General features: G+C 44.7%; 190 protein-coding genes, 1 tRNA gene and 1 riboswitch (1 of these 192 cut by a window edge). Of the genes, 121 read left to right on the top strand and 70 right to left on the bottom strand.

Going from position 1 to position 230,686, the window contains the following annotated elements; translation table 11 throughout:
• Both G3570_RS12925 and G3570_RS12920 read right to left on the bottom strand, forming a co-directional pair.
• Window positions 1–102: the 5' portion of a heavy metal translocating P-type ATPase gene (locus G3570_RS12925; protein WP_165143028.1), read on the bottom strand. The gene continues 2,346 nt to the left of window position 1, outside the view; 102 of the gene's 2,448 nt are visible here — the first part of the coding sequence; it begins with the start codon at window positions 100–102; the stop codon falls past the left edge of the window.
• Window positions 103–118: 16 nt separating this feature from the next.
• Window positions 119–562, bottom strand: coding sequence for an RrF2 family transcriptional regulator (locus G3570_RS12920; protein WP_165143026.1), 444 nt, complete (start codon window positions 560–562; stop codon window positions 119–121).
• Between the two features lie 200 nt (window positions 563–762).
• On the opposite strand from G3570_RS12920, the gene G3570_RS12915 reads away from it, so the two are divergent.
• From G3570_RS12915 to G3570_RS12835, 17 genes are all read left to right on the top strand, one after another.
• A complete protein-coding gene (locus G3570_RS12915) occupies window positions 763–1,215 on the top strand; it encodes an RrF2 family transcriptional regulator (RefSeq protein WP_249067090.1) in 453 nt (150 codons plus the stop codon).
• A 145-nt stretch (window positions 1,216–1,360) separates the two neighbouring features.
• Window positions 1,361–1,855: a c-type cytochrome gene (locus tag G3570_RS12910; protein WP_165143024.1), complete on the top strand. Its 495-nt coding sequence runs from the start codon at window positions 1,361–1,363 to the stop codon at window positions 1,853–1,855.
• A gap of 24 nt (window positions 1,856–1,879) precedes the next feature.
• Window positions 1,880–3,853, top strand: a complete 1,974-nt coding sequence (nosZ, locus tag G3570_RS12905; RefSeq protein ID WP_165143022.1) for a Sec-dependent nitrous-oxide reductase — start codon at window positions 1,880–1,882, stop codon at window positions 3,851–3,853.
• Window positions 3,854–3,936: 83 nt separating this feature from the next.
• Entirely contained in the window at window positions 3,937–4,527 is a 591-nt protein-coding gene (locus G3570_RS12900; protein WP_165143020.1) for a hypothetical protein, read from the top strand.
• Between the two features lie 18 nt (window positions 4,528–4,545).
• Window positions 4,546–4,983, top strand: a complete 438-nt coding sequence (locus tag G3570_RS12895; protein WP_165143018.1) for a nitrous oxide reductase accessory protein NosL — start codon at window positions 4,546–4,548, stop codon at window positions 4,981–4,983.
• Between the two features lie 36 nt (window positions 4,984–5,019).
• Window positions 5,020–6,264 (top strand): nitrous oxide reductase family maturation protein NosD, encoded by a 1,245-nt coding sequence (locus G3570_RS12890; protein ID WP_165143016.1) that lies wholly within the window; start codon window positions 5,020–5,022, stop codon window positions 6,262–6,264.
• Window positions 6,261–6,971, top strand: a complete 711-nt coding sequence (locus G3570_RS12885) for an ABC transporter ATP-binding protein (RefSeq protein WP_165143014.1) — start codon at window positions 6,261–6,263, stop codon at window positions 6,969–6,971. The genes G3570_RS12890 and G3570_RS12885 overlap by 4 nt, the downstream gene beginning before the upstream one ends.
• Entirely contained in the window at window positions 6,968–7,759 is a 792-nt protein-coding gene (locus G3570_RS12880; RefSeq protein WP_165143012.1) for an ABC transporter permease subunit, read from the top strand. The genes G3570_RS12885 and G3570_RS12880 overlap by 4 nt, the downstream gene beginning before the upstream one ends.
• A gap of 114 nt (window positions 7,760–7,873) precedes the next feature.
• The gene (gene hemN / locus G3570_RS12875) at window positions 7,874–9,250 is read left to right on the top strand and encodes an oxygen-independent coproporphyrinogen III oxidase (protein WP_165143010.1); all 1,377 of its coding nucleotides are present in this window, start codon (window positions 7,874–7,876) and stop codon (window positions 9,248–9,250) included.
• Window positions 9,251–9,261: 11 nt separating this feature from the next.
• Window positions 9,262–11,931, top strand: coding sequence for a pyruvate, phosphate dikinase (gene ppdK, locus G3570_RS12870; protein ID WP_165143008.1), 2,670 nt, complete (start codon window positions 9,262–9,264; stop codon window positions 11,929–11,931).
• A gap of 96 nt (window positions 11,932–12,027) precedes the next feature.
• A complete protein-coding gene (gene ric / locus G3570_RS12865) occupies window positions 12,028–12,771 on the top strand; it encodes an iron-sulfur cluster repair di-iron protein (RefSeq protein ID WP_165143006.1) in 744 nt (247 codons plus the stop codon).
• Between the two features lie 165 nt (window positions 12,772–12,936).
• A complete protein-coding gene (locus G3570_RS12860) occupies window positions 12,937–14,145 on the top strand; it encodes a hypothetical protein (RefSeq protein ID WP_165143004.1) in 1,209 nt (402 codons plus the stop codon).
• A gap of 292 nt (window positions 14,146–14,437) precedes the next feature.
• Complete coding sequence (locus tag G3570_RS12855) at window positions 14,438–15,514, top strand: CaiB/BaiF CoA transferase family protein (protein WP_249067088.1); 1,077 nt, start codon at window positions 14,438–14,440, stop codon at window positions 15,512–15,514.
• Window positions 15,515–15,722: 208 nt separating this feature from the next.
• The gene (locus G3570_RS12850) at window positions 15,723–15,983 is read left to right on the top strand and encodes a hypothetical protein (RefSeq protein ID WP_165143002.1); all 261 of its coding nucleotides are present in this window, start codon (window positions 15,723–15,725) and stop codon (window positions 15,981–15,983) included.
• 1 nt (window position 15,984) lies between these two features.
• Window positions 15,985–16,317 carry a thioredoxin gene (gene trxA, locus G3570_RS12845; RefSeq protein WP_165143000.1) on the top strand — a complete coding sequence of 111 codons (333 nt, stop codon included), beginning with the start codon at window positions 15,985–15,987 and terminating at the stop codon, window positions 16,315–16,317.
• Window positions 16,314–16,769, top strand: coding sequence for an OsmC family protein (locus G3570_RS12840; RefSeq protein WP_165142998.1), 456 nt, complete (start codon window positions 16,314–16,316; stop codon window positions 16,767–16,769). The genes trxA and G3570_RS12840 overlap by 4 nt, the downstream gene beginning before the upstream one ends.
• A 32-nt stretch (window positions 16,770–16,801) precedes the next feature.
• A complete protein-coding gene (locus G3570_RS12835; RefSeq protein WP_165142996.1) occupies window positions 16,802–17,281 on the top strand; it encodes a Dps family protein in 480 nt (159 codons plus the stop codon).
• A gap of 220 nt (window positions 17,282–17,501) precedes the next feature.
• Here the strand turns inward: G3570_RS12835 and G3570_RS12830 are convergent, their stop codons facing one another.
• From G3570_RS12830 to G3570_RS12815, 4 genes are all read right to left on the bottom strand, one after another.
• Window positions 17,502–18,578 (bottom strand): 3-oxoacyl-ACP synthase III family protein, encoded by a 1,077-nt coding sequence (locus G3570_RS12830; RefSeq protein WP_165142994.1) that lies wholly within the window; start codon window positions 18,576–18,578, stop codon window positions 17,502–17,504.
• A gap of 93 nt (window positions 18,579–18,671) precedes the next feature.
• Window positions 18,672–19,544, bottom strand: coding sequence for a tetratricopeptide repeat protein (locus G3570_RS12825; protein WP_165142992.1), 873 nt, complete (start codon window positions 19,542–19,544; stop codon window positions 18,672–18,674).
• Window positions 19,545–19,561: 17 nt separating this feature from the next.
• Entirely contained in the window at window positions 19,562–21,340 is a 1,779-nt protein-coding gene (locus tag G3570_RS12820) for a CRTAC1 family protein (protein WP_165142990.1), read from the bottom strand.
• A gap of 6 nt (window positions 21,341–21,346) precedes the next feature.
• A complete protein-coding gene (locus G3570_RS12815) occupies window positions 21,347–23,437 on the bottom strand; it encodes a multiheme c-type cytochrome (RefSeq protein ID WP_165142988.1) in 2,091 nt (696 codons plus the stop codon).
• Between the two features lie 421 nt (window positions 23,438–23,858).
• On the opposite strand from G3570_RS12815, the gene G3570_RS12810 reads away from it, so the two are divergent.
• From G3570_RS12810 to G3570_RS12775, 8 genes are all read left to right on the top strand, one after another.
• Window positions 23,859–24,311 carry a hypothetical protein gene (locus tag G3570_RS12810; protein WP_165142986.1) on the top strand — a complete coding sequence of 151 codons (453 nt, stop codon included), beginning with the start codon at window positions 23,859–23,861 and terminating at the stop codon, window positions 24,309–24,311.
• Window positions 24,312–24,377: 66 nt separating this feature from the next.
• Entirely contained in the window at window positions 24,378–24,587 is a 210-nt protein-coding gene (locus tag G3570_RS12805; protein WP_165142984.1) for a DUF3565 domain-containing protein, read from the top strand.
• Window positions 24,587–25,051 (top strand): hypothetical protein, encoded by a 465-nt coding sequence (locus G3570_RS12800; RefSeq protein ID WP_165142982.1) that lies wholly within the window; start codon window positions 24,587–24,589, stop codon window positions 25,049–25,051. The genes G3570_RS12805 and G3570_RS12800 overlap by 1 nt, the downstream gene beginning before the upstream one ends.
• Window positions 25,051–25,464, top strand: a complete 414-nt coding sequence (locus G3570_RS12795) for a cbb3-type cytochrome c oxidase subunit I (RefSeq protein ID WP_165142980.1) — start codon at window positions 25,051–25,053, stop codon at window positions 25,462–25,464. Before G3570_RS12800 ends, G3570_RS12795 begins: the two co-directional genes overlap by 1 nt.
• A gap of 50 nt (window positions 25,465–25,514) precedes the next feature.
• Window positions 25,515–26,801 carry an acetyl-CoA hydrolase/transferase family protein gene (locus G3570_RS12790; RefSeq protein WP_165142978.1) on the top strand — a complete coding sequence of 429 codons (1,287 nt, stop codon included), beginning with the start codon at window positions 25,515–25,517 and terminating at the stop codon, window positions 26,799–26,801.
• Window positions 26,802–27,525: 724 nt separating this feature from the next.
• Window positions 27,526–28,374 carry a restriction endonuclease gene (locus G3570_RS12785; RefSeq protein WP_165142976.1) on the top strand — a complete coding sequence of 283 codons (849 nt, stop codon included), beginning with the start codon at window positions 27,526–27,528 and terminating at the stop codon, window positions 28,372–28,374.
• Entirely contained in the window at window positions 28,374–29,747 is a 1,374-nt protein-coding gene (locus G3570_RS12780; RefSeq protein ID WP_165142974.1) for an MBL fold metallo-hydrolase RNA specificity domain-containing protein, read from the top strand. Before G3570_RS12785 ends, G3570_RS12780 begins: the two co-directional genes overlap by 1 nt.
• Before the next feature lie 130 nt (window positions 29,748–29,877).
• Window positions 29,878–30,510 (top strand): hypothetical protein, encoded by a 633-nt coding sequence (locus G3570_RS12775; RefSeq protein WP_249067086.1) that lies wholly within the window; start codon window positions 29,878–29,880, stop codon window positions 30,508–30,510.
• Between the two features lie 7 nt (window positions 30,511–30,517).
• Here G3570_RS12775 and G3570_RS12770 read toward each other — a convergent pair whose 3' ends face one another.
• Window positions 30,518–30,820 carry a hypothetical protein gene (locus tag G3570_RS12770; protein ID WP_165142972.1) on the bottom strand — a complete coding sequence of 101 codons (303 nt, stop codon included), beginning with the start codon at window positions 30,818–30,820 and terminating at the stop codon, window positions 30,518–30,520.
• Window positions 30,821–30,911: 91 nt separating this feature from the next.
• On the opposite strand from G3570_RS12770, the gene G3570_RS12765 reads away from it, so the two are divergent.
• Window positions 30,912–32,195, top strand: a complete 1,284-nt coding sequence (locus tag G3570_RS12765) for a porin (protein ID WP_165142970.1) — start codon at window positions 30,912–30,914, stop codon at window positions 32,193–32,195.
• A gap of 503 nt (window positions 32,196–32,698) precedes the next feature.
• Here G3570_RS12765 and G3570_RS12760 read toward each other — a convergent pair.
• Window positions 32,699–33,082, bottom strand: coding sequence for a response regulator transcription factor (locus G3570_RS12760; RefSeq protein ID WP_165142968.1), 384 nt, complete (start codon window positions 33,080–33,082; stop codon window positions 32,699–32,701).
• Window positions 33,083–33,493: 411 nt separating this feature from the next.
• On the opposite strand from G3570_RS12760, the gene G3570_RS12755 reads away from it, so the two are divergent.
• Both G3570_RS12755 and G3570_RS12750 read left to right on the top strand, forming a co-directional pair.
• Complete coding sequence (locus tag G3570_RS12755; protein ID WP_165142966.1) at window positions 33,494–34,108, top strand: YceI family protein; 615 nt, start codon at window positions 33,494–33,496, stop codon at window positions 34,106–34,108.
• A gap of 23 nt (window positions 34,109–34,131) precedes the next feature.
• Window positions 34,132–34,914 carry a YceI family protein gene (locus G3570_RS12750; protein WP_165142964.1) on the top strand — a complete coding sequence of 261 codons (783 nt, stop codon included), beginning with the start codon at window positions 34,132–34,134 and terminating at the stop codon, window positions 34,912–34,914.
• Between the two features lie 135 nt (window positions 34,915–35,049).
• Here G3570_RS12750 and G3570_RS12745 read toward each other — a convergent pair whose 3' ends face one another.
• The 3 genes from G3570_RS12745 to G3570_RS12735 all read right to left on the bottom strand — a co-directional run bounded on the left by G3570_RS12745 (window position 35,050) and on the right by G3570_RS12735 (window position 38,418).
• Window positions 35,050–36,396 carry a sigma-54-dependent transcriptional regulator gene (locus G3570_RS12745; protein WP_165142962.1) on the bottom strand — a complete coding sequence of 449 codons (1,347 nt, stop codon included), beginning with the start codon at window positions 36,394–36,396 and terminating at the stop codon, window positions 35,050–35,052.
• Window positions 36,393–37,718: a two-component system sensor histidine kinase NtrB gene (locus tag G3570_RS12740; protein ID WP_165142960.1), complete on the bottom strand. Its 1,326-nt coding sequence runs from the start codon at window positions 37,716–37,718 to the stop codon at window positions 36,393–36,395. The genes G3570_RS12745 and G3570_RS12740 overlap by 4 nt, the downstream gene beginning before the upstream one ends.
• A gap of 118 nt (window positions 37,719–37,836) precedes the next feature.
• Window positions 37,837–38,418 carry a plastocyanin/azurin family copper-binding protein gene (locus G3570_RS12735; RefSeq protein ID WP_165142958.1) on the bottom strand — a complete coding sequence of 194 codons (582 nt, stop codon included), beginning with the start codon at window positions 38,416–38,418 and terminating at the stop codon, window positions 37,837–37,839.
• Between the two features lie 256 nt (window positions 38,419–38,674).
• On the opposite strand from G3570_RS12735, the gene G3570_RS12730 reads away from it, so the two are divergent.
• Window positions 38,675–39,904, top strand: a complete 1,230-nt coding sequence (locus G3570_RS12730; RefSeq protein WP_165142956.1) for an ABC transporter permease — start codon at window positions 38,675–38,677, stop codon at window positions 39,902–39,904.
• Window positions 39,905–40,006: 102 nt separating this feature from the next.
• On the opposite strand, the gene G3570_RS12725 is transcribed toward G3570_RS12730, so the two are convergent.
• The 3 genes from G3570_RS12725 to G3570_RS12715 all read right to left on the bottom strand — a co-directional run bounded on the left by G3570_RS12725 (window position 40,007) and on the right by G3570_RS12715 (window position 41,944).
• Window positions 40,007–40,549: a hypothetical protein gene (locus G3570_RS12725; RefSeq protein ID WP_165142954.1), complete on the bottom strand. Its 543-nt coding sequence runs from the start codon at window positions 40,547–40,549 to the stop codon at window positions 40,007–40,009.
• 82 nt (window positions 40,550–40,631) lie between these two features.
• A complete protein-coding gene (locus G3570_RS12720) occupies window positions 40,632–41,459 on the bottom strand; it encodes a hypothetical protein (RefSeq protein ID WP_165142952.1) in 828 nt (275 codons plus the stop codon).
• A gap of 411 nt (window positions 41,460–41,870) precedes the next feature.
• Window positions 41,871–41,944, bottom strand: a tRNA-Arg gene (locus G3570_RS12715).
• Between the two features lie 203 nt (window positions 41,945–42,147).
• On the opposite strand from G3570_RS12715, the gene G3570_RS12710 reads away from it, so the two are divergent.
• Window positions 42,148–44,778, top strand: coding sequence for a zinc-dependent metalloprotease (locus G3570_RS12710; RefSeq protein WP_165142950.1), 2,631 nt, complete (start codon window positions 42,148–42,150; stop codon window positions 44,776–44,778).
• 94 nt (window positions 44,779–44,872) lie between these two features.
• Here G3570_RS12710 and G3570_RS12705 read toward each other — a convergent pair whose 3' ends face one another.
• Window positions 44,873–45,892, bottom strand: coding sequence for an RluA family pseudouridine synthase (locus G3570_RS12705; protein WP_165142948.1), 1,020 nt, complete (start codon window positions 45,890–45,892; stop codon window positions 44,873–44,875).
• Between the two features lie 468 nt (window positions 45,893–46,360).
• Here G3570_RS12705 and recN point away from each other — a divergent pair, with 468 nt between their 5' ends.
• Window positions 46,361–48,067 (top strand): DNA repair protein RecN, encoded by a 1,707-nt coding sequence (gene recN / locus G3570_RS12700; protein ID WP_165142946.1) that lies wholly within the window; start codon window positions 46,361–46,363, stop codon window positions 48,065–48,067.
• A gap of 104 nt (window positions 48,068–48,171) precedes the next feature.
• Window positions 48,172–48,552, top strand: a complete 381-nt coding sequence (locus tag G3570_RS12695; protein WP_165142944.1) for a rhodanese-like domain-containing protein — start codon at window positions 48,172–48,174, stop codon at window positions 48,550–48,552.
• Window positions 48,553–48,741: 189 nt separating this feature from the next.
• On the opposite strand, the gene G3570_RS12690 is transcribed toward G3570_RS12695, so the two are convergent.
• A complete protein-coding gene (locus G3570_RS12690) occupies window positions 48,742–51,645 on the bottom strand; it encodes an FAD-binding and (Fe-S)-binding domain-containing protein (protein WP_249067084.1) in 2,904 nt (967 codons plus the stop codon).
• A gap of 80 nt (window positions 51,646–51,725) precedes the next feature.
• Window positions 51,726–52,931, bottom strand: coding sequence for an L-2-hydroxyglutarate oxidase (gene lhgO / locus G3570_RS12685; RefSeq protein ID WP_165143707.1), 1,206 nt, complete (start codon window positions 52,929–52,931; stop codon window positions 51,726–51,728).
• Window positions 52,932–53,123: 192 nt separating this feature from the next.
• On the opposite strand from lhgO, the gene G3570_RS12680 reads away from it, so the two are divergent.
• The 3 genes from G3570_RS12680 to gldC all read left to right on the top strand — a co-directional run bounded on the left by G3570_RS12680 (window position 53,124) and on the right by gldC (window position 55,543).
• Window positions 53,124–53,687: a TlpA family protein disulfide reductase gene (locus G3570_RS12680; RefSeq protein ID WP_165142942.1), complete on the top strand. Its 564-nt coding sequence runs from the start codon at window positions 53,124–53,126 to the stop codon at window positions 53,685–53,687.
• 81 nt (window positions 53,688–53,768) lie between these two features.
• Window positions 53,769–55,079, top strand: a complete 1,311-nt coding sequence (gene ahcY / locus G3570_RS12675) for an adenosylhomocysteinase (RefSeq protein ID WP_165142940.1) — start codon at window positions 53,769–53,771, stop codon at window positions 55,077–55,079.
• Between the two features lie 128 nt (window positions 55,080–55,207).
• Window positions 55,208–55,543: a gliding motility protein GldC gene (gene gldC, locus G3570_RS12670; RefSeq protein WP_165142938.1), complete on the top strand. Its 336-nt coding sequence runs from the start codon at window positions 55,208–55,210 to the stop codon at window positions 55,541–55,543.
• A gap of 72 nt (window positions 55,544–55,615) precedes the next feature.
• Here gldC and amrB read toward each other — a convergent pair whose 3' ends face one another.
• Both amrB and nth read right to left on the bottom strand, forming a co-directional pair.
• Window positions 55,616–56,881, bottom strand: a complete 1,266-nt coding sequence (gene amrB, locus G3570_RS12665; RefSeq protein WP_165142936.1) for an AmmeMemoRadiSam system protein B — start codon at window positions 56,879–56,881, stop codon at window positions 55,616–55,618.
• Between the two features lie 328 nt (window positions 56,882–57,209).
• Window positions 57,210–57,917 carry an endonuclease III gene (gene nth, locus G3570_RS12660; RefSeq protein WP_165142934.1) on the bottom strand — a complete coding sequence of 236 codons (708 nt, stop codon included), beginning with the start codon at window positions 57,915–57,917 and terminating at the stop codon, window positions 57,210–57,212.
• Between the two features lie 132 nt (window positions 57,918–58,049).
• Between nth and G3570_RS12655 the strand changes: the two genes are divergently transcribed.
• Both G3570_RS12655 and G3570_RS12650 read left to right on the top strand, forming a co-directional pair.
• Window positions 58,050–59,324, top strand: a complete 1,275-nt coding sequence (locus G3570_RS12655) for a spinster family MFS transporter (protein WP_165142932.1) — start codon at window positions 58,050–58,052, stop codon at window positions 59,322–59,324.
• Between the two features lie 180 nt (window positions 59,325–59,504).
• Window positions 59,505–59,879 (top strand): four helix bundle protein, encoded by a 375-nt coding sequence (locus G3570_RS12650; RefSeq protein WP_165142930.1) that lies wholly within the window; start codon window positions 59,505–59,507, stop codon window positions 59,877–59,879.
• 69 nt (window positions 59,880–59,948) lie between these two features.
• Here G3570_RS12650 and G3570_RS12645 read toward each other — a convergent pair whose 3' ends face one another.
• The 3 genes from G3570_RS12645 to G3570_RS12635 form a co-directional block, all read right to left on the bottom strand.
• The gene (locus G3570_RS12645) at window positions 59,949–61,373 is read right to left on the bottom strand and encodes an NAD(P)(+) transhydrogenase (Re/Si-specific) subunit beta (RefSeq protein ID WP_249067080.1); all 1,425 of its coding nucleotides are present in this window, start codon (window positions 61,371–61,373) and stop codon (window positions 59,949–59,951) included.
• The gene (locus tag G3570_RS12640) at window positions 61,373–61,669 is read right to left on the bottom strand and encodes an NAD(P) transhydrogenase subunit alpha part 2 (RefSeq protein WP_165142928.1); all 297 of its coding nucleotides are present in this window, start codon (window positions 61,667–61,669) and stop codon (window positions 61,373–61,375) included. The genes G3570_RS12645 and G3570_RS12640 overlap by 1 nt, the downstream gene beginning before the upstream one ends.
• 65 nt (window positions 61,670–61,734) lie before the next feature.
• On the bottom strand, window positions 61,735–62,874 hold the full coding sequence (locus G3570_RS12635; protein ID WP_165142926.1) for a Re/Si-specific NAD(P)(+) transhydrogenase subunit alpha: 1,140 nt from the start codon (window positions 62,872–62,874) through the stop codon (window positions 61,735–61,737).
• Between the two features lie 218 nt (window positions 62,875–63,092).
• Here G3570_RS12635 and trxB point away from each other — a divergent pair, with 218 nt between their 5' ends.
• The gene (gene trxB, locus G3570_RS12630; RefSeq protein ID WP_249067078.1) at window positions 63,093–64,073 is read left to right on the top strand and encodes a thioredoxin-disulfide reductase; all 981 of its coding nucleotides are present in this window, start codon (window positions 63,093–63,095) and stop codon (window positions 64,071–64,073) included.
• A 243-nt stretch (window positions 64,074–64,316) separates the two neighbouring features.
• Here the strand turns inward: trxB and G3570_RS12625 are convergent, their stop codons facing one another.
• On the bottom strand, window positions 64,317–64,742 hold the full coding sequence (locus tag G3570_RS12625) for a DUF4342 domain-containing protein (RefSeq protein ID WP_165142922.1): 426 nt from the start codon (window positions 64,740–64,742) through the stop codon (window positions 64,317–64,319).
• A 124-nt stretch (window positions 64,743–64,866) separates the two neighbouring features.
• Here G3570_RS12625 and G3570_RS12620 point away from each other — a divergent pair, with 124 nt between their 5' ends.
• The 10 genes from G3570_RS12620 to G3570_RS12575 all read left to right on the top strand — a co-directional run bounded on the left by G3570_RS12620 (window position 64,867) and on the right by G3570_RS12575 (window position 81,341).
• On the top strand, window positions 64,867–66,408 hold the full coding sequence (locus tag G3570_RS12620; protein WP_165142920.1) for a YifB family Mg chelatase-like AAA ATPase: 1,542 nt from the start codon (window positions 64,867–64,869) through the stop codon (window positions 66,406–66,408).
• A 468-nt stretch (window positions 66,409–66,876) separates the two neighbouring features.
• Entirely contained in the window at window positions 66,877–69,330 is a 2,454-nt protein-coding gene (gene priA / locus G3570_RS12615) for a replication restart helicase PriA (RefSeq protein ID WP_249067076.1), read from the top strand.
• A gap of 145 nt (window positions 69,331–69,475) precedes the next feature.
• Window positions 69,476–71,428 carry a glutamate-cysteine ligase family protein gene (locus G3570_RS12610; protein ID WP_165142918.1) on the top strand — a complete coding sequence of 651 codons (1,953 nt, stop codon included), beginning with the start codon at window positions 69,476–69,478 and terminating at the stop codon, window positions 71,426–71,428.
• A gap of 22 nt (window positions 71,429–71,450) precedes the next feature.
• Complete coding sequence (locus tag G3570_RS12605; protein WP_165142916.1) at window positions 71,451–72,362, top strand: M14 family metallopeptidase; 912 nt, start codon at window positions 71,451–71,453, stop codon at window positions 72,360–72,362.
• 122 nt (window positions 72,363–72,484) lie between these two features.
• A complete protein-coding gene (gene scpB, locus G3570_RS12600; protein WP_165142914.1) occupies window positions 72,485–73,363 on the top strand; it encodes an SMC-Scp complex subunit ScpB in 879 nt (292 codons plus the stop codon).
• Between the two features lie 173 nt (window positions 73,364–73,536).
• Window positions 73,537–74,343, top strand: coding sequence for a pseudouridine synthase (locus G3570_RS12595; RefSeq protein ID WP_165142912.1), 807 nt, complete (start codon window positions 73,537–73,539; stop codon window positions 74,341–74,343).
• A 4-nt stretch (window positions 74,344–74,347) separates the two neighbouring features.
• Window positions 74,348–75,223: an alpha/beta hydrolase family protein gene (locus G3570_RS12590; protein ID WP_165142910.1), complete on the top strand. Its 876-nt coding sequence runs from the start codon at window positions 74,348–74,350 to the stop codon at window positions 75,221–75,223.
• Window positions 75,223–76,446 carry a tetratricopeptide repeat protein gene (locus G3570_RS12585; RefSeq protein WP_165142908.1) on the top strand — a complete coding sequence of 408 codons (1,224 nt, stop codon included), beginning with the start codon at window positions 75,223–75,225 and terminating at the stop codon, window positions 76,444–76,446. Before G3570_RS12590 ends, G3570_RS12585 begins: the two co-directional genes overlap by 1 nt.
• A 415-nt stretch (window positions 76,447–76,861) precedes the next feature.
• Window positions 76,862–79,930 (top strand): SusC/RagA family TonB-linked outer membrane protein, encoded by a 3,069-nt coding sequence (locus G3570_RS12580; protein WP_165142906.1) that lies wholly within the window; start codon window positions 76,862–76,864, stop codon window positions 79,928–79,930.
• A 52-nt stretch (window positions 79,931–79,982) separates the two neighbouring features.
• Window positions 79,983–81,341, top strand: a complete 1,359-nt coding sequence (locus tag G3570_RS12575; protein WP_165142904.1) for a RagB/SusD family nutrient uptake outer membrane protein — start codon at window positions 79,983–79,985, stop codon at window positions 81,339–81,341.
• A gap of 66 nt (window positions 81,342–81,407) precedes the next feature.
• Here G3570_RS12575 and G3570_RS12570 read toward each other — a convergent pair whose 3' ends face one another.
• Together G3570_RS12570 and G3570_RS12565 are read right to left on the bottom strand one after the other, a co-directional pair.
• Window positions 81,408–82,085 (bottom strand): hypothetical protein, encoded by a 678-nt coding sequence (locus tag G3570_RS12570; RefSeq protein WP_165142902.1) that lies wholly within the window; start codon window positions 82,083–82,085, stop codon window positions 81,408–81,410.
• Window positions 82,086–82,231: 146 nt separating this feature from the next.
• Window positions 82,232–82,912, bottom strand: a complete 681-nt coding sequence (locus G3570_RS12565) for a DUF4412 domain-containing protein (protein WP_165142900.1) — start codon at window positions 82,910–82,912, stop codon at window positions 82,232–82,234.
• Between the two features lie 443 nt (window positions 82,913–83,355).
• Between G3570_RS12565 and G3570_RS12560 the strand changes: the two genes are divergently transcribed.
• The 5 genes from G3570_RS12560 (at window position 83,356) to G3570_RS12540 (ending at window position 92,576) form a co-directional block, all read left to right on the top strand.
• On the top strand, window positions 83,356–84,240 hold the full coding sequence (locus tag G3570_RS12560; RefSeq protein WP_165142898.1) for a cyanophycinase: 885 nt from the start codon (window positions 83,356–83,358) through the stop codon (window positions 84,238–84,240).
• 266 nt (window positions 84,241–84,506) lie between these two features.
• On the top strand, window positions 84,507–87,626 hold the full coding sequence (locus tag G3570_RS12555) for a WD40/YVTN/BNR-like repeat-containing protein (RefSeq protein ID WP_165142896.1): 3,120 nt from the start codon (window positions 84,507–84,509) through the stop codon (window positions 87,624–87,626).
• Between the two features lie 88 nt (window positions 87,627–87,714).
• Complete coding sequence (locus G3570_RS12550; protein WP_249067074.1) at window positions 87,715–90,822, top strand: VPS10 domain-containing protein; 3,108 nt, start codon at window positions 87,715–87,717, stop codon at window positions 90,820–90,822.
• Between the two features lie 48 nt (window positions 90,823–90,870).
• Window positions 90,871–91,785 carry a ketopantoate reductase family protein gene (locus G3570_RS12545; protein WP_165142892.1) on the top strand — a complete coding sequence of 305 codons (915 nt, stop codon included), beginning with the start codon at window positions 90,871–90,873 and terminating at the stop codon, window positions 91,783–91,785.
• 305 nt (window positions 91,786–92,090) lie between these two features.
• The gene (locus G3570_RS12540; protein WP_165142890.1) at window positions 92,091–92,576 is read left to right on the top strand and encodes a metallophosphoesterase; all 486 of its coding nucleotides are present in this window, start codon (window positions 92,091–92,093) and stop codon (window positions 92,574–92,576) included.
• A gap of 112 nt (window positions 92,577–92,688) precedes the next feature.
• Here G3570_RS12540 and G3570_RS12535 read toward each other — a convergent pair whose 3' ends face one another.
• The 3 genes from G3570_RS12535 to G3570_RS12525 form a co-directional block, all read right to left on the bottom strand.
• Window positions 92,689–93,687, bottom strand: a complete 999-nt coding sequence (locus G3570_RS12535; protein WP_165142888.1) for an isocitrate/isopropylmalate dehydrogenase family protein — start codon at window positions 93,685–93,687, stop codon at window positions 92,689–92,691.
• A 104-nt stretch (window positions 93,688–93,791) separates the two neighbouring features.
• Window positions 93,792–94,778, bottom strand: a complete 987-nt coding sequence (locus G3570_RS12530) for a zinc-dependent alcohol dehydrogenase family protein (RefSeq protein WP_165142886.1) — start codon at window positions 94,776–94,778, stop codon at window positions 93,792–93,794.
• A gap of 151 nt (window positions 94,779–94,929) precedes the next feature.
• Window positions 94,930–95,361: a DoxX family protein gene (locus G3570_RS12525; protein WP_165142884.1), complete on the bottom strand. Its 432-nt coding sequence runs from the start codon at window positions 95,359–95,361 to the stop codon at window positions 94,930–94,932.
• 134 nt (window positions 95,362–95,495) lie between these two features.
• Between G3570_RS12525 and G3570_RS12520 the strand changes: the two genes are divergently transcribed.
• From G3570_RS12520 to G3570_RS12505, 4 genes are read left to right on the top strand one after another with little or no spacing between them, the layout of a single operon-like run.
• Complete coding sequence (locus tag G3570_RS12520) at window positions 95,496–96,920, top strand: DASH family cryptochrome (protein ID WP_165142882.1); 1,425 nt, start codon at window positions 95,496–95,498, stop codon at window positions 96,918–96,920.
• Window position 96,921: 1 nt separating this feature from the next.
• Window positions 96,922–97,170 (top strand): DUF3253 domain-containing protein, encoded by a 249-nt coding sequence (locus tag G3570_RS12515; RefSeq protein ID WP_165142880.1) that lies wholly within the window; start codon window positions 96,922–96,924, stop codon window positions 97,168–97,170.
• An 11-nt stretch (window positions 97,171–97,181) separates the two neighbouring features.
• Window positions 97,182–98,663, top strand: coding sequence for an FAD-binding domain-containing protein (locus G3570_RS12510; RefSeq protein WP_165142878.1), 1,482 nt, complete (start codon window positions 97,182–97,184; stop codon window positions 98,661–98,663).
• Window positions 98,663–98,863, top strand: a complete 201-nt coding sequence (locus tag G3570_RS12505; protein ID WP_165142876.1) for a DUF2256 domain-containing protein — start codon at window positions 98,663–98,665, stop codon at window positions 98,861–98,863. The genes G3570_RS12510 and G3570_RS12505 overlap by 1 nt, the downstream gene beginning before the upstream one ends.
• Here G3570_RS12505 and G3570_RS12500 read toward each other — a convergent pair.
• Together G3570_RS12500 and G3570_RS12495 are read right to left on the bottom strand one after the other, a co-directional pair.
• Complete coding sequence (locus tag G3570_RS12500; RefSeq protein ID WP_165142874.1) at window positions 98,860–99,459, bottom strand: DJ-1/PfpI family protein; 600 nt, start codon at window positions 99,457–99,459, stop codon at window positions 98,860–98,862. The two genes, G3570_RS12505 and G3570_RS12500, sit on opposite strands and share 4 nt — an antisense overlap.
• A 63-nt stretch (window positions 99,460–99,522) precedes the next feature.
• A complete protein-coding gene (locus tag G3570_RS12495) occupies window positions 99,523–99,993 on the bottom strand; it encodes an NUDIX hydrolase (RefSeq protein WP_165142872.1) in 471 nt (156 codons plus the stop codon).
• A gap of 325 nt (window positions 99,994–100,318) precedes the next feature.
• On the opposite strand from G3570_RS12495, the gene G3570_RS12490 reads away from it, so the two are divergent.
• The 3 genes from G3570_RS12490 to G3570_RS12480 all read left to right on the top strand — a co-directional run bounded on the left by G3570_RS12490 (window position 100,319) and on the right by G3570_RS12480 (window position 102,750).
• Window positions 100,319–101,209, top strand: a complete 891-nt coding sequence (locus G3570_RS12490; RefSeq protein ID WP_165142870.1) for a sugar phosphate isomerase/epimerase family protein — start codon at window positions 100,319–100,321, stop codon at window positions 101,207–101,209.
• A 103-nt stretch (window positions 101,210–101,312) separates the two neighbouring features.
• Window positions 101,313–101,981 carry a hypothetical protein gene (locus G3570_RS12485; RefSeq protein ID WP_165142868.1) on the top strand — a complete coding sequence of 223 codons (669 nt, stop codon included), beginning with the start codon at window positions 101,313–101,315 and terminating at the stop codon, window positions 101,979–101,981.
• Window positions 101,965–102,750, top strand: coding sequence for a hypothetical protein (locus G3570_RS12480; protein WP_165142866.1), 786 nt, complete (start codon window positions 101,965–101,967; stop codon window positions 102,748–102,750). The genes G3570_RS12485 and G3570_RS12480 overlap by 17 nt, the downstream gene beginning before the upstream one ends.
• Window positions 102,751–102,805: 55 nt before the next feature.
• On the opposite strand, the gene G3570_RS12475 is transcribed toward G3570_RS12480, so the two are convergent.
• Complete coding sequence (locus G3570_RS12475) at window positions 102,806–103,528, bottom strand: SDR family NAD(P)-dependent oxidoreductase (protein ID WP_165142864.1); 723 nt, start codon at window positions 103,526–103,528, stop codon at window positions 102,806–102,808.
• Between the two features lie 21 nt (window positions 103,529–103,549).
• Window positions 103,550–104,479, bottom strand: coding sequence for a cobalamin-binding protein (locus tag G3570_RS12470; RefSeq protein ID WP_165142862.1), 930 nt, complete (start codon window positions 104,477–104,479; stop codon window positions 103,550–103,552).
• Between the two features lie 47 nt (window positions 104,480–104,526).
• On the opposite strand from G3570_RS12470, the gene G3570_RS12465 reads away from it, so the two are divergent.
• Window positions 104,527–104,856: a tRNA-binding protein gene (locus tag G3570_RS12465; protein WP_165142860.1), complete on the top strand. Its 330-nt coding sequence runs from the start codon at window positions 104,527–104,529 to the stop codon at window positions 104,854–104,856.
• 57 nt (window positions 104,857–104,913) lie between these two features.
• Here the strand turns inward: G3570_RS12465 and G3570_RS12460 are convergent, their stop codons facing one another.
• Window positions 104,914–105,543 (bottom strand): YceI family protein, encoded by a 630-nt coding sequence (locus G3570_RS12460; RefSeq protein WP_165142858.1) that lies wholly within the window; start codon window positions 105,541–105,543, stop codon window positions 104,914–104,916.
• A 379-nt stretch (window positions 105,544–105,922) separates the two neighbouring features.
• Here G3570_RS12460 and G3570_RS12455 point away from each other — a divergent pair, with 379 nt between their 5' ends.
• Window positions 105,923–106,426 carry a DUF4168 domain-containing protein gene (locus tag G3570_RS12455; RefSeq protein ID WP_165142856.1) on the top strand — a complete coding sequence of 168 codons (504 nt, stop codon included), beginning with the start codon at window positions 105,923–105,925 and terminating at the stop codon, window positions 106,424–106,426.
• 19 nt (window positions 106,427–106,445) lie between these two features.
• Here the strand turns inward: G3570_RS12455 and G3570_RS12450 are convergent, their stop codons facing one another.
• Genes G3570_RS12450 through G3570_RS12440 form a run of 3 tightly spaced genes read right to left on the bottom strand, consistent with a single transcriptional unit; the run spans window position 106,446 to window position 108,258 of the window.
• Window positions 106,446–106,670: a hypothetical protein gene (locus tag G3570_RS12450; RefSeq protein ID WP_165142854.1), complete on the bottom strand. Its 225-nt coding sequence runs from the start codon at window positions 106,668–106,670 to the stop codon at window positions 106,446–106,448.
• Window positions 106,658–107,257, bottom strand: coding sequence for a DNA-3-methyladenine glycosylase (locus tag G3570_RS12445; protein ID WP_165142852.1), 600 nt, complete (start codon window positions 107,255–107,257; stop codon window positions 106,658–106,660). The genes G3570_RS12450 and G3570_RS12445 overlap by 13 nt, the downstream gene beginning before the upstream one ends.
• A gap of 11 nt (window positions 107,258–107,268) precedes the next feature.
• On the bottom strand, window positions 107,269–108,258 hold the full coding sequence (locus tag G3570_RS12440) for a YihY/virulence factor BrkB family protein (RefSeq protein WP_249067073.1): 990 nt from the start codon (window positions 108,256–108,258) through the stop codon (window positions 107,269–107,271).
• Between the two features lie 55 nt (window positions 108,259–108,313).
• On the opposite strand from G3570_RS12440, the gene mutS reads away from it, so the two are divergent.
• The 4 genes from mutS to G3570_RS12420 all read left to right on the top strand — a co-directional run bounded on the left by mutS (window position 108,314) and on the right by G3570_RS12420 (window position 114,994).
• Window positions 108,314–110,995, top strand: coding sequence for a DNA mismatch repair protein MutS (gene mutS, locus G3570_RS12435; RefSeq protein ID WP_165142850.1), 2,682 nt, complete (start codon window positions 108,314–108,316; stop codon window positions 110,993–110,995).
• Window positions 110,996–111,170: 175 nt separating this feature from the next.
• A complete protein-coding gene (locus G3570_RS12430) occupies window positions 111,171–112,064 on the top strand; it encodes a GntR family transcriptional regulator (protein WP_165142848.1) in 894 nt (297 codons plus the stop codon).
• Between the two features lie 60 nt (window positions 112,065–112,124).
• Window positions 112,125–112,889: a creatininase family protein gene (locus G3570_RS12425; protein ID WP_165142846.1), complete on the top strand. Its 765-nt coding sequence runs from the start codon at window positions 112,125–112,127 to the stop codon at window positions 112,887–112,889.
• Window positions 112,890–113,014: 125 nt separating this feature from the next.
• Complete coding sequence (locus G3570_RS12420) at window positions 113,015–114,994, top strand: DEAD/DEAH box helicase (RefSeq protein ID WP_165142844.1); 1,980 nt, start codon at window positions 113,015–113,017, stop codon at window positions 114,992–114,994.
• Between the two features lie 228 nt (window positions 114,995–115,222).
• Here G3570_RS12420 and mnmC2 read toward each other — a convergent pair whose 3' ends face one another.
• Together mnmC2 and G3570_RS12410 are read right to left on the bottom strand one after the other, a co-directional pair.
• Window positions 115,223–116,008, bottom strand: coding sequence for a tRNA (5-methylaminomethyl-2-thiouridine)(34)-methyltransferase MnmC2 (mnmC2, locus tag G3570_RS12415; RefSeq protein WP_165142842.1), 786 nt, complete (start codon window positions 116,006–116,008; stop codon window positions 115,223–115,225).
• Window positions 116,001–117,290: a DUF4097 family beta strand repeat-containing protein gene (locus G3570_RS12410; RefSeq protein ID WP_165142840.1), complete on the bottom strand. Its 1,290-nt coding sequence runs from the start codon at window positions 117,288–117,290 to the stop codon at window positions 116,001–116,003. The genes mnmC2 and G3570_RS12410 overlap by 8 nt, the downstream gene beginning before the upstream one ends.
• A gap of 155 nt (window positions 117,291–117,445) precedes the next feature.
• On the opposite strand from G3570_RS12410, the gene G3570_RS12405 reads away from it, so the two are divergent.
• Together G3570_RS12405 and G3570_RS12400 are read left to right on the top strand one after the other, a co-directional pair.
• Window positions 117,446–118,639 (top strand): M20 metallopeptidase family protein, encoded by a 1,194-nt coding sequence (locus tag G3570_RS12405; protein WP_165142838.1) that lies wholly within the window; start codon window positions 117,446–117,448, stop codon window positions 118,637–118,639.
• Between the two features lie 58 nt (window positions 118,640–118,697).
• Window positions 118,698–119,810, top strand: coding sequence for an NAD(P)/FAD-dependent oxidoreductase (locus tag G3570_RS12400; protein ID WP_165142836.1), 1,113 nt, complete (start codon window positions 118,698–118,700; stop codon window positions 119,808–119,810).
• A gap of 47 nt (window positions 119,811–119,857) precedes the next feature.
• Here G3570_RS12400 and G3570_RS12395 read toward each other — a convergent pair whose 3' ends face one another.
• Window positions 119,858–120,493 (bottom strand): NUDIX hydrolase, encoded by a 636-nt coding sequence (locus tag G3570_RS12395; protein WP_165142834.1) that lies wholly within the window; start codon window positions 120,491–120,493, stop codon window positions 119,858–119,860.
• A 349-nt stretch (window positions 120,494–120,842) separates the two neighbouring features.
• On the opposite strand from G3570_RS12395, the gene G3570_RS12390 reads away from it, so the two are divergent.
• The 3 genes from G3570_RS12390 to rdgB all read left to right on the top strand — a co-directional run bounded on the left by G3570_RS12390 (window position 120,843) and on the right by rdgB (window position 124,017).
• Complete coding sequence (locus G3570_RS12390; protein WP_165142832.1) at window positions 120,843–122,063, top strand: S8 family peptidase; 1,221 nt, start codon at window positions 120,843–120,845, stop codon at window positions 122,061–122,063.
• A gap of 152 nt (window positions 122,064–122,215) precedes the next feature.
• The gene (locus G3570_RS12385) at window positions 122,216–123,220 is read left to right on the top strand and encodes an adenosine kinase (protein WP_165142830.1); all 1,005 of its coding nucleotides are present in this window, start codon (window positions 122,216–122,218) and stop codon (window positions 123,218–123,220) included.
• 206 nt (window positions 123,221–123,426) lie between these two features.
• The gene (rdgB, locus tag G3570_RS12380; protein ID WP_165142828.1) at window positions 123,427–124,017 is read left to right on the top strand and encodes an RdgB/HAM1 family non-canonical purine NTP pyrophosphatase; all 591 of its coding nucleotides are present in this window, start codon (window positions 123,427–123,429) and stop codon (window positions 124,015–124,017) included.
• 16 nt (window positions 124,018–124,033) lie between these two features.
• Here rdgB and nagB read toward each other — a convergent pair whose 3' ends face one another.
• Entirely contained in the window at window positions 124,034–125,953 is a 1,920-nt protein-coding gene (nagB, locus tag G3570_RS12375) for a glucosamine-6-phosphate deaminase (protein ID WP_165142826.1), read from the bottom strand.
• Window positions 125,954–126,014: 61 nt separating this feature from the next.
• Complete coding sequence (locus G3570_RS12370) at window positions 126,015–127,217, bottom strand: anhydro-N-acetylmuramic acid kinase (RefSeq protein ID WP_165142824.1); 1,203 nt, start codon at window positions 127,215–127,217, stop codon at window positions 126,015–126,017.
• A gap of 199 nt (window positions 127,218–127,416) precedes the next feature.
• Here G3570_RS12370 and G3570_RS12365 point away from each other — a divergent pair, with 199 nt between their 5' ends.
• From G3570_RS12365 to G3570_RS12345, 5 genes are all read left to right on the top strand, one after another.
• Window positions 127,417–128,958: a sodium:solute symporter family transporter gene (locus G3570_RS12365; protein WP_165142822.1), complete on the top strand. Its 1,542-nt coding sequence runs from the start codon at window positions 127,417–127,419 to the stop codon at window positions 128,956–128,958.
• Window positions 128,959–128,978: 20 nt separating this feature from the next.
• Window positions 128,979–129,491, top strand: coding sequence for an ankyrin repeat domain-containing protein (locus tag G3570_RS12360; RefSeq protein WP_165142820.1), 513 nt, complete (start codon window positions 128,979–128,981; stop codon window positions 129,489–129,491).
• A gap of 42 nt (window positions 129,492–129,533) precedes the next feature.
• Window positions 129,534–129,962 (top strand): VOC family protein, encoded by a 429-nt coding sequence (locus tag G3570_RS12355; protein ID WP_249067071.1) that lies wholly within the window; start codon window positions 129,534–129,536, stop codon window positions 129,960–129,962.
• Between the two features lie 75 nt (window positions 129,963–130,037).
• Window positions 130,038–131,300 carry a serine hydrolase domain-containing protein gene (locus G3570_RS12350; RefSeq protein ID WP_165142818.1) on the top strand — a complete coding sequence of 421 codons (1,263 nt, stop codon included), beginning with the start codon at window positions 130,038–130,040 and terminating at the stop codon, window positions 131,298–131,300.
• 189 nt (window positions 131,301–131,489) lie between these two features.
• Complete coding sequence (locus G3570_RS12345; protein WP_249067070.1) at window positions 131,490–132,005, top strand: hypothetical protein; 516 nt, start codon at window positions 131,490–131,492, stop codon at window positions 132,003–132,005.
• Between the two features lie 827 nt (window positions 132,006–132,832).
• On the opposite strand, the gene metH is transcribed toward G3570_RS12345, so the two are convergent.
• Window positions 132,833–136,519: a methionine synthase gene (metH, locus tag G3570_RS12335; RefSeq protein ID WP_165142812.1), complete on the bottom strand. Its 3,687-nt coding sequence runs from the start codon at window positions 136,517–136,519 to the stop codon at window positions 132,833–132,835.
• Between the two features lie 368 nt (window positions 136,520–136,887).
• Here metH and G3570_RS12330 point away from each other — a divergent pair, with 368 nt between their 5' ends.
• Window positions 136,888–139,011, top strand: coding sequence for an ATP-binding protein (locus tag G3570_RS12330; protein ID WP_165142810.1), 2,124 nt, complete (start codon window positions 136,888–136,890; stop codon window positions 139,009–139,011).
• 115 nt (window positions 139,012–139,126) lie between these two features.
• Window positions 139,127–140,098, top strand: coding sequence for a methylenetetrahydrofolate reductase (locus G3570_RS12325; RefSeq protein WP_165142808.1), 972 nt, complete (start codon window positions 139,127–139,129; stop codon window positions 140,096–140,098).
• A 17-nt stretch (window positions 140,099–140,115) separates the two neighbouring features.
• Here the strand turns inward: G3570_RS12325 and G3570_RS12320 are convergent, their stop codons facing one another.
• From G3570_RS12320 to G3570_RS12305, 4 genes are all read right to left on the bottom strand, one after another.
• A complete protein-coding gene (locus G3570_RS12320; RefSeq protein WP_165142806.1) occupies window positions 140,116–141,630 on the bottom strand; it encodes an NAD(P)/FAD-dependent oxidoreductase in 1,515 nt (504 codons plus the stop codon).
• 2 nt (window positions 141,631–141,632) lie between these two features.
• Window positions 141,633–142,625: an archaeosine biosynthesis radical SAM protein RaSEA gene (locus G3570_RS12315; protein ID WP_249067068.1), complete on the bottom strand. Its 993-nt coding sequence runs from the start codon at window positions 142,623–142,625 to the stop codon at window positions 141,633–141,635.
• A complete protein-coding gene (locus G3570_RS12310; RefSeq protein ID WP_165143701.1) occupies window positions 142,573–143,895 on the bottom strand; it encodes an asparagine synthase-related protein in 1,323 nt (440 codons plus the stop codon). The genes G3570_RS12315 and G3570_RS12310 overlap by 53 nt, the downstream gene beginning before the upstream one ends.
• Before the next feature lie 90 nt (window positions 143,896–143,985).
• Window positions 143,986–144,441, bottom strand: a complete 456-nt coding sequence (locus tag G3570_RS12305; RefSeq protein WP_165142804.1) for a CHRD domain-containing protein — start codon at window positions 144,439–144,441, stop codon at window positions 143,986–143,988.
• A gap of 247 nt (window positions 144,442–144,688) precedes the next feature.
• On the opposite strand from G3570_RS12305, the gene G3570_RS12300 reads away from it, so the two are divergent.
• Both G3570_RS12300 and G3570_RS12295 read left to right on the top strand, forming a co-directional pair.
• On the top strand, window positions 144,689–145,306 hold the full coding sequence (locus tag G3570_RS12300; RefSeq protein ID WP_165142802.1) for a hypothetical protein: 618 nt from the start codon (window positions 144,689–144,691) through the stop codon (window positions 145,304–145,306).
• Between the two features lie 173 nt (window positions 145,307–145,479).
• On the top strand, window positions 145,480–146,571 hold the full coding sequence (locus tag G3570_RS12295; protein WP_165142800.1) for a hypothetical protein: 1,092 nt from the start codon (window positions 145,480–145,482) through the stop codon (window positions 146,569–146,571).
• A gap of 113 nt (window positions 146,572–146,684) precedes the next feature.
• Here G3570_RS12295 and polX read toward each other — a convergent pair whose 3' ends face one another.
• Window positions 146,685–148,445 carry a DNA polymerase/3'-5' exonuclease PolX gene (polX, locus tag G3570_RS12290; RefSeq protein WP_165142798.1) on the bottom strand — a complete coding sequence of 587 codons (1,761 nt, stop codon included), beginning with the start codon at window positions 148,443–148,445 and terminating at the stop codon, window positions 146,685–146,687.
• 165 nt (window positions 148,446–148,610) lie between these two features.
• Here polX and G3570_RS12285 point away from each other — a divergent pair, with 165 nt between their 5' ends.
• Together G3570_RS12285 and G3570_RS12280 are read left to right on the top strand one after the other, a co-directional pair.
• On the top strand, window positions 148,611–149,174 hold the full coding sequence (locus G3570_RS12285; RefSeq protein WP_346267287.1) for a nuclear transport factor 2 family protein: 564 nt from the start codon (window positions 148,611–148,613) through the stop codon (window positions 149,172–149,174).
• Window positions 149,175–149,310: 136 nt separating this feature from the next.
• Window positions 149,311–151,842 carry a M14 family metallopeptidase gene (locus G3570_RS12280; protein ID WP_165142794.1) on the top strand — a complete coding sequence of 844 codons (2,532 nt, stop codon included), beginning with the start codon at window positions 149,311–149,313 and terminating at the stop codon, window positions 151,840–151,842.
• 191 nt (window positions 151,843–152,033) lie between these two features.
• Here G3570_RS12280 and G3570_RS12275 read toward each other — a convergent pair whose 3' ends face one another.
• Together G3570_RS12275 and G3570_RS12270 are read right to left on the bottom strand one after the other, a co-directional pair.
• Window positions 152,034–152,963: a tetratricopeptide repeat protein gene (locus tag G3570_RS12275; RefSeq protein WP_165142792.1), complete on the bottom strand. Its 930-nt coding sequence runs from the start codon at window positions 152,961–152,963 to the stop codon at window positions 152,034–152,036.
• Window positions 152,964–153,183: 220 nt separating this feature from the next.
• A complete protein-coding gene (locus tag G3570_RS12270) occupies window positions 153,184–154,476 on the bottom strand; it encodes a M28 family peptidase (RefSeq protein ID WP_165142790.1) in 1,293 nt (430 codons plus the stop codon).
• A 124-nt stretch (window positions 154,477–154,600) separates the two neighbouring features.
• Window positions 154,601–154,695: riboswitch (TPP riboswitch) on the top strand.
• A gap of 53 nt (window positions 154,696–154,748) precedes the next feature.
• Here G3570_RS12270 and G3570_RS12265 point away from each other — a divergent pair.
• Complete coding sequence (locus tag G3570_RS12265; RefSeq protein ID WP_165142788.1) at window positions 154,749–157,184, top strand: TonB-dependent receptor; 2,436 nt, start codon at window positions 154,749–154,751, stop codon at window positions 157,182–157,184.
• A 124-nt stretch (window positions 157,185–157,308) separates the two neighbouring features.
• Here G3570_RS12265 and G3570_RS12260 read toward each other — a convergent pair whose 3' ends face one another.
• The 4 genes from G3570_RS12260 to G3570_RS12245 all read right to left on the bottom strand — a co-directional run bounded on the left by G3570_RS12260 (window position 157,309) and on the right by G3570_RS12245 (window position 160,829).
• The gene (locus G3570_RS12260) at window positions 157,309–157,803 is read right to left on the bottom strand and encodes a hypothetical protein (protein ID WP_165142786.1); all 495 of its coding nucleotides are present in this window, start codon (window positions 157,801–157,803) and stop codon (window positions 157,309–157,311) included.
• Between the two features lie 240 nt (window positions 157,804–158,043).
• Window positions 158,044–159,000 (bottom strand): DMT family transporter, encoded by a 957-nt coding sequence (locus G3570_RS12255; protein ID WP_165142784.1) that lies wholly within the window; start codon window positions 158,998–159,000, stop codon window positions 158,044–158,046.
• 74 nt (window positions 159,001–159,074) lie between these two features.
• Complete coding sequence (locus tag G3570_RS12250) at window positions 159,075–159,620, bottom strand: DUF2911 domain-containing protein (RefSeq protein ID WP_165142782.1); 546 nt, start codon at window positions 159,618–159,620, stop codon at window positions 159,075–159,077.
• 105 nt (window positions 159,621–159,725) lie between these two features.
• The gene (locus tag G3570_RS12245) at window positions 159,726–160,829 is read right to left on the bottom strand and encodes an amidohydrolase family protein (RefSeq protein ID WP_165142780.1); all 1,104 of its coding nucleotides are present in this window, start codon (window positions 160,827–160,829) and stop codon (window positions 159,726–159,728) included.
• 141 nt (window positions 160,830–160,970) lie between these two features.
• Between G3570_RS12245 and G3570_RS12240 the strand changes: the two genes are divergently transcribed.
• Both G3570_RS12240 and G3570_RS12235 read left to right on the top strand, forming a co-directional pair.
• Window positions 160,971–162,251 carry a BamA/TamA family outer membrane protein gene (locus tag G3570_RS12240; protein ID WP_165142778.1) on the top strand — a complete coding sequence of 427 codons (1,281 nt, stop codon included), beginning with the start codon at window positions 160,971–160,973 and terminating at the stop codon, window positions 162,249–162,251.
• Window positions 162,252–162,257: 6 nt separating this feature from the next.
• A complete protein-coding gene (locus G3570_RS12235; RefSeq protein ID WP_165142776.1) occupies window positions 162,258–163,967 on the top strand; it encodes a hypothetical protein in 1,710 nt (569 codons plus the stop codon).
• Between the two features lie 203 nt (window positions 163,968–164,170).
• Here G3570_RS12235 and msrA read toward each other — a convergent pair whose 3' ends face one another.
• On the bottom strand, window positions 164,171–164,836 hold the full coding sequence (gene msrA / locus G3570_RS12230; protein ID WP_165142774.1) for a peptide-methionine (S)-S-oxide reductase MsrA: 666 nt from the start codon (window positions 164,834–164,836) through the stop codon (window positions 164,171–164,173).
• 183 nt (window positions 164,837–165,019) lie between these two features.
• On the opposite strand from msrA, the gene G3570_RS12225 reads away from it, so the two are divergent.
• The gene (locus G3570_RS12225; protein ID WP_165142772.1) at window positions 165,020–166,018 is read left to right on the top strand and encodes a potassium channel beta subunit family protein; all 999 of its coding nucleotides are present in this window, start codon (window positions 165,020–165,022) and stop codon (window positions 166,016–166,018) included.
• 474 nt (window positions 166,019–166,492) lie between these two features.
• Window positions 166,493–166,963 carry an aminoacyl-tRNA deacylase gene (locus G3570_RS12220; protein WP_165142770.1) on the top strand — a complete coding sequence of 157 codons (471 nt, stop codon included), beginning with the start codon at window positions 166,493–166,495 and terminating at the stop codon, window positions 166,961–166,963.
• 73 nt (window positions 166,964–167,036) lie between these two features.
• Here the strand turns inward: G3570_RS12220 and G3570_RS12215 are convergent, their stop codons facing one another.
• Complete coding sequence (locus G3570_RS12215; protein ID WP_165142768.1) at window positions 167,037–167,234, bottom strand: hypothetical protein; 198 nt, start codon at window positions 167,232–167,234, stop codon at window positions 167,037–167,039.
• Window positions 167,235–167,483: 249 nt separating this feature from the next.
• Between G3570_RS12215 and G3570_RS12210 the strand changes: the two genes are divergently transcribed.
• From G3570_RS12210 to G3570_RS12190, 5 genes are all read left to right on the top strand, one after another.
• Complete coding sequence (locus G3570_RS12210) at window positions 167,484–168,149, top strand: energy transducer TonB (RefSeq protein WP_165142766.1); 666 nt, start codon at window positions 167,484–167,486, stop codon at window positions 168,147–168,149.
• A 49-nt stretch (window positions 168,150–168,198) separates the two neighbouring features.
• A complete protein-coding gene (locus G3570_RS12205) occupies window positions 168,199–168,690 on the top strand; it encodes a hypothetical protein (protein ID WP_165142764.1) in 492 nt (163 codons plus the stop codon).
• A gap of 187 nt (window positions 168,691–168,877) precedes the next feature.
• Window positions 168,878–169,999, top strand: a complete 1,122-nt coding sequence (locus G3570_RS12200) for a hypothetical protein (protein ID WP_165142763.1) — start codon at window positions 168,878–168,880, stop codon at window positions 169,997–169,999.
• Window positions 170,000–170,232: 233 nt separating this feature from the next.
• Window positions 170,233–170,655, top strand: a complete 423-nt coding sequence (locus G3570_RS12195; RefSeq protein ID WP_249067066.1) for a hypothetical protein — start codon at window positions 170,233–170,235, stop codon at window positions 170,653–170,655.
• Entirely contained in the window at window positions 170,652–170,852 is a 201-nt protein-coding gene (locus G3570_RS12190) for a helix-turn-helix transcriptional regulator (protein ID WP_165142761.1), read from the top strand. The genes G3570_RS12195 and G3570_RS12190 overlap by 4 nt, the downstream gene beginning before the upstream one ends.
• 29 nt (window positions 170,853–170,881) lie before the next feature.
• On the opposite strand, the gene G3570_RS12185 is transcribed toward G3570_RS12190, so the two are convergent.
• Window positions 170,882–171,520: a hypothetical protein gene (locus tag G3570_RS12185; protein WP_165142759.1), complete on the bottom strand. Its 639-nt coding sequence runs from the start codon at window positions 171,518–171,520 to the stop codon at window positions 170,882–170,884.
• A 424-nt stretch (window positions 171,521–171,944) separates the two neighbouring features.
• Between G3570_RS12185 and G3570_RS12180 the strand changes: the two genes are divergently transcribed.
• Window positions 171,945–172,898, top strand: a complete 954-nt coding sequence (locus G3570_RS12180) for a 3-keto-disaccharide hydrolase (RefSeq protein ID WP_165142757.1) — start codon at window positions 171,945–171,947, stop codon at window positions 172,896–172,898.
• A 100-nt stretch (window positions 172,899–172,998) separates the two neighbouring features.
• Here G3570_RS12180 and G3570_RS12175 read toward each other — a convergent pair whose 3' ends face one another.
• Window positions 172,999–175,137: a M3 family metallopeptidase gene (locus G3570_RS12175; RefSeq protein WP_165142755.1), complete on the bottom strand. Its 2,139-nt coding sequence runs from the start codon at window positions 175,135–175,137 to the stop codon at window positions 172,999–173,001.
• Window positions 175,138–175,381: 244 nt separating this feature from the next.
• Between G3570_RS12175 and G3570_RS12170 the strand changes: the two genes are divergently transcribed.
• From G3570_RS12170 to G3570_RS12155, 4 genes are all read left to right on the top strand, one after another.
• On the top strand, window positions 175,382–175,906 hold the full coding sequence (locus G3570_RS12170; RefSeq protein ID WP_165142753.1) for a hypothetical protein: 525 nt from the start codon (window positions 175,382–175,384) through the stop codon (window positions 175,904–175,906).
• A gap of 131 nt (window positions 175,907–176,037) precedes the next feature.
• Window positions 176,038–176,754 (top strand): DUF4386 domain-containing protein, encoded by a 717-nt coding sequence (locus G3570_RS12165; RefSeq protein ID WP_165142751.1) that lies wholly within the window; start codon window positions 176,038–176,040, stop codon window positions 176,752–176,754.
• Between the two features lie 244 nt (window positions 176,755–176,998).
• On the top strand, window positions 176,999–178,150 hold the full coding sequence (locus G3570_RS12160) for an alpha/beta hydrolase-fold protein (RefSeq protein WP_165142749.1): 1,152 nt from the start codon (window positions 176,999–177,001) through the stop codon (window positions 178,148–178,150).
• A gap of 216 nt (window positions 178,151–178,366) precedes the next feature.
• Window positions 178,367–180,655, top strand: coding sequence for a glycoside hydrolase family 3 N-terminal domain-containing protein (locus G3570_RS12155; RefSeq protein ID WP_165143700.1), 2,289 nt, complete (start codon window positions 178,367–178,369; stop codon window positions 180,653–180,655).
• Between the two features lie 508 nt (window positions 180,656–181,163).
• On the opposite strand, the gene G3570_RS12150 is transcribed toward G3570_RS12155, so the two are convergent.
• Window positions 181,164–181,478: a hypothetical protein gene (locus tag G3570_RS12150; protein ID WP_165142747.1), complete on the bottom strand. Its 315-nt coding sequence runs from the start codon at window positions 181,476–181,478 to the stop codon at window positions 181,164–181,166.
• A 199-nt stretch (window positions 181,479–181,677) separates the two neighbouring features.
• A complete protein-coding gene (locus tag G3570_RS12145; protein ID WP_165142745.1) occupies window positions 181,678–182,433 on the bottom strand; it encodes a fibronectin type III domain-containing protein in 756 nt (251 codons plus the stop codon).
• A gap of 528 nt (window positions 182,434–182,961) precedes the next feature.
• Here G3570_RS12145 and G3570_RS12140 point away from each other — a divergent pair.
• Together G3570_RS12140 and G3570_RS12135 are read left to right on the top strand one after the other, a co-directional pair.
• Entirely contained in the window at window positions 182,962–183,864 is a 903-nt protein-coding gene (locus G3570_RS12140) for a c-type cytochrome (RefSeq protein WP_165142743.1), read from the top strand.
• A 130-nt stretch (window positions 183,865–183,994) separates the two neighbouring features.
• Window positions 183,995–185,470, top strand: coding sequence for an aminotransferase class V-fold PLP-dependent enzyme (locus tag G3570_RS12135; protein ID WP_165142741.1), 1,476 nt, complete (start codon window positions 183,995–183,997; stop codon window positions 185,468–185,470).
• Window positions 185,471–185,693: 223 nt separating this feature from the next.
• Here the strand turns inward: G3570_RS12135 and G3570_RS12130 are convergent, their stop codons facing one another.
• Window positions 185,694–189,233, bottom strand: a complete 3,540-nt coding sequence (locus G3570_RS12130; protein ID WP_165142739.1) for a sensor histidine kinase — start codon at window positions 189,231–189,233, stop codon at window positions 185,694–185,696.
• A gap of 974 nt (window positions 189,234–190,207) precedes the next feature.
• On the opposite strand from G3570_RS12130, the gene G3570_RS12125 reads away from it, so the two are divergent.
• From G3570_RS12125 to G3570_RS12105, 5 genes are all read left to right on the top strand, one after another.
• Window positions 190,208–193,747, top strand: a complete 3,540-nt coding sequence (locus G3570_RS12125; protein ID WP_346267285.1) for a two-component regulator propeller domain-containing protein — start codon at window positions 190,208–190,210, stop codon at window positions 193,745–193,747.
• 256 nt (window positions 193,748–194,003) lie between these two features.
• The gene (locus tag G3570_RS12120) at window positions 194,004–194,405 is read left to right on the top strand and encodes a response regulator (protein WP_165142735.1); all 402 of its coding nucleotides are present in this window, start codon (window positions 194,004–194,006) and stop codon (window positions 194,403–194,405) included.
• A gap of 216 nt (window positions 194,406–194,621) precedes the next feature.
• Window positions 194,622–195,107: a YybH family protein gene (locus tag G3570_RS12115; protein ID WP_165142733.1), complete on the top strand. Its 486-nt coding sequence runs from the start codon at window positions 194,622–194,624 to the stop codon at window positions 195,105–195,107.
• A 10-nt stretch (window positions 195,108–195,117) separates the two neighbouring features.
• Window positions 195,118–195,795 (top strand): hypothetical protein, encoded by a 678-nt coding sequence (locus G3570_RS12110; protein ID WP_165142731.1) that lies wholly within the window; start codon window positions 195,118–195,120, stop codon window positions 195,793–195,795.
• A gap of 3 nt (window positions 195,796–195,798) precedes the next feature.
• Entirely contained in the window at window positions 195,799–196,656 is an 858-nt protein-coding gene (locus G3570_RS12105; RefSeq protein WP_165142729.1) for a cyclase family protein, read from the top strand.
• A gap of 298 nt (window positions 196,657–196,954) precedes the next feature.
• Here G3570_RS12105 and G3570_RS12100 read toward each other — a convergent pair whose 3' ends face one another.
• Window positions 196,955–197,767: a hypothetical protein gene (locus tag G3570_RS12100; RefSeq protein WP_165142727.1), complete on the bottom strand. Its 813-nt coding sequence runs from the start codon at window positions 197,765–197,767 to the stop codon at window positions 196,955–196,957.
• Between the two features lie 570 nt (window positions 197,768–198,337).
• Window positions 198,338–199,159 carry a DUF4382 domain-containing protein gene (locus G3570_RS12095; protein WP_165142725.1) on the bottom strand — a complete coding sequence of 274 codons (822 nt, stop codon included), beginning with the start codon at window positions 199,157–199,159 and terminating at the stop codon, window positions 198,338–198,340.
• 445 nt (window positions 199,160–199,604) lie between these two features.
• Here G3570_RS12095 and G3570_RS12090 point away from each other — a divergent pair, with 445 nt between their 5' ends.
• Both G3570_RS12090 and G3570_RS12085 read left to right on the top strand, forming a co-directional pair.
• A complete protein-coding gene (locus tag G3570_RS12090) occupies window positions 199,605–201,638 on the top strand; it encodes an ATP-binding protein (protein WP_165142723.1) in 2,034 nt (677 codons plus the stop codon).
• 391 nt (window positions 201,639–202,029) lie between these two features.
• Window positions 202,030–202,998 (top strand): NAD(P)-dependent alcohol dehydrogenase, encoded by a 969-nt coding sequence (locus G3570_RS12085; RefSeq protein ID WP_165142721.1) that lies wholly within the window; start codon window positions 202,030–202,032, stop codon window positions 202,996–202,998.
• 379 nt (window positions 202,999–203,377) lie between these two features.
• Here the strand turns inward: G3570_RS12085 and G3570_RS12080 are convergent, their stop codons facing one another.
• Together G3570_RS12080 and G3570_RS12075 are read right to left on the bottom strand one after the other, a co-directional pair.
• On the bottom strand, window positions 203,378–204,427 hold the full coding sequence (locus tag G3570_RS12080; RefSeq protein ID WP_165142719.1) for an SMP-30/gluconolactonase/LRE family protein: 1,050 nt from the start codon (window positions 204,425–204,427) through the stop codon (window positions 203,378–203,380).
• Window positions 204,428–204,536: 109 nt separating this feature from the next.
• Window positions 204,537–205,073 carry a DUF3224 domain-containing protein gene (locus G3570_RS12075; protein ID WP_165142717.1) on the bottom strand — a complete coding sequence of 179 codons (537 nt, stop codon included), beginning with the start codon at window positions 205,071–205,073 and terminating at the stop codon, window positions 204,537–204,539.
• A gap of 709 nt (window positions 205,074–205,782) precedes the next feature.
• On the opposite strand from G3570_RS12075, the gene G3570_RS12070 reads away from it, so the two are divergent.
• From G3570_RS12070 to G3570_RS12045, 6 genes are all read left to right on the top strand, one after another.
• Window positions 205,783–206,904, top strand: coding sequence for a multicopper oxidase domain-containing protein (locus G3570_RS12070; protein WP_165142715.1), 1,122 nt, complete (start codon window positions 205,783–205,785; stop codon window positions 206,902–206,904).
• On the top strand, window positions 206,901–208,070 hold the full coding sequence (locus tag G3570_RS12065) for a ZIP family metal transporter (RefSeq protein ID WP_249067061.1): 1,170 nt from the start codon (window positions 206,901–206,903) through the stop codon (window positions 208,068–208,070). Before G3570_RS12070 ends, G3570_RS12065 begins: the two co-directional genes overlap by 4 nt.
• 319 nt (window positions 208,071–208,389) lie before the next feature.
• Complete coding sequence (locus G3570_RS12060) at window positions 208,390–209,106, top strand: polysaccharide deacetylase family protein (protein ID WP_165142713.1); 717 nt, start codon at window positions 208,390–208,392, stop codon at window positions 209,104–209,106.
• Window positions 209,107–209,482: 376 nt separating this feature from the next.
• Complete coding sequence (locus G3570_RS12055; protein ID WP_165142711.1) at window positions 209,483–210,136, top strand: M23 family metallopeptidase; 654 nt, start codon at window positions 209,483–209,485, stop codon at window positions 210,134–210,136.
• Between the two features lie 333 nt (window positions 210,137–210,469).
• Window positions 210,470–212,221, top strand: a complete 1,752-nt coding sequence (locus tag G3570_RS12050; RefSeq protein WP_165142709.1) for a S41 family peptidase — start codon at window positions 210,470–210,472, stop codon at window positions 212,219–212,221.
• A 49-nt stretch (window positions 212,222–212,270) separates the two neighbouring features.
• Window positions 212,271–212,528: a hypothetical protein gene (locus G3570_RS12045; RefSeq protein ID WP_165142707.1), complete on the top strand. Its 258-nt coding sequence runs from the start codon at window positions 212,271–212,273 to the stop codon at window positions 212,526–212,528.
• A 318-nt stretch (window positions 212,529–212,846) separates the two neighbouring features.
• Here the strand turns inward: G3570_RS12045 and G3570_RS12040 are convergent, their stop codons facing one another.
• Entirely contained in the window at window positions 212,847–213,593 is a 747-nt protein-coding gene (locus G3570_RS12040) for a hypothetical protein (protein WP_165142705.1), read from the bottom strand.
• Window positions 213,594–213,807: 214 nt separating this feature from the next.
• On the opposite strand from G3570_RS12040, the gene G3570_RS12035 reads away from it, so the two are divergent.
• Both G3570_RS12035 and G3570_RS12030 read left to right on the top strand, forming a co-directional pair.
• Window positions 213,808–214,053: a hypothetical protein gene (locus G3570_RS12035; RefSeq protein ID WP_165142703.1), complete on the top strand. Its 246-nt coding sequence runs from the start codon at window positions 213,808–213,810 to the stop codon at window positions 214,051–214,053.
• A 448-nt stretch (window positions 214,054–214,501) separates the two neighbouring features.
• The gene (locus G3570_RS12030; protein ID WP_249067060.1) at window positions 214,502–215,149 is read left to right on the top strand and encodes a hypothetical protein; all 648 of its coding nucleotides are present in this window, start codon (window positions 214,502–214,504) and stop codon (window positions 215,147–215,149) included.
• A gap of 39 nt (window positions 215,150–215,188) precedes the next feature.
• Here the strand turns inward: G3570_RS12030 and G3570_RS12025 are convergent, their stop codons facing one another.
• The 5 genes from G3570_RS12025 to G3570_RS16590 form a co-directional block, all read right to left on the bottom strand.
• Window positions 215,189–216,088: a CPBP family intramembrane glutamic endopeptidase gene (locus G3570_RS12025; RefSeq protein WP_165142701.1), complete on the bottom strand. Its 900-nt coding sequence runs from the start codon at window positions 216,086–216,088 to the stop codon at window positions 215,189–215,191.
• A gap of 86 nt (window positions 216,089–216,174) precedes the next feature.
• Window positions 216,175–216,828, bottom strand: coding sequence for a helix-turn-helix domain-containing protein (locus tag G3570_RS16560; protein ID WP_165142699.1), 654 nt, complete (start codon window positions 216,826–216,828; stop codon window positions 216,175–216,177).
• A 323-nt stretch (window positions 216,829–217,151) separates the two neighbouring features.
• The gene (locus G3570_RS12015; protein ID WP_165142697.1) at window positions 217,152–217,298 is read right to left on the bottom strand and encodes a hypothetical protein; all 147 of its coding nucleotides are present in this window, start codon (window positions 217,296–217,298) and stop codon (window positions 217,152–217,154) included.
• A 144-nt stretch (window positions 217,299–217,442) separates the two neighbouring features.
• The gene (locus tag G3570_RS16425; RefSeq protein ID WP_249067058.1) at window positions 217,443–217,583 is read right to left on the bottom strand and encodes a hypothetical protein; all 141 of its coding nucleotides are present in this window, start codon (window positions 217,581–217,583) and stop codon (window positions 217,443–217,445) included.
• A complete protein-coding gene (locus G3570_RS16590) occupies window positions 217,516–217,752 on the bottom strand; it encodes an SEC-C metal-binding domain-containing protein (protein ID WP_165142695.1) in 237 nt (78 codons plus the stop codon). Before G3570_RS16590 ends, G3570_RS16425 begins: the two co-directional genes overlap by 68 nt.
• Window positions 217,753–218,478: 726 nt before the next feature.
• On the opposite strand from G3570_RS16590, the gene G3570_RS12005 reads away from it, so the two are divergent.
• The 7 genes from G3570_RS12005 to G3570_RS11975 all read left to right on the top strand — a co-directional run.
• On the top strand, window positions 218,479–219,087 hold the full coding sequence (locus tag G3570_RS12005; protein ID WP_165142693.1) for an RNA polymerase sigma factor: 609 nt from the start codon (window positions 218,479–218,481) through the stop codon (window positions 219,085–219,087).
• 275 nt (window positions 219,088–219,362) lie between these two features.
• The gene (locus tag G3570_RS12000; RefSeq protein ID WP_165142691.1) at window positions 219,363–220,430 is read left to right on the top strand and encodes a FecR domain-containing protein; all 1,068 of its coding nucleotides are present in this window, start codon (window positions 219,363–219,365) and stop codon (window positions 220,428–220,430) included.
• Window positions 220,431–220,477: 47 nt separating this feature from the next.
• On the top strand, window positions 220,478–223,948 hold the full coding sequence (locus G3570_RS11995) for a SusC/RagA family TonB-linked outer membrane protein (RefSeq protein WP_165142689.1): 3,471 nt from the start codon (window positions 220,478–220,480) through the stop codon (window positions 223,946–223,948).
• A 19-nt stretch (window positions 223,949–223,967) separates the two neighbouring features.
• The gene (locus tag G3570_RS11990; RefSeq protein ID WP_165142687.1) at window positions 223,968–225,512 is read left to right on the top strand and encodes a RagB/SusD family nutrient uptake outer membrane protein; all 1,545 of its coding nucleotides are present in this window, start codon (window positions 223,968–223,970) and stop codon (window positions 225,510–225,512) included.
• 193 nt (window positions 225,513–225,705) lie between these two features.
• Window positions 225,706–228,003 carry a glycoside hydrolase family 3 N-terminal domain-containing protein gene (locus G3570_RS11985; RefSeq protein ID WP_428841717.1) on the top strand — a complete coding sequence of 766 codons (2,298 nt, stop codon included), beginning with the start codon at window positions 225,706–225,708 and terminating at the stop codon, window positions 228,001–228,003.
• A 17-nt stretch (window positions 228,004–228,020) separates the two neighbouring features.
• Window positions 228,021–229,595 (top strand): sulfatase family protein, encoded by a 1,575-nt coding sequence (locus tag G3570_RS11980; RefSeq protein WP_165142683.1) that lies wholly within the window; start codon window positions 228,021–228,023, stop codon window positions 229,593–229,595.
• On the top strand, window positions 229,592–230,686 hold a 1,095-nt coding region (locus G3570_RS11975; protein WP_165142681.1), incomplete at its 3' end, for a sulfatase. The genes G3570_RS11980 and G3570_RS11975, both read left to right, overlap by 4 nt.

Genomic DNA, 230,686 nt, shown 5'->3' with positions numbered 1-230,686 from the left:
GCAACAGAACGCTTTGTCATCTATATATACCGTACCCTCCCTACAGTCTTCACCGCAGTGAAAACATGCTGTCCGTTGATCTGTGAGAGTATCTGTATTCATAGTTTTGATGAAGTACTTAGGAGTATTGAAGTCTTAAGTGAAACCAGGCGTCAGACATCGACTCTTCAACTTCCAGAAAGCTCGTGTTGCTCAGCCACTCCTGAATTTTTATTCGCTCTGCCGACCAAAATTCATGAAAGGGACAAGGTTCAATATGACCGCATCCCTCGATACCCAAAAAACATTTCTTAAAAAATTCGGTGCCATCTATCGCTTCTATCACATCCATCAAAAATATCTCTTCGGGTGCTTTTGCGAGATATACCCCGCCTTTGAGTCCCCGTTGTGATTTCAGTATACCCGAGGGTTTGAGTTTGGAGAGCACTTGGGAGAGATAGGCTGCCGGACAGTTCAACGGCTTTGCGAGATCCGCAGCTGAAACGGTTTGGCCTTTAGGCTGTTTGGAAAGAGCAATGATTGCAGAGATAGCGTACTGCGCACCCTGGGAGATTAATTTCATCTACGGAACCGACATTTTTATTAATCTAATAGCACTATTCGAATATAAGACTTCGATTTTAAGGGAGATTATATTTAGAAGCAATATGGATTGGCTTAAATTTTAAGTTTGAGTGAAAAAAAATATTGAAAAAAATTTTGCAGTTATTTCAAAGCATCCTTAAATTAAGACAAAAGACTCTTATATATTAAATAGACATCATGCTGTTATCAAAGTCATGCGTTTACGGGTTGCGGGCTTCCCTGTTCCTGGCGTCGAACCGGGATCAGGATTATGTCTCTATCCGCGAAATGAGTGACAAGCTGAATATCTCATTTCACTTCCTCACTAAAATCTTGCAGCAACTTTCTGCCGCCGGATTGATGGAATCATATAAAGGACCCAATGGGGGAGTGCGATTGACTAAGTCAGGTTCACAGGTCAACCTGTTTGAGATAATCGCAGCGATCGATGGTGTAGAAGTCTTTACTGAATGTGCCTTGGGATTGCCGGGTTGTGGTACTGAAAAGCCTTGCCCTTTGCACGACAAATGGGCCGACGCCAGAGACGGTATTAGGAAGATGCTGGAGGAAACCGACCTGGTGGAATTGGCAAAAAAGGGAAAGAAACAGAATCTGAGGATTACGGCCGACGGAAGTTTTGAATGGGAATAGGCACTAAGATGGCTTTCGTCAATTACATAAGGTCTGGTAAAACTAACAATAGGTTATAATTTGCTACGAATTGGTTGAGTACTAAGAGATTAATGAAACTGAAACAACTAATAATAAGATAAAATACTCTTAAATATTTAATAGAATGAAAAATATAGTTGCACATATAACAGGAATAATCATTTCAGGCATGCTTCTGCTGGCGGGCTGCGGCGGCTCAGGAAATGGAGGCGAACAGCAAAACGCATCTGCTCAGGAGTCATCCGGGCTTACTGAGTTTGAACAGCAGCATGGCGTGGGACCGGTAAATGAAGTCGTTGAGGTCGGAGAAATCAACAGTGAAATGGTAGAGACGGGCAAGGAGATTTTTCGAACCAAATGCTCAGCCTGCCACAAAATGGATCAAGGCTATGTAGGTCCCCCGCTTGGTGATGTTCTTGAGAAAAGGACACCAACCTATGTCATGAATATGATACTGAACCCTGTAGAGATGACTAAGAAGCACCCTGAGGCAAGAAAGATGCTTCAGCAATATATGAATCAGATGACATTTCAGAATGTGAGCAAGGAGGAAGCCCGGGCCATTGTAGAGTACCTGGCTTCTGTACAATCCGACAAACAAAACGAACAGAATAACTAAGCTAACTTTAACAAAAGGTAAATTATGAAACTAGCAAACTTCAAATCACTTCTATGGGGTTTACCGGTGATAGTCATTCTCAGCATGCTGATGTACGGCTGTCCATCCCAACAACAACTTGGTGCCAACGCCGATGCAGCACAGAAGGTATATGTAGCACCGGGCGAGTACGATGAATTTTACGGATTCATGTCGGGTGGATACAGCGGTCAGCTTAGTGTTTATGGCATTCCCTCCGGCAGACACCTGTATACAATTCCTGTATTTTCGCAGGAAGCAACCAATGCTTACGGCTACTCAGAAGAGTCCAAGCCGATGCTGAATACCACTCATGGATTCGTACCATGGGGCGATTCCCACCATCCCGAACTTTCCCAGACCGATGGAGTGCCAGACGGACGCTGGATATTTATCAACGAGAATAATACCCCGCGAGTGGCGCGCATCAATCTGAGCACCTTTACCACGGATGAGATTATTGAGATCCCGAATTCTGCCGGGAACCATGCTTCTTCCTTCGTAACACCGAATACCGAATACGTTTCTGCAGCTACTCGTTTCAGCATTCCAATGGATGATGAAAACCTTAACAATGAAGATGTGCCCATCAGTGAATACTCTGAGCATTTCAAAGGAACTCTATCCTTTATCAAAGTCGGTGATGATGGAAAGATGGGTATTGATTTCCAGATCCTGGTACCGGGATTTGACTATGACCTGTCACATGCCGGCAAAGGTCCGTCAGACGGATGGTCGTTCTTTACAAGCTACAACAGTGAACAGGCTCATACACTATTGGAAGTTAATGCATCTAAAAATGACAAGGACTTCATTGCTGCTGTTAACTGGCGAAAAGCCGCTGAATATGCAGCTGCGGGTGAAGGACGTATGGTAGAAGGAGAGCACTATCGCAACTATGTAGATCATGACACTCATACAGCCAAGAGCGAATTGATTGAAGAAGTTCGTGTACTTGATCCTCGTGAGCTGGAAGGGTTGATCTATTTCCTTCCAACCCCCAAATCACCACACGGTGTGGATGTCGATCCTTCAGGACAGTATATCGTAGCGGGAGGTAAGCTTTCTACGGTGATTCCGGTACACTCATTCGAAAAAATGATTCAGGCTATTGAGAACGAGGAATTTGAAGGTGAGATAGACGGCATACCCGTGCTAAATTACGACGCTATTCTCCATGGTGAAGTTGAAAACCCGGGTTTGGGTCCGTTGCACACCGAGTTTGATGACCGTGGCAATGCGTACACTACAGCATTTATCTCCTCGGAGATTGTAAAATGGGATCTGGAGACAACCCAGGTGCTTGACAGAATCCAGACCTATTATTCACCGGGACACCTGATGATTCCGGGCGGTGATAGCCAGAAGCCATGGGGCAAATACTTGGTAGCCTTGAATAAGATAACCAAAGATCGCTATCTGCCAACCGGTCCGGAACTGTTCCATTCAGCTCAGCTGATTGATATTTCAGGTGAAAAGATGAAGTTGTTGCTGGACTTCCCCACTGAGGGTGAGCCGCACTATGCTCAGGCAATACCGGCCGACCTGGTGAGACCTAATCAGACCCAGTTCTATAAATTGGAAGAAAATAATCACCCGGATGCCGTGAAAGGCGAAGATGAAACAAGGGTAGAGCGGGATGGAAACGAGGTTCATATTTATATGAGCACCATCCGTACCCACTTTGCACCCGACAATATTGAGGGTGTAAAGGTTGGAGATAAGGTGTACTTCCACATCACCAATCTGGAACAGGATTGGGATATCCCACACGGTTTTGCTGTGAAAGGGATGAATAATTCCGAACTCCTCATCATGCCGGGAGAAACCCGCACCATTGTATGGGAGCCTAAAAAAGTTGGTGTGATACCATTCTATTGCACCGACTTCTGTTCGGCCTTGCACCAGGAGATGCAGGGATATATCAGAGTTTCCCCTGAAGGTTCAGACGTAGAAATCGCCTACGGAACAGGTCAATAATTTGACCTCAATCCTTGTGGAGGGGGATGTGAAAGTTCCCCTCCTCTTTATAAAAGTAAATTGAATTGTAGAATGAGGTCAAAATGAAGACAAAGCACAGAATCACGATGGCGATTGCGGCTTTATTGCTAATAGCGCTCTATTTCTTACCTATTTGGAGCATCTCGCTGGAAGCCCCGCAGTACCCGGAAGGAATAGGCCTGAATATTCATATTCATACCATTGAAGGAAAGCAACCTCAGGATCTGCAAAATATCAACGGTTTAAATCACTACATAGGCATGAAGAAAATTGAGCCAGATTCTATTGCTGAACTTAAGTATATGCCGCCTATCATTGCCTTCCTGATTGTGACGGGATTGGTTGTGGCCATTTGGGGCAACAAAAAGTGGGTAATGACATGGCTGATACTCTTTATGCTTCTGGCAGTAGCAGGGTTAGTCGATTTTTATCTTTGGGAGTATGATTATGGCCATAACTTGAATCCAAATGCAGCCATCAAAGTGCCCGGTATGACCTATCAGCCACCACTGATTGGAAGTAAAGCCCTGCTCAACTTTAATGCCGTTTCTCTGCCTCATACAGGTTTCTTTTTTGCATTGGCATCCATGGTCCTGGCCGGACTGGTATGGTGGCGGGAAAGAGTCGAAGGAAAAGACGAAAAAAATTCATAGATCGCTACCTTAGAATAGATGAGAAAACTTAAAAGCATATCGATCAGTGCAATTGTCGGAATGCTGGCTTTATTGACAGCATGCAGTCAGAAGCCGGATGAGGTTCATTATGGAAGTGATGAATGTGCGCATTGCAAGATGATGATTACCAATAACCGATTTGCTTCCCAAATAGTAACCGATACCGGAAAGTCAATAAAATTCGACGCTATTGAGTGCCTGGCCGATTACACCGAAGAGCATAAATCAGAACTGAAAACCGCCAAGATGTGGGTCAGTGATTTTAACAATCCCGGTTCGTGGATTGAAGTGGGCAAAGCAAACATAGTAAAAAGTGAAGTAGTAAAAAGTCCGATGGGAGAGTCCCTGCTGGCTTTTGAAAACGAAGATGCAATGAACGAACATCTGTCGGAGTATCCGGGTGAACCGGTTGCATGGCAGAGCATCGTTAAATAACAGCCGATAACGGTTGAATATTAAGGATTGAACATTATGTGGGCGAATATAAAACAGATACTATTCCTGTGCGGAATAATGGCAATAGCGCAGCTTTCTTCTGCACAAGATATCACGGTATCCCCGAATGGAGATATTTCCAGTCTAACCGAAGCGGTAGCAGTAGCGGATTCCAATAGCACGATCATACTTACTGAGGGTATTTATACCGAACGCAATATCACCATCAACAAGCCGCTGACCATTGAGGGTAGCGGCAGGGCCATTATTGATGCTGAAGGTGAGGGGTATGTGCTGATTGTGCGTTCCGATAATGTGACCTTAAAAAACATTGAAGTGAGAAATGCCGGCATCAGTTTCATGGAAGATAACGCCGGCATTCTGTATGAAAAGGTTAAGGGGGGACTGATAGAAAACGTGACGCTGACAGATAATTTCTTTGGTATCTATCTATCGAACACATCAGATACCATCATCAGAAACAATATCCTGACCGCTTCTTCGAAACGGGAGACCCAGTCGGGTAATGGCATTCACCTCTGGTATAGCAAGAATATCACCATCGAAAAAAATACCGTGAGGGGCCACAGAGACGGGATTTATTTTGAATTTGTTGAAGATGTCACCATCAGGGACAATCTCAGTGAGGAAAACTTGCGTTACGGTCAGCATTTTATGTTTTCTGATCGCTGTGTATTTACCAGAAACACATATAGGAACAACGGTGCGGGGGTGGCCGTAATGTATACCGACCAGGTAACCATGACGGAAAATAATTTTGAAGACAACTGGGGGTCGGCGGCATACGGGCTGTTGATGAAAGAGATCAGAGAGAGTGAGGTCTATAACAATCGCTTTGAAAATAATTCCGTCGCTCTTTACATGGAAGCGTCCAGCCGCAATCGCATTAAACAAAATGAGTTTGTCAATAACGGGTGGGCTGTAAAGGTCATGGCTAACTCAATGGACAACCAATTTGTGAGAAATAACTTTGTTGAAAACAGTTTTGATGTGGCTACCAACAGCCGTCAGAACTTTAACATCTTTAACCGGAACTACTGGAGTCATTACGAGGGCTACGACCTCGACAGGGACGGTGTAGGCGACGTACCCTATCGTCCGGTACGGCTTTTCTCAATTATCATTGAAAAGCAGCCCGAAGTGCTGGTTTTGATGCGCAGCATGCTGATTGGCATACTGGATGCAGCAGAACGTCTTATGCCGGTATTGACTCCGGAAGAGCTGGTAGATAAAAAGCCGCAAATGGCAAGAATACAATGATACATATTCAAGGATTGAACAAAAGTTTTGGCAGCCTGCAGGTGCTCAATGATTTGACGCTTAAGATTCCTGAGGGTCAGGCTACCGGTATTGTAGGTCCTAACGGGTCAGGCAAAACCACACTGATCAAACACCTGCTGGGATTGGTTAAACCGGATGAAGGATCTATTGAGATTAATGATATCCGGCTCAACGGCACCTATGCATACCGCAAAGATATCGGTTACATGCCTCAGATGGCTCAATATCCCGAAAATATGAAGGTTCGTGAATTGATTGATTTCATCATCAAAATTCGTGGGGAAGAGCCGGTATTTGAAAAAGAGCTTATTGAACTTTTCGAGCTGGAGAAGGAGATGAACAAGGCCCTGAGAACATTATCCGGCGGCACCAAGCAGAAAGTGGGCGGTTTGATTGCCCTGATGTTTGATCCCTCTATTCTGATACTGGATGAACCAACCGCGGGTTTGGACCCCAAATCAAGCTTCCGGTTCAAGCAATGGATAAAACGGGAAAAAGATCGAGGCAAGACTATCCTGTTGACAACGCACATCATGAGTGAAATTGAAGAGCTGGCTGATTACCTGGTACTATTGGTAGAAGGCAGGGTGCGTTACCACGGAAAGCAAAGTGAATTTATTAGCGATAATGAAGAGCAGCGTCTGGAAGGAGCTGTCGCAAAAATACTTGAGGATACAGCAGCATGAAAGCACTGACTATAATTTCATACCAATGGAAAGATTTATTCCGTGATAAATGGCTGATCGGCTATGCACTGATCTACCTTGTATTGACTGATGCATTGATTCGCTTCGGCGGAGGAGGGCCGAAAGCCCTGATGAGTCTCTCCAACATCATGCTATTATTTGTTCCGCTGGTGAGCCTGATTTACGGAGTGATTTACCTGTACCAGTCCCGTGAGTTTGTAGAACTGTTACTGGCCCAACCTTTGGATAGAAAGAGTTTATTTGCAGGATTGTACGGTGGGTTGGCCATACCGCTCTGCCTGGCCTTTGTGGTCGGCGCGGGGTTACCGCTATTCTATTCGGGCGCGTGGATAGAAGCCGGCTGGGCAACTATTGGCACGGTATTTGGTCTTGGTATTGCACTTTCGTTGATCTTTGTGGCCATAGGGTACCTTTTCGGATTGAAGTACTTCCACGAAAGGGTCAAGGGTTTTGGATACGCATTGCTGAGCTGGCTCTTCCTGGCGGTTCTATACGACGGATTGATCCTGCTGGTGGTAAGCACCTTTAGCGATTACCCGCTTGAGAAAGCAATGATCGGGATGTCGATCATCAATCCCATAGACCTGGCCAGAATAGGTGTGCTGCTTAACTTTGATATCTCTGCTTTGATGGGATATACGGGAGCGGTATTCAGCCGGTTTTTTGGCAGTTACCTGGGACTTTTAGTATCCATAGGCTTTTTGATGCTTTGGGTGATATCACCGACCTGGCTGGGATTGCGACTGTTTAATAAGAAAGATTTTTAAATGGAATACAGATAAAACGGAGGTGACTGATTGCTGCGGATATATTATTATTGTAAATAATCTGCAGCGATCAGCTTTGCCCGTAAAATCTGTGTTCTATAATACATGATGATTATGGAAGAAGTTAGTCTGGATCTTATCAAGAAATACAATGTTCAGGGTCCGCGATATACCTCGTATCCTACAGCAGTGCAATTCAAGGAAACGACGGAAAGCGGACGCCGAAAACTTTTAAGCTACCTGGAGAAGCACAATCGTACTGCGCGCGAGATTTCCCTCTACTTCCATATCCCGTTTTGCTTTTCGCTATGCTGGTACTGCGGGTGTACAAAAGTAATCACCAGGGATAGGGATCGCGGTGACCTCTATCTCGATTACCTGGAAAGGGAGATGGACATCATTTCCAGTCTGTTACATTCGGATTCAAAAGTAATTCAAATTCATTTCGGAGGGGGGACCCCCACTTTTCTGAAGCCGGAACAGCTGCTGCGTCTGGGTGAAGCCATTCAAAGTCGATTTATCCTTACCGAATCCACGGAGTTCGGTGTTGAAATTGATCCCCGCCGCTGCAGCAAAGAACATATTAAGGCGCTTCGGGATATCGGTTGCAATCGCGCCTCGCTGGGCGTTCAGGATACCAATGAGGAGGTGCAGAAAGCCATTCACCGGATTCAGCCTTTTGAGCAGACGCTACAAGTGGCGGAATGGCTCCGACAGTCGGGAATAGACTCCATGAACTGTGATCTGATCTATGGACTACCACGTCAGACTCTAGATATGTTCAGGCAAACCATGGATGATGTACTGAAACTGAAACCTGACCGCCTGGCCGTGTACAGCTATGCGCATATACCAAGGCTTATGCCTGCCCAGAAACTTCTCAATGAAGATGAGATGCCCGGCACGGATGAAAAACTCGCCATGCTGCGGTTGGGAATATCCTACTTCACCGAAAACGGCTATCGTTTTATCGGTATGGATCATTTTTCACGTGAGGATGAAGAGCTGGCCAAAGCTATGGACGACGGATCCTTACAGCGCAATTTCCAGGGATATAGTACTCATTCCGGGGCCGACCTGTACGCTTTCGGAATGTCTGGCATATCAAACGTAGGCGACTACTATTGGCAGAATAACAAGCAGCTCGACGATTACTATGAGGCATTGAATACCCAAACCTTGCCGGTGGCTAAAACATTGCAGCTTTGCAAGGACGACAAGATCAGGAAAGATGCAATTATGCGAATTATGTGCAGGATGGGCCTCTCATTTAATGAAATGGAGGAAAAATGGGGCATAGTTTTTGAAGAGTATTTTAGTGATAGCCTGCAAAGACTGGCTTCGTTACAGAATGATGGATTTGTACAAATAACTAAAAATGAAATCAGGATTACCGAACAGGGGCGACTTTTTCTGCGAAATATTGCAATGTGTTTCGACCGGTATTTACAGGCAGCGAAAAAAGACAGCTCATTTTCAAAAACCGTATAGAGGATAACATTATGGATTCAAAAAAATATGTATACACATTTGGCGGCGGTAGTGCCGAAGGCGATAAATCAATGAAGGATTTACTGGGCGGAAAGGGAGCCAACCTTGCTGAAATGAGCTCTATAGGTTTACCTATCCCTCCGGGATTTACCCTATCGGCCGAGGTTTGCAAATTTTATAACGAAAACGATGAAGCTTGGCCCGAAGGCGTGGAAGCGCAGCTACAGGAAGGTGTTGCGAAGCTTGAAAAACTTATGGGTTTGAAGTTCGGGGATAGCGAAGATCCTCTGCTGGTATCTGTTCGGTCCGGTGCCGCAAAGTCAATGCCCGGTATGATGGACACTGTGTTAAACCTGGGCTTGAACGACCGTTCGGTACAGGGTTTGGCAAATAAAACTGACAATACCCGCTTTGCTTTTGACTGCTATCGCCGCTTTATCGATATGTTCGGTAATGTTGTGATGGGCATTGACCACGAAGAGTTTGAAGAAGTATTGCAGAAACTTAAAGATGAAGAGGGTGTTGAGCTCGATACGGAGTTGGGTGTAAAAGAGTTGAAAGAACTTGTGGATCGCTACAAGGCTGTATATCGAAAGAGTACGGGATATATGTTTCCGCAGGATCCGAACGAACAGTTGCATCATGCTATCAACGCTGTCTTCGGTTCATGGAGCAGTAAACGTGCCAAAACCTATCGCAAGATCAATCGCATTACCGGACTTCTGGGAACGGCAGTAAACGTGCAGGCCATGGTTTACGGTAACATGGGAGAAGATTGTGCTACCGGTGTCTGCTTCACCCGCAATCCGGCTGACGGTACCAATGAACTGTATGGTGAGTTCCTGGTCAATGCACAGGGTGAAGATGTGGTTGCCGGTATTCGTACACCTCGAAATATCGATGAGCTTAAAGATGATATGCCGAAAAGCTACGAGGAGCTGGTAGAAATGACCGAAAAGCTGGAGCAGCACTACCAGGATATGCAAGATATTGAGTTTACCATTCAGCAAGGTGAGCTGTTTATACTGCAAACCCGAAATGGGAAACGAACCGGTGTGGCTGCTGTGAAGATTGCAGTTGATATGGTGGATGAAGGCCTTATATCTCAAAAAGGAGCGGTTCAGAAACTTGTTGAACCCGGTCACCTGGATCAACTTCTGCACCCTCAGCTGAACCAGTCAGATATTTCTGAAGATGAAATTATCGGTAAAGGGCTCCCTGCCTCTCCCGGCGCCGCGGTCGGTAAGGTTGTATTCAATTCAGATAAAGCCGAAGAAGAGCATGGGAAAGGCGAAGCGGTGATATTGGTTCGTATAGAGACAAGTCCGGAAGACGTAGGCGGAATGTCAGCTGCCGAAGGTATTCTTACCTCTAGGGGTGGCATGACCAGTCACGCTGCTGTTGTAGCACGAGGCTGGGGCAAACCCTGTGTCGCAGGTTGTGACGACATCGTCATAAATTACGAATCACAATCCTTTACCAACGGTGAAGTTACCGTAAAGGCCGGCGACTGGATCTCCATTGACGGTGCCCGCGGTATTGTCATCAAAGGCAAAAAGCCGGTAGAAGAGCCCTCATTCGGCGAAAACTATCACACCTTTATGAACTGGGTGGATGAAATCCGCGATATGGCCGTCCGTACCAATGCGGATGCACCTGAAGATGCCAAACGAGCCCGTGAATTCGGTGCCCAGGGTATAGGTCTTGCCCGTACCGAGCATATGTTCTTCGGCGAAGAACGTATCAAGGCGATGCGTAAAATGATTATTTCGGAAACCGAAAGCGAGCGTCGTGAAGCCCTTGTGAGCCTGCTGCCTTATCAGAAACAGGACTTCATCGATATTTTCGATGCGATGGAAGGACTGCCGGTTACGGTTCGCCTGCTCGATCCGCCACTTCATGAGTTTCTCCCTGATGAGGAAGAGGAGATTGAGTCCCTGGCCAAAGAGCTTAAAATTCCCCTAAGAGATCTCAAGCGCAAAATCAGATTGCTTAAAGAGTTCAACCCCATGCTGGGTCATCGCGGTTGCCGTCTGGGTATTACTTATCCGGAAATTACGGAAATGCAGTCCCGCGCTATTCTTGAAGCAGCGGTTCACCTGAAGAAGCAAGGAAAAACCGTACTGCCGGAAATCATGATTCCTTTGGTCGGTACATCCGAAGAGTTTATTCACCAGCATGAAGTTGTAGATCACGTAGCTGCGGAAGTATTTAAAGAGGCCGGTGAATCGGTTGAATACAAAGTGGGTACCATGATTGAGATACCCCGCGCGGCTATAGTAGCCGACAAGATCGCTGAGGAGGCTGAATTCTTCTCATTCGGTACGAATGACCTTACCCAAATGACTTACGGCTACAGCCGTGACGATGCAGGCAAGTTCCTGGAAATATACATGCAAGAGGGCATCCTCAAAGATGACCCCTTCCAGATACTTGACGAAGAAGGGGTGGGCTCGCTGGTTAAAATGGCCACCGAGAAAGGACGTAAGGCCAGAAAGGATCTGAAGGTGGGTATTTGCGGTGAGCACGGCGGTGACCCCTCCAGTGTACGTTTCTGCTACAATCTTGGCTTGAACTACGTATCCTGTTCACCATACCGGGTGCCGGTTGCACGATTGGCAGCTGCCCAGGCAAAATTGACCGCTTCCAAATATGAGGAGCCGGAACGAGTAGTCGCATAAATTTAGAATCGAATAAATAAAAAATTGTAGGGGCGTTATATATAACGCCCCTACAATTAGAATCATAAATTAGATAAAAAGGTATAAATAAATTATATGAGTGCATTAGAAGAACTGACGGTTGGAGAAATTGTAACCGATGATTACAGGACAGCAGGCGTATTTAAAAAATACGGTCTCGATTTTTGCTGCGGAGGCAAGAAAAAACTGAGTGATGCCTGCGAACGGAAAGGGCTGGATGTGGATCGACTCCTTGAAGAGATAAATAGTTTGTCTCAAAAGGGAAAAGAAGAACACAATTATAAAGACTGGTCCCCCTCATTCCTGGTTGATTATATCATCAACAACCATCATCATTTCGTGCGAACGAAGCTTCCTGAGATACGATCTTATGCCAACAAGGTGGCCAAAGTACATGGGAAAACGTATCCAATAGTAAATGAAATGCTCGGAACTTTTTTAATTTTAAAAGACGAGATGCTGTCCCATTTAGAGGCCGAGGAGAAAATTCTTTTTCCATATATAAAGAAAATGGAAAATGCTCTTAAATCCGGATCTGAGAATGGTAAGGACATAAAGGTTGGTCGACCTAATAATGGAACGGCAGCTCAGGCAATTTCCATGATGGAAGATGAGCATGACGAAGCAGGAAATCTCATGGCAAGACTCGAAAAAATGAGTGAAAGTTTCACCCCACCCGAAGATGCCTGTACAACCTTCCAGGTATACTTCCAGAACCTTGAGGCCTTTAGAGATGACTTGCATAAGCATGTTCATCTTGAAAATAATATTCTGTTTCCAAAAGCGCTGGAAATGGAAAAGGAACTAAATACCGTGTAAAAACTACAGGCAACAGGTAAGTTGACGCGAAGGAAGATGCCCGATCGGAGGTTGCACTGTACTTCCGCATCGGGCATTTTTAATGTGGCGATTCATAGTACGCCGCATTGATAAAGTGAATCGAAAATGTAGCACTTAAGAATTTGAATAGAATGAACGTCTGTTGTGAATAATCCGAGACGGTCGCTGGATTGGCTCTGGCAATTGCCTCTGACAGCTTTCATACTGGCCGGTCTTACCGGGTTTTTATACCGGCTCGGCTTGATAGGTGTAGACTTGTGGGGTCTGAGTCTGGAGCATATCCGTCATGCTCACTCCCACCTGATGTTTTTCTGCTGGGCCGTACCTCTGCCGATGTACCTTATCATCAAAAAAGTAAATCGGGAGATACAGGATACGGGTTCCAATATTCTTATGACTCGCATGGCTATAGCGTCACTTTTCCTGGGATTTGCCTCATACCCCTTCTTCCTGCTCTACGGCTATAGACCCGTACCTTTGGCCGGGATGGAGCTGCCGGTTTCGGTTATGCTTTCGGGACTGGTGATGCTCTGCTGGTATGGATTTATGGCCGGTTACTGGAAGGAACGGAAGTTTATAGAGACTGATCTGGCCATGACTTTTTATGATGCATCCCTGTTGATGCTTTTTATCAGTTCCCTGGGAGCATGGGGAGTAGCCGTAGTTCAGTTTTTGGGACTGGATAATCCGCTCTACGGAAAGGCACTGACACATTTCTTTCTGGCTACATTTACGGAAGGGTGGGTAGTTACGGTACTGCTGGGAATAGTATATGATCATTTCAGGGTGAAGCTTAAAAATGTGACTGTGGCTCCAGGTTTACTGGCAGGTCTAATCTTATTCGGTGCTCCGCTCACCTTTCCCTATGGTATCTCGGAGACCCTGCTTACCGGCCAGTTACTGATGGCTGCAAGGTTGGGAGGATTACTGGCCGTGATTGGCTTAGCTCTCAACCTGTTTGTGATCGTTAGGCAAATAGATTTCGGGTTGCACCGATTCTGGAAACTGATACTTGGTCTGTTTGTCTTGAAGGCTATTGCTCAACTGCTGGCTTCGGTATTACCATCTGAATTCTGGATGTCAGCTCACAGCTTGCGCATATTCTACATGCACTTATTGCTGCTTGGCGCTTTTTCACTGACATTGTTTACCGTGCTGTTATCCGAAGAGCAGGCCCGTACCGGACTGTTGGCTGTTTCGGTAGGCATCATATTGGTTCTAATCAGCCTGATCTGGTTGACACCTTTGTGGCCCCAGGCCTGGTCTGCTACATGGCAGTTTTATACGGTGACAGGGATTGCCATACTTCCCTCTATGGCGGCTGTTTATTACTTCGTTAAATTGTCAACATAACCAGGTATAATGAATGGATATTTATACAAATATGCACAGAGTGTAAGAACATAATGAACACCTTCTTGTGAATCATTAATGCGATCTTTTGCATTAAATCACCAAAGTAGTTCTATCGTCCGGAAGGTACTCATAAACTCCTTTTAAGTCGGCTTTCGATATGTTTCATAATTAATTATCCAGTCAGGGAGTCATGGATAGAGAAAAACCTTGAATCGGATGTTTTTTAGCAGCAAAAGCCACAGCTTACATCTGATTAAAATTTACTCACCACAATAATTTTATACTTCAAATGAGTCATAATAATCTGTTCAAAGGTACCAAGGTGCTTGAGCTGGCCAGCGTTCTCGCAGGACCTGCGGTCGGTAACTTCTTTTCTGAAATGGGTGCCGAGGTTCTTAAAGTGGAGAACAAAAACGGCGGAGATGTTACCCGTCAGTGGCGTTCGCCCAATGAAATCGAAAACGGTCCTTCAGCTTACTATGCATCTGTAAACTGGAACAAGGAGTGTGTCTTCTTGGATTTTAATGACACTGAGGAACATCAAACGATACTGGAACTGGCCGGGGATGCGGATATTATTATTTCAAATTTCAAAAAGGGAGATGATATAAAATTCGGATTGTCATATAAGGAAGTAAAAAAGATTAATCCTTCAATTATTTACGGAAAAATTACCGGCTTTGGCAGTGAAAGCGACAGGGTAGCCTATGATCTCATACTTCAAGCAGAAGCAGGTTTTATGTCCATCAATGGTCAGCCCTGGTCACCACCAACCAAGATGCCGCTTGCCCTGATTGATCTGCTGGCTGCCCATCAGCTTAAAGAGGGCATATTATGTGCTATGCTGGCCCAAAAGGACAGTGAAGATAGTGCTTGCCTGGTTGAGGTGAGTCTCTATGAAAGTGCCGTTTCGTCTCTGATCAACCAAGCCACGGACTGGCTGATGAACGGGAATGTGCCACAGCAGATCGGTTCCCTGCATCCTCACATTGCCCCTTATGGAGAAGTATTTGAAATGCAAAATAACCGGAAAATCACACTGGCTATCGGCAATGATCGGCAGTTCAGGAAATTATGCATGGTGTTAAACTGTGATGAACTGGTAGAAGACTCCAGGTTTAGCAGTAATCAGAAGCGAGTTAAACACAGGGAAGAGCTTTTCGGTATTTTAAACGAAGCCCTGCAGGCATTCAAAACGGATGGCCTGCTTTCCAAACTTCATGACCAAAAGATTCCGGCCGGGGAGATTAAGAACATCAAACAGGTGTTTGAGTCTGAGACTTCACAAAGACTGCTACTCGAAGAGGTAATAGAGGGGAGGCAAACTATTCGTCCCAAAACCACGGTGTTTCAAATGACCTCCTAAATTCAGGTTAATTACAGGATTGGAATGAATTTTCTACTGAAATAGGTATCGAATTATTTAAGACATTTTACTCTTTAAATGTTATCTTTAATCATGACAGATAGAAATTAATGGTCCATGATTCGAGTTTTGATAATGGTCATAGTATTTAATAAAAACGGACATATTCATAATTAAGAAACACAAAAAGAACGTTACCAAATTTATCATGTCCCTGAATAATTTTAGAAACTGGCACTTTAGTCGATGGATAGTCCTTCTGGCCGGTTTGTTTTTTAGCGGGCAGGCGATCTATTTCCTGGATGCCGTACCTGCACTGCTTGGACTCTTTTTGCTCTACCAGTCTATAACCGGAAAAGGTTGTCTGGTATATGGCTCATGTATAGCAAATATGGAAACGGAAGAGATTCAGAATAAAGACGATAGGAAGTTAAAGAATATTGAATATTCAACAATAGAAGAAAACTGATATGAACAAGACTGATAAAAGTAAAGCTCCGTCCAGTTTTTCCGAAGTTATCAATGCCGATACACCGGTGTTGGTGGATTTCTATACCGACTGGTGCGGCCCTTGCAAGATGATGACACCCATTCTAAAAGATTTAAAAAAGGAGATGGGTAGCAAGATCAACATTATCAAAGTAGATGCGGAAAAAAATGCTGATGCAGCCATAAAGTACCAGGTTCGCGGTGTACCGACCCTGATATTATTCAAGAACGGCAGAATACTATGGCAGCAGTCAGGTGTGGTTCAGCTTCCGCAACTTAAATCAATTATTAACCAAAAACTGAGTGAATTATGAGTGCCAAGGAAAAAGACCACCTATACCGGGTAGATCTTACCTGGAACGAAGGTAGAATCGGAACCATGAGCTCCCCGGAGCTGGATGATCGTATTGAAGTAGCGACACCACCCCAATTTGATGGAGGGGTTGAAGGCATCTGGTCGCCCGAGCACCTCTTTGTCTCCTCGGTAAGCAGCTGCTTCATGACTACTTTTGTGGCCATAGCACAATACTCTAAACTGGATTTTGAAGATCTGGATGTTAAAGCCGAAGGTAAGATCGAAAAAGTAGACGGTAAATTTATGGTTACGGAAATTACCCTCGCCCCGGAGCTGGTCATTGCTGAAGAGAAGTTTCAAGATAAGGCAATGCGAATACTTGAAAAAGCCGAGGGAGCCTGCCTTATTACCCGATCCATTAAAACAAAAATTCACTTTGATCCAAAAGTGACGGTTGCAAGCATGAAATAACATTTATCTTAACACATTGGAGCATAGCGTTTATGGAAAAGAAAAATAACATTGGTTTAGACAAAGAGAAGGCAAAAAAGCTGGGGAAAAAGCTCAATACCCTCCTTGCCAACTACTCTGTGTTTTACCAGAATACGCGTGGGTATCACTGGAATATAAAAGGAGTCAATTTTTTTGAGCTTCATGTGAAATTTGAAGAGCTATATAATGATCTGCAGGTAAAGATTGATGAAGTGGCAGAGCGCATTCTAACGCTCGGGTACTCTCCGGATCATCGGTATTCAGATTATATCAAAGAATCAAAGATTAAAGAGAGCAAACATGTTTCAGACGGCATTACAGCTGTCGGGGAAATTCTTGATGCTTTCAAATCCCTTATCACCATTCAGCGTGATATTCTGGAACTTTCTGATGAAGCCCAAGATGAAGGAACCAATGCTTTGATGAGCGATTATATCCGAGAACAGGAAAAACTCGTGTGGATGTATTCGGCTTATGTGAATAAGCAATAAATTAACAAGTTACCTCCCGGGTGTTGACGGGCCCGGGCAATTGTGTCTTGAGATACCAGTTCTTAATCATCACCGGTTGATATTGTTGACTTCGAAGGGCAACGGTTAAGCCTTCCTGAAGGCACCTGCAGTCTATTGAATCGGGAGCGGTAATTGAAGTACCGGGTAAAAGTATTCCGCTTTTTAAATCTAGACCATACGAATTATTGTAACCAGAAGATTAAGGCAATTCATAGGTTACGGCATTAATATTCATACCTGCACCAACAGAAGCTAGTACGAGAACGTCACCGCTATCAATTTGGTGACCATTCATTTGTCGCCGTCGAACCAAATCTAACAGGGTAGGTACCGTGGCAACGGAAGAGTTACCTAGCCGGGAGATTGTCATGGGCATAAATTCTGCAGGAATTTCACTTTTGTCGTATAACTGAAATAGGCGCTCTAAAATGGCTTCATCCATTTTGGCATTTGCTTGGTGGATGAGTAGTTTGCTTACACCATCTATGTCAATTCCGGCTTTATCCAGGCACGTTTTTATTGCCACGGGTACGTTCGTTAGGGCATACTGATAGAGTTTTCGGCCATCCATTTTAAGATACAGTGTGTCGTCACATTCCGGATTGTATGAAGTTTCCATCCTCAAATAGTAGGCTTCGTTTGAATCTGTTCTGCTTGCATAACTTCGAACCCCTTTCCTGGTTTCATATGATCTTGATTCAAGTAAAACCGCTCCGGCACCGTCAGCGTATATCATGCTGTCACGATCGTGGGGATCGCATACGCGCGAAAGGGTTTCTGTACCTATAACCAGGCTTGATTGTGCATCCCCGCTACGAATATAACAGTCGGATTGTATTACGCCCTGCAGCCAGCCCGGACAACCAAAGGGCAAATCATAGGCGACGCAGTTTGGATTCTGAATTCCCAGCTGATGCTTAATCCGGGACGCCAAGCTGGGCACTATATTTACTTTTCTGTTATCACTACGTATGTCTCCAAAGTTGTGGGCTACAATTATAAAATCAAGGTTCTCCGGTTCAAATTGGGCCGATTCCAATGCATGTTTACCCGCTATGGCACCCATATCTGATGCCAACATATTGTCGGAAGCATAACGGCGCTCTTTGATTCCCGTGATGCAAGTAAATTTTTCAATGATCTCTTTGTTTTCTTTATCAAAAGGTTCGCCTTTCGGATTGAGAAAATTATTACAAAGAAAATGGTTATTAGTAATTTTTCGCCGGGGTATATAGGATCCTGTACCGGTTATGACGGAACTGGCTGTGTTGCTCATGGGAGTGGGGTAGAAATAGTTGGTTGGATTTTTTCCGTGGTTCTACGTATCAGTTATATGCCATATATAGAAAAGGTGGTTAGTGGGTTAGTATCAATACGTTAACAGCTCAGAATTAAGTGGTTGGTAGACAGCTTCAACTTCAAACTGATCCGCGGGTTTGTTCAGCATCTGTTCGGTAATGAATTCTGAAAGAAGGCCACAACGAAAGGAATCGGAAATCATAGGCGAATTACCCGATTTGGTTTCTCCTTCACCAATATTGGAGGGTGCACTTTCACTTTGTGAATGTATCGAAACGGCCTGTCCAAACTGCTGTTGTGCTTGTTTGAGATTACCCCTCTTCCATGCCAGATAGCCTAACAAATAATAAGCTTCCATACTTCTAAAGTTGCTGGATGTTACATCTTTCAATAAGCGTTCAGAGGTCTCAATGTCGCCGCGAATCAAATCAATCTTGGCAAGTTGTAAAAGCGGACCAGTCTCTTCGCTATTTAGACGGAATGCTGCCTGAAAATGAGTTGAAGCCTGACCTAGGTCGTATAGGGAATTATTTTCCTGTCTGCAGCTGTACAGATTTCCTAATTGTAAATGGCCGCGGGCACTATTGTTATGAGATTCAGTGAGAGTCTTCCATGTTTTCTCAGCCTGTTTGAAATTACTATTTGCCAAATACATATTACCAAGATAATACAGGGAGTTTTTATGAGTGGAATCGATCTCCAAGGCTAAGCGATAATATTTGATGGCTTCCGGATATTGTGACCGGGTACGGAAATCGGTGGCATTATTGTAATAATTCCAAAAATCAAGAACCTTGGACTTTGCTTCTTCTGAGTTCGTCTGTGTTACTGTATCTGTTGTCACTCCCCCGGCTAGCTCTTCTTTTGGCCCGAATTTTAAAATTGTCACTGCTAGAAAGGCCAATCCCAAAAGCGCAAAAAGAGTAATGAAAGTCCTATTCATGTGAAGTAGTCAGTTTATCAGAGATTTTTTGCATTCGGTGTTACTTTAAATATTTGATTTGGTTGTATATTCGTGAATATCTCACGGTGCCCGTCTGGCAAAATGATCTCCAGGGTATCAACCATCTGATGCTTACCCAGACCAAAATGCGAGACCATACTGTTCTGGGATAGATAGGAGCTTTGAGATGCAAGTTGTCGAATTTGGGAGATACCGTCTGAAACCGCACGAATTCGTGTGCCATGCAGGAGACTGGTACCGGTTTGTTCGAGCCTGACTGCGAGCCAGTTATTGCCCAGGTCTTGCTCATTATTCAGTAATATTCCCGGTCCATTATGGTTTAGGATGAACAGATCGATGTCACCGTCGTGGTCATAATCAGAATAAGCGGCACCTCGACCTACGTGTTCTTCTTTGAAATATGGGCCACTGACCGCTGATACGTCAAAATAACCTGCTTTATTACCACTGTTCCAGTATATCTGGTCTGTCATCGGCTTAAGTTTGGATGGGTTATCCGGGTATTGAAATGTACTGCCATTAACCACAAACAGGTCAGGTCGGCTGTCAAGGTCGAAATCGGCAAAAGAAGTTGCCCAGCTAACAAAGTCCAGGGAAGATTGTCCCAGGCCATGTATGGCGGAATCATCTTTAAATTGCAGTCGCCCCTGACCCCTGCTTGCCAAGGTATCTACCCATCGGTTGGTGTAGAGTGCGTTTTCCTGGGCAATCCAGTGCGTTATGAATAGATCCATGTCGCCATCGGTATCCCAGTCTCCCGTTGCTATTCCCATGGCGCCCCGATAATCAGCTACATGGGCGCTGTGACTGAAATCTTCAAAGGTCCCATCCTGACGGTTAATGTATAGTATGTTATCCGATACATCATTGGCTACATATAAATCAGGCCAGAAATCGTTATTTATATCTACCCAACTAGCTGATAAACTGCGTCCGGATTCATTGACTATTCCGGCTTCTTTTGCCACTTCCGTGAAGGTTCCATTCCCGTTATTTCGATAAAAGAGATTTCTTTCAGGACGGAATGAGGAGGGATTAATGCTTGGCGGTTCCTCTGCAGCCAGATCTTCATCGGTAAGCCCGAAATCAATGTACTTTACATAACCGGTTACATAAAGGTCGAGGTCACCATCGCGGTCATAGTCTGCCCAGGAAGCTCCTGCCCAGAACCCCTTTTCACCGCTGATTCCGGTAAGTTTAGAGACATCGGAAAAAGTACCGTCACCATTGTTCCGAAACAGCATATTTTCGCCGAAGGCAGTTATAAAAAGATCCTGCCAACCGTCATTATTGTAATCCCCGGAAGCTATTCCCATGGCACGGGCATTGAGGTCCAAACCGGCTTGCTGGCTGACGTCTTCGAAGGTCCCGTCTTGATTGTTTTTAAATAACGAGCTATTTCTTTTTACTGTTGAGTCGGTTCCCGTCTGTTCTCCGAGGGGCGTAGAAAAATTCAGCAGCAACAAATCATCCCAGCCGTCATTATTATAATCAAACCATGCCACTCCCGATCCCATATCTTCCGGAAGCTGGGATGTACGAGCACTATTGAAATGTGTGAATTCAATGCCTGCTGCACTTGTTACGTCTTTGAATGATACAGGTTTGTAGTTTTCCGGTATCTCTCGATTAAGGCGATTCGTTAATCCTTCGACCATACTGCCCGGAACATAACGGCTTTTTTCCTCTTCATTCCAAAGGCTCCAGGCTGCAACGATAACAGCGCTGGCCATAAATAGCGATGTTATGATTATTTTCTTTTTTCTACGTGGCATAATGAGTTATCGGGATGAAAGTTTCGGAATGACTTTAATCTCTTTACGATCGGATGATAGCGTAGTTATGTGTGCGGTAGGATCATCATAAACATTGCCAAAGACAGCATTCATCAGATACTGGTTGATTTTTCGATACTGCAGCTTTGCTGAGATTGTCAACGTAGTTGAAGATTCACAATTACGGAGTTTATTAGATGGAATGTGAATGGCAAGATTTTCCTTAGCACTCAGTGAATCGGGAACAGGTATTTCAAAATTGGCATTGTCAGAATGTCCAGGAAAGAGTGCACGACTGTAGCGAACGCCAACCATTTCCCAAAGATTATGCCGATCGATAATATTATTATACTCATCGACAGGTTCCGCTTTAAAAATAAAAGCTCCCGGTTTGATAAAGTGTTTTTCATCAAGCGTACCTGAGGCGTAAATCGTATTGCCATCCTGGTCGGTAACGACAATTTCCAGCCAAGCCTGAATAACATCCAGCGGACCGGTTGGGAAATTATGTCCGGTTTTATTATTCGTTATTACCACACTCATATTCAGATCGCTGCCGCTTTCTATTTCCCCCGGTGCCACCAGTTTTATGGGTATAGCAGGTCCGCTTTCCCATTTATCAGCAATTTCAGGAATTTCAATTTCTCCTCGCAGCCATTCCTCAACCAGTTTTACATGATCTTCCGCCCCGGGCAGGTCCAGTAGGGTAGGCACCATCTGGTTGGCACCCAAAAATCTATGGCTTCGGTGTTTTCCATCCTCTTTGGAACGATTATAATCTAGTGGATCACCTTTTGCCGGGTCGAAAGAGTCGACAAGCGGCATATGACATTCGCGGCATTCCACAGTTTTCATCGGTTCCTTGGGGTGATTCCATCGACTTTTTCTCCAGTTGTCAAATTGGTTTTGTAGCTGAACCCAACCCACATTATTCACTTCTTCATCGATAAATTGTTTGTGACAGGTGGCGCAGAATTCAGGTGTTTTGAATAGTGGCCTCTGGAAGGTTTCAATGTGCTTTTTGGGGTAAGCCCTGATCAGAAAATCGCTGATTAATTTTGCCGCTTTCCCATCTTTCAATTCAAAAATATATCTCTCCGGGGGTGCGATTACATATTCAGCATTGCCGGATACATCTGCCTGCTGGATGGCATGGCAGGAAACGCAAGATACTCCTTCCTCCAGACCGGTTTTGTTGGTCAGGCTGTCGCTGAACATGTTCTTGGTACCTGAAAAAAGAGAAATCGGATCGTGACACCCACCGCAATATCGGGTAGACATCGGTCCCTTCTGGTTGCCCATGGCATTTTGCACCGCGCGGAAGGCAGGATCCATGGCTGAATAGCGATGAGCACTGGCTTCCCACTCTTTGCCAATCTGTTCGTGGCAGCCAGAGCTGCTGCAGGATTCCGACCCTCCCAGGAGAATATCATCTATTCCTTGACCATCAGCCGTAGTAGCCAGGCTAGGGGCAAAGGGTCGATCACCATTTTCATCCAGATGGTGATAATCTGCAGGTAGCTGGTTGTTTACCGGTGTTGGTTCGAAAGCGTAAATAAACAGCAGAACGAGGGCAAATTGTACCAGAACCGCCATCAGGGTATTGACTCCATATTTTTTTTCGGCTGCAATACGGTCTTCCATTGGCTCTTTCTTACGTGCTCTGTAGTCGCGCCAAAGGATCAACGAAATATGGGGAATTAGAGAAGCCAATAATGCAAACGTGGAAAGGATGTGAATTTTATTCCAGAAATAGCTAATGCCGGGAGCGAACAATGCTTGCCAGGTCAGTATGATTCCGGAAACCATTGCGGATACCGCAACAATCATGGAAACATATCCGGTCAATTTAATATCGTTGAGCGGCCGGCTGCGGTACCTAAGCCAGTGCTCAACTTGGTAATAGATATACGGGATGCAGAATATTACCCCGATCAGGGTATGTATCAGTACGATGAACTGGTTGCCGATGCTAAAAGGCAGAAGGTAAATTGATAATCCGGTGAGGGTCTCAAAAATCAAAAACCCGGATACCAAAATGAGTAGCATTTTAGTCCAATGTTGATCACCGGAAGATTCGGAGGCGAGTGGTTCCATAAGTAAATAATATTAAATACTATTTTGTCTTAAAATAAAAGATTCTCTAAATTTTACTAACAAAAAATTGAGATAAGTAGGAATTAAATGTGATCAGGCATCAGGATATGCATGCAGGCATACCCTTTGAGTATCCCGAGATTCACCCGGCAAGGAAAACCTCAAATCAGAACCGGGCAAATTCTAAAAAAAATGGAGAAAGGCATGTCTGTAATCTGAAGACCGGAAGCGTACTTAATTTTGTAATTGAACGGCATAATTAATGGTGCCTGTAGAACTTTGGTTTTGAAAACATTCTCGAGGTCCCCCGGATACATTTTTTTAAAAATGATATCACCTGATGTGTACCGGTTGATTTAATTCTGATTTGAATATGGTTTGAAAGGATCCCAAAATCGTCAAGCAATAAAAATTTACCGTCATGCCCAAAAAAATGGATCGTAGTCTGCATTTAATAGTGATAACATTACTTTTGGCTTTTACAGTTATGGCATTTCAGTCTGAATTGACGACTGTGCAACCCAAAACGATGCCCCTTGTACCCATGATGAGGGTGTTGCTCAGTGACATGTATACCATCGATGAAGGAATCTACACCGAAGATTTTGCAGTGATTGAAAAAGGCGGAAAATCAATCGCTGAACATCCGGTTATGACCGAAGAAGATAAAAAATTGGTGAAAAATACGCTTGGGGAAGAGATGCAGCGCTTTATCAGTTTTGATATGGTTGTGCATCGCCATGCAGATTCCATTGCGCAAGCGGCACAACAAAAGAAAATGAATGATATTTTACATCACTATAAAATTGTTCAGCAAGGTTGCGTTGATTGTCATACTGCATTCAGAAAAGAGATCAGTAAGGCAAGAAAATAATTCGAATTTGATGATTATGGATAGAACGATTTCATCTTTTCTATAAATACCTTTAGTTATCCTCACATGAACCAACGAATTATTGACTTTTTTGAGGATGATGAAGAAGATTGGGTAGCCAAGCTTTCCTGTGGCCATACGCAGCACGTTCGTCATGCACCTCCATGGCAGCTGCGCCCTTGGGTTGTCAGTAAAACCGGGCGACAGGCACACATCGGTTATCCATTGGATTGTAAAAAATGCGATCGCAATGAAGTGAAGGACTTTGAGCCCTGATGCCTCTTATTAGTCGTACATTTATTAAGGCTGGGATGATTTTCTTTGCCCTTTCTATGATAGCTTCGCTTGCCCTTGAAATGGGGAGCCAGGTCATTCCCGGACTAATGCCTTTATTCTGGCATATGCTGATGGTGGGGTGGATTACCCAGATTATTTTCGGGGTCTCTATCTGGATGTTCCCGGGAAGAAACCGGGAGGAGGGATTTAAGGCGCAACTCTGGGGATGGCTTACCTTTTTCTGTTTAAATACCGGCTTGGTTCTCAGGATCATTTCAGAACCTATGTCAATCGGTAATGCAGCGGCTGTATGGAGTGTTATCTTGGTGCTTTCAGCTTTACTCCAGGTTTTGGCTGTAGGCTTCTACATTATTGAGATGTGGCCGCGCATCATGTCTAAAAAGCAGCAGCGGAAAAAAAGAAAGCGGCAAAGAGAAAGAAAAAAGAAGAGGGAGAACTCGTAATGCCGATAATCAGCCGCTGGATGATTCGCAGTTCGTTGATCTATCTTTTCCTGGGTACACTTATGGGAGCCGCGATGCTAATCCACAAAGCCTATCCTTTGCACCCGGCTGTCTGGCAGCTGCTTCCTCTTCACATCGAGATAACCATTTTCGGTTGGATTATTCAGCTTACCCTTGGCACCGGTTATTGGATGCTTCCGAGATTTCTTCAAAGTCCTCAGCGAGGAAAGAAACTGCCTGCGATATTAATGGTCGTTTTCCTAAACCTTGGCATCATCTTTGTAGTTATGAATAACCTGTTACAAGCGGATTTTCCGCTGAGTCAAATAGGAAGATCATTTGAGCTGGCGGCAGTTATTTTATTTATTTCGTTACACTGGAACCGTATTGTTACCTACCGGTCAAGGGAGTGAATAAAGTCTGCCACTAGGAAGAAATTATTAATAGTATAATCATCGAATACATGTCATTTAAAGATAAGTATACCACAGCCGAAGAAGCCGTTAAACTGATCAATTCAGGAGACCGGGTATTTGTTCACAGTGTTGCAGCCGCGCCACAACCTCTCATTAATGCAATGGCAGACCGGGCTCCTGAACTGGAGCATATTGAAGTGATACACCTCCATACGGAAGGGGATGCACCCTATGTGAAGCCGGAGTATAGCGACACTTTTCATACCAACGCCCTTTTTGTCGGTTCCAATGTCCGGAAAGCGGTAAACAAAGGCAGCGCCGATTACCTGCCCATTTTCCTTAGTGAAGTGCCGGGCCTGTTCAGAAAAAATATTCTCCCAATCGATATGGCCCTGGTTCAGGTTTCTCCACCCGATAAACACGGCTATTGTTCTCTGGGGGTATCTGTGGATGCCTCCCGTGCCGCGCTTCAATCAGCAAAGAAAGCCATAGCCCTGGTCAATCCCAATATGCCGAGAACCCATGGCGACGGAATCTTTCATGCCAGTCGATTTAATGCCCTCGTAGAGACAGATGAAGAACTGCACGAGCTCAATATTCCCGATCCCACTAAAATTGAACAGCAGATAGGTAACAACTGTGCTGAACTGGTTGAAGACGGGGCCACCTTGCAAATGGGTATCGGTGCCATACCAAATGCAGTCTTGAAAGCACTGGGTAATCATAAGGACCTTGGCATTCATACAGAGATGTTCAGTGATGGGGTAATTGAATTGGTTGAAAAAGGTGTGATTACCGGCAAGAAAAAAGCAAAACACCCGGAAAAGATTGTAGCCAGTTTTGTGATGGGTAGCCGTGAGCTGTACGATTTTGTAGATGATAATCCGATGATTTCCATGCTGGATGTGGCCTATGTGAACGACACGGCCGTTATTCGTAAAAATCCAAAAGTTACGGCCATCAACAGTGCTATTGAGGTGGATATCACAGGACAGGTCTGTGCCGACTCCATCGGTACCTATCATTATTCCGGGGTTGGCGGTCAGATGGACTTCATCAGGGGCGCTTCTCTGAGTGAGGGCGGTAAGCCTATTATTGCATTGCCTTCGGTTACCGGGAAAGGTGAAAGCAAGATTGTTCCGCATCTGAAGCAGGGGGCCGGCGTGGTAACCACACGTGCCCACGTGCATTATGTAGTAACCGAATATGGAGTAGCGAATTTGTACGGTAAAAACCTGCACCAGCGTGCCAAAGCTCTGATTGATATTGCGCATCCCGATCATAGAGAGAGCCTGAAGAAAGCAGCGAGTGAGCGGTTTAATAAGTCGTTTTAGAAGGCTGGAAGTTGGAGGTTAGAGGAAAGCTGTAGTTAACCTTAGTTTTCCTCTTTTCTCTGCTTAGCTTTTAAATATTTATGTAATTTAGTTTCCAGAGCTGAGCGCCGGAAGATGAAATTTACCTCTCTCATTCCGCTGCTCTGCTGCGGAATAATTAGCTGTGGTAAAGTCTAAACATTCTTCTAAATTTGTTGAATAGCTAATTCATGTTACTTTTGGACCGCCAAAAGTAACCTCCCACAGGGATCCCTTTGGGAAAAAGCTCCCGGCTGCAATTGCTTTCGGGCATGGTTTGCCCGTACGTGTACACAAAAACAATGCTCACTGTGTGAGCGGTTTTTGTGATTTCTCACGTATTTTGCAAAATCATGCTATTCCTCAACCAATTGATGCTTGTAGGATTGGAAGTCCATTTATCTGTTACAGTGAAACTTATTTTTTTGCACTAGTCTTTCCCACAATACCCCCGGACCCCCGTTTTGCAGTGATCAGTGTGTCGTGTACAGTTAATAGATTGATTGACTATTTTAATGAGTCCACTGATTTTATTAGCCTATAATTTTATAAACCCCGCTTGGCCTTTTTAGGTGTCATCCCGACCGCTAGTGGAGGGATCTCATCCGCCATGAAATTAGCATCATCCGCTCTGCTGCGGAATGTTTCGTCTGGATAGAATAAAATTGTCTACATCTTTTTAAGGTATTTTATTATTGTATGACTTATGGAAAACATTAAAGTCACAAAGGCTTCGGGCGAGAGAGAACCTTACGATGAATCCAAGTTGCGCAGGTCCATGGCCAACGCAGGTGCTGATCAGAAGGTTATTGACTCTATTGTTGCTTCCATCAGGGATCAGCTGGTTGACGGCATATCCACACGCAGGCTGTACAAAGAGGCTTTTAAGATGCTGAAAAACCGGTCTGACCGTTATGCCGGGCGCTATAAGTTGAAAGAAGCATTGTTGGAGCTGGGACCCACAGGTTATCCCTTCGAAAGGTTTACCGCAGAGCTTTTGAAATTGTTGGGCTACTCAACCCAGGTTGGTCAGGTTATTCAAGGAAACTGCGTATCTCACGAAATTGATGTGCTGGCTGAAAAAGGAAATGAGTATTATATCATTGAGTGTAAATTTCATAATCGTAAAGATCACAAGTGTAATGTAAAAGTGCCGCTCTACATACAATCCCGTTTTCTGGATGTGAAAAATGAATGGAGCAGTCGACCCGGACATAAAAACAAGAAACACTTCGGCTGGGTGGTTACCAATACCCGCTTCACCAGGGATGCCATTCAATATGCCAACTGTGTGGGGTTGAAACTCTTAAGCTGGGACCATCCCAAGAGCAGGGGGCTCAAGGATCTGATCAGCAGAGTGAGCCTGCATCCTATTACCTGTCTCTCTTCCATGAGTGATGAGTTTAAACAGCGACTGCTGGAACGGGATATTGTTTTTTGCAAACAGCTGCCTGATAGCCGGCAGCTGCTCGAACAACTGGGTATGGATAGCAATACCATCAAAAAAGTACTGAAGGAAGCCACGGAAATCTGCAATCTCGATAACAATAAGTGATGAGCAAGGCGTGCAATATACATTTTCTTGGAGCGGCCGGAACCGTTACGGGATCAAAATACCTGCTGAAGTTTCCCGGTAAGAATATACTCATAGACTGCGGTATGTTTCAGGGAGTCAAGAAGCTTAGGGAGCTTAACTGGGAGTATCTGCCGGTTAAGGTTGAAGAGATCGACCTGGTATTACTTACGCACGGGCATATGGATCATACCGGTTTTCTGCCCCGGTTGGTACGGATGGGCTACCGTGGGCCGATTTGGGGAACGCCTCCTACCCTGAACGTAGCTGAGATTATTTTGCAAGACAGTGCTAAAATACAGGAAGAGGAAGCTGAAAAAGCAAATAAACAGGGTTATTCCAAGCACGATCCTGCCGAACCGCTTTACAATACCAAGGATGTTGAAGAAACACTTCCTTATTTTGAAAACAAGGAGGAGGGTAATTGGGTCGAAATTGACAGCAATATCCGGGTACGTTTCCAATATAATGGACACATACTGGGAGCTACTTTCATAGAGCTGGATGCCTTCGGCAAGAGATTTGTGTTCTCCGGGGATGTGGGTCGAAAGAATGATCCACTGCTGAAAGATCCCAAACAGCCGGAAAAAGCTGATATCCTGTTTATTGAAAGTACCTATGGTGATCGGCATCATCCCGATACAGATCCGGACAAAAAACTAAGTGAGATTATCAATCAGACTCTGGATAATCAGGGAACACTTATCATTCCCAGCTTCGCAGTGGAACGGGCCCAGCTGCTGATGTACCTGTTATGGCAATTGCGCGAGAAAGAGCAGATCCCATCTGTTCCTATTATAATGGATAGTCCCATGGGTGCCAAGGTGCTGGATCTTTTCAGCCGGCATTATGAATGGCACAAGCTGAGCCGAAGTGAATGCGAGGAGATGTGCCGCGAAGTAAGGGTTGTTGAATCTTATGAAGAGACCTGGGAGATTATAGAGGAGGATCAGCCCAAGATTGTGATTGCGGGAAGCGGTATGGTTACCGGGGGGAGGGTGCTTACCTACCTTCAGCAATACATCGATCGACCCAAAACTACAGTGATGCTGGCCGGGTTTCAGGCGGAGGGCACACGCGGCCGACAGCTAATGGAGGGGTGCAAAGAGATAAAGTTTTATGGCAAATACCATCCGGTAAAAGCAAAGATAGAGAGTATACAAAGCCTTTCTGCACATGCCGACCAAACGGAACTCCTGGAATGGATTAGTACCATAATAGATAAGCCTGAAAAGGTGTATATCACTCATGGCGAACCGCAAGCCTCGGATATGCTTCGGGTAAAACTCAAAGATGAGAAAGACTGGGACGCGATTATTCCTGCCCTATTTGAGATCCATGAAGTAAGTCTTTGAATCACTTTCTTTTAGTTAAGGGTATACTGACCCTAAATCACCTCCGGATTATGTTATCAATGAGCCCAAGGATTTTAAGTGCCGGTTTCGTATGTTCATCTTAACTTGTCAAAAATATTGAGGATAGCATATGAATTTACTAAGAGTTACGGCACCTGCACTATTTCTTTTAATATTTACCAGCAGTGCCTGCGTCGCGCAAAAGGATGTCCAGCCTGAAGAAAAGCAAATTAAGGCTGCAGTAAGTGCTATTCCTGAAGGAATGCGAGAAGGTGCAGGGGTTTTGGGATATAATCAGGAAAGCGAGCTGGTAACCCTGCGTGAGAGAACTAATGAGCTGATATGTCTTGCCGATGACCCCGCCGATGACCGTTTTCATGTTGCTTGTTACCATTATGAACTGGAGCCTTTTATGGAAAGGGGTCGTGAACTAAGGGCTGAGGGCAAATCTTCTGATGAAGTGACAACGATTCGAAGACAGGAGATCGAGGCCGGAAAAATTCCCATGCCTGATAAACCTATGGCTCTTTATTCGCTTACTGCTTCCGAAGAAGGATATGACTATTCCTCAGGTACCGTACTCCAAGCCCGTCCACTGTACGTTATATACGTTCCCTTTGCTACTGAAAAATCCACAGGCATAGCTTCCCGGCCCATCAGCGAGGGTGCACCCTGGTTGATGAATCCCGGTGATCCATGGGCACATATTATGGTAAGTACCGGTACGGAAGTGGGTACCAAAACTAAAGCTGAGAACGAGTAGCAGAACGTTAATAATTTTTAGCCGCTGCCTGCCACAAATCTACGGAGCCTTTCCAACCACAACTATTTCTTGGTGAATTGGGTGTATACCTTGCTGTATTTAAATGCGGGATACCCTGCGGCTTTCCGTTTTTCAAACCTGGGTTAGGCAGTTGCACCCATGCAAATACCTGAATTGCAGCATTGCAGTCTTGCAAAAGATAGTACGGTCCAAACCGGAGGCTTAATTTTTTAAAAAAATAATTACAAGTTTTTTTGCCTTTTAGGAGCATTAGAGACGGTTTTTGCATCATTTGATAAATTATTTTCAAATCCTGCCCCAGTTTGGAACGCTACTTGTTTAGTTAAATACAAAAGCAACCCAAATACATTTAACCAACCACAATAACAAGAGGCTATGTCATGAAACTTACAACCAAACATATCACCTTAATGCTTGTCGCTTTCTTCGTGAGTGCGGGAAGCCTATTCGCGCAAAGCTTTACTCGCGATTTACAATATTTCACTAATCCCGATCAACGGGGACTCAACCAGTTTGAAGCACCATTTATGACCGAGGTCGAATTTGACGGCTTGGTAGTTCGCATCGGTGGTGCCAATGCATTGCAATTCCAAGGACTTACCCAGGAAAATGATGCTGACAACCTTCAAAACCTAGAGTCAAACTTTAACCTCGCTACTTCCAACCTTGACCTCGATGTAGGCTTGGCAAACGGTTTACGCATGCACTTGCGCACCTATTTGTCTTCACAACACCACACCGAAACCTATGTTAAGGGTGGATACATGCAGGTTGACCGTCTGGACTTCATCTCCGAAGGCTTAGCTTCCGATTTGATGGATCACGTACGTATCAAAGTGGGTCACATGGAACTGAACTACGGTGACAACCACTTCCGTCGTTCCGACAACGCGGCTGCTATTCATAACCCCTTTGTAGGTAACTATCTCATGGATTCCTTCACCACAGAGGTTGCCGGAGAGCTCTACTACTATCAAGGCGGTTTCATGGCCATGTTCGGTCTGAGCAACGGTAAACTGAATCAAAGCGTGGAAGAGAGCGCTATCAAAACCAAACCAACCGTTTATGGTAAGCTTGCTTACGACCAAACGTTTGATGACGGTCTGCGCTTCCGCTTGAGCGGTTCCATTCTGAGAGTTGGACAGTCTTCCTCCATTTACCTCTACTCAGGTGACCGTGCCGGTGCCCGTTACTACGATGTAATAGAAGGTGGAAACTTCCGTTCAGGACGAATTGCTCCTTCCTTCACACCAGGACGTGGAGCCACTCCTGCTGCCGGAGAGATGACTTCTTTCATGCTGAACCCATTCGTTAAGTTTGGTGGCCTGGAATTCTACGGAGTCTTTGAAAACGCAACGGGTAAAATTGAAACCGAAGCTGACAGCAGAAGCTACAACCAATATGCAGCAGAACTGCTCTATCGATTCGGTGCCAATGAAGATTTATACCTTGGCGCTCGCTACAACTTTGTAGACGGTGAAACCCAAAGCGGTGACATTGAAGTTGATCGCTTCAACATTGGCGGTGGCTGGTTCCTTACCAGAAACGTACTTGCCAAATTTGAATATGTAACTCAAAATTATGATGGCGACGGATATGCAGGCACCGACTATGCAGGCGCTAGCTTCGACGGTGTTATGCTTGAAGCCATCATTAGTTTCTAATGCATAGCTAGCAACATCCCCAACCTGAAGCGGTGCTGCTGTAAAAGGCAGCATCGCTTTTTTTATGCTCTCCTGTTTTCGCCCGTTCATCCCTCTGTGACCCTCCGCGCTCCTCTGTGTAACTCTGTGATACAGCTAAAAAGGGCAGTCAATCTTAGAATAGGAATTGATTAGCTATCCTTGCCCTTATAAGATCTCAGATCGGGTCCGGGTGACATCATCCGTAGGTTGAAATAAACTCAGTGCCCCTCTGTGCTCCTTTGTGCACCTCTGTGGTACAGCAAAAAGGGGCAACCAATATTTGAATAGGAATCGTTAGTACTTACTACCCTTATAAGTTCCCGGATCGGTGTCGGGGATGACATCTAGAGAATGAGAGGTGGTTGGAATAAAAAGTGAGATGCTTACTTTAGAAATCAAGATCAGTTAAAGAGTAACGAGTGATGAGTAATGAGTATCGAACACCTTATACCCTATACCTTATACCTTAAATCTAAACCTCATCAATTACTATTCGCTCGTTCATCCAGCAGCTTATGCACCCGTTCCAGCATCTCCTCAAACTGGAAAGGCTTCAATAGGTATTCGCCAATGCCGAACTTAATCAGTTCCAGCATATCCCGGATGCGTTCATAGGTAAGCGTCACTAAAATGGGAGGGGGATTGGTATACTCACCTAAAGCAGAAAGGATTTCCTGGGCTTCCTGGTGCAGCAGATGAACATCGGCGATGATAAGATCGGAGTCGTGAATATGAATGGCTCTCAACAAAGCCTCTGTATCCTCAACGGCATGGCAGTCGAATCCCTCATCCAAAAGAATCATCTCAATCGATTCTCGGATGGCCTCTTCGGGCTCTGCAATCAGTATCATTTCTTTTTCGGGCATTCAAATACGGATAATTCTCGGTATATCTGTTGAGGAACAAGTACATAGTTCACCTATATGTATGAATGCAATAGTGATACCAAAAAGAGCCTGGGGTAATTATTTTTTTAAATTAGTGATAATTATATCAGAAAGGGCTAAATATAAGGAAATTGACTTGTAGCCATCCTAAGTAGCTATATTGCGTTGTTGCAGGGTTGCAACATTGCTATTGCGCTCCTATGCATGAATGCAAAGCACAGAGACAATATAAAAACGAACTACACGTAACTGGTGTAACAGTTGTATTTAATTGAATCAGAAGCGGGTTTTTGTATTCAATAAAAAAATCTGAAATTTTTAGTGACTTTGGAACGAAGATTGCAACTATAATAGAAAAGGATATAAACCACCTAAATCAATATTTCTATTATGAAAAAAGTAACCAACACACTACTGACAACACTTATAGTCCTGCTGGCTTCTGTAACCGCATGGGCGCAATCACCAAGTTTCACCCTTGATGAAGCCAATAGTTCTATCGTCATTACCGGTACTTCCACGATTCACGACTGGGAAGCAGATGTTGAAGAGATGTCTACTGAAATCTCCCTTGCTCCCCAAATGATGACCCAGGATAGTATGGCAAATCCGGTGCAAAGTTTTTCACTCACCGTTCCTGTTGAATCTATTGAAAGCGGCAAGGGCGGAATGAACAGAAAAATTTACGGCGCGCTGAAGGAAGACAAACATCCTAATATCATGTTTAACTTTTCTTCTGCAACGCTTGCCGATACCGTTCAGACTCCTGATTCCTTCAAGCTGAATGTGACCGGTAACCTGAATATTGCGGGAAAGGTACAAGAAGTGACCTTCCCAGTTACAGGAACCAAAGTCGGTGAGAATGGATATCGATTTGAAGGCAGCTACGGATTGAATATGAAAGACTATGATGTCGATCCTCCTTCAGCTGTATTCGGTACCATTAAATCCGGTGAAGAAGTAGAGATTACATTCAATGTGATGTTTACCGCAACACAAAGTTAAGACAGTATATCATTAAAAAAACGATGAAGCTCCGGTTTGGAAATTCCTTTCATCTCATTGTCGGCGACTTTACCTTTTCCCCTTGGGTGAGTCTCCTTCTGCTTATCAGCTTTATGACAATGACCCTGTTTCCAGCCGGAGCCCATTCGCAAGGCCAATCCCAGAATCAGACCCAAGAACAAAACCAGCAGCAATCTCAATCCCAAACTAGCCTTAACCCTACAGGGGTTATTGAAATTCAGGAGGGAGGAGAACTCTGGATTGAAGGCTCTGCTAGTATAGTTGATTATACTTGCCGTGCCGAAGAACTTTCCGGAAATGGTAATATCGAGAATATCAGCGATCCCGAAGAGAATGTGAGAGGTCATGGTAATGTAGCTATTACAGTAAGTGTTCCTGTGCGAACGCTGGAATGTGGAAAGAGGGCAATGAACAAAGACATGTATGAGGCTCTAAAATCAAAGAAATTTCCGAATATCAATTATCGTCTGTTGAAAGCCGAGCTGGAAACAGAGGGCACTCTTGACGAAATGGATTACCCTGAACAGACCAACGGTAATGGCGATGCAAACTGGATGAATATCAAAACGACCGGCATCCTTGAAATTGCAGGGGTAAAAGATACTACCGTCGTCCACGTGAAAGGTCAGCTTCTCGACCGGAGCCGGTTCCAGGTAAAGGGGAGTAAAGAAATTGACATGCGGACCTTCGACATTAAACCGCCTACCGCTCTTATGGGACTTATTAAAGCAAGCAACGAGCTAACGGTTCACTTCAATGTTACGGTACATCTCAAGGACCAATGATCAAGTGATCAGTGTGTCTGTCAGGCTATTCCACAGAGGTACACAAAGAAGCTCAGAGTTACACGGAGAAACTAAAATTAGAGCCTAGTTTATTAACTGCTAACTGTTTCCTGTTTACTGACACACTGTTCATTGCTAAATGCCCATTCTTTCCATTTTTCTGTAGAGCGTTGACGGGTCAATGCCCAGCAGGCGGGCAGCTTCGGTTTTGTTGCCATCGGTACGTTTCAGCACGCTGATAATATGGTGTCGTTCAAAGGTCTGCACGGCATCCTCAAGTGAATCGGCGTCGTAGCTGAAATCACCTTTTGACTCCTGTATGCTACCCGGCAGATCTTCCAGGGTTATATAATCATCACTTCCCAGCAGGACGGCGCGCTCAATGATATTTTCCAACTCGCGCACCTGTCCCTTCCATTCAAAAGAGATCAATGCGCCCATGGCGTCACTGGTAATGCCCTTGACCGGACGGTTCAGCTCTTTACTGTATTTCTTAAGGAAATGGTGAGCCAGTAAGGGGATATCATCTTTTCGCTCTTGAAGGGTAGGGAGCGGTATCTCCACGACGTTCAGTCGGTAATAGAGATCTTCGCGGAATTCGCCTTTCTCAATCTCCTCTTCCAGATCTTTGTTGGTTGCTGCAATAATACGGGTATCGAACTTAATCATCTGATTGGAACCGATAGGTTTTACCTCTCGCTCTTGAATGACCCTCAGCAGGTTGACCTGTTGGTTCAGCGGTATTTCACCGACTTCGTCCAGGAAAACAGTACCCTTGTTGGCGGCTACGAACACTCCGTCTTTGTCGGATATGGCGCCGGTGAAAGCTCCTTTTTTATGTCCGAAGAGTTCCGATTCTACGAGGTCTTTGGGAATAGCCCCGCAGTTGATCGCGATGAAAGGTTTCGACCCGCGTTTGCCGTTAAAATGGATGGCCCGGGCTACCAGCTCCTTCCCGGTTCCGCTTGGTCCCGTAATGAGCACGTTGCTGTTAACGTCACTCACACGTTTCACCATGCGGTAGACTTCCTTCATGGGCTTACTTTCGCCGATGATGTGATTGAAGTTGAACTCCTGGTCGATCTGCTCCCGCAGATATTTGTTTTCCTGTACCAGTTTCTTCTGCTTCAATAGATTTTCAATGCGCAGTATGACTTCATCAAAATCGAGCGGCTTCAGAATATAATCGGCAGCGCCCTTGCGCAATGCCTGTATGGCCGTTTCTACCGTGGCGTGTGCGGTGATGATGATGGTGAGGGTATCCGAGGATCGCGTGAGAGCTTCTTCCAGCACTTCAATTCCGTCGGCATGAGGCATTTTCAGATCCGAAATAAGGATGTCATAAGATCGCTCCTTCAGTTCTTCAATAGCAGAAGCGCCATCCGCCACAGCGGTGCACCGGTATCCTTCATCCTTGAGCACCATTGATAGTGAATTGCGGATTTCCTCTTCGTCGTCAGCTATTAAAATCGATGCTATCATACGGTTGCTTCCTGGTTGATTTCCTGGGGCAAATTCAAGGTGAAGGTAGTTCCGACGCCCTCTTCTGATTCTACGTCAATGGTACCGCCCATTTTGGTGATGATACCATGGCTCACAGAGAGCCCGAGACCGGTACCACTGCCCACCTCTTTGGTAGTGAAAAAAGGTTCAAAAATTCGATTTAGTTGCTTGTCGGGAATCCCTTCTCCGACATCTTCTATGGCTATCTTGATATGATCATCCTTCTGCCATGTTCTAATGTCGATCCTTTGATTTTTGATTCCCTTCATCGCATCTACTGCATTGAGCAGGATATTTACCACCACCTGGTGGATGTGGTCGGGAACGCCTTCGATTTTGGGTATCTGTGGAGACAATTCCATGTTAAAGGTAACCGAACGGCATCGTGCATCATGTTTCAGGAGACCGACAGCAGATTTTATGATCTCATTGATATTCATCATTTCGGTTTTCAGACTGGAGGGACGGGAGAAATCCACCAGGTCGCGTACAATTTTGGTGATTCGCTGAATGTGATCCCGTACTTTTTTCAGTTGATCCTGTATAAAGGGGTCATCTGTCTTGCGCTGGCATACCTGTACCAGGGAAGAGATGGCCGTAAGCGGGTTGCCCACTTCATGGGCCACGCCGGCAGCCATGTGTCCCACTGTGGCCAGCCGTTCAGATTGCTGTATCTGCTCTTCCCTAATTTTAAAGTCGGTGAGATCACGTAATATTTGAGAACGTCCGATAATCTCGTCGTCTTCATCACGAATAAAAGATTCGGAGAGGTTGACCAGCACTTTTTTACTTGCCTTGTTCAATCTTTCTGTTTCATAATTGGATACATAGCCGCGATAGTGCATCCCGAAAGCAAGGCACTCCAACTCCTGCAGTTCCAGCAGGTCATCGGGAATAAGTTTTTCTACCGGTTCCCCGACGATTTCCTCCCGCTTCCAGCCAAATATTTGTTCAGCTCCGCGATTCCAGGAGGTGATTTCGTCATCGTTATTGAGGGTGATAATGGCATCGGCAGAGTTTTCTATGATGTTGCGATACTGCTCTTCGGTAACCTCCAGTTGTTCCTGGTACAGCTCTCGGTAGTTATACACGGTCCATGCCGCCCACACCATCAGGGAGAGTGAAACTATCACGCCCCTCGTGAAGTAGAGAAAGCGCATATTTTCGTCGGAAAGGTCCTCGATGTAGACAAATTTGATAATTTCAAAAATACCGAAGAAAAGCCCGAGTATCAGCAGGGAGGTAAACAGCAGGTATCCCATGCGCACATGCTTTAAAAAATGGATAAGGCTTTTAAACATAGGAATACCTGAATTAGGGTAATAACTTCAAATCAAACGCTATATAAGCTAAGGAAAGCATAAAAAAAAGGCGACCCGAATCTGCGGGCCGCCTTAATGTCAATAAACAGGTTTGTGATTACTGAACACTCAGTATTCCTTTCATTCCTGCTGCAAAGTGTCCCGGGAAGCTGCAGAGATATTCATAATCTCCGGTTTCTTCAGGGGCGTTGAAGGTCACGGAAGTGCTTTCATCGCCACCGACCATATCGGTCTGTGCGAGTATGATGTCAGTCATTCCGGGAGCAATGTAATTATTGTCTTTGGCACTCATGGATGCGTTGACAAATTCCTGTGCATTGGCTCCGCCCTCAAGCAACACAATATTGTGCGCCATGGCACTTGCCGGAAGAGCGCTTATAGTGGTAAGACTAAAGGTCAGTTCTTCACCGGCCTCTGCGCTGATGCCTTCCAGCAGGTAGTAGGTTTCTCCGTTTACTTCAACACTTTCTCCGACCATAACGCCGCCGGTAGTGTCTTGAACAACATATTTCATACGGTCGATACCATACACATCAATAGTGCGGCCTTCGGCTTCCATTGATGTTTCGGTTTCTCCCATGTTGCCTTCAGCGGATTGTTGTTGCTGATCGGAACTGCCGGAACAGGCACTCACAATCAGTGCCAGTGAGAATAGAAATAGTGGAAATAGTTTCTTCATGGTTTAGGGTAGTTTATTTATTCAGTTTTTATGATTAACAGTTTGCTTAAAATCGGGTCACAAAATATGATTTTCTAAAGTGAAAGAATAATGAAGATGATTCTTTCAGTAGTACTTATCATAGCAATTTAACTTGGCAGTGCGTTCAATTTTTAATTGCAAATTATTGTCCGGTTAGGGATTCATTTATTTACGATTGTAACTTTTTTTGAAGCTCCCCTTATAATAGGCTTAATAAAAACGAATGTAATGGGATATGCTAAGTAAACTTCTTTTCTCTGTTTCTATAGCCATTGAAAATATCAGGTCTAATCTCATGCATACCTTTCTCTCAGTACTTGGAGTGATTATCGGGGTGGCGGCTTTGGTCGCTATCCTGTCTCTGGGTGATGGTTTGGAGAATTTTGCCCGGGACCAGATTTCTGCCACAACGAGTTTAAGAAGCATCATCATAAATCCTAAAACTTCGGTGGTTACCGAGGGCATCCGCATGCCCATTGAGAACCATCCCAGTTTTACACTGGATGATGCAGAACAATTACAGCAGAAATTTGCGAAACAGGCCTTTGTCACAATTAATAAACAGCGTTCTATTCAAATAGCATCAGAAGAGGATTCTCTACGATTCCCGGCGATACTTGCGGGTACTACGGATCTAAGATTGACAGGCTTGAAGAATGATATCAGGGCAGGGAGATTTTTCAATGAGGCAGATCTGGAAAGTGCGGCTCAAAAAATCATTCTGAATAATAATTTTGCAACTAAACTCTCTGAACCGGAGGAATCACTCATCGGGAAAAATCTTATTCTTGAAAATAAGTCGTTTGAAATTGTGGGCGTCATGCAAGAAAACGGGAATGACCAAATTACCCGGGGTTATGTACCCTTTACTTCCTTTTTTGAGAGTGGACCGGATACACGGACGGCAATGGTAGAGATAAGGTCAAACAGGGTCGAAAACGTAAGTGACCTTAAGAAAGAAGCGGAAAGCTGGCTGGACGCGAACTTTGAGTCGGGCAGTGAGGGCTTCACGGTAGTCACCAATAACTTTCGTGTTGAACAGGCTAAACGAGGAGTGCTCGTTTTTAAAATAGTAATGGGAATGATAACAGGGATCGCAGTTTTGGTTGGCGGTATTGGGATTATGAATGTATTATTGATCTCGGTTTCAGAACGAACCAAAGAAATAGGAATAAGAAAAGCCACCGGGGCTAAGAAGAGGGATATTCTATTTCAGTTTCTGGCGGAATCAATAACGGTTTCTTTAATAGGCAGTTTCCTGGGGCTGCTTTTGGGTTTGTTGCTGGTCTTCTCTCTATTTCCGATTGTGCAATCACTAGCCGAGGTTCCGTTTCATCCGGCATTTTCATTTGATACACTTATCATCATTACAGTGATTGCAATATTAATCGGAATTATTTTCGGCACCTATCCTGCCTGGAAAGCGGCTAAACTGCAGCCCATAGATGCCATCCGAATAGAGTAATCTGTTGTATTTAATAGGACGGCACAATCAACTACAGCCGGATCTTAACGATTAGTTATTCAATGGTTGATTAAGTTATAGATCCTAATCAAAACCGGGGCACTACTCGTAAACTCTTAGGGCTTTGAACGACCCGGTGATGGTAATAGAATCATCCGGAGCATCTTCTGCAACCAGATTAAACGACCCAGTCAGCAGATTACCGGAATAGGCTTCGACGGTAACGGTGCCCGATTTGATCGTGTACATGGCGGACATGCTTGTAATTTTGGGAGGGACATAATAGTTGACGAAATAGGGATTGGACTCCAGGTCGAATTCGGGATTCTCCTCATCCCATAGGGCGTTCATGAAGATACCGGTGGAAATGGGTTCTCTATTTGGAACACTAATTTCCCCTGCTTTAAGAACCAAGGCTGCAATCGTATCCTGGTAGATATCTGGTATGGACTGATAATTCGTTATAAGAGTGTCGAAAGAAGCCTCGCCGGTAAAGGTGTAGTCATTATCAACGGTGGCAAAGAATTCGCCATCAGATATAGTCTCGTTCCTATTATTTGAACCTGTAGGGGAGGTGCAACTTGTAGCTAAAGCTATTCCAAAAGTAATAAGTATTAATAACACCGAATATTTTATATAGCGCATCCCTTAATCTCTCTTTTGTACTCGATAAAAATCTAGTAAACGGAGCCTGCTTACACAAGGAGAAAGATGAAAAAATGAACTTTCAGAAAAACTCATCATTAAAAGTGATTGTACCCCTTTGTATTTCTTGAGGAACGCCGAAAGGAAGTCCAGAGAATCTCCACATCACAAGGAAGTTTAAAATTACCTCGCGTTCGATTTCAGAAATAAATCTGGGAGAAGTAACACTTTTAATCGCACCATCAGGCTTTACTTCGAAACTAAATGTAAATGGGGTTTTTATTTCACTCTCAATTTTGGGAGATGGCTGAAGGAGGGGTAATCTTACAACATCACCATCCCATTGTATTTCATAGGGTGCGCTCTTATCTTTTTGAATGATGTAATCTGCATTGGAATCGGATTTGCTGCTTTCACTCCCTTGATAAAAATCGATTACTAAAGCCGGAAAGTTTACTTTTGTCTCTCCTTTATTAGAAGCAGTATAACTACCGGTATTCGGGTGCGACTCACCTTGCTCGTACTCTAATGAGTATCTCACCGTATTGATATTGCTGTTTTGTAAATGACTCAGATCTTCATCACTTAAACGATACAAAGCTTTAGATATATTATCTACAAGGTCGTTTTCTTTTTCTTTCAGTGTGATTACGGTTCCATCATCTAGGTAGATAATTAGTTTGCCACTGATTTCTAGATCTTGAATGCTTTTGGTATTCACTGAAAAGAAAGCCGTTTCTCCTTCCCGGGCAAATAAGACATTCAGGTTACTTGCAAAAGAAGAATTAGACTTCAGGGTATAGCTTTCGGTACTGGGATAACTATGCTCACCGATTAATAATAAATTTTGTCCATTCGCAGATAGTGAAACGAAGAGTATTACGACTACGATGGTTATAAATCTTCTCATATCTCTCTTGATTTGTTTGATGCTAATAGATTTATATCACTAATCTACTATAAACTAGATTTATTACAAATCCTTCAATTTTTCTCGAGTAAACCGTCAATATTGAAATATAAACCTGGCGTATGGTTTAACATAGGACACAAATTCTAGGGAAGAAAAGCCACTTGATTCATGACCACATAAAAATGATGGGAAAAGGCGACTAAATGAAGAAGCTATTAAGAGCTGGGCGCGGTTGAATTGAAGAGATTTTAAAAATTACACTCGAGAGGATATTTCCGTGAACCAGAAGGGATTCCCGGGAAGAATGTCATTCCAAGATATACTTACCGGATAAACTGCAGTAAGAACTTGTAGAAAGGAAATAAATAACAAAAACCCGCTTACTTTAACGTAAACGGGTTTTTGATGTACACCCGAGAGGATTCGAACCTCTAACCGCCTGATTCGTAGTCAGGTACTCTATCCAGTTGAGCTACGGGTGCATGGCTTTCAAAACAGATCCCAAAAATAAGGCTAACTCCTTACTTATTCAACATAAGATTTTGCAGAATTATTTGTCCGGAAGCTTTTACTTTAGTAATCTAAACTTTTCAACTTTTCTTACGTAGGTACTGCAGATGGTCCGTAAAAAACCGGATCCGTTTCAGTATCACATTATTATCAGAAAACCTTAAACAGAGTAAACATGAAACAGTTACTTGCGACATTAGTCTGTGCCATTTTGCTGTTTTCGGGATGCGCTACATCTCAGAAAGCTACCGGCAATCAAGGGGCAGCAGATAAAACAGAGAAAAAAGAGTCAAAATTTGATGAACTCACCAAAGATGCCGAAAAGGTTGAAGGGTATTTTGACTTATATCACCATGAAGACAAACTTTATTTATCGGTTCCCAAGGACCGGTTGAATGAAAAATTCCTGATGAACTTTGAGCTTGCCCGAGGAATCGGTTCTTCCGGTCTCTATGGTGGCAGCATGCTGAATATTTTTGAAGGTCTGATGGTATCTTTTCAGGACCATGAAGGGAAACTCTTTTTGATACAGCATCCTCACCGTTACAAAGCTGAAGATAATACTCCCGAAGCCAAAGCTGTTGAGCTCACCTTTGGAGAATCAGTGGTAGAAACAGCGAAAATTGAGGCGTACAACGCCGACAGTACAGAGATTCTAATTAATGTTTATGACTGGTTCGTAGGCGACATCTCCGGGATATCAACACGAGTAGGATTTGCCGTTTCCGATACGCCGGGACGACCGGGACGTGTCAGTTTCGACAAGACCCGATCTCATGTAGAAAAAATTCAGGCTTTTCCCGAGAATGTGAATATTCAGGCCAAGCTGACCTTCAAGAATTCTGAACTGGGCGGACCTAGAACGGTCGCTGACAGCCGGTATATCCCGCTTTCCTTGTTTTACACAATGGTGAAACTGCCCGAAGAGCCGATGAAGCCCCGCATGGCGGATGATAGAACCGGCTTTTTTATGACGGTACACAAAGATTTTACTGACGACAGCGACACCTTCTTTCGCAGGTACGTGAACCGCTGGCGACTGGAGTGTGACGGACCCGCCGGTTCCGACGGGTTATGCGATCCCAAAGAGCCGATTGTGTATTATATCGACCGAACGGTTCCTGAAGAGTACCGCGAGGCGATGATGGAAGGAGTCGAGGCATGGTCAGATGCTTTTGAGGCTGCCGGATTCCGCAATGCCGTTCAGGCCGAGTTGCTTCCCGACAGCGTGATGGCCGAAGATATCCGGTATGCTACCCTGCGATGGAATACTTCCGATCAACCCGGATATGGCGCTATCGGACCGTCAGTTGTTGATCCTCGAACCGGTGAGATTCTTGACGCTGACATTCTTTTTGAAGCCAATATGCTGCTCGGCGATAAGGATGAGTACCGTGAATTGGTAGAACCCCGTACCGCTATTGATGAGATTTTCAATGTCAGTGAGGAAGAGCTCGCCTTGATGAGCCGCGGCGTGAAGACGAAGTCGTTCTACAACGAGATGGGTATGCAGTTCGACCTGGCCAAAAGTTTTATGGCGGCCTTCGGTGAGTTGAAGCCCGGCGAACCGGTGCCGAAAGAGTTCGTAGACCAGGCGCTGCGCTGGGTAACTATGCACGAAGTAGGCCATACACTTGGCCTGCGACACAACTTCCGCTCATCCATCGATACCCCGCTGGATAGACTCTATGATGAAGCCTGGGCCGAAGAAAATGGCGTATTTAATTCAGCAATGGAGTACCCAACTGTAAACATCAATCCGGAAGGAAAGTCGCAGGACGGTTATTACTACAACCCGGGTGTGGGATCTTATGACCGATGGGTCATTTCCTACGGGTATACTCCCGATGATGAAAAGGCCGAAGCCATCGCCCGTGAAGGTGCCAAGCAGGGTCACGCCTATGGTACGGATGAAGATGCACGAGGATGGGGAGCTGTTGATCCTCATGTAAATGTGTATGACCTCGGTGCCGACCCGCTTGAGTGGGCTAAAGGTAGAGCACAGCTGCTCGATTCCATGATTCCAAGAGTACCTGAAATAGCTCTTGCCGATAATATGGCCTATTTTGAGGCTACGGACCTCTTCCAGACCTACCTGTTCCAGTATGCCCGCGCGCTGGCCCCTGCCGTGAAATATATCGGCGGACAGCACCAGTACCGCGACCACGTGGGTGATCCCGAGGGACGCATGCCTTTCGTACCCGTAAGCAAAGAGAAGCAGCAGGAAGCACTGGATATGATCATCGATTATGCATTCAGTGTGGACGGTATGGAACTTCCTCGCGACGTTTACCAGAAGATGGGTGCTGACCGCTGGAGTCACTGGGGCAACAGCAATACCTACCAGGGACGCATAGACTACCCGCTGCACCGTACGCTGGTGGGCATTCAGTCATCCCTGCTTCAGCAGTTGTTTAACCCGTATCGCCTGTCAAGAATCAGAGACACTGAAGTAAAATTCGGGGAAGAGAATACACTGACGATTCCATCACTGATGAACCAGGTTACCACGGCCGTTTGGAGTGAAGTCTGGTCCTCACCGGGATCCAACATCGAAAGCAACCGCCGCGACCTGCAGCGTGCTTATCTTGATGGGGTAACCCAGCTGGTTACGGATGCACCTCCAACAACTCCTGCGGATGCTCGTTCGGTAGCCCGGGCCCAGCTGAAAGACCTGCATGCAAAGCTGGAAAGCAGGCTGGCTCCGCCGACTTATAATTTCAATGATTATACCAGGGCTCACCTGGAAGAGTCGAAAGCCAGAATCGAAGCAGCGCTTGAGGCCGGCTTAAGTCTCGAGAACTAACTGCAGAGAAGCTTATTATTTTAAAAGGGAGTCCTTAAAAAGGGCTCCCTTTTTTTATGGAACACAGATTTATAGAATCCGCGTAATCAGTGTTCTAATAAATGGGCTCAGGTTGGCAATTTTGCCGTAGCATATCCAGCACATGCTGGAAATCATCCGGCAGGGGTGAATCAAACTGTACATGTTCGCCGGTGGTCGGATGCTCAAAGCCCAGGGTCTTGGCATGCAGGCACTGGCGTTTCAGTGAGGCAAAGAGATTGTTGAACATCTGTTTACGGCTTCCGGTGTTGGGTCCGTATCGTACCGAATCTCCACCGTATTGTGGATCCCCGAAAACCCAGTGATGCCGGTCGGTAAAGTGCACCCGTATCTGGTGAGTTCTGCCTGTTTCCAGCTTCACTTCAACCAGGCTGAGATGATCAAAGTACTCTATTACTTTGTAGTGGGTCACCGCATGCTTTCCTTTGCCTTCGGGTACGACCGCCATTTTCTTCCGGTCGCTGGGATTGCGTCCGATGTTTCCGGTTATGGTACCTTTCTCCTTATCGGGTACGCCCCAGATGATGGCCCAGTAGGTTCGCTCAATATCCTTGGTCCGAAAATAGTCACTGAGGATGCGGTGTGCTTCATCATTTTTGGCTATGACCAGTATCCCGCTGGTATCTTTGTCCAGGCGATGCACGATTCCCGGCCGGATGCTCTCCTCCTCTTCCAGAGAAAGCTGATCGGCATGCCATAAGAGTCCGTTTACCAGTGTGCCGGTCCAGTTACCGTAAGCAGGATGTACCACGCGCCCGGCTTTTTTATTGACGATGATGATGTCGTCATCCTCATACAGAATATCCAGATCCATTTTTTCCGGTTTGGCCTCGGGTGGGGGCGGCTTAGGTATGGTAATATCAATTTCATCCCCCGGCTGCATGTTGTAGGAGGATTTCTCCTGTTTGCCGTTGACCAGCACATGTCCCTCTTCTATTGCTTTCTGCACTTTGGTGCGTGAGGCATTCTCTACAAAGGAGGTGATGTATTTATCGAGGCGTGTTCCGCTGTGATGACCGGGAGGCACCTTAAAATGATATTCTGTTACTTTGGGGCTATCCTGTTGATTTGGCAAGGTTTACCTGTTTTTAAATGAGTGTTGCTGAAATTTTTCTAAAAAAAATATAAAAAAAACTGTAAGGAATTGGTTAGCTGTCGGTCATACAGTGTGAGACTCTTCATTAAGAGAGACCTGCTTGACAGGTGCAAGAATATAAAAAAGAGAGAAACCGCGGCTTCCATTGTATCAGAATGGGAGCCGTTTTTTTATTTAATTAAGAATTACGAATTAGGAATAATCGAAGCCTTTAATGTTTATGACTATTATTTAATGATCAGAGCCTTACCTGATATGAGTTTTACTAAATCTGATGCATTTTATACAATTATCTTATTCAAGATTACAATTCGCAATTTCAATTTCTCAATTCTTAATTCGTAATTCCTAATTTGTAATTCCCCAAACCTAATTTGACGAAGAGATTCTAAAGAAAGATATTAAGTCCGGTAACCGACGTACTATTGCAACTAGTCCAAACACCTGATGATAAAAACCCTCTACATAAAAGACTTTGCCCTGATTGATGAGCTGGAGGTTCCTTTTGAAAGCGGACTCAATATACTGACCGGTCAGACCGGTGCCGGTAAGTCGATCATCATAGGCGCACTGAATATGATCCTTGGTGAGCGGGCCGATACGGAGGTGATCCGACAGGGTAAGGATAAAGCTATAGCAGAAGCCATTATTGAGGTTGAAAACGGTGAGCCTTTTAGCGGTTTATTGGAAGAAAACGCGGTGGAGTTCCGGAAAGAGATGATTTTACGTCGCGAGATCCGTGATTCCGGCAGCCGCGCTTTTATTAATGATACCCCGGTAACGATCAGCGTGCTGAAGCAGGTGGGAGATTACCTCGTGGATCTGCACGGACAGCACGATCACCAGCTCTTATTGAAGGAAGAGAATCACCAATCGGTAGTAGATGCCTTTGGGGAAGTTAAGCCCTATCTGGAGACTTATCGCGAAGCCTACACAGAAATGAAAGAGCTTCACCGCCAGCTACGCGGTTTGCGTAAACGGGAAAGTGAGCTTGAAGAGAAACTGGAGCTGTACCGATTTCAAGTTAAGGAGCTGGAAGAGGCCCAGCTGGAACCCCATGAGGAGGAAGAACTGGAGACTGAGATGAATCTGCTGGACAATGCCGAAGAGCTCGACCAGAAGGCGGGAGCCGTCGTGGAACTCGGTAATGGGGGAGAGCCTAATGTGGTTGACCTTCTGAGCAACATGAAGTTGTTGCTGGAGGATATTGCCCGCATCGAACCGGAATTTGAAACCTATCTTGAAGAAATCACCACGGCGCGAATCAGCATTCAGGAGATGGTCAGTTTTACCGAGCGATATCGATCAGGCATAGAGTTCAACCAGCAGCGACTCGACGAGCTCCGGCAACGACAATCGGAACTGAACCGACTGCAGAAAAAATACAATCGAACTATCCCGAAACTTATCGAATACCTCAATGAGATTAAAAATGAGCTGAGCTTGGCAGAAAACTTCGATCTTGAAATACAGAATCTGGAAGAACAACTGCAGGAGAAAGCAGAGGAGGTTGCCGGACTGGCAAAGGATTTACACAATAAGCGTATTCAGGTAGGTAAACGACTGTCGACTTCCATTGTCAACGAACTGGAAAATCTGGGCATACCCAATGCCCGGTTTGAAGTACGGGTTGACTGGAAAAAAGCTGAGAAGGGCTGGGTAAAAATCGATGGCCTGCCTGTGGAATGCACGGAGGATGGCTGTGACGATATCAGTCTTTTCATTTCTACCAACAAAGGTGAAGAGCCCAAACCGCTTGCGAAAATTGCTTCGGGTGGTGAAATCAGCCGAGTGATGCTGGCCTTGAAATCCATCCTGGCAAAAGAACAGAGTCTGCCGGTAATGATATTTGATGAAATTGACACCGGTATCAGTGGAGAGGTATCTGAGAAGGTAGGCAGGAAGATGCGCCGGCTTTCGGAACAGTGTCAGATCATAGCCATAACGCATCAACCGCAAATTGCCAGTCAGGCTCACAAGCATTACCGGGTGCAAAAGGTGGAGGAAGAAAATCGAACGGTTACCCGGATCATTCCATTGACTAATGATGAACACATTACGGAAGTGGCCAGCTTGATGAGCGGTGAAGATATTACCGATGCCGCTCTCAAAAGTGCCCAGGAGTTAATTGATAAAAATACCTCTAAAAATTAACCACTGATTTGCACGGATTTTAAAGTAATATTTTTGTAGGTCCGCTAAGTTTCAAAAACTTCGCGGATCTGATACGAAGTCCCTAATTCTGCGGTAAAAATATTATGGCACGAACCTATTCTCAGCAATTTATTACGCTCGTCGAAGATGCCCTTACACGCGTGGAGGAAATCACTCCTCATGACGTCAAGGAGAAGATGGACAATGACGAAGATTTCAACCTGATCGATGTTCGTGAGCCTGACGAATGGGAATCTGCACATATATCTGGTGCAGAATATATTGGAAAGGGTGTCATTGAGAGGGATATCCATGAAGAAGTCCATGATTTTGATGAAGAGATCATACTCTACGATGGGGATGGGCACCGGGCAGTACTTGCGGCTGACAACCTGAAGAAAATGGGCTACCGGAATGTTAAGACGATAAAGGGAGGCTATAGCTCATGGACCGAAGCGGGATTGCCCATCGTAACAAAAGAATAGTTTTAGTTTAGCCGCAGATTCGCACAGATTTTTTGTGATCCTTTGAAATCTGCCCAGTCTGTGTCATCCGTGTTCAAAGGCTTTAAGCCCATGGTACAAGCGGGACGCTTGCACCATTCATACAGTTAAGCTGCAGTCTCGAATAACATAAATAGCGCAAGCGTCACGCTTGTGCTATTTATCCGTGTCCTATAAAAGATTCCGGGCAATCAACTCTGCAGGGTGATAAGCTCTTGCGCCCGTACCGTCTTTGATTTGATGGCGACAGGAAAAGCCGGGTGCACAGATCAGTGCTGAACCGCTTTGCAGTTCACTTTCTTTGTCACGCAACTTCGGAAATAGTACCAACTCACCAATATCCATAGATACCCCATAATGATCTTTCTCGTAACCGAAACTTCCTGCCATACCGCAGCAGCCGGTTTCAAGGTCATTCACTGAATATCCCGCATAAGAAAGTGCCTCAAGAGTAGGTCCGTTTCCAACCAGTGCCTTGGCATGGCAGTGCCCGTGCAGTTCTATCTCAGTATCACCATTTAGAAAGATTTCCTGCTTTTTTGGGTGCTCTTTCAACTCTTTGACTATGAATTCTTCAAACTGGTAGGATTGTTCAGCAATTGTTTTTGCCAATTCAAGCTGATTCTCATTGCATAGATCCAGGTATTCGTCCCTGAGTGTCAGGATCTCGGAGGGTTCCAGGCCGACAATAGGTATATCCTGACGCACATATTCGGCCAGTAATGGAATGTTTCGGTTCGCCAATTTTACGGCAGCATCTAACATCCCTTTCGACAGCTGCGGTCTGCCCAGATCGGAGATTTCTGCCAACAGCACTTCATAGTCCAGGGCCTCAAGCACTTTTACGGCTGATTTACCGATAGCCGGATCGTGATAGTCAGAAAATATGTCGGCAATGAGTAGAACCTTTTTTTTCGACATGTTCTTTCGATTTCTTTTTTTAAACCAATTCGAAAATGTCTGTTTCGCAAATCCGGGCAGCGTACGCTTCTTGTGAATATTAAAAAAGGTATGAAGCAGTTCCTTGCCCACCGGTGACGTCAGAATACGATTGGTCAGTCCCGGAAAAGCGGCGGCAAGAGGGTACAATTTGGCTGCCTGCCCAAAAAACCGCTCTGAAAGTTTTATACCTTTTCGGTCGTGCCAGCCCTGCATGAATTCGGCTTTCATTCGCGCCATATCTACATTGGCGGGACACTCACTCTTGCAGGCTTTACAACTGATGCAGAGTTCGAGTGCGTCATGCAACTCTTCAGATTCAAAGGCATTGGCCTGTCTGCCTGAAAAAAGCTGACGGAACAGGTTGGCGCGTCCCCGTGTGCTGTCTTTCTCCTCTTTGGTTGCCATATACGAGGGACACATGGTGCCGCCGCTTTCTGCCAGCTTGCGGCAGACCCCCGCCCCGTTGCATAACTCAACGGCATTGCCAAAGCTGCCTTCTTTTCTCCAATTAAAAAGTGTATTGACTTCCGGTTTTGTATAACCCGGGGATACTCTAAGATTCTCACTGATCGGTTTGGGCTTAACGATTTTACCGGGATTGAACAGGTAATTGGGATCCCAAAGCTCTTTGACTTTACGGAGCAACGGCATCATTTCGGTACCCAGCACCTTCTCGATATAGGGTGATCGTGCCCGGCCGTCTCCATGCTCACCTGATAGCGACCCCCGGTAGGAAGAAACAAGAGAGGCAATCTCCTCTGCCATCACTTCCATCTTTTGAATGCCTTCAGGTTTGGATATATCGATAACCGGACGCAGATGCAATTCTCCAACTGAGGCATGTGCATAAAAGACACAGTCGGTATGATATTTATCCAGTATCTCCTGGAAATCATCTACATAAGCGGGTAAATCCTGCACACGAACTGCGGTGTCTTCGCAAAAGGAGGGTGAACGCTGGTCGGATCCGAGCCCCATGAGAAGTCCCAGTCCCGCTTTTCTAAGATTCCATACTTTCTTAATGTCTTCTTCGTCTTCGATTATTGGTGTAGAGTTGGAAAGTCCCAGCTCTGATAGCCTTTTCTTGAGTTTTGTGGCTTTTTCAAGCAATTCTTCCCGGTTATTTCCGTCGAGTTCAATAATAAGAATGGCATATGGATCTCCATTCAGGAAAAACCGGTTTTTACGCTGTTCGATATTCCCTTTGGTGGCTTCCAATATAATATGATCAACCAGTTCCACGGCAGCCGGTTTAAATGTTACGGCTTCTACCGTTGCTTCCATGGCCTTTCGGATGGAGGTGAAATGTGGAGCAAGCACCACCCGGTGAGGTTCTGTTGGTACGAGTTGAAGTTTGGCAGCAGCGGTCATAGCCAGCGTGCCCTCACTTCCGCAAAGAAGTTCCGCCATATTAAACTTACGACCGTCCGGATCAAAGGGCTGCATCTCGCAAAGCCTGTCAAGAGCATATCCGGTGTTACGTCGAATGATATCCGGATGGGGATAGGCTTCCTGAATTTGCTCTCTATTCTGATTGATTAGCTTCACCATTCCCCGGTAGATGTGCCCCTCCAGTGTATCCAGCTTCATCTTTTCCTGCAGCTCCCCTTCATCAACCGGATGAAAACGAACAAGAGAACCGTCACTTAGAACGGCTTCAATTTCCAAAACATGTTCCCTGGTAGTACGATGTTTAATAGAGTAGATGCCGCACGAGTTGTTACCGATCATACCTCCAATCATGCACCGGTTGGTGGTGGCAGTATCAGGCCCAAATAGCAGGTTATGAGCTGCTGCTTCCCGGTTGAGAGTGTCCCGGATGACCCCTGGCTGAAGGTGCGCATATTTTTCACGGGCATTAATATCATAGATATTCGTCATATGACGCGATACATCCATGATCACGCCATTTCCGGTAGCCTGCCCTGCCAGGGAAGTTCCCCCGCTACGTGCTGTGATGGTGAACTGCTCACGGTTGGCTTTTCTCACCAGTTTTTGAATATCGGTTGTTGTTTGCGGAAAGACGACACCCATTGGCAATTCTTCATACATCGAGGCGTCATTGGCATAGAGATGCCTGGTCAGTGAATCGGTATGGATGTGGAGGTCCGGCGTATCGGTTGGAGTGCTCATAGATTTGAGATTACAATAATCTCAGTATTTTCCAAAATGGAATAGAACACGGATTTGTGTTCTGTAATATATTTTGAAAACTAAAGAGCGAAGGCTTCCTGTGCCTTTTTTACGATTTCATCGCCTATCGCCAGACCGGCAGTAGCCGCAGGGCTGGGCGCATTCAGCACATGAATCTCCCGGTTGGTAGCCGCAAATTTGAAATCATCGACTATCTCTCCTTCCGGGGTCAGGGCCATAGCGCGCACACCCGCCGGAGCAGGCTTGAGGTCAGATGCCTGAATGGATGGAATCAGCTTCTGAAGACCTTCTACGAATGCTTTTTTGGATAGGGAGCGATAGTACTCATCCACACCCATGCGCCAGTGTTTTTTTGCCAGCTTCCAAAAACCGGGAAAGTTTACGGTTTCTATGGTTTCCTGAAGGTCAAAAGAGAACTTGTCATATCCTTCTCTTTTAAAAGCAAAGACGGCATTTGGCCCACACTCAACATTTCCTTGTACCATTTTAGTGAAGTGTACGCCGAGGAAAGGAAAAGCGGGATTGGGGGTAGGGTAGATAAGGCCCTTAACCATATGCTGCGCTTCCGGAGTCAATTCAAAATACTCACCACGGAAAGGCACGATCTGAATATCATTTTGAATTCCGGCCGACTCGGCTACACGGTCACTATACAGGCCTGCGCAATTGATCAGGTATCTGGTGGTAATGGATTCCTGCTCAGTATCAACAGTCACAGTATTCTTCTCACGATTGTGCCGGATATTTCGAACCGGAGCTCCGCATCTTACCTTCCCATTGCCCTCCTCTATGAGATCACGAAGTTTTTGACAAACTCCCACATAATCAACGATACCGGAACAGGGAACATGGATAGCCTCAATGCCTTCGGCGTATGGTTCAATTTCAGTAAGCTCCTTTCGGTCAATTTTTTGGATGCCTTCGATTTCATTGATCTTTCCAGTCTCATAGATCTTTTGCAGGCGAGGGAGCTCGTTCTCCTCAGTTGCCACGATAACTTTTCCACAGATTTCATAAGCCACACCATTATTTTCACAGAAATCTACCAGTTGATGCCGCCCATCCACACAATTTTTCGCGCGGTAGCTATTGGGTTTGTAATAGATGCCGGAATGGATAACCCCGGAATTGTTTCCTGTTTGGTGTGCAGCAATCTCATCTTCTTTTTCCAATACCAGGATGGAAGCGTCTGGGTAGGCAAGCGAGAGTTTGTAAGCGGTTGACAAACCTACAATGCCGGCACCGACGATAGTGAAGTCGTGAATCATGAATGATTATGAGGTTAAAAGCATTGTTAATTTTCGGCAAATATACGAATTAGATCGGGCCTTTTAAGATTATAGTTTTTTATGGATTTCGGTATTACAGGATGCCGCTAATTCATTATCTTGTCGCGCAATATCTTCAGGAGGCATATGTTTAAAAGTAAATGACAATCAATTAATTAAATAGACCACATGACCATTTTAAAACAAATATTACTGTTGTCGCTATCATTCATGATCTTCGCTTGCGGCAGTCAGGATAATCAGAACTCCGATACACAGGCAGTCTCAGACACGGAATCGGTTGAAATGACCGAAGCAAGTTATGTGGAGCAGGCGACCTTCGAGGATATGTCAGGAAATACGGTCAGTGTCTCTGACTTTAAAGGCAAGGTTGTTCTGATCGACTTCTGGGAAACCTGGTGCAAGCCATGTCTGGCTATCTTCCCGACCATGCAAAAACTGCAAGAAGAGTACCCCGATGATTTTGTAGTGCTGGCCGTCAATCCCGGTTTTGCCGATACTAAGGAGGATGCCCAGAATTTTATTTCGGAGCATGATTATGATTTCAGATACCTTCTCGACAGCAACGATCTCAATGAAAAACTGAATGTACAATCCATTCCGTTTAAGGTATATGTGGATGCGGAAGGCAACTTCATAAAATCCGATATAGGAAGCTATGGAGAGAATAAGGATTACCAGGCACTGAAATCGGTCATAGAAAAGCATAAATTGTCCTCTGAAGGGGAATGAAAGAGGTGCGATTTAGGTTGATGCGACCTGATTAAAAGCTTATTTTTAGAAACTTTCTACAAAATCAAAAAAGAGAAATTCATGTCACAGCAAGTAAAAGAGAAACTTCCTTACAAAGTCAAGGATATTGAACTGGCCGATTTTGGCCGTAAAGAGATTCGCCTGGCAGAAGCAGAGATGCCCGGCCTGATGTCTATTCGAGAAGAGTATTCCAAACAAAAACCGCTGAAAGGAGCTCGTATCGCCGGCTGCCTTCATATGACGGTACAAACTGCCGTACTGATTGAAACCCTGGTGGAACTGGGTGCTGAAGTACAGTGGTCGTCCTGCAATATTTTCTCAACACAGGATCATGCCGCAGCGGCTATCGCAAAGACGGGCGTGCCTGTTTATGCCTGGAAAGGGGAAACCGAAGAAGAATATATCTGGTGCATTGAGCAGACCCTATTCTTCGAAGATGGAAAACCGTTGAATATGATACTTGATGACGGTGGAGACCTCACTGCACTGGTACACGAAGAGTATCCTGAATTGCTAAGTGATATCAGGGGTATTTCTGAAGAGACTACAACCGGTGTCAATCGCCTGTACCAAATGGCCAAAAACGGTACACTCGGAGCTCCTGCTATCAACGTGAATGACTCTGTAACCAAATCAAAGTTCGACAACAAATACGGATGCCGTGAGTCCTGCGCCGATGCCCTTCGACGTGCCACAGATGTCATGATGGCCGGTAAAGTTGCGGTTGTTGCAGGTTACGGTGATGTAGGTAAAGGATCTGCCGCTTCTCTTCGAGGAGCCGGAGCCCGTGTGATTGTTACCGAGATTGATCCCATTTGTGCCCTTCAGGCAGCAATGGATGGCTACGAAGTCAAGAAAATGGATACCGTGATAGATCGTGCAGATATCGTTGTAACCGCAACAGGTAATAAGGATATTCTTACCGAGCGTCACTTCAAGGCAATGAAAGACAAAGCTATTGTCGGTAACATCGGTCACTTCGATAATGAGATTGACGTGGCCTGGCTCAAAGCCAATGCCGAACGTGACAACATCAAGCCGCAGGTTGACCTGTTCAGGCTTGAGAGCGGAAAAGAGATTATCCTGCTGGCAGAAGGTCGTCTTATGAACCTCGGAAACGCAACAGGACATCCCTCTTTTGTAATGTCAAACAGCTTCGCAAACCAGACACTGGCGCAAATCGCACTGTGGAACCGTCCCGAAGAGTTTGAAATGGGAGTTCACGTGTTGCCCAAAGATCTGGATGAGAAAGTAGCTCGCCTGCACCTCGAGAAAATCGGTGTTGAGCTCGAAGAGCTGACCGACGAGCAGGCAGAATATATCGATGTGCCGAAAGAAGGCCCATACAAGCCTGAGCACTATCGATACTAATTCCACTATCTATTTTTTAAAGCCTCATTCGTCTTTGATGGATGAGGCTTTATTTATTCCCATAAGTGACTCAGTCACTTTTAGCACCAGTAAATTTCAATTTAGTATTATTTAACCTACTTGCGTTTATGTCATCCAAAAAGAAAGAGATAAGTATTACTGTAGAACTGGATGAAAACAACATTCCGACCTCCATCGACTGGAATGCCAGTGATAAGGAGGGTGAAGACATAGCCCAGTGCCGGGCCATGTTGCTCTCTATGTGGGACCACCAGAAAAAAGATACCCTGAGGCTGGACCTCTGGACCAAAGAGATGACCATTGATGAGATGAAGATCTTTTTTCATCAGACACTGGTTACCATGGCAGATACGCTTCAAAACGCCACTAACGAAGATCAGATGGCCGAAGACATGCGGGATTTCACGGCCTACTTTGCGGATAAAATGGAGATCACAGAATAAGAATTAAGAATTACAAATTAGGAATTATGAATTAGGTTTGAAGTAGTTAAACGCTTTTTTAATTCTAAATTCTTAATTCATTTTATCCGTGTTCCAATATAGTATCGAACCGAAACTGACAGCGCTTTCACGTTCGTGTTCATCCCAGAGATCGTAGTTGAGAACTTTACCCTTTAGACCGGACATTGATTTTAAAAAGGTATAGAGTGGAGGAAATCCACAGATGCGATAGGGATCATATTTTTCACTGATCAGTTCAAGCAGTTCATCAGGCTTAGCTTCTTCTCCTTTCGAAAGAAAACGTTGGTCAAACTTTCTTACCTCCTCAAACATTTCTCTCGCCGGTTTTTTGTCTCCGAACTTTTTACCGACATGAGCCAGGTCACCGCTGATGAGAAAAAAAGTATCGTTATCATTCCCAAACTGTTTTTGAAGAGATTCACCAAACTTCGCTATCTGCTCAGCCCTGTGTCCCTCTCTCATATACATCAGGTCGTCTATGCTGCTGACAAGTACCGGCACGATACTGAATTCATGTTTCCACAGGTGACTCAGAAACAAAAGGGGAAGTTCAATACTATGTTCAATTCTATGGGCCCGGTCGCGGTCGGTTAACCCGTTTTCGCTGTTTTCGGAAACCAGTTTATCGATAGCTTTTTTATCAGAAGTTATGGTACGCGTAGGTAATTGAAAGTTCTTCCGACTAACAATGAAAGGGTAGTTTTGGTAGACATCTCGGTAGAGTCCTGCGTAGTGAGAGGTGGCTAGAATAACTAACCGTTTTGGTTCAAGGTATCGGATGGCCGAAAAAGCATGGGCATAAGTATCCATTCCAACCCTTGGGTCAATATGAGGCGCATACAATGCTTTAGCAGAGCCATTGGCAAGCGTTTCGCCGTTGGACCGGATGCCGGAAAAAGCATTTTCCAAATAAGTTTGCAACTCATCCGGCTCTTTGGGATAGGAAGAGCCCGGAGTGACCGCCTCGTGGGTACCGGATTCCTCGTATTGCTGCTCAATCTGTTCTGCGTAGTTATAATAGTGGGATGATTGCAGCAGCCTATTCTCATCCAGGAAACGGATATATTTCAACAGCTGGTCAGTAGACACATTTTCGCCAAGGTAAGGGGATAGATCTTCAATGCTTTTGCGTCCGTCGAGCAGAGAAAGCAGGGAAGCCGCCTGGCGATCTAAAGCAAAGTCAGGAGTGGCATAGCCAAGGCTGTCGTGAAAGTAGAGATACGACTGCCCGTTATTTTCAACCGGAATTATGTCAATGTTTCTTCTTACTCCCGGAATTGGGTCCGTCTTTGAATCAAATAATTGTTCTTTGCTCATTGCTGCTGTTGGGTATTAGAGAATTAAGAATTAAAAATTAGGAATTGAGAATTAAAAAGACGGTAAAACAGCCTCATAAATAACCTTAAGAGTTTAGAATCATTACTCATTACTTCTCACCCATCCTCTTTAAGAGGCTTGTAGTCTCGCATTTTAGCTAATCTGATAAAAATGGAATGAAAACTTTTAAAATTTGCCATGCTCTGGGGAGTGCTCCAATGGAGTGCCTCTGGCATAACTCCCTCGGAGCCTGCTTTATATTTCATGTTTCAAAACTTTTCACTTCTAATTTTTCACTTTTCACTTCTCACTTCTCACTTCTCACTCATTACTCCTCTTCCCTCATCTCCCGGCATTCACAATTCACCCCGTACTTCTTGCAAATGGGATGATCGGGTGCTTCAGAGATCCGTGCTTTACAGGCATTCCTTCCGTGATGAATAAACAAATGCGACAAATTGGTCCACTCTTCACGCGGAAACAACGCCATGAGGTCTTTTTCTATTTTGTTGGTGTTTTTCTCTTCTTCGGTCAGCGCGAAACGGTTAGAGAGGCGTCTGACGTGCGTATCCACAACCACCCCTTTGTTGATATTGAAGGCATTACCCAGTACGACGTTGGCCGTTTTTCGGGCCACACCACGAAGATTCAGCAGCTCCTTCATATTCTGTGGCACTTCACCGTCATGCTCCTCAGCAATGATCTGAGAAGATTCTTTAAGTGCTTTAGCTTTGTTCCGGTAAAACCCTGTAGATCGTACAAGTTCTTCCAGTTCCTGTATGGGCGCCTCTGCCATTTGCTCGGGAGTAGGGTAGGTCTCAAAAAGATCGGGAGTTACCTTGTTTACCCGCACGTCGGTACACTGGGCGCTCAGTATTGTCGCGCACAAAAGTTCAAAAGCATTCCGGTGATCAAGGGCACAGTGAGGATTCGGGTAATGCTCATATAGTTCAGCAAGGAGTTCCTCGGCACGCTTTTTTTGCTTATCGGTTTTCTCAGGCAGCTTTGGTAGATCAGGGTATAGCTTAACGGGCATGTGATAAATTTCTGGTCATTTAGTAAATGATTAATCAGCAGAAAATGGCAAAGTAGACGCACTTTTACAATCAAACAAAGTCTGAATATGAAGAAATCCTTTTTTAGATTCCGCTCTCATTAAAAATCAATTATGAGCATTACCGAGAAAAAGGCAAGAAAACTGATAGGCAGCACCTATGCCTGGGTTATACTCGGGCTGGTCACACTGATCTATATTTCCAGTTTTGTTGACCGTCAGATCATTGCCGTGCTGGCCACCCAGATTCAGGCTGAAATGGACATGAATAACCTCCAGGTAGGTCTGCTTTACGGAACAGCCTTTTCGCTGATATACGCTATTTGTGGAATTCCGATGGGTCGCCTGGCTGATCTTTATTCACGAAAGATAATGATTGTGGCCGGTCTGCTGATATGGAGCCTGATGACATTCATCAGCGGTTTCGCCACTTCACTCACTTTTTTGATAACTGCCCGCATGTTTGTCGGTATCAGTGAATCGGCCTTAAGTCCCGCAGTGTACTCCCTGCTTTCCGATTATTTCAGACCGGAACAACGCGCTACGGTATTTTCGATATATGCCTCCGGTATATTTATCGGAATTGGCGTGGCTTTCATCGGCGGGGGAACAGTCGCCCAACTGTATGACTGGCGTACCGCTTTGATGGTGGTAGGAGCTCCGGGTATTCTATTAGTGGGCGTGGCCTGGTTCCTTATCCGCGAGCTGCCGCGTGGGATCACCCAACAGAAGGCGCGTTATGATGTGGATATGTCCATGAGGGAAGTATTGGTATACATTCTCAGCAAAAAGACCATTCTCTTTCACTTCCTGGGCTTTTCCTTTTTGGCCCTGACGGGTTATACGGTTCTTGGTTTTGTCGGTACAGTTCTGAAGGAAGTTCATGAAGCTCAAAACCTCTTGCCCTATTATGGTTGGTTCATGCTCGCAACAGGGCTGAGTGTCGTGTCATCCGGTAAAGCGGCTGATTGGCTGGCTGAAAGATGGGGACCGTCTAAGCGTTTTATTATGGGAATGGTCGCCGGACTGGCCTGTCTGCCTCTTTACTATTTGGGACTATTTGCCGGCACCGGTTGGATGGCGCTGTTGCTGATCGGTTCTGCAAACGTGATTTCTTCCTCCTACAATGGTGTGGCTGCGGCTCTCATTCAATACCTGGTGAAGCCAAATATGCGCGCGCTGGCCGGAGGTTTGTACCTGTTTGTAATCAGTGTGATCGGTTTTGGGGTAGGTCCGCCCCTAACGGGTTGGCTAATGGATATGGTGTTTACTGGGGCCTATGGTCCGGCAAAGGCGCTCATGCTGGTGATCAGCTGTTGCGGGATATTGGGCAGTTTATGTTTTGTATTGGCGATGAGATTTTATGATGGGGATGCTGAGGTTGAGTAGAGCAGGATACAGGATACAGGATACAGGATGCAAGATGCAAGATATACGTTTATGGGTAAAAAATTAGATTTCTAGATAGTTTTACATTAGGATATTTTCGACTTTTAAAATTTTACTTGTAAGGAAGTTCTTACCTATCGGTCTATCCTAAAAAAGCACTTCTATCAAAATTTTTGACCGGTGAGCTACAAAAATCTGGAGATATGGAAATTGTCAAGAGAAGTAACTGTAGTTATTCATGAAATGAGTATGCTACTTCCAAAGTATGAGTTATACGAAACAGGTAGTCAAGTCAGAAGATCGTCAAAGTCAATTCGCTCGAATATTGTTGAAGGCTATGGCAGAAGAAGGTACAAACAAGATTTCATCAAATTTTTGATTTATGCTCATTCTTCTGTTGACGAAACAAGAGATCATATTGAGACGCTATACGAAACTAAATCACTTGCTGACGAAGAAGTATATAAAGAGATTTCTATTAAATTAGATCTTTTAGGCAAGAAACTATATCAGTTTATACAATCCGTAGAAACCAACCATAAAAGTAATTCCTAAAACCCTCAAAACAATCCCATAAACTAGTATCCTAAACCTGAATCCTGCATCTTGTATCCTGAAACCTGACTAAACTTCATTCAGTGCCTGTGCAAGTGCTTGTAGCGATTTCTTCGCATCCCCGAAGAACATCTGGTTGGTCTCTTTATAGAACAGGGGATTGTCAATTCCTGCAAAACCCGGACTCAAACTCCGCTTGAACACAATGGTCCTTTCGGCTTCATCGACATTGAGAATAGGCATACCGTAAATCGGACTGCCCGGCTCGGTTTTGGCCACCGGATTTACCACATCGTTGGCACCAATAATCAGCACCACATCCGTTGACTTGAAATCCGGGTTTATTTGCTCCATATCATAGAGCTGGTCGTAAGGCACATCAGCTTCCGCGAGCAGTACGTTCATGTGTCCGGGCATGCGACCGGCCACCGGATGAATACCATATTTAACTTCTACACCTTTGGCTTCGAGTTTGTCAGCTACTTCCTTCAATACGTGTTGCGCCTGGGCAACCGCGAGTCCGTATCCGGGTGTAATGATCACTTTGCCGGCATAGGCACACTGTAGTGCGACATCCTCAGGTGTGGTTTCTCGTACCGTTTTATCGGTATCAGCTGCCGGTCCAGAGCCGCTGCCCCCGTCTCCGCCGCCGAATGCCCCAAAGAGTACATTACCGAGCGTCCGGTTCATGGCCTTGCACATGATGTTGGTGAGTATAAGTCCGGCGGCACCTACCAGCGCACCACTTATGATAAGAAGATTGTTGTTGATGACAAATCCGGCCATCGATGCGGCAATACCGGAGTAAGAGTTTAGCAGTGAAATAACCACCGGCATATCCGCACCACCGATCGGCAACACTGTGAGTATTCCGAGCAGCAGGGAGAGACCGAATAACAGCCAGAAAACCAATTGGTATTCCGGATCGACAGCAAACCATCCCACCAATCCGAATAAGCCTGCAGTCAATAGCAGGTTAAAAATATTCTGCCCGGGAAATGTTAACGGTCGGCCGCTGATAAATCCTTTCAATTTACCAAAAGCTACGAAACTGCCGGTAAAGGTTATGGAACCGATCAGAATACTGAGTCCCACCGTAACAAGATCCTGAACTTCAAGCATGGTTGGATCTAAGGTTCTGCTGAGCTCACCCCAGGCTACCAGCGCCGAGGCACCGCCACCAAAACCGTTGAATATGGCTACCATTTCCGGCATAGCCGTCATTTCCACTTTTTTGGCTGCGACGGCACCAATGAGGCTACCGATGACTACGCCGGCAATAATGAAATTGAAACTTACAACCTGCTGATCGAAGAGTGTAACAATCACCCCGATAAGCATTCCGAGTGCGGCCAGCTGGTTTCCTGACCGGGCGGTAGCCGGTGATCCAAGTCGTTTAATACCTACGATAAAAACCCCGGTGGCAACCAGGTAGACAAGCTGAATTATATCCGGCAGAAAGTTTTGAATTGACGGAGGTAAAAATTGACTCATTATTTATCCTCCTTCGTTTTCTTCTTCTTAAACATTTCCAGCATGCGGTCGGTTACCATGAATCCCCCGACCACGTTGATCGTAGCGAAGATAATGGCTGCAAGGCCTATCCACTGAGCCCATTCGCCCCCGGAATGACCCGCAACCACCAGGGCACCGATGATGGTAATACCCGAAATGGCGTTGGCACCCGACATCAGGGGCGTGTGAAGAGTAGGAGGCACTTTTGAGATCAGTTCAAAGCCTATAAATGAGGCCAGAACGAAAATGAAAAGGTTAAATATGAGTCCGGACATAATAGCTTATTTTAAATTCGAAAGTCCAAAATTCGAATGTTCGAAACAATAGTTTAGTATTTCGGTCATTCGGATTTCGAATTTTCTTTGAGCATTGGAGAAATAATTTCTCCCTGATGCGTAATGGTGGTATTCAGAGTAATTTCGTCTTCAAAATCAAAATGAGGTTTTCCTTCTTCCAGCAGATGATCCAGCAGGGCCATCATGTTTTTGGAATAGAGCTGACTGGCATGATAGGCCAGGCTACTGGCGATATTCAACGGACCTGCAACCTTTACTTCATTGACTTCAATCGTTTCACCGGCTTTTGTCAACTCGCAGTTTCCGCCTTGCTCGGCAGCCAGGTCTACAACCACCGACCCGGGATGCATATCATGCACCATCTGCTCCGTCACCAGCTTGGGAGCCGGTTTGCCGGGAATGAGGGCGGTAGTAATTATGATATCCGATTTCTTAGCGTGGTCATGAATAACTTGCCGCTGCCGCTCCTGCTTGTCTTCACTGAGCTCTTTGGCATAGCCGCCTTTTGTTTCGGTATCTTCATCCAGGTCGGGTACCTCCACGAATTTGGCCCCAAGACTTTCCACCTGCTCTTTGACAGCGGGACGAATATCAAAAGCTTCTACGACGGCTCCTAACCGTTTGGCAGTGGCAATCGACTGAAGTCCGGCAACACCGGCACCGAGAACCAGAACCTTAGCAGGAGCAACCGTCCCGGCAGCGGTCATCATCATAGGGAGATAGCGGTCCAGCTCATTGGCACCGATCAGTGCGGCTTTATAACCTGCAATTGAACTCATAGAGGAGAGTGCATCCATATTTTGTGCCCTTGAAATACGTGGTATGGCATCCATCCCAAGGGCTGTAATCTTATGTTCTTTCAGAAAAGCAACTGTATCTTCATTTTGCAGAGCCCATAGAAAGCAGACCAGGATAGAGCCCTCTTTCAGTTTGCCGAGGTCATCATGTTCAGGCGTTTGAATAGAGATTAAAATATCAGAGGAGGAGAACAATTTTGAACGATCATCGACGATGGAAGCCCCTGCTTCACGGTAGGATTCATCCAGGTAGTTGGATGCCAGGCCGGCATCTTTTTCGATCTGTACTTCCAAACCTTTATCTACAAGTTTAGCTACCGTCTCGGGGATGAGCGCAACGCGCTTTTCAAGTTCTGCAGTTTCTTTTGGGACACCAACAATCACCATTAACCCTCCAAATTTTTAAGTTACCCTCAAACATATATAAATGTGGATGGATTGCAAATAGAAATTTAACCACGAATATCTTGGTTTAAAGCCGTCATTATTCGTATTGGGAAGGTTTAAATATCAACTGGCTCTATATTTCTTATAGAAAATATCGACTCACGCTTTTGTGCTTTATTTTGTACTTTTGGATGAATCAAAAGCAAAGATTTTTTTCAATGGAAGATATTGCAGGAAAAACATTTGATGTAGTAATTGTAGGCAGCGGTCCGGCCGGATTGACAGCCGCTTTGTATGCCGCACGGGCTGATCTGAAACCCCTCGTATTTGAAGGACCCGAACCGGGAGGTCAACTGATGCAGACCACCGATGTAGAGAACTATCCGGGATATCCTGAAGGCGTGATGGGTCCCAAGATGATGGAGGATTTCCGGGAGCAGGCCAAACGGTTTGGTGCCGACTGCCGCTATGGTATGGTTACGGATATTGATTTTGACAAGCGCCCCTACAAGCTTACTGTTGATGAAGAGACTGAATTGTATGCTAAGGCTATTATCGTCTCAACAGGAGCCTCTGCCAAGTGGCTGGGGCTTGATAGTGAGCAGCGCCTGCGCGGCAAAGGGGTATCCGCTTGTGCTACTTGCGACGGTGCCTTTTTCCGTGACCAGCACGTTGTCGTGGTAGGCGGTGGTGATACCGCCATGGAAGAAGCTACTTTCCTGACCAAGTTTGCCAGCAAAGTGACCGTATTGCATCGACGTCAGGAACTGCGTGCCTCAAAAGCCATGCAGACCCGCGCTTTTAAGGACGATAAAATTGAATTTATGTGGGATTCCGAGCTGCATAAGGTGCTTGGCGATGAAGTGGTTGAAGGTGTTGAAGTCATCAATAACGAGACCGATGAAATTACCACTTTGGATGATGTGACCGGAGTCTTCATCGCTATTGGTCACAAGCCAAATACAGATCTCTTTAAAGGAGTACTGGCTATGGACGATGTAGGTTACATTGAAACCAAGGGACAGTCGACTCGCACCGATATGGAAGGCATATTTGCTTGCGGCGATGCGATGGATCCGGTTTATCGCCAGGCTGTAACAGCTGCAGGAACCGGCTGCCGGGCGGCATTAGACGCCGAGAAGTTTCTTGCTGAAGTCGAACTCAGCGATGAAGCAGTTGCCGAGGAACACTGGAAGTAGTTCAGGTTACAGTTAGCAGAGATCAGTGTTCAGTGTGAGGGAACAGTGAACAATTCTGAATTCAGAATTCAGGAGTCAGAATTCAGAATTTTAAAAAAGCTTAGGCCTCGTCAATCGCTCCGCGGTTGACGTTAAAGTGGACGCTCCGCGTCCATTTCTGGGACCAATTCCGAGTTACAACACTGAGAATTCAACTCGAGACCTAAGAACCAAATCAACAGCAGATGCTCACTGACACACTGATCACTCTTCTTCGTCACTCTTTTTCTTGCCGACAGTTTTATCGGTCTTTTCTTCTGCTTTGGGCTCTTTTTCCTCAGTCTCTTCCTCATCTTCAATATCCACGATGACTTCGGCCTCGGCCTCAACTTCATACTCATCTTCACCCATCTCATCGGCAGGGTATTTTTCCACGATGATTTTCACATCATTCATAAACAGGGCAAACATGCTGATGGCAGATACAATAGGAGCCATTGCTGTTATCAGTGCTGTCCCCGCAATTCCGGCCGTTAGCTGTGTCTGAAACAGTACTTTGCCATTGCTATCCTTGATAAGGAGCCGGCGCGCATTCCCCTCCTTGATGATCTTCTTCACCTGGCTGATTATTTCTGAAGCCGTGCCTTTCAATTCTTCCGTAAAGGTCTTCTTAGATTCGGATGTCTTCATAATTTCTTTTTCCATGATTAACTGAACATTCTAAATGATCAAAAAATATTCCCCACTTTTGTAAGGAATGGTATGCTGACAGGTCATACTACGTACAACATACTATAAAGATTCATTTAAAAATATGGTTTCGCGCGTATACTGCGCCTCCACGATCGGTGTAGACGCTAAAATTATTGAAGTGGAGACCAGTCTATCGGGAGGTGTTCCCAGATTTTACCTGGTAGGGCTCCCTGACAGGGCTGTATCAGAGGCCAGAGACCGTGTGGAGGCGGCTGTCAAGAATACCGGGGCCAGCTTTCCCTTTGGCAAGGTTACTGTGAATCTGGCGCCGGCCGATCTGCCCAAAGAGGGAAGCGCCTTTGACCTGCCTATTGCCGTGGCTATACTGGAAGCTTCGGGTCAGCTTCGTTCGAACAAGCTCGATGACACGCTCATTTTAGGTGAGCTGGCTCTGAATGGCAAAATGCGACCGGTAAAGGGCATTCTCCCGATGGTCGTGGAAGCCCGGGATAGGGGTGTTAAGAATGTCATTGTTCCCTGTGAAAACGGGGCGGAAGCGGCCGTTGTGGATGAAATAAACGTGTATCCCTTTGAAAGCCTGCAGCAGGTGAGACTTTGGCTGGAAGATTTTCGAAAGGCAGAGCCGTTGAAAATCGATGTCAGAAGCATTTTCAGGAAAAACGGGGAAGCGGTATTTGTTGATTTCAGTGATGTACGCGGACAGGAAAATGTGAAGCGTGCCCTTGAAGTAGCTGCTGCCGGCGGACATAACGTCATTATGGTCGGTCCCCCGGGCTCCGGAAAGACAATGATGGCAAGGCGTCTGCCTACGATCCTTCCTCCACTTACTCTGGATGAAGCACTGGAAACAACAAAGATACACTCTGTCGCCGGTTTACTTTCTGCCGGCAAGGCCCTGGTGACGGAACGCCCTTTTCGTGCGCCCCACCATACGGTATCGGACGTTGCCCTGGTTGGGGGAGGTAGCATACCCATGCCGGGCGAGATATCCATGGCCCACAACGGCGTGTTGTTTTTGGACGAATTGCCGGAATTCAAGAGAAGTGCCCTCGAGGTGATGCGCCAGCCCCTGGAAGACGGTTTTGTGAGTATTTCACGTGCCCGGATGAGTGTGAGCTATCCCAGTCGTATCATGCTGGTTTCCTCTATGAATCCTTCACCCACCGGTGACTGGTATGATGCCACCGATCCCAATGCGGCTTCCCCAGTTCAGATGCAGCGCTATCTCAGCAAGATCAGCGGACCGCTGTTGGATCGCATCGATCTGCATATCGATGTTCAGAAAGTGAGCTATGAGGAGCTTTCCGGCAAGATCAAGGGAGAGAGTTCTGAATCCATCCGTAAGCGGGTGATGCAGGCCAGGGAAATACAGACCACGCGCTTCATGGGCGTAAAAGGAGTGTATTGCAATGCCCAAATGAACACCAAGACCGCCCGGAAAATGTGTCCGCTGGATGATTCAGGTTCTCAAATCCTCAAGAAAGCCATCACCACCCTCGGCCTCTCTGCCAGGGCCTATGATCGCATACTGAAGGTATCCCGAACTATCGCCGATCTTGACAGTTCCCAGGAAATTCGATCCAACCACGTTGCGGAAGCCATTCAGTACCGCAGCCTCGACCGTGACGGGTGGCTGGGTTAAAAGCTAAAAAGGATAATTACGCTGCGAATGAGTGCCCCATCGAAGTCGCAATTTCCAAGTGATATTGCTTTAATTATCTCTCCCGCGGATTACGCTGATTATCGCAGAAGGTGACCAAGCCCAATCTGCGCATTCCTGTGAAATCTGCGGGAAATTCTGTAACCACGTAAGCTCAGCATTATCAAATCATTATGATTTTCCAATCTTAAAACTTTTTGGTCCTTTTTCACGTATCCTTTAATACAGGGTGACAAAAACAGGTATTCGGCTAAAAATTGCCCGGTTATTCGTAAGAAACCTTAATTAAATAGGAGGGCGCTCATGACTAATAATAGCTACTGGAAAGGGGGACTTATTTTTACTGTACCATTTCTTCTATTGGTATTATATATGTTGCTGGCGGTCTAAATCTGTATTGATTACGGCTGGTAAATTGAATATGCTTTCCACCAAGCATTAATCATCAATTTGTCAACAAGTCAGCCTTTGCCACGCTTCGCCGATATTATATTTCCTACCGCTGTTCGGCAGCCATTTACATACCAGATTCCGGAGAACCTGCAGGATGAGATTAAAGTTGGTTTGCGAGTTTGGGTACCCTTTCAAAGGCGGAAATCTATCGGAGTCGTAGTTAATTTGCATTCCGATACCCCGGATTTTAATACCCGAGATGTCGAACAAATTCTGGATGACAAGCCTATACTAAGTCCCGAGATGATGAAGCTGACGAAGTGGATTCATCGTTTCTATTATTGCGGCTGGGGGGAGGTGATACAGGCAGCGCTTCCGGCCGGACTCAATTTTTACTCTGAAAAATACATCCTGATAAAAAATCATCCCGGAGACGAGCAGCTGGACAATAAGGATGCGAATATCATAGAAGAAGTAGCGAAAAAAGAATCCTATCTCCTTAAGGAAGCCAAGAAAAGATGGTCAGCCGCTGCCATCGACAGACTGCAGAAAAGAGGATACCTGGAAGTGCGCGAAGAACCAGAATTAAAAGTGGCACCCAGCACTTCCCGGTTATGGGAGTGGACACCCGAAGGAGAACAGGAAAAGGTACTTGAGCTCATTAACCGGCATCGGGAAGAGGATAAGATGTACAAGTGGGTTGAAGCCTTGGAGCTATTGCACATGCTCGGCTTGCCGGAATTTCAAAAAAACCTTACCCGTCACGAACTACTAGATTCTTATACCCTGAACAGGATTGCCGATGAAGGACTGATTTCGGCAAGGGAGGTTGAGTCAACAGACATCAGTTTCAAGTACGAATACGATCCCTCTGCACTTAAAAAATTGAATGATGAACAGGAGATGGCCCTCGTGGAAATAAAATCGTCACTCGATAAAGAGGAATTTGCCAATTATTTGTTGTTCGGTATTACCGGAAGCGGCAAGACGGAAGTTTATATTCATGCCCTAAGAGAGGTTTTGGATAAAGGGAAAGGAGGACTCGTATTGGTTCCGGAAATCGGACTCACTCCCCAAATTGTAAAACGCTTCTATCAAATATTCGGGGATGATATTGCCGTACTGCACAGCAGACTTACCGTTCGCGAAAAATACGATGCCTGGAGATCGCTGCAGAAAGGTGAGAAAAGAATAGCGATAGGGGCGCGCTCTGCTGTTTTTGCCCCGGTACAGAATCTGGGACTCATCATTGTGGATGAGGAGCATGACGCTTCCTATAAACAGGAAGATCCGGCACCTCGCTATCATGCGAGAGATGTGGCAATAATGCGGGGCACCATCAATGATGCCGCTGTAGTCATGGGCTCTGCAACCCCCAGCATGGTCTCCTTGTACGGGGCGAAGAAAGGGAAGAGCAAGCTGCTCTCGCTTACCAAACGTCCCTTGGATGCAAAACTGCCTAAAGTCAAGGTGCTCGATTTGAAGCAATATCGGTCGGCGATGCAAGGTCCGGTAGCGGTTCCACTGTATGAAAAAATTAAAGAGGCTGTCGATAAGAATGAGCAGGCCATACTTTTGTATAACCGTAGAGGATATGCCTCATTTCTGCAGTGCGAAACCTGCGGACATATACCCGAGTGCCCCAACTGCTCGGTAAGCCTTACCTTTCACAAATCAAAACGACAGCTTCGATGTCACTACTGCGGGTATGCCGCTCGTCGTCCTGAAGTTTGCGGGGAGTGTGGAAAGGCAGACCTGGAAGCCATGGGTAGTGGCACGCAGCAGCTGGAGGAGCAGATATCAGATATTTTTCCAGAAGTCCGGCTGTTGCGCATGGATTTTGATACTACATCCGGCCGTGACGCACATGCTGATATACTTGCAAAGTTCGCCCGGAAGGAGGCGGATATCCTGGTGGGGACACAGATTGTCGGCAAGGGTCTAGACTTTCCGGATGTAACCGTGGTCGGTGTGATCAATGCCGATACCGAACTGGCATTTCCAACATTCCGGGCCGGCGAGCGCATGTACCAGCTACTGAGTCAGGTTGCCGGTCGCTCGGGAAGAGCCGATAAGGAGGGGAAAGTTTATTTCCAGACCTGGCAAGCGGATCACCCGGCACTAATGGCCGCTAAAAATCACGATTATAAAGAGTTTGCCCGCAGGGAATTGGCCTTCCGCAAAACCTTAAAATATCCACCCTATTCAAGGATCATACGCTTTGTATTCAAGGGTAAACGCGAACAGCGGGTTCAGCGTGTAGCACGTGTCTTTACCGAAACACTGATTGAACAGGTAGGTGGTTTTGATTCAGTTCTGGGTCCGTCGCCCTCTGCGGTTTCAAAAGTGCAGAAATTTTACAGGTGGGAAACACTGTTAAAGATTGATCCATCCAACGGTGCAGGGGCCATTGAACACCTGCTGGACAACACTTTTTCGGATTATGAACACAGAAAACCGGATAAAACTTCATCGGTTCGCATCAATGTTAATGTGGATGCCCTGGAGTAAACGGTTAAATTGACAAAGATGCGGTGTTATTGTTTAGTTATGGCCTTGGTAAGCAGATATTTGAAACGATTTCAATTTGCTTTCTGTGACAGAAATGTGATTATTTAGCATATTGATATGATTTATACAATTAATCCCTTTCGTTATGGGCGAAGAACGTGTTAAACTAGCCGACAGTCAGGAGGAAGTTCAGCGCTTTATGAAGTATGTGCTGAAAGACATCCGGGCATTGAAAAAGATGCTGAATGAAGACGGATGGTTTGAAAAAGAGCCGATCCGCATCGGAGCCGAGCAGGAGCTTTGCCTGGTTGACCGGCATTCGAAGGCTTCCCCGCGCAATATGGAAGTGCTGGATAAGCTAGATGATGAAAATTTTACAACCGAGTTTGCGAAGTTTAACCTGGAAATTAATCTTGACCCGCTGGAGTTCAAGGACGACTGCCTGACGCAAATGGAGAACCAGCTGCAGCAGAAGATCGACAAGGTGCGTGGGGTTGTAGAGGAAATGGGAGGTGAAATCCTGCTGACAGGGATTTTGCCGACGATCCGAAAAGCCGATGTGGATTTAAAGAACCTGACGCCGCTTCAGCGTTATCGGGCTCTTTGCAAGGCCATCAATAAACTGCGGGGAGGGGATTTCGACTTGCGCATTCAGGGTATGGACGAATTGCTGATGAAGTTCGACTCTCCATTGCTTGAAGCCTGTAATACCGGCTTTCAGGTGCACCTGCAGGTTACGCCGGAAGAGTTTGTCCGTAAGTATAATATCGCCCAGGCGATTACAGCACCCGTGCTTGCTGCCGCAGTCGGTTCGCCGATCTTTTTTGGTAAGCGTTTGTGGAGTGAGACCCGTATTGCTCTTTTTCAGCAGTCGGTGGATACCCGCACGGTAGGCGATCACCTTCGCGAGAGCAGTCCGCGAGTAACTTTCGGCAATGAATGGGTTAATGACAGTATTCTGGAGATATTCCAGGAAGACACGGCGCGCTACCGGGTAATGCTGAGCTCAGAGGTTACCGAGGATGTTGAAAAGCTGTTGGAAGAAGGCACCCCGCCCAGCCTCAACGCACTGCAGGTCCATAATGGGACGGTCTATCGATGGAATCGACCGTGCTATGGTGTATCGAACGGTAAAGCGCACCTCCGTATTGAGAATCGCGTATTTCCTTCCGGTCCTACGGTGACCGATGAGATGGCGAACTCTGCATTCTGGCTCGGACTGTTGAATAAAATGGAAGATTATCACGAAGATATACGGAAGGTGATGGACTTTGATGATGCCCGCATGAATTTCATGGCAGCTTCCAAAATGGGGCTCGACACCAAGTTTCGCTGGTTTAATGATCGGCGCATTAATGCGGTTGATCTTATCACCAAAGAACTGCTGCCTATCGCCAGGGAAGGGCTGGAGAAAAGAAATATACGCAGAGGTGATATTGATGACTACCTGCAAATTATTGAAGAACGGGTCAGTTCCGGGCAGACCGGGGCAACCTGGATTATCAATAACTACGCCTCCCTGATGAAAGAGAACAGTTCAAAGGAACAAACACTGGCAGCCATTACCACAGCGATGATAAAAAATCAGAAAAAAGGTGAACCGGTACACAAATGGGGAATAGCTAGAATGGAAGATCTGGAGCACTGGCAGCCTTCCAGCCTCATCGTGGAAGAATTTATGACAACAGACCTTTTTACCGTTCAGAAGGATGATATTATTGAGTTTGTCTCCGATCTTATAGACTGGCGCCGAATCCGTTATGTACCGGTTGAGGACGATAAAAATCACCTGGTCGGCCTGGTAACTATGAGAATGATTTTTAAGGAATACAGTAAAACCGTCAATCATAAAGATCAGGTCCCTGAAACGGTTGACGAAATCATGATTCGCAATCCCATCACGGTCCATCCTGAAGCCTCGATTATGGAAGCTATGGATATTATGGACAGCCAGAAAATCGGTTGCCTGCCTGTGGTAAAAAATAATCGGCTGGTTGGAATTATTACGGAGCAAAATTACATGACTATAGCAGGAAGGTTATTACGTCTTTTGCACTTGAATAACGAAAAGGAGGATCAGTCTAATTCAGCAAGCTAAAGAAAACGCTACTCTTACAGATTTGAAACGTATTATCGGTTCCATAGAAGGTGCTGAAGAAGGCCCTACTATAGTGGCGCTGGCAGGTATGCACGGCAATGAACCCTCAGGCGTGGAAGCTCTTGAGAATGTATTTGCCATACTATCCGCTGGACAAGTACCATTCAAGGGCCGATTTATTGGAATTCGATCAAATCTGGATGCCCTCAGTTCTGAAGTAAGATATATCGATGAGGATATGAACAGGATTTGGTTTCCGGGCATCATCGAACAAATACAAAATTCTACTGAGGAGGAGCTGGATTCCAGCGAGCGCATTGAGATGAAAGAAGTTATTGATCTGATCAATGATTTTGTTGGAAAAGAGAGCGGGGATTCCGTAGTCATTGCCGATCTACACTCCTTTTCTGCAGAGGGCTGCATGTTTGCCATCACGGCCAACAAGGAAGAGCATGTTAGTTTGTTATCCAGCCTTCATGTGCCGTTGATTTTTGGCATTGAAAACACATTGCGTGGGACCGCACTTCGCTATTATCAGGACCAGGGATACATGACATTTGCCCTTGAAGGCGGTCAGCATGAAAATGACCTGACAGTTTACAATGTAACAGCTGCCCTGATGATGATGCTTAAAGAGTGCGGCGCAATTTCGGGAGATTCCATCGACAAATTACAAGAGTTTGACCAACATCTTCGTGAGCAGACCCGTTTTGTTCCACCCAAAGTTGAGCTGATCTACCAGCATATCATTGAAGACGGCGATAACTTTTCCATGAAACCGGGATTTAAGAATTTCCAGTATGTAAAAAAAGGAGAATGGCTGGCCAATGACAGGGATGGAAAAATCAAAGCCCAATGCGATGGGTATATCGTCATGCCGCTCTACCAGGACCAGGGGAATGACGGCTTTTTTATCGTGGAGAAAAAGGCATAGTCTTTAAAATTTGTTATCTTTCGCCCACTGCCAACGCGAGGCCCTTAATGGGTTTAAACGCCATTTATCCCGAATTTTACTAACAGGTACATCTCTGAATTCGCTTAAAAACGCCATTTGTCATGAATGATTACGAATTTATTGACGGCACACGCCTGTCATCAGTCATTGAGGCATTAATCTTTGCCAGTCCTGAGCCTATCTCTCCTAAAAAACTGTGTGAGCTCATTGCACAGGGTGATGAACAGCTGGAACTGGAGACTGATGCTATCGAACCTTTTGTAGACAAGCTTAATCAGAGATATGAAGAGAATGGACTGGCTTTCAATATTGAACATGTTGCCGGTGGTTATACCTTCTCTACTAAAAAGAGGTATGAGCCCTGGCTGAGTATCTTTCAACATGAAGATGCCTATCGCAAGCTCTCGCAGTCGGCCATTGAATCGCTGGCCATTGTGGCGTACAAGCAGCCGATCACCAAACCTGAAGTGGATGAGATACGCGGCGTTGATTCCGGTTATATACTGCGCCAGTTGCTGGAAAAAGTACTCATTGAAGTATCCGGAAGGCTCGATGCCCCGGGAAAACCTCTGCTCTACCGAACGACCAAGCACTTCCTAAAGCATTTTGGTATTAACTCCATTGACGAACTCCCTAAACCCCGCGAAATTGAGGAGATCCTCAAGGATGATGATATGGCCGATCACCGCCAGTTCCTTATGGATCGGCAGCTTGAACTGACCGAAATGCGCGAAGAGGTCGATGAGGAGATCAGCGAGGATAACATTTCACTGCTGGAGGCTGTTGAAAAAATTAAGGATGAAGATGAGGACTACGAAGCGGAAGATTTTGAGTCCGGTGAAGAATCAGGAAATGAAACAGACAGCGACGTGAAGAGTGACCCGGAGAGCGAAGGGGAAACGGAGATCGAAATGGAGGATGCCGATCTGCAGAATAAACGCAACGGCTCGGAAGTTACAGACAGCGAAGATAAGGACTGACCAACCTTGTATTGATAACTCCTTTATAAGCACTATCAACCGGTTGAATTCTTATATTGTGCTTCTGAATCTGTGAACAGATTTATTTGATCCTCACACGCTGTTTTCATCTAATCACAGCCTTAGTCTACGATTCATAGGTAATTCGAATTTTTAATTGACACCAGTCAGTAATGTCCAAGAAACGACGACCCAGAAAACCCAAGAATCCCAAGGCACCGCATGAAGTGGAGCAGGATTATGACCGAGATGAAGAGATACGCATCAACAAATATATAGCCCATTGCGGGTTCTGCTCAAGGAGGGACGCAGACGAATATATAGCAGCCGGCAAAGTGAAGGTAAACGGCGAAGTGGTTACCCAGATGGGAATCAAGGTTCAGCCTTCTGACAGGGTAGAGGTGGACGGGCAGCAGATAAGTCTGGAGAAATTTGTATACATCCTGCTGAATAAACCTAAAGATACCATCACCACAACCGACGACCCGCGTGATCGTGATACAGTAATGGATAAAATTGAGGATGCCACCGGCAAGCGCGTTTATCCCGTAGGTCGCCTTGACAGACATACCATGGGTCTGCTGATTTTGACAAATGACGGTGACTTAGCCCACAGGCTTATGCATCCCAGCTACCAGGTCCGCAAGACCTATGAGGTAGAGTCGGCGCGAAATCTTACCGAGGGTGAATTAAGTCAGCTTAAAAAAGGCATTACCCTCGAAGACGGAACCGCCAAAGCCCACCAGATATCCAAAACTCGTGATGGTTTTATTATGACCATTTTTGAAGGAAGGAATCGTCTTGTCAGGCGCATGGTAGAATATTTTGGTACCGAGGTTACGAAACTAAAGCGCTTCGAATATGCCGGGCTAACCCTGAAAGGAGTGAAGATGGGCCGGTGGCGATATCTGACCCAGGGTGAAATCAACGGTTTGCGTAAAATGGTTAAATTGGATCCTTTAGACTTTAATAAGAAATAAGCTGATGTCATATCAAACAATATCAAAATCTTCAGGATCAATTGATTCAACGGAGGGCTTGCCTATCTACTATGATTTGTATGTCCCTAATGCAGGTAGTGATAAAACATACCCGGTAATCATCTTTCTTCACGGTTTTAAGGGTTTCAAAGACTGGGGTCCTTTTCCGGTGGTATGTGAAGAGTTAAGCAGTGCCGGCTTTGGCGTGGTTGCCATGAACTTTTCGCTGAACGGGGTCGGGGAGAGCATGACCGAGTTTGACCAGTTGGAGCTCTTTGCCCGTGAAACCCTGAGTCAGGATCTCGATGACGTAGCCACGGTTATTGATGCTCTGAAAAGAGGAGAGATCGGGACAGAGAAAGCGGAGCTTGGGACAGACGAAATAGGAATATTGGGACACTCGCGGGGCGGGCATACTGCCGTGGCAGCTGCTGCTGAAAATGAGGAGATCGTCTGTTTGGTGACCTGGTCGGCGGTTGCCGATTACCTGGCAAGGTGGAGCGATGAGATGATCAACGATTGGAAAACCAAAGGAACTACGGAAATCCTTAACGGGCGAACCGGTCAGGTGATGCCCTTAGGCAAGGTGGTGTATGATGATGCCGTCGAGAATGCCGATCGGGTTATCGCTTTAAGGCGAGTACAGAACTTATATATTCCCTCGCTCTTTATTCACGCCAAAGGAGATGAAGCCGTACCCTACAGTGAAGCTGAAAAACTGTATCGCAACAGTCCGTCTGAAGATAAAGAACTGAAGTTGATTCCGAATTCAGGACATACATTTGGCGGAGCTCATCCTTTTGAAGACGAAGAATTTCCTGCTCCACTGGAGGATGCTGTTAATGCAACAAGCAACTGGTTTCAATATTACCTGCAATAATGACGATCTGTTATTGGTTATCAGGTAAAAAGATAGTCACTGACGTGAAAGACATATTCAATAAATTACGGTTTGTTCTTCTGTTCCTGCTATTGCTGTCCAGCACCGGCACTGTTGCCAAGGCACAGGGTAGCTTGCCGGAGCTTATCAATGATCAGGAATTCAAGCCGGTAGCCCAGGCAGCAGTGGATTCGGTGTATAATTTCAATTTTATTGCGGCTGATGAGTTGCTTAAGCCCTGGAAAGAAGAGTATCCCGAGCATCCTCTCTGGATGCTGATTGATGCCATGCAGATGTGGTGGCAGGTACTATCGGATCTGGAAGATACCTCACATGATGAAGAGTTTTTCTTCCGGATGAAAAGAACCGATTATGAGGCAGCCCGTCTCCTCAGGAAAAACAGTAAACATGCCGACGGACTCATCATTAAAGCCATTAGTAACGGCTATGTGGCTCGCCAATATGCCAACAGGGATGAATGGCTGAGCAGTATCAGTAGTGCACGGAAGGCATTAAGTGCACATGAATACTTGCTAGAATTGCAGCCGGAACTGGTTGACCTGAAGTTGGCGGAGGGTTTAAAGCTTTACTACCTGGCCTATCTCCCGGAGGCTTACCCGGTGGTGAAAACCGTATCATGGGCTATGCCCGAAGGGAATAAGGAGAAAGGGCTGGATTATCTAAAGGAGGCCTCTGAAAATGCCGTATTTGCAAGGGCTGAAGCCACCTATTTTTTGGGCAACATCAATTACAATTACCAGGACGACTACGACGAGGCAGCAAATTATTTTGAGGAGCTGTACCGGAATTATCCCCATAACAATTACTATGCGCGGATGTACGTGGGGAGCTTGTATAAGATGGGCCGTTATGAGGATGCACTGCAAGTGATAGACAACACATTGAAGCGATGGAAGGAAAATGATCTGCCTCACGGAGAGGTGCTTTCTGAGGAATTGCTTACCTGGAAAGGAAGAATTCTCAACCGTAACGGTCAGACTTCCGAAGCTATCGAAGCTTTTGATAAGGCTTTTCAAGCCGGTGAATCGCTACCTAATACCTCCCACCGCTCCTTCTATGTTGCAGCCGGTTATTATCTCGGGAAGCTTTATCATGACCGATCCTCTTACACAGAGGCCAAAAAATACCTATCCTTAGTTCAAGAATGTGAGACCGGAGCTGAATATAAACAGCGAGCCAGGGAGCTGCTGCAATCCATGTGAGCAGGCACTCCCTCTGACTTTGCCCTTTATTCGGATGGCCCTCATTTGATGATTTGAGATATCCTGTACCTTCATTGTGCTTCTCATCACTTCTAAAGCACACCTCATCATTAATAAACACTACTGCAGCTGTAGGTTTGCTATGTTTAAGCAGCTCTAGAGATGCCCTCAATAGGGTATTCGTACTTAATAGTAAAATTTATGGGAATGAAACCAACCAAATATCAAATATTAATTTGAAACTGTTGGAAGAACCGCTTAAGAATAATATTTATAGTTCGAAACATTTCATTTATATTGAAACAGAGAAATTATTGAAATATAAAGACTTATTGCCCTCCTTTAAGGCACTACGTCCACCTATTCCAATCATTTCCCTGTTTATTTCAAATAATAACCTATACGCGAGGTCACTATGCGATTAAAAGTTACGATGTTGCTTGCCGTATTTTCTATGTTTCTGTTTGCAGGCGTAGAAGCGCAAGCTCAAGAAACAACCATAACCGGGACAGTTACTTCTGCCGAAGATATGTCTCCGTTACCGGGTGTTACCATCCGTGTAAAAAATACGAACAAAGGTACTACCACGAATTCAGAGGGAGAATACTCCATAACAGTTTCTCAGGAAGCTGCCACACTGGTATTCTCTTTTGTAGGATTTAAAACTTTGGAAGTACCCATTGAGGGAAGAACCACCATTGATGTTTCCCTCGAAACCGATGTTCAGCAGCTATCAGATGTCGTGGTAGTCGGGTACGGAAGCACTACCAAGAAAGATTTAACAGGTAACGTCGCAAGTGTCTCGGGCGATGAGCTTGACGAAGTGACGGTGGGTAGTGTCGAGCAGGCCATTCAGGGACGCGCTGCCGGGGTATTTGTTAATTCTAACAACGGTAAGTTAGGACAGGCTATCCAAATGCGTATTCGAGGAACATCTTCTTTGACAGCCAGTGCTCAGCCACTTTATGTCATCGACGGTATTCCTGTGACTACGGAGAGCTTTTCGCAGGTTGACAACGAAACGAATCCAATGGCAGACTTTAATTATAGTGATGTGGAATCCATTGAGATTCTGAAAGATGCTTCTGCCGCGGCAATTTACGGTTCCCAAGCATCTAACGGGGTTATTTTGATAACTACCAAGCGAGGTTCTGCCGGACCCACCCAATTTGATCTGAACTACACTGTGGGAACTGCCGAACCCAGTGGGAGGAGAGGATTCTTGAACGCTGCAGAATACCGAGAGCTGTTTGGGGAAGCTTTTGACAACTCTGCGGGACCGGGTGGAACATTGTTCGGGTTTACGTTCAACGAACTCTTTTCACTTGACCTGCCAGGTTTTAATGAAAATTATGATTCAAACTGGTCAGACCAGCCTTACCAAAACAATACTTCCCAGACTCTGGAGCTAAAAGCTAGCGGTGGAACCGAGGATACCCGCTTTTACATTTCCGGGGGTGCGGAATTACTGGAAGGTATTCTGATTGATAACACCCTGGATCGATATAGCGGACGGATAAACCTCGATCATAGTGCATCGGAAAAATTTGATATGGGCTTTAAGTTAAGCCTTACCCGATCCGATCAGCAGAGACTTTCGAGTGATAACGCCTTCTCCACACCGATGCAGCTTGTGGCACAGGTACCTGTTCAGCCTATCTATGATGAAGATGGCGATCTAAATAGAAATACCCTGTACTTTAACGGGCTATTGTATCGTGACGGACAATCTTTCAATACGACTGTTTTCCACTCACTGGGAAGTGCTTATCTGGATTATGATATTCTTCCAAACTTATCCCTGCGTACGGAATTCGGTATCGATCTGATTGATCAGAACGAAGAGCGATGGTTCGGCCCCTCTGTTGCAAGAAACACCGGTTTCCCGGAAGGGCTTGCTACAAACCGTTGGGTTAGAAATCTGAACTGGACAACCCAGACCTATGCCAATTATCGTACGACGATTGCTGAAAATCACAATATTGATGCGACTGCCGGAATCAGCTTCCAGGAGGTGACTACCGATCGCGCTTTTGTGGAGGGCATAAACCTGCCGACAACGGCATTTCAACAGGTTGCCAGTGCAGCTGAGGTTACAGCAGGTACAGCTGACTTTACCTCTTATAACTTTGTTGGATATTTTGCTCGTGCTAATTACGACTATAACGATACCTACCTCCTTAGTTTAAGCGGACGTGTTGATGGTTCGTCCCGTTTCGGTGAAAATAATCGTTATGGATTTTTCCCTTCTGCTTCGGTAGGATGGATACTATCCAATGAGTCGTTTATGGAAGAACAGGATCTGGTAACTTTCCTTAAAGCGAAAGCCAGTGTAGGAGTAACCGGTAATGCCCAAATTGATAACTTTGCCTCTTTAGGCCTGTTCGGTGCCAACTCCTACTCAGCTCAATCTGGACTGAATCCGACGCAATCACCAAACCCCGATTTGAAGTGGGAAAATACGGTACAGTATAACTTCGGTATTGAAGTTGGCTTCTTGCAAGATAGGATCAGTGCACAGATGGACTACTACATCAAAAATACCGATGACCTATTGCTCAACGTGAACGTACCGGGTACCACCGGATTCACTACACAGCTGAGAAACACCGGTAAGCTGGAAAACAAAGGATTCGAATTCGTATTGAATACCTATAATCTGACCGGCGATTTTACATGGTCAACCAACTTCAATTTCGCGATTAACGAAAATGAAGTCACCGATCTTAATGGACAGGTGATTGAAGGCGGTTTTATTAACCGTGCCGTTGAAGGAGAAGCTATTGGCGTGTTCTTTGCACGAGAGTATGCCGGTGTTAATTCACAAAACGGTGATGCCATCTATTACCTGAATCGCCAGCCAACACAGGCTGAAATTGATAACGGTATTGCATACCAGCTGGCACAGTTCGGTAATCGATATGTTGTCGGTCCGGATGACTTTAGCCGTGCGGAACGCGTAGTAATCGGTAACCCAAATCCTGACTGGACGGGTGGTATCGGTAACCGGTTCTCGTACAAAGGATTCGACCTCAATGTCTTATTCCAGTTTGTGGTAGGCAATGATGTGTATAATGGCGGCGGTACTTTCATGTCATGTAATGCCTGCTTCTATGACAATCAGACGACCAAGCAGCTGGATCGCTGGCAGGAGCCCGGTGATATTACGGATGTACCCCAGGCCAGATTATTCCAGAGTAACGGTGACGGTGAATCTTCCCGATACCTCGAGGATGCTTCTTACCTGCGTCTTAAGACCATGACTCTTGGGTACAACCTACCAAGCTCACTGCTTGAAAAGGCGAGCCTCCGAAATATGAGGATCTATGTAACAGGTCAAAATCTACTAACCTTTACCGGTTACAGCGGATGGGATCCGGAAGTTAATACGGACTTTATTGACGGGAATGTCGCACTGGGAACAGACTTCTATGCTGCTCCTCAGCCAAGATCAATCACCTTTGGAGTCAATGTCGGATTCTAATGAGAACCGTTTACAAAGAATATCCTAATACGAAATTATAAATATCACCATTATGAGAAAGTTAATTAAACAAGTTATACCACTGTTGTTAGTTGGGGGTCTTGTTATGTTCGGTTGCGATAAGCAGCTGGATATTACGCCTGCTCAGAGCATTTCTTCTGACATAGCACTCTCAACTTCAGAAAATGTTGAAGCTACCCTTGTTGGAGCTTACGATGCAATGAGCAATGGATCCGTCCTGGGCGGAAACATGTTCTATGAGCCGGACCTGCTGGCAGATGACGGTGAAGTTCGCTGGACCGGTACCTTTGAAGAGCCGGAACAGATGTGGCTCAAAAGATTGCAGGTTGAAAACATCGACGTAGAACTCGCATGGACCCAATCTTACGAAGCCATCAACATCGCCAACAATGTGCTTAGCGCACTGGATGTTGTGGATTCCGATATCAGGGATCGCGTAGAAGGTGAAGCACTGTTCGTCCGAAGCCTCCTCTATTTCGAGCTGGTCAAACTCTACGGGCAACCGTACATTTCCGGTGATCCGGCTTCCAATGACGGGGTTCCCCTCGTACTCGAGCCGACTCGAAGCATTGATGAGTCTGCAGAGGTATCACGCAACTCTGTCGCAGAAGTTTATACACAGGTCATAAACGACCTTACCCGGGCTGAAAGCCTGCTGCCAGCAACCAACGGTACATTTGCTACTTCGGGTGCTGCCGCAGCTATTCTTTCCCGGGTTTACCTGCAACAGCAGGATTATGCCGGAGCACGGGATGCTGCTAACCGGGTTATTAGTTCCAATCAGTATTCCCTGGTAACCAATTATGCCGACGCATTTGCCACTACCACCAATACTTCGGAGGACATCTTTGCCATACAGGTATCTTCACAGGATGGTGTCAATGATATGAACACCTTCTATGCCCCGGATGAATTTGGGGGAAGAGGCGATATCGATATCCTTCAGGCACACCTTGACCTTTATGAAGCAGGCGATGATCGACTTGCCTTCTTTTTTCAGGATGAGAGTGATGTAACCAGAACCGGGAAATGGATAAATATATTCGGTAATGTTGGCGTTGTGCGCCTTGCCGAAATGTACCTTACCCGCGCTGAAGGAAACTTTGAAGAGGGTACCACAGTTGGTGATACTCCAACTAATGATGTCAATGCGGTGAGAGATCGTGCAGGTGTTGACGACTTATTGCCGACTGAAGTTGACAAAGATGCCATTCTTTTCGAAAGAAAACTGGAATTGGCTTTTGAAGGTCAGCTCTTGCATGACATCAAGCGTACTGAGCGAAGTGTAGGAGCCCTGGCCTTTGATGCGCCTGAGCTGGTTTATCCGATTCCCCAGCGGGAACGTGACGTAAATCCCAATCTGACTCAGAATCAGGGCTACGGGCAGTAATAACCAAATCTTTTAGAAGATTTCTTAAAGAGCACTCCATTAATGGGGTGCTCTTTTTTTATACCGCTATTGTAGAAAAACCGAAGATTCTATCTGGTCATTGATAACGGTAGCATTATTCGGGTCACCCGGGTTTAAAAGTCCGCCTTCGGCTGAATTTACGAACCAATCGGAAACCTCGGCGCGCATGGGGAGATTGTAGATCAGATTTCCTGTAGTTCCATTGCTGTTATCCTCGATGGGGAAGCTAAAATTGAAATTGCGCGTCGATTTAAAGGTAAAAGGATCGCCATTGTAGGAGCCGTCAATGATCATGGAGTAGCGTTGGTTGTCTGTATCTCCTTCAATGAATGCATCCACATCAAAATTGCTGCCTGATCCCTCTTCAGGCTGCACAGCTTGCTGGATCTGAAAATTGAGATTGCTATAAACTTCATTTGATTGGAACGTCCCGTTGGCAAGTCCCTTAACCTCATTATTCGATAGCTGGTGGGTTACCTGAATGATATTTTCGTTAATGGTAAGAGAAGCATTGCTGTTGTTGACGATGGTTTCCCCATAAAGAAATCTAAGAGTTCTGATGCGCAGCGTGTCTTCCTGTACAATCATTTCATCATTAATTCCTGCAAGCTGAAATGTAATGACCAGGCGATTGGCGGTTTCGGTATTCTGATTATCGGTCAGGCAGGATGAAAGGAAAATTAAAATAACAGATAAAAGAAGGAGCTTTGGGTATTTCTTCATAAGGATAAGTTAGCTTTCAAATAGTTGGACTAGCATAGTGTACTTTGAAATTCCGGTAAGAGTTTCAAAGTATCATTCTGTAGGTGCAGGTTATGTCTGCTTACTCGTCTGTAGATTGTAAGGTAAGGCTATTGAAACCGGAATGCTCACCTGTTCTGATTTCGGTTCATCATCTGTTTCATCATACTGCTCATGTCATTGTAGCCTTGGGGTATTTCGAATAAAGAGGCTGAAAGTGATTTTTCTTCAATTTTTGAAGCCCTCATTTTAAGCTCTTGGTTGCCACTGGTAATGTCAATTACTTCCAGGGGCATAAATCCACCGGTCATGGCCTCGCGGGCCCATTTTGGAGTGTTGGTTTGTGCCATGGGATTTTGCGGCATCATGAAATTGCCCATTCCCCTGGCTACGCATAGCTGGTACGTGTTTTGAGTGTCAGTCACTTCCCATACTTCACAACTTCTTCCTGCAATGGTTTTGGTCTGATCTTTCTTGACCATGCTGGTATTGTCATCGGCATCATCCATGGCTTCCGGATCATCCATATCCATCGTCATATAACCCTTCATGGGTTCCAGAATGAAGGTCATTTTATTCTGATCAGGCATAAAAATCATCGCTCCCGCTTGTGCGCCATTTCCGAATTCCATGCGAACTTTGGAGTCCTTGACCATATAGGGCATTTCACCCATTCCCTGCTGGGACATCTCAGGAATTTCATAATAAATGACCCCTTCGAAATCCTGCGCTATTGCCTGTATACCCAAGCCGGAAATCAGCATTGTGATAAGAATCAGTAGGGCTGTTTTATGTAATAATGTTTTCATAATGCGTTTGATTATTTGGGTTACTGTCACGGTTTGAATGTTCGGATTTCAAACAGGTGCTTTCATGAGCTGTAATCAGTGTTTCCTTAAATTATCACATTATTTTACTAAGATGCTTTACTAATTTCATTAAAATTGTAGAATAGTGTCATACAGTTTGAAGTTCAATGGACATGTTTTACAACATTCATTTATTCAAGTTACCGTTAGCAATTAATTAATTGCCGATCCCTGTTAGTCTGTAATCGGTTCAGATAAATAGCTGAACCGATTTCTTTGGTAGTTTGATACAGGGCAGTTATTTGGGTTCTCAAAATATAAATAGGGATTCTAACACATGAGCATTGTCAAAAGTACTGATGTGTCAAGATATTTCATTAGAGATGAGAACTTATTAAAACTGCTGTTATATTTTTCAAAACCTGAACAACAGAAAATTTATTATGATTTTGTATATGAAGAAGGTATTTGGTCTACTTTTGATTGGCATTTTCCTTGTATTAAACTACACCGGAAATGGCGGTCAGGATGAGCCTGCTAGTTTGGATAGCTCTAAGGCAAAAGGCAAATTGTTTATAATCGGTGGTGGAAGCCGCTCTGATACTCTGAAAGATATCATGATCTCCGAGTCCAATTTGGCAAGTGGCGGTTATGCGGTCGTACTACCAATGTCCAGTTCCAACCAGGATACGGCTGCCTATTATGGTATTCTGCAGTTTAGTGAAAGGGATTACCCTGCTTCAGCCTTCACTTTCGGAGCGGGTGATCAGGTTACCCCGGCCCGGCTTGATTCCTTGCGCAATGCAGCTCTAATATATATCCCGGGTGGTGTTCAAAGTCGGTTTATGGATGTCATCAATAAGAATCCCGAAATTGAGCGGGCCGTCAAAGATGCTTACCGGAATGGGGCTTTAGTCGCAGGAACCAGTGCGGGGGCTGCCATCATGAGCAAAATTATGATTACCGGGGATCAAAAAAAGTATCCTGAATATACACCGACATATTATCATCTTGAAAAGGATAACATGATTACTGAAGAGGGAATGGGATTGTTGACCGGGGCGATAGTAGACCAGCACTTTGTAAAACGCGGACGAAATAACAGACTTTTAACAGCCGTGATGGAATATCCCGACCATATTGGAATAGGTATTGATGAATCTACGGCTATAGTAGTTGACGGAAATAAGATTAAAGTGGTGGGTGAATCTCAGGTACTGGTCTATAGAAATAATTCGGGCAGTGCAATTACAAAGGAGGGGAAGCTGGGGGCCCGGGATATTGGTCTAGATATATATTTACCAGGGGATACTTTTACCCTTCGTTAGGGTCGGTTTACCAATGTATAGAAAACCGCCCGGGGTATCCATGCTTTTCTAAAAATATGGATGTTATCTCTTATGAACCGGGTCCATCGCCCGCAGGACTCATTTCCTGATACCAGTTCATAAGGTTTCCTTTCGGTATTTGCCGTTGTTCCTCTTATGTCCAAACAGGCACACCATATTGTAATTAAGTGCAAATTTTCCTTGCTATTCACGATGGAGGGCAGGTTATTTTAAGAGAATATCAGTAATAAAAAATAGGGGATGCAATGGTATATAGTATGCGGCAAGCTTGTTTTTGGATAAGATTGTTATCAATAGGGCTTCTTTTTAGTGCCGGTACCTCGAATGGTCTGGCACAAAACACTCCGAGCATTGACCAGAGCGTGCTGCAGGCTTTTGACTACCGTTTAATCGGGCCTTATCGCGGGGGAAGGGTAACTACTGTAGAGGGGATTGCCGAAAAACCTTCCACATTCTATATGGGCACCACAGGGGGTGGGGTATGGGTTAGCCATAACAATGGGGAAAACTGGAAGAATATTACCGACGGTTTCCTCAATGTGGGTTCTGTCGGTGCTGTTAGCGTTGCACCTTCCGATCCCAATGTCATTTTTGTTGGAACTGGTTCGGCATGTCCAAGGGGTAATGTATCAATGGGTGATGGCATCTATAAGAGCACTGACGCCGGGAAAACCTGGCAGCATTCGGGTTTGCCTGATGCCGGATTGATAGGAGATGTCATCATAGATCCCCTAGATCCTGACCGGGTGTATGTCGCCGTGCTTGGTAATATTTTCGGTCCCAATCCGGAGCGCGGGGTTTATCGAAGCATTGACGGTGGGGATAACTGGGAAAAAATATTATTCGCCGACGAAAAAACCGGAGCTGTGGATATTGCAATAAATCCGGATAACCCCAGGATACTCTATGCAGCCATGTGGCGTACCGAACGCAAGCCATGGACGCTTATTGATGGAGGAGATAAAGGCGGGATCTGGAAGTCAACTGACGGAGGGGATACCTGGCACAAGTTGGGCGGCGGCTTGCCCGATGGGATACTCGGTAGAATAGGGGTTGATGTATCGGCTGCAAATCCCGATCGCGTATGGGTACTGGTAGAAACAGATGAAGAAAAAGAAGGCGGTTTATACCGTTCGGATAACGGGGGAGAAACATTCAGCCGCATAAACCGCGAACACAAGCTGCGTGCGCGGGCTTGGTATTATAACCATGTGCATGCTGATCCCAATGATCCCGAAACCGTGTATGTATCTAACGCAGGGTTTTATAAATCGACCGACGGCGGAAAGAGCTTTGAAACTATTTCTACCCCGCATGGCGACAACCATGCGCTATGGATTAATCCCGACAATTCTTCGATCATGATTAACGGAAATGACGGGGGCGCCAATGTCTCGGTTGATGGAGCAAGAAGCTGGTCTACACAGCTGAACCAACCGACGGCAGAATTCTACCGGGTCACTGTAGACAATCAATTTCCCTATCGGGTGTATGGTGCCCAGCAGGATAACACCACGATATCGGTACCCAGTTTGAATCCGGGTGGCATCACACCTAAACAGCATTGGTTTGAAGCCGGGGGTGGAGAAAGCGGTCATATCGCTGTGGATCCGCGTAATCCGGATATCATTTATGCCGGAAACTATATCGGAATTATTACGCGCATGGACCGGGGAAAAGGTCATACCCGCAATGTGGTTGCTTATCCGCAGCTGCATGATGGTACCGCACCCCGGGACATCAAGTATCGTTACCAGTGGAATGCCCCGATTCGAATATCACCCCATGACCCTGATGTGTTATATCACACCTCGCAATATGTTCATAGGTCAAGCAACGGCGGTCAAAGCTGGGAAGTAATCAGTCCGGACCTAACCACGAATAATGATGCCTATCATGATATACCGGGAGGGCCTGTTCAATATGACCATACCGGTGTTGAGCTCTACACTACCATTTTTGCATTTGAAGAATCGCCGCACAAAGCCGGGGAATTTTGGGCGGGCAGCGATGATGGCCTGGTTCATATTTCCAGGGACAATGGGGAAACCTGGACGGATATTACCCCTGACGGTATGCCGGATGAGGGAACGGTCAATATGATAGATCTTTCTGTTCATCAGCCGGGAAGAGCGCATATTGCCGTCTATAAATACCGGGAAAATGATTTTCGCCCCTATATATTCAGAACCGATAATTATGGAAAGAATTGGGAACTGCTGACGGACGGGTCTAATGGCATACCCGATGGCCATTTCACACGGGTTGTACGTGAAGATCCCCAAAATGAAAATATTCTATTTGCCGGTACAGAAAAGGGCATGTATATATCTTTTGATGCAGGATCCAACTGGATGTCTTTTCAACAGAATTTGCCGGTGACCCCAATTACGGATTTACAGATCCATCGCAATGATCTGGTAGTGGCCACGCAGGGACGTTCTTTTTGGATCATGGATGATCTTTCAGTACTTGAGCAGGTTGTTGCGAAAGGCAACTCAGATGCTATCATTTTATTTGAGCCTCCAACCGCTCTACGTACACAACTTAGTGGTTTTAGTGGAGATGGAGCTCCTGAAAATCCACCAAAGGGAGCCCGCATATACTACCGGCTTCCGGTTGAATCGGACTCAGTTGCTATTGATATCCTGGACAAACAGGGAGAAAAAGCCTACTCGGTTAAAAAGGAAGGGAAGGCAGGTATTATGAAGGTGGAGTGGGACCTAACCTACCCTAAGCCGGAAGTAGTGGATGATGCGGTAATGTCACTAAGCTATACCGGCGGTCCTTCGGCACCTACCGGCATGTATACGGTAAGGCTTACCGCAGGGGATGTCGTTCTGGAGGAGAATCTTGAGATTACTAAGGACCCTCGATGGACAGAAATCAGTGATAGAGATTTACAGGACCAATTTGACCTTTCAATTGCGATCAGGGATGAGCTCACGAACATTAATGATGCCATCCGTACTATCCGGAGTGCAAGAAAGCAGCTAAAAGACGGGAGTAAGCTTGCAGTAGCAGCCGGGTATGATTCCATACTTATTACCAGAGCAGATACGCTGGCTGGAAAGTTAACCGCTTTAGAGCACCAGCTTATTCAGACCCAAAATGAAACGGGCCAGGATCCGATTAACTACCCGCCAAAACTCGATAATCAGATAGCCTATCTCTATACCGTGGTGCACGGGCAAGGTGCTCGCCCGACGGAGGGTTCATACGAGCGGTTTGAGGACTTAAAAGCTGAAGCCAAAATTTACTATCGTCAACTGAACTCTTTAAAAAAAGATATCGAAGCCTATAACAGGCTGGCAGATGAAACCGGGGTTCCAAAAGTGATACTGGTTCCGGATAAAAATCAGTAATAATGTTAGAAATGAAAGCTCAAATGAGGAAAAGAATATGAATTACAGGGCGCTGCCAATTTTAATTTCACTTATCCTAATTCTAGTCTTGGGTATAACGCAGAGTTTTGCTCAGTCACAAACAGATGAACCCCGTATAAATCCTGAGTTGCTTAAGGCTTTGGAATATCGGTCCATCGGTCCTTATCGCGGAGGGAGGGTAACTGCTGTTGCAGGTACATCATCCAAACCTTTCACATTTTATATGGGCTCTACAGGAGGAGGTGTTTGGAAAACGGAAGACGCGGGAGAACGGTGGACTAATATCAGTGACGGATTTTTTGAAGCGGGATCTATAGGCTCGATAACAGTAGCTAATTCAGATCCTAATGTTATTTATGTAGGAACCGGTTCAGATGCGCCCAGGGGAAATATATCTGCCGGAGTCGGTATGTATAAGAGTACGGATGCGGGAAAAACCTGGAAGCATGTCGGGCTGCGTAATGGCGGACAAATCGGTGAAATCCAGATACACCCTGAGAATCCTGAACTTGTTTATGCAGCTGTTCTTGGTAATATATTCGGACCGAATTCCGAACGCGGAGTTTACCGTTCTAAGAACGGGGGCAAGAACTGGGAGCAAGTATTGTCGCTCAGCGACAGTACGGGTGCGATCGATGTAGAAATGGATCCGACCAATCCAAGAATCTTATATGCCGGTTTTTGGAGAGCTGAGCGAAAGCCGTGGACACTTATTGACGGGAGTACCGAAGGTGGTGTTTTTAAATCAGTTGATGGAGGGGATTCATGGGAAAGGGTACATGGCGGGCTGCCTGATGAAGGTATACTAGGCAAAGTAGATATTGCCATATCGCCTGCTAATCCCGATCGTATCTGGGTAATGCAGCAGGCCAAAGCAGAGGAGAAGGGTGGTCTTTATCGCTCGGATGATGGGGGAAAAAACTGGAAACGGGTCAACAGAGAGCATAAGCTGCGGCAGAGGCAGTATTATTATACGCATCTTTTTGCAGACCCGATAGATGAACATACCGTTTATGTACTGAATACCGGTTTTTATAAATCAACAAATGCCGGTGAGACTTTTGAACGCATTTCAGTTCCTCACGGTGATGTCCATAGCTTGTGGCTGAATCCTGATGATCCTGACATCATGGTTAACAGTAATGACGGAGGTGCTAATGTAAGCCTGAATGGCGGGAAGACCTGGACTACACAGAAAAATCAGCCTACCGCCGAATTTTACCGGGTGGAGGTAGATAACCGTTTCCCTTATCGTGTTTATGGCGCCCAGCAGGATAACAGTACTATTTCGGTACCCGGCAAACCGCAGGGAGACATAAGTTCCGAGCAATATTGGTACTCTGTGGGAGGAGGGGAAAGCGGACATATTGCCGTGCATCCCGAAAATCCGGACCTGGTATATGCCGGAACGTACAGTGGGGAGATAACCCGTTTTGACCATACTATCGGTCAGACGTTGCAGATGACCCCCTATCCGCACTATACCGAAGGAACCAAAATGACGGATCTTAAATACCGGTTTCAGTGGAATTTTCCGATTGAGATATCACGGCATAATCCCGATGTAATTTATATCACTTCACAGTATGTGCACCGATCAACCGACGGCGGTTTTACTTGGGAGGTTATCAGTCCCGATTTAACTACAAATGATCCCAAGTATCTGGATCTGATTCCCGGCGGACCCGTACAGCATGACGCCACGGGCGTAGAAGTCTATTGCAGCCTGTTTTCTTTTGCGGAGTCAACTCATGATGGAGATGAACTTTGGACCGGAAGTGACGATGGCTTAATACATCTTAGCCGGGATGGCGGGGAGACCTGGCAGGACATTACTCCCAAAAACATGCCGCAAGCGGGTACTGTTAACGCCATCGAACTTTCGATGCATAATCCCGGTACAGCCTATGTTGCAGTTTATCGCTATCGCCGGGCAGATTTCAGGCCGTATGTTTTTAAGACGGACAATTACGGCAAGAGTTGGAATCTAATAACGAACGGGAAAAACGGTATTCCGGCTAATCATTTTGTACGTGTGGTAAGGGAAGACCCCGATCGCCAGGGACTGCTCTATGCCGGTACCGAATTCGGGATGTATTTCTCAATGGATGACGGCGAGCATTGGCAATCATTTCAGCAAAACTTGCCGGTAACTCCTATCACTGATCTTAAAGTTCATGAGAAAGACCTGGTTGTGAGCACCCAGGGCCGTTCATTCTGGATTTTGGATGATTTGAGTCCCCTGCATGAAATGGAAATCAATGCAGAAGACAACGGACACAAGCTTTTTGTTCCAAGGGATGCCTACAGGACCCAGTTAAGTGGATCAGGCGATAGCCCGGGACCCGATCCCTATCCCACCGGTGCACTGATATATGCTGTGCTTGCAGATGACTATAAATCTGAAACGGTGAGTCTTGAAATACTGGATGAGTCCGGTCAACCGGTCAGGACCTATTCTACCGAAACGAAAGAAGATGAAAAAGCAGAGACCTTGAAAGTCAAGGCCGGCTTGAATCGATTTGAATGGGACCTTACCTATACCGGACCATTTACGGTACCTGATTTGGTAACTATGGTAATGCGCAACCCGGCAAGGGGGCCGGAAGCGGTACCTGGTACCTACCGGGTCAGGTTAAATGTAGGAGACTGGTCTGAAACACGGTCCTTCGAGCTTCATGCAGACCCTCGCTGGAGTGCTACGACGGAAGAGCTCAGGCAAACGTTTGAACTGGCAACAGATATCGCAGATAAGATCAGCAGCTTTCAGCATACTATTGAGGAGTTGCGTTCAGCCCAAAATCAGATTCAGTCTATAGCTGGGGATATACAGAACCGCGATTATGCCGGGGAGGTACAAGAACAGGCCAATAGTCTTGCTGATAAGTTAAAAGCACTTGAAGAAGAGTTTATCAATGACGAGATCGAAAGCGGACAGGATCCTATTGGTATGGAACGCCGATTGAGCAACCGTATGGGAAGATTGTACCAGGTGGTGAGAGGGCATGACGCACAACCTACGGGCGGGATGATGGAACGACATGCCGATCTTGTGGAAGTCTACGAACATCTGATGAACCGCTACAGAACGCTGGTTAGTGAAGATGTCAAGTCATTTAATGAGTTGTTGAATAAACATGGGGTTCTCCATGTACGAATTCCGCAGAATAAGTGATCAATTATTTGTTCGTAAGAGGAGTTAAAAAAGAGATAACCGTAAAGAATGATTGATTTTCAACACATAATGGTGATGGGTGCCGGTGCCGTTGGCGGTTATTTCGGTGGATGTATTGCCGAAAAAACTGAGTCGGAAGTTACTCTCATTGCAAGGGGAGCTCATCTTGAAGCGCTAAAGCGAAATGGGCTGACAATACGTGATAAGGAGGGTGACCGAACAGTTAAGGTCCGTGCATTCAATGACCCGACGCGGGCGGATGTTCCCGATCTAATTTTGTTTACCGTAAAAAGCTATGATACGGAAACAGCCATTAAACAGATCGAACCCGTGGTGTCGGAACGAACCCAGATTCTTACCCTTCAAAATGGCATAGAAAACTATCCCCAACTTGTACAGTTTTTTGGTACCGGGCATGTAATGCAGGGGTTTTGTAAAATCGGAGCCGGTGTTCCTGAGGCGGGAGTGGTTACTCACAAGGCATTCGGGAGCATCACTTTAGGCGAACAGGACGGAATGTTAACAGAACGCATCACGGAAGCAGAGTTGCTGTTTCAAAAAGCGCAGATTCCGGTTCGGATCTCCAAGAATATAACCCGCGAAGTTTGGCTCAAATTCACCTGGAACTGCATCCTGAATATGCTCACAGCAATTGCTGATGTCACTGTGGATAAAATTTTCGAACAAAAAGAAGGCGAGCAACTAAGTTACCGGTTGTTTGAAGAGATTCAGATAATCGCCGCAGAAGAGGGTGTGGCACTTACTGATGAGGACGGTCAGAATATCATTGAATCTTCCCGAGAGCTGAAGGGATTTGAGACCTCCACCTACCAGGACCGGCAAAAAGGCAAGAAAATGGAGTATGAAGCCTTCACGGGAGCTTTGGTAAGGCTGGCTGAAAAGCATAATCTATCTATCCCTCACAACCAAACGATCTATGCTCTGTTGAAGGTGATTGATTAGGGTTAAGGGAGAATGGAGTCTCAGGATAATAAAGCGAGGCTGGTTCCAATAAATAGCTGGTTCAAGCGTCCACGCTTGAACCGTTAAAGCTTGCAAGCGTGGACGCTTGCAAGAGCCTTGGTTGGGGTTATATGGGAGTACTTAATCTGATAAATATGCCTTATTAACGGGAGCAGAGCTCCCTAAAAACTTCAAAATTTGGAATAATGTTATAATCCTACATGTTCCAGTAACCAGTAACCAGTAACCAGTAACCAGGTCTACTACGCTTAGAAACATGCTTCGTAGAATAAATAATCTATATTATGTTAATCGGACTTATTTCGGATACGCACGATCATATACCTAATACAGAGAAAGCCGTTCAGCTTTTCAAAGATAGAAAGGTAGACTTGGTAATTCATTGTGGTGATTTCTGCAGTCCTTTTATGATTCCACTTTTTGAAGGACTGCACTTGGAAGCAATTTTCGGTAATAATGACGGCGATAAGTATTTGCTGATGAATAAGTGTGCTGAAATCGAGGCAGACCTGGAAGGGGAGTTTTTCGAACTTCAGGCAGATGATCGACTACTGGCTGTTTACCACGGTACCTACGCAGAGTTAACCGAAGCCCTGCATCATTGCGGGAAGTACGATGCGGTCATCAGTGGACATACCCACGAAACGGTTCAGAAAAAAGTTGGCAAGACCCTGGCGATCAATCCCGGAACGGCCAATGGGTTCGACGGAAAGGCTACCATAGCCTTCTTGGAGACTTCAGATATGAGTGTGGAGTTTGTGAATCTATAATGCCGGTAAAGCCATACCCAAGTTTAGTAAAGCTTTCTTAAGGCGTGTAAAAAAAACTTCTAATTACGGAGCTTTACTAAACTTAGTGTTGAGCTAAACTTTGAACGGTCTCCTACAGATTATCGCACACAGCCCTGGTATAGGTCTCCGTGCTTCCTGATCCACCGATATCGGGAGTGCAGACTGATTTGTCGGCAAGGGTTTTATAAATCGCATTCCTGATATTTTTTGCAATACGGTTCTCTCCTATATGTTCCAGCATCATCAACGCAGATAAGAGGAAGGCCGTCGGGTTTGCCTTATTTTGACCGGCGATATCAGGTGCAGATCCGTGAACCGCTTCAAACATGGCAGCATCGTCACCTATATTTGCAGCTCCTGTCAGTCCCAATCCGCCGATGAGTCCGGAAGCCAGATCGGAAAGGATATCCCCAAAAAGGTTCGTGGTTACAATGACATCAAATTGCTCGGGCCTCATCACCATTTGCATGGCCATATTATCAACAATGAGATCCTCAAAATGGATATCGGGAAACTCTTTTGCTACATCATGCCCCACTTCAAGGAATAGTCCGCAGGTGTATTTAAGAATATTGGCTTTGTGTACCAGCGTCAGCTTGTGACGGTTATTATTTCGCGCATATTGAAAAGCAGCGCGAATGATTTTTTCACTGGCTCTGCGGGTAACAACGGCAATACTTTCCGCATGAGAGTTCTCTTCCACCCATTGTTCCTTACCGATATAAAGACCCTCGGTGTTTTCCCGGAACATGACAAGATCTACTTTGTCAAATCGTGACTCAATATGGGGAAGGGTTTTGGCGGGACGGATATTGCTGTACAGTTGAAGCTCTTTGCGAAGGGCTACATTGACCGAGCGAAAACCCGATCCCACCGGGGTAGTCAAAGGCCCTTTCAGAGCCAGTTTATATTCTTTCAAAGCCTCCAGCGTGTCATCAGGCAATGGGTTTCCAACCTCGTCATAAGCTTCCAGGCCTGCTATATGTTCCAGCCAGTTTATTTCAGCGCCGGCTTCTTTTAGAATAGTCGTTACCGAATCGGTGATTTCAGGTCCGATACCGTCTCCGGGGATAAGTACAATGTCGTGCATGAATATTTGGTTCTGAAAATTTGAATTTCTGAAATTATGAAGGGCCGAAAATACAAATTATTACGCCCATTATCATCAAATGTATTTATACCAGCAAGCTATACTCAGGAGATATGAAGTACTGCTGAGCCCTCAAAGTTGCCCTCCCTCAGATCTTGCAGGGCTTCATTGGCTTTTTCCAGGGGGTAGACGGTAACTTTACTTTCAATAGGTACTTTTGGAGCCAATTCAAGAAATTCGGTGCCGTCTTTACGGGTGAGATTGGCAACCGATTCAACGGATCGCTCTTCCCATAATATGTTGTAGGGGAAGGAAGGAATATCACTCATATGAATTCCGGCACAAACGACTTTACCTCCCTTCTTCAGAGACTTGAGTGCCTGGGGTACCAAGGGACCTACCGGGGCAAAAATAATGGCAGCATCCAGTTTGTCAGGCGGCATTTCATTTGAGGAGCCCGCCCAAACAGCGCCTTTTTCAAGTGCAAATTCCTGTGTTTTTGTATCGCCGGGTCGGGTAAATGCATAGACCTTCCGGTTACGGTAGTTTGCTACCTGGGTAAGTATATGGGCAGCCGAACCAAAACCATAAAAACCGATTTTTTCTCCGTTACCGATTTTTCGGAAGGAACGGTACCCTATCAGGCCGGCACAAAGCAAGGGAGCGGCCTGAACTTCGGGATAATCCTGTGGAAGGGGGAAGCAAAAATGGGCATCGGCCACAGCATACTCGGCAAAACCTCCATCTATGTCATAACCGGTAAATTTTGCCCGGTCAAATAAGTTTTCCTGGCCGTTTTCACAAAAATCGCACTTCCCACAGGTTTTACCCAGCCAGGGGACCCCTACTATTTGGCCTTTTTTGAAACCGGTTACGCCATCACCGATTTTTTCTATGGTACCTACTATTTGGTGACCCGGAACCAAGGGAAGTTTTGGGCTGTCAAGGTCACCATCCAGTATGTGCAAATCCGTCCTGCAAATGCCACAGGTCTTTACTTTGAGGAGAATTTGAGAACGGCCGGGCTCAGGTCTCTGTATATCTTTGAGCTTAAGCTTATCTCCCTGCTCTTCCAGAACCATAGCTTTCATAGGCAACCTGCATTTGTTGGATATCACATATTACAACAGCTCTCAGTAGGATATAGTTGCTCTTTAATGGAATAACGCATCAGCTAAATCCGGCAGGCTACTGTATGTGAGACTCCGTTTATTTGTGAGAAAACATTTTCAAAGGGTGGCCTTAATATCTTCGGCGGTTGCGGTTGTTGAGTTTATTATCCAGGCTGTATTCGCCTGCCCCGATAAACAGCATGCCGGTAAAGACGATAGCCAGTTCCACACTGTGAGAGATGTCAGTAAACCCATCACCGGCAGCAATATGACTTGCGGCTGCGACAATCATGACTATTATTAAAAACAGCAGGGCGGGTCGGAAGAAGAGACCAAGCAGCAAAAACAGACCGCCGAAAAACTCAGTAATACTTGCCATGAAACCAAAAAAGACAGGGGCAAAATCAATGCCTATGGATTGCGTTGCGGTTCCCAGGTCCGCCCACATTTCAGGTCCGCCGAATAATTTGGGATAGCCGTGCAGCATCATCATGATGCCGAGACCAATTCTTAGAATTAATATGCCAATATGATGGTAGGGAGCAAAATCTCGTCTTCGCATTTTTAATGTCCTTCACTGTTCAAGCCGTGCCTTATTGGTCGTTCAATGTCATCGTCAGATGACTCACTAATATTCTGAACGCTAACGGTCAATTCTTGTTTTGTAATCACTTAATTTGACTAAAGATTATTTTAATGAGCAAAACACTGCTTTGGTTCCGAAATGATTTGCGAATTCATGATAACGAGGCTCTAAAACGGGCTTCGGAAAGTGAAGAAATGATACCGGTGTATTGCTTTGATCCGCGTCATTTTTCCGAAACATCATTTGGATTCAACAAAACCGGTCCCTTTCGAACTTCATTTCTTATTGAAAGCGTCAGTGATTTGCGAAGCAACCTGAAAGAGCTTGGGGCTACCCTCATTGTTAGAACAGGCAAACCGGAAGAAGTCATACCCCTGATGGTGAAAGAGTACGGCATCGACACCATCTATGCTCACAAAGAGGTCACCAGTGAAGAGGTTCGTGTGGAAGATAACCTTGCTGACAGTGCTGACGTCCCTATTGAATGGTTTTATGGGTCCACGCTCTTCCATCTGGATGACATACCCTATGATTATGATTCCATCCCCAAGGTGTTCACCAATTTTCGCAAACAAGTGGAGAAGAAAAGCAGTGTCAGGGATTTGCAAACACCTCCTGAAAAGCTAAAGATGATAGAGGGAATAAAACCGGGTGAGATTCCTACTGTTCCCGAATTGGGTGTAGAGCCGCAAATAAAAGACGAACGAGTAGTGCTACCATTTGAGGGTGGAGAAACCGAAGCCCTAAAGCGGCTTCAACACTATTTTTGGGAACAGGACCGGTTGAAAAGTTATAAGTTTACCCGCAATCAGCTGCTTGGGGCTAATTATTCCTCCAAATTTTCTCCCTGGCTGGCAAATGGAAGTCTCTCTCCTCGAAAAATATTTCACGAAGTGAAAAAATATGAGGAGGAGAGAAAAAAGAACGTTTCCACCTACTGGATGGTATTCGAACTTATCTGGCGGGACTACTTCCGTTTTTCAGCACATAAGTACGGCAATAAAATCTTTTTTGCCGGAGGAATTCAGGATAAAGGCCGGAATTGGTCGACCGATCGAGAAACATTTCAGCAATGGGCACGTGGTGAAACCGGGATTCCTTTCATCGATGCCAACATGCGAGAACTGAATCAGACTGGCTATATGTCGAATCGCGGTCGTCAAAATGTGGCCAGCTTTTTAGCACAAAATCTGAATATAGACTGGCGTATGGGGGCGGAGTATTTTGAATCCCTACTAATAGATTATGACGTCTGCAGTAACTATGGAAACTGGATGTACAACAGCACGGTTGGACAGGATCCGAGGAATCGCTATTTCAATATTGCCAATCAGGCTGAAAAGTATGACTCCGACGGAGATTACGTAAGACATTGGCTACCTGAATTAAAGAATGTGCCTGATGAGCATATTCATGAACCGCACAAGCTAAGCCAGGAGGAACAAGAGGATGCAGGCATCGATATCGGCGTGGATTATTCTGAACCTATGATTGACCTGGAAGCATCCTATCAGGAGATTAGAAACAGGGAGTGACATGCCGCAGCAAAAAATCATCAAAAAGTCCATTGTGGAACTGGCCAAGCAGCGCGGTAGGGGAAAGACCTTTTGTCCCTCAGAAGCAGCTCGTGCAGTTGAACCGGGTGATTGGAGATCGTTTATGGATGAGGTTAGGGATGCAGCGCTGCAGTTGCGTGAAGAGGGAAAAGTTGATATCGAACAGAACGGAGAGAAGCTGACCGGTGATACGTTCTCCGGCCCGATACGGCTTCGTCTTTCCGGGTAGAAGAAGGCCTGATGGGTAAAGAGAGCATCAATATTGTATGGTTTAAGCGTGACTTGCGTCTTCGTGATCACGCACCTTTAGTTAATGCTTCCAACGAGCAAGCCCCAACCTTACTGCTCTATTTATTTGAGCCTATGCTCATTGAATCCAATCACTATGGCGACCGGCATTGGCGTTTTGTCTATGAATCCCTTGTGGAGATGCAACAGGAACTGCAAGATTACAACCTCAAACTGCATATAGCTTGTCAGGATGCTTCAGAGCTCTTTCGGGATTTAAACCGGATTTATAAGATTAAGTGCGTGTTCAGCCATGAGGAAACCGGCATCGATTTGACCTTTAAGAGAGATAAGAAACTGAAAAAGTGGTTCCGGGAAGAGGGAATTCGATGGATAGAAAGCCCTACCAATGCCGTTCAGCGTGGACTGATGCACCGAAAGAACTGGCGGAGTAACTGGCAGGAGATCATAGATCAACCGGCTGAGGATCCTGGTTTAGGGCTGATTCAGGGAGTCGCCGAATCTGCCAAACTTAAAGATATACTGCAATCCTCCCGGATCACCAAAAGATTTAAGCAGCCAAACCCTAACTTTCAGCAGGGCGGGGAAGCGGCAGCCTGGAACACGCTCAATGATTTTATGTTCGCTAGAGCGAAGAATTATAACAATAATATTTCGGCACCGGGCCCTGCACGATATGGTTGCAGCCGGCTCTCACCGCACCTGACCTGGGGTAATCTATCCATCCGCCAGGTGTACCGCTTTTCAAAAGAATATTATACTGACTCCGGATCGAAAAGAGATCTTCGAAGTTTTCAGTCGCGACTCCGGTGGCACTGCCATTTCATCCAGAAGTTTGAATCTGAGCCGCGAATGGAATTTGAAAACCTGAATCGTGGCTACAACGACTTGCGAGGCAAGGTTGAGAGGGAGAAAGTTCAGGCCTGGAAGATGGGTACCACAGGTTTCCCGATGATTGATGCCTGTATGCGTTCGGTAAAACAAACCGGCTATCTGAACTTTAGAATGCGTGCTATGCTGGTCTCATTTCTGACCCATCATCTCTGGCAGCCATGGCAGACCGGTGCACGATTTCTGGGAAGACAATTTCTGGACTTTGAACCCGGCATACACTACTCCCAGTTTCAAATGCAGGCGGGTACGATGGGGGTAAATACCATTCGTATCTATAATCCTGTTAAGCAGTCAAAAGATCACGATCCCGATGGTTTATTCATCAAGGAGTGGGTACCGGAACTTAAGGATGTCCCTGCAGAACTGATCCACGAACCCTGGCAACTCAGTAGCATGGAGCAGGAAATGTATGATTGTCGATTAGGCAAAGACTATCCCAAACCTATTATCGATGATATCAAAAAGAGCTATAAACGTGCCAGTGAACAGTTATGGAATAAGAAAAAAGAGCAGGAAGTGAAACAGGAGAACAAGCGCATCCTGAATAAACATGTGAAGAAGCGAAGAAAAACGAGCTGATGGCACACAAGAAACCACACCTGCCTGAAAAAATATGTCCGGTATGCGGACGACCGTTTAGCTGGCGAAAAAAATGGGAGAACAACTGGGAAGAGGTAGAATACTGCAGCGAGCGATGCAGAAGGTCCAGGAACCGGATTGATAAAAAAAAGCCCGGCTCTAATGAACCGGGCTACCATATGTATTTCTTTTTTGATTAGACCTTTGCCGGTTCCCGATGGGTGACTTTGGTTCCCAGTACTTCAAGGAAGGCGGCAAGCCACTTGGGATGGCCAGGCCATGCAGGAGAGGTTACCAGTTTGCCATCCACTACCACCTCAGTGACATCTACGTCTTTATAGTTGGCACCGGCAGCCTGCATTTCGGGACCGCAAGCCGGGTAAGCAGTGAGGGTTCTGCCTTCAATGACATCGGCAGCAGAGAGAATCTGCAGTCCGTGACAAACAGCAGCCACAGGTTTGTCTTCCTCAAAGAAGTGGCGAACCATGTCGAGCACGCCGTCTTCCCTGCGAAGGTATTCAGGCGCTCTACCACCCGAAATAACCAAGGCATCGTATTCAGCGGGATTAACATTATCGAATGTAGCATTGAGCGCGAAATTATGTCCCGGCTTCTCGGTGTAGGTCTGATCGCCTTCAAAGTCATGAATGGCGGTTTTAACGGCTTCGCCCGATTTCTTACCCGGACACACTGCATGTACCTTGTGTCCCACCATTTGCAGTGCCTGGAAGGGCACCATGATTTCGTAATCTTCTCCAAAATCTCCGACCAGCATCAATATTTTTCTTCCACTCATAAGGCCTCTTTCTTTAGGTAAAATTCAGTTGAATGATACACTTATATAACTGCCAGCTTTTGTCTAGCGTTCTTGGCTGCTGCATTTATGGATCAGCCGGCTTATAAATTCAGCCTGGGCGGGATTTATTTTTTTCTTGGCTTCAAAGGGAGAGAAGTATTCAATTTGATCGATTTCGGGAAAGAACTCCTTCTTTCCTGATTCAGGTGGCCACTCTACTTCAAACTCATTCGGATCAAAAATGAAATCATCGGGAATCTGATAGTCTACGGCCCATGCATGGACGGTTTTGCCGCCCTTCTGCTTGACTGAACCCAGTGAGATATAGTCGCCTTCCGGGATAAAACCCAGCTCTACTTCAAACTCTCGCTTGGCCGCATCCAGGAGTTCCTCCTTATCTTCTACTTCTCCCTTGGGTATCGACCATGCACCCTCGTCTTTATTCCACCAGTAGGGTCCTCCGGGGTGGGCCAGCAGCACCTGCAGGTGAGGCTTCCTTCGGAAGAGCATGATTCCGGCACTGGTTTTAGGCATGGAAAATAGATATAGGTTAATTTGGTTTTTAATTAAAATAATAAGCTGCGAAAGAACAAAGCTTGATTATTCTATTTACGTTATTCTGTTTCGAAAACATATGATGGTGTGAAGACCTTTACTTCCGCCGCAGAGCGGCGGGAGCAGAGCATTTGATCTGTGATATCCGTAATAAATCAGCAGCATCCGTGTTCTAATCTATTGTCAAGAGTCTGCCGGGTTGGTAGTTTTTTAATTATAAATTGTTATTGAGAATCTTAGTTACTTAATTGAGATTATTCTTTAAGGCATCAGTACACAAACCGGAATCCAACGAAAACCAGTTATGAACCGCAGAACCTTTTTATTTCAAAGTACTGCCCTGGCAGCAGGAGCCATGATATTTCCAACCGCCTGTGCCCGAAACAGCAATAGCAAATCCACCGACATGATGGCACCCGGCTTGCAGGTATACACCATACGGGAAGCCCTGGCCGAAGATTTCCAAGGATCCATGCAGCGTATTGCCGACTTGGGTTATGTCAATATAGAGTTGTTTGCCTACGGTGACGGACAATACTTTGGGAATTCTATTCCGGAAGTAAAAACCATGATGTCTGACATGGGCCTCCAGGTAAAAAGCAGTCACGTAGCAACGGGATGGACGAGTCCTGATGCTGTCGGTACCATGACCAACAACTGGGAACAGACTGTACAGGATGCTGCCGAGCTGGGCCAGGATTATATTGTACTGGCCTATTTGACCGAGGAGGAAAGGCAGTCTATGGATGACTACAAGAAAGTGGCCGAGCTGTTAAACAGTTGCGGGGAGACAGCCAAAAATGCCGGGCTTCAAATGGCTTACCATAATCACGCCTTTGAATTTGAGACTATGGATGACCAGGTTCCCTATGACCTGCTTCTTAGTGAATGTGATGAGGACCTGGTAAAATTTGAATTGGACTTATACTGGACCAGAAGAGCGGGTGTGGACCCCATAGCTTACTTTGAAAAGCATTCCGGACGATTTCCACTGTGGCATGTGAAAGACATGGCAGCCGGGGAAGATCAGTTTTTTGCGGCAGTTGGCGAAGGGGTTATTGACTGGGAAAACATGTTCAGTCACGCCGAAACAGCAGGTCTGGATTATTACTTCGTGGAACAAGATGCCACCAGGAGCGGTGAACCTTTTAAAGAGATAGAAAAAAGTATCGGGTATTTAGAGAACATTCTATAATAAAGGAAAAGCTCTTTTTTAGGAAAAACTTGAAACAATCGTGGACGTAGTGCATCCTCTATTTAAGAGAGATCTGTTTATTTACTCATAAATCACCATCAAGATGAAAAAAACAATGTTTCTGTGGATGGCAGCAGGAGTACTTTTTGTAGCCCTGGCATTTTTTATACCGGCCCAGGAAGGAAGTATCTGGCCTTCCGTCATCGCCGGCAGTGTAGCTTCGCTCGTCTATCTAATTGCACTTTCTATATATGGGATACGGAAAATCGACTCTTCCGGCAAGAGAAAAGTGGTGACTTCCACACTGGTTTTGCTCGTAGTTTTTTCAATTGTTTCTGCCGGTATCAGCTATGAAGGCAGTAAGCGTCAAACGGCACTGCTTCCCGAGATACGAAATATGATTGAAACGCAGATAGCTGAGTATAATGTCAAAAAATACCTTCTCGAAACTATGAAGACCTATTATATAGGAGAGAATTATGATGGAAATGCAGGCCTTGGTTCTATTTTCCGGACAAAATACGATACACTCATCACCGAGGAGAGTCGTTTGCTTTACGAAGGTAAAGACACGTATAAAGATGAGAAAGAAGACTTACCGGTAAAGATATTTGTGAAAACGATAGATCCTGACAGTATCATCCTTGTTGCTGAATCGGCGTATATTGACGGGAAGAATGCCGATTTCGAAAATTACTCAGGTGCAATGGGTTACTTTCAGACAGAAGGAATATTAACCAAAGAGGGGATTCGCTATGAACGAGCAAACTAAGATTTATCCCTGGCTGCCTTGGGCTGTTGCTATTTTAATAGGTATGATCCTCTTTTGGGGCCTTAAATATATCGATATGCAGTGGCCTATAGGAATTTGGGAAGTTGCCCAAGGCGTGGATGCTATCAGGGCCATCAATGAGTTTGGCAGCGGTATCCTTGATATGGGAGCTTACCGGGAACAACGATTAATTGCTTTTTCAGGTCTGATTTTATTCTTTGTGCTGGGTCCCAGTCTATGGATTTACGGTGAAATAAAGAATGAGAAGAGAGAAATTTCCAAGCCCGGAGATCGCCTGAAGAAAGGTCCGTTTTGGTATGTAGGTGTAATATTGATTGTGATAGGTTTAAATTATGCAATACCTGCTACTGTCATGAAGGCTTACTACTTTAATACAACCTGGCAAAGTGCAGAAGAAAGTCGGAATATTGATAAAGTACGCGCTCAGCTTTTTACCCTAGCCTCAGATGCTACCGAATATTACTATTTGTCATTCAATGATGGGGATGAAGGCGGATTTATAAATGATCAAGCTACCTTTTCACTTCAGCAACTTGACAGTTATAGCAGTGACACTCAAAATGAGTATGTCCTTGGTCCTGTCCAATCCGATTCGGTTATTACGATTTATGGTATTGGATATTCCCCCGGTGCTAAACCAGACTTTAAGAATGCTAACGGGGATACCGGTAAGGTACAGCTGGCTGTGGAAGTTCGACCGGAAAGTAACTTGATTGAATTCAGCAATAAGAATACAAACACGCGCTAAGTTTTTATGGGTATAAGGTATAGGGTATAAGGTTGGGGAGCGTGAACTGGTAAGCTTAGATTCTATCGAGGACCCAGTTTGGGACTAGCTTCAGGACCCAGCCGACCAGCCACCAACGTTTGGTTATATAGGCTCGATTTTTACGGGATTCGATGGCATTGGCGATTTGTCTTGCTGCCTTATCCTTGCCGGCTACCCAGAACATGCCGGGTTTGCCGTCGGTCATCTCTGACTCTACAAATCCGGGAATAATATCGGTGACGGCAATATCCGCCTTGCTGTGGTTGGCTCTTTGGCGATAACCTTGCAGGTAGGTGCTCACAAAAGCTTTGGATGCATTGTAGGCAGCAGACAGTCCATATCCGAAATGACCCGCCACGGAAGAGATTCCAACAATATGCCCATTACCCTTTTTTTCAAAGTAATCAAAAGAGTAGTTAGCCAGCGCTGTAAAACCGCGAATATTTACATCAATTACCCGTTTCTCCGTTTTCCACATGGTGCTTCCCCGAAAGTTGGATACGCCGGCATTCAATACGATGATATCCATATGCTTGAGTTCCCGGATAAGCATTTCCAACTGGTCGATGGCATCACGGGTTTTGGTGACATCCATGAATTGAATTTTGACATTTTTGCCTAAGGAATTTTTTAACTCTTCAAGCCTTTCCACTCGGCGCCCCGTTAAACCAAGGGCATAACCTCGGGAATGCAGTTCCTCAGCCAGAGCTCGTCCAATACCCGATGTTGCTCCAATAATGACCGCTTTTCTTTCCATGAAAAATCTTCCCCTATGTTATTAATGGCTATAAGGTATCCAGCCATCATTAAGATGCGTTGCTTTGAAAATATCAGGATGCAGGATTTCTGCAAATATTTCGGCCGAATCGGTGAGTCTAGGTCCCGGACGATTAAAAAACTGGTTCCCATCCAGTATATATACTTTTTCATACCTGACCGCGTCAAGTTGCTTCCATTCTTTTTGATCGGTCAAGGTATTCATATCCGATAAAGTCTGATCAATGGAGTAGCCGCAAGGTACCACGGCGAGTATTTCAGGGTTTAACTCAAGCAGATTTCCCCATTCCAATACCGGCGAGTGCTTACCGGCAACAGCGCCCAGTTCTCGTCCGCCTGCAATATCAACCAGCTCGGGAACCCAATTACCGGCCGCCATCAGCGGGTCCATCCACTCCAGACAGCAGATGTTTTTTGTGGGTCTGCCGGCTGTTTTCTTACTGATTTGTTCAAAGCCTGACTGCATCTGAGCAATAACTTCCTCCCCTTCAGATTCCGTGCCAAGAGCTCCGGCAATTTCTCGTATAGCGTTGAATACCCCGTTTAAATTATTCGGAGAAACGGAAATTATTGATACGTCATCATCGAGAAACTCTTGCACTGCCTGCCTGACTTCATGCAGCGACGCCGCACAAACCTCACAATGGTCTTGGGTAATGATCACATCAGGATTCAAGGCGGAAAGGACATCGGCATCCACACGATACACCGATAAGCCATTCTCCAGAAGCGCCTTGATCCGCCGGTCGATTTGGTAGCTGGTACCATCAGGCTCAAATTTCGGTTCAGTACAAACCGGTAGATTTGTGACAGAGGCGGGATAGTCACATTCGTGAGACCGTCCCACCAGATTACTTTTTCTGCCAAGCGCACAAATGATTTCAGTGGTGCTGGGCAATAACGAAACAATTCTCTGTGAATCCTCTTTCATAGTCCCGATCTTTAATTCAGGGTGAATACTAAAAACAAAGATCGATTATGATTGATTTCGAAGATTTTGAAAAGATTGATATCAGGTGCGGTACAATTATAAAAGCCACTGAGCATGAAAAAGCACATAATGCAGCCTATATATTGCACATAGATTTTGGGAAACTTGGGGAAAAGGTGAGCTCGGCACAGTTAACCGAAAATTATCAACCGGCTGAACTGCTAGGCGTGCAGGTTGTCGCAGTAGTTAATTTTCCGCCAAAAAGAATTGCCGGGTTGAAATCTGAAGTGCTGGTCTTGGGAGTGCTGAATGAAGAATCCGGAACGGTGCTTCTGACACCCGAACGGAGGGTTAAGAATGGATCCAGGATAGCATAAAAAAGCCCGGCCTCTGAATAGAAACCGGGCTTGGATTTACTTGAAGTAATTTGAACCTTAGCTGTTTTCTGACGGAGTATTCAATTCAAGAGCAAAGTCAATGCTCACCTCATCACCTACTACAGCAGTTGCAGCCCAGTCGCCGACACCTACGTCATAATCGGTACGATCTATGGTAAGGTTACCTTTGATACCGGCAACTTTGGTGTTCTCTTTCATGGGATGATCCTGAACACCCAGAAGTGTAAACGGAAGCTGAACTTCTTTTGTGACGTCCTTGATGGTCAATTTCCCATGGGCAACAAATTGGTTGTCACCTTCGCTGGTGATCTTGTTGCTGGAGAAAGTCATCTTTGGATACTGCTCAGCATTGAAGAAATCGTCGGACTGAAGATGTCCGTCTCTTTTTTCATTGTTGGTATCAATGCTGTTTACCATTACTTCTACATTGATGCTGCTCTCCTCCAGGTTATCCGGACTAAAGTAAATTTCTGAGGTATAGTCGTGGAACTTTCCGTTAACCGGGGTGAAGAAGTGGGTAACTTCAAAATTCAGGTTGCTGTGGGCTTGGTCAATTTTCCATTCCGTGGCATTTAACTTCTCTTCCACAGGTGCGTTGGTAAATGCACTGACAACCAGGAAAAGCACGGCTAATAAGCCAAAATGTTTGTAGTTAAAGGTTTTCATAATACGAATTGTTTAGATTTAAGAGTGATTATTTGTTTTTGAACCCTAAACTGACCAGCTATAATGCTAAAATCGGATAAATCGTTTCGTTTAATGTTAAATTAATTTTAAATTTTTATTTAGCCTGCATCTCATTGGAGTAAGGCTATTTCAGCATAATGAGGTTGGCAATTTGAATGGGTAGGAATATGCTTTTCCTTAACCGGTGTTTAAAAGTTATTAAATAGTCACAGTAAAGACGGCTCAAAAGGGAATTATGGCAGTATAAGCCTATGAGGGGAGGTGGAGACGGGTTGGTTATTTTAGATCGGAACAATTAATGCTTATATTCATCAGACTTATTCTCAGGCAAAATTAATCTAAAACTCTATCCCAAAAAATGAATTTTTTCAAGAAAACAGTTCCTTTTGTATTAGGAATGATACTGATGGCCGGTTCCGCTTTTGCGCAAGGTCAGCAAATGCAACAGATGCAAAATGCCCAGGCCGACAGTGTCTCTGATGAGGAACTACAGATGTTTGTAGATACCGCACAGGAATTACAAAGCATTCAGCAGGGTTTTCAAAGCGAAGTGCAGCAGATGGTGCAGGAAGAAGATATGACCTTCCAGCGCTTTCAGCAGATCATGATGAGTCAGCAAAACCCGCAGATGGCTCAAAAGGTTGAAGTTACTGACGAAGAGCAAGCTGTTATCAAGGAGATGCAGCCAGAGCTTCAGAAAATGCAGCAGCAAGTAAATCAAGAACAGATGTCAGCCATACAGGATAACGGTCTTACGCCTCAGCGCTTTCAGCAAATTGCGCAGGCTGTTCAATCTGATCCGCAGATGATGCAACGCTTCCAACAGATGTCAGCTGATTCAGCTTCAGGTGGCGGTGAATAATCGCTTTGTACTGTTTTAATTATTTTAAAGCCCGGTCAGGATTGGCCGGGTTTTTTATTTGATAGAAGTTTGAATACAGAATTAAGTAGTCAGTAGGCAGTAGGCAAAAGACAAAAGTGAAAGGATGAATAGTTACTGCTGTTTCAAGCGTCCTCACTTGAAACAGATAGGTTGCCAAGCGTGGACGCTTGGCATAGCCTTGTTGAGGAAAAGTTTCTTGGCACAGAATTTTTAACTCACCCATTTGCTTTCCTTCAAGAAAAAACGCCAGGGCCTTTTGGCATCTTCGCCCGCGTAATCCACACCAATCCTGGGAGAACTTTGAATCTGACTCTGCTCGATACTATGGCCCCTGTCTTCAATCCATATGGAATGATTCCCCGTTAAATCCATTCCATAATAATTCGTTGTAATACCTAGCGACTGACTCACCCTCCCGGGTCCGGCCGTAAGCTTGGGCGACACCTCTTCCTGGCCGCGCCTTTCCAGCATCAATTCCAAGCCTTCAACGGGTTGGATAGCACGAATCAGGATGGCATCCGCGATTCCTTCAGTATTGGTTACGATATTAAAGAGATGATGGATGCCGTAGCATAAATACACATAGGCTTTGCCCCCGTCATGATACATTACTTCCGTACGCTCGGTGCGTTTGCCGTGTGCATGACAGGCCTTGTCATCTCGTCCGCGATAGGCTTCTGTTTCAGTTATTATTCCCGCGGTTTGAATGGTTCCTTTAAACTGTGTACACAGTACCTTGCCCAAAAGCTCACGACTGATGTTCACGACATCATCACGACGGTAAAAACTTTGAGAAAGGATCTTAGACATAGCTGTTAGAATCAGGAAATAGCTTCATATGGGTTTCCGGACAGATGAACTTCCTTTACAAATATCTCTTGGTACGCTTTAGCTACAATGACGGAGATGATAAGAAGTGCTGCGGAATAAAACGCCCAGACACCGATAATGACCAAAATAGTGTAACCGTGATAAAAATAGCGGTAAGCCTGAATGGCGTACTCCAGGTAAATACCCACTCCATACTTTGCTACCTCAAACAAAAAAGTATACACGAAGGCTGCCAGCATGGCAACTTTGCGTTTCATCCGTTTTTCACTGATATAGCGAAACAGGATATAAAACAGGAAAAAGGTAAACAGGAGTGGAATAACGATATTCAACATTTCATAGACCCAACTCAGCTTGAACACCATTTCAGTGAAAGGGAGCGCAATCTGATCAAAAGATAGTAGGGAGATCAGGGAAATGGCTACACTGAAGAAGATAAAAACACCGCCCATAAGCCCGAAAGTAAAGAAATTGTATATCATCTCAAGGATAGGATGTCTCCGGTCTTCGATATCAAAAATATCAAATACCACATGCTTGATTGTATGAAAGAGACCCTGAGAGAAAAATATCAGAACCACAAAACCTACAATACCAAACACACGGCGCGCACCGATCAGCGGTTCCAGTAGAGTCTCTAGTGTAATGGCTCCCCTGAACACATCTCCGCTTTGGTACTCGTAGGTAAAGCTTGGAAAGAGTTCTCTCCCGTAGCGTAAAATTTCCTGAAAGGCATCTTCATAAGACAGTACATACCCTATGATGGAAATAAGTAGCAGGGTGAAAGGTATGGCGCAGATAAACAGGTTGAAAGTGATCGCGGATGCATGGTGGAACACATCTTTCTTCTTAACCAGCGTTACGATCAGCCTCCAGAAATCCTTATACTTCCGTACCGTATTTTGCTGTAAATTGATAAGCCTTATAATTAATTCCTGTAAGTTATACCAGCCAAGCATGCCTGAAATATCTACAGGCATCAATTATATTTAAAGCTAATAATAAGAGAATAATTCAGAAAGTTTTAATTAAATCATGAGTCCGAAAACCAAGTCGAAGACACCACTCATGCGGCAGTATGATGACATCAAGGAGAAGCACCCGGGAACCATACTGCTTTTCAGGGTAGGAGATTTTTATGAAACCTTTGCCGATGACGCCGAGCTGGTCAGTAAAGAACTTGGTATTACGCTCACCAAACGAAATAACGGGGGAGATCAAACCCCGCTCGCCGGATTTCCTTACCACGCGCTGGATACCTACTTGCCAAAACTCGTAAAAAGAGGACACCGGGTTGCGGTCTGTGAACAGGTGGAGGATCCCTCCGAAGCCAAGGATGCCGGACGTAAGGTAGTGAACCGTGAAGTCACTGAGATTACTACGCCGGGCGTCACCATGTCGGAAAAACTGCTGGAGCACAAGCGCAATAATTATGCGGCGGCCATATACTGGGCAGGCGGAACCGCAGGAGTCGCTTTTGCGGATGTGTCGACCGGAGAGTTTGCACTGAGCCAGGTACATAAAAACCAGGTGGATGACTTGCTTCAATCCATCTCGCCTTCTGAAATTTTGTTGTCGAAGAGCCGCAAGAATAATGTGCCCGCTGAACTGCAGGATCATAACATCACGTTTATCGAAGACTGGGTCTACGAAGGCGATTACGGCTATAATCTGCTGACCGATCATTTCGAAACCCACTCTTTGAAGGGCTTCGGAGTCGAAGATCTGAATGTGGCCCAAATTGCCGCGGGAGCTCTGATGCACTACATACAGGAGACTCAGAAGGCTTCACTCGGACATATAAAGCGACTGCAGGCTTTTGAAAACCAGGAATTCATGTCTCTCGACGGTTCCACCAAGCGAAATCTGGAACTAATCACCTCCATTCAGGAAGGCGGCACTGAGGGGACGCTGATTTCCATATTGGATGACACCTGTACGGCAATGGGCGGACGTCTCTTGCGTAAATGGATTATGAGTCCATTGAAACGATTGAAGCCGATCAGCCGGCGCCTGAATGCGGTGGAAGCTTTGAACGTGAATCATGATGCCAGAGAGAATCTGCGAGAGGAACTGGAGCAGGTGGGCGATCTTGAGCGGCTAATATCGCGCATTTGCGTGGGACGGGCCAATGCCCGTGACCTGATGCAGCTTAAGCTTTCCCTAGCTCAGGTGCCGCGTATCAAAATGCAGTTCAGCAAACTCGATGAACCACTGCTCAACGATATCAGGGACCGCTTGAAACTGCTCATCGAAGTTCAGGAGCGCATTGAAAAGGCCATCCAGGAAGATCCTCCGGCCAGTGTGCGCGACGGCGGTATTTTTAAGGACGGTTTTAATGACGAGCTGGATGAACTTCGCGATGTAGCTCGCAATGGGAAAAATTATATTGCCAAGATTAAAGAAGAGCTGGCACAGGAGACCGGTATCAGTTCGTTGAAGATCGGCTACAACAAGGTGTTCGGCTATTATATTGAAGTGACCAATACCCACAAAGAAAAGGTACCTGAGCATTTTATTCGCAAGCAGACCCTGGTAAATTCTGAGCGTTACATCACGCCTGAACTGAAGGAAGTAGAAGAGAAAATACTCTCCTCTGAAGAACGCAGCAAGACCCTGGAATACGAACTATTTGAAGAGCTCAGGCTCTATGTTTCCGAATTTGCCGATGAAGTACAGCGGATTGCACAGGCTCTTGCTGAACTGGATTGCCTGCAAAGTTTTGCAGAGGTGTCCTATCGCAATAATTACTGCAAACCGGCCATGGCGGATGACCAGGTGATCGATATTACCAAAGGCCGTCACCCGGTGGTGGAAAAAACATTGCCTCCAGGAGAACCCTTTATTCCGAATGACATCCACCTGGAAAATGAAGATGAGCAGATACTGATTATAACCGGCCCGAATATGGCGGGTAAAAGTATCATTCTCAGGCAGACGGGCCTCATTGTCTTGCTGGCGCAGATAGGCTGTTTTGTGCCGGCTAAGGATGCCCATATCGGGATGGTCGATAAAATCTTCACCCGGGTAGGAGCTTCGGATAATCTGGCGGCGGGCGAGAGTACTTTTTTGGTAGAGATGAATGAGGCAGCGAATATCCTGAACAATGCAACGAGAAATTCACTCATTTTGCTCGATGAAGTCGGGCGGGGAACCAGTACTTTCGATGGACTCAGTATAGCGTGGGCGCTGGCCGAATACCTACATAACCAGCCTTCTGTTGCGGCAAAGACCTTGTTTGCCACTCACTATCATGAGCTGAATGAGCTGGAAAATATGTATGACCATATTGTAAACTATAATGTTCAGGTTAAGGAACATGACGGGAAAGTTATTTTTCTCCGCAAGCTGGTTCGGGGAGGGGCTGATCACAGCTACGGTATACAGGTCGCTGATATGGCGGGTTTGCCTTCCATCGTGATAGAACGGGCCAAAGAGATTCTGAAAAACCTGGAGAGCCATAGCCTGGATATCACCGACAGCAATGGCACACTGGCTGAGGGCGCCAAGAAAAAAGCTGTTGCTGCCAAGAAGGCGGCAAAGGATATGGACAAGCAGGAGCAGATCGAGCAGATGTCGCTCTTCCAGACCCAGCTTGATCCCCGCATTGAACAGCTTATCGACAAGTTGGAGGCGAGCGACCCGAACAGGATGACACCCATCGAATCGCTGATGCTGGTATCGGAGCTCAAGAAACTGGTTGAGAACAGTAAGTAATACTTGCCGCTGATATTCGCGGTAATGAAAACGTAGAGCGGATTGTTTATCCGCTCACTCAAATTCTGGAGCGATTTGGCAAATCGCTCTACGGTAAGGTTCCTCAAATCCATCTATGAGAATCATCATATAAACACCTATCTTTTGTGCGTTCAGAAACTGAAACAGTTATATCTTGAAAACCTCCGCAAAGTATATCGCCGATCGTATTCGTCTGATGATTGCCACCAAGCAGTTTCAGGTGGGAGAGGTGTTGCCGTCTACGCGTGAGCTGGGCCAGCAGCTGGAAACGAGTTTCCACACTGTGCGAAAGGCCTATCACATACTGGCGGATGAGGGACTGGTGCACAGTGAGAAAGGCCGAGGGTTCATCGTTGAACGTCAGACTACTACGCTGGATAAGTCAGACCGCCTTGAGATCGGTGCCGAAAAGATGAGAAAGCTTCTGGAGGAGCTGATCGGTTACGGACTGGACGAATCGGAGCTGGATGAGTTGTTCCAGGAGCAGCTGAGCTTTATGGAGTGGCCCGATCGCATCGAAAGTTGTGCCAGTATCGGAGAGACCAACGAGCTGGGCAGAATGCTGGCCGATGCCATCCGAAAGGATGTTGGGGTACGAAGCACGGTGCTGAATGTGAACCAGTACAATAAAACCGTCGGTTACGACGCGTTATTTGTCCCCATACAACTGATCAATAAATTCCGTGATTTTGCAGAGACGGGAAGATTACTTCCGGTGGTTTATGGATTTAATCCGGATACGCTGCTCTCGATCGTAGACAGGGCGGCTATTGAAACCATCGGGCTGGTAGCTTCCGAGGAAAAGACTATCCCCAAAATCATCAACAGCCTTAAGATGAATATCAGTTTTGAAGGTTCGTTTGTGGCCGGTGTCTCTTATGGAAAATCACTTCCATTGTTTGTGCGGGATACCGATTTGATCCTTTATACAGCAGAAAGTGAAAAACTGGTTGAAAGCAAAATTCCAGAACGAAGAAGACTTAAACTGGAATATCAGATATCGGAAAAAAGTGCGGCGACCATACGGGCTGAATTGTGGGATCAGTAGGAAGAAGTGAGAAGTGAAAAGGCTAAAGGGACAATTTTGAATTAAGAATTAAAATAAGTCATGCGACCATATATTCTGGCAGAAAGCAATTGGAAGGATCTTAAGGAGCAGGAGGTAGAGCTTGCGGTGTTACCATGGGGAGCTACGGAAGCACATAACTATCATCTGCCCTATGCCACCGACAATATTGAAGGAGAAGCCATAGCAGCGGAAGCCGGTCGGCTGGCCTGGGAGGCAGGTGCAAAAATCATGATTCTACCCATTATCCCTTTCGGTGTAAATACCGGTCAAACGGATATCAAACTGGATATTAATATGCACTCCAGCACTCAGGCCGCTGTTTTAAATGACATTATTGAGGTACTGAATCGTCAGAAAATCCACAAGCTGTTAATTCTTAACAGTCATGGGGGTAACAATTTTAAGCCTATAGTGCGTGAGCTGGGGGTTAAATATCCGAAGATGTTTATAGCAATGTGCAACTGGTTCCAGGCCATGGACAAGAGCCGCTTTTTTGAGATCACCGATGGTGATCACGCCGAAGAGATGGAGACCAGCTTGGTTATGCACCTGCGTCCGGATCTGGTGAGGCCTTTGGAGGAAGCCGGGGACGGAGATGCCAGACAGTATAAAATCGAGTCCCTGCGGGAAAACTGGGCCTGGGCAGAACGAAAATGGTCGGAAGTAACTGAGGATACGGGTGTGGGTGATCCCAGGAAGGCAACGGCTGAAAAGGGCGAGGCTTTTTTTAAAGCAGTGGCGGAGAAAGTCAGCAGGCTTTTCATTGATCTTGCTGAGGCTGATCTTGATGATTTGTATGAGTGATGAGAGGCAGAAGGTAGAAGTGAAAAGCGAGAAACGAGAAACGAGAAGTTATTTAATATCTACTCCCTTCTCACTTTTCCCTTCTGCCTCTGAATTGAAGTGGAATAATGAATTGAATTCAAAGAATGACCGATAAGAAGATCAAAAAGCTCATCAAGAAAGCGATTGAGGCCGTGGAGGATGAGATTGATACGGTACGCGAAAAGCCGGCCCATGATGTACTATTCCAGGGAAAACGCAAGGAGAAGCATCCACCGGGGGTATTTTACTATGAGTTTGAGTCGCAGAATACCTCGCTTCGTTTTGCGGAAGTGATTCGCGGGGAGATGGAGGACTATGAGAAGGAATTGGAGCTCTATCCCGTGGAAGTCGGCGAGAAAAAGGTGGTTCTGCATTTTCCGCATAATTTCGGAAATGAGCTTACCAAGGTCAGCCTGGAATGGGAAAATGATTTTGTTTTGAGAAGGCTGCATCGGGAACTTGATAAATTGCTCGACAGTGAGGAGGAAGAGGCGCGTGAACGTATTGGTCGTCTTTTTGATCCCGATCCAAAAAGAGACCACAGCGATGAAGAGACCAGAGTCCTTGATGACAGCCGACGGAATGAGGCACAGCATGAGGCTTTGATTAAAGCCTTGCAGAACCGGGTTTTGTACGTGTGGGGCCCGCCAGGTACGGGAAAGACATCCACCTTGGGATTTATGATGGCCAACTACCTGGTGAAGAGCAAGCGCGTACTTTTTGCCTCCAATACCAATAGGGCAGTGGATGTTGGCTTATTAAGTGCACTGGAAGCCCTAACTGCTGTGGAAAAGGAGCACCTGGAAAAGAAAGTCACCCGTTTTGGGGAGATTGCACTGGACAGTGAAAGGCTTGAGGAAGTGTTATTTGAAAAGCAGATCAAAGAGCGTGAGGAGAAGCAAAAAATAAAGGCTTCCAAGCTTTCCAATGTTTTGAACAAGTACCAGAAGCTGCAGAAAGAGATTGATAATCTAATGGAGCACGGGGAGGATGTGCCTAAGGTGCTGGATGAAGAGATTAACAATCTTGGGGAACAGCTGGATGAACACGGTGGAGAAGCAGCGGTAGAAGAGAAGATAGAGCGTATGCTCACGGTCAACGAACGTTTTGAGTTGGAAAAACGGGAATTGGTAGCCACTACGCTGGCAAAAGTGTGCACCTCTGAGCTTTTCGACGGACAGGAATTTGATGCGGTTGTGATTGACGAAGCCTCCATGGCTAATCTGCCTTACCTCATGGTGCTGGCTGCTAAGGCAAAGGATCATATTGTGGTTGTCGGTGATCCCATGCAGCTGCCGCCCATCGCCCTGACAGGTGATGCCGTTTCCCGGGACTTCCTGGAGAAAGATATCTTTACCTTTGCATCTAAATCCGAATCTACTGAGGATCTCTTTAACTGGCATGATTTCAACCGTCCGGTCACCACTTTTTTTGATGTACAATACCGGCTGAATAAAGATCTGGCGGATGTACTGAGTTCTGTATTCTATGAAGACAGGTTAAATACTGTCGATCTGGAGAAAGAAGGGACATCCCTTAATTACCCTGAAGGTAACAAACCGGATCCTACAGTAAATGTCATTGATACCCGGCGATACGGACCGGTGCTGACCCAGAAAGACGAGGGCAGGGGCTTTAGCCCGGTCAATGAAGTTCACCTGTTTCTACTGGTCAAGATTGTAAAAAAGCTGGTGATGAAAAATCATGTCCCGGTGGATGAGATAGGTATAATTGTTCCCTTTCGCAGCACAGTGTACGATATTCGTCAGGAACTCTACCGGGAGGGTTTTGAACAAGTGGAAGTGGGAACCATCCATACTTTTCAGGGGCGGGAGAAGCAGGTAATTATTTTTGATACCGTAATGAGCGGCGAAATGCAGTATGGCAGCAAGCGTCACTATTCGGTTCGTCCTTTTGATGAAGATAAAAACGGGTTGGCGGTACCGCGCCTGCTTAATGTGGCTCTTTCACGCAGCAAAGAGCGACTTGTTATTTTGGCGGATATGGATCATGTGAATAAGATTTATCCTGATAAATATTTGGGGCAGTTGCTGAGAAGGTTTCAGGATGACAGTGAGCAGTGAACAACAGGGAACAGGGTGTCAGTTAACAGGTTTTCAGTTATTTAGGTTATCACGCAAGGCATTTCCGCTCCTCGGTGAATATATTTCATACCTGAATCGTAATAAGGTATTAACTTAGAGTTACTTATACCACTAAGAGGCACAAAGTAGCGCAAAGATGCACAAAGTACTAATTAGGCTCTTCCAAGCGTCCACGCTTGGAAGAGTTTAGGCTAATAAATTAATGCCCTAAAAATCTCCCTGCTCGTACCTTTCCTTCAGACGTTCATCATTGACGCGTTTCAGACCTTTCAGCTGACTTTCATCCAGGGCGGCGACGGTCATCTCCCTTTTGCCCAAAGCGCCGCGAGTTTTGGCCAGTTTCCAACCGGCCCATGCCATGGCCCCTTTAGCTGCAGATGCCGAGGAGTAGGTTGTTAAAATGACATTACGAGCACTGAGGTTTTTTAGTTTTTTAAAGGTTTCGCCCGTCCAGAGTTCTTCATTGACTTCCGGCGAAAAGGCGTCATGGAATATAAAATTGGCTTCAATACTTTCTGTCGGGAAGTCTCTGAAGAAGCCATAAAATACAGTCACATCCAGCCTGTCGCTCAAATTATAGTGATTCAACCCTTTCTCCAGTTGACTAAAAATTTTCTTCAGATGGTCAACACTTCCGGAATCTGAAAGGTATTCACAGAAATTGAAAGAAGCGGCCATTTCCGGACTAATGGGATAGGCTTCGACGGTATAGTAATGTACTTTTGCAGGATTCTCCAAGTTCTGTAATGCATCCAGAAGTAACAGTAGATTTAGACCTGTGCCGAATCCAACTTCGAGGATGGTCAAATCTTTTCCTGTTTCAAGCGCCTCATAGAGACCATTGACCTCAAAAAAGTTATGCTTGCTTTCGGCTACAGCTCCATTGGGATTATGGTAGTGCTGTTCAAAACGATGGGAATAAAGTGTATTGGAGCCGTCTTTGGTGGTTTTTAGCTGAGGATTTTCTGTACCGCTCGATCCTGTATCAGTCATGTGCAATGTTCACATTTCCATATTTGCACGATAGCGTCAGCGGGACTCCACCGCCATTGAGTGTACCTGAAATGCCGGTTTTAGACTTATTGCCGTCAAATTGAAAACCCTCTTCCATACTAACCATATTTCCCTTGGCCTTGATATCAGCAGATAAATTCTGCGGAATAACCAATGAGATATTACCGGCAGAGGTGACGAAACTCAACGGACCGGTTGCTGAAAGTATCTCAGCAGAAATATTTCCACCTGATGTTTTAGCATCAACTTGTCCATCAAATTGTTCGAGTTCAATATGTCCACCCCCGGTGGTTGCTGATAGATCAGCATTAGCGTTGCTGACCTTTATATGTCCCCCCGCAGTTTTCAACATGGCAGAACCATTTAAACGGTCACAGGTAATATGTCCGCCGCTGCTCTCTGCTTCCGTAGTACCCGAAATAGCATCGAGAATGATATGTCCACCTGAGGTAAACAGCTTGTGTTCACCATCTAGGTTATTGGCATTGATGTGTCCACCTCGTGTGGAAGCATCCAGCTTCATATTTTTTGGCATTTTAAGTGTGGCTTCCAGGTTGACACGATCGGAAAAACTGCTTTGACTTCCCGGACTTACCTCAAAATAAGCCGCTTCATTATCCACTCTATTGACCACTTCGAGATTATCCCGGATCTCTTTAGCGGATTCCACATTGCCTGTTGCCCGTATGGTGAGCTCCCCTTGAGTAGATTCTTCACCGATAATATTCAGATTTCCAAATCCCATACTGAGGTTAAAGGCCTTGAGTTCACCGAGGGGCAGGGATTTTCTGTAGATAAAAACGCCCGGGCTTGCTTCGGTCCAATTAGCCTCTTCAACATTATAGTCTTTATTTATAAAGATCTTCTTGTTTTGCAACTGAACCTTGTAGTCTGCCTTGTCGATATTCTGCAATTTTTCTTCAACCATACGAAGGGATTTTTCCACCGATTCCTGTTCGGCTTGCGTATTAATCCGCTCCTCAATGATTTTATCGAGATTCTTCAGTTCAAATTCAAGTTGTTCCAGATTTTCAATATTCTTCAGATTGCTAAGGTTTTCGAGATTTTTAAGATTCTCAAGGTTCTGAAGGTCTATAACAATGGTAGATGGAAGAGAAGGTTCAACGGTAAAGGCCTCGGGTGACTCAGGGGCTCTGGGTTCCTCCGGTCTGCTATCATGGTTGCCTATCAGATAGACAGCGATGGCAACAAATGCGATACCGGCCAAAACAATTTCCCAGGATCTGCTTGTATTATTCATATATCAATTTCGTTCTTAATTCCATGTTGGATAACCTTGTCTGGTTGAATACGCAAAAATAATGTAAAGGTTACGAAATGAAATAAAGAAGGTGATTAATTTTACGTACTTTAAATAATCAGAGGAAAACCGCACCCAAACAGTATTTCTTTATCATGGAGTTAAGTCAAATACAAAATCTCAGTAACGAATTCCATCAGGATATGGTTGGCATCCGGCGTCACTTGCACCGGAATCCGGAATTGAGTTACCAGGAATATGAGACAACGGAATATATTATCCAGCGACTTAAGAAGCTCAATATTTCGGTGGATCGTCCACTTAAAACGGGTTGTGTGGGGGTACTGAAAGGCGGAAAAAAATCCGATCGCGTGATTGCACTTCGTGCAGATATCGATGCGCTGGCTATCCGGGAAGAGGGAGAGCACAAGAAAGATTTTCTTTCAGAAAATTCGGGCATTGCGCATTGTTGCGGTCACGATGGCCACACGGCAAACTTGCTTGGTACCGCCAAAATACTTTCTCGCCTGCGTAAGGATATTGAAGGAACCGTACTGTTTATTTTTCAACCGGGCGAAGAGAAACTTCCCGGCGGGGGACGCATGCTTTGCGAAACCGGTTACCTGCAGGAAAAGGGAGTTGACGTAATTTATGGGCTGCACTCAAGTCCCGACTATCCACCCGGGACTATTGCAACGCGAAAAGGTCCTCTCATGGCCCGACCCGATGAATTTAGGATTGAGATACAGGGGACGGGCGGACATGCCGCTTCTCCTCATCTAACGGTAGACCCAATCATTCTGGCAGCTCGAATTGTAAATGATCTCCAGACGATTGTCAGCCGAAACATCAATCCGACCGAACCCGCAGTTGTTACGGTGGGTAAGATTACGGGTGGTACCACCCATAATATCATTCCGGGGAATGTAGAAATGCTGGGTACAGTTCGCACCTTTTCCCAGGAAACAGCTGAACTCATCCGGGATAAAATTGAGGCCATTGTAAAAGGTGTTACACAGTCTGCGGGGGCCGGCTACAGTTTTGAATTTGATTTCGGCTACCCGGCTGTGATCAATACCGATTGGTCTACCGAGGCAGTAATGGAGACGGCCAAAGAACTCTTTGGTAATGATTCTGTAATTGTAAGGGATGAACCTATCATGGCGGGTGAAGACTTTGCCTTTTATCAACAGCACTTTCCGGGGACCTTCTTCTTTCTTGGCAGCGGCAGCAAGGAGGCAGATTCTACCTACTCCTGGCATCACCCGAGGTATAATATCGATGAAGAGTGCTTTAAAACAGGATCAGCACTCATGGCCTCTCTTGTATTTCAGCCCATCCAGAAATAGTTTTATGATGTTGACAACTTAAAATCCATGACTAACAGTTAACTCCAATGGCTAAGTTATGTCTTCCAAATTTCAATATTCTTTTTGGGAAAAAGAAACCTTTCTGAAACCATATGATTTGATCATAATCGGTGCAGGTATTGTGGGACTTTCTGCTGCTCTTTTCACAAAACGTAACCATCCTTCCACACGCATACTGGTGCTTGATAAAGGATTTATGCCGGAGGGAGCAAGCACCCGGAATGCCGGATTTGCCTGTGTCGGGTCTATTACTGAATATATTGCCGACCTGGAAAAAGAGTCAGCTGAGGGAGTCAAGCAGCGTATTGTTAATCGTTACCGGGGACTAAACCTATTAAAGGAAACCTTGGGAGAAAACCATATAGGTTATGATGCCTGTGGGGGATACGAGCTTTTCACCGAAGAACAACCATTTGAAGAGGCTTCCGAGTATATTCCAAAATTCAATAAATGGATGGCCGAATTGACCGGAGAAGAGAAGGTATACAAGGCCGGAAAACTCAACGGGTATCATGTCATTCATAATCGCCTCGAAGGTGCTTTGCATCCCGGTAGCATGATGCAGCGCCTGTTGCAACTGGTGCGAGCGCAGGATATTGAGGTCAAATGGAATGTCAAAGTAGAAGGTGTCGAACAGGATGGTTCGGTGCTATTGGGAAATGAGATAAGACTCAAAGCCGATAAAGTGCTGGTAGCCGCTAACGGTTTTGTAAAAAAGTTGCTTCCTGAAGTGAAGGTAGAGCCGGCAAGGGGTTTTGTGTTTGTGACCAATGAATTAGAGGAGATGTCCTGGAAAGGGACCTTTCATCATGACCGGGGTTATATCTATTTTCGGAATATTAGTAATCGTCTGTTGATGGGAGGAGCCAGAAATATTGCCACCATTCAAGAAACAACCGATCAGTTCGGTGTGAATGAAAAGATTAAGGATCATCTGATAAAATTTTCTAAGGATGTGCTTGGGCTTGGTAAGCAGTGGCAAATTGAATCTGAGTGGTCGGGCATTATGGGTTTTACCGAATCCAAAACGCCGATTCTCGAGCGCCTGGATGATCATCGATTTGTTGCGGCCGGGCTAAGCGGAATGGGGGTAGCCATCGGCACGAAAATTGGCAGTCTGGCAGCCTCCATGGTTATGGGCAAGAAGTAGGATTTATGGCTTTAAGAGAAGGATAATCGGTTACTACCATTCACCCATTATTCTTCACCGGTATATTCACGGTAAAGGTCGAGCAGTTCATTCAGAATCATGGCGGTGGCCCCCCAGAGCGGAACTTCGTGGATGTCCCAGTAGGGAACTTCGTAGGAGTATTTTTTGAGGTCCCAATTTTCAACGGTCAGGTTCTTTTTAGCAGCCAGGGATTTTACCTCCACCGTAAAAGCTTCTTCCACTTCAGCAGGATTGGGCGTGAGTTCAGGAATGCTACCCATATAGCCCACCACCGGTTTCACAAGGTTATTTGAATGACTGACGTATAAGTCACTGAGCACTCCCAGTATTTCAACCGATTCTGGATTGATTCCTACCTCTTCATTCGCTTCCCGTAAAGCGGTTTCAACGTACGATTCGTTTTCATCCGAACGGCCACCGGGCAGGCTGATTTGTCCGCCGTGATCAATATCCCTGCTTCTCAGGGTCAGTATCAATTCCAGGCGCTCATCTTCATTAGGAAACAGCAGAATCAGCACGCTGCTTTTTTTAGCATTCGGCGGCGGCTCCAGTTCCCGGTTAGGCCCATCCGATAAGGGCGTCGGTGCCATTCTTAATTGGGCATTCAAGCCGGGAAGGGGTTTTTCAAGCCTCTTGGAAAGATGTTCTATAAATGGTTGCATACCTCAATTTCTATAAATAGGGATAAAAAAACAGCAAATATTGAAAAGCCGTTCAAGGGTAATATTGGGAGAATTGTGTTAAGAGTGACTATCGAAACTATATAAGATATCCGGACCAAAATGGTGATTTTTCAGATCCGAAAAGTTACTCTATTTACATGCTTTCCAGTTAATTATCGACACCATATTAATAATTTGTAACATATCGGTTTTTTGTTATTCTTGTTAGAGTTAGGGCAAATAAAAAAGGAAAAAGCAATTCTTATCAATTATAAATTTAGGGAACACGCATTTCTGGATGTTGTCCTTCAAGAGCTATTACATTAATCAGAATAAATAGAGGTTAACTATGCAGACAAGTTATGCAAAGATAGCAGGCGCATTTTTATTAATTGCCATGTTCGCATTTTACGGTTGTGAACAGTCAAATATTACGGATGTCAGTCCGGCTCAGGATGAGCAGATTGAATCCCGTTCGGGTGATCCAATTCCGGGGCAATATATTGTAGTGTTTAAAAATACAGACTCAAAAGGCAAGGCAATATCCGGTATTCAGGTTGAGGATATGCGAAGCAGCATTCTAAGGGATAATGCCATTGCAAATGATGCTGTGTTTAAACAATACAATAAAGCCCTGCCGGGTTTTGCGGCACATTTGACGGATGAAGAGATCAACCGGCTGAAAGCAGACCGTCGCATCGACTATATTGAACAAGATAAGGTGGTCATGCTCGCGCCTCCCTGCGGCACGCCCAATGGCGGATCCTGTGACGGTGGCGGTGGAGATGGCGGTTCGGGTCAGACTACACCGTGGGGGATAACCCGTGTTGGCGGACCTGTTGCGAGTTCCGGCACAGCCTGGATTCTCGACAGCGGTATCGATCTGGACCATCCCGATCTTAATGTGGATGTAAACAGAAGCGCTACGTTTATCAGCAAAGGAAAGGATTCTAAGAATGCTGATGACGGCAACGGTCACGGAACCCACGTAGCCGGTACCATTGCCGCACTGGATAATGACATTGATGTAGTCGGTGTTGCTCCCGGTGCCAGCGTCGTAGCGGTTAAAGTACTTGACAGCCGTGGAAGCGGTTCCTATTCAGGCGTTATTGCCGGTGTTGATTATGTAGCCGCCAATGCGTCCAGCGGAGATGTTGCCAATATGAGCCTTGGCGGACCAACTTCGCAGGCACTGGATGATGCCGTTAGAAATGCTGCGGATGCAGGTGTCAGGTTTGCCCTTGCCGCCGGAAATGACGCAGATAATGCCAATAACTATTCCCCGGCCCGTGTGGAGTATACTAATGTGTGGACTGTATCGGCTACCGATGATACCGATACATTCGCATCATTTTCAAACTATTCAGGACCTACCGATCCGCCCGTTGAATTTGCTGCTCCGGGTGTAGGCATACTTTCGCTCTATAAAGACGGCGGTACAGCTACCCTGAACGGTACATCTATGGCGAGTCCCCATGTTGCGGGATTACTGCTATTGGGCAACCCGACATCCGACGGTACCGCCAGCAATGACCCTGACGGTGATCCGGACCCTATCGCTCATAATTAATTTTGATAGCTGGTTATTATTTAAGGCGCCTGTATTTTGCAGGCGCCTTTTTTTATTGAACTGAAAATAAACTTTAATACCCTTTCTTTAGTTTGTACTTTCTTCGTTTAAAGCAAAATGAATGAATTAATAGCTGTCCAAATAATAGTTCTATGAAGAAAAAGTATAATGTGTATGGTATCGGCAATGCGCTGGTCGATATTGAATTTGAAGTCACTGACAAATTTCTTGAAAAGCATGATGTAAAAAAGGGATTGATGACCCTGGTAGATGAGGAGACGCAATTCCGTATGATCGATGATATCCATCATGCCGAAACCGTACAGAAACCCGGAGGTTCGGCGGCCAATACCGTATTTGCCCTGAGTCAGTTTGGAGGAAAAGCATTTTATTCCTGCAAAGTAGCCAACGATAAGTTCGGAGAAATTTACCTGAACGATATGAATGAGGCCGGCATTGTCACCAATTTTGAGAATCAGGAACGGGAAGAGGGGATAACCGGTAAATGCCTGGTTATGATAACCGAGGATGCCGAACGCACCATGAATACTTTCCTGGGCATCACCTCTACACTGTCAACCAAAGAGGTGGATGAAAATGCCATCAGGGATTCGGAATACGCCTATATTGAGGGGTATCTTGTTACCTCTGAAAATGGACGTGAGGCGATGAAGCAAACCAAGAAAATTGCCGAAAGCTATGATGTAAAAACTGTGCTCACCCTTTCTGATCCTTCCATAGTGAGTGGCTTCAAGTCGCACTTTGAGGATATTATCGGCGCTTCTGTTGACCTGCTTTTTTGTAATGAAGAGGAAGCTAAGATGTATACCGGTAAGTCGGATTTGATGGAAGCCCGGGAAGCGCTTAAGAAAGAGGCCAAAAAATTTGTCATCACCCAAGGAAGCAACGGCGCGATGATTTTTGATGGGGACACCTTTATTGACATCGAGCCCTATGATGTGAAAGCTGTCGACACCAATGGTGCGGGTGATATGTACGCGGGCGCTTTTCTGTACGGCATTACTCATGACATGGGCTATGCAGGAGCCGGGAAGCTGGCAAGTATTGCAGGGTCGAAAGTTGTTTCTCAGTACGGGCCGCGCCTGAAGTGGCATGAGGTACAAGAGCTGCTGCACGATATGAAGGAGAGTATTTAGGGCAGGCTGAGTTACTGTTTTAACCTCTATGTAACAAGTAGTATTTAAGGTATAAGGTAAAAGTAAAAGGTATAAGGTATAGGGTGTAAGGAACTTTGTGTCACTCTGTGGTTTCTCTGTGAAGCACTGTGTAATAGCCTTTTACACTTATACCTACAGAACTTAGCGTGATAGTTGATCATACAATCACAATCAAAAATCTTGAAATGGATACCATCGTCCTTGCCTCGCGCAACAAACATAAGATTGAAGAACTCAAAGAGACGCTTCGACCGCTCGGTATTAAACTGAGATCAGCTCTCGAATTCTCGCACCTCGAAGAAGTGGAGGAAGACAAACTGACCCTGGAGGGGAATGCTCTCAAGAAAGCCCGTTATGTATACGAAGAGACCGGCCTTCCTGCTCTCGCCGATGATACCGGACTCGAAGTGGACGCCTTGGACGGCCGCCCGGGAGTATTCTCCGCCAGATATGCAGGAGAAAATGCCAGTTACGAGGATAATGTAGAAAAACTTCTTGCAGAGCTCGCCGGAGTGGACCTCAAGGATCGACGCGCTCAATTTAGAACGGTAGCAGCGCTGGTATCGGATGAGGGGACACACACCTTTGAAGGAGTATGCCGCGGGAAAATCCTGAAGGAAGAACGAGGCGAAAAAGGTTTTGGCTATGATCCCGTATTTCAGCCTGAAGATTATGAGGAAACCTTTGCGGAAATGGCTTCAGAGATCAAAAATGAAATAAGTCACCGCGGTAAGGCTATTCAGCAGTTACTCAACTGGCTGAATGAGCACCGATAAGCCATTTCATTTATTATCACAACCTGTATTGTACAAAAGCTTCAATGGCTTCATATTCGGCAAAACCCAGTTTATCATAGAGCCGGGCGGTGTTGCGATTACGCTCTTCTGAACGCTGCCAGAACTCCCGCGGGTCCGGTCCCGGAAACAGCGGACGATCTTTTTGCGACTGGTGCTTAAATATGGCTTTTCTCTTTTTCGCAAGCTCCTGCGGACTCAATGGTACAGCCATTTCAATTTGATTGATGTCCCATTCCTGCCAGGCTCCGCGATACAGCCAGACAAAACAATCTTCGATCCAGTCGTCATCTTTGCAGGTTTCCAGGGCTTTATATATCGCTTGCAGGCATACACGGTGTGTTCCGTGTGGGTCAGAGAGGTCACCTGCAGCATAAACCTGGTGGGGTTTCACCTCTCGGAGAAGTTCAGTCACAATATCAACATCGGCCTGAGAAAGCGGTTTCTTCTTAACCCTCCCGGTCTCATAGAATGGCAAGTCCAGGAAATGCAGTTTTCCCTCCGACAGGCCGCAGTAGCGGGCAGCAGCTTTAGTTTCATTGCGACGAATCAATCCTTTAATCTCTTTTATTTCTTCCGAATCGACCTGCCCCGGTGTCTTGTCTTTTAGAAAACTTTTAATCTCACTGAGCATCTCTTCCGCTTCTTCGTGCTCCATCCCAAAGAGTTCGTTGTAGTCTGATACAAAATCCACAAATCGAACTACATCGTCGTCGAAGACCGCGATATTGCCTGAGGTTTGGTATGCTACATGCACATCATGCCCGTGTTCTACTAACCGAATCAGAGTACCGCCCATGGAGATAACATCGTCATCCGGGTGAGGACTGAAAATAATTACACGCTTTGGAAAAGGCTTGGCCCGCTCCGGTCGGTTGGTGTCGTCAGCTTCCGGCTTTCCACCGGGCCAGCCTGTAATAGTATGCTGTAGCTCATTAAATACTTTTATGTTTATGTCATAGGCCGGCCCAAACTGGGTAAGCAGGTCACCCATCCCATGTTCGTTATAATCTTCATCGGTCAGCTTCAGTACGGGTTTATCTACTTTTCGGCATAGCCAGACCACACCTTTGCGAATCATCTGATCATCCCAATCGCAGGAGGTGAGCAGCCATGGGGTTTTGCGCCGGGTCAGTTCTGCGGAGGAGGCGTCGTCGAGGATGACGGTGGCATCCGTATGGTTTTGCAGGTAGGTGGCCGGTACGCTCTCCCTAATAGGACCTTCAATAGCTTCTTGAATGACGGGTGCCTTGCCTTCTCCCCAGGCCATCATGATAACCCGCCGGGCATCGAGAATAGTGCCGACCCCCATGGTAATGGCACGGCGCGGCACATACTCCTCACCGAAGAAATCGCTGGCGGCATCCTTACGGGTGATCCGGTCGAGGGTAATCAGTCGGGTCCTGGAATCCGGCCGGGAACCCGGCTCGTTAAATCCGATATGTCCGGTACGCCCGATACCCAGCAGCTGTATATCAATTCCGCCGGCATCACGAATCTGCTGCTCATACAGCTTGCAATATTCGGTAACCTTATCTTCCTCTACCGTACCATCGGGTATATGCACTTGTTCATCGGGTATGTCGATATGATCGAAAAGGTGTTCTTTCATAAACCGTACGTAACTTTGAAGGGAATCAGGCTCCATAGGATAGTATTCGTCCAGATTGAAGGTGATAACATTTTTAAAGCTCAACCCTTCTTCTTTGTGCAGCCTGACCAGTTCGTCATAAACTTTGGTAGGAGTCGATCCGGTAGCAAGTCCCAGTACGGTGTTTTTATCGTTTTTATTCCGCTGGCGGATAAGGTCCGCAATTTCTTTGGCAACATGTTTCGATGCCTTTTTCGAATCCTCAAAGATTTCGGTGGGTACCTTTTCATAGTATCTTAGTCGGGCTTCGGCATCCGGATATTTCATAGTATCAAATGGTATTTAACTGAGATTTATAGTAAATATAATTCTGATTGTCATCTTATGCTCATTTAGGAAAAGAGATCTTCCCAAAATTTACTTTCTGAAGTTGTTTTGAATGATTCTCCAATCGGAATCCCTCTCCCGCAAGAGTTTCATTAGCCAGCACCGCAAAAAGCACAGCCTCTTTAGCGTCAGGATCCAGGCCTAATTTTTTGAAATTCTGAATCCAGTAGCCGGGCAAATGCTCTTTAAGCCACTTCATAAGCAGCTTATTGTGAACTCCGCCGCCGCTGACATAAACCTGAATATTATCATCGTCATGCTCCAAATTGTGGATGGCTTCCGCAATGGTTTCAGCTGTCAGCCGAGTTAGCGTAGCAATCAGATCCTCAGGTTCAGGGATTGCTATCTGATTTGCGGATAATATTTCCAGAACCCAGGCAAGGTTAAACAGTTCAGGTCCGGTGGTCTTGGGTATGGATCTTTTAAAAAAGGGATGCTCCTTCAGTTTATTCAGAAGGGTTCGGTCGACTTTGCCGGACTGTGCAATTTCTCCATCCTTGTCATAGTTCCTGGCAAAATATTTTCGCACAGCTGCGTCAATGAGCGTGTTTCCCGGACCGGTATCTGTGGTCATTGCGGGCCGGTGGTTGCCTTTCCCGGCAGGTAGCAGAGTCAGGTTTGCGATACCGCCAATATTCAATAAGATGCGATTTTCATGAGCATGTCGGAACAGTATTTCATCAACCAAACCCGCCATGGGAGCTCCCTCACCTCCGACCGCCGTATGCTTTTGCCGGAAGTCACTTATCGTAAGTATTCCGGTCTTGGATGCAATATGATCTCCATCCCCGATTTGCAAGGTAGCATTCGGCAAATCATTTACGCCGTGTTTGCTTTTTGGGGCGTGAAATATTGTCTGCCCGTGGCTGGCAATACAATCAACATCTAAAGGTTTTATACTCCATTTATCCAGTGTATCCAAAATCATTTGGGCATGCAGCTCTCCCAGTCTTGCATTCATGATGCAAACCTTTTCCAATTCTGCCTGCTCTACGGAGGTTATCTCTGATAGAGCCTCCCGGGTATTTCTGTCATAAGAGATAGTATCAAACCGGACAAGATCCACCGAGGTATCGGTACCGGAACCGGTAACATCGCAAAGAGCGATGTCCAAGCCATCCAGTGATGTGCCTGACATTAGTCCGACAATTCGCCGCGTCTTTTTTCCCGAAATACCCGATAGTTTTGAAATCGAGGGGTTCATGTAAGTCTTTAAATCCCGTGGTTTATATACCTCAATTATAGCAAATGAAGATGAAAATCCCTCGACACTAAATCGGATTTCATTACCTCCTATTTGAATCAAACATATGCCATATAGAGAGGCTAAAAACAAATACTGTATTCTGTTGCAAATACCTAGTATAATGATTTGAATTTATTCGAAATCTAATCCGGTTGGTGTGGGATTTTCAGTTATAGATTATACCGTTATCGTAATTTACCTGGTGGGTGTTGCCTTTTTAGGGATACGCATCGCGGGGAAGCAGACTTCTACTTCCGACTATTTTCTTGGCGGTCACGACATACCCTGGTGGGCCGTACTATTCTCGGTGGTGGCTACGGAAACCAGTACCCTTACGTTTATCAGTATACCGGCGGTAGCCTATGGCGGGAACCTCACCTTTCTGCAGATTACTTTTGGATATATTGTAGGACGTATTTTAGTGAGCCTGTTTTTTCTGCCAAAATATTATGAAGGGAACCTGTCGACGGCCTACCAATTTCTGGAACAGCGTTTCGGCCCCTCTATGCGGAATGCAACCAGCAGCACTTTCATGGTTACCCGCCTGCTTGCCGATGGAGTCCGTCTTTTTGCCACGGCCATACCCCTGGCCATTATTTTGAGATTGGGCGGTGCCTTTTCAGGATGGGGTGACCTTGAGATCTACCTTCTCTCTATAACGGCCATTTCGGTGATAACCTTGGTATATACTCTAATCGGTGGTATTAAAGCGGTCGTTTGGATGGATGTAATGCAGATGGGAGTTTATATAGGCGGTGCGCTTTTTGCAGCCGCTATCATGATTGCGGATCTCCCGGCTGGAATTGCAGGAGCCATGGATATGGCGCGTGATTCCGGAAAGCTTCTTCTTATTGATTTCGGTTTTGACATGGAATTTACGGAATTCATTGCACAGCCCTATACCTTCTTTACCGCTCTTATTGGTGGGGCTATATTTTCGGTGGCTTCTCATGGTACCGATCAGCTGATCGTGCAGCGCCTGTTGACCACCCGGAATCTTAAAAACAGTCAGAAGGCACTGATCTGGAGCGGGGTAGTCGTAGCCCTGCAGTTTGCCCTTTTTCTTGGAATCGGACTTCTGTTATACGGTTTTTACAATGCCCAGACTCCGGCAGAGTTAGGGTTGGCCACTACCGATGAGATCTTTGCCAAGTTCATAGTTGAACAGCTTCCCGTAGGCTTCTCAGGACTTATCGTAGCCTCTCTTTTTGCCGCTGCCATGAGCAGTCTCAGTTCTTCACTGAACTCCCTGGCATCGGCAACAACGCTGGATTTGTACAAGCCCTATTTTGGCAAGGAGAATACACAGGAAAAGGATCTGAAAATATCACGGATCATTACCATGGTTTGGGCTTTTATCCTGACCGGGTCAGCGTTTTTCTTTGCTGTATTACAGCTTCAGGAGGGCGAACGTCCCGCGGTTGTAGAATTGGGACTGGGCATTGCTTCTTATACCTATGGAGGCCTGTTGGGTGCTTTCGTACTGGGTCGCTGGTTTAATAAGCCTGATAAAAGAGATGCCATGATCGGCTTTTTCGCCGGTTTGATCTCGCTGCTCTTCATGGTAAAAGGTCCGGTTCAAAACCTGTTGCCTGGAGAGGGACTTGCCATTGCCTGGCCTTTATATACAGTGGTAGGGAGTATGATTGTAGTAGTTGCAGGTTATATCTCATATTTGATTCGTACTTTTACCAAATAATATCTAAGTAGGAGATCATTTTGGTCAATGAATTAGGTATAAAACTGGACCGTGCTTTTAAAAATAATGATTTTGAGTTTCTCAGAGCACTACTTGGGAACAGGCCGGATTTTCCCAATTGCCGGGAGACCGGGGTCGGCCATTTACTGGAATATGCCCTGTATCACAGTTCCTTGAGTTTTATAAAGAAATTACTGGTAGCCGGGGCAAATCCAAATTATGAAGGTAATGATGGATTTCCTTCAATCATTGCTGCTCTCTCCTCGGAAAGAGATGAGCGAGAGGATATGATTGGCTTGTTGTTGCAGTACGGCGCCGATATCAACCAGCGCGGATTAAATGACTGGACCCCGCTACACTGGGCTGCAGCCGGCAATGATGTCAGGCTCATCAACTATTTATTGGATCAAGGGGCCGATCCCACGATTCGAACACGTATTGATGACAAAGCCACACCCTTGGAACAAGCCGAAATACTGGGATGTATCGAAGCAGTAACGGCTATTAAAGAAAGAACCGGAGAGGGATCATAAGCATTGAATATAAATTCTAACATTTAAGAGGAGGAGATCATTATGAAACGAGTAACAGGAATAGGGGGAGTGTTTTTTAAAAGTGAAAATCCGGAAAAGTCAAAAGAGTGGTACCGGAAACACCTGGGTATCCAGAGCGGTCAATATGGCGGCACATTTGAGTGGCGGCATGCCGAAGATGAAAAGAAAAAAGGCTTCACGGCGTGGGGACCTTTTGATAAGGATACAGACTATTTCGCACCGAGCAAGAAAGACTTTATGTATAATTACAGGGTGGATGATCTGGAAGCCCTGTTGAAAGTTCTGGAAGAGGAAGGAGTAGAAGTCGTCGGCGAAATGGAGGTCTATGATTATGGCAAGTTCGGGTGGATTATGGATCCCGACGGTCAAAAAATTGAGCTGTGGGAGCCAAACGACAGTGTCTATGAGAATATGGCGGATGAGGAAAATAATACGAATAAGAGCAGTTAAGTAATCACACAGCTTTTCTAAACTTTGGAAGTTTAGTAAAGCTTTTGGAGGCAAATTCGAACTACATTTATTTGAATGAATAAGCGTTCATTTTTTTCTTTTATACTGGTCATCGCTGTTTTTGCCGGCTGTTCTCAGGAACAGGAGAGTCCCACTAAAGTTGGTAATATTGCCTCTATAGATTCGCTGATACAAGATGCAGTCGACAAGGAACATATACCCGGCGCGGTTATTCGGTTGCAGCAGGGAGATTCTGTATTGCATTTCAAAGCTTACGGTTTTGCCCAGAAGTACCGCTATGGGATGGAAGAGCTGAAAAATCCGGAACCCATGCAGGTAGAGCATCTGTTTGACCTTGCCTCGCTGACCAAAGTTTTTGCTACTACCTTTGGAATTATGGTACTCAATGACAGGGGACAACTATCATTAAATGATCCTGTTTCGGACTATCTGGAAGGCTTCAAAAGGGAGAGCAGGCAGGAAATTACCATTCGTCACTTGCTTACACACTCCTCCGGACTACCACAATGGTTTCCGCTTTATTACCTGGCTTCCAATAAGGAAGAACGTTTAGAGGCCATATCCGGGATGCCGTTGGAATGGAAAGTGGGTAAGGGCCGCCACTACAGCGACTTGGGATTTATGATATTGGGAGATGTAATAGAGCGCGTTTCGGGTCAGACTTTGGATGAGTTTTTGCAGCAGGAGTTTTACGGAATGTTGAACCTTTCCAAAACCGTATTCAACCCACTTGATAAGGGCTTCAGTAAGATTGCTGCAACGTCTCACGGTAATCCTTTTGAGAAGCGCATGGTCTATGATGACGATTTCGGATACCGGGTGGATGTTGATCCTGAGTCATGGGATGGCTGGCGGGAATACACACTGAAGGGTGAAGTGAATGATGGCAATTCATGGTATGCGAATGGCGGCGTAGCCGGACACGCCGGACTGTTCTCTACCGCTGAAGAGCTGCAGGTAATGATCAACTTATTGCTACATGAGGGCCGACACCGGGGTGAGCAAGTTATTTCAAAAGCTGTGATAGATACTTTTTTAACGAAAGATCGATTTGGAAACGGATTGGGTTGGGCTATGGATAAAGGATTTATAGCTGCGGAGGGTACACCGGAAGGCACTTTTGGACATACGGGCTTCACCGGTACCAACGTTGTCGTGATCCCAGAGGAAAATCTTTCCATCATCTTTCTTACCAACCGACAGAATTCAGGACTGCAGAAAAACGGTACCTATTTCAACCTCAAAACCCTGCGACAGCAAATAATCACTGCTGTGATGAACAGCACCGATAGTACTAAGATGCGTAATGATGATTGAGATCATCATACTATCTTATAATCTATAAAATGCGGGTTTAAAGCTTTTAAAGGCGTTTATTCAACTCCTATTCACTAGAAACTATTATCTCTCTATACCGCATGTTCATGTGAATTTATGAAATCTGCCAAATATTAGATTTCAGTAGCTCGTTCTGCGAGTGTAAATATTCACAAAAAGGGTACTATGATGAGATATTTAGGCATACTATTATCGGTTTTTATCTTCACTTCATGTATTGAAAGTTCGGGAACCATTGGTCCCCAGGGACCTGAGGGCCCTCCTGGACCCATAGGTCAGGCTTTTGAGGTGGAAGCTGACTTTACGGAGAATAACGGCTATACGCAGATATTTGAGATTCCGCCCTCAGTTGAGATTTATAGCAGTGATATTGTCGCCGTCTACCTGTTATGGGAGGTGGATGAGAGTACCGGCAATGATGTCTGGCAGCAACTCCCGGTATCCGTATTCTTTAATGATGGCCAGTTGCAGTATGCTTTTGATCATACCGTTGCTGATGTGAAACTCTTTTTAACCGGAGACACTGATCTAAGTACGGTTGGTGACGGTTACACCCTGGATCAAATTTTCCGTGTTGTTGTTCTTCCTGCTGAATATGTTCAGGAAAACGGCGTAGACATGAGCAACATGGAAGAGGTAATGGGTGCCGTTAAGAAAGGGGATATTCAGAGGATTACGTTATAAGATTGATTGCCCTTATTCAGCTTTACTAAACTTCCAAAGTTTAGTAAAGCTAACAGGGGGCTATAGCTCGTATAACAGATGATTAATTTTTTTATAGTCTTTCTGTAACTTGTGAAAATCAGAAAAACTCTTCCTGCCACCGAATATATTTAGTACTTCATCTCTGGATATTTTGGTCGCATTAAGACTTGATAGGGCAGAATAAGATGAATATTTCCATCCTAAAAAATCATTAGTAAAGCCGTGATGTATAGGATTATGATGGATGTAGTGTATCAATGCAAGAAGGTAAGGTTGAGAATCTACTAGTACGTGCTTGAATGGTTTTTGAAAAAGGCTTCCTTTGCGTTTATAAGCTTTGTTATAAGATTTAGTGTATGAGATAAAAAAGTTTCTGAATTGATTACTGATCACATCAGTGATTTCAATCTGATCAGAAAGATTCAATGTACCAATCTTATGCTCATTTTTAATTTTTACAAGTACATGGAAGTGATTAGGTATTAAGCAGTAAGCCCATATACTCAGATAGTCACTTAAATAATAATCCCATCGCTGGAAAAAGAATTTATAGTTCCTGTGTTCTGAAAATAGTTTGTCGGTTCCATTAGCACGATTATAAATGTGATAGAATTGACCCGGAAAAAATTTTGATGAATAGTCTCTCATACTTTCGTCAACAGGAAAACACATGCCAAGTTAGTAAAACTTGTCATGTGGCAAGTATATGTTTAGTAAAGCTTCCTAACGATAGAGATTAATCAATCTCTGGTATTCTCTCAAGATAGGTTTTTCAATAAAATTTCAAACAGCTTTACTAAACTTTGTTATGGCTCATAATTCAAATTAGGAGCCAGCCAGCGTTCGACTTCTTCTACGGTCATGCCTTTTCGTTGGGCGTAGTCTTCGATCTGATCTTTTTCGAGATTACCGACATTAAAATAGGTCGATTCGGGATGGGCAAAATAGAGTCCGCTGACCGATGCGGCCGGATGCATGGCAAAGTGTTCGGTCAACTCTATGCCGGTGGATGACTCAACATCCAGCAGGTCAAAAAGAATACGTTTTTCGGTGTGATCGGGCTGTGCGGGATAGCCGGGTGCGGGACGTATACCGGTATATTCCTCGCGTATCAACTGTTTATTGGAATAATTTTCATCCGGTGCATAGCCCCAGTATTGTTTGCGTACTTTTTCGTGAAGCAACTCCGTAAAGGCCTCAGCCAGCCGGTCGGCTAAGGCTTTGGCTAGTATAGCGTTGTAGTCATCGTGGTCTTCTTCAAACTTCTTCACCAACTCGGGGGCACCGATACCGGCTGTGGCAGCGAAACCACCCATGTAATCTTCTACTCCCGATTCTTTGGGCGCCACAAAATCAGCCAGTGCTTTATTGGGTTCCCCTTTTCGTTTTTTGGCCTGTTGCCTGATTGTATGGAAAGTAGTTCGAACTTCCTCCCGTTTCTCATCAGTATAAATCTCAATATCATCCCCTATCGAATTGGCCGGGAATAGACCCATAACGGCGCGGGCCTGAAGCAGCTTTTTCTTCACGATTTTATCAAGAAGTTGATTGGCATCTTCGTATAGTTTTCTGGCCTCCTCCCCGTACTTTTCATCTTCAAGCACATCAGGAAATTTCCCCTTCATTTCCCAGGCAATGAAAAAGGGTCCCCAATCAATATAGTTTCTGATTTCGGATAGGGGATAATCTTCAAACACCTGTCGCCCGAGTTCTTTCGGCTTCAGGATGGAGGTCTTATCCCAATCGATCGAAGTTTTATTCTTCCGGGCTTCTTCAATGGATAGATATTTCTTACGTCCCGATCGGTTGCTGTGCTGATCGCGCAGACGGCTGTACTCTTCTTTTTTCTCTTTTACAAAGTCGTCCTTGAGAGTTTTGGAGACCAGGTTGCCGGTTACCGAAACGCTTCGGGAAGCATCCAGTACATGGATGACCGGCTGGTCGTAATTTGGTTCAATTTTTACCGCTGTATGCATGCGGGAGGTGGTGGCCCCGCCTATGAGCAGTGGTTTAGTAAACTTCTGTCTCTTTAGTTCTTTCGCGACGTGAACCATTTCATCCAGAGAGGGAGTGATTAACCCGCTCAGTCCGATAATATCAACATTGTTATTTTTTGCCTCCTCTAAAATCTTGTCAGCAGGTACCATCACACCAAGGTCGATAACGTCAAAATTATTGCATCGCAATACGACGGCGACGATATTCTTGCCAATATCATGCACGTCTCCCTTTACAGTAGCTAGAAGTACTTTGGCTTTGGGTTCACTCTCTTCATTTTTTTCTTTCTCTTCTTCAATATAGGGTACCAGATGGGATACACCTTTTTTCATAACCCGGGCACTTTTAACGACCTGAGGAAGGAACATTTTTCCCGATCCGAAGAGATCTCCCACTACATCCATGCCAGCCATCATGGGACCTTCGATCACTTCGATAGGTCGGTCATACTTTTGTCGGGCTTCTTCTACATCATCTACGATGTGCTCTACAATACCTTTAACAAGTGCGTGTTTGATACGCTCTTCTACCTCTTTCTCTCGCCAGGCTTCCTGCTTTTTCTCTGTTTCAGTATCCTCATCCTTGATCTTTTCGGCATAATCCACCAGGCGTTCGGTAGCATCACTCCGACGATTGTGAAGTACGTCCTCCACCAGCTCCAGCAGCTCATCAGGGATCTCTTCGTAGACTTCCAGCTGCCCTGCATTGACAATTCCCATATCCATACCGGCCTCGATGGCATGATACAGAAAGGCCGAGTGCATGGCTTCCCTCACTTTGTTGTTGCCCCTGAATGAGAAGGAGATATTGCTGACTCCGCCACTGACTTTGGCCAAATGTAAATTCTCTTTGATCCACTTGGTTGCCCGGATAAAATCAACGGCGTAGTTGTTATGTTCTTCAATACCCGTCGCAACGGTGAGGATGTTGGGGTCAAGGATAATATCCTGCGGAGGGAATCCGATTTCATCTTTCAGAATATTATAGGCTCGTTCACATATCTCAATTCTTCGTTGAAAGGAATCAGCCTGTCCCTCTTCATCAAATGCCATGACAATAACCGCGGCACCGTAATTGAGTATCTCGCGGGCTTGTTCCTTGAAGACATCCTCGCCTTCTTTTAGGCTGATGGAGTTGACTACGCATTTACCCTGCATGGTTTTGAGTCCGGCTTTGAGAACCGACCACTTGGAGGAGTCGATCATCACAGGAACTCGGGAAATATCAGGCTCTGCGGCCATCAGCTGCAGGAAGTCGGTCATGACCTGCTCCGAATCAAGCATGCCTTCATCCATATTCACATCAACAATCTGGGCCCCATTCTCTACCTGTTCGCGGGCTACCGATAGGGCTTCTTCAAATTCTCCATCAGTGATCAACCGTCGAAATTTGCGCGACCCCATCACGTTGGTTCGTTCTCCCACATTAACAAAATTAGTATCCGGACGAACGACCAGCGGTTCCAGTCCGCTGAGACGCAGATAGGGCTTTTGACTTTCAATGGTACGGGGCTTGCATTCAGTGGCCGCTTCAGCGATGGCCTGAATATGCTCGGGAGTGGTTCCGCAGCAACCGCCAACCAGGTTCACAAATCCTTCTTCAGCATATTCTCTAAGCTGGTCGGCCATAAAGCCCGGGCTTTCGTTGTATTCGCCCATTTCGTCAGGCAGACCTGCATTGGGATACAGGCTGGTGTAACAGGTAGCGTGGTTGGATAACTCTTCAATGTAGGGTCTCATTTGATTTGAACCAAGGGAGCAGTTGAGCCCTACGCTCAGCAGATTTTGGGTATGAGATACTGAAATCCAGAATGCTTCGGTTGTCTGTCCGGAAAGTGTTCTACCGCTTTGGTCGACAATAGTACCGGAGATCATCACCGGGAGATTTGTACCCGTCTCCTCGGCATATTTGTGAATAGCATAGATCGCTGCTTTGGCATTCAGGGTATCAAAAATGGTTTCAATGAGCAGCATATCAGCACCGCCATCCACAAGACCTCTTATCTGCTCGTCGTAGGCTTTGGCCAGCTGATCGAAAGTAATAGCCCGGTAGCCGGGATCTTCGACATCCGGTGAAAGGGAGAGGGTTTTATTAGTCGGACCAATGGCACCGGCCACAAAACGGGGTTTGTCCGGATTTTTTTGAGTGAATTTGTCAGCTACTTCCCGGGCATTCTCGGCCGATTTTTTGTTCAGCTCGTATGCCAAATCTTGCATCTGATAGTCAGCCTGGGAGATCGACGTACCGTTAAAAGTGTTGGTCTCAATGATATCGGACCCTGCTTCAAGGAACTGGGAGTGGATCTTTTTAATGATTTCAGGCTGGGTAATGCTGAGTAGGTCATTGTTGCCCTGCAGGTCCGTTTCATAATTCTTGAAACGATCTCCGCGATAATCTTCTTCGGTAAGCTTATAAGACTGAATCATGGTGCCCATTGCACCGTCCAGAATTAGAATACGTTCGTTAAGAAGAGTGGATATTTCTCTGTTGCTCATATAAGTATTTTGGTAATCGAAATGTGAGGTACTTTAGATTGCACAAAAATTCAGGCCGGCTATCGGGGTGATTACCTGTTACCCAGGAAAAATCTTCATGAAGTAATAGCCTAACGCTAAATTTAAGGAGGCGAAAGTTACAAATAATTCCTATTTAACATAAATAGTTTAAAGAGATCTCTTAGATGTTGTAATTATTATAAATCTATATAAAGCTTTATAAGATTCTCATTTTTACAAGTCACTTATTGGATATATCTTAATCATATATAATATCATCTACGAAATGTTTTTACGATCATAACAGCGTGAAGCCGTTCCCCATTATAATATCTACACTAACCTTGCTGGCGGTGATTTGTGGCACTTTGACTGCACAAGAGTCTGCAGCGGAAAATTTTCAGCGTGGGAAAGGTGCACTTGAAGCTGATGTTGACAGCCAGAAAGTGAGCTTAATGATTGAATACGGTCAGGATGCTCTTACCAAGGGAGAAATGGCGGAAGCGAGATCTTATTTCGATAGGGCAGTATTACTCGGAGATTCACTCGATTTCGACTATGCGCGACAGTTTGCCTTATACGGGAAAGGAGATTTTTACCTGGTTCAGCAAAAATTTGATTCCGCCCAAACGGTGCTTGAAGAAGCCATAAGGTTACAGCCCGGTATTGCTTTACAAACAAAAATTAAAAATCTACTTGCAACCGCCCATCGTTACCGGGGAGAAAATCAGAAAGCTATTGAAATTTACAAAGAAGCCCTGGCCCTGGTAGATACTGTTGCTGATGCACGAACAGCTGCGGGTATTGCCCAAAATATGGGTGATGCGTATATGAATCTGGGTGCGAGAGGACAGGCCTTCAGCAATTACAACAAAGCAATTGCATTTGGGGAAAAAGCGCAGGATTCCCTTTTTCTTGCAACCTCGCTGAACAATATCGGAGAATCTCATAACAGCAGCAAAGAGTATGGTGATGCCTCCTATTACCTGGAGCGAGCCTTGGAAATAAGCCATGATATCGGTTTCAAACCGGGTCTCCTGAGAGTATACCTAAATCTTGGAAATACCAGAAGCGGTCAGTCCAGGTTCGATGAAGCGGAAACACTTTATACCCGGGCTCTTGAATTGTCGAGTGTTATTCGTCCGGATACGCCACCTGTTCAGATCCAATATAACCTGGGCGAATTGTACAACCGGATGGAGAGATACGAACAAGCCGAAGATTATTTCCGGAGATCACTGGACAACAGCAGGAAACTCGGCATACCACAGGGAATTTATTTCAATTCAACCGGTTTGGGAAATATTGAAATAGGCCGCGGTGATTTTTCAGAAGCGGTAGTGTATTACAACGATGCACTGGAAGTAGCGCAACAGTTAAATAATCCTACGTTTTTGAAAGCAGCGCATGATAAACTCTATGAATTACGGAAAGAACTGGGTGAATATGCTCTTGCTCTTAACCATTTGGAGCAAGCAACTGCCATTTCAGACAGTTTGACCACGAGGGAAAAGGAGCAGATGCTGGCCGATTATCAGACGCGTTTACAGGTGCAGCGAAAGGACCAGATGAACAAAACACTTCAGGCGGAGAAAGCCAGCCAGGAAGCCCAATTGCAATTGCAGAAATGGTTCTTAATACTGGGCGGTTTGGTCATCATTATTTCATTCATTTCCGGTTTGTTACTGTTCAGATCGAATCAGGAGAAGAACAGTATTAACGAAAAGCTTAAGGAACAAAAGAATGAACTTGAAGAAGCTAATTCGATTAAAAATAAGCTTTTCAGTATCGTTGCCCATGATCTTCGCACCCCGCTTAGTGCACTTACCGGTATGCTGGAGCTGGTCAGAGAAGAGGCCCTGACTGAGGAGGAGATGAGGGAACTGTTCAGAGAGATGGAATTTTCCCTGCATCAGAACATGAGCATCATGGAAAATCTGTTGGTTTGGGCAAAGCAGCAAATGTCAGGACTAAAGGTTGACATACAACCATTGAATGCGAGAAAAATCGTAGATGATATTTTCGGTGCCCTGATTTTCAATGCGGATCACAAAAATATTCAACTTGAAAATGAAATTGAAGAAGGTTTTATAGTCAAGGGTGACTACGATCTATTCAAATTGGTGATTAGAAACCTGGTTTCAAACAGTATTAAATTCTCAAGGAACGGGGATAAAATTACAGTCAATGCTTTCAGGAAAGATGGAAAAGCCCTGTTCGAAGTTCGGGATACCGGCATTGGTATACCGGTAGAAATTCAATCGAAGATTTTTGCCGATGGTATTGATAGCCGTAAAGGAACCAACGAGGAAAAAGGAAGCGGTTTGGGACTAAGCCTGTGCCGGGAGTTCATTGAAAGACAGGGTGGAAGCATCGATTTTAAAAGCAGTGAAGGAGAGGGTACCGTATTTTACTTTACTCTACCAATGGCTGAGAGTGAGAATAGGATGAGTTCAGCCATTGGTAAAAAAACCAAGATTCACTCAGCCTGAACAACTGCTAGCTTAAGTGCCGAACGATATTTGTTTCGTCATTATTAATATTTATTTCTTAGCAAATATACTGTTATTTTAAACAGATTAAGATTAAGTACGCTATTTCAAAAAAATGAAAGTAATAGAGCATTATAATAGGGCCGACGAGCCCTTGATTTCGTTTGAGATCATTCCTCCAAAGAGAGGAGGTTCCATTAAAGGAGTATTTGATTCACTGGACAAGGTGATGAAATACAATCCGCCATTCATTGATGTTACCTATCATGCGGCAGAATCCTACTATGAGGAGCTGGCTGACGGTACCATCAAACGTCATATAAAACGTAAACGACCCGGGACTATCGGTCTTTGCGCTGCTATACTGCATAAGTACGGCGTGGATCCGGTTCCTCATCTGATATGTGAAGGATTTACCAAAGAGGAGACGGAAGATGCACTGATTGAATTGAACTACCTGGGTATTGATAATGTATTGACGATCCGGGGAGATGCACCTGATGACAACGTACCCCGCTTCAAGAACGGAACCTATAATGATCACGCCATCGACCTGGTGCGACAGGTTCAGGACATGAACAAAGGTCGTTACTTGGAGGATATCAGCAATGCTCAAAGAACTGATTTTTGTGTCGGTGTGGCCGGTTACCCTGAAAAGCATTTTGAGGCGCCGAATCTTGACTTTGATATTCAGATGCTGAAGAGAAAAGTCGACGCTGGCGGAGATTATGTGGTTACCCAGATGTTCTTCGACAATGACGCCTATTTCCGGTTTGTAGACAAATGCCGTGCTGCAGGAATTGAATGTCCCATTGTACCGGGCCTGAAAGTATTGACCGTTGAGCGACACCTCAACTTTTTACCCAAGTATTTCCATCTCAATCTCCCCGAAGAACTGTCTGAAGCGGTGCAAAAGAATCCAGGAAATGCCCGTGAAATAGGAATTGAATGGAGCGCTAAACAGTGCACCGAATTGCTTGAAAAGGGTGTCCCCGGACTTCACTTCTATATCATGGGAGATCCGAGTCCTGCATTGGAAGTGATTGAGAAAATTCCTATGGGTACCAAAGTTAAGGCCAACGCCTGAGTAACAGCTTTCTGAATTTAGAACTCAACAGCTGTATGGCGATACATGTTATTGGCGTCAGGATCTAATAAGCCGGCGATGTTGTAGGGTTCTATTCTATTCTTAACTCGGTCCCTGAAGTCTTTTACTTGGTTTACCGATATTTTATCCTTCGTAATATGCTTTAGCTCATTATAACTTTGAGCTACGAAAAAAAATATATCTTCCCTGCCGGCGCTTAAAAAATGAGACGGAATCTCACCTCGTAATCGACTCTGCTCATAACTGATGGCCGCAATGAAATAGAGCATGGTATACACATTAAATAACTCAAAATGATCCATAGACCTGTAGCTGCCGCCAACGAGCAGATCCACCAGTTTTAATTCCTGTATAAGTTGCTGCTCATACGCTGAAAGGTCATCTCGAAGACTTTCTTTATTGGGTCCGGATTCAACGATTATTTGGACCAGTTTTTCTAAGCCGCTTAGGGTATGGGCAATACCGGTGCTGTGCATGGGGTCAACGAATCCGGCAGTATGCGGCAAGGCTGCCCAGTTTTTACCTGTCATTCTCTTTAGGCGTCGCTGCAATCGTCCGGTTTGTAACATTTTGCCCGGATCTGTTGCTGTCACCGCGTGTTCAAAGAGGTCCTCAAGCGAAGGGTAGCGGTTGATGATGCGGTTCCAGGTTTCATTGGGGCTTTCGCTGCTATTTTGATCTTCGTTTTGCAAGTCCAGAAGAAGTCCGGTACTGGTGACCCCGTTGTTAAAGCGCAACATCCAGAGCCAACCCTCCTCAAGCAGGTGGTGTAAGGCTGAATAGTCAGGATTGTAGGGATAGTCATTCGTAGAAATACCATTCTCCTCAAGATAGTTTTTCCATGGCTTGACGTCTTCAAAATGAGAAAAAACTGCCCGTGACTTGGTTTCGAAACCATCGTTTAATGAATCAATTCCAAGAAACTTCCCTATAAAACGCGGGCTACCTGTAGCGTCAACCATAAAATCAGCCCGGATTGAGAGGTCATTGTTATTTTCAAAGGCATCGATAACCCACTGGCCAGAGTTGTCCTGTTCAACCGAGACGACTTCGGTATTTTCGAAATAAGGTATGTCATACTCCAAAAGTTTCTCAGCCAGGAAGGCATCGAATTCCGATCGCATCCAGTTGGTGTCAGACTGCTCGACATTGACACTGGCGGCTACCAGCAGTTGATTGGCATGAAATTTATCGGTCGAAAATTGTTCATGAGGATTGTGCTTATAGTAACTGAAACCGCGCTTGAGTCCGCAGGTAATATCCGGGTAGTGCCTTTGCCAGCTACCGTACCGTGAGAAATGTTTTAGCCAGGGCAGGTCATACTCTTCCGAAATACTTCGAAGGATCATGTCTGCGATAGGGGTTGATGACTCCCCGACAGCAAATCTTGGGTGCCGGTCCTTCTCCAATACGCAGACACTCAGACCTGATTGAAGCAGGCAGAGTGCGGTAAGGGAACCCGAGAAACCCGAACCTATAATGATGACATCGTAGGATTGTTTATTTTTCATCACTATATCATGCCATTTTGTTTGCAGGATACAGGACAATTGACCCGCGGTTGGATTTTTTGGGTCATGTTCATTTTCTCAAGGCGGGCCTTACGTTTTGTGAAACAGACTTCACAGGTTGAAAAGTGCTCCAAATCCCAGAGGTCAACGAAGACCCGCCCTTTTTCCATTTTCATAGATTCTTCAAAAGCTGATTCCAAAGCCGGTAAGGTAGGTGGTACAAATTTGCCGTTTTCTTTTAGCTTGTCCATGATACCGTTCCCTGCCCGGGTTGGAATGATTGAGCAGGTTTGAACACCGGCTTCAAATGCAAAGGCAATCGACCTGACTGTCCATTCAATATTTTCTTTATCATCGGTAAGGTAGGGCGGGTTGAGCAAAATAAAAGCCCTGGTGGCAATATCATTGCTGATGAGAAAGGAAACCGCTTTACGAAAATTATCGGTAGTAATCTGCTTGTTCAACTTGGGAAGCACCTCCGGGTGGATGGTTTCCAGCCCAAGAGCAATTTCCAGCTTGCCATCTAACAGCTCAGCAAATTCCAGGCATCGATCATTGCAGAGTTTTGGATGATTCTCAACGACTACACGTTCAATTCCCTGAAGCTGCTTTGCGATAGCGGGGTAGTCGGCTGGAGGTATAGCTCCCGTATCAAAAAAGTTACCGTTGTTATATAATTTGACCACAGATGCCTTCGGAAGCAGGTCAAGAGCATAGTTTATCTGCTGAGGGATGGCACCTTGTGGGGTAGGGCTATCCAGGGTGTGCTTCCACAGGTCACACATGGTGCATTTGAAAGGGCACTCTTTGTTGGTGAGGAAGAGCGTGTTAACCGTTTTTATGGTACCGATTGCGTCAACTTCTTCTTCATGCAGGTAGTGATAAGGCTTGAATGGATCCAGATTCTTTTTCGCCGGTCTCAGCTCCAGTATATCATGGTCATCAGGCATAAAGAGAGGCGAAATAGGTGCGATATTCCATTTCGTTGTCAGCAAAAAGGTTGCTGCTTTTGTCTTCGCTCACGGCACCATGCTGAAAACGACGCTTGGGATACACGGGCATATCGAATCCGGTAACCGCTTTGACGCCCCGCTTGACTATCTCTCCTTTCAATGCATACAGCTCGTTATGGTCCCAGTCTGTAAGCCTGATAAACGGAATTGCTTCTGAAACTTCAATAACGTTGGGCAACGAGTATGGACTGAAGCCCTTAAAGCCGTATTTCCGGGCAGGAGCATAGGTGCGAACGTGACCGCGGCTCTGTCCCCCCGAGTAGGTCAGTGAGTGCTTAATTTTGTCGACTCCCCATCCCTCGTGGTAGAGCATTGGGTTGTTAAGCACGCTTCGGATAGTCAGTTCTGGATTGTCCTCAATGGGGTAATCCTTTAAATTTTCATCTCCGCCATCCCCATCGGCCAGGTATTTCCAATCCGGATAACGCTCACGGAGGTGCTTGCAGAGTGCCAGCGTCATGCTTGCCGCTTCTACATCCAGTGCCTTGTAATCTTCGATGACCTTGATTGCTTCTTTATAGTCGATATCGCTTTCTGAAACCTCAACGGTTTCAAGAAATAAGGAAAGGTCCAGGCGATCGAGAAAATCGTGGGCCTGGCGGGCATCGGGTCCGTCGTTCACCGATAACGTAAATGCTTTCAGGCGCTGTGGACTCATTCCCTTCTCGAGCATCAGGTGATAGAGAACTAAAAAGACCGATCCACTGTCAATACCGCCGGAAAAAAGCACTCCAATGGGCTCTTTCTCAGGGATACTCTGAATCCAGTTTCTACACTCTTCAGCGAGTGCACCAATGTAGGTACGACCGATTTCATCCAAATCGTCATTCAATCCATTTTGTTTTGGATCAAAGAATCGCGTGTAGGTAGGATTGGGATCGGGACAGCCAATGACGTCAACCCGAACTACGTGATGTGCCGGAACCATGCGTGTATATGACGGGTGAAACTGTTCATGGAGATCCAGCTTTTCAAGGTGGTCATAAATTTCATCCATTCGTTCGGCCACAATCAGCATTGGACCTGCTTCACGCTTGGCCAGAAAGTAACGCATCGGACGTCCGATAGAACGGGCCATAAAAACCTGTTCGTCCACCTTTTTAACCAGTGCGAACTGCCCGTCAATTTCTCTGACTCGATCGGGATCGCCCGAAACAAGTGCCTCCTCGGCTTCCTCCACTGACATGTCAAAAATATAATTATTATCGGCATCGAGGAGGTTTACAAAATCCGCTACGTATTGATGATCCATGGTGAGGGTGTTAGTCAAAATAGTTTGGGGTGACGATTGAAGAATATATGGGTAGCAAACCAAGATAGAAAGAATCAAAGTAGATTTGGATTACAACATCGGAGGAAGCTGTGCCCTCAATTCTCCACGCTGATGATCAAATGACATGATGTTGATATAGAGGTTACCGTTTGATAATGCGTCCATCTGTCCCTCTGTAAGCTTGAAGGTGTTTTTGGATTTATCGAAGGTACCGCCGGTCCGGTTCTCATGAATATCAGGACTTAAATCGATGATCTGATTGCCCTGTTCTCCTTTTTCGCCGTAGAAAATAGCAGAACCGAAATAATAGCTGGAAAGATCAGAGAATGATCCCTCAACGCTGAGGCTATCGCCATTCAGTGAGACGTTTACTTGTCCGGTTGCCGGGGTTTGCACTTTCGGCACGGACTTATAGCCTGCCAGGATTAGCGTGTTTCCTTCCCTGTTTTGAGCATTGACGGTACTGTTTTGTAGGATTAAAACAAAAGAGAACAGAAAAGCGAGGAGTATGCTTAGATGTTTCATAACGCGGCGATTCTTTTGATTTCTTCTTCAAGGGTTTAACGACAGGCATAGGTTGAAATTATATCTTGTTACTCTGTGGGTTGAGCCTATCGTTTGTAAGCCCTAGTAAGTATAAAATAATTTTGTAAGGGATGCTTGGGTGGGAGCTCTTACTTATAAGAGATGATCTAGGAATTAACCCTCCAAGGGTTCTTTTGAACCCTTGGAGGGTTAATGAATTGAATTGACTAACCATTAAAAATGACAGATGGCGAGTATAAAAATCGAAATTGAGCCTAATCAGATTTATCACATCTGGACTCATGCCAATGGTAGTGAAAATTTATTCCGGTCAGACATAAATTACCGGAATTTTATGGACCGGTTTACAAGACATATTCATCCCGTGGGTGAGACCTTCGCTTACTGCCTAATGCCGAATCATTTTCACTTCATGATCCGTCTTCGTCCGAAGGAAGAAATATTTTCATGTTTAATAGGTAAAAAGAGAGATGCTTTTCAAAAAGGGTTAAGTAATTTTCTTAGTCAACAATTTAGCAATCTGCTTAACGGATACACCCAGTCTTACAACTATCAATACAAGCGAAAAGGCAGTCTTTTTATACCTAATTTCAAACGAAAGTTGATTGATTCAGAAGCCTACTTTACCAGGCTAATAGTCTATATTCATAACAATCCGGTCTATCATGGATTTGTTAGCGAACCCGGTGAATGGTGCTATAGCAGTTATCTTGCTTATAGGAAGAATAAAATGACCAAAGTTAGTATCAAGGAAGGACTTGCGTGGTTTGGCGGAATTGAAAGCTTTGATGATTTGCATCGGCAGTTGTCATTTGAAAAGCTCGCAACAATTTTCCAAGAGTGATATAAAACTACTTATAAACCCTCCAAGGGTCTATTCAGACCCTTGGAGGGTGGATTTTGAATCCCTATCAGTTAAATATCCACAATATCTAATAAGATCACTTTGAAGACCCCCAAAAATAATTTAAACTTATATACAACCTGTTTATCGATAAGCTCATGTATTTATTCGGAATGAAACGATCTTCGGCTCTTAAGGGCTGCTACCTGACTCTGTTCTTAGCAGTTATCTATGCCACTGTTTGGGCAGCGCCCCAGGAAAACGGACAAGCTGAAAAGCCTGATCTTTTTGCAAGTGACGAGCCCCTGGAAATCAGGCTCGAAGGTGATGTCGGTGAACTCATGGACGACAGAGGGGAGGATCCTGACTATCATCTGATGAAACTACACTATAACCTGCAAAACACTCCGGAAAAGGCGCTTGATCTACGAGTGCGGGTTCGAGGGAATTTTCGCCGGTTGGAGGAGAACTGTGATAAACCACCGCTTAAATTTAATTTTAAAGATCATCCCGCCCCGGACACTTCAATTTTTGCCGGTCAGAAAGAGTTGAAACTGGTCGTGCCCTGCGATGGCGAGAAGTATGTGGTGCGGGAATACCTCACGTACAAACTCTACAATTTGATCACGGATTACAGTTTCAAAGTCCGACAGGTCCGCTTTTCCTATCACGATTCCGAGAAAAATAAATTCAGCGACCCTGTCTTTGCCTTCCTGATTGAAGACCAGAATTTGCTGGCTGAGCGTAAAGTAGCCACACTTTACGATCGCAATAATTTGCGGCCGGAGAGCATCGATGAGCAGCCATTTCTGAGATTGAGCGTGTTTGCTTACCTGATTGGAAATACGGATTGGTCAGTTCAGTTTCAGCATAACCTGAAAGTACTGTTCCTGGAAAAGGAAAAAGTATTTGTTGCCGTACCCTACGATTTTGACCTGGTAGGTCTTGTTTCCAGTCCCTATGCGAAACCTGCAGAGGCGCTCAGGCTTCGATCGGTTAGGGAGAGGGTGTATCGAGGACATTGTATGGAAGATCTGAGCCCGCTGGATCCGATTTTTGATGAGTTTCGCAAACTGAAGCCTGAGATGTATGCCTTATATACCGGTAATGAACTTTTGGAGGAAGATTATATAGATTGGACGCTGGACTATTTTGATGACTTCTATAAGATTATTAATAACCGGAAAAAACGGGATAAAGTCTTCAGTTATCCCTGCAACCAGTACGGGACAGGAAATGTTGTTATCAGTGGGATGGATAATTGAAAGCTAAAAGCCATCATTCGTTGGTAAACTAAAAGTGCAACCCTCCAAGGGATCCAGAAGAGCCTTAGAGGGTTTGAACCTGTCTTATAAAATAGTTCGACCTGTCTCTTCACTTAACCTGTTTTAAACCAGTCAGCTATTTCATCAGCACTCTTGGTATTAAGGATACGTTCTTTTTCAAATTTGCCTTTCCGGGCAATTTTCACTCCGTAGGAAATATGATCAATCCCTTCAATAGAATGAGCATCCGGATTGATAGATGACATGAGTCCGACTTCTGCGGCTTTATTACCATGCCTCCAGTCCAAATCCAGTCGCCACGGGTTGGCATTGATTTCAATAGCTGTATTATGCTCGGCAGCCAGTTCAATGAGTTCATTCATATCCAGATCGCTGCCATCGCGCTTGAGGAGCAGGCGCCCGGTGGGATGTCCAACAATGCGGGTATGTGGATTTTTAATGGCGTTTCGAAAACGCTCCATCATTTTATTTCGTGACATATCCAGACCGTTATGTACGCTGGCAATTACGAAATCAAACTGCTCCAGGATATCATCATCATAATCCAGGCTGCCGTCACTCAGAATGTCTGATTCAATACCTTTAAATATTTTGAAGTTTATACCATTACCGGCAAATTCTTCGTTCAGCCGGTCAACTTCTTCCCACTGCTCTTTGATTTGGTCAACGGTTAACCCACCGGCATATGCTGCCGTCCGGGAGTGGTCTGTAAGTCCAAGATATTCATATCCTCGTTCCATCGAGGCTTCGGCCATCTCCTTAATGGAAAACTTGCCGTCACTCCAGGTGCTGTGTGCATGAATGACGCCCTTGATATCATCATCTGTTACAAGCGGCATTTCTTCATGCTTTTCAAAGAACTCAAACTCGCCGCGGTCTTCCCGCAATTCAGGAGCTATAAAATGCAGATCCAGGCTGTTGTAGATATCTTTTTCTTCGCTGTAGTCGATGGGTTCTTCAAAATTGGTATTGCCTTCCTCATTGAGTTTAAAAAGACCATATTCGTTGAGCGAAAGTCCTCTTTCCCTGGCACGCTGGCGCATCACCACATTATGCTCCTTGCTGCCGGTAAAATACATTAGCGCGGCAGGAAACTGTTCGGGCTTTACGATTCGCAAGTCTACCTGTCTCCCTTCTTTTGTGCGTATGGAGCTTTTGGTGTCACCACGACCCAGTATATCCACTACCAGATCGTGAGAGACAAAGGCATCAAAAATAGCTTTAATATGCTGTTCATTTGCACCGATTAAGAAATCAATATCCCCGATAGTCTCCTTGGAACGACGCAATGAGCCTGCAACCTCAATATGTTCCACCCCATCCAATCCTTGAAGAAAATCAAAGAGCGGGCGTGCAATTTCTGTGGCTTCGTCAAGACGGCAACGTTCATCAAACTGTTCCATCCATTCGATGGATTTCAGAATTTTTTGAGCTGATTTTTCTCCCAGCCCGTCCAGACTTGCAACACGTCCGTCACTGCAGGCTTCTTTCAGTTCCTGGAGGGTAGAAATACCAAGTTCTTTATGAATTTTGGCAATGTTTTTGGGTCCAAGTCCGGATATATTAAGCCACTCGATGACTCCTTCCGGGATGCGTTTGCGCAGGGCGGAAAGCACTTCAATTTTGCCGGTTCCGGCGTAGGATTTGATATCCTCGGCAATAGAGTTGCCAATACCTTTGATATCAGTTAAAGTATCATTCTCAATGTAAGTGTTGATATCCTCATTCAGGGATTCTATCGTCTGGGCAGCCCGATCAAATGCGATGGCACGGAAGCGATTTTCCCCGGCCAGCTGCATAAGCTGGTAAATTTCACGTAATTTCTCGGCTATTTCACTATTGGTTACAGACATGTAGAGCGATTCGGTTTATTCAATTCTGATGAAGCGAAAATTCGTTATCACGGCATTACTTTGCAACTTGGGGATTACCAAACCATTTAGTACTATCAACCATTCAAAGTTAAAACAAATTACGTTTGAAACGTTGGAATTCCACAGCTCAGATTTTACTACACTGTGAACAGTGCAACCATCTATATAGACAAGAAGCAGTACACCTCTTCAAATTTTATGAAGCTAACAGTTTTGCTTGTTTTAGTTTTATTTTTATTCCAGTCAGGTTGTACGGTGGAAGTGCAAAATGATCCGCCATCCGGACAAAAAGTAAATGCCATGCTGGATAACTGGCACAAAGCAGCAGCGGACGCCGACTTTGAAAGATATTTCAGTCACTTTCAAAACGACAGCTCAATTTTTATGGGTACTGATGCAACCGAGCGATGGACCGTGGCTGAATTCAGGCCTTGGAGCAAGCCTTATTTCGACAGGGGTTCGGCATGGAGTTTTAAACCTGTAGAACGTCATATCTATTTCTCGGACGATGGAAACATATCCTGGTTTGATGAAGTATTGGATACTCCGAATTTGGGACCTTCACGCGGAAGTGGTGTACTTATTGATGTGGAGGGTGAGTGGAAGATAGCGCATTACAATCTATCTATTCCCATTCCGAATGCCATCGTCGACACTGTAGTAAGCCAGGTTGATGAAGCTCTTAAGGATAGCACAGAAGGCAACTAATTTTATGGAATACCCAATTATTTTAGATTAAATATCTTTGGGCATAATAACGAGCAAATAGCAACAAAACGAGTAAGAAGTGAGGAGAAAGAATGTTTTACTCATCATTTATTACCCGTCAATCATTAGTCAAGTCATGAAAAATCTTAAAATCGGTTTATCTTTTTTAGTCATTCTCCTGTTTTTCATATCCCCGCATATACATGCACAGGACAATTTGCAGTCACCGGAACAGTACCTCGGTTATGAGTTGGGCAGCAAGTGGACACCTCATTACAAGGTGATGAACTATTTTAGGTACGTCTCTGAACAATCACCTATGGTAACCTTCGAGCAATATGGTACTACTAACGAAGGGAGGGAGCTGGTGATTGTAAAGGTGGCCTCGGAAGAAAATCATGGGCGGCTTGAACAAATACGTATGGATAATCTGAAGAGGGCCGGTCTGTTGGATGGAGACCCTGCCACTAATATTCCTATCGTTTGGCTCAGCTATAACGTACACGGTAATGAAACTTCCAGCAGTGAAGCGGCATTGAAAACACTGTATGAGCTGGTACGACCGGGTAATGCTACGAGCAAGCAGTGGTTGTCCAATACCGTTGTCATTATGGATCCCATGATCAATCCCGACGGGCGTGACCGATACGTGAACTGGTACACCCAAGTGGTGGGAGATGAGTTTAACGCCTATGGGGATGCCAGGGAGCATCACGAGCCGTGGCCGGGAGGAAGAACCAATCACTATTACTTCGATCTGAATCGTGACTGGGCTTGGTTAACGCAAAAAGAGAGTCGCCAGCGGGTAGAACTGTACCAACAGTGGATGCCGCAAATTCATGTTGACTACCATGAGCAGAGTTACACCTCCCCATACTACTTTGCGCCGGCTGCAGAGCCTTTTCACAAGGCCATAACCGATTGGCAGCGTGAATTTCAATATACCATCGGCAGAAATCATGCCCGTTATTTTGACAGTAACAGCTGGCTCTATTTTACCCGTGAGGTTTTTGATCTTTTCTATCCCAGCTACGGTGACACCTACCCGATTTTTAACGGATCCATCGGGATGACCTATGAACAGGCGGGCGGGGGTTATGCCGGCTTGGGCATCATCAAACCGGAAGGTGATACCTTGACGCTGAATGATCGCCTGACCCATCACTATACCACGGGCATGTCAACGGTAGAAATTGCCTCACAGAATGCGGAAAAACTGGTCGGTGAATTTGCGGAGTATTATGACAGTGCGCTCGAAAATCCAACCGGGGAATACAAAAGTTTTGTGATCAAAGCCGGCAACAATCCGGACAAGATGAAGGCCCTGTTTGACTTGCTGAACAAGCATAATATTGAGTACGGAAAAGCGGCTCGGTCACGAAATCTAAATGGTTACAACTATAATACGGGGACGACTGAGAGGGTATCGGTTTCTGAAAACGACTATGTGGTCAGTGCTTTTCAGCCCAAATCGGTATTAGCCCGGGTACTATTTGAGCCACGTCCCCAACTGGCTGATTCTCTAACCTACGATATCACAACCTGGGAACAGCATTATGCTTACGGTCTGGATGGCTATGCCTTGCAGGAGCGTATAGCAGTAAACCAGGCGCCTGCCCCGGTAAAGAATGTAAATAACCGGGTGGATGGGAGTCCGTATGCATACCTGGCAGAATGGAAGGATCTGGCTGATTTGCAAATGCTTTCCGAATTGCTACAAAACGATATCAAGTTGCGTTATGCCGAAGAGGCTTTTGCTATAGACGGCATTAGCTACGATCCCGGAACACTAATTATCACCAGAAACGGCAATACCCAAATGGGTAGCGAATTTGATTCGAAAGTGCAGGAAATTGCCACCCGTCACGGGCAACAGCTCAACCCAGTTTCAACCGGATTTGTAAGCTCCGGATCCGATTTCGGTGCTTCCTCGGTAGAGTACCTGAAGGCACCTCGTGTGGCTTTGTTATCGGGTGAGGGGACATCTTCATATATGGTCGGGGAGATCTGGCACTATTTCGATCGACAAATCGACTACCCGGTGACACTCATCAATGTAGAGGATCTGGGAAGCATTTCGTTGCATGAGTATGACGTTCTTATCATGCCTGATGGCTACTATAATGATGAGCTTAACGGGCCACGCATGAATGAAATTAAAGAGTGGATTACGAGCGGCGGACGCCTGATCGCTGTTGAGGGTGCCAACGGTATGCTGGCAGGTAAAGAAGGTTTCTCTCTCAAAAGAAAAGATGCAGATAACAACGATGAGGAAGGCAACGATGATGAAGAAGAGATGCTTGAACGGTATGGCGAGAGCCAACGAGAGAGTATCAGCTCTTCAAACAGCGGTTCTATCTTCAAGCTTACAATGGATAATTCACACCCGCTGGCTTTCGGTTATGGTGACACCTATTTCACACTGAAAAGGAATGCTGACGCCTATTCCTACCTGGATAGCGGGTGGAATGTCGGAGTGGCAAAGGAAAACGCCCACATGAGCGGCTTCGTGGGTTACATGGCTAAGGAAAAACTGGAGAATACACTTACTTTTGGCGTGCAGAATATGGGAAGGGGTTCGGTTGTCTATATTATTGACAATCCTCTGTTCCGTGCATTCTGGTACAACGGCAAACTGCTCTTCGGTAATGCAGTTTTTTTTAATTAGCGAGTTGATGAGTTTTTGAGTTGGTGAGTTGGTGAGTTGGTGAGTTGTTGATTTAACGAATTGTTGAGTTGCTGAGTTAAATATTTATTGAGTTAATGGTGGTGAACTGGTGTAAATTTTGAATTATCTGCCGATTATTAATCGAATTATAAATTGCACATCACCAACTCACCAATTCGCCAATTCAACAATTAGAACTCAAGTCTTGCCAAGTCAACTTCTGCCGCTATGTATCCGAAGGCGGCCCAGTTGCTACTCTGGTATACCTCTCGGAAAATCTCTTCGGCCCGATCTGTTCGCCCGTTTACGTAATGCCAGTTTCCGATACCGTAACCTATGGTTGCATTATCCAATGGAGTAGCCGCATTGTCGAGCAGGCTTTTCTCGTCAAAGTCACCTTTAAAAACCAGTAGTAGTTTATGGTAGCTCTCATTTTCCAGAAGCTCCATATCTTGCGTTATCGGTTTTAGTACTTCGCCGGCCAGACCGTCATGCCCGGCACGCTTTAAGGTCATGTAGAGCCAGTAGGAAGTGGCAACCACCATATCATCATTTGTAGAAGCTTCCAGGCAATTGCGATAGGCATCGGCAGCGTTGTCAAAGGATCCGCTAAGGTATCGGGCAAGCCCCAGGTGATACCAGGTATTGGTATGTAGCGTACTTCTGGGCATGTTACGGGTATTGGGAAGTCCGTCGGGTTCAACAACATCTTCAGTGCCTTTAATCAACTCTGCCGCTGTTTCCAGGTCTTCAATAGCTTTGTCAAATTCTCTGAGCGTAATATACCTGTGTCCGCGATGACGGTACATTCGTGCATCTTCCGGATGCTTTTCTATTCCCTCGCTAAAAATTTCAACAGCTTTTCGATAGTTGCCCAGGTAGGCGGTTCTTCTTCCGAACCAAATGATGGCATCGGCATCATCTGGATTTGCTTCATACTGTGCCCTGGCAGATTGCAGGTTGGTAGTAAATTGTGCTTCTGTCTCCGGATCCAAATCAGGAGCATAGAGGGTATCTCCAAGAGCGGATATGGTCTGGTAATTTTGCTTAGGTTCAACTTTGGTTTCCGAACTGCAGCCGAAGAACAGGAGAAGAGCTAATAGCAGGGAGTAGTGTTTCATGGTTTTTAGTCTTGAGTCGTGAGTCATGAGTCTTGAGTGACGAATAATTAACTATCTAGTCTAAAGTATAAAGTCTAAAGTAATAAGTAAGTAATTGGTTTTTAGATTTAAGATCTATGAATAATGTGTCGTCATATTAGACAAATACTTCTAATATGCTGGCCAATTTCAATAAAGGTTTGGCATCTAATCTCCAATTTCGAACCTCCAGCCTCCAGCCTTAAAACCTAATATCTATGGTCTGTTCTTCTCCGTCTCTTAAAACGGTTACGGTGGTTTGCTCTCCTTCTTCCAGTGTGTTCAACACTTCCATATAGGTATAAATATCTTCCAGTTCGGTATCAGCCAGTCTGATTATGACATCTCCGCTTTTTAGTCCCGCCCGATCGGCAGGTCCGCCACCGCTGACACCGGTAATGCGCATACCCTTGCCGCTGAAACCATAGTCGGGAGTGACTCCCATCGTTACCCCACTCATCGTGACATCGCGATTCTGGGTTACAGGAGCCTCCGAATAAGGTAATACTTCGTCACTCCGGCTATCAATAGCAACAATCAGCCTTTTGACATGTTCCAGTACCCTGTCTTGTCCCTCGGCATTGATATAGTCTGTGTCATCCGAAGGCCGGTGATAATCGGCATGCGTATCTGTAAAATAATGCAGCACCGGGATTTCTTTGTTGTAGAAACTGGTATGATCACTGGCCCCGGTCCCATCGGGTATGGTCTCAATATCCAGGGTATCAGTATTGGCTTTCGTAATAAGAGAGTCCCATCCCGGTGATGAACCGGTACCGAAGATCAACAGCTTATTGCTGTTCAAACGACCTATCATGTCCATGTTGATCATCGCCACGGTTTGATCAAGCGGAACCGTTGGATTTTCTACAAAATGACGGGAGCCGAGCAATCCCATTTCCTCTCCCGAGAATGCAATAAAAACCAGGCTGCGCTGGGTAGGGTGCTCACTGAAATAATGGGCCAGCTCCAAGAGACCGGCTGTACCCGAAGCATTGTCATCAGCCCCATTATGGATAGAGGTAGTATCACGATTGTAGAGGGACCCGAATTTTCCGGTACCGAGGTGGTCATAATGTGCTCCAAGAACGAGATAGGAATCCGGCTCTTCGCTGCCTTCCAATACAGCTACAACATTTCGCGTGATGCGCTCTTCATCAGGAAAGGTTACTCCCGAACGTGAAGTATCACCGCGGTGCGGGTTATTTAACACCGACATATTTACCCTGAACTCCTGAAAATAGGTACTCTCATCACCGGCAGGTAGCAGACCGAACTTATCAAACTGATCGGCAATATATCCCGCTGCTTTTGCCTCCCCGGCAGTTCCGGTTTCACGGCCCGCCAAGTCATCGGAAGCCAGAAATGTGATATGGTTTTTAATATCCGAAGGGGTGATCTCCGGGCGAAACTCGCTTTCGGTATTTTCGGCGGTACACTGAATGAACAGGATAGAAAATCCGAGACAGATTAAAACGTGTTGAAATGACTTCATAAAAGAAAAAATATTGAGGTTTAAATCACCGTACTGCAGAGAAAATAGGTAATTTAAACAAAGATGCATACTGCCTTTGAACCTGAATGAATAAGCTCTTATCTTTCCATCTTATTGAAACACAACCCAAGGTTGGGGGTGCTTGCAAAGCGGGCTGAGATCATACCCTAAGAACCTGAACCGGCTAACACCGGCGTAGGGAAACCTGATGCATTTCTGCGTATCAGCATAGAGCAAGTTGCCCTCCTCTTAAACATTAAGATGGAGGAACAATGTATTCCAAACTCAACTCTTTTTTAACTGTACTTCTTGTACTTTTTTGTCTGTCGTCGAGCGAAATTTTTGCTCAGACTATAACCGGTACTGTCAAAGATGCCAAAACTGAGGAACCCCTGGCAGGTGCCAATATCATCCAAGTGGGGACCAGTAAGGGGGTGGCAGCCGGAACCGATGGAAGTTTCACGCTCGAGCTCCGGGAAGGAGCCTCAGATGAAATCAGTATTTCGTTTATCGGTTACCGGACTAAAACCATAAGTACCTCCGGGCAGAGCGAAGATCTCGAGATTCTGCTTATGCCCAAATCGATAATGAGCAACGAAGTATTTGTAAAAGCTCTGCGGGTGGATGAGGCCACTCCGATGGCTTTTGAAAATGTGAGCCGGGATCAGATAAATAAAAAGAATCTGGGTCAGGATATACCCTACCTGGTAAGCAGCACTCCCTCTGTGACTACCACTTCAGATGCCGGTACGGGCATCGGTTACACAGGCATTCGTATTCGCGGGGTAGACCAGGCACGTATAAACGTTACCATCAACGGCATTCCACTGAATGACGCGGAATCGCACGGCGTATTTTGGGTGGATCTACCTGATTTGGCCTCATCGGTTGAAAATATACAGATTCAGCGTGGCGTAGGTACCTCCACCAACGGGGCTGCAGCCTTCGGAGCTACCATGAACCTGCAGACATCTGAGATGCGTCCGAATGCCTACGGCGAGGTAAATGCCGGTATCGGATCGTTTAACACGCAAAAGATGAACGTGCTGCTTGGATCCGGACTGATGGACAACGGGTGGCAGTTTGAGGGACGCCTTTCCAAAATTACAAGCGACGGCTATATCGATCGAGCTTCTTCTGATCTGAAATCTTTTTACCTGAGCGGTGCCCGCCACGGGGATAACAGCCTGCTGCGAGCGGATGTCTTTTCCGGTGTGGAAACTACCTATCAATCCTGGTACGGGGTACCTGAAGAGTTGTTGGATTCAGATCGTACCTACAATCCGGCGGGACAGGAAAAGCCGGGAGAACCATATGAGGATCAGACGGATAATTACCAGCAGGATCACTATCAGCTGCACTACTCCTACCAGTTTTCCGAAAACTGGGATGCCAATGCCTCTGTGCACTATACCTACGGCCGCGGTTATTATGAGGAGTACAAAGCCGATCAATCCCTCAGTCAATACCAGATTGAGCCCATTGATTTACCCAATACCACTATTACAGAAAGCGATCTCGTAAGACAGTTGTGGCTGGATAATCATTTTTACGGGACGGTTTTTTCCACCCAGTATCAAAAGGATAACAATTTTACATTTACATTCGGCGGAGGATATAATGAATATGACGGTGATCACTATGGGGAGGTTATCTGGGCCGAATACCTGGGTAATACAGATGTAGAAAACCGCTACTATGACAACAATGCGTTTAAAACCGACGGTAATCTCTACGCGAAATTGCAGTACTATTTTACGGATAACCTGAGCGGTTACGTGGATATGCAGACCCGCCGCATCACCTATGACTTTTTGGGCAAAGACAAACTGCAGGCACCGGGCGGGGGACAGCAGATTGTGGATGTACAACAAACCGATCGCTTGACCTTCTTTAATCCCAAGGCCGGACTGGTTTATAGGAAAGGAAATCACCGCCTCTTTGCTTCATTCAGTGTGGGTAATAAGGAACCGACCCGGGACGAATATGTGAATTCCACGCCCGAAAATCGTCCTGAGCATGAAACAATGTACGACTGGGAAGCGGGCTATAAGGCAGAGTTTGATCGCTTTTTTGCGGGTTTGAATCTCTATTTCATGGATTACAAAAACCAGTTAATACCAACCGGTGAGCTCAACGATGTGGGTTCGGCCATTCGCCAGAATGTGCCTGACAGCTACCGTGCCGGTATAGAACTTCAGGCCGGGGTTAGAATACTGCCTGAGCTGGAGTGGTCAGGTAATGCTACTTTCAGCCGCAATAAAATTGATGAGTATGAGCAGTTCATTGATGTATATGATGCGAGTTTTAATTTCACAGGTCAGGAGAGCAGAACCTATGAAGATACGGATATCTCGTTTTCCCCATCATTTATCGGAAACTCCATTTTAAGTTTTACCGAGAATGGTTTCAGTTCCGAACTGGTTACAAAATATGTCTCTCGACAATATCTTGACAATACACAAACCGACGCAAGGTCAATTGATCCATACCTGGTTAATGACATCCGTCTTGGCTATAACTTCAGTTCTATCCCTGTGCTGAGCGGCCTTCGGGCAAATCTACAGGTTAACAATATCTTCGATAAAAAATACGAGACCAACGGGTATACCTTCGGATATATCGCGGGTGGAGACGAACAGTATTTTAACTATTACTACCCGCAGGCGGGCAGGAATTTCCGGCTGCAGCTCTCATTTAGATTTTAAACCTTGAGCGATAATCATAGTTTATGCAGGAGGCGAATCCTTGAGTGGATTCGCCTTTTTTAAATGCTAAAAAAAGCTCGCCTGTAAAGCAGGCGAGCTTTTTGTGATACTGGAATGTCAGTACCTAAAAATAGTACGTGCCGGTGATAGCGGCGCCGGTAGAAATGCGGTCATCTGTATTATCTCTGATCAGGAAATTCAGCTGCGCTTCTACGCCCATGCTGAAATGAGTGTTAAGGAAATATTCCCCGCCTCCGTTAATACCGATCAGGAAATTGGTGACATCATCGCCAAATTCGGGAGAATTATTCTGTAACAGTCCCAGGAAACCGAAATAACTGGCGAAATCGTCACCTATGGCCCTGTAAAACCGTGGTTTTACTCCTATGTTGATGGTTGTAAAGCTATCCGTTTCGTGAACAATACCCAGCAAGGGAGCAATGACTACATTATCGGATGTCCAGATTGGCATGCTCAGGTTGGTTTGATTTCCCTGCAGGGATGCCGACAAACCGATAGTACCTTTTTCAGGGATGTTCTGACCATTAACGGTTGTAGCTGACAAGCTGAGCATTACAAAAAGTACAATGATACCTGTAAAATGTTTTAGTAGAGTCATGGATAGTTGATTTAATTACTGTTTGAACCTCAATCTCACAACTGTAAAAGCAAAAAGCCGGCACAAAATTCCATGGCATGACCTTGGAGGTGTGTTCACAATTGCTTTAAAGAGAGCAAACAGGATCTCTGCTCAATCTGTGATGAAAGCCGAAAAAGGAAACCGGGCAGGGTTAGCCGCCCAGAATTATTTTACTCTTAATTCCTCGTTTTACTGGCGCGTCTTGCCCGGTCGGTGTTGCTAGTCCTGTTTGGAACTGGCCATAACAGTTAATTCATCGTCACCGGAAGTTTGCATGCGGGATGAGAGCTTCTTTTTCCCCTCGTCAATTACCTGAATAAAGATGGCTCCGATAATGATCAGTGCACCGGCCAGCAATTCATAAATAGAAGGGTTGGTTCCGATGGCCAGCCATGCGATGATGATGGCCGCAATGGGTACCAGGTTGCCATAAATGACTACCTGCGTTGGCCCCAGGGAGCGAAGGGCCCGTACCTTGACCCACTGACCTACACCGACGCCAATAGCTCCACCGGCGAGAATGGCAACCCAGGTCCAGAAACCCAGGCTCAGCCAGGTTTCACCGACCAGCGAAGGGGAAGCAATAACGAGATATAGAGATCCACCTATAACTGTTCGCATAGCTACCATGGAAACGGATCCGTATTTACGTGCCAGCGGTTTGATGAGGTGCAGTTCAACGACCGTCATGGCGAGTGCGGCAAAAAGCAGTAAATCGCCGAGCCAATACCCCTGTTCGGGACGGATACCGTCAAAAGCCAGCAGAATGGTACCCATTCCGGCAAGTATCACACCCATATAACCGAACTTTCCCATCTTCTCGGTGGTGAGAAGGTAGCCGAAACCGGTGCTGATTGCAGGTCCCAAAGCCAGCCAGATAGAGGCTCGTGCTCCATGGGTCAGTCCGAGTCCTTCGATACCCAGCCAGGGTGCCAGGGTGGCACCTAGAACCGATACCAGAAGGAGGCGTCCCCAGTCTTGCCTGTCAATGGGCGGGAAAAATTGAAATGAGCTATTGTTGGATTTGGCATCATAATAACATTGGTAGTAGAGCACCAGCAACATGGCAATGCCTCCCATTGCAAATCTGGAGACACTAAAAGAAATGGGAGCCATCTCTTCCAGCGCTATTTCGGCCAGAACGAAATTGGCTCCCCACAGAAATGTGAATAACAATAAGAGACTGTGATGGGGCAGGGCCCCATCTTCATCCCTGTGCTTTATATGACCTTCTGAATTTTGAATATGATCTAGACTTCAATGGTGAAGGGCACCTTGGTGGTATCCCAGTGAAGTACGCACTCGGCTGAATTTTCCGAAACATTTTCGAAGTAGATCATGAACTGCTCAACTTCTCTTCCCATTTCGGGTTCCACGTTGACACGTAGTACATCAGCACTTTGGTCGTACTGGGTTCCCCATGATAACTTAGAGTTGATTATGATGGTCCACTCATCTTCACCGGGTACGGAATAGAGCGAATAGGTGCCGGCTTCCACCGTTTCACCTTCGATCATCACATCACTTGAAAACGTAATGGCTGTTGACTCATTCGCACCGGTTCTCCATACCTGGCCGAAAGGAACCAGTCCGTCAAAGATAGTCCGGTCATTAACCGAAGGACGCCCGTAGGTGAGTGTCACTTCCGTAGTGCCGATGGTTTGGCTTACCGTAGCATTGGGGCTTACCCTCGCTTCATCACTTCCGCGTTCCTGTGCTTCGGCAGTTGTAGAAAATAGTGCCACCACAAGCAATGCGGTAAGCCCGGTGCCTAATAATTGTTTAAATATATTCATAACAGTTACCTCGTTTATTGAATTTATATTATGCTTTGATGTTTAAGAAAACAGTAACACAAATACCATATGGCCGCCAAATGTGCGGTAGCTAAGGCACTGTTATTAATTTCCGGGGAATAGAGTTCGGTCGATATCCGGAATAATCCTCAGTGCATTTTTATAGTACACTTTTTGCAACACGTCATCGGGTAAATTCAATCCATACATTTTCCAGAAGGCGTGACGTTTTCGATAGTAGTCAAAATACTCGTCAGAAGTTTCCAGCACCCGGAAGTAGACATAATACTCTTCCGGCCTCCAGGAATCCTTACCAAACATAATGCGATCCTGGTACTTTATAAAAAATTGGCGGGCGAAACGCGGCTGCCTTCCCAGTTCAGCGAGGACGGCCCCGATTTCGGTGTACATGTTGGGAAACTCATCCATCAGCTCTCCCAGCCTGCTCAGGTTGTTCCCCATCCAGCCCAGGTGGGCATTTATGAAAGTGGTTTCAGGATGCTTGCGAAAGATATTCCACTGCTCGCTCATCACTTCTTCCCAGGAGGGATATTCTTCAGGACTCCGATGCCTATTGGGAAACTGCTTCATTTCGAGCCAGCGCTCGTTGTATTTATCGATCGGTGCCCAGAATATTTTCGGTTCACCGGTATGTATCAGTACCGGTATACCCAGTTCGCCGCATTTTGCCCAGACCGGATCTATGCGGGGATCGTCAGCCGGCACACGATTGCCTTCACTGTCTGTAACCGTTAAGCCAAGATTCTTGAAAATTTTTAGCCCTCTTGCTCCGTTATTGTAGTCCTGTTCAAGTTGCTTGACAGTTTTTTCTGTCCAATCAGGATCGTCAATATTATCGAAGTCGATATTGGCAAACTGTATAAAACGGTTGGGAGCATGTTCATTGACGTTTTCAATGGCTGCTTTCAATGCATCTCCGCTTCGCCCGCTGAGATTAACCATGACCGCCATATTCAACTCGTTCATTTCGGCTGTGGTTTCGGAGACATCCTGTGTTGCCATGCGCCATTGGTGATTGTGAACGTCGATGAATGGGTATTTGGCACTTTTGACAATATGTTCAGGAACAACGAGCGTGGATTTGGGCTCATATTCCTCAAAAGTCATGGTAGTATCTGCCTTGTCCTGCGAACAGGCAAGCGAGCTAAATAAAAGCAGAATCACTATACTAAATGCCGATATTTTCATAGATCCGAATAATTTTAGCATTCAATATAACATATTAGAGCTCATTTGTTTGAAAGATTTATATTGGTAATACTGTGATTTTCTTTCTTTTACAATAGATTCTGTTTTGACTGTTACTCCAGTAGATTCTTTATTGATAGCATGATTATTAACACTCACAGGGTGGGTAATTTCCGACTACTAGCAGTTTCGGTGATCATCTGGCTCTCCTTTTTACATACGCTTCACGCCCAGGATCCTCAGCAATCATCTCAGGACGCTCAGTCTGATTTAACCGTTTTTGAGCCATATGAAACCAAAAGAAGTTTTGGCTATCACCTGCTGGCATTGCCTTCCTATGCGGTAGACTTGTTAACTTGGCCTATTGGAGAAGGTTTTCGACTGGCAGAACGAAAATTCCCCGATCAGCTGGAAGGAGAGCGGGGTCGATTCGGTATTTATCCGCTAATTGAGACGGGCGTGGAGACCAGGACGGCCTTCGGCGGACTGATATTTAATCGTGACTTTTTGGGCAGTGATCATGAGTGGCGGGTAGAGGCGTTATTCGGTTCCAGTAAATACAATAAAATTGATTTAAAGTATAATATACCGGGTTTCTTTGAAACGGAAGACGAGATAAAATTTAACTCTGTCTACTACAATGACCCCATGGAATCGCTTTTTCTGGGCAATGAAGCCTCCCTGGATGAGGAGACACGCTATTCGGTGGAGGAAATTAATGCACGGATTGATTATTCGCTACCGGTTTTCGAGGTGCATTCGGTTGCTTTCTGGGGATCGTATCGAAATGCTATTATCAGGCAGAGCAGCAGGCGGGACGACAACCTGCCGCCTTTCCCGACCTCATTGAAAGGCCGGACGGAACTTTTTGCTGCCGGCATATCGCTGCGTATCGATCTTGCTGAAGAAGAGCCGAGAACATATACAGGACGCAGGTTTCTTTTCAGGGGAGGCTATCACCACTCCATAGATGATAATCGCTATGCATTTTTTAAATACCGGTTTGAATGGCAGGAATTTATCGCCTTGCCCTTTTTACCCAACACCAGGCGCTTGGCTTTTAAAACCCGACTGGAAAGAGCGGAACCCATAGCAGATAAAACCATACCCTTTTTTGAGCTTCCCAGCATCGGGGATTCACGGGGACTTCGCGGGCTCAGGGGCGACCGGTACCGAGACGATAAATCACTGCTGTTTACACTGGAGTATCGCTACCCAATGTGGGATTTTGTAGATGTTGTACTTTTTCTGGATGAGGGACAGGTATTCAGGAATTTCAATGATGTACATTTGAAAGATTTTCACGCAGGTTACGGATTCGGACTGCATTTTCTGGGAAGCGAAAATCTCTCTTTCAGGGTCGAATTTGCTTTCAGTAAAGAATCATCCCGAACCATTCTATCCATTGCACCTAATTTTTGATACACAGTGAGTGAATTGCAGAACATATTTAATTTGAAGCAAATCCCGGTTTTATTTGGACTTATAATAGGGATACTTTTGTGTGGCTGTGCCAATACAAAACACTATACTCGGGGTCCGGTAAAGGTTTTCGACCCGGATACCTCAGCCATTCCCCAACCGGAACAGGTAGATCGTTCGCGATACTGGGAGCAGTTGAATTATACCCTTTTTCATCAGCTGCGAAAGCCGCTCAATTTGAATACGGTCGGCAGATCGGCCGGAATGGTACTGGGAATTTCCGAACCCAGGGAAGCCGACAATATCAATGTTCTGGATGAGCCGCCGGAATCGAGTTGGTATAACTACCGTCACTTTTATAATCCAATGACCCTGGAAGAGTTAGCTAATGGTCCAAATGAGACTGCACCACCGGACACCACCGGCAATTGGACTATTTTTCAGGCCAGCATAGGCGGACCCAATGCCTGGTTTTTTATAGAAGACCGGAAAGGTGATCGTTACCTGATAAAATTTGACAGTCCTGATTTTCCGGAGTTGCGTACCTCTTCAGAAGTCATCAGTACCAAGTTTTTCCATGCAGCCGGTTACAACGTTCCGGAAGCGACTATCACCTACCTAAATCCGTCAAAATTCACCATAAAAGATAGTGTGATGGTAAGGGAGGGCAGACGGCGGCGCGAAATGACGCAGGCCGATATCAAGAATACACTGCTGGAACGTCCGAGAAATCGTTTTGGAAAGGTCAGGACTATAGCAATTAAGTTTGTGGAGGGTACTCCGATCGGGCCATGGGGTTTTGAAGGTACTCGAGACGACGATCCCAATGACCGGGTGGCTCACGAACATCGACGGGAACTCAGGGGGTTGCGGGTTATCAGCTCATGGCTAAACGATACCGATCGACGCGACGCCAATTCACTTGCAGTCTATACCGAAGGAGGCTATGTGAAGCACTATCTGCAGGACTTTGGGAGTACGCTCGGAGCTAACGGCGCGGGTGTTCACACTCCCATAGACGGTCAGGCTTACCTGATTGATCCGCGCTATATGGCTTTGAACACGCTCTCCCTCGGCATGAATGTAAATGTGTGGGAGAAAGATCAGGCAATAACACCGTTTCCTTCGGTGGGTTATTTCAGGTCGGATATCTTTGAGCCAGAGGAGTGGGTTACGGCACATCCGCTGCCGGCCTTTGAGAATATGACCCTTCGGGATGCCTACTGGGGTGCCAAGCAGGTGATGAGTTTTAGCGATGAAGATATTCGCAGAATCGTAAAAACCGGTAGGATCACCAATGGGGAAGCCCAATCTTTCTTATGGCAGATTCTTATCAACCGAAGAGATAAGATCGGTGAATACTGGTTCAGCAGAATAAACCCGCTGGATAAATTTCGAGCGGAAATAACGAATGGCGACCTGGTGCTGCATTTTGTCGATCTTGGTGTAGAAGGTAATATTTTCAGGGCTGACAATACCAGGTATCGCTATGAAGTATTTGCTGGAAATAAACAGGTACTCAAAGCTAGGGGAACGGAAGAAAATAGAGCGATATTCAATATTGCCGGAATTAAACAGACTTCATCAGAAGCTTCACGAGTCATTAACTTTCGGCTTTATACCGAACGGGAAGATATCGGGTATAAACCGGTTAAGGTCTATGTGGCGCTGGAAAAAAGCGGGCCTCGTATCGTCGGGGTTAACAGGGAACAGTAGCAACAATAAAAGAAGTTGAGTGCAGCGTTGATATGGGCTCATTCCAGCAAAGAGCGACTCAGTTAGCTCCTCCTTCTCATTCCGCCGCTCTGTTGTGCACTGTTTCTCATCCGCAGGTTATACAAGAGAGAAGCTGTGTAGATTGTCTCTTGAATGCAAGAAGTCGGTTATTCAAATTCCTAGCTATTAAGATTATTTCAATATCAGCTTTTTACCTCTTCCTTTAACAGGTTAGAAAACTCCTTACGGAACTTCTTCAGTTTGGGAGCTATGACCACCTGGCAATACCCCGCATTGGGATTATTGGCATAATAGTTTTGATGATAGTTCTCCGCTTCCGAATAATTGCTAACGGGTTCAATTTCCGTTACGATGGGATCCTCCCATAGATCCGATGCATCCGTCTCCTTCAATGATTTCTGAGCCAGCTCTTTTTGCTCTTCATTATGGTAGAAAATCACGGAGCGATATTGCGGACCGACATCCGCTCCCTGCCGGTTTTTGGTCGTGGGATTGTGCGTGTGCCAGAAGACTGTTAGCAGCTGTTCGAAGCTGATCACCTCAGGATCATAAATAATGCGTGCCACCTCGGCGTGACCGGTAGTACCGGTGGTCACCTGCTTGTAGGTTGGATTTTCAATATGCCCGCCCGCATAGCCGGCTTTAACACTTTTTACGCCTTTTAATTCCTCAAATACCGCTTCAACACACCAGAAACAACCGGCTCCAAAGGTTGCTGTTTCATAATTTTCGTTATTCATTGAAACCTCAATGTCTTCATTATTTGTAATTTCACCGCTTTGTGCTTTGGAACTGCATGCGGCCAAAGCAAGCGTGCTGATTAATAGAATCGACGTCAGTGCCTTCATAATAGCTAAATTGATTAAAGAGTTCCTTTACTTCTTCAAGTTACAATACGTAAACAGACAGTAAGCGGATTTATTTCCTGTTTGTTAAATCTGACAGTTACTCAATAAGGTGAAGTTAGAACGCAAAAGACGTGTTGATCGTTGGTTTATATCACACTCAAATGAAAAAAGGGATAACAAAATATGGAATATCGATTTCTGGGTAGATCAGGCTTGAAAGTATCAGCTCTCTCCTTTGGATCATGGGTCACTTTCGGCAAGCAAATTGATGAAGACGTGGCCTATGAATCTATGAAAGTTGCCTATGAAGCGGGCGTTAATTTCTTTGACAATGCGGAGGTTTATGCCGGCGGAGATTCAGAGACAATGATGGGTAATGTTATCCAAAAAGCAGGCTGGAAACGATCCGATCTGGTTCTTTCCACAAAGATATTTTGGGGAGGCGAAGGGCCGAATGATCAGGGTTTGTCCTTTAAGCATATCAAAGAGGGTACCGAGGCGTCCCTGAAGCGCATGCAAACCGATTATGTAGATCTTTTATTCTGTCACCGGCCGGATAAAGACACCCCCATAGAAGAGACCGTCCGGGCCATGAACCAGATGATTAAGGAAGGCAAAGCATTGTATTGGGGCACCAGTGAATGGAGTGCCGAGCAGATTCGGCATGCATACGATTTCGCCCGCAATGAACACCTCCGACCCCCGCTGATGGAACAGCCGCAGTACAATATGTTCCATCGTGAAAAAGTGGAGCAGGAATTCCGTCATCTCTATGATGATATCGGACTGGGGACAACCATTTGGAGTCCTCTTTCCAGTGGTCTGCTAACCGGCAAATACAACGACGGGATACCTGAAGGTACGCGACTTACGATGGATGATTATGACTGGCTTCGGGAGCAGCTGCTGGAAACAGAGAGCGGTCGGAAAAAGCTTGAAAAAGTGAAGAAGCTGGCACCCATAGCGAAAGATATCGGTATCTCCCTACCGCAGATGGCTCTTGCCTGGTGTCTCAAAAACGAGGATGTCAGCACGGTGATCACCGGCGCTTCCAAACCTGAGCAGGTACGCGAAAATATGAAAGCGGTAGATGCCCTTGATAAACTCGATTCGGATATCATGGATCGAATCGAAGAGGTGCTAGAAAATAAACCGGCCCCGGAAGAGGATCTGAGGAGGTAGAAGGCAGGTTGCGGAAGTCAGAATACAGAATTCAGGAGTCGGAATATGCAATTTTAAGATTTTGCAGTATCTATTTTATCTGTTCTTGAGAGATTTAAATCGAAAAATATAGTTGTCATCCCCGGACCCCGATCCGGGATCTATATTGATTGTAAATTCAGCGTTCATACATAACCTTTTGTAACAGAGTTGTAGCTGCTAATATGTTCACTATAGAAGAATTATATGAGACTTGAATAACTTATTGTTATAGATCCTGAATTTCCCAAGGGGATACCTAAGGTAATGTTCAGGATGACATCATTTTATAAATATGATACTATTTCCCTGCCACCAATATTCTGAATTCTGACTCCTGACTCCTGACTCCTGAATTCTGTATCTCCGCCCCTTCAAAAAAAATGACTTCAAGTTCTGAGTTCATTATTTTCAGTTAAGGAGCTCATTAAAGCTTAAAAGAAAAAGGGAGGTATTATGGCACTGAGCAAACTAACTGACTACCTCGACAAACACGGTAAAAAATATGTGGTTGTTTCCCACTCCGAAGCATTCACAGCCCAGGAAGTGGCCGCTTCCGCTCATATTCCGGGTAAGGACATGGTAAAAACCGTTATGGTAAAGGCCGACGGCGATATGAAGATGGTGGTACTGCCATCCACTCATGACGTTGACTTTAATGCAATCCGGGAAGCCCTGGATGCCGGCGATGTGGAATTGGCTTCTGAAGATGAGTTCAAAAGCCTGTTCCCGGAATCCGAAACCGGGGCCATGCCGCCATTCGGCAACTTATATGATATGGATACCCTTGTGGCTGAGTCGCTGACGGATGACGAAATCATCGCATTCAATGCCGGTAATCACAGGGAAGTGATTAAGCTGGCTTACAGCGACTATGAAGAACTTGTTCAGCCGGAAATTCTGAAGCTAGGTGTCAAGCACACCTAAAATGCGGTCGACAGTGTAACTTCACAGGGTTTGTGGTAAGATTGGTGCGTCTTGTTACCAACCTCTAAGAAATTCAGGGAAGAAGCTTGAAGTCGTAATTGGTGTGCTCCTTTATTTCGAGATTGGGCAGATCCACATCAAAATCATTCTCATCAGCTTCTTTCTTGAGCTTATTGTAGAAACTTTTTGACATAAGGAGGCGATCATACTCTTTTCCATTCTCAAAGATGTAGTCTTCTATCTCTTTGCGGAGACGATCCATGTGTTCCATAATAAAATCAGATGATTAAGTGCATTTCTCTTTCAGTGGTATAACATATTAAAACTCTAAACCCTTCCGAAGTATTCATTTTCCGTTTTTACTCCTCTAAGTGTTACGAGTTCAACTTTAAGTAGGGAATTCCCCTACACTATTATAGTGCTCTGGCAACTCGTAATTCAGGCAAATATTCTGTACGCTACCATCAAATAAAAGATAAAGATGTCTTATATCTTGAAGGTAATTTGAGAGGAGGTACTTATGTTGCCATTTTATAAGAAAGCGAATATCAAAAAGTACTATACGGTTTTGTTGGAAGTGGGAATGATCCTCAGTTTACTGATCTTCATCGCTTTAATGAGGGTTCCGTTAAAAAGCGGTGAAGGGGAGGATCTCGAATTCACGGCTCAGGATGAAATCGTAAAAATGGAAGAAATCGAACAGACGGAGCAAGAAAAGCGTCCGCCACCGCCGCCCAGACCGCAGGTACCCGTAGCAGTTCCCAATAACGAGATAATTGAGGAAGAGGTACTGAATATTGATGCGGAATTCAATATTGATGAAGAATTGAAATTGCCACCGCCACCTGAACAGGAAGCAGAAAAAGGTCAGGAAGAAGAGGAGGATTTTTTCGTGGTAGTAGAACAGATGCCGGAGCTTATCGGTGGCATCCAATCCCTGCAGCAGATGATAGATTATCCCGACAAGGCAAAAAAAGCCGGTATACAGGGAAAGGTTATCATTCAGTTTATCGTAAATGAAAAAGGAGAGGTTGAAGATCCGCAGGTCATTCGAGGCATCGGAGGTGGTTGCGACGAGGAAGCACTCCGTGTGGTCAAGCAGGCCCATTTCAAACCGGGCAAACAGCGCGGTCGTCCGGTACGGGTTCAATATAGCCTACCGATCTACTTTAAATTGAAAACCTAATTGCTATATTACCGGGTACACTTTGTAATTATAAAAAGGGAATGGGATTATGATCAATTCAAGTGATTTTTGGCGGACGGTCATATCCGGCTTTATAGCAACTTTCGTGATGTCAATGGCCGGTTTTCTGCAAAGCGGACTGGGTTTACCCGTAATCGATGTGGGATATTTTCTAACCGAATCGTTTAATCTTGCACATGAGGCAGACCCTTATACCATTTTGTGGGGGAATGCTGCTTTTTACATGTTTGGTATCATTCTCTCCCTAATATGGGTGGCCATGCTGCAAAAGCGAATACCCGGCAACTGGTTTATTCAGGGTGTTATATTCGGGGTGCTTATCACCTTACTGGCAGGATTGGTCGTATCCCCGCTGGTGTCTCTGGCAGCCGGTGAACCTTTCGGTGTGTTCTACACAGATACCTGGTTCCCGGGACTGATCATCATGGCAGGACTCTCCATGCACCTTGCCTACGGCATCGTACTTATGATCTGCCTGAAATATGCAGGGGTCAAGCCTGCCAACAGAAAAGCGATGTAAAACCCGCCGGAAGTGAACCGAATGTTCTCAATCTGCTTATGACAGAAAGGCTTAACTTGCATTTTACACTCCTTTAAAGCAGATTGAATTCAAATCATCGTAGAATTTCTGTACCTAATGCCCGGTGCAGGAACCCTGAATACATCCGGTTATTGCCTCCTTACAGTTACATGTAATAGGAGGGGATATGCACAACAGCACAGAAATGGAAAACCGGCAAATGAGGAGTGTTCCTTTATGCCCGGGTGGATGGAAACTTATCGTACTGCTCTGCTTTTTAAGTGCGACATTTTCACCTGAAATAAAGGCGCAGGAAAACGAAGCTGCTGACTCTTCTTATTCTTATCCGCTATTTGAAAGTGATGAAGCCCTCGAAATCACCATGGAAATGGATATGCGCAGGGTACTGAGAGACCGGGGAGATGAGACCGATTATCATCCGCTACTGGTAACCTGGAACAGTGAAGATGGAGAGGTCAGGCAGGTGGAGGCGCGCGTTAAGGTACGAGGAAATTTTCGCAGGCAACGTGAAAACTGTCGATTCCCGCCTTTACGCATGAGATTTGAGAAAGAAACTGTAGAGGGGACTGTTTTTGAAGGTCAGAAAAAACTAAAGCTGGTAACCCACTGCCAGACCAGGCGCTCCCAATATCAACAATATGTGCTGCAGGAATACCTGATCTACCGCGCGTACAGTCTACTGACGGATAAGAGCTTCCGGGTCAGACTGGTTAAAGTAACCTACGTTGATAGCGAAAAGAGAGACGAACCCTTTACCCGCTATAATTTTATTCTCGAAGATGAGGACAAGATGGCGGAACGCCTGGGAGGAAGAATAGTGGAAGTAGAGAATGTACATCCGGATGTTACCGATTACGATCTTAGCAATCGACTAGCCATTTTTCAGTATATGATGGGAAATACCGACTGGTCTATCCCCGCTTTGCATAATATCAAACTTGTGTTACCAATAGGTGGTCAAACACCCTATGCCATTCCTTACGATTTTGACTGGAGCGGTATCATCAATACGAGGTACGCGGAACCCAATCCCATATTGAATATTCGAACGGTACGGCAGCGTCTCTTCCGGGGTTTTTGCCGGAGTCCGGAAGTGTTCAGGGCCGAATTCTCTTTCTTTAACCGGCACAAGAGTGCCATCTATGCGCTTTACCGGGACCTAACCCCGCCACTCGAGCAGGATGAGTTTGAGCAGGCAACCGAATACTTGGATGATTTTTATGCTATCATCAACGATCCCGATGAGGCAGAAGATGAGATCATTGATGAATGCCGTACTGATCGCTAACCCCCCCTTATGTGTACCTCCGAGCTCCTCAGTGCCCCTATGTGGTATAGCTTGAAAGGCTACTTTCATTGATAGTATTTCAAGAGCCAGTTCGGATTTTTACCACTGAGTTACACAAAGTTCATTCTTTTGTCAAGTATCACAACTATTTTGTAAAGTAATATTGACATTTAGTTTACTTAGGTGTATTATGAGTAAAATAAACTTTACAAAAATACAAATGAGGTTGACAAATGAATACACAAAGTGCACAATCCGGTAATTGGTCAAGCCGGGTAAAACAAAAAACACTTCATCTTGCCTACTGGACGGCCGCATACCTGGTTACCATGGCAATCGGTTCCTTCGGACCTGAATTAATATGGAGCTACAATAATATCGCTTCCATCGCGGCCATTTTGTTAAATGCCCTGGTAGGTTTTGGTATGATCTATGCCAATATTCAATATTTGAAAGAACAGGATGAGATGATGCAAAAGATTCAACTTGAGTCGATGGCTATTTCGCTGGGTGTTGGAATTGTCGCCGGGTTAAGTTACTCGCTGGCTGATGCAACGAACGTCATCAGCGGTGATGCTGAAATATCCTTCCTGGTGATACTAATCAGTTTGACCTACCTGGGATCTATTTTCATCAAATACCGGAGTTTGAAATGAAGAATCGCTTAAAGGTACTTCGAGCTGAACGTGACTGGACCCAGGCAGATCTGGCCGATGCCCTAGAGGTATCACGCCAAACGGTAAATGCCATAGAGACTGGTAAATATGACCCGAGTTTGCCTTTGGCTTTTAAAATGGCCAGGTTATTCGACAAAAGGATTGAAGAAATATTTCAAGATGAGGAGGGCAATTGAATATTCTCAGTTCTAGAGTTTGAAATCATTCAAGACAAAACCTCATCTCCCATTTGTTTTTTAAACCATAGGGCCAGCATCACCATAAAGAGGGGAGCAGTAATAGCCCAGGGGGTAGCCAAAAGCAGAAGCTCGTTTGAAAAATCAGGATAGAAGTAGACAAAGGCGATCAAAGGAGTTGTCCAAACATGAGCAATGAAGCTGTAACGAACCCAGCGCTGAAAGCCGTTTTTTTCAAATACCGGGATTGCAATGAATGCCGCCAAACCCATAAAGATATAGCCGATGGCATCGTAGTCCCAAAACATGGAATGCGGCGTCTGCCGCAATAATTGAATTTCATCACCCGAACCTTGAAGTGTCATGGGAATAACGGTCGCCAGCTGTACCACATAGTTTGCCGTAACGAACACTACGTAAACCACGGTACAGGTCAATGCACCATGACTCCAGAATTTTTTATCCGAAGGGACGGCATAATGAAGGGCCAACATCTCCATCAGAAAGGGCAGGGTAATACAGAGTGAGAACCCATAAATCAGGATTTCATCCCAGGGAAAGAGAAGCATTCCCCAGATCTGCAGCATCTGAACAATATAAAAGGTCACTGTTGCCCAAAAGGCTACCAGCCCAGCCCGATAACCTATTTTATGAATACTCCTGTTCATAATCGGCTTACTCTCCAATTTAATCAGCGGTGATACCAAATAGCCGGCTTCAGCTCAATAGCCGGTAGAAAGAAGATTACAATATCCCGGACCGCCAGACAATCAGGGAAAACACTACACTATAAATATGATCAAATGTCAAATATCGGTTACCTGGATTAGTTTTATGTTATCATCAATGAACCCGATGAGGTAGAAAATGAGATCATTTATGAGTGCAGAACCGACAACTAAACTCCCTTTGTGCACCTCCGTGCTTCTCAGTGCCCCTCTGTGGTACAACTAAAAAGGTCCTAGTATAAATTGATTTAACCTTTCAAGTTATACCACAAAGGAACTAAGGTTAACATAGTTTTAGATTTGTGATTTTATTCCGCTCTGCCTAACCTGTCACAAATTTCAATAGGTCATTCCGAGGTTTATCATGCGATTGTCTGTAAAATTCCTTCCTATACTACTGATCCTTTTACTGTCTTCCGGCAACAATACTCTCCTTGCTCAATCGCAAATACCGGGGTCGGAAGCAGAGGGACGCTGGGATATTACCGTACAGACACCCAATGGGGAATACCCATCTTGGCTGGAAATTGAAACCTCTGGAAATAAAGCTCTGGTAGGACAATTTGTAGGTCCCGCCGGCAGTGCACGACCCGTTTCGCATATCCAATATGATTCCGAAAGCGGTACCTACACTTTTACCATCCCCCCACAGTGGAACGCCTATGAGGAAGATCCTCATTTCGAATTCCGTCTGGAAGACGGCATGCTTAAAGGCTGGACCAACAGTCCGGACGGCCAAAAACTGCAGTGGACCGGTGTGCGCGCTCCTTCTCTGGAGCGTAAGCAGGAACCGGAATGGGGCGAGACAATCGACCTGTTGGAAGAAGGGTTATCAGCATGGATAGTGCCTGAAAACAATGAGTTTGTCATGAAGGATGGTATCCTTTCTAATAATAAATCCGGCGGTAATCTCATCACCAAGCAGGAGTTTAACGATTTCAGGTTGAGTGCAGAGTTTCGCTATCCGGAAGGGAGCAATAGCGGGATCTATCTCCGCGGTAGGTATGAGGCACAGATTGAAGACAATTACGGACTGGAACCGGAAAGCCATTACATCGGCGGTATCTACGGTTTCATCGATCCCACGGTGAACGCTGCAAAAAAGGCAGGGGAGTGGCAGAGCTATGAAATTATCCTGACCGGACGAATGGTTACAGTCGTTCTAAATGGCGTGGAAGTGATATGCAATCGTCCCATACCCGGTATCACAGGCGGGGCGCTCGACAGTAACGAAGGCGAGCCCGGCCCCATCATGTTGCAGGGAGATCACGGTCCCGTAGAATTCCGTAACCTCACAATCAACCCGGCAGTGTACTAAAATATTTTAGCCGCGAATTGCACGGATTTTATCAGATGCATCCAAACCTTATAAGTATCAACCTATTAATAAATAAGTGTTAATCCGCGGCCAAAAAGAACTACATTTCGGTTTCTAGGCCTCGTCTTTCCAGCAGGTGTTTGACTTCAGGCTCCTGACCGCGATAGGCTTCGTAAAGCTCCATCGCTTCGTCACTTCCGCCTTGTGAAAGAATATATTTACGGAACCGATCGCCGTTTTCCCTCTCCAATCCGCCATTCTCCTGCATGAATGCAAAGGCATCGGCGGCAAGCACTCCGCTCCAGATGTAAGAGTAGTAGTTAGCTGAGTAACCTCCCGCAAAAATGTGCGAGAAATAAGGTGATTTGTATCGTGGCGGAATGGCTTCCATGTCAAGGTTATACTTGGCCAGGGCCTCTTGTTCAAAATCCTGTACATCAGCCGGTATTTCATCGGTTCCCAGCAGATGCCATTCCAAATCTAGCATAGTAGCTGCGAGGTATTCCTGCGTGTCAAAACCCTGGTTGAAGTTGCTGGCTTCGATCACTTTGTCCAGGAGCTCCTGTGGAATCTGATCTCCGGTCTGATAGTGAACAGCATAGTTCTCCAGAATCTCCGGCTGAATAGCCCAATCCTCCTCAAAGGTGGAAGGGAACTCCACAAAATCGCGTGGTACCGAGGTGCCGGCCTGTGACGGATATTCCACATCTGATAGCAAGCCGTGTACAGCATGGCCCATTTCATGAAAGAGTGTGGTTACGTTATCAAAGCTGATCAGCGCCGGCTCACCCTCAGCTGGTTTCGGAATATTCAGAACGTTGACGATCACCGGTTGCTTGTTCAGAAGATGGGACTGTGACACGTAGGCATTCATCCAGGCTCCACCGCGCTTGGATTCCCGCTCAAAATAGTCGGCGTAAAAGAGGCCAATCTGTGATCCGTCTTCATCGTATACATTAAACACGCGAACATCCGGATGATACACCGGTAGATCTTCCCGCTCTTCAAAACTGATTCCGAACAACTTGTTCATGGTAAAGAACACACCGTCTTTGAGAACCCGATCGAGTTCAAAATAGGGACGAACTTCAGACTGATCGATATTGTACCGGTCCAGACGAACCTTTTCGGCATAATAATTCCAGTCCCATGGTTTGACTTCTCCCTGAATACCGTCGGCTTCCATCATCGATTTGATATCTGCCTGTTCCTGTTTGGTGTTTTCAATCACCGGCGGGATGAGATCCGTCAGCATATCCAGTGCGTTTTCCGGTGTCTGTGCGGTTTGGGGATCCAGCTTGTAGGCGGCGTGGTTCGGATAGCCCAGCAATTCAGCTTGCTCGGCGCGCAGTTCTACCAGTTCCAGTATTAACGGACGATTGTCAATACCGTCATCCTGGCCGATACCCCGGTAAGCCGATGCCTCCCAGACACGACGTCGTAGATCCCGGTTATTGAGTTCTTTCAATATCGGTACCCGTGTTGTGTTGGTGATGGTAAGCAGGTATCCGTTATCGTTTCCTTGTTCTGCAGCTGCTTCACGGGCTGCTGCAATGCGATCTTCACTCAGACCGTCAAGCTGTTCTTTATCATTCACCAGCACCGAACGTTCTTTGGTTAGGGCAAGAAGGTTTTCCTGAAATTCGGTAGTCAGGGAAGAAATGCGTTCGTTGATTTCACGCATCCGCTGTTGCTGTTCTTCACTGAGCTGTGCACCTGCGCGTACAAAATCGCGATGGGTGTCTTCGAGTAGCTTCATTTGGGCCTCGTTCAGATCCAGCCCCTCACGTTTTTCATAGAGCGTTCGCACACGGTCATATAGCTGTGCATTCAATAGGATATCATCGGAGTGGGCGGCCAGTTTGGGCGCCATCTCTTTTTGGATCTTCTGAATCTCCTCATTGGTGTGTGCTGAGGCAAGATTATAGAATACCGAAGAGGTGCGGTTTAACAACTCCCCACTCTTCTCTTTGGCCACTATGGTATTTTCAAAAGTCGGAGCTTCGCGATTGTCTGCTATGGCTTCAATCTCTTCAAGCTCCCGCTTCATACCTTCCTCAAAAGTGGGACGATAATGTTCCGGTTTTATGGCTTCGAAATCCGGTGCTTGAAAGGGTAAGCTGCTGGCTGAAAATAGAGGGTTGTTGCTCATTGATGTTTCTTGATTCTCTGTATTACTGCAACCGGATAGCGCGAAGCCGCCCGCTGCAAGGATTAGGATAAACAGTTTAAAGTTCATGGCGGGAATGATTTGGTAAAAATTTATAGCCTTAAATATAGGTAAAGTTTGGCAGAAGCATCAGTGTAGATTGCCTATTAAGTTTTCTATAATAATCTGCAATACAGATTGTCAATAAGAATGGGTTGAACAGAATAATCGGAAGAGTAACTGGCATTAATTCAACCGGCAGGCTAAAAGAGTCGGAAAATTCCTCTAAAATTTGTTACTTCTACTTTCTAAACTTAAATAATAAGGGGAATTCATGAGTGATTTTTTAGGGAGATACGGGATAATTTTAGTTTTAGCTGTGATGGTTGGATGCCAGTCGGCAGAGACCGATCAGGAAGTTCCTTCCAACGGTATGGTGATGACCGGAGACTACAGCGGCAGCGCATTTACCATTGCAACAACCTATGAAGATGAGATCTTTATGGATATGGTAGAAGCCTTTAACAATATGGATGCAGAAGCCCTTTGGGAGTCGGCAGCGGATACGGTTATGTTTCATCAGAGTGACGGTACGGTAGGACCGTTGACCCAGGCTGACATGGCAGCTTTCTTTTCTTCTGCAGATTCACTGAGCTGGGAAATAGATGCCGTGATACCGGTCAAAGCAGCAGGTAGTAACCGGGTGAATATTCTTGTAGATAGCCGGGAAGTGGTTTATATGAATGACGGTTCGGTTATGAGAAGGAAGCTTTTTGAGCGATTTATATTCGAGGAAGGTACGCTGGTTGGTGTTCGGCAGTGGGAAGCAGCCATGCCGGCAAGCGTTCAGGGCATGTAGCACCTGGTTCTTATGCCTAAAGTAAAAGAATTCGATAATATTGGTCCTGCTAATGCAGGGCCTTTAATTTTGTTCATCGGTAGATGCACAGAAATGACATTGCAACAGATCTGCAATGACAATAGGTAGTTATGGCTGATCCATTAACCCACAGTAAGGCAGTGAGATATGCCAGAGTTGCCGGACTCTTGTACCTGGTAATCATTGTGTGCGCCGGATTCAGTGAAGGCTTTGTGCGTTCAACTCTGGTTGTATCGGGAGATGCTACCGCTACAGCCCGTAACATCATGCAGTCGGAAGGACTTTTTCGCCTAGGACTGGCAAGCGATCTCATTGCATTTATGTGCGACGCTGTGGTCGCCATTCTCTTGTACCGGTTACTTAAGCCGGTTAGTAAAACACTCTCTCTGGTAGCGGCTTCGTTGCGCCTGATTGCTCATCCTGCGATCGGTAGCCTGAACCTGTTGAATCATTACGCGGCACTAAAAATGGCCGGCGGTACCGGTGCCCTCTCGGTCTTCGAACCGGAACAGATGGATGCTTGGGCGCTGCTCTTTATGGACTTTCACAGTATGGGTTATTTGATAGCCGGCGCTTTCTTCGGGCTCCATTGCTTATTGTTGGGTTATCTTTTATATAAGTCAAATCTCTTACCCGGCTTCCTGGGTATTTTGCTGGCTATTGCGTCAGTTGGTTATTTGACAGAAAGCTTCGGTATGCTTCTGGTTCCGGCTTACGAAGATATCTACCTCTTGATGGTCGCCATCTCAGCAGGTATTGCCGAACTGACGCTCTGTCTCTGGCTGCTGATTAAGGGTGTAAGAAATACTGAAAATGCCCGATTGTAGTTTGAGCTGGTGAGCAGAACAAAAATTCAGAAAGCCGGTTATTCCTCTCTTACTGTTTTTGCTGTTTCTAATTATGATCTACGACTATGGGTTCTCCTGAAATCATCACGTTAGATATCTCATCAATTTTCTTGCAAGAAGTGGGGGTTTTTAATTACTTGTTCAGGGTCAAGCACCGGATGATCAGGTCTTGTTACTTACAGATTTTAAGGTATTACACATTATAAAAGGATGGTGAGTATTTATGAATAGAACATGGAAAAACAGGGGAATTGTATTTACACTGGCGCTGCTTTTTGTAACAGTAGAGGGATTTGCACAGGGGAATAATAACCCTCCGCCTAAATCCCCTGAAGTACATGGTGACCAACGGGTTACTTTTCGTATACAGGCTCCCAATGCCGATTCTGTTAAGCTGAGCAGCAGTGACATTCCGGGTTCGATGTTTAGCAGGCATATGGCAAAGAATAAGGAAGGAGTGTGGGAGCTGACCAGCGATGTACTGGCACCTGGCGCCTATCGCTACAGGTTCGAAGTGAACGGGATCTCAGTGATTGATCCCCGAAATACATCTTTCAGTGAGTCTAATGAAAATATATGGAGCTTGGTGACAGTACCGGGTAATCCCATGATGGATACCCGTGATGTGCCGCACGGGGCTGTGGCTGAGGTAACTTATCATTCAGAATCGCTGGATCGTTTTCGCCGCATGCATGTGTACACTCCTCCGGGCTATGAATCAGGCGAAGGACAATATCCGGTGTTTTACCTGCTGCACGGAGCATATGACTCCGATGATGCCTGGTCGACAGTAGGACGGGCCGGGTTCATACTCGACAATCTCATTGCAGAAGGCAAGGCCAAACCGATGATTGTGGTAATGCCCGACGGACATACCGGTCCCTTTGGATATGGCGATGAACTGCCTATGGATGAATTCATCCAAGATTTCAAAAACGATATCAAACCTTATGTGGAGAGCCACTACCGGGTGAAAGCCAACCGGGAAAACCGGGCTATGGCCGGGCTCTCCATGGGCGGGGCACATACCTTGGGTATTGCCATTCCGAATCTGGATGAGTACGCCTACATTGGGGTATTCAGTTCGGGTGTTTTCGGACTTGTTAATAACGATGGCAGCGTCGTGGAAGCATCGGAAACGGCTTATGTGAAGCAGAACAGTGAAGTTCTAAGTAATGATGACCTGAAGGAGGGTTTGGAACTCTTCTGGTTTGCCACCGGGAAGGAAGATTTTCTGCTGGATATCACTCGGGCCACGGTAACTATGTTTGAAGATTACGACTTTGATGTGGTGTATGAAGAAACGGAAGGTGCGCACACCTGGCTTGTCTGGAGGGATTATCTCATTGAGTTTACGCCGAAGCTGTTTAAGTAGATAGTAGAAAGTAATGAGTAACGAGTGAGCAGCAAAAACGAGAAGAATCCAAATTCAAACTTCTAACTTACAACATCTGCAGTCTTCGAAGCTTAAGCGTAGTAGATTAGCTTCTAACTTCTTACTACTGGCATCCAGCATCCCGTAACCTATAACCTGTAACCTGAATAACCATTGAAAGCACTAAGCCTTTTCCTTACTTCTATCCTCGCAATCATGGCAACTCTGGTCTCCTGCAGCGGACCGGTATGGACGGAAAGCGATTTCGGGGATTACCGGTTGGTTAATAATAGCGACGTGGTGACACTGGGCTACTCGCCCGATTCCGGCGTTGAGATTTTGACGGACGACCGGTACGGGTTTAAGGATTTGAATCAGAACGGTACCCTGGATCCCTATGAAGACTGGCGGCTGCCGGCCGAAGAGCGGGCGCGCGACCTGGCCACGCGAATGAGCATTGAGCAGATTGCCGGGCTCATGCTCTATAGCGGTCACCAGGCCATACCGGCAGGCAGCGGGGGATTCGGCGGTCCCAGCACTTATGATGGCAAAGCCTACCCGGAGAGCGGAGCCGAACCCTGGGAGTTGACCGATCAGCAGAAGACATTTTTGACCGAAGATAACTTGCGGCACGTGCTCATCACCAGTGTGGAGTCGCCGGAGGTGGCCGCTCGCTGGAATAACGCCATGCAGGCGCTGACCGAGGGTCTGGGTCTGGGCATTCCATCCAATACCAGTTCCGACCCGCGGCACGGCAGTGACTCCTATGCCGAATATAACGCAGGTGCCGGGGGCGACATCTCCATGTGGCCGGGTGCGCTGGGCATCGCCGCCACTTTCGATCCCGAACTGATGCGACGCTTCGGTGAGATAGCCTCTCAGGAATACCGGGCACTTGGCATTACCACCGCTCTCTCGCCACAAATAGACCTGGCTAGCGAGCCGCGCTGGAGCCGGTTCGACGGCACAATGGGCGAAGACCCGCAGCTTGCGGCCGACATGGCACGAGCCTATGTAGACGGTTTTCAGTATTCCGAATCTTCGCAGGTGGTGGAAGACGGCTGGGGCTACCAGAGTGTCAACGCCATGGTGAAACACTGGCCGGGCGGCGGCGCTCAGGAGGGCGGCCGCGATGCGCACTATGCCTTCGGTTCCTATGCCGTATTTCCCGGTGATAACCTGGAAGACCACCTGAAACCTTTTGTAGACGGGGCTTTTGACCTGGAAGGGGAGACCGGCTCGGCCTCTGCCGTGATGCCTTATTACACTATATCGCTGAACCAGGATACGGTTTACAACGAGAACGTAGGCAATGCCTACAGCAAATACATCATCACCGACCTGCTGCGAGAGCGCTACAATTTCGACGGGGTGGTATGCACTGATTGGCTGGTAACTGCCGACGCGCAGGGTATTGATATTTTCAGTGGCAAGCCGTGGGGCGTAGAGGACCTGTCGGTGGCCGAACGACACTACAAGGCCATCAAAGCGGGTGTGGATCAGTTCGGGGGCAACAACGAGATGGGTCCCGTGCTGGAAGCCTACGAAATGGGCGTGGAGGAGTTCGGCGAAGAGCGCATGCGCGATCGCTTTGAGCAGTCCGCTGTTCGCCTGCTAAAAAATATTTTCCGTACCGGTCTTTTTGAAAATCCCTATGTGGATGTAGAACATACCGCAAAGACGGTGGGGAGTCCCGAATTTATGAAAGAGGGCTACCGGGCCCAGCTGCGCTCCGTGGTGATGCTGAAGAACGAGTCTGGCGCCCTTCCGCTGGAAGAGAAGCTCAAGGTCTTTATTCCACGCAGGTTCATTCCGGCCGGAACCGACTGGTTCGGAAACACCATTGAAGAACGCTGGGAAGACCCGATCAGCCATGACATTGTAGGCGAGTATTACGAGGTGGTGGAAACGGCCAAAGAGGCTGATTTCGCCCTGGTACCTATTGAGAGTCCGGACGGTGGCGACGGTTACTCTTCTGAAGATGCCGAAGAGGGTGGAAACGGCTATGTACCGGTCAGCCTGCAGTACGAGGACTATACCGCCACGCATGCCCGCGAGCAAAGCATCTCCGGTGGCAGCGTATTCGAAGATTTTACCAACCGCAGCTACAAGGGCAAAACGGTCTCCACCAGGAACAGCTACGACCTGCAGATGGTCCGGGAAACACGGGAACAAATGGGGGAGAAGCCGGTGATTGTAACCATCAAGGTGGCCAACCCGCCGGTACTCGATGAGCTGGAACCTGAGGCCTCGGCCATACTGGTTCATAGCGGAGTACAGAGTCAGGCGTTGATGGAAATTATTTCCGGCTCCTACGAACCTTCCGGATTGCTTCCCTTCCAGATGCCCGCCAACATGCAAACGGTAGAGGAGCAGTACGAAGACGTACCCCACGATATGGAAGCCTTCATCGATGGGGCAGGTAATGCGTATGATTTCGGCTTCGGACTCGACTGGGAGGGCGTAATTCAGGACGAGCGGGTTGAGCGATATGTTTCCCGTTAGGTTGAGCTAAAGCGGTAAATGAAAAGGGCTAAGCCGGGAGGTATTGTGTGGGAATTTGTCAATGGGAAAGTTGTAAAGGGCGGCGATTATGAGGCTTGATGCACCCTGAAAAGGGAACCACTGCCACCGATTGTGAAGGCGTAGCATATGATGCTGTGTATAATACCGATCAATGGGTTCTCATAACAACGAGTAAGCCCATTACGAGGTGTTACTTGGTGGATGTAGTAAGCGAGACTCGCCGGGTTCTGTTTGTTGAACTAAGGGGTAAGTATTTTTCCTTCAAGAGAAAAGAGTAGTAACTATTATCAGGCTATACTCGCTTGGATGGGAGTTGTGCCAAAGGCACTCCTTTGGAGCGTTCCCGTTGAATATGCTTATTTTCGAGGACGGGTGATGGAGGACCGGCGACCGTGTTTAAGTATCCAGCATTGCATGATGAGTGGGGTATCGTGAGTCTTGAGAATCCAACATCTAACGTCCAACTTCTAACTTCTAACCTCCAATGTTACTTCCACATCCTCCATAAATCCCACCAGTTTGCGCCTTCTTTTCCCAGTGATGAGATGAATTTTTCGCCATAGATCCATCCCAAAATCGCACATACTGAAAGGTAGACTATAGTAAGCTCAAGGTACTCGATAAAGAAATAGATGATGCCCACCATTCTAAAGGCAAAGAGAATGATTTGAGCTACCACGGCACCCATAACTATAGCATATAGGGAATTTTTCAACCGCTGAAAAAAATCAGGTGCCTCCCTGTGTTTGCTTTCATCTATGATGATATCTGAATCCCTGCTTCCTTTTTTATTCCTCTTCATGGGGTGATAGTTAGCATTCCAACCTCTTAGGTGGGCGCAAATTCATTGAATAGTTTAAGGTAGAGTACTTATAAAATAGGAGTGGGGCAAGCCGTCAGTTTATGACAAAATGTTTAAATAGATACTCAACTTTATAACTGTTCACCAAACCAGCGCCTGCTGCTTAAGTTCAGGGCTGCTATATATCAAACTAACACACCTATTCTTCTGCCGTTACAAATGTAGTTTCTACAATTGTTCTGTTTCCATTTTCGGATATGGCAAGGATTTCTAATTTATATTCTGTACCGGGTTCCAAAAATTCTGAAGGGATTGTTAGACTTGTTACCTCTCCTTCTACTATGACGTCAAAAACATTATCGGTTTCTTCACTTTCAATGATTACTTCGACCAGTTCGGCGTCCGGGGCATCCCAAGTAATTACCGTATTTTCAGGATCAACCTCTTCTCCTCCTGAAGGTGATATGGTAGGTGCAGCCAGAAAATCATGAGAAAGCTCAGACGTACTGTAGAGCTGTTCTCCTTCTATTGTCCTGCCAGTAAAGTGATATTCTCCAGGTGGGAATTGTGCAAGTACTTCTTCCGGAGAAGGCTCGGCACTTTCAAAGCGAAGTTCTGTGATACCTAAGTCCTTCAGTGGTCCCTGAGTTAATATTTGAACGATCTGTTTCCCATTAGCGTCATTAACCCTTACTTGTTCCCAATCTTCCGCATCCAGGAAGATCTGAAGTCCCAAATCATTGTCTGTAGTATTAAACTCAAAAAAAGATTCGGCATCTTCAAAGGGCGTCGTATTGGGATTATTCCCAGACTGGGTTTCAGTAGCTAAAAGATTTATGTCAGATTCCGTTTTGTATTGATCATTTGAAGGATTCTCTTCACAACCTACCCACCCAATAAGACCTAACAATAGGGCAACTGACAATATCAGTGTACTCTTACTTTTTATTTCCATGATGGCCCTCCATTTTTAGATAAAAGTAATGCCAAAACTTAGGCTTTAATATCAAGTCCGATTGAAGGGTAAAATCGATCGTTGGTGTAAGGGTTTAAAGCACACAGATTATGAACTTAATAGGCATGCATGGGGACTGGTGGATCATCGTCGTCGGTATCACATTACTGGTAGCTTTTAATGTGTTACTTATCGACCCTAAAAAGATTTGAGGGAGACTGCACTGGAAATATTAAAAAACGTTTTGCTTCGTCAGGAATTGAAGGAGAGGAGTTCGAGGAGTGAAAACAGATTATTAATAGGAGCAACTAGCTGCTATGACTCCTTAATTAACAATCCTTATAATGTGATATGTATTTAGTAAATATATTGGATTTCTACGGTTCAATTCCAAAACAGGTAGGACAGTTAGTTAGCCTTAGCAATGGTTTACTCATTGATGTATGAGGTTAATAACACAAGATAACTATGAATCGGGATTGAAAAGAAGTTATCTTGTAGTTTAATTCCACTAAAATGAGGGATGATATGAATACAAAAGCCATTGGATCTTATCTGTTGACAATCGGACTCATCATTTTTTTTAGCTCATGTCAGACGGGGCGCTCAGACTATATGAGCGCAGAGCAAAGAGAACACTTACAGGCAGCCTACGATTCTTTGCAGGCTGACTATAAATCGTTGATGGCCGGCTATGAATCCGATACAGACACCTTGCCGGAGGATTTAAAATCTCTCTACAGCCAAATGCAGCAGATGTACGCCTCTATGGATGCCAATCATCGGCAAATGATGGGCGGCGATAGGGGGAACCATATGGACGGTGAGATGATGATGGGTCGAGGTATGGGCATGCATATGCAGGGTCACATGACCGGTGAATGGTATAGCCAAATGATGGCCATGCACGATCAGATGGCACGTATGCACCAACAAATGAACCAGCAAGACATGGCCATGATGAACCGTCGCCTGTCAGATGAATATGGACGTATGAGGAGGATGCTACCCGGCATAGATGAAGGGGCAGAAATGCCCTCGGACGAGGAAGAAGAACCTGAGATGCTGAATGGCAGCAATCTTTATGCGGCTAATTGTGCTTCATGTCATGGTAATAATGCCCGGGGAGTAACCGGTGCTTTTCCTCCATTAATCAATTCTGAGTGGGTCACCGGAGACAAATCAATTCCCGTGCGTATATTGCTTCATGGCCTGCAGGGAGAGATTGATGTTCAGGGACAGACGTATCAGGGTATCATGCCCTCATTTCGAGCAAGACTTAGTGCAGCGGAGATAGCCTCTATACTTAATTATCTCAGGGAAGAAAGCGCTGGCGAATATCCAACGATCTCCAGGCAAGAGGTTATTGATACCAGAAAAATTTACCAAAATCGGACGGCCCCATGGAGTTCTGAAGAATTGAATGAGTAGATATTTTACCGTTACCGGTTTTGAAAGAATTTTAGCCGGAAAAGTGCCTGTACTTTGCAGGATAGAGTACGAGGGTTATATTGAATAATAAGCTTTACTATGCTTTGAACTTCAATACGATCATGCTACCATGATTCAGGAAAAAACTACATCGCTGGAACAGTATTTCCGGCAATTTCGTGAAAACATAGTTGGGATTGATACCCAGTTCAAAACACCGGAAGGGTTAAAGCCCTTGGTTTACGCCGATTGGATAGCCAGTGGCCGTCTGTATGAGCCCATTGAACGCATAATGCACCGGGAAATAGCACCCCGGATTGGTAATACCCATTCCGAATCCAGCTATACGGGTAAATTGATGACGAATGCTTATCACCAGGCTCACGAAATCATTAAAGAACATGTCAATGCCTCTGACGATGACGTCATTATAACTGCAGGCTCAGGAATGACCGGTGTTCTTTGCAAGTTTCAACGCATTCTCGGGCTGAAGGTACCGGAACAATTTAAGGACCAAATCAACCTTCCCGAAGAAGAGCGGCCGATCGTTTTTGTCACCCACATGGAACACCATTCCAACCAAACCACCTGGCTGGAAACCATTGCCGATGTCGAGGTGCTGGAACCTTCGGACGATCTCCTGGTAGATCCTGAAAACCTGGAAAAGGCTCTAGACAAATACCGTGAACGCAAGGTTAAAATCGGCTCCTTCACAGCCTGTTCCAATGTAACCGGCATTGAAACCCCTTATCACCAACTGGCTGAGATTATGCACAGGCACGGGGGATACTGCTTCGTCGATTTTGCGGCTTCGGCACCTTATGTGGATATCGACATGAATCCTGAAAATGAAGCCCAGCGACTCGACGCCATTTTCTTCTCTCCCCATAAATTCCTCGGGGGACCGGGCAGTTCAGGCGTGCTTATCTTCGACAAAAAACTTTACCAAAACCGCATCCCGGATCATCCGGGCGGCGGTACTGTAACGTGGACGAATCCATGGGGCGGCCGCCATTATTTTAATGACATTGAGGTCCGCGAGGACGGGGGAACCCCCGGGTTCCTTCAGGCGATACGTGCAGCCCTGGCCATCAGGCTCAAGGAAAAAATGTCGGTAGAAAAAATCAGAGCCCGTGAAGAAGAAATGTTGGAAATCGCTTTCGAACAATTTTCCAAAATCCCGCAGCTTCATATTCTGGCTGAAAATATTCATGAGCGGCTGGGTGTTATCTCTTTTTATGTGGAAAACGTGCATCATAATCTCATGGTAAAATTGCTCAATGATAACTATGGCATACAGGTGCGCGGGGGCTGTTCCTGTGCCGGCACCTATGGTCACCTGCTTCTAGACGTGAGCAGGCAGCAGTCCAAGAAGATTACCGACCTCATTGATCATGGTGATTTATCTCAAAAGCCGGGATGGGTGCGATTGTCTCTGCATCCTACAATGACCAATGAGGAGCTGCGCTACATCCTTTCTGCGATAAAGGATGTTATTGAACATATCGAAACATGGAAGCAAGACTATCGGTATTCCTCATCAACCAATGAGTTCTATCATCATACAGAGACTGATAATCATTCTACAGACTGGTTCGAACTCTAAGCCGATGTAGTTGTTCTGCAAGTCAATCCATTAATCGAAGGAATTTGAGGGAATTTAGCTGACACAAATATCAATGGATATGCCTTCTCGTTTGCTTGCTCTGGAAATGGTCATGATTGATTACTTATTTACTCAAATCCTGAAACCTATAGTAAATAGTTCTAATGGAGGCAGTAAATGAAGCCGGCTTTAACAGCCTCATATGGACCATTTAAACGTACATTTACGTTATCAATGTTACGGAGAATATTGTACCCTGGCAACTGGATTTGATATCAATGCCTCCTCCATGTGCTTTAATAATATCGTGAGTAATGCTCAGTCCGAGCCCGGTTCCTGCATTTCCATGCTTCGTGGTAAAAAATGGCTGTAGGATTTTGTCTTTAATATCATCCGGGATGCCCGGTCCATTATCCTGGATTTCGATGGTTACAGTATCCTCTTTTCGAAGGGTCCTGACTGTCAATTTCGGTTTATAGTTTTCATCAGGATTTTCTGAAAGCTTCTCTCTCATTGCATCAAATGCATTATTGCACAGGTTTACAATAACCCTGCTAAAGTCTTCTCCAATTAGCGTCACCTTACCTACAGTATCATCCAACTGAAGATCGATTATTACGTCAATCGGTTGCTTGCTAGCTCGCATTCCATGAAAAGAAAGATTGGTAAACTCTTTGACGATGGCATTCAAATCGTTCAGTTCTCTTTTGCCGGTTCCGCCCTTGCTGTGTTGTAGCATAGATTTGACAATGCGGTCGGCACGTTTTCCGTGGGCTTGAATTTTTTCGAGGTTAGGTTTAACGTCATCAAGAATCTCAAGCGTTTCATCGACTCTCTTCCGATCTTCAGTTGCAAGTTGATTACTTAAGGCCTGAAGCTCCACTCGAGCCTCTTCAATCATTTCAATTGACAAATCCGAAAAGTTAGTTACAAAGTTGAGCGGGTTTTTAATCTCATGTGCAATCCCAGCAGTCAGCTGACCTAAACTTGCAAGTTTCTCCTGCTGTACCAGCTGATCCTGGGCTGATTTCAGATTTTCATGGGCACTTGCTAATTTTTTATGAGTCGTTTCAAGTTTTTGGTACGCTCTTTCAATTTCCTTGGCTTGCTCAAGTTCTCTCTCATGGACTTTTTCCCGTTCTTTTGCAATCAGTCGACGTCGTTGAAAACGGTCAACAGCATACACGCCAGCTGCAAAAACAAGAGCATACAGCCCATAACCCCACCAAGTACGCCACCAGGGAGACAAAATTCTGATGCCTATTGCAGCTTCATTTGCACTATAGGCACCTCTACCATCAATGAATCGCACTCGGAATTGGTACTCGCCCGGTGGAATTTGGGAATAGCGGGCACTGCGTTGAGACCGGGCACTTACCCATTCTGAATCGTAAGGTTTCAATTGATACTCATATTGAATCTGTTCTGAATCACTATAAGAAAATGCCGTGTAATCGAAAGTCACATCATTCTGTTGGTACGAAAGCTCAATGGAGTCCTCCAAATAAACGGGTCGCTCTAAAATTCCATTAGGGGCCTGTAATATTTCTTCATTGGATATTCGAAACCCTGTCAGGGCTATTTTGGGAGAATGTTTTATCGGCTCATGTATTTTTGTGGGGTCAACTATTGTAAATCCACCTACACCACCAAAGAAAAGCAATCCGTCATGGGTTTTTAAGGCAGCATTTAAGAAGCCTATTTCAGGAAGTCCATCATGACTGCCAAAATTTATGAATGATTTCTCTTTTGGATCAAACCGTGAAATTTTTCCATGTGTTGGATTACTTCGTTGTCCTTCCGAGGTGCTGATCCAAAAAAAATCATCATCACCTTCAAGAATAGCAGCCACTTTATCAGATGGCAGGCCGTCACTAGTAGAATAATGCTGGCTCCTCCCGGTGATAAGATTAAATGAATACAAACCGTCTCCCCAGGTTCCTATCCATATGTTTCCTTCAAGATCCTCAAAAACGGAATTAATAAATTTACCCTCAAGAAATCTTTGGAATGCGATTTCAGATGAAAATCTGTTACTATTTTTCTTAAACGTATTAAGTCCATTCTCTGTACCTATCCACAAGTCTCCATTTTTGGACTCATGAATGACCTGAATTGTATTATCAATTAAGCTCGTGGAGTCATCCTGAATTTTGGTATAATGATTGACTATAGTTTCCGATTGCAGGTCCAGTTGGTAGAGTCCCTTCTCTATGGTACCAACCCATAACCGTTTTTGGGTATCCTCAACAAATGCTCTGCTGTTGTCCAATTCGGTTCTGATTTCGGGCGCCATAAAAAAATGCTCAAATGAATCTTTGGAGTTATTATATTGACTGAACCCTCCATTGCCATATAAAACAAAAAGATTACCAGACGGATCTATCCTCGTAGCCACTACTGATAGGGAATGCAGGCTAGTAGAATCATTCTCTTGAGGAATATAATTTGTATAGAATCCATTAGTTCTGTCAATCTTATAAAGAGAAGAGTACCAGTTACCGATCCAAATATTATGATCTGAATCTTCGGTAAATGAAATTATAAAGTCACCGGCATTTTGAAATAAAGGGAATGAGTTAACAGATGCATACACCTTGTACATACCGGACCAGGCTCCTATCCAAAGTGTTCCATCATTGGATTCATGAGCGGACCATATGCTATTGTCAAATAGACTGCTGTTGGTAGACTCGTGGTGACTCATAGCCCCTGTTTGTAAATCATAGCGATTTAGGCCCCCTTCAAGACCACCAATCCAAAGTATTCCATGCGGGTCTTCATGAATAAAAGAAACCCCACCGCAACGAAATCCTACACAACCATCTTCAACTCCTGTACTTCCAGATATAAAAGGGCGACTTAGTTTAGTGGGTTCTTTAGGGTCAAAACGATGCCGGATAAAGTTGCCCGTCTTTCGATTCATAGAATGAAGCCCATCACCGCTGGTTCCCACCCAAAACGTGCCCCGAGAATCTTCATAGAGACTCATTATTTTGTTGTTGATCAGGCTCGTTGAGTCACCCGGGTCATGTAGATATTGAGTGAATGTTTGCGTTTCCGGGTGAAAGCGATTAAGCCCCCCTCCAGCACCGGGAGTTTCAGTAAGATTAGGACTGCCGGTACCGATCCAAAGTGTACCCTCAGCGTCTTCATATAATGTTCGTACCTGATTGTTGCTGAGGCTGGTTGGATCTTCAGGGTCGTGAAGGTACCGGGTGAATGTTCCGCTTTTTTTATCGTATCGGTTAAGCCCGCCATGCGTACCTATCCAAAGTGTGCCTTTACTATCTTCAATTATTGCCGTAACCGTGTCTTGACTTAGACTTGCCGGGTTTTCTGCTTGATGTCGAAAATGAGTAAATGTATTGGTTTCAAGATCAAAACGATTAAGACCTCCGCCAAATGTACCGACCCAAACCATACCTTCGGAGTCGGCATACAAACTCTCCACCCAATTGTCGGATAGAGACATTGAGTCTTGTGGTTCATGCCTGAAGTGAACATACTCATGACCATCGTAGCGATAAAGGCCATCACTTCCCCCAAACCACATAAACCCATTCGGATCTTCTGTAATAGCGATACCGGGAGCGTCAATCAGTTCGAATTCAACAGGGCCTAGCTCCGGGCTTTCTGAATCTTGCCCGAGTGTTAACAGAGCATTATCTATCAGCTGATCAGCGGTTTGAGCTGACAGATCATTAACATGTAAACAGTATACTGCTACTACTAATAGGCTACATGTTATAATAATTTTCATGTTTATATCTCATGTTATACAAGTAACTATCAAATAACTCCCTGATTGGGGTTATACATCAGTATATCCCCCTTCATACTACTGCAATAACATGCCGAATTGCACGTCAAAATCATGTCTCGGTGGCTCCTATTTTCGCTCATTTAAAGTTTTTAGTACAGCCCACTAAGTTTTAAGGAAAGTACTAAACCACAAACACGGCCTGAGAAGATTATTACCTGGTACGCTCAAGTCGTAGCAATCAATATTTTCGGCTATTAGTCAACGATAGAAAATTTATTACTAAATAGAAGTTAAATAGGCACCTAAATAATTTTAGCTAAATTCGATATGGTATCAAAATCAGTGCTGAAAAAGGTTTACCATAAGTGATTATTTATAGTGAGGCTCCAAAACTTTGTCCGGTTGTATTACCGGTTCTGATATTTTCACTTTTTTATTGATGGTTTGAAGCGAGATTATTTTTCCCGGATAGAATCGTCGACATACCGACCTGATTTTCGGATTATTTTAACCCTGCATTAAGTGAATTTTCGTTCAAATTTTTCAAAAAAGATATCGTGTCTGTCGTAATACTTGTAGGGAGTGTGTACCTGGTTCACTGTTAATTTGCGAATAGCTGAAAGCAGCCTTTCTTCATGTCTCAACCGCAACAGTCTTTGCAGTATACCCAAAGAGAAAGTTTATTCATTTAAATAACATACAATATGCCTATAGTTGTCTTTTTATGGTTTATAGCTATATTGCTGAAAATTAGTCTATTAATCGACTTGATTGTACTTCCTATGTTCATGAATTCCTGAGACAAGGAAATATATCTAAGCCGTTTTTTACCACATAATAAGGAGCATCAGATCTAAGTATAATCAAAGATATTATAGAAGTGCATTAGGGTAGTTTGGAGGTCAATGTTATTCTCTACTGTAAGATGAAGAGAATGAAATTTATAGTTTACATTTAACTAATTTTTGTTCGTGTTAAAAAAGATATTCGCGGTCAGTTGTTTTTTCATTCTTATTTTATTGGTCTCTCAGAATACGAAAGCTCAAACTCTTCAGCCGGAAGCTCCAGAGCGTGCCATTCTATTCTCAGATGTCCCTACCCTTCGGTTCGAAAATCTGAACCTTGAAGATGGAATGGCTCAATACTCTGCTGAGAGTATACTACAGGATAGTTTTGGATATATGTGGATTGCCACACAGGGCGGACTTCATCGCTACAACGGGTATGAATTTGAGATATACTCGTCTGTTCCATTCGATACCACATCGTTATCAGTAAGCGGAACGAATGCCCTGGAAGAAGCATCAAATGGCGACATTTGGGTGGGAACGATAGGTGGGGGGCTGAACCGGTTTAATCGTAAAAATCAAACGTTTTCAAATTTTGTCAACGACCCATCAGATTCAACCACGATTGTATCTAATTCCATTGAAGACATATATTTAGCAACCAACGGTGATCTCTGGGTAGCATCATCAATTAATGGAGTCAGTCGTTTACCGGCCGATAGCACAGATTATTTTGTTCGTTACCAACACGACCCTGATGACTCAAACAGTTTGAGTAGTAATATTATAACTCAGATTACAGGAGATGCGGCAGGTAATATCTGGATTGGGACCCGGGAGGGAATTAACCGGATTAATCCCAAAACCGGGGAGATAAACCGATATTTAGAGCCGCTAGAAGACTCTTCATATGTTTCATTCATTGTCTCCAGCCAGTACCATCCACCGGAATCATCTGAAATTGTCTGGCTGGCGACGGGCAATGGATTTGTGAAGCTCAATTCAGCCACCGGAGACTATACCCGATATATGCCTGATAAGACAGGTGAAATGGGACAAGCTACTATTGAGTTGGCTGATATCTCACCCGACCCTGAAAACCCTTCTATCTTGTGGGCTGTAGGTTATAATACGGGTTTGGTACGGTTTGACACACGAACGAAGGAGTTCATCTTCTATCAACATGATCCGGGAAATTCAAACAGTATCATAAATAATACGGCAACCAATATTACCGCAGATCGCACGGGGAATTTATGGATTGGCCATACAACAGACGGGATAAGCCAGTTTACACCTTCGTCAGCAAATTTTCTGCATCTTCGTCACGATCCGCAAGATCCTCAAAGCCTGGGACCAAACAGCGCTTGGGGGCTTTATGAAGATCAAAATCAAACGCTTTGGGCAGGGACCGGCAACTCAGCAGAGTTCTATCTTAACCGTATCGATCTGGAAACCGGAACCGTCACTCGTTATGAGCATGATCCTGATAATCCCCAATCAATTACCGATCGTGAAACCTTTGCAATTACAGAGGATAGCTCTGGTAGATTTTGGGTTGGTACAAGTCGAGGACTTAATCTATTCGATAGACAAACAGGTACAGCAACCCGTTTTTTACGCAGACCGGTAGGTGAAAATTTAGCGTCAAATTTCATTGCTTCAATTGTCCAGAAAGCTAAAAGTAAAAATGAGTTCTGGGTCGGTACATACAGTGGATTGAAACTTTTTAATGTAGAAAATGGAAGCTTTACCGATGTGCCCATTAGGGGTGAGAACTTTAATAATCCACCCATTTTCTACCTCTTTTATGATTTAGAAGGCAGTCTTTGGGCTGGTTCGTTGGAAGGTTTGATACAAGTGGATCCTGAAAACGGTGACCATACCATTTATAGATACGACCCTTCAGATACTAACAGCCTAAGCTCAAATTCGATTTTAGTAATTACGCAACGCGACAATGAACCCGGCATTTTATGGGTGGGAACCGCAGATGGGGGGCTGAATCGGTTAGACATCGGAAGTGGTGAAGTAACGCATTTTACCACAAATGACGGACTCCCCAATAATGCTATTTATGGAATTCTTGAAGATGACAACAGAACCCTCTGGATCAGCACGAACCGGGGCATTAGCAATTTTTATCCGGACGAGAACAGTTTCAGAAACTACGGGCTGGAAGACGGGCTCATTCAGCTTGAACACAGTCAATTTGCTTTCGCTAAGGGTGCAAATGGCATTCTGTACTTTGGTCATAAAGATGGCATCACAGCATTCAAACCTGAAAATCTCAGTACCAATACTATCCCACCACAGGTGGTAATTTCTGACTTCAGACTTTTCAATGAGACGGTGCTGCCCGGGCCGGATGAGCCGTTTGATGAGCAGATTGAAAAAGAGAGTGAGATTACCATTGATTATGATCAAAGCGAAGTGGCTTTCGAATATGTGGGGCTTCACTACAGTAACCCATCAAAAAATCAGTATAAATATCAGCTGGTTGGCTTTGATGAACACTGGGTTGACGCCGGTAACCGTCGACTGGCAACCTATACAAATCTGGCTCCGGGTGAGTATACTTTTAACGTTCTGGCATCGAATGCCGACGGCGCATGGAACGAGGAAGGTGCATCAGTGACGCTAACCATTCTGCCACCTTGGTACCAAACCTGGTGGGCATATGGACTTTACGGCTTGATGTTTATCAGTGGCATTTTTGCTGTAGATCGGCTTCAACGAAGGCGTCTGATTGCCAGAGAACGGGAACGTGCAAAGGAAAGAGAATTGGAACAGGAGAAGAAGTATTCTCGAGAATTACAGGATGCCTATTCTGACCTTGAAGACTCAATCGAGAAATTAACTGCTGCTCAGGATCAATTGATTCAACAGGAGAAATTAGCTTCACTCGGTCAGCTGACCGCCGGAATCGCCCATGAGATTAAGAACCCGTTGAATTTTGTGAATAATTTTTCTGATTTGAGTTTAGAAATGATAGATGAGCTGATTGATGAAATGAAAGGCGGTAAGCTGGAAGAGGCAGAATTGTTGGCAAAAGATATTTCTCGAAATCTGAGTAAAATACATGACCACGGTAGCCGGGCCGACAGGATCGTCAAATCCATGCTTGAGCACAGCCGTGGCGGTTCCGGCGAGATGGCCCCAACACCTCTCAATCCACTAATCAAAGAGTACGTTAATCTTGCCTTTCATGGGATGCGTGCCAGGAAAAATCCCATCAACGTAGACATTGTGCTGGATCTTGATGAAAACGTCGGCGAAGTCGAAATGCTTGGTGAGGATTTTAGCCGTGTGATCTTGAATTTGTGTAATAACGCGTTTGATGCGATGAGGGAGAAGTTGAGTGAAAAGTCGCATGTAAAAAATAAAAAGTCACCTTCTCTCGAAGTGGGCTCTTCGGAAGAAAGCGGGAGTCAGCAGAGCGAACTGGGGGATGACTCTTCGAACGATTACGAGCCAAGATTAACCGCCCGCACCCGTCAAAAAGGCTCTAACGTTATCATCGAGATTGAAGACAACGGTCCCGGAATTCCGGAGGAGATGAAGGACAAAATCCTGCAGCCATTTTTTACGACCAAAAAAGGAAACCAGGGAACAGGGCTCGGGCTGAGTATTACCAATGATATTATTAAAGCACACGGAGGCAGTTTGGACATTGAGTCAGAGCCTGGCAAAACCGTGTTCATAATAACAATCAGTAGTTGAACGCATAATAAAATGGCTCCTTAAAAGCTCAAGCGGTTTTAGTCACCCAAAAAGCTTCCGGAGACAGGTTATTTTAAGCTGCTAAGACTGCAGGAGTAGGGAAAGTATTTATGTGATATCCTGTGTTCATAGAGCTTATCCAATTATATACATTAACATATATGTTGATTAAATAATTATAATTGGTTTTATACTCGCCAAATCTTAAGATTTTAGTAGTTAAGTATCATTGAAAAAATGATCGGGGTGAGAAATTATGAGGCTACGCAAGACCAAAGTACTAATAGTTGAAGACGATAGACTTATTTCATTGGTCGAACGGAAACTGCTTGAACAACTGAATTATGAGGTTGTCGATGTCATAACAAAAGGTGAAGAGGTAGCAACAGCTTATGAAAAGCATCTGCCGGATTTGATTATTTTAGACATTTGCCTTGCCGGAGAAACAAATGGCATTGAAGCGGCTAGAGCTATATGGCACCATTCAGAAGTACCAATCGTATTCATTTCAGGTAATTGTGATCTTTATAAGGCAGCGGTAAGTACGTTTGAAAATCCATTTCATACTTTCCTTTCAAAACCAATCTCACGGAAACAACTAGCCGACGCAATTGCTGAAGTTACATTTGGGCACTCGGGTAGATTAAAGGTTGCCTGATGATATAATTAGATTTCCGCTGTTTGCATACCCATCATACAGCAATAAAGTAGCCACCTCCTGGCTACGGAAAATTAAATTTGTGAAGGTTTATTCCTGATGGTGTAGGATAAATCGCAAGAAATAACTACAATATAATTAATGGGATAATATCTGAAGGCCGGATAGCATTCTGAATCCAGTTATTAATATCTGATCAGAATTAGGAGGTAAGCCATGATACGATATTATAAAGTTTACACCATTGGTGTCATTCTATTAACTACTCTCCTTTTTATCATGCTATTGAAGCCGGTACTGGCTCAACCTGCTGCCCATGAGCAGGCTATAACCACCGCATATCGAGACTGGGTCGATGCGGCAAATGACAAGGACATTAAGCAGTGGTCTACTTTCTTGGCGCCCGATGCACTTTTCCTGCCACCGAACCGTCCGGCATTAAGCAGTTTCAAATCTATTACGGACTTCTACACCAACTTATTCACTGATGAGCATTTATTTCTTGATTGTCAACAGGACACCGTAGAAATTGCCCGTGCGGAAGATATGGCATGGGCCATAGGTCACTGTGAGATTACGTTTACATCGTCAAAGGGGCAAGTGAAAAAAGATAAAAGTAAGTGGGTTAAAGTATGGAAACGACAGCCAAACGGTGAGTGGAAGTGTAAGATTAACAGCTGGAGTTCAACTGAAGCAGAGTAGTTAATTAATATTGAATAAAGGCAAAGTCAGTGGAATTGGTTCTTACAAAAAACTTATCACATCATTTTTAGGTCATGTTAAGGAGATTCTCAAACAAATCAACCAAAACCGTGAGCCTACCGTGATTACATCAGCTTATATCACCAAATGGTGGATTATTACAACAACCCTTGGATGGTTAATAGGCTTCGTTTTAGTGATACTATTGGCTTTGGCTGCCGATGCCCTCGGGGGAGGCGTTCAGGTTATTGTCGGGATTGGAATGGGAGCAGGTGTTGGTTTCGCACAAGGGTGGTTTCTGAGACGGTGGCTGGATTCACCGTGGCCTTGGATGTGGGTCTCCACAATCGGAATGGGTATTCCATTTCTTTTTTTAGACCTGACTCATCTTTTTGGCATGAACCTTCCTAACTCACTTTGGATCTATGTCCCAATCGGTGGCTTGGTTGTGGCGTTTTTTCAAAGCAAGCTTCTTCACAGAATCACAGATGATACATGGCCATGGATTTTTTATAGCGTACTCGGGTGGACCCTGCCGGTTTTGCTTATGGCAGTAGGAGACGAATTTAAAAGTCTGGGCGTATTCGGTGGCTTTCTTAGCATAGGAGTAATGTTTTTAGGAGGGGTATTGCTTGGTGCGGTAACTGTCAAGGCAATAAAACTATATATCCAGGAGCCAAAGATTTAATTGATGATAAATAAAAAAATATTGCCTGCGGAGGACATTGCTATGAGTGGCCAAATAAGACTCGCCTTAGGTTCTGTTGCACTAATTATGTTTATAACCGTAGGTTGTGGGGTTGACCAACATGACTCGGATTTTAATCCGGAAACTATCTTACCCAAAGAGATTATCGACCTCAGTCCTGTAATAACTGAAAATTTAACGGAACAAATATGGGGTAAGGCTGCATTGCAGATGTTGGGTTTTAGAGGTACAACCAATTTTGTACATGTAGGAATTGATACTCCTACTTATGTTAGAAACTCATATATAGAATTATTCAATCATGGGGGAGCTCATCTTGATGCACCAAATCATATGGATAAGGATGGTATGTCTATTGAAGGTTGGGATCTGAAAAAGCTTATTGGTCCAGTCAAAATTTTGGATGCTACCTCATATAAAGAAAATCAACCAATTCCGGTGGAGCCACTTATAGAATTAAACCTTAGCAGCAGGGATATATTTATTCTACATGTTGCCTACACTCCTCCTGGAGATGATAAAGATCTTCCCTCATATCCTTTTTTATCATCTGAAGCTGTTGAATATCTCGCATCAATTCCTGTCAAAGCAGTTGCAACTGATGCCTTTTCGATTGAAAGTTTTACTGGGTTTGCAGAAAGAGTGGAAGTAGGATTCACAGGATATGAAAGCTTAATACCTAATCATCATGCAATATTGACAAATGGAATTCCATTGTTTGAAGCTTTGGAAAATGTAAGTGAACTCTTGGATAAGGAAGATGTAATTTTTCTAGGTTTCCCTCTAAAGATTAAGAATGGCAATGCATCACCGGTTAGAGCAGTGGCTTTTGTATACTGATAAATCGGTCAATCAAAAATTAATATGAATGCATTATAATTAGCTCATTAAAAAAAAGACGTGCATCGCGCTAATCAGGGTGCTGTAAAATTCAGAAAAAGTATTTCAGATCCGGCTTGTGTCTGAATTATATAGTTTTATATAACAGTACTCGACAAAGCATGGTTAATCTGTCTTTGTAACACCAGTTGTTATAAAATAGAAAACTTGGTGGTGCACTTAGTAAGCAGATTTAAAAACAGCAGCAGTTTTATTAGACTGCTGCTGTTCTGCATTTTATCATATCTTATTTTTCGGACTACTGTTCTGCTTGCACGAAATCAACTAGGTGCCATTGTTCAATACGGACCATATCGACTGTATTTAAGAATACATCCGTCATATAATCACCGGTTTTATCGGGATGAACTTCTTCTAGCATCGCGTCGTAGTCATAATCCATCACAAATTGATCCATATCCTCGTATAAGTCCACGGCTACATGGCTATAAGGCATGCTACTCCCATAGGGCTGATTAAGCGCCCAACCCTCCCAGCCGGCACGTTTTCCAATTTCTATCTCTTTTTTGTGCATAGGATGAAAAAGGTCGCGCTCCATGTTCTGATAGGCTTCTACTTTACCCATTGGCACTTTAAAGTAAACAACCTGGATCATTTCAGCGGGAGACGTTAACTCTTCGTCTGCGAAACGTTCCCAGCTGAATAGCCGGTGCGTTTTTACTAAGTCACGAGTTTTCCAAATGGTCTCCGATAGTTCGTCCAGATTCTCTCCCTGATGAACTGATTCAAAAACGTCTCCAAAATCACCGGCTGATTTTATCTGATCAAGATTTTCATAGATTCGAACGGTCGCATAATGGTATTCTGCCCCTGTACCGCCCGGAAAAGGTATTGCCCAAAGTGACCAACTTACCATTTTACCCTGATTTACCAATTCTTGATGTACAGGCTTGGCAATTTCCTGCTCCATGGTCACATAGTCACTACTCATGCCTTCCGGCACATACATAAAATCAACATAAGCCGCTCTAAAGTCTTGCCCGTTCAAGAGCAAAGGTACACAGCATATAATGATGGTTAGTAGAAAAACACAGATTTTATTATTACCCATAATATCACCCCGTATTAGGTTAGTGTAAAAGGGCAATATCGTCTGTTATATAAAAAGGGGAAGCGGTCTTTATTTATTGTAGTCTAATCTTATTCAAATATCAAGTTGTAGATAAACTAATAATATACAGTAGTTTACCCGTTTGGAATTCAAAAAAGATGTTGTTTATGCCAAATAAAAGTCTGGAGTATAGACAAAAGCCGGTAAAAACCACCAATTTTACGTCAAATCTATGCTATCACCGGCTGCAGATTTTGCAACTCTGACTTGCGAGTAAAAATTTGGATGCAACTTCTTAAAAAGAAAATAAACCAATTCCACTTGAGCCATTAAAGGTTTTCCCTTATATCCTTTTCTATTAACAGATAGCAAATAAATATCTCGCATCAATTCCTGTCAAAGCAGTTGCCGATGGCCTTCAATTATCGATGGGAGAGTGCTTGATGAGGCCCTGGAGATAATTCCAGGTTAAATATTTGTTCAATTCAGCTCATAAAAAAGGCCTGCCAAAAGTGGCAGGCCTTTTCTCTATCCTGAACAGTAAATAGAACTACATCTTGCAGTTTACTATTAGTTTTCGCTTAAGGTCACAGTGCCAAGGTCATTGGTATCGCCTACCGTAACTTCAACACCGGTAATCTCTTCAGGCTGGTAGTTCTCATTGCCCGGTTTTATGGATACGGTGTAGGTTCCTTCCTCCAGTCCGACCAGCTTAAACGAACCATCAGTGTCACTCACCGGTGTAGTGGAAACTATCTTCGGATCAGATCCCGAATTGTCAATAGCCTCAACAACTGCATCCGAGTCCACCGGTTCTACTACTCCTGAAATATTTCCAGTGATTGCTTCACTTGTAGCCCTTATTACAGGTTGCAACAAATATTCCACTCCGGATTGCTCGCTTCCTTGCTCAACCACCGAACGTGCCGCATCGAAATCCAGCAATAGGGTATAGGTAATATCCGGCTCAATCTCTGCATTCACATTGAGCTTGATACCGGTCTGTGCTCCACTGGGTACAAACATATCATGAGGAACACCATCGACCATCACACTGTGACCTTCACGGCTCAAGATCAATCGAATTTGCTTATAGGTACCTACTTCAAGCTCTGTAGAAGCAAGTTGGGCCATGGCTCCGTTAGTTAGCTTCAGAAGATCATAGGATTGCTGAGGACTGCTAATTTCCACCCAACCGTCGTCGTTTTGGGTATTGTTTACCTCCACTCGTTCAATAAAGACGTTGACCTCATCATAGGTGGCAGGAGCATCATGCAGCATGACCTCCATGGTACCGGTGCCGCTATTGCCATTAAAGTCACACCCGGTAAACAGTAATAATGCTGCAAAAAGTGCCGTAAACGTAGTTTTTGGTAGCTTATTAAGTATCATGATATTGGTCTGTAGATTGATGATAATTTTGTATTCACGAAGTAAGACGCCTAAATGCAGCAAAGGTTACAAGATTCTAATGAGGGTTCATTAGTACTTCATAGATAGGTGTAATCCTAATCAACTTTACTATTCCGGATAAAGCTGAATGATAAGATGTGTATCAAATTTAGGTATTACAACTTACCTGTAAATGCTTGTAAAATATATGTTAATAATTATATTAATATAAGTGACATTAGCCGACTAGTACTTCGCCCTACATAATTAGTATTTAATATAGGGTAGAAGATTGTGTTAATATGTTCATCAAAAAAGTACCGGAATTGAGTTTGGACTTATTAGCATTTAGGATTCAGTAGAGCTCACAGAGAGTAGTTTGATGTGATAAATACATTGCCTGGAATAAGCTTTATTTACCATCCACTGAGAAAACCGGGGAGAGATGGACGTTGAAAATGGAAAAAAACTATATGAAGAGCTAAAGCTTGAAAATAGGAGACTCCGGGAAAAAGTTGACGAATATGCCCGTGAAGTTAAGATTCAATTGTCAATAGAACGGGTAAGGACTCGTACAATGGCGATGCACGATAGTAGTGAGTTAGCGGAAGTGGCCTCTGTTTTCTTTGAACAGATTAGTTTACGGACATCTGCACCAGACCGATTTTTTATTGGGATTATCGATGAAGACTCTAGATCTATAGATTTTTGGATAACAGATCAGGAAGGTCATGAAGTCATTAAAAAGTTTACCGCTGAAGCACGTAAGTCGTCAATTATTTCTGACATATTTTTAAATTGGAAAAGTAATGAAAAATTCTGGATTCAGGATCTAAGCGAACGAAAACTAGAAAACTGGATCCAATATTGGAGCGATGAGGTAGGCATCCCTTTTGAAAAAAACAGTGTTAAAGATCATCGTTTCATATTTAGTGTCTACTTTTCTGAAGGCTTAATTGGAATAATTACACATGAAGAGCCAAGCATAGATTCGATACTACTTTTGGAACGTTTTTCTGATGTATTTCAACAAACTTACACCAGATTTCTCGACTTAAAAAAAGCCGAAAGGCTGGTACTAGAAACAGCCAGACAGGCTTCACTAGACCGAATTCGAGCTGAAATTGCCTCTATGCGAAACTCGGAAGATCTTGAAGAAATTACTCCTCTAATATGGGATGAGCTCAAAGTATTAGAAATTCCATTTATTCGTTGTGGCGTGTTTATCATTGAAGAGCAAAATGAAATAAGCCATACGTATCTTAGTACCGCCCAGGGAGAACCAATAGCAGCCCTTCATCTGCCATTGGAGGGAATTCCATTGATTGAAGAAATAACTGCTTCTTGGCAAAATAATGAATTATACACTATCCATTGGGAGAAAAAGGATTTCAATAAATGGACCCAAAACCTAATGGAAAGTGGGTTTATCGACTCTAAAAAGAAATATGAAGCAGGGTCTGCCCCTGAGAAACTGGACCTTCATTTTTTCCCCTTCAAACACGGTATGCTCTATATTGGTAACACTGCACCCCTTGAACATGATAGTCTTGATCTTGGCCAAACCATGGCTGATGTTTTTTCTGTAGCATACGATCGCTACGAAGACTTTAAAGAACTTGAAAGGGCTAAAGAAAAAATTGAAGAAGCCTTCCAGGAATTAGAGGTAGCACAGGAACAGCTTGTACAGCAGGAAAAGCTTGCCTCACTCGGTCAACTTTCAGCAGGCATTGCACATGAAATCAAAAATCCATTGAATTTTGTAATAAATTTTTCAGATTTGAGTGTTGAACTTTTAGAAGAAACTAATCAAGAACTGAATTGCATCAGTGAAAAGCTTGCAAAGAACTATAGTGACAAAGTTAATGAAGCACTTATAACACTTAAAGATATCGGAAACTATCTCAATAAAATCCATGAACACGGCGCCCGGGCTGATGCAATTGTTAAATCAATGTTGCAACATTCTCGCGGCGGTGATGGTAATATAGAACCCACGCCACTGAATCCCATTGTCAAAGAGTTTGTCAACCTTGCCTACCATGGTATGCGAGCTAGCAAGCATCCTTTTAATGTAGATGTCAAACTACAGCTGGACGAATCCATTGATAAAGTAACAATGGTAGCCGAAGACTTCAGCCGGGTCATTCTAAACCTGTGCAATAATGCCTTTGATGCCATGAGAGAGAAGATGATGGATGAAAATGCTCAATCTATAGAATCATATATCCCATTATTGATAGTGCGAACCCAAAACATCGGCAACGAAGTCGCCATCTACATTGAAGATAATGGGCCCGGGATTCCCGAGGATACAAGGGATAAGATTATGCAGCCGTTTTTCACCACCAAAAAGGGTACAAATGGTACCGGATTAGGACTTAGTATCACAAATGACATAATAAAGGCACACGGGGGTACTATAAAGCTCAATTCACAACCGGGAAAGACTGTGTTCATCATTGTACTCAGCAAATAATAAATATTCTGCGTTTCTCCCGTCAAATCCCAAAAATCGCTTATGGAACAGAATAAATTCTGAAACTATATCCTTTATGCCATTGGAGAAATCCTGCTGGTTGTGATCGGGATCTTTATCGCCCTTGAGGTAAATAATTGGGATGAGCAACGAATTATTCAAGCCAACGAAATCAAATAGCTGAAAGAGTTAAAAAGTGATTTTTAGGAAATAAAGCAATGTTCTATTATCGAGCTGCAGATATACAGTGGAAATTTGGCGTACCTGAGAGAACTGCGAAAGGCTATCAAAACGTATTAGAGGGATGGCACCTATTCTTTAACTGATAAAAATGATTAGCCTTGGTGCTGTGTGAATGTAGTGAGTCATTATGACTATAAAATAAAATCTTATGAAAGCCATAATATTAAAGGAATATGGATTGCCGCATGTTCTCGAAGTTGGAGAGGTATCAAAACCGATTCCCGAAATTGATGAAGTACTAGTGAAAGTTCACTCAACATCTATCAATGATTGGGATTGGGGGTTGGTAAGAGGCAAACCATTCGTGATTCGTTTGTTTTTCGGTTTAAAAAAGCCAAAAATAACTATACCCGGGGTAGATGTTTCCGGAAAGATCGAGGCGGTAGGCCGCAATGTGAGTTCTTTTAAAATCGGAGATGAAATATACTGCGACCTGTCGGATTGCGGATTTGGCGGATTTGCCGAGTATGTTTGCGTGCCGGCAAAGATATTATCCAAAAAGCCTTCCACGTTAAGCCACAGTGATGCCTCGGCCTTGCCCCATGCCGGAGTGCTTGCCCTACAGGGACTTGTGGAGAAGGGAAAGGTAAAATCCGGGCAGAGTATCTTAATCAACGGTGCCGGAGGGGGTGTCGGAACACTTGGTATACAAATCTTGAAACCATATGGGGTAAAGGTAGCCGGCGTTGACAGTGCCGAAAAACTCGATTTAATGAAATCGCTGGGGTTTGATAGCGTGATGGACTATAAAAAAGTGGACTTTACTACCACCGGAGAAAAATATGACCTCATCCTTGATACCAAATCAAACCGGTCTGTGTTTAAATATGCACGATCCCTCAACAAAAATGGCACTTACATTACAGTTGGGGGATCGATGTTCAGGCTGTTCGAAATATTATTGATTGGCTCACTCATATCACTTTTTACCAGTAAAAAACTGAGTGTACTCAACCTGGAACCTAATAAAGGGTTAGAACAGATCTCTGAATTCGTTGAAAAGGGACAAATAAGACCTGTTGTTGATGGGCCCTATAAATTTGATGAAATCCCAAAGCTGATTCAATATTTCGGTGAGGGCAATCATTTGGGAAAGATTGTAGTTCAAATTGAATAATTAAGACATTTGAGCTATATCCATTCGTATGTTTCAATCGTAATATAGCCAAAGCATTAAATAAGACCGGCCTTGCCGTGTAATACTTCCCAAAAGTGCACAGTGAAATATTATAGCTCCAGATTCTGTGTAAATTATATGGCAGGCCTTTGAAAGGACATATCTACGCTGAGTCAATCTGACTTCCTACCACCGGCAATATTAAAGGTACCCATTTGGGCAATCGCAGATTTTAATTATTAATATTTCATTAATAGCCACTACTTTACTTATAAAGATAGAAAGCCTGCTAATAGGCCGGCTTTCTATCTTTGTTTCTATTATGCAGTTACTTGCTGTACATTAATGGTAAAGTCAAAACTTAACCAAGGCACAAAGGTCAGTTGAAGGAGCCACAAGTGACGACCGGAGCAGAGAACTTCACCTTAACCAATGCGGGTGCGTAGGGTTGAGGGAAGCCAGCACTCGTACTCAGATTTGCCACATAAAGTGCCTTCTGATTGTTATTAAATGCAAGACTTGCAGGAGCGGAAAGCCCCTCAACAGAGATCGATTCTATGCTATGATCTTCCTCCCGAATCACATGTATTGTGTTCCCAAAATTATTTGTGAGATAGAGGTTCCCATGCACGTCTGGTTCGATGCCGTCGATTCCGATTAGAATGTCGTCTTGAACAAAAATAGTTGGCGTACCGGCAGAACCGTCGGGTTGGATCGGAATTTTTATCACTCGTCCATTAAGTGTGATCGCAGTGTATAAAGCCCCATTGTGATAGACAACACCATTCACTCCAAATTCGACATTGCCGAAAAAGGCCCTTAAAAGATCATCCTGAATCCATGTACTAAATTCACCATCGGGAGAAAGCCTCCAAATCTTGCCGTCGAAGCTGTCACTAACAAAGACATTCCCCCTGGGATCGATTGTTACATCATTTGGCAGACTGGCGAAGAATGCGGGTAAAGCACCTACGCGCTCTGAGTCACCATCAGCTTGTACTTTCCATAGACCATGCCATTCAGGATTTTGGTGCGCAGCAACCGCAGCATAAACGTTACCGATCTCATCTACATCCATTCCTATCAAATCTCCTCCCGGAAGATCGGCTAGAAGAAATGCCCGATCAAAATCTCCTTTTGGAGCACTCCAAATTTCGGATTTACCACTAACAGCATTCCCTACGAAGACATTGCCTTGTTGAGAGACGGCCACCCCCTCCGCCGTGCCTTCATCCTCAAACTCCAAGACAGGTGTCGTTACCGGTGATTGACAAGGTGCAGGACTTGTGGACTTAACAATACTGAGGGCTTCGTCAGAAACGGCTGCATCAGGTGCGCTTGAACCCCATTCGGTACACGCAAATCCAAATGGCATAATACAAATAAAAAAAGCAAGAAAGCTGGTATAAAAAGTTTTGGAAATCATCATAATCCCTCCATTTAATAGTTCTGATTTAAAAGCGGAAACATTCCGTTATTGTATAGAGAAGACTAGCCTCATATCTGATAATCTTTCAATCAGTAGTGCTAGTTTATACTTATGGTGCAAATTTTATGAAGAACGTAGCTTCAGTTACACCGAGACCGGTAACGATATTCTTACCCTGTCCGCGAAGATTTGCTAGCTCACCGGTACCACTTAAGATGGCAAGCTTACCCTGAAATGATCCGTCTTTCTTAAAATGACCATTGAAACGAAGTTTTAATGTTCCATCGCGACCAAGAACAGAACCTTCATGGGTAAATAAAGCTTGTCCGGTAATGCTTCCGTTGTTGTGAATAGTTTGACGATTTTCACCGATAAAAATCCCCTCCCAGTCGCCGGTCACTTCCCAGAATGAGTTGAACTCATTTATAATCGTACCGCCGGGGAGTTCAACACTAGAGACTGGTTCTATACGAATCAATGTAGCGGTAGTAGTGGTTTGAATAGGAGTGTTCGTGCTACCCAGTAGAGAAAGGGCTGTCTCAGTTTCCAAATCATCCGTTACTGTAATGGGTGCATCCTTACAGCTGGTAAAAATTAAACCGATAGCTAATAATACAGTTAGAATATAAGAAGTGGATAATTTCATAACTCCTAGGTTATAAAATTGCGAGTAAGCTGATACAAGTTGCTTGTATAGCTAATCCAGAGGTGGAATTCAGTTCTCTCCAAACTGATTCTTAACTGTCGTAAACGACATAGTAATTCTTAAAGAAGGGCAATAGCATCTCTTTAAATAATTGTAGTTAAATATTCACTTAAAATAAAGGCTTAATTCTTGGATGCATTGAAATACGAGTTCAAAATTGGGAAAAAGGGGTAGCCGATCAGGTCTTCATGTCAGGAGCATAAGCAGCCTTAGTTAACCGGCAGCTTTAAACCACTTTCGGGGAATGGAAATGCTGCTAAGGTTACTAGGGTTGCGAAAGCAGCTTGGGTGTTATTCGGAATAGGACACGGCACATTTCCAGATAATATCTCCTATATCTGTCTTAAAATTAATAGAATGTTGTTTAACATACAGCTATGCATTGCGAATAATTGGGCCAATAGAGAGTAATTCCGAAGCTCCAAAGGAGTCTCTATGGTACAATCTCCTGGAAGCGATTTTATTATCGCCTTGTCAATCCGCTCCTAGGTTGACGAAATCTTCGTACGCTCTGCCTACCTTTCAGGGCATCCCCCGCCAGACGGGTTACATTAAGCAAGCATACATCCTATATATAAAATTTAGCTTTATCTAAATAAATTATTTTTCTATATTAAATAATTGTTTTTTATAATGGATTAAAGCTGATATGAAATCGAAATTTTCGAGAAAGTCCTTTCTTAAAACCGGCTTGTTTTCCGGAGCAACGGCTCTGTTGGGGTCACTCATTACAGGTACGCCGTTTTCGAGGAGTCAACAACATTCCAATGATAAAAAAACCGCCGATCCGCCAAATGAAAAGAAACCTCACGGTGGGATGTCGACCGTAGGACTAGTAGATCATAAACGAAATGGGTTTAATCCGCATGAAATGCTTACCGACTGGGACACAGGAGAAGTTTCTCAACTCCCTAACGGACAAACGCTGAGGGAATACGAGTTTGTTGCTATTGACAAAGAGATTGAAATTGCACCCGGAGTTTTCTTCCCGGCATGGACCTACAACGGCAGGGTTCCCGGTCCGACGATCCGCTGTATGGAGGGAGACCGGATACGCATCCACTTTATCAATGCGGGCTCTCATCCCCACACCATACATTTTCATGGCATCCATTCAGCAGAGATGGACGGCGTGCCCGGTACCGGTCCGGGTATGATTGAACCGGCCGAGTCTTTTACCTATGAATTTGATGCAAAACCTTTTGGATGCCATCTCTATCACTGTCACTCTTCCCCGTTGAAGCGTCATATCCACAAAGGATTATATGGTGCTTTTATTGTCGACCCCGATCCCGCACGTCATGCCGAGCATTCTGATATAGCTCGCTCTCGCCTTCTCGGATCGGAAGAAAATGAATCCTGGCAAGAATTTCTGATAGTGATGAACGGTTTCGATACCAACTTCGACAACGATAACGAAATCTATGCAGCTAACACGGTCGCGTTTGCCTATCAGAATGAACCTATCCGAATCGACCGCGAGCGGCCGGTCCGCATTTATCTTATCAACACAACGGAATTTGATCCCATCAACTCCTTTCACCTGCATGCCAATTTTTTTGATTTCTACGATCACGGCACCACGCTAACCCCAACCCGGGAAATGATCGATACCGTAATGATGTGCCAGGCTCAGCGAGGTATTCTTGAGTTCACATTTGAGGATTTTGAGCCGGGTAAATTTATGTTCCATGCCCATCAATCTGAATTTGCCGAATTGGGATGGATGAGCTTCTTTGATTTGGTAAATAATAGGGAGGTATCTGTATGAGTAAGTGGAGTATGCAAAAGCTGCCAAAATGGATTTGGATTGTTATCCCTGTAGCACTGCTCCTGGGATCGATCGCCCTGTTTCTTGCAACTAATCCGCTAAAACCACTTGGTGTGGTTGCCCCTCCCATTGAAGAAGTTACGGTAGAGCGAACCATCCTGGATGAAGAAGGCATTCACCTCACCGTTAGAGTCAATGGATCGGAGCCGGTTCGCATCGCTCAGGTACTGGTCGACGATGCTTACTGGCAGTTTACTCAAAAACCCGAAGGCCCTTTAACACGTCTTTCATCAGCAAAAATTGATATCCCCTATCCTTGGGTACAGCACGAATTACATGAAATCACCATAATTACCAGCACGGGCATGACTTTCAGCCACACCATTGAAGTAGCTGAACCCACTCCCGAATGGTCAATACAGCGAATTGCAGCCTACATCTTACTGGGCATCTACATAGGTGTCATTCCGGTGGCCCTGGGGCTGCTTTTTTATCCCTACCTGAGGACCTTGGGTTCAACAGGAATTAATTTTCTGCTTACCCTTACTATCGGACTTCTGTTCTATTTACTGATCGACACCCTGCAGGAAGGATTTGAAATGTCACAACAGGTAGCTGGGGTTTTCAATGGCAACCTGCTGGTATGGGTGACCGCGGGCGTTGCTTTTCTCATCATTTTTGCACTGGGCCGACGGGGCGGAAAAGCACCTGAAGGACTCTCTCTTTCTACCTACCTTGCCCTTGGAATCGGGTTTCACAACTTAGGTGAAGGTCTGGCCGTCGGTGCCGCCATGGCCTCCGGTGAAGCCGCGCTGGGTTCTTTCCTGGTTGTCGGATTTACCCTGCACAATCTAACCGAAGGCATCGGTATCGCAGCTCCGCTTTTGAATAGAAAAACAAAGTTCCGTACGTTCGTCTTTTTAACGTTACTGGCCGGTCTTCCCGCAGCTTTCGGGACACTCATAGGTGCCTTTGCCTACTCCCCGCACTGGACTGCCGTCCTGTTAGCCATCGGTGCAGGAGCCATCTTGCAGGTAATCGTAGAAGTAGGAACATATCTCTATAAAAACACTGAAACCAAGAGCTGGTTTACCGTTTCCAATCTCACCGGCTTTGTCCTGGGAATTGCAATCATGTATGGAACAGCGCTGCTGGTTGCGATTTAACTATTTGGTGAAAGTGTTCTAACTACTTCAAAGAGCGTTTTTTAGTTCTTGTTATAACCTGAGTTCAAAATAAGGATAGTTAAAATAACAGTAACTGTCCGGTATCAACATATTTTAGCAGCCTTAGCGGCACTAATAGCTTAAGCAGCTTTGGCAGCTTAATTTGGAGAGTGCCTAGAATGCAGATTTGATATTATCTGGAATATCTTCCTTTAAATTGCTAGAATGAGGTTTTAGAACATTATCTGGAATCCAGATAATATCCATGATCCACTCAATATTAAGTTATACGCCTTAAATCTTTGCTAGAATTGACCCAATGAAAAAAATTTCCGTAGTCTTTATATTCTTATTTGCCAGTCTGTGGGGGCTTTGGCATATGAGCAAATCTCGGAATTTCCAGATTTCCGGTCAGCTAATTTCCCATGTTGAAAATGCAGATTCTCTGATTGCTTTAACTTTTGATGACGGTCCTACTCCCCAATACACAGATGCAGTATTGGCAATTTTGGAAAAATATGATGTCCCAGCAACTTTTTTTGTGACCGGAAAGGAAACTGAAAATAATATTCAGGAAGCCCAAAAAATTGTACGAGCTGGCCATCAATTGGGAAATCACTCATATTCTCATCAACAGATGGTCCTTAAAAGTTATCACTTCCACGAAAATGAAATCGAACGTACAGATCAGTCCATCAGAAATGCAGGGTATCAGGGAGAGATATATTTTCGCCCTCCTTACTGTAAAAAGCTATTCCTTCTTCCGTGGATTCTCTCTCAAAAAAATAAAGTAAGTGTTACCTGGAATATTGAACCAGAATCTTTTGCTGATGTCAGAGACAATGCACAAAAAATTGCAACTCATGTTGAACAAAAAGTTAAACCAGGGTCAATAATTCTGTTGCATGTAATGTATGAGAGTCGTGAAGAAAGTCGTAAATCACTTCCGATAATTATTGAAAACTTAAAACAGAAAGGATATAAATTTGTAACAATAAATGAGTTAATTCGAGATGGTAGTGACGGCAGCGTATAACCAGCGCTTCAAGCGGACAGGTCTAGCCGAATCTTACCCGTTTTCTTTTTTTTCCTAACCTTTTTTGTAGATAATTAAAAATTTCCGGCGCCTGCCGCTTAAGCGCCGGGCTGTTATACATTTCTGAATTAGAAGTATGAGTGAGAGTCTTCCCATATTGTTCGCGATGTACCCGCTACTCCTTTCGGGAATCGCTCTAATCTGGTTGTTAAATATAAACAATCGGAGTTGGCTGAGTTGGGCAGTGCAAGTATTAGCTTGTGCAAGCATGATTGTCTTCGCTTTTGTTACGGGTCCTTGGGCTTTCACAAGTTATTACTTACGGTACATTTTTCTTGGCCTTTTCTTTTTGGTAGCTGTTTGGTCGTATTTTCGAATGAAGTCCGTCGGTTCTCATTCTCCAACACGCAAAGATAAAGTCACGGTTTTATCCATATTCGTTTTTCTTCTATTTGCCGTGTTGGATACCATGGCCTTTCTGTCGTACTACCCCACAGGGAAATCGCTTGATGTAAGCTTCCCGCTCAGATCAGGCACCTATTACGTGCTCCAAGGTGGTGCCAGCATAGTCACAAATCCATTTCATGCGCAAGGCAGCAACAAACTGGCCATAGACATAATTAAGTTGAACTCGCTTGGCAATCGAGCAGACGGAATAGCCCCGCAAGCACTTAAGGCCTATCAAATCTTTGAAGAGAATCTCTATAGCCCATGCCAAGGAAGAATTTTAAAGGTTCGCAACAACCTGCAGGATAACCCTCCCGGAAATCCAGATACAGAGCATCCAGAAGGCAACTACATAACGCTGAAGTGTCTCATGGGAGATATCTTAATGGCTCACCTAAGGCGAGGCAGCATTAAAGTGGCACCGGGAGACACCGTGACTATTGGTCAACCTCTGGCCGAAATTGGCAATTCAGGAAATACACTTGAGCCACATCTTCATATTGAGGCAACGAAAGATGGCAAACCGTTATGGCTTAGATTTAACGGACTGTCATTGTCGATCAATAGTCTAATAAAGAAATGAGAAATGCATAACCAAGGCATCAAGCGGACAGGCCTCCCACCAGGTTGCCACCCTCACCTTTTATGGTTACTCTGCTTTTGTAAACTATTCAACAAACTAGTGCCTGCCGCTTAAGCGCCGAGTCGTTATATGAGCAACCACTTCTCCCGTAACATCTACTGCAGAATTTACGAATACCTATTCTACTTGAGTTATTTCAGCGTTTAATTATCACGTATTTAAACTTCTGTTATGCGGTCTAACTCTTTTAGTTTAGTCTTTTCATTGGTATTCGTCATTTTTTTGTTTTCAGGATTCAATATCAATTTCACTTCAGCTAAATCTTTAAAACTATTGGATGGAGATGAAGCTACAAATTTCAAAAGTTATTCAACTGCCAAGACAGACACTTTACCATTTCCCCCAGAGCAGTTTTACCATCGTGCAACACCCCGCAGCGAGCGACTCACGATCGGTCAGGATGTTCCAGATACAATGTCAGTAGAGCAGTGGCAGGCAGACCTCGATACCCTTGCTTCCTTGATTCGCCAACGTATACCGTACTATGAGGCGGCAACTAATGAAGACGAACTAAGCCGGAGGGTCGATTCGCTTAAACAGCTGGTACCTGATCAAACACGTGACCAGCGCATACTATCGATCATGGAGCTGGCAAATCTTCCTGCTCTGGGTACCGGACATACCCGGGTCCGCTCCACTCAGCGCGCCTTGGGCTGGCGGGCGGTCCCTCTATTCCCTTACCGTTTTGCTGATGGTGTATACATCATGTCGGCCATCAATCCTGAATGGATTGGCAGTAAGATTTTGGCAATCAATAAAACACCCATAGATGAGGTCTACAAAGCGTTATCTAAATATGTGTCATCCGACAACCGCTGGGATATGTGGCGCGACGTTGAAGAATATTCTATCCAGTTTCGGTGGGCAAATCACCTGAAAGCATTGGGGATTATTGATGACATCAAGGAAGTTCCTATTCAGATTCAAACTCCTGAAGGGGAGAGAAAACAGATACGGGTTCAGACGCTGATGCCTAATTCGGCAGAATATATTTCATTCGCAACTCGGTCGCCTACAAGGCCCCGGGTTTCTGAAGACCTGCAATGGTCTCCCGGCGCCGAGCCACAACGTAATACAGAACCAAACTATAAACTAAGTTATCGAGATTCGACCGATATTTTATATCTGGATTTGAATATCATTGTCCATGAATCAGAAGACTGGACGCTCAACCATTTGGCCGACAGCCTCCGGCACATTGCCGACCATAACCCCATCAACAAGATGGTGATAGATTTGCGTACCAACGGCGGCGGTAACTCCTCGGATGCCGAGCCTCTGATTCAGTTATTTGCCAGCCATCCTAAATTTAACCAGCGAGGCAAACTTTACACGCTTATTAGTCCTGAAGCCACTTCGGCGGGTGGAATTTTTGCCATGCAGATGGAGCGCCGTACGAGAACCATCTTTGCCGGAGAAAACAGCTCTTTTAATCCCAACATCTGGGGTGAAACCGTGCCGGCGCGGCTGCCCAATTCCAAAATAGTGGTATTACTGTCCCATACTATGCACCAGGAAGGCATGCCCGATACGCCCAGAACCTACCTGGAGCCCGATATCAAGGTACCCATGACCTCTGGTCAACATTTTAACAATCTGGATTTAACAATGAAGGCGGTCAAAGAACATAAGCCCAGGCCTCGCTATACCATAAAGCTGGATGTTGAGGAAAAAGAGAAGTATACAGGCACCTATCAGATTTCTCCGGTTCACCGGGCAACAATTACCGAAGCCTCCGGTCAGCTGCACTTGCAAGTCGATGATGGAGCTGAGGAACCTTTTATTGATACTGCATTATATCCTCTTTCGACCCACCAGCTGGCTACCGATATCACGGATGTATACATAGATCGCCGGTTGGGTAACGCGCATCTTGATCTGATCTGGAAGGATACCACCTATGTGATGAATCCTTTAAATGGTGATTTTGAGCTTCCTTCAGAACTCATTAGGGCCGGAAAATTGGATGAGGCCGAAAAACGGCTAAAAAGCGCTATTGCTTCCGGAATGAAGTTGGGGGGGTGATTTTATAGAGCATCCCCTTATTGATCTTGTCGAAGAGAATCCATTGCCGGTGTGGCCCAAAGACCTGACTAAAGAGCAAAAAGCCCGACGCGCCTTGCCATACGCACAGCTCGCCGATGAGCTGGCGCCCATGTCGTGGTATTCCACGGCCGAATTAGCTTGGCTCTATCATATTCTGGGAGAAGAGGACAAGATGATGGAAGCAGCACATCGAACCGTGAAACAAAGTCCGGTTCGAGGCGCGGAATTTATCCGTGAATATGTTGGATTGGAGGTTGCACCTAATGGTAAAATTATTACAAAATAAATTTTATAAACTGAAAAAGAGCTGAATATATTCAAATAATTTACGTATGAAATGGACGCAACTCGCCCAATAAATCCGCTCAAAATTTCCGAGAAAATATACCTCAGATCCGGATTCTGTCTGGTTTTATAGCAGACCTCAGAAGTGAGTAAACACGCTGAGTTAATCTGACTTCCTACTATCAGCAATATTAAAGGTACCCATTTGGGCAATCGCAGGTTTGAATTATTAATATTTCATTAATAGCCAATACTATACTTATAAAAAAAAGAAAGCCCGCTAATAGGCAGGCTTTCTATCTAATTTTCTACTATGTAGTTACTCTTGGCTTCCACTTAACTCGGGAACAAGAACCCAGATTTCATCATATTGATTTTCCATTACCAAATCCATGGTTCGGGTCCATCGGTCCCAATCGCCTCTACTGTAAATTTCTTCAAAAGTATTTCTAAAATCCCAATCATCATCCAATGATGCCATATTATTATGAAAACTCATAGTAGCTACATGCCTGCCAATATCTCCTTGTTGGAATTCATTGACATAGGTATAAAAAGCCGGATTTTCATCCAGTGCTTTAATGGTTCCACTGAGTTTTTCCATAGCATCATTAAACAGGAAACCATATTTGCTGTTGATGGTATGTAAGCGTACATAAGCCATGGAATAGTCTCCTTCTACAGGATTAGACCATTCCTGATTGAGCTTCCAATACTCTACGGTTTCAGTACTTTTAACAGTAGGCATAACGACGTTTTGCCAATGGTCATCATGCTCACCGGAAGGGCGATTATCAAGTTGTGCATAAGAACTTAGTGGCCCCATGGTCCATATCATTTTCCCGGCGTTTGGTCCAGTAGAAACAGCCCATACATTTGAATGGTACGGCCCCTGTTCATTATGGAAGGTCTGGTTATGCTCAGCCATTGCCTCTTGAAATGCTTCAAGCTGGGTATGATCCGGTGTCAACAAGACTGCCTCATAAATAACATCTTCTTGACCTTCCTCTTGTGCCTGCGAGATGAATGGACAAAGAACTAAAAACAATACAATAATATACCTCATAGCGTATTCCCTCAACCTATTTGATTTTTGATGAGGAGTAATAGCAATAGTAGCAGATACTTTTATTCTCTTGAACATTCGTATTTAGTGATATAATAATTTAGGTACAACATATTATAAAATATTAATTTATTAGCAGCTTTAAGTAAACCCCAGGGGCTTTGAAAGCTATTATGAGGGTTCTTTTACCATTTGCTGCGAAATCCAATGGTGAATGCGCCATGACCAAGGTCTGCAAAAGGCCAATTCAGTACGTGATCTAAAGCTACGTATGGCCTCAGACCCTCTTTATCAAGAACGGCACTTTCACAGAGAGGATGTAGCCAATCAACATTTTTTAGCAACGATTCAAACAAGCTGGCCTTACACTTCCGGCTATCGTGCAGGAGGTATTGTAAAATTACTAGTCAAGAATAATGGGGGGCAGCTGCCCAGCCCGGCTGCCGAGAGATGTCCTTAGGATGATTTCTCGGGACATTTTCTATTAAAAGGGGTTAACCCGGATCTTCAGGATTTTTATAATAACACCCTCTGCTTTTTACATAGGTCTTGGCCCGACAAGTTTTTTGGGAAAATTAAATGATAAGCATCTAAAACCATTATGTAATTTTACCCCACTATTGGTGAACCTATATTTTTAGGTTTAAAAAATTCTTAAGTAATGAATACACATATTTGATCTTAAAAATAAAGTATGTAATATACCATAGTGTAGTTTTCGTGCACACTACCCAGCATATCTCTATTAGACCCTACACCTACCTCAATTGCGATTGGATATCTTATAATTTGCGTCAAACATACATTCGTATTAAAGCTTTAAATAGAATTTAGCTTGACGTAGATTTTTCTGAAGGAAGCCACCGAAAATCCTGAAAAAGAGTAGGTAATAAACATAACATACGAACATGGATACTTTAAAAAACAGGATGGGTAATTGTTTATGGTCTGTTGTTGTAGCTCTCATTGTATTACCGATCTCCACTACAGCCCTAGCGCAAGGAACTGATGGTTCATCTTTAGTAATGAATGAACCCACTCTTGAAGAAGTCAGAGAAGCGACCAACAAATATAAAGATATAAATGTAGCATTGGCAGAGGGGTATATAGAAGACCCTATGAAAGTTTGCGAAATGGCCATAATGATGGGACGCCCTGCTGAAGAAGGTGGGATGGGCATTCATTATTTCAGGCCGGACCTGCTTGGAATTACCGCAACAGAACCAAGAGTAGATGGGGTCGGGACCCATACAGATTTTCTTCAACCCGCTGTTCTATTATATGAGCCACAGGCAGATGGTTCTTTGGAACTTATTGCAGTAGAAAACCTGGTCTTTGTAAAAGCCTGGCATGCAGCAGGAAATGAAGGGCTGCCTACTTTTCAAGGTGTAGAGTTTGATCATATGGTTGATGATCCGTTAACTGAACTGGATGAAGCCCATATGTTTGAAGAACACTACGACAGACATGTTTGGGTGCATCGGGAGAACCCAAATGGAGTTTTTACACCTTTCAATCCAAATGTTTCTTGCAAAAATCATAAGATGATGGAGTAACCTTTTCAGAAAGAGAATGGATTGGAAAAGTTATTTTATTTAAAGCGCTAATTTCCATTTGTATTTAAACTTAAACAGTATAAAACTGATTAAGGAAAGACTGCCCAGTAAAATTGGCAAAATGTCTATCAAGTTGCCGATACTCGTCGTAAATATTGACGGAGTTGTAACTGATGCTCCACTGGCGCTTAAAATCAATGCAACGAAGAGGTTATTTCCGGCATGAATTCCTATGGGTATCTCAAGCCCCTCATCAATAACGGTGATATATGTTATGGTAAAACTAAATATTAAATAAGCAGGTATAATTGTAACAAAACCATTTTCAAATTCAGGATTAAAGGCGTGAGAAAGGGCAAATAATAAGGTCACAATAATTAAGGTAACCCACTTTCTTTCCAAAAGCCTGTAAATGCTCTGCATGATAAATCCCCTGTATACAATCTCTTCTGTTGCAGATTGCATCGGGACCAAAATTAGGGCAATGATAGCTAGTGGTATAAATTTATTTAACTCGAAGGTGAACATATATTGATCGGCATCCAGGACTAGAAAAGTGATACAAATCGCAATTATCAACCAGGTGAATAAGCCTGCTAGAAACCGGTTGTAGTCAAACTTTTTGCGAGATGTAATAAAGCTGAGAAATGTTCTTTTATGAATCTTCGGTACCAAATAAATAACCGAACAAAATGTAAATACGAATGTGGCCATTATGAGAAGGAAAAAAGTATTCTCAGAAATACCCAGGGCGGTATAGTTCAGCGAATTTAAATAATCGAAAAACTGATCGTCGCTCAGACCAAGTTTAATCTTTTTGTAATAGGAAAAAAGCAGCAGCGGTACTTGTCCCAATAGAAATGATGCCACGATTGTTAAAACGGCGAACAGGTATTTCCACCACCTGTTGTCTCCTTCTTTTGCTTGTGCTATAAACATAACTGTATTAGTTAAATGATTAATTGATAGCACAAACATAATTGCAACAACTTCGCGAATCGTCTCATGGCATGTTATGAGACCCCTTAACCTGAGGCAGAGACATATTGAGAAGGTGTCATCCCTTCATTTTGTTTAAACACCCTGTTAAATGTCGCCTTTGAATTAAAACCCGATTCCAGTGCCAGAGCTAAAATTGTTTTTTGTTCCAACTCTCCCTTTTTCACTTTTTCTTTGAACATATCGATGCGATAAGTATTCATTAGATTATAGAACGTGGTGTCCAGATATTGATTAATCAGATGGGAAACCTTTTTAATTGGCACGTCCATGTACTCAGAAAGAATTCTCAGGCTTACGTCTTCATCCTGATACAATTTCTTTTCCTCAATGATAGCCAAGAGCCTTTTTTTCAGTTCTTCATATTCTGTATGATTACTTGATTGTTCTTGACGATTGGTTTCTTTTTGTAACTGAAAATCATGCAGGTTTTCGGAAATTGGCCTTTGTATTAGCCCATTGTAACCTATATACCAGGTAAGAGCCAGCAGGAATAAAAGATTGATTACCGAGACTTCATAAATACCTGAGGAAACGAATATGATTCCGGCTATCGAATCGAGAATTACAACCAATAATAGTCCTATGATAAAAATATTGATCCAGTGCAGGCTTTTGTCTTCTATAGATGAATAGAAATATTTTAACTTTTGCTCCGCTCGTGAACGATATCGAATCACAAGAATAAGATGAACCAGGAAATAGATAAAACTAAGTACGCTCGTCGCGCCCAATACTATTCTATAAAGATCCTTTGAAAGAAATGCGTACCCAATAATCAAGATTAACAGAACGGAAGTGAAAGGAACATATATTCTTTTACTTAAAAGGAATCTATGTTTATCACCCAAAAAGAAATTACAGGCGTATTGATACAGAACGGGCCCTATTAAAAGTAACGCGAGGTTAGATAAAGATAAGGTTAAATCAATCCACCACCTTTCGCCTTGCACGCCCGCTTGATATGAAAGAAATAAGGGTATTAGAGATAACAGAATAATAATCAGAGGGGTATTTTTTCTTTTTTAGCTGCCTTGTTTAGCAGCAACGATACCAGAAAAAGAATGATACTAATTCCTGCTATGGCCACTACTTCACTTATATTAAGCAATGCATCCATCATCTCAGGTAAGGTAGAATCGTAGTTCACGTTAATAAAAGCCTTTAACTAATGGTCATTTCATAGTTGATCCAATCGTATCCACTGCATCCTTGTTCTCATGAATACTGAATAGGAGAGCTGGTTGGGTTATTGGTCGCAACAGCCAATACCAGGATAATATTATTCCCTTCTTCAATCTTCTTCCTGTATTATCAGATACATAACCGGCTTTGGGTGTCGGTTAAATGCTTTAGTATTTACAGCATCAATGGCAGTGTTGGTGCGCCTGGGACCACGTCTGCCCGGGAGGACAATCTCGGTTGCTATTATCATCAGTTAATGAAGAGGCTAAAAACCAAATACCGAGAATAATTACGATTCCCATACCTACCATCCAAAGTTTTGAGGTCAGAGGAGAATCATCTTTTTCAATACAGCAGTTCTTGTATTTTCTTCCGCTTCCGCAATAACAGGGGTCATTTCTATCGGGTTTATCAGCCATAATCGTAATTATTATTTCTTTGTAAGCAGTTACAGTATAAAGAATTATTCGATCTGCATATGATGCATATTGTTAAAACTTTTAAGCAGTTGTGATACTGATGTAACCTATACGTGAAAATTCTATCTAGAAGTTCGAGCTGGTCTCGCATTGGTACCTCCTCAACAGACAATCTGTCCTCTATAAACATCACAGGGTATTTGTCCGCTTTACCGGATGGCCGGTAGGACAGGCCTTCTATATTTGGATTGCCATCTTCGGCAAAACTGCCTCGGTAGGTTGACATCTACTCAGCTAAAACCTATTTGTAGAATGGGATTTTGAGCGAGAAGAGTATTATTACTTTCCAGGGCCAGATACTTTCGCCGGAAAGATCTATGAAGGAGAGGCGGAGCTTACTGAACCCCCTCCACATCCCTCTTTAGAAATTTATGAGATGTTATTTGGAAGTGATAAGAATAAATAGATTATGAGTGTACTTCATAATTGGGTTAATAGTTCAATTAGACTGTTTATCGGATTATGTGTACCCACTAATGTACCAACTTCTTGTTTCATCAGTGAAGATATTTCCTGACTTACAAAGCAAATCTTTACTTAAAATATTATATTAATTGATCATTTATTTCTGTTTTAGATAATTACAATTTGCTTGTGGTTTAATTAATTATAGATTGAATGCAGAAATATCAGAAGGACTTTTCTAAATAGCGGCAATAAATTCTTATGAGTTCTAATACTAATAATGATTATTGGAACAAATTTGTAGCTGGTGATACCCACCTTTTTAAAAAAATTTTCACAAAATATTATCCAAAGCTCTACGGATACGGTATTAAGATATCAAACAATCCTAGAATAGTTGAAGATTGTATTCAGGAGTTATTTGAAAATATTTGGGATAGAAGAGAAGATTTGCATCATGTAGAATCCCCACATGTATACCTTTTCGTTTCACTCAGAAGAAAAGTTCTTAAACAAATCAGTAAAAAGAAGAACAGAAGTAAAAAACTGAGGTTACTCAGGCATAAACCCAAAATCAAGTTCTGTAAACAGGATATCATTATTAAAAATGAGCAAATCAACCAGCAGAAAGAGGAACTTGCACAAGCTTTGAATCAATTACCCGAGCGTCAAAAGGAGATTCTTTTTTTACACTTCTATAACGGATTAAGTTATTCAGAGATAGCAAATGTGTTAGATATTAAACGCCAATCAATTAGGAATCATGTTTATAGAGCTATGAAGAAACTAAGGTTATTTTTAACCGAAAAAGCCTCACGTAATATCATTTCTCTATTATTTATTTTTTCAAATATTATTTTCGCAACTTGAATTAAAACTACTTGTGATATTGTAAAGAATTACTCTGATATAATCTTTGGATCTATAAATTTGCCAATCTATTAAGCTTCATGCTTTCCTTTCAAATAGTGTTTCAAGCTGCCTTAGGCGCCGTCCGGGCTTATTTTTTTACATAATTCCTTCCATTCTAGATTTTTTTAAAAAAAATTGAGTACGCAATAAGCTTTCACCCCTCTCCTATAGTGACGCAACTTTTTTGCGGGAACTTTGAAATAATATTTAAAAAGCTAGAAAGAATTCTAAAAGTGAAGAATCAAGACTATAAAGTTGAAGAGCTAATTAAGAACCACTCATTTAGAAGAATGGTGCGGGGAGAGGCAGATGATAAGGAAATGATTGAGTGGTCTTATTGGATAGAGAAAAGTGAAAATAATCGAAGAAAGGCAAAAAAGGCGATTGTCGAAATATATGGATTTGAGTTTGATGATCCGAGCCTTCCTAATATCGAACAAAAATGGAAAGAACTCTCGCTAGATACTACGATCGATAGAGCGGAAACCCAATCTTACATCACCGGCAACTCGAATAATAACGTGTGGTTAATAAGAGCTGCCGCGATTCTATTAATCATTAGTGTAGTTGTTGCCGGTATTTTCTTGCAAAAAGATGTAACCCCTTCTGAGCCTAATTTGGAGCAAGTAAGTGTTGTTAAAAGTATTATAACAGCAGATAACGAGGTCAAAACCCTAAGATTTAGCGACGGCTCTAAAATAACACTGAATAGCAATTCTAGACTTCGTTATAAAGAAACCCCATCAGGGAGCAAGACTATTGATGTTACTCTAAGCGGCTCAGCATTTTTTGAATCTGGAAAGAAAATTCCCCAGAAACTAACTCGATTTACTGTAAATACTCCTAATGGACAAATTCAAGATATTGGTACCCAATTCATGGTAAATGTCGAGAAAAAGCATACTAGGGTCATAATACAGGAAGGAACAGTTGAGATTAAACCAGAAGAAAGAAGTGAAAATGATGGAAGGATTCTAATCAATAAGGGAGAGCTCATAGAATTTAACTCAAACAATCTTACCAAGAGAAATGAAGTGAATCCGACACTATTTACCTCATGGGCGACCGGTTTTATGCGTTTTAACAAAACAAATATCAAGGAGGTTTCTGAAAATATTGAAGCACAATTTGGTGTAAAAGTTAAAATCACAAATCCTGAATTATCGAATCTGACACTCGAAGGTGCAGTTTATTATAGATCTCTAGAAGAATTAGTCAGATCAATTTCAGATGTAATTAAAACCCCTGTTTACCAACTACCGGATAGTAATATCATTTATATAGGATCCCCTGCTGAATGATAATACATACGGAAAACTATACTGTTAATAGATAAAACTACTCAATTATGAATTTCCTAAAGGAACGAATCTTTAAAGTTTGCCTGGTTATTCTTGGACTAATTTTATGGAATAGTCCTACAGAAGCTCAAAGATTGAGTTCTTTGATGAAGGTAGAGCAACAAAGTCATCAGAAAGTGCAAATTGAACGAGGGATGACTTTTACAGAAGCTCTTAAAATTTTTGAAAAGCAATATAAGGTCGTATTTCTTTACCATACTGACGTTATAACTGATAAAAAAGTGACGAGACCTTATGAGTTACCTCCAAAAGTTGATCAAGCTCTAAGTACCTTATTCACTGGGCAAGGAATTGAGTTTAAAAATCTCAATCCTAAGACTTATGCCATTTTTAGTAAAAATGACGAGAGGTTTACTAGTGAAACACCAATAATCCATCGTGTTGATGGTATAGTAACTGATGCAGAAAGTGGAGAAGCACTAATTGGAGTTAATGTAGTTGTAAAAGGTACAACAAACGGAGTAGCAACAAATCTGGAAGGCAGGTATTCATTAGAAACTTCTTCACCTCAAGATACCTTGGTGTTTTCATATATAGGATATCAAAAACTTGAGGTACCTATTGAAGGTAGATCTCAAGTGGATGTTTCATTACAACAACAGACTTTAAGTGGTGAAGAACTAGTAGTAGTTGGCTATGGGAGTAGTACTAGATCTGATGTTACCGGATCAGTTAGTTCTGTATCAGTAAATCAAAATGAAGCCAACCGGCATAATAGCGTATCATCTCTTTTGCAAGGAAAAGCAGCTGGAGTTGTAGTAAAAACTACAAGTGGTCAACCTGGTAGTACTGTTGATGTAAATATTCGGGGTGTTAGTTCATTGCGTGGGGACAATCAGCCTCTATATGTAGTTGATGGTGTTATTATGAATTCATCAACTGACCAAATGAAGAGTGGTACTGGTGAATTTGGCACGGAACAAGCACCCCAAGATGCACTCACTGGGATAAATCCAAATGATATTAAGGATATTCAAATATTAAAGGATGCTTCAGCTACAGCAATTTATGGATCAAGGGGAGCTAATGGAGTTGTCTTAATTACCACTAAAACAGGGCAACAGGGTAGAACAAATGTTGAATATAATGGATCTACTGAGTTAGGTCGCGTATCAAATGATATGCCAATGCTTGACCCCTTAGGGTATGCCAGATATCAAAATGAGTATAACCAATTGCAAGGTTTTGGTGATGCATATTACATCAGAGATGATGGTAATATTCAACCCTATGACAGGGATGGAGGTGCTGATTCTTTAGCTCCTGTTGCAACACCAATTAATTGGCAGGATGACATTCTTAGGACATCAGTAAGTCAACAACATAGAATTAGCATTACTGGTGCTCTTGAGAAAACTAATTACTTTTTTGCAGCTGGTTATAACAAACAAGAAGGAATCGTTGAGAATACGGGTTTACAACAGGGGGACTTTCGTCTAAACCTTGACCGAGATGTGGGTGACAATTTACAGATAAGTACTCGGTTAACGGGTATGTTCAGAAAAAATGACCAGACCCAGGGCTCAAATGCCGGAGGTGGTACACGTTTCAGTATCATACGCCAGATGTTAGGAAAAGCACCGTTGTTAGATAACTTTCAAGAGGATCAGGAATATGACCTTGAATTAGAAGGACCAAGAGCATGGCTGCAAGGGTATGATGACCTCTCTGAGGAAACACGTTTTATTGGAGGGCTTAAAGCAAACTATGACATAAGTAGTAACTTTAACTACATCTTACGCTTAGGTGGAACAGTTAGAAATAAAACGAGAAAAACCTGGTATGGAACCGAACTCTTTGTTGGTGAAGAAGTAAATGGTTTAGCCGCGAATTCTACTCTTGATTACTTTGGCTATAATATTGACAGTATTCTTCGATTCAATGGAGATCTGGGTGAAAACCATAACTTAAGAGCCACTTTAGTTGGAACTTTTGATCGTAGAATTAAAAAAGATGCATCTGTTGAAGGACATGATTTCTTCTCTGAAGCTTTGCGGGCAGATGGTATTGGTTTTGCTAATAGTGTATTCCCATACGAGAAGGAAAATAGAAGAATCTCTGTTCTATCTGGACTGGCCCGTTTGAATTATCGTCTTTATAACAATTATTTAGTCACAGCATCACTAAGAGCTGACGGATCCAGTAAATTCACAGAAGGAAATAAGTGGGGCTTTTTCCCTTCTTTTGCGGTTGCATGGCGAGCTGGTAACGAGCAGTTTATCAAAGACCTCGATTTATTTTCCGAATTAAAAATTAGGGCAGGTTGGGGTATTACAGGCAGTCAGTCATTACAGCCCTATCAAACGTTGACACCGTACAATTATGCACCCTATCCGGATGCATCAAACAGTCTTGAAGCGGGAGCTGCTCTAAGTTCACTGGCAAATGAAGATCTTACCTGGGAAACTACAACGCAGTATAATGCGGGTATAGATTTCGGATTCTGGAATAATCAGTTGAATGGTAGTCTTGATATCTATTACAAAGAGACCAAAGACCTTTTACAACGTATTAGCTTAGGTCCTTCAAGTGGATTTGACAACTTTTTTGTAAATCGAGGTTCCATCGCAAATAAAGGTGTAGAGTTAGCGCTCAATGGTAATGTAATTCAGAAAAAAGATTTTACAATTAACGTTGGTGGTAACATTTCTTTTAATCGGAATGAAATCCTGGATTTAGGTTTATCAACAGGTGATTTCGGTGGTAGAGAACTCGAAGCATTTTTAGGCAGTGAAGTTTCTGGTGGTAGTTATTTTAAAACACCTGCAAACATATTTGCAGTTGGACAACCGGTTGGAGTATTCTGGGGGTATCAAACTGATGGTATAATACAGACTCAAGAGGAAGCTCAAAATGCACCCACTTACCAAGGAATTACAGCACAGGCTGGTGATATAAAATATATTGATAGAAATGGAGATGGTAACATAGACCCAAATGACAAAACAATAATCGGAGATCCGAATCCTGATTACTCATTTGGTATCAATTCTTCAATTACCTACAAGAATATTAGCCTCGATTTTTATATCGATGCTATCCAAAACTTTGATATTGCCAATGGTAACTTACTCAGGGAAGCCTATGCAGAGGGTAATGCAGAGAATATTCGTTCGGAAGCATATTATGATGCATGGCGACCCGATAATCAAGACGGTGCTTATCCACGTATTGGTTATACCTACCGTGGCGACTTTCCTGATTTTATCGTAGAAGATGGCAGTTTTATTAGACTATCTAATGTAACCCTTTCCTACAATGTTCCTGTATCAAAAATCAGTTTTCTTCGGGGTCTAAATGTCTATACAACTGGTAATAACCTGGTAACAATAACGGACTACAGTGGCTGGGATCCAGAGGTAAATGCTTTCCCTTGGGACGGTACCAGAATTGGTGTTGATTACAACACATACCCGAAAATGAAGTCCATAATTTTTGGCGTCAACCTAAAATTCTAATTTTAGAGATTTGATTATCATGAAACGCTCAATTACATCAATTTTTATAGCCATAATAATTCTAACGGCTCCTTCGTGCACGGATATGATAACTGAAAATCCGAGTACTTTTCTGAATGAAACAAACCTTTATTCTAGTGAAGAAGGCGCACAGGCAGCATTAACAGGTGTCTATGGTGCTATGATAGGGTACCATTACTCCACTAGGAGTTATCCTATAGTATTAATGATGCATTCGGGGAAGTTTTATGGGGATCACGGTGCAAGTAAAGATTTATATCAACTAAATCCTTTACCTAACGGCAAGTTCCTTGGTAAAATGTGGTCTGATATGTACCGCATGATAAATCGGGCAAACGACGTTATTAAAAACCTTAATGAGTCAAATCTCGATCCATCTGAAAAGGATCCAATTTTAGGAGAAGTATACTTTTTAAGAGCGGTAACCTATTTCAACCTGGTAAGGATGTGGGGTGCAGTACCTTTAACTCTTGAGCCAACAACGACAGAAACCTTAGCCATACCTAGAACACCGGTTGAAGAAGTATATAACGCCATTATATCGGATTTGGAAAATGCTAAGTCACTGATGCATGATCCTTCAGAGCAACGTACAGGTCGTCCTAACAAATATGCAGCACACGCTCTGCTTGCAAAAGTTTACGTGACGATGGCAGGAAATGACAATAGTTCCCAATATTGGCAGGATGCATATGATAATGCCATTACGGTTTACAATGAAGGACCGTATGATTTGGTGAGTAGTTATAGTGAACTCTGGCACCCCATGAAAGAAAATTCGGTTGAAAGTATTTTTGAGATTCAATTGAATAGGGAAATTTCATTACGAATGGTATTGGAAACAATGCTAAGACGTTACTATCCAAATACCAATACCAGGGAACGCGTAAAGATCAATAAGGAGGTTTACGATACTCATATTCAAATGTATCCTGAGGATCCTAGGATGGGTATTAGCTATGCTGATTCATCTTACATTAAATATCGAAACAAAGGTCCCAAGGAATTAGATTTATATCCGGTAAATAACAGAGATAAAAGAGGATGGCCCGGTTTACAAAAATGGCATGTGCCCGGTATATCAAATTCTAAGCTTGTAAATATTAACTTACCTTATCTTCGATATGCTGACCACTTGTTACTCCTGGCAGAAATTGAAAATGAATTGAACGGGCCTTCAAATGCCTACCAATATGTAAATCAAGTATTAGCCAGAGCTCGAGATATTGACGGTGACGGAGTTTCCGATTCACCGGATCCAGCTGATTGGTCGGGAATGACTCAAGATGAATTTCGTGAAAGAATCATGCAGGAGCGAGTCTTTGAGTTAATCGGGGAGGCACAAACCTGGTTTGATGTGCGACGGAGGGGTTACGATTACTTCCTGGAAAACGTAATAAGGAAACATAATAACAATCCAAATAACACTGATCTGGATTTTGTTTTCCCTGAAAGCGAAAAAAATATGCTGTTCCCTATTCCTGCAAACGAAATAAATGCAAATCCGGCTATTACACCTTCTGATCAAAACCCTGGTTATTAATTCAAACCAGTAAGTATCCTAAAAAGCTCGAATATAGTTACCCCTTAGGGCTTTATGCAGGGCCTGAGATGGCCCTGCTTTTTTTAAAGCTCATATTGACGTACTCCATTTATTCAACAACTATAGCTTACTGTGTTCATCGGTATCTGAAAATTGGTCATTCAAAATCAAGTTTAGTAAACAATTGAACTCTCTGGATAGGTACATAATTTTAATTTTGACCCTTTTTTTGTGTGCAAGTTGTACTACACAGAATAGGGATTATACTAACCCAAAATTACCGATAGAGGATCGTGTTGATAACCTTTTAAATAAAATGACTCTGGAAGAAAAAGTTGCTCAAATGGCTCAATTTGTAGGCCTTGAGCATATGAAAAAAGCAGAGCAAAATTTGTCGGCTGAAGAGCTGGCAAATAACGATGCTCAGGGTTTTTATGAAAATCTACATTCCAGTGAAGTAGCCCAAATGGTTAGAGAGGGTAAGATCGGATCCTTTCTTCATGTTACAACAATAGAAGAAGCCAATCATCTGCAGGAGTTAGCTCAGGAAAGCCGTTTACAGATACCTTTGTTGATAGGGATAGATGCAATTCACGGCAATGGCTTGAATCGTGGCGCCACGGTATATCCTTCACCTATAAGTTTAGCCAGTACTTGGGATACGACTCTTGTTAAAACGATTGGCCGGCAGACTGCAAAAGAGATGCGTGCCATGGGAGCTCAGTGGACATTTTCTCCTAACATCGAAGTAGCTCGAGATCCACGATGGGGGAGAGTTGGCGAAACCTTTGGTGAAGATCCGAAACTGGTATCAGATTTTGGAGTGAAGTTAATTCAAGGACTTCAAGGTACAGATTCTGATTTCACTGATAACGTGATTGCGAATGCTAAGCATGCAATTGGTGGCGGTGAATCTGTCAATGGTTTAAATGCAGCACCTGCCGATATATCGGATCACTCCCTTCGCGAAGTATTTCTGCCGCCTTTTAAGGCTGCAATTGAAGCGGGTGTATATACCGCAATGGCTTCTCATAACGAGATCAACGGTGTACCGGCACATGCGAATAAATGGTTGCTGGAAAATTTATTTCGTGAGGAGTATGGTTTTAATGGTTTCGTGGTTAGTGACTGGATGGATATTGAACGACTTAAAGATTTACACCGGGTTGCGCCAACGTATAAAGATGCTTTTCGCCAGACTATAGAAGCGGGCATGGATATGCATATGCATGGTCCGGGATTCACTCCAAAAGTTGTTGAGCTGGTGGAAGAGGGCGTAATTTCTGAAGAACGGATTAATAAGTCGGCCAGACGAATATTAGAAGCAAAATTTCGGTTGGGGCTGTTTGAAGATCCTTTCGTAGATGAGGATCAATTTGAGAATGCAATATTTACCGACCAGCATCAAGAAACAGCTCTTGAGGCCGCCCACGAGTCAATCGTCTTACTTAAGAATGATGGACTCCTTCCCTTGGGTAAGAATAAGTATGATAACATACTGGTAACGGGCCCCAATGCTAATAACCAGAGCATACTGGGAGACTGGGTGTTGGAACAACCTGAAGATAACATCACCACTGTTTTTGAAGGCATTCGTAAAGTAGTTCCTGAAGCTAATGTTGAGTTCCTGGAATATGGACATATCAAATCTAAACTGAGCGAAAACAAATTTGAAGAAGCTCGGCAAAAAGCTGCCAAAGCTGATCTCACGGTAGCGGTGGTTGGAGAAAATTCTCTGCGCTACCAGTACCGATGGAAAACCAGTGGGGAAAACCGTGATGCCTCTACCGTAAAATTACATGGTGATCAACTTAGGTATATCAAAGAATTGAAAAAATCCGGCAAGCCAGTGGTTGTAGTCTTGGTCAACGGTCGTCCGCTAGGAGTAGAATGGATTTCGGAAAATGTGCCGGCCTTGATCGAGGCTTGGGAACCCGGAGCGAAGGGAGGGCAGGCATTAGCAGAAATTTTATTTGGTGAAGTGAATCCTAGTGGGAAGCTTCCAATTACGTTTCCCAGAAATGTGGGGCAAATCATGCAAGTGTATAACCATAAACCGTCACAGTATTTTCACCATTATGTGCTGGACGAAACAGGACCACTATTCCATTTTGGCTATGGACTGAGTTATACCACTTTTGAATACAGTGATCTATCAATCGCTGATGCTACTCTGGAGAAAGGAGATACCCTGGAGGTTTCGGTGGATATTACCAATACTGGAAACCGGAAGGGCCAAGAAATAGCGCAGCTTTACATCCAAGATAAATATGCTTCGGTAACGCAACCTGTTAAAGAATTGAAAGGGTATCAACGGTTGACCTTGGAAAAGGGCGAAGCCAAGACGGTGACATTCACCATTTCCTATGATGATCTGGGATTATTTGATCGAAATTTGAACTACGTCGTTGAACCGGGTGAGTTTAGCCTGATGGTAGGAGGATCATCCCGAGATGAGGATCTCATACAAAAAACTTTTAACACTAAATAAATAATTCACTGAATCTGATGAATTTGAGAAAAAATGTAATCCTGTTCTTAGCGTTATTTTTGCTGTACTCCTGCACCAGCCAGGAAGACAATGGTTCAACTACTGACCGTCCGAATATCATCTACATAATGGCTGATGACCATGCCGCTCACGCAATTTCAGCATATGGCGGCATTTATGATGACTTGGCTCCAACTCCTAATATTGATAGACTGGCGAAGGAGGGGGTAAAATTCAATAATGTATTTGCAACCAATGCTATTTGCGGGCCAAGTCGTGCCAGTATTTTAACGGGTAAATACGCCAACCTGCATGGCTATTATAAGAATCAGAGCGGTGGTAAGTTTGATGCATCACAATGGACTTTTCCCCAGGAATTTCAAAATGGGGGGTACCAAACAGCATTGTTTGGCAAGTGGCATTTGGGATCCGAGCCCAAAGGGTTTGATAACTTCAAATACCATGAAGGTGCCGGCCAACAGGGTTTTTATTGGGATCCGTTATACAACGAGAATGGTAAAGAAATAAAAGAACAGGGCTATGCAACGAATCTAAGTACCGATTTTGCACTTGAATGGTTGCAAGAGCAGCGTAATGAGGATCAGCCATTTATGATGTTACTACAATATAAGGCCCCTCATAGAGCTTGGGAACCGGACAAAAAATACGAAGACCTGTGGGAGGATATTGAGATGCCCTATCCGGATACTTTTAATGATGATTATGAAGGCAGAGAGAATACAGCGGGTGATACCTGGATGACCATGCATTACCTCAACCGCAAGGATATGAAGATGGATCCCCCTGATTCACTGGAAGGGCAAGCGTTAAGAGATTGGCTCTGGTATGGTAATGAGCCTGGTGAAGTGGTAAAACCAAATCCCGACATGTCGGATGAGGAGGCAAAAAAGTGGAAATACCAGCGCTACATTAAAGATTATCTTGCCACGGTAAAATCAGTTGATGACAATGTAGGGCGTGTATTGGATTACCTGGATAAGCAGGGATTGACCGATAACACCATCGTCGTTTATACATCCGACCAAGGGTTTTACCTGGGTGATCATGGCTTTTTTGACAAACGATTCATTTACGAGGAATCGCTGCGTATGCCATTTTTGGTACGATATCCGGAAAAATTGAAAGCAGGTACCGAAAACAACGATATCATAACCAATATTGATTTCGCCCCAACCCTGTTGGATTTTGCCGGTATATCTACACCGGATGAAGTACAGGGACGAAGTTTTGCTTCAAATGCTATGGGTAATACCCCGGAAGATTGGCGACAATCCATGTATTACCACTATTACGAGTGGCCGTTTTGGCATCACGTCCAGCCACATTATGGCATTAGGACACAGCGCTATAAGCTGGCTCACTTTTACTATAGCATCGACGAGTGGGAGTTTTATGACTTAGAAAAAGATCCAGACGAACTCAAAAACCTGATAAATGAGCCTCAATATCAGGATAAGATTGAGGAGTTAAAACAGAGACTCAATGGACTGCAAGAAACCTACAAAGATGATAAATCCTTAGAGGAGTATCGCATGATTACAGATACTGATTTTGGGAATAAGACTGAATGAAATATAGGATTAAAAAACAAATGACTTTGGTCATGGATAATGCCATTAGCAAGTTCATCATTTTTATTGTCGGGCTCTTTTTGGCTGGATCAGGCTCTTTGTCAGCAATGCAAGCTGCTACGGATGATCCACCGAATATTTTATTTATAGCGGTAGATGATTTAAAACCGTTGATAGGGGCTTACGGGAATGAGCAAATCCAAACACCTCAAATGGATAGGCTTGCAGAAGAAGGGGTGACCTTTTTAAATAATCATACCCAGGAGGCAGTATGTGGCCCATCACGAGCCAGTCTGTTGACAGGGCTTAGACCCGATCAGACTAAAGTGTGGAGACTTCATGTGCAGATCAGGGAACACAATCCGGACGTAGTGACCCTTCCACAATATTTTAAGAAACAGGGCTACATCACGACCGGTGTCGGAAAAGTTTTTGATCGCAGTACGGTTGGTAACGGATATGACAGGAGATCTTGGTCCATACCGTTCAACAGTAATATGCCCGATTATCCGGGAGAGTACGGAGACCCTTTTGTGCATTATCAGTCAGCAGAGACGAAGGCCAGGGCTTCACACTATATGGAAGCTGCTGCTCAAAAAGGAATTCATAAAAAGAGAAAGCAAAAAAGTTATGCCTTAGATCGTATAAAACCGTCCACCGAAATGCTTGATGTGTCGGATGATGCATACCTGGATGGATTACATGCAAAACGGGGAATGGCCTTGTTAGATGAACTATCTGCTGAAGAAAAACCATTCTTCCTGGCGGTTGGTTTTAAAAAACCTCATTTGCCGTTTATTGCTCCCAAAAAATACTGGGACTTGTATGATCGCGAAAATATTGAGCTGAGTTCATGGCAAAAGAAGTCCGTGAATGGTCCCAAAATAGCATATCACAATTTTGGGGAGCTGCGCAGTTATTCTGATATCCGACCTGCCTTAGATGACAGTCTACACCTGGCTGAATCAAAACAAAAAGAATTGATCCACGGGTATATGGCAGCCGTATCCTACATTGATACCCAGGTAGGTAAACTGATGGATAAACTTGAAGAATTGGGCCTCCGTGAAAATACGATTGTAGTTCTTTGG

Source organism: Halalkalibaculum roseum, from assembly GCF_011059145.1.
In the GTDB taxonomy this organism is placed as follows: Bacteria; Bacteroidota; Rhodothermia; order Balneolales; family Balneolaceae; genus Halalkalibaculum; species Halalkalibaculum roseum.
This window is presented reverse-complemented; position numbering and strand designations above follow the sequence as displayed.

What these genes read in the sequence shown, in the direction of transcription:
- G3570_RS12920 (WP_165143026.1), bottom strand. Translation starts at nt 562, where the DNA reads ATGAAATTAATCTCCCAGGGTGCGCAGTACGCTATCTCTGCAATCATT.
- G3570_RS12915 (WP_249067090.1), top strand. Translation starts at nt 763, where the DNA reads ATGCTGTTATCAAAGTCATGCGTTTACGGGTTGCGGGCTTCCCTGTTC.
- G3570_RS12910 (WP_165143024.1), top strand. Translation starts at nt 1,361, where the DNA reads ATGAAAAATATAGTTGCACATATAACAGGAATAATCATTTCAGGCATG.
- nosZ (WP_165143022.1), top strand. Translation starts at nt 1,880, where the DNA reads ATGAAACTAGCAAACTTCAAATCACTTCTATGGGGTTTACCGGTGATA.
- G3570_RS12900 (WP_165143020.1), top strand. Translation starts at nt 3,937, where the DNA reads ATGAAGACAAAGCACAGAATCACGATGGCGATTGCGGCTTTATTGCTA.
- G3570_RS12895 (WP_165143018.1), top strand. Translation starts at nt 4,546, where the DNA reads ATGAGAAAACTTAAAAGCATATCGATCAGTGCAATTGTCGGAATGCTG.
- G3570_RS12890 (WP_165143016.1), top strand. Translation starts at nt 5,020, where the DNA reads ATGTGGGCGAATATAAAACAGATACTATTCCTGTGCGGAATAATGGCA.
- G3570_RS12885 (WP_165143014.1), top strand. Translation starts at nt 6,261, where the DNA reads ATGATACATATTCAAGGATTGAACAAAAGTTTTGGCAGCCTGCAGGTG.
- G3570_RS12880 (WP_165143012.1), top strand. Translation starts at nt 6,968, where the DNA reads ATGAAAGCACTGACTATAATTTCATACCAATGGAAAGATTTATTCCGT.
- hemN (WP_165143010.1), top strand. Translation starts at nt 7,874, where the DNA reads ATGGAAGAAGTTAGTCTGGATCTTATCAAGAAATACAATGTTCAGGGT.
- ppdK (WP_165143008.1), top strand. Translation starts at nt 9,262, where the DNA reads ATGGATTCAAAAAAATATGTATACACATTTGGCGGCGGTAGTGCCGAA.
- ric (WP_165143006.1), top strand. Translation starts at nt 12,028, where the DNA reads ATGAGTGCATTAGAAGAACTGACGGTTGGAGAAATTGTAACCGATGAT.
- G3570_RS12855 (WP_249067088.1), top strand. Translation starts at nt 14,438, where the DNA reads ATGAGTCATAATAATCTGTTCAAAGGTACCAAGGTGCTTGAGCTGGCC.
- G3570_RS12850 (WP_165143002.1), top strand. Translation starts at nt 15,723, where the DNA reads ATGTCCCTGAATAATTTTAGAAACTGGCACTTTAGTCGATGGATAGTC.
- trxA (WP_165143000.1), top strand. Translation starts at nt 15,985, where the DNA reads ATGAACAAGACTGATAAAAGTAAAGCTCCGTCCAGTTTTTCCGAAGTT.
- G3570_RS12840 (WP_165142998.1), top strand. Translation starts at nt 16,314, where the DNA reads ATGAGTGCCAAGGAAAAAGACCACCTATACCGGGTAGATCTTACCTGG.
- G3570_RS12835 (WP_165142996.1), top strand. Translation starts at nt 16,802, where the DNA reads ATGGAAAAGAAAAATAACATTGGTTTAGACAAAGAGAAGGCAAAAAAG.
- G3570_RS12830 (WP_165142994.1), bottom strand. Translation starts at nt 18,578, where the DNA reads ATGAGCAACACAGCCAGTTCCGTCATAACCGGTACAGGATCCTATATA.
- G3570_RS12825 (WP_165142992.1), bottom strand. Translation starts at nt 19,544, where the DNA reads ATGAATAGGACTTTCATTACTCTTTTTGCGCTTTTGGGATTGGCCTTT.
- G3570_RS12820 (WP_165142990.1), bottom strand. Translation starts at nt 21,340, where the DNA reads ATGCCACGTAGAAAAAAGAAAATAATCATAACATCGCTATTTATGGCC.
- G3570_RS12815 (WP_165142988.1), bottom strand. Translation starts at nt 23,437, where the DNA reads ATGGAACCACTCGCCTCCGAATCTTCCGGTGATCAACATTGGACTAAA.
- G3570_RS12810 (WP_165142986.1), top strand. Translation starts at nt 23,859, where the DNA reads ATGCCCAAAAAAATGGATCGTAGTCTGCATTTAATAGTGATAACATTA.
- G3570_RS12805 (WP_165142984.1), top strand. Translation starts at nt 24,378, where the DNA reads ATGAACCAACGAATTATTGACTTTTTTGAGGATGATGAAGAAGATTGG.
- G3570_RS12800 (WP_165142982.1), top strand. Translation starts at nt 24,587, where the DNA reads ATGCCTCTTATTAGTCGTACATTTATTAAGGCTGGGATGATTTTCTTT.
- G3570_RS12795 (WP_165142980.1), top strand. Translation starts at nt 25,051, where the DNA reads ATGCCGATAATCAGCCGCTGGATGATTCGCAGTTCGTTGATCTATCTT.
- G3570_RS12790 (WP_165142978.1), top strand. Translation starts at nt 25,515, where the DNA reads ATGTCATTTAAAGATAAGTATACCACAGCCGAAGAAGCCGTTAAACTG.
- G3570_RS12785 (WP_165142976.1), top strand. Translation starts at nt 27,526, where the DNA reads ATGGAAAACATTAAAGTCACAAAGGCTTCGGGCGAGAGAGAACCTTAC.
- G3570_RS12780 (WP_165142974.1), top strand. Translation starts at nt 28,374, where the DNA reads ATGAGCAAGGCGTGCAATATACATTTTCTTGGAGCGGCCGGAACCGTT.
- G3570_RS12775 (WP_249067086.1), top strand. Translation starts at nt 29,878, where the DNA reads ATGAATTTACTAAGAGTTACGGCACCTGCACTATTTCTTTTAATATTT.
- G3570_RS12765 (WP_165142970.1), top strand. Translation starts at nt 30,912, where the DNA reads ATGAAACTTACAACCAAACATATCACCTTAATGCTTGTCGCTTTCTTC.
- G3570_RS12760 (WP_165142968.1), bottom strand. Translation starts at nt 33,082, where the DNA reads ATGCCCGAAAAAGAAATGATACTGATTGCAGAGCCCGAAGAGGCCATC.
- G3570_RS12755 (WP_165142966.1), top strand. Translation starts at nt 33,494, where the DNA reads ATGAAAAAAGTAACCAACACACTACTGACAACACTTATAGTCCTGCTG.
- G3570_RS12750 (WP_165142964.1), top strand. Translation starts at nt 34,132, where the DNA reads ATGAAGCTCCGGTTTGGAAATTCCTTTCATCTCATTGTCGGCGACTTT.
- G3570_RS12745 (WP_165142962.1), bottom strand. Translation starts at nt 36,396, where the DNA reads ATGATAGCATCGATTTTAATAGCTGACGACGAAGAGGAAATCCGCAAT.
- G3570_RS12740 (WP_165142960.1), bottom strand. Translation starts at nt 37,718, where the DNA reads ATGTTTAAAAGCCTTATCCATTTTTTAAAGCATGTGCGCATGGGATAC.
- G3570_RS12735 (WP_165142958.1), bottom strand. Translation starts at nt 38,418, where the DNA reads ATGAAGAAACTATTTCCACTATTTCTATTCTCACTGGCACTGATTGTG.
- G3570_RS12730 (WP_165142956.1), top strand. Translation starts at nt 38,675, where the DNA reads ATGCTAAGTAAACTTCTTTTCTCTGTTTCTATAGCCATTGAAAATATC.
- G3570_RS12725 (WP_165142954.1), bottom strand. Translation starts at nt 40,549, where the DNA reads ATGCGCTATATAAAATATTCGGTGTTATTAATACTTATTACTTTTGGA.
- G3570_RS12720 (WP_165142952.1), bottom strand. Translation starts at nt 41,459, where the DNA reads ATGAGAAGATTTATAACCATCGTAGTCGTAATACTCTTCGTTTCACTA.
- G3570_RS12710 (WP_165142950.1), top strand. Translation starts at nt 42,148, where the DNA reads ATGAAACAGTTACTTGCGACATTAGTCTGTGCCATTTTGCTGTTTTCG.
- recN (WP_165142946.1), top strand. Translation starts at nt 46,361, where the DNA reads ATGATAAAAACCCTCTACATAAAAGACTTTGCCCTGATTGATGAGCTG.
- G3570_RS12695 (WP_165142944.1), top strand. Translation starts at nt 48,172, where the DNA reads ATGGCACGAACCTATTCTCAGCAATTTATTACGCTCGTCGAAGATGCC.
- G3570_RS12690 (WP_249067084.1), bottom strand. Translation starts at nt 51,645, where the DNA reads ATGAGCACTCCAACCGATACGCCGGACCTCCACATCCATACCGATTCA.
- G3570_RS12680 (WP_165142942.1), top strand. Translation starts at nt 53,124, where the DNA reads ATGACCATTTTAAAACAAATATTACTGTTGTCGCTATCATTCATGATC.
- ahcY (WP_165142940.1), top strand. Translation starts at nt 53,769, where the DNA reads ATGTCACAGCAAGTAAAAGAGAAACTTCCTTACAAAGTCAAGGATATT.
- gldC (WP_165142938.1), top strand. Translation starts at nt 55,208, where the DNA reads ATGTCATCCAAAAAGAAAGAGATAAGTATTACTGTAGAACTGGATGAA.
- amrB (WP_165142936.1), bottom strand. Translation starts at nt 56,881, where the DNA reads ATGAGCAAAGAACAATTATTTGATTCAAAGACGGACCCAATTCCGGGA.
- nth (WP_165142934.1), bottom strand. Translation starts at nt 57,917, where the DNA reads ATGCCCGTTAAGCTATACCCTGATCTACCAAAGCTGCCTGAGAAAACC.
- G3570_RS12655 (WP_165142932.1), top strand. Translation starts at nt 58,050, where the DNA reads ATGAGCATTACCGAGAAAAAGGCAAGAAAACTGATAGGCAGCACCTAT.
- G3570_RS12645 (WP_249067080.1), bottom strand. Translation starts at nt 61,373, where the DNA reads ATGAGTCAATTTTTACCTCCGTCAATTCAAAACTTTCTGCCGGATATA.
- G3570_RS12640 (WP_165142928.1), bottom strand. Translation starts at nt 61,669, where the DNA reads ATGTCCGGACTCATATTTAACCTTTTCATTTTCGTTCTGGCCTCATTT.
- G3570_RS12635 (WP_165142926.1), bottom strand. Translation starts at nt 62,874, where the DNA reads ATGGTGATTGTTGGTGTCCCAAAAGAAACTGCAGAACTTGAAAAGCGC.
- trxB (WP_249067078.1), top strand. Translation starts at nt 63,093, where the DNA reads ATGGAAGATATTGCAGGAAAAACATTTGATGTAGTAATTGTAGGCAGC.
- G3570_RS12625 (WP_165142922.1), bottom strand. Translation starts at nt 64,742, where the DNA reads ATGAAGACATCCGAATCTAAGAAGACCTTTACGGAAGAATTGAAAGGC.
- G3570_RS12620 (WP_165142920.1), top strand. Translation starts at nt 64,867, where the DNA reads ATGGTTTCGCGCGTATACTGCGCCTCCACGATCGGTGTAGACGCTAAA.
- G3570_RS12610 (WP_165142918.1), top strand. Translation starts at nt 69,476, where the DNA reads ATGGGCGAAGAACGTGTTAAACTAGCCGACAGTCAGGAGGAAGTTCAG.
- scpB (WP_165142914.1), top strand. Translation starts at nt 72,485, where the DNA reads ATGAATGATTACGAATTTATTGACGGCACACGCCTGTCATCAGTCATT.
- G3570_RS12595 (WP_165142912.1), top strand. Translation starts at nt 73,537, where the DNA reads ATGTCCAAGAAACGACGACCCAGAAAACCCAAGAATCCCAAGGCACCG.
- G3570_RS12590 (WP_165142910.1), top strand. Translation starts at nt 74,348, where the DNA reads ATGTCATATCAAACAATATCAAAATCTTCAGGATCAATTGATTCAACG.
- G3570_RS12585 (WP_165142908.1), top strand. Translation starts at nt 75,223, where the DNA reads ATGACGATCTGTTATTGGTTATCAGGTAAAAAGATAGTCACTGACGTG.
- G3570_RS12580 (WP_165142906.1), top strand. Translation starts at nt 76,862, where the DNA reads ATGCGATTAAAAGTTACGATGTTGCTTGCCGTATTTTCTATGTTTCTG.
- G3570_RS12575 (WP_165142904.1), top strand. Translation starts at nt 79,983, where the DNA reads ATGAGAAAGTTAATTAAACAAGTTATACCACTGTTGTTAGTTGGGGGT.
- G3570_RS12570 (WP_165142902.1), bottom strand. Translation starts at nt 82,085, where the DNA reads ATGAAGAAATACCCAAAGCTCCTTCTTTTATCTGTTATTTTAATTTTC.
- G3570_RS12565 (WP_165142900.1), bottom strand. Translation starts at nt 82,912, where the DNA reads ATGAAAACATTATTACATAAAACAGCCCTACTGATTCTTATCACAATG.
- G3570_RS12560 (WP_165142898.1), top strand. Translation starts at nt 83,356, where the DNA reads ATGATTTTGTATATGAAGAAGGTATTTGGTCTACTTTTGATTGGCATT.
- G3570_RS12555 (WP_165142896.1), top strand. Translation starts at nt 84,507, where the DNA reads ATGGTATATAGTATGCGGCAAGCTTGTTTTTGGATAAGATTGTTATCA.
- G3570_RS12545 (WP_165142892.1), top strand. Translation starts at nt 90,871, where the DNA reads ATGATTGATTTTCAACACATAATGGTGATGGGTGCCGGTGCCGTTGGC.
- G3570_RS12540 (WP_165142890.1), top strand. Translation starts at nt 92,091, where the DNA reads ATGTTAATCGGACTTATTTCGGATACGCACGATCATATACCTAATACA.
- G3570_RS12535 (WP_165142888.1), bottom strand. Translation starts at nt 93,687, where the DNA reads ATGCACGACATTGTACTTATCCCCGGAGACGGTATCGGACCTGAAATC.
- G3570_RS12530 (WP_165142886.1), bottom strand. Translation starts at nt 94,778, where the DNA reads ATGAAAGCTATGGTTCTGGAAGAGCAGGGAGATAAGCTTAAGCTCAAA.
- G3570_RS12525 (WP_165142884.1), bottom strand. Translation starts at nt 95,361, where the DNA reads ATGCGAAGACGAGATTTTGCTCCCTACCATCATATTGGCATATTAATT.
- G3570_RS12520 (WP_165142882.1), top strand. Translation starts at nt 95,496, where the DNA reads ATGAGCAAAACACTGCTTTGGTTCCGAAATGATTTGCGAATTCATGAT.
- G3570_RS12515 (WP_165142880.1), top strand. Translation starts at nt 96,922, where the DNA reads ATGCCGCAGCAAAAAATCATCAAAAAGTCCATTGTGGAACTGGCCAAG.
- G3570_RS12510 (WP_165142878.1), top strand. Translation starts at nt 97,182, where the DNA reads ATGGGTAAAGAGAGCATCAATATTGTATGGTTTAAGCGTGACTTGCGT.
- G3570_RS12505 (WP_165142876.1), top strand. Translation starts at nt 98,663, where the DNA reads ATGGCACACAAGAAACCACACCTGCCTGAAAAAATATGTCCGGTATGC.
- G3570_RS12500 (WP_165142874.1), bottom strand. Translation starts at nt 99,459, where the DNA reads ATGAGTGGAAGAAAAATATTGATGCTGGTCGGAGATTTTGGAGAAGAT.
- G3570_RS12495 (WP_165142872.1), bottom strand. Translation starts at nt 99,993, where the DNA reads ATGCCTAAAACCAGTGCCGGAATCATGCTCTTCCGAAGGAAGCCTCAC.
- G3570_RS12490 (WP_165142870.1), top strand. Translation starts at nt 100,319, where the DNA reads ATGAACCGCAGAACCTTTTTATTTCAAAGTACTGCCCTGGCAGCAGGA.
- G3570_RS12485 (WP_165142868.1), top strand. Translation starts at nt 101,313, where the DNA reads ATGAAAAAAACAATGTTTCTGTGGATGGCAGCAGGAGTACTTTTTGTA.
- G3570_RS12480 (WP_165142866.1), top strand. Translation starts at nt 101,965, where the DNA reads ATGAACGAGCAAACTAAGATTTATCCCTGGCTGCCTTGGGCTGTTGCT.
- G3570_RS12475 (WP_165142864.1), bottom strand. Translation starts at nt 103,528, where the DNA reads ATGGAAAGAAAAGCGGTCATTATTGGAGCAACATCGGGTATTGGACGA.
- G3570_RS12470 (WP_165142862.1), bottom strand. Translation starts at nt 104,479, where the DNA reads ATGAAAGAGGATTCACAGAGAATTGTTTCGTTATTGCCCAGCACCACT.
- G3570_RS12465 (WP_165142860.1), top strand. Translation starts at nt 104,527, where the DNA reads ATGATTGATTTCGAAGATTTTGAAAAGATTGATATCAGGTGCGGTACA.
- G3570_RS12460 (WP_165142858.1), bottom strand. Translation starts at nt 105,543, where the DNA reads ATGAAAACCTTTAACTACAAACATTTTGGCTTATTAGCCGTGCTTTTC.
- G3570_RS12455 (WP_165142856.1), top strand. Translation starts at nt 105,923, where the DNA reads ATGAATTTTTTCAAGAAAACAGTTCCTTTTGTATTAGGAATGATACTG.
- G3570_RS12450 (WP_165142854.1), bottom strand. Translation starts at nt 106,670, where the DNA reads ATGGGTGAGTTAAAAATTCTGTGCCAAGAAACTTTTCCTCAACAAGGC.
- G3570_RS12445 (WP_165142852.1), bottom strand. Translation starts at nt 107,257, where the DNA reads ATGTCTAAGATCCTTTCTCAAAGTTTTTACCGTCGTGATGATGTCGTG.
- G3570_RS12440 (WP_249067073.1), bottom strand. Translation starts at nt 108,258, where the DNA reads ATGCCTGTAGATATTTCAGGCATGCTTGGCTGGTATAACTTACAGGAA.
- mutS (WP_165142850.1), top strand. Translation starts at nt 108,314, where the DNA reads ATGAGTCCGAAAACCAAGTCGAAGACACCACTCATGCGGCAGTATGAT.
- G3570_RS12425 (WP_165142846.1), top strand. Translation starts at nt 112,125, where the DNA reads ATGCGACCATATATTCTGGCAGAAAGCAATTGGAAGGATCTTAAGGAG.
- G3570_RS12420 (WP_165142844.1), top strand. Translation starts at nt 113,015, where the DNA reads ATGACCGATAAGAAGATCAAAAAGCTCATCAAGAAAGCGATTGAGGCC.
- mnmC2 (WP_165142842.1), bottom strand. Translation starts at nt 116,008, where the DNA reads ATGACTGATACAGGATCGAGCGGTACAGAAAATCCTCAGCTAAAAACC.
- G3570_RS12410 (WP_165142840.1), bottom strand. Translation starts at nt 117,290, where the DNA reads ATGAATAATACAAGCAGATCCTGGGAAATTGTTTTGGCCGGTATCGCA.
- G3570_RS12405 (WP_165142838.1), top strand. Translation starts at nt 117,446, where the DNA reads ATGGAGTTAAGTCAAATACAAAATCTCAGTAACGAATTCCATCAGGAT.
- G3570_RS12400 (WP_165142836.1), top strand. Translation starts at nt 118,698, where the DNA reads ATGTCTTCCAAATTTCAATATTCTTTTTGGGAAAAAGAAACCTTTCTG.
- G3570_RS12395 (WP_165142834.1), bottom strand. Translation starts at nt 120,493, where the DNA reads ATGCAACCATTTATAGAACATCTTTCCAAGAGGCTTGAAAAACCCCTT.
- G3570_RS12390 (WP_165142832.1), top strand. Translation starts at nt 120,843, where the DNA reads ATGCAGACAAGTTATGCAAAGATAGCAGGCGCATTTTTATTAATTGCC.
- G3570_RS12385 (WP_165142830.1), top strand. Translation starts at nt 122,216, where the DNA reads ATGAAGAAAAAGTATAATGTGTATGGTATCGGCAATGCGCTGGTCGAT.
- rdgB (WP_165142828.1), top strand. Translation starts at nt 123,427, where the DNA reads ATGGATACCATCGTCCTTGCCTCGCGCAACAAACATAAGATTGAAGAA.
- nagB (WP_165142826.1), bottom strand. Translation starts at nt 125,953, where the DNA reads ATGAAATATCCGGATGCCGAAGCCCGACTAAGATACTATGAAAAGGTA.
- G3570_RS12370 (WP_165142824.1), bottom strand. Translation starts at nt 127,217, where the DNA reads ATGAACCCCTCGATTTCAAAACTATCGGGTATTTCGGGAAAAAAGACG.
- G3570_RS12355 (WP_249067071.1), top strand. Translation starts at nt 129,534, where the DNA reads ATGAAACGAGTAACAGGAATAGGGGGAGTGTTTTTTAAAAGTGAAAAT.
- G3570_RS12350 (WP_165142818.1), top strand. Translation starts at nt 130,038, where the DNA reads ATGAATAAGCGTTCATTTTTTTCTTTTATACTGGTCATCGCTGTTTTT.
- G3570_RS12345 (WP_249067070.1), top strand. Translation starts at nt 131,490, where the DNA reads ATGAGATATTTAGGCATACTATTATCGGTTTTTATCTTCACTTCATGT.
- metH (WP_165142812.1), bottom strand. Translation starts at nt 136,519, where the DNA reads ATGAGCAACAGAGAAATATCCACTCTTCTTAACGAACGTATTCTAATT.
- G3570_RS12325 (WP_165142808.1), top strand. Translation starts at nt 139,127, where the DNA reads ATGAAAGTAATAGAGCATTATAATAGGGCCGACGAGCCCTTGATTTCG.
- G3570_RS12320 (WP_165142806.1), bottom strand. Translation starts at nt 141,630, where the DNA reads ATGAAAAATAAACAATCCTACGATGTCATCATTATAGGTTCGGGTTTC.
- G3570_RS12310 (WP_165143701.1), bottom strand. Translation starts at nt 143,895, where the DNA reads ATGGATCATCAATACGTAGCGGATTTTGTAAACCTCCTCGATGCCGAT.
- G3570_RS12305 (WP_165142804.1), bottom strand. Translation starts at nt 144,441, where the DNA reads ATGAAACATCTAAGCATACTCCTCGCTTTTCTGTTCTCTTTTGTTTTA.
- G3570_RS12300 (WP_165142802.1), top strand. Translation starts at nt 144,689, where the DNA reads ATGGCGAGTATAAAAATCGAAATTGAGCCTAATCAGATTTATCACATC.
- G3570_RS12295 (WP_165142800.1), top strand. Translation starts at nt 145,480, where the DNA reads ATGAAACGATCTTCGGCTCTTAAGGGCTGCTACCTGACTCTGTTCTTA.
- polX (WP_165142798.1), bottom strand. Translation starts at nt 148,445, where the DNA reads ATGTCTGTAACCAATAGTGAAATAGCCGAGAAATTACGTGAAATTTAC.
- G3570_RS12280 (WP_165142794.1), top strand. Translation starts at nt 149,311, where the DNA reads ATGAAAAATCTTAAAATCGGTTTATCTTTTTTAGTCATTCTCCTGTTT.
- G3570_RS12275 (WP_165142792.1), bottom strand. Translation starts at nt 152,963, where the DNA reads ATGAAACACTACTCCCTGCTATTAGCTCTTCTCCTGTTCTTCGGCTGC.
- G3570_RS12270 (WP_165142790.1), bottom strand. Translation starts at nt 154,476, where the DNA reads ATGAAGTCATTTCAACACGTTTTAATCTGTCTCGGATTTTCTATCCTG.
- G3570_RS12265 (WP_165142788.1), top strand. Translation starts at nt 154,749, where the DNA reads ATGTATTCCAAACTCAACTCTTTTTTAACTGTACTTCTTGTACTTTTT.
- G3570_RS12260 (WP_165142786.1), bottom strand. Translation starts at nt 157,803, where the DNA reads ATGACTCTACTAAAACATTTTACAGGTATCATTGTACTTTTTGTAATG.
- G3570_RS12250 (WP_165142782.1), bottom strand. Translation starts at nt 159,620, where the DNA reads ATGAATATATTTAAACAATTATTAGGCACCGGGCTTACCGCATTGCTT.
- G3570_RS12245 (WP_165142780.1), bottom strand. Translation starts at nt 160,829, where the DNA reads ATGAAAATATCGGCATTTAGTATAGTGATTCTGCTTTTATTTAGCTCG.
- G3570_RS12240 (WP_165142778.1), top strand. Translation starts at nt 160,971, where the DNA reads ATGATTATTAACACTCACAGGGTGGGTAATTTCCGACTACTAGCAGTT.
- msrA (WP_165142774.1), bottom strand. Translation starts at nt 164,836, where the DNA reads ATGAAGGCACTGACGTCGATTCTATTAATCAGCACGCTTGCTTTGGCC.
- G3570_RS12225 (WP_165142772.1), top strand. Translation starts at nt 165,020, where the DNA reads ATGGAATATCGATTTCTGGGTAGATCAGGCTTGAAAGTATCAGCTCTC.
- G3570_RS12220 (WP_165142770.1), top strand. Translation starts at nt 166,493, where the DNA reads ATGGCACTGAGCAAACTAACTGACTACCTCGACAAACACGGTAAAAAA.
- G3570_RS12215 (WP_165142768.1), bottom strand. Translation starts at nt 167,234, where the DNA reads ATGGAACACATGGATCGTCTCCGCAAAGAGATAGAAGACTACATCTTT.
- G3570_RS12210 (WP_165142766.1), top strand. Translation starts at nt 167,484, where the DNA reads ATGTTGCCATTTTATAAGAAAGCGAATATCAAAAAGTACTATACGGTT.
- G3570_RS12205 (WP_165142764.1), top strand. Translation starts at nt 168,199, where the DNA reads ATGATCAATTCAAGTGATTTTTGGCGGACGGTCATATCCGGCTTTATA.
- G3570_RS12200 (WP_165142763.1), top strand. Translation starts at nt 168,878, where the DNA reads ATGCACAACAGCACAGAAATGGAAAACCGGCAAATGAGGAGTGTTCCT.
- G3570_RS12195 (WP_249067066.1), top strand. Translation starts at nt 170,233, where the DNA reads ATGAATACACAAAGTGCACAATCCGGTAATTGGTCAAGCCGGGTAAAA.
- G3570_RS12190 (WP_165142761.1), top strand. Translation starts at nt 170,652, where the DNA reads ATGAAGAATCGCTTAAAGGTACTTCGAGCTGAACGTGACTGGACCCAG.
- G3570_RS12185 (WP_165142759.1), bottom strand. Translation starts at nt 171,520, where the DNA reads ATGAACAGGAGTATTCATAAAATAGGTTATCGGGCTGGGCTGGTAGCC.
- G3570_RS12180 (WP_165142757.1), top strand. Translation starts at nt 171,945, where the DNA reads ATGCGATTGTCTGTAAAATTCCTTCCTATACTACTGATCCTTTTACTG.
- G3570_RS12175 (WP_165142755.1), bottom strand. Translation starts at nt 175,137, where the DNA reads ATGAACTTTAAACTGTTTATCCTAATCCTTGCAGCGGGCGGCTTCGCG.
- G3570_RS12170 (WP_165142753.1), top strand. Translation starts at nt 175,382, where the DNA reads ATGAGTGATTTTTTAGGGAGATACGGGATAATTTTAGTTTTAGCTGTG.
- G3570_RS12165 (WP_165142751.1), top strand. Translation starts at nt 176,038, where the DNA reads ATGGCTGATCCATTAACCCACAGTAAGGCAGTGAGATATGCCAGAGTT.
- G3570_RS12160 (WP_165142749.1), top strand. Translation starts at nt 176,999, where the DNA reads ATGAATAGAACATGGAAAAACAGGGGAATTGTATTTACACTGGCGCTG.
- G3570_RS12155 (WP_165143700.1), top strand. Translation starts at nt 178,367, where the DNA reads ATGGCAACTCTGGTCTCCTGCAGCGGACCGGTATGGACGGAAAGCGAT.
- G3570_RS12150 (WP_165142747.1), bottom strand. Translation starts at nt 181,478, where the DNA reads ATGAAGAGGAATAAAAAAGGAAGCAGGGATTCAGATATCATCATAGAT.
- G3570_RS12145 (WP_165142745.1), bottom strand. Translation starts at nt 182,433, where the DNA reads ATGGAAATAAAAAGTAAGAGTACACTGATATTGTCAGTTGCCCTATTG.
- G3570_RS12140 (WP_165142743.1), top strand. Translation starts at nt 182,962, where the DNA reads ATGAATACAAAAGCCATTGGATCTTATCTGTTGACAATCGGACTCATC.
- G3570_RS12135 (WP_165142741.1), top strand. Translation starts at nt 183,995, where the DNA reads ATGATTCAGGAAAAAACTACATCGCTGGAACAGTATTTCCGGCAATTT.
- G3570_RS12130 (WP_165142739.1), bottom strand. Translation starts at nt 189,233, where the DNA reads ATGAAAATTATTATAACATGTAGCCTATTAGTAGTAGCAGTATACTGT.
- G3570_RS12120 (WP_165142735.1), top strand. Translation starts at nt 194,004, where the DNA reads ATGAGGCTACGCAAGACCAAAGTACTAATAGTTGAAGACGATAGACTT.
- G3570_RS12115 (WP_165142733.1), top strand. Translation starts at nt 194,622, where the DNA reads ATGATACGATATTATAAAGTTTACACCATTGGTGTCATTCTATTAACT.
- G3570_RS12105 (WP_165142729.1), top strand. Translation starts at nt 195,799, where the DNA reads ATGATAAATAAAAAAATATTGCCTGCGGAGGACATTGCTATGAGTGGC.
- G3570_RS12100 (WP_165142727.1), bottom strand. Translation starts at nt 197,767, where the DNA reads ATGGGTAATAATAAAATCTGTGTTTTTCTACTAACCATCATTATATGC.
- G3570_RS12095 (WP_165142725.1), bottom strand. Translation starts at nt 199,159, where the DNA reads ATGATACTTAATAAGCTACCAAAAACTACGTTTACGGCACTTTTTGCA.
- G3570_RS12090 (WP_165142723.1), top strand. Translation starts at nt 199,605, where the DNA reads ATGGACGTTGAAAATGGAAAAAAACTATATGAAGAGCTAAAGCTTGAA.
- G3570_RS12085 (WP_165142721.1), top strand. Translation starts at nt 202,030, where the DNA reads ATGAAAGCCATAATATTAAAGGAATATGGATTGCCGCATGTTCTCGAA.
- G3570_RS12080 (WP_165142719.1), bottom strand. Translation starts at nt 204,427, where the DNA reads ATGATGATTTCCAAAACTTTTTATACCAGCTTTCTTGCTTTTTTTATT.
- G3570_RS12075 (WP_165142717.1), bottom strand. Translation starts at nt 205,073, where the DNA reads ATGAAATTATCCACTTCTTATATTCTAACTGTATTATTAGCTATCGGT.
- G3570_RS12070 (WP_165142715.1), top strand. Translation starts at nt 205,783, where the DNA reads ATGAAATCGAAATTTTCGAGAAAGTCCTTTCTTAAAACCGGCTTGTTT.
- G3570_RS12065 (WP_249067061.1), top strand. Translation starts at nt 206,901, where the DNA reads ATGAGTAAGTGGAGTATGCAAAAGCTGCCAAAATGGATTTGGATTGTT.
- G3570_RS12060 (WP_165142713.1), top strand. Translation starts at nt 208,390, where the DNA reads ATGAAAAAAATTTCCGTAGTCTTTATATTCTTATTTGCCAGTCTGTGG.
- G3570_RS12055 (WP_165142711.1), top strand. Translation starts at nt 209,483, where the DNA reads ATGAAGTCCGTCGGTTCTCATTCTCCAACACGCAAAGATAAAGTCACG.
- G3570_RS12040 (WP_165142705.1), bottom strand. Translation starts at nt 213,593, where the DNA reads ATGAGGTATATTATTGTATTGTTTTTAGTTCTTTGTCCATTCATCTCG.
- G3570_RS12035 (WP_165142703.1), top strand. Translation starts at nt 213,808, where the DNA reads ATGCGCCATGACCAAGGTCTGCAAAAGGCCAATTCAGTACGTGATCTA.
- G3570_RS12030 (WP_249067060.1), top strand. Translation starts at nt 214,502, where the DNA reads ATGGATACTTTAAAAAACAGGATGGGTAATTGTTTATGGTCTGTTGTT.
- G3570_RS12025 (WP_165142701.1), bottom strand. Translation starts at nt 216,088, where the DNA reads ATGTTTATAGCACAAGCAAAAGAAGGAGACAACAGGTGGTGGAAATAC.
- G3570_RS16425 (WP_249067058.1), bottom strand. Translation starts at nt 217,583, where the DNA reads ATGATAATAGCAACCGAGATTGTCCTCCCGGGCAGACGTGGTCCCAGG.
- G3570_RS16590 (WP_165142695.1), bottom strand. Translation starts at nt 217,752, where the DNA reads ATGGCTGATAAACCCGATAGAAATGACCCCTGTTATTGCGGAAGCGGA.
- G3570_RS12005 (WP_165142693.1), top strand. Translation starts at nt 218,479, where the DNA reads ATGAGTTCTAATACTAATAATGATTATTGGAACAAATTTGTAGCTGGT.
- G3570_RS11995 (WP_165142689.1), top strand. Translation starts at nt 220,478, where the DNA reads ATGAATTTCCTAAAGGAACGAATCTTTAAAGTTTGCCTGGTTATTCTT.
- G3570_RS11990 (WP_165142687.1), top strand. Translation starts at nt 223,968, where the DNA reads ATGAAACGCTCAATTACATCAATTTTTATAGCCATAATAATTCTAACG.
- G3570_RS11980 (WP_165142683.1), top strand. Translation starts at nt 228,021, where the DNA reads ATGAATTTGAGAAAAAATGTAATCCTGTTCTTAGCGTTATTTTTGCTG.